Annotated in this window: 229 protein-coding genes and 4 pseudogenes (2 of these 233 running past the window's edge); 113 read left to right on the top strand and 120 right to left on the bottom strand. The window is 62.7% G+C overall.

Annotation, left to right across the window (positions count from 1 at the left end):
- On the top strand, positions 1-121 hold the 3' portion of the coding sequence (locus V1283_RS15365) for a hypothetical protein (RefSeq protein ID WP_442895750.1). It extends 434 nt beyond the left edge of the window; only the last 121 of its 555 coding nucleotides appear in the window; its start codon lies off the left edge, out of view; the stop codon is at positions 119-121.
- A 137-nt stretch (positions 122-258) separates the two neighbouring features.
- Here V1283_RS15365 and V1283_RS15360 read toward each other — a convergent pair whose 3' ends face one another.
- On the bottom strand, positions 259-459 hold the full coding sequence (locus tag V1283_RS15360; protein WP_334387307.1) for a hypothetical protein: 201 nt from the start codon (positions 457-459) through the stop codon (positions 259-261).
- A gap of 122 nt (positions 460-581) precedes the next feature.
- The gene (locus V1283_RS15355; protein ID WP_334387306.1) at positions 582-980 is read right to left on the bottom strand and encodes a RidA family protein; all 399 of its coding nucleotides are present in this window, start codon (positions 978-980) and stop codon (positions 582-584) included.
- A 310-nt stretch (positions 981-1,290) separates the two neighbouring features.
- Here V1283_RS15355 and V1283_RS15350 point away from each other — a divergent pair.
- Positions 1,291-1,542: pseudogene (locus tag V1283_RS15350) on the top strand (EamA/RhaT family transporter); the annotation flags it as partial.
- Positions 1,543-1,717: 175 nt separating this feature from the next.
- Positions 1,718-3,127, top strand: coding sequence for a caspase family protein (locus V1283_RS15345; protein ID WP_334387305.1), 1,410 nt, complete (start codon positions 1,718-1,720; stop codon positions 3,125-3,127).
- Between the two features lie 99 nt (positions 3,128-3,226).
- Here the strand turns inward: V1283_RS15345 and V1283_RS15340 are convergent, their stop codons facing one another.
- Entirely contained in the window at positions 3,227-3,466 is a 240-nt protein-coding gene (locus V1283_RS15340; protein ID WP_334387304.1) for a BrnA antitoxin family protein, read from the bottom strand.
- Positions 3,467-3,468: 2 nt separating this feature from the next.
- The gene (cysK, locus tag V1283_RS15335; RefSeq protein ID WP_334387303.1) at positions 3,469-4,446 is read right to left on the bottom strand and encodes a cysteine synthase A; all 978 of its coding nucleotides are present in this window, start codon (positions 4,444-4,446) and stop codon (positions 3,469-3,471) included.
- A gap of 223 nt (positions 4,447-4,669) precedes the next feature.
- Between cysK and V1283_RS15330 the strand changes: the two genes are divergently transcribed.
- The gene (locus V1283_RS15330) at positions 4,670-4,885 is read left to right on the top strand and encodes a hypothetical protein (protein WP_334387302.1); all 216 of its coding nucleotides are present in this window, start codon (positions 4,670-4,672) and stop codon (positions 4,883-4,885) included.
- Positions 4,886-4,955: 70 nt separating this feature from the next.
- On the opposite strand, the gene tgt is transcribed toward V1283_RS15330, so the two are convergent.
- On the bottom strand, positions 4,956-6,089 hold the full coding sequence (gene tgt, locus V1283_RS15325; RefSeq protein WP_334387301.1) for a tRNA guanosine(34) transglycosylase Tgt: 1,134 nt from the start codon (positions 6,087-6,089) through the stop codon (positions 4,956-4,958).
- Positions 6,090-6,934: 845 nt separating this feature from the next.
- Here tgt and V1283_RS15320 point away from each other — a divergent pair.
- From V1283_RS15320 to V1283_RS15300, 5 genes are all read left to right on the top strand, one after another.
- Positions 6,935-8,113 carry a patatin-like phospholipase family protein gene (locus tag V1283_RS15320; RefSeq protein ID WP_334387300.1) on the top strand — a complete coding sequence of 393 codons (1,179 nt, stop codon included), beginning with the start codon at positions 6,935-6,937 and terminating at the stop codon, positions 8,111-8,113.
- A 136-nt stretch (positions 8,114-8,249) separates the two neighbouring features.
- A complete protein-coding gene (locus V1283_RS15315; RefSeq protein ID WP_334393077.1) occupies positions 8,250-8,990 on the top strand; it encodes a TetR/AcrR family transcriptional regulator in 741 nt (246 codons plus the stop codon).
- A 325-nt stretch (positions 8,991-9,315) separates the two neighbouring features.
- Positions 9,316-9,876, top strand: coding sequence for a PepSY domain-containing protein (locus tag V1283_RS15310; RefSeq protein ID WP_334387298.1), 561 nt, complete (start codon positions 9,316-9,318; stop codon positions 9,874-9,876).
- A gap of 254 nt (positions 9,877-10,130) precedes the next feature.
- Positions 10,131-11,156 (top strand): aspartate-semialdehyde dehydrogenase, encoded by a 1,026-nt coding sequence (locus V1283_RS15305; protein WP_334387297.1) that lies wholly within the window; start codon positions 10,131-10,133, stop codon positions 11,154-11,156.
- A gap of 208 nt (positions 11,157-11,364) precedes the next feature.
- A complete protein-coding gene (locus V1283_RS15300) occupies positions 11,365-12,696 on the top strand; it encodes an IS1182 family transposase (protein WP_334387296.1) in 1,332 nt (443 codons plus the stop codon).
- A gap of 173 nt (positions 12,697-12,869) precedes the next feature.
- Here the strand turns inward: V1283_RS15300 and V1283_RS15295 are convergent, their stop codons facing one another.
- From V1283_RS15295 to coaD, 6 genes are all read right to left on the bottom strand, one after another.
- Entirely contained in the window at positions 12,870-14,180 is a 1,311-nt protein-coding gene (locus V1283_RS15295; protein WP_334387295.1) for a PQQ-dependent sugar dehydrogenase, read from the bottom strand.
- 317 nt (positions 14,181-14,497) lie between these two features.
- Complete coding sequence (queA, locus tag V1283_RS15290; RefSeq protein WP_334387294.1) at positions 14,498-15,574, bottom strand: tRNA preQ1(34) S-adenosylmethionine ribosyltransferase-isomerase QueA; 1,077 nt, start codon at positions 15,572-15,574, stop codon at positions 14,498-14,500.
- Positions 15,575-15,706: 132 nt separating this feature from the next.
- Positions 15,707-16,171 (bottom strand): peptidylprolyl isomerase, encoded by a 465-nt coding sequence (locus V1283_RS15285; RefSeq protein WP_334387293.1) that lies wholly within the window; start codon positions 16,169-16,171, stop codon positions 15,707-15,709.
- Positions 16,147-16,587 (bottom strand): hypothetical protein, encoded by a 441-nt coding sequence (locus V1283_RS15280; protein WP_442895749.1) that lies wholly within the window; start codon positions 16,585-16,587, stop codon positions 16,147-16,149. The genes V1283_RS15285 and V1283_RS15280 overlap by 25 nt, the downstream gene beginning before the upstream one ends.
- Before the next feature lie 4 nt (positions 16,588-16,591).
- A complete protein-coding gene (locus V1283_RS15275) occupies positions 16,592-17,134 on the bottom strand; it encodes a peptidylprolyl isomerase (protein WP_334387292.1) in 543 nt (180 codons plus the stop codon).
- 47 nt (positions 17,135-17,181) lie between these two features.
- Complete coding sequence (coaD, locus tag V1283_RS15270) at positions 17,182-17,679, bottom strand: pantetheine-phosphate adenylyltransferase (RefSeq protein ID WP_334387291.1); 498 nt, start codon at positions 17,677-17,679, stop codon at positions 17,182-17,184.
- Between the two features lie 274 nt (positions 17,680-17,953).
- Between coaD and V1283_RS15265 the strand changes: the two genes are divergently transcribed.
- Together V1283_RS15265 and V1283_RS15260 are read left to right on the top strand one after the other, a co-directional pair.
- The gene (locus tag V1283_RS15265; RefSeq protein WP_334387290.1) at positions 17,954-18,211 is read left to right on the top strand and encodes a hypothetical protein; all 258 of its coding nucleotides are present in this window, start codon (positions 17,954-17,956) and stop codon (positions 18,209-18,211) included.
- A 188-nt stretch (positions 18,212-18,399) separates the two neighbouring features.
- Positions 18,400-20,319, top strand: a complete 1,920-nt coding sequence (locus V1283_RS15260) for a potassium transporter Kup (protein WP_442895748.1) — start codon at positions 18,400-18,402, stop codon at positions 20,317-20,319.
- 48 nt (positions 20,320-20,367) lie between these two features.
- Here V1283_RS15260 and V1283_RS15255 read toward each other — a convergent pair whose 3' ends face one another.
- On the bottom strand, positions 20,368-20,946 hold the full coding sequence (locus V1283_RS15255; RefSeq protein WP_334387288.1) for a dihydrofolate reductase family protein: 579 nt from the start codon (positions 20,944-20,946) through the stop codon (positions 20,368-20,370).
- Between the two features lie 267 nt (positions 20,947-21,213).
- Between V1283_RS15255 and V1283_RS15250 the strand changes: the two genes are divergently transcribed.
- Positions 21,214-22,878 carry a thiamine pyrophosphate-binding protein gene (locus V1283_RS15250; RefSeq protein ID WP_334387287.1) on the top strand — a complete coding sequence of 555 codons (1,665 nt, stop codon included), beginning with the start codon at positions 21,214-21,216 and terminating at the stop codon, positions 22,876-22,878.
- A gap of 196 nt (positions 22,879-23,074) precedes the next feature.
- A complete protein-coding gene (pcaB, locus tag V1283_RS15245) occupies positions 23,075-24,412 on the top strand; it encodes a 3-carboxy-cis,cis-muconate cycloisomerase (RefSeq protein WP_334393075.1) in 1,338 nt (445 codons plus the stop codon).
- 144 nt (positions 24,413-24,556) lie between these two features.
- Here pcaB and V1283_RS15240 read toward each other — a convergent pair whose 3' ends face one another.
- Together V1283_RS15240 and V1283_RS15235 are read right to left on the bottom strand one after the other, a co-directional pair.
- Positions 24,557-24,757, bottom strand: a complete 201-nt coding sequence (locus V1283_RS15240; protein WP_334387286.1) for a hypothetical protein — start codon at positions 24,755-24,757, stop codon at positions 24,557-24,559.
- Positions 24,758-24,809: 52 nt separating this feature from the next.
- A complete protein-coding gene (locus V1283_RS15235; protein ID WP_334387285.1) occupies positions 24,810-24,947 on the bottom strand; it encodes a hypothetical protein in 138 nt (45 codons plus the stop codon).
- A gap of 123 nt (positions 24,948-25,070) precedes the next feature.
- Between V1283_RS15235 and V1283_RS44725 the strand changes: the two genes are divergently transcribed.
- Positions 25,071-26,555, top strand: a complete 1,485-nt coding sequence (locus tag V1283_RS44725; protein WP_442895747.1) for an ATP-binding protein — start codon at positions 25,071-25,073, stop codon at positions 26,553-26,555.
- A 189-nt stretch (positions 26,556-26,744) separates the two neighbouring features.
- On the opposite strand, the gene V1283_RS15220 is transcribed toward V1283_RS44725, so the two are convergent.
- The 4 genes from V1283_RS15220 to V1283_RS15205 all read right to left on the bottom strand — a co-directional run bounded on the left by V1283_RS15220 (position 26,745) and on the right by V1283_RS15205 (position 31,528).
- Positions 26,745-27,254: a hypothetical protein gene (locus V1283_RS15220; protein ID WP_334387284.1), complete on the bottom strand. Its 510-nt coding sequence runs from the start codon at positions 27,252-27,254 to the stop codon at positions 26,745-26,747.
- Positions 27,255-27,407: 153 nt separating this feature from the next.
- Positions 27,408-30,137: a DNA gyrase subunit A gene (gyrA, locus tag V1283_RS15215; RefSeq protein ID WP_334387283.1), complete on the bottom strand. Its 2,730-nt coding sequence runs from the start codon at positions 30,135-30,137 to the stop codon at positions 27,408-27,410.
- Between the two features lie 204 nt (positions 30,138-30,341).
- Positions 30,342-30,740, bottom strand: a complete 399-nt coding sequence (locus tag V1283_RS15210; RefSeq protein ID WP_334387282.1) for a DUF2306 domain-containing protein — start codon at positions 30,738-30,740, stop codon at positions 30,342-30,344.
- Positions 30,741-31,036: 296 nt separating this feature from the next.
- Entirely contained in the window at positions 31,037-31,528 is a 492-nt protein-coding gene (locus tag V1283_RS15205; RefSeq protein ID WP_334387281.1) for a single-stranded DNA-binding protein, read from the bottom strand.
- A 556-nt stretch (positions 31,529-32,084) separates the two neighbouring features.
- Between V1283_RS15205 and V1283_RS15200 the strand changes: the two genes are divergently transcribed.
- The 4 genes from V1283_RS15200 to V1283_RS15185 all read left to right on the top strand — a co-directional run bounded on the left by V1283_RS15200 (position 32,085) and on the right by V1283_RS15185 (position 38,040).
- Entirely contained in the window at positions 32,085-32,834 is a 750-nt protein-coding gene (locus V1283_RS15200; protein WP_334387280.1) for an outer membrane protein, read from the top strand.
- Positions 32,835-33,064: 230 nt separating this feature from the next.
- On the top strand, positions 33,065-33,721 hold the full coding sequence (locus tag V1283_RS15195; protein ID WP_334387279.1) for an outer membrane protein: 657 nt from the start codon (positions 33,065-33,067) through the stop codon (positions 33,719-33,721).
- A gap of 281 nt (positions 33,722-34,002) precedes the next feature.
- Entirely contained in the window at positions 34,003-36,987 is a 2,985-nt protein-coding gene (uvrA, locus tag V1283_RS15190; protein ID WP_334387278.1) for an excinuclease ABC subunit UvrA, read from the top strand.
- 12 nt (positions 36,988-36,999) lie between these two features.
- Positions 37,000-38,040: a hypothetical protein gene (locus V1283_RS15185; protein WP_334387277.1), complete on the top strand. Its 1,041-nt coding sequence runs from the start codon at positions 37,000-37,002 to the stop codon at positions 38,038-38,040.
- Positions 38,041-38,143: 103 nt separating this feature from the next.
- Here the strand turns inward: V1283_RS15185 and V1283_RS15180 are convergent, their stop codons facing one another.
- The 6 genes and pseudogenes from V1283_RS15180 to V1283_RS44715 form a co-directional block, all read right to left on the bottom strand.
- A complete protein-coding gene (locus V1283_RS15180) occupies positions 38,144-38,470 on the bottom strand; it encodes a PRC-barrel domain-containing protein (RefSeq protein ID WP_334387276.1) in 327 nt (108 codons plus the stop codon).
- Positions 38,471-38,666: 196 nt separating this feature from the next.
- Positions 38,667-39,614 (bottom strand): YVTN family beta-propeller repeat protein, encoded by a 948-nt coding sequence (locus V1283_RS15175; protein ID WP_334387275.1) that lies wholly within the window; start codon positions 39,612-39,614, stop codon positions 38,667-38,669.
- 2 nt (positions 39,615-39,616) lie between these two features.
- Positions 39,617-40,159 (bottom strand): annotated as a pseudogene (locus tag V1283_RS15170) (SRPBCC family protein).
- A gap of 234 nt (positions 40,160-40,393) precedes the next feature.
- Complete coding sequence (locus V1283_RS15165) at positions 40,394-40,582, bottom strand: hypothetical protein (protein WP_334387274.1); 189 nt, start codon at positions 40,580-40,582, stop codon at positions 40,394-40,396.
- Between the two features lie 43 nt (positions 40,583-40,625).
- The gene (locus tag V1283_RS44720; RefSeq protein ID WP_442895862.1) at positions 40,626-41,117 is read right to left on the bottom strand and encodes an AAA family ATPase; all 492 of its coding nucleotides are present in this window, start codon (positions 41,115-41,117) and stop codon (positions 40,626-40,628) included.
- Positions 41,118-41,189: 72 nt separating this feature from the next.
- A pseudogene (locus tag V1283_RS44715) lies at positions 41,190-41,291 on the bottom strand (AAA family ATPase); the annotation flags it as partial.
- 207 nt (positions 41,292-41,498) lie between these two features.
- Between V1283_RS44715 and V1283_RS15155 the strand changes: the two are divergent.
- Both V1283_RS15155 and V1283_RS15150 read left to right on the top strand, forming a co-directional pair.
- A complete protein-coding gene (locus V1283_RS15155) occupies positions 41,499-41,822 on the top strand; it encodes a hypothetical protein (RefSeq protein ID WP_334387272.1) in 324 nt (107 codons plus the stop codon).
- Positions 41,823-42,295: 473 nt separating this feature from the next.
- Positions 42,296-42,958, top strand: coding sequence for an outer membrane protein (locus V1283_RS15150; protein ID WP_334387270.1), 663 nt, complete (start codon positions 42,296-42,298; stop codon positions 42,956-42,958).
- Positions 42,959-43,081: 123 nt separating this feature from the next.
- Here the strand turns inward: V1283_RS15150 and V1283_RS15145 are convergent, their stop codons facing one another.
- The 3 genes from V1283_RS15145 to V1283_RS15135 form a co-directional block, all read right to left on the bottom strand.
- A complete protein-coding gene (locus V1283_RS15145; RefSeq protein ID WP_334387269.1) occupies positions 43,082-43,939 on the bottom strand; it encodes a PCC domain-containing protein in 858 nt (285 codons plus the stop codon).
- A gap of 4 nt (positions 43,940-43,943) precedes the next feature.
- Positions 43,944-45,581: an acyl-CoA synthetase gene (locus tag V1283_RS15140; RefSeq protein WP_334387268.1), complete on the bottom strand. Its 1,638-nt coding sequence runs from the start codon at positions 45,579-45,581 to the stop codon at positions 43,944-43,946.
- Positions 45,582-45,690: 109 nt separating this feature from the next.
- Positions 45,691-45,849 carry a hypothetical protein gene (locus tag V1283_RS15135; RefSeq protein ID WP_334393408.1) on the bottom strand — a complete coding sequence of 53 codons (159 nt, stop codon included), beginning with the start codon at positions 45,847-45,849 and terminating at the stop codon, positions 45,691-45,693.
- A gap of 59 nt (positions 45,850-45,908) precedes the next feature.
- Here V1283_RS15135 and V1283_RS15130 point away from each other — a divergent pair, with 59 nt between their 5' ends.
- A complete protein-coding gene (locus V1283_RS15130) occupies positions 45,909-46,430 on the top strand; it encodes a DUF3828 domain-containing protein (protein ID WP_334387267.1) in 522 nt (173 codons plus the stop codon).
- A 54-nt stretch (positions 46,431-46,484) separates the two neighbouring features.
- On the opposite strand, the gene V1283_RS15125 is transcribed toward V1283_RS15130, so the two are convergent.
- The 3 genes from V1283_RS15125 to V1283_RS15115 all read right to left on the bottom strand — a co-directional run bounded on the left by V1283_RS15125 (position 46,485) and on the right by V1283_RS15115 (position 47,635).
- Entirely contained in the window at positions 46,485-46,886 is a 402-nt protein-coding gene (locus tag V1283_RS15125) for an SPW repeat protein (protein WP_442895861.1), read from the bottom strand.
- Between the two features lie 162 nt (positions 46,887-47,048).
- Positions 47,049-47,321 (bottom strand): tetratricopeptide repeat protein, encoded by a 273-nt coding sequence (locus V1283_RS15120; RefSeq protein WP_334387265.1) that lies wholly within the window; start codon positions 47,319-47,321, stop codon positions 47,049-47,051.
- Positions 47,318-47,635 (bottom strand): hypothetical protein, encoded by a 318-nt coding sequence (locus V1283_RS15115; protein WP_334387264.1) that lies wholly within the window; start codon positions 47,633-47,635, stop codon positions 47,318-47,320. Before V1283_RS15115 ends, V1283_RS15120 begins: the two co-directional genes overlap by 4 nt.
- 100 nt (positions 47,636-47,735) lie before the next feature.
- On the opposite strand from V1283_RS15115, the gene V1283_RS15110 reads away from it, so the two are divergent.
- Positions 47,736-48,008 carry a GNAT family N-acetyltransferase gene (locus V1283_RS15110; RefSeq protein WP_334387263.1) on the top strand — a complete coding sequence of 91 codons (273 nt, stop codon included), beginning with the start codon at positions 47,736-47,738 and terminating at the stop codon, positions 48,006-48,008.
- 101 nt (positions 48,009-48,109) lie between these two features.
- On the opposite strand, the gene V1283_RS15105 is transcribed toward V1283_RS15110, so the two are convergent.
- Complete coding sequence (locus V1283_RS15105; protein WP_334387261.1) at positions 48,110-48,901, bottom strand: fumarylacetoacetate hydrolase family protein; 792 nt, start codon at positions 48,899-48,901, stop codon at positions 48,110-48,112.
- 162 nt (positions 48,902-49,063) lie between these two features.
- On the bottom strand, positions 49,064-49,462 hold the full coding sequence (locus V1283_RS15100; protein ID WP_334393074.1) for a DUF3597 domain-containing protein: 399 nt from the start codon (positions 49,460-49,462) through the stop codon (positions 49,064-49,066).
- Between the two features lie 300 nt (positions 49,463-49,762).
- On the opposite strand from V1283_RS15100, the gene V1283_RS15095 reads away from it, so the two are divergent.
- Together V1283_RS15095 and V1283_RS15090 are read left to right on the top strand one after the other, a co-directional pair.
- A complete protein-coding gene (locus V1283_RS15095) occupies positions 49,763-50,674 on the top strand; it encodes a DUF2189 domain-containing protein (RefSeq protein ID WP_334387260.1) in 912 nt (303 codons plus the stop codon).
- A 210-nt stretch (positions 50,675-50,884) separates the two neighbouring features.
- Positions 50,885-51,700 carry a lytic murein transglycosylase gene (locus V1283_RS15090; protein WP_334387259.1) on the top strand — a complete coding sequence of 272 codons (816 nt, stop codon included), beginning with the start codon at positions 50,885-50,887 and terminating at the stop codon, positions 51,698-51,700.
- Between the two features lie 53 nt (positions 51,701-51,753).
- Here the strand turns inward: V1283_RS15090 and V1283_RS15085 are convergent, their stop codons facing one another.
- Positions 51,754-52,017: a hypothetical protein gene (locus tag V1283_RS15085; RefSeq protein ID WP_334387258.1), complete on the bottom strand. Its 264-nt coding sequence runs from the start codon at positions 52,015-52,017 to the stop codon at positions 51,754-51,756.
- 840 nt (positions 52,018-52,857) lie between these two features.
- Between V1283_RS15085 and V1283_RS15080 the strand changes: the two genes are divergently transcribed.
- The 3 genes from V1283_RS15080 to V1283_RS15070 all read left to right on the top strand — a co-directional run bounded on the left by V1283_RS15080 (position 52,858) and on the right by V1283_RS15070 (position 55,679).
- Positions 52,858-53,010, top strand: a complete 153-nt coding sequence (locus V1283_RS15080) for a DUF1127 domain-containing protein (RefSeq protein ID WP_334387257.1) — start codon at positions 52,858-52,860, stop codon at positions 53,008-53,010.
- A 133-nt stretch (positions 53,011-53,143) separates the two neighbouring features.
- The gene (trmFO, locus tag V1283_RS15075) at positions 53,144-54,577 is read left to right on the top strand and encodes a methylenetetrahydrofolate--tRNA-(uracil(54)-C(5))-methyltransferase (FADH(2)-oxidizing) TrmFO (RefSeq protein ID WP_334387256.1); all 1,434 of its coding nucleotides are present in this window, start codon (positions 53,144-53,146) and stop codon (positions 54,575-54,577) included.
- Between the two features lie 4 nt (positions 54,578-54,581).
- Complete coding sequence (locus tag V1283_RS15070; RefSeq protein WP_334387255.1) at positions 54,582-55,679, top strand: serine/threonine protein kinase; 1,098 nt, start codon at positions 54,582-54,584, stop codon at positions 55,677-55,679.
- A gap of 104 nt (positions 55,680-55,783) precedes the next feature.
- Here V1283_RS15070 and V1283_RS15065 read toward each other — a convergent pair whose 3' ends face one another.
- The 5 genes from V1283_RS15065 to yajC are packed head-to-tail and all read right to left on the bottom strand — an operon-like array spanning position 55,784 to position 60,113.
- Positions 55,784-56,647 carry a phytoene/squalene synthase family protein gene (locus V1283_RS15065; RefSeq protein WP_334387254.1) on the bottom strand — a complete coding sequence of 288 codons (864 nt, stop codon included), beginning with the start codon at positions 56,645-56,647 and terminating at the stop codon, positions 55,784-55,786.
- Positions 56,644-57,039, bottom strand: a complete 396-nt coding sequence (locus tag V1283_RS15060) for an Mth938-like domain-containing protein (protein ID WP_334387253.1) — start codon at positions 57,037-57,039, stop codon at positions 56,644-56,646. The genes V1283_RS15065 and V1283_RS15060 overlap by 4 nt, the downstream gene beginning before the upstream one ends.
- Before the next feature lie 45 nt (positions 57,040-57,084).
- Positions 57,085-58,086: a protein translocase subunit SecF gene (gene secF / locus V1283_RS15055; protein WP_334387251.1), complete on the bottom strand. Its 1,002-nt coding sequence runs from the start codon at positions 58,084-58,086 to the stop codon at positions 57,085-57,087.
- A gap of 11 nt (positions 58,087-58,097) precedes the next feature.
- Positions 58,098-59,696, bottom strand: a complete 1,599-nt coding sequence (gene secD / locus V1283_RS15050) for a protein translocase subunit SecD (RefSeq protein WP_334387250.1) — start codon at positions 59,694-59,696, stop codon at positions 58,098-58,100.
- A 54-nt stretch (positions 59,697-59,750) separates the two neighbouring features.
- Positions 59,751-60,113, bottom strand: coding sequence for a preprotein translocase subunit YajC (gene yajC, locus V1283_RS15045; RefSeq protein ID WP_334387249.1), 363 nt, complete (start codon positions 60,111-60,113; stop codon positions 59,751-59,753).
- Positions 60,114-60,308: 195 nt separating this feature from the next.
- Here yajC and V1283_RS15040 point away from each other — a divergent pair, with 195 nt between their 5' ends.
- Complete coding sequence (locus V1283_RS15040) at positions 60,309-61,289, top strand: ATP-binding protein (protein ID WP_334387248.1); 981 nt, start codon at positions 60,309-60,311, stop codon at positions 61,287-61,289.
- A gap of 115 nt (positions 61,290-61,404) precedes the next feature.
- Here the strand turns inward: V1283_RS15040 and V1283_RS15035 are convergent, their stop codons facing one another.
- Together V1283_RS15035 and V1283_RS15030 are read right to left on the bottom strand one after the other, a co-directional pair.
- On the bottom strand, positions 61,405-62,781 hold the full coding sequence (locus V1283_RS15035; protein ID WP_334387247.1) for a peptidoglycan DD-metalloendopeptidase family protein: 1,377 nt from the start codon (positions 62,779-62,781) through the stop codon (positions 61,405-61,407).
- 109 nt (positions 62,782-62,890) lie between these two features.
- Positions 62,891-63,535, bottom strand: coding sequence for a protein-L-isoaspartate(D-aspartate) O-methyltransferase (locus V1283_RS15030; protein WP_442895746.1), 645 nt, complete (start codon positions 63,533-63,535; stop codon positions 62,891-62,893).
- Positions 63,536-63,803: 268 nt separating this feature from the next.
- On the opposite strand from V1283_RS15030, the gene V1283_RS15025 reads away from it, so the two are divergent.
- A complete protein-coding gene (locus V1283_RS15025; RefSeq protein WP_334387246.1) occupies positions 63,804-64,181 on the top strand; it encodes a response regulator in 378 nt (125 codons plus the stop codon).
- A 178-nt stretch (positions 64,182-64,359) separates the two neighbouring features.
- On the top strand, positions 64,360-64,971 hold the full coding sequence (locus V1283_RS15020; protein WP_334387245.1) for a glutathione binding-like protein: 612 nt from the start codon (positions 64,360-64,362) through the stop codon (positions 64,969-64,971).
- Between the two features lie 81 nt (positions 64,972-65,052).
- Here V1283_RS15020 and V1283_RS15015 read toward each other — a convergent pair whose 3' ends face one another.
- The 4 genes and pseudogenes from V1283_RS15015 to V1283_RS15000 form a co-directional block, all read right to left on the bottom strand.
- Positions 65,053-65,265 (bottom strand): hypothetical protein, encoded by a 213-nt coding sequence (locus V1283_RS15015; RefSeq protein WP_334387244.1) that lies wholly within the window; start codon positions 65,263-65,265, stop codon positions 65,053-65,055.
- Positions 65,266-65,660: 395 nt separating this feature from the next.
- Complete coding sequence (locus V1283_RS15010) at positions 65,661-66,449, bottom strand: SDR family NAD(P)-dependent oxidoreductase (protein WP_334387243.1); 789 nt, start codon at positions 66,447-66,449, stop codon at positions 65,661-65,663.
- Between the two features lie 169 nt (positions 66,450-66,618).
- Positions 66,619-66,714: pseudogene (locus V1283_RS15005) on the bottom strand (sulfonate ABC transporter substrate-binding protein); the annotation flags it as partial.
- A gap of 15 nt (positions 66,715-66,729) precedes the next feature.
- Positions 66,730-66,921, bottom strand: a complete 192-nt coding sequence (locus tag V1283_RS15000) for a hypothetical protein (protein WP_334387242.1) — start codon at positions 66,919-66,921, stop codon at positions 66,730-66,732.
- A gap of 438 nt (positions 66,922-67,359) precedes the next feature.
- Between V1283_RS15000 and V1283_RS14995 the strand changes: the two genes are divergently transcribed.
- The gene (locus V1283_RS14995) at positions 67,360-67,794 is read left to right on the top strand and encodes a hypothetical protein (protein WP_334387241.1); all 435 of its coding nucleotides are present in this window, start codon (positions 67,360-67,362) and stop codon (positions 67,792-67,794) included.
- A 20-nt stretch (positions 67,795-67,814) separates the two neighbouring features.
- On the opposite strand, the gene V1283_RS14990 is transcribed toward V1283_RS14995, so the two are convergent.
- A complete protein-coding gene (locus V1283_RS14990) occupies positions 67,815-68,054 on the bottom strand; it encodes a hypothetical protein (RefSeq protein ID WP_334387240.1) in 240 nt (79 codons plus the stop codon).
- 226 nt (positions 68,055-68,280) lie between these two features.
- Here V1283_RS14990 and V1283_RS14985 point away from each other — a divergent pair, with 226 nt between their 5' ends.
- Entirely contained in the window at positions 68,281-68,532 is a 252-nt protein-coding gene (locus V1283_RS14985) for a hypothetical protein (RefSeq protein ID WP_334387239.1), read from the top strand.
- A 969-nt stretch (positions 68,533-69,501) separates the two neighbouring features.
- Complete coding sequence (locus V1283_RS14980) at positions 69,502-71,586, top strand: methyl-accepting chemotaxis protein (protein ID WP_334387238.1); 2,085 nt, start codon at positions 69,502-69,504, stop codon at positions 71,584-71,586.
- Positions 71,587-71,595: 9 nt separating this feature from the next.
- Here the strand turns inward: V1283_RS14980 and V1283_RS14975 are convergent, their stop codons facing one another.
- From V1283_RS14975 to V1283_RS14965, 3 genes are read right to left on the bottom strand one after another with little or no spacing between them, the layout of a single operon-like run.
- Entirely contained in the window at positions 71,596-72,756 is a 1,161-nt protein-coding gene (locus tag V1283_RS14975; RefSeq protein ID WP_334387237.1) for an acyl-CoA dehydrogenase family protein, read from the bottom strand.
- 12 nt (positions 72,757-72,768) lie between these two features.
- Positions 72,769-73,446, bottom strand: a complete 678-nt coding sequence (locus V1283_RS14970; protein WP_334393072.1) for a nitroreductase — start codon at positions 73,444-73,446, stop codon at positions 72,769-72,771.
- A 39-nt stretch (positions 73,447-73,485) separates the two neighbouring features.
- Positions 73,486-74,361 (bottom strand): MBL fold metallo-hydrolase, encoded by an 876-nt coding sequence (locus tag V1283_RS14965; RefSeq protein WP_334387235.1) that lies wholly within the window; start codon positions 74,359-74,361, stop codon positions 73,486-73,488.
- 122 nt (positions 74,362-74,483) lie between these two features.
- On the opposite strand from V1283_RS14965, the gene V1283_RS14960 reads away from it, so the two are divergent.
- Entirely contained in the window at positions 74,484-75,356 is an 873-nt protein-coding gene (locus V1283_RS14960; RefSeq protein ID WP_334387234.1) for a dienelactone hydrolase family protein, read from the top strand.
- A 107-nt stretch (positions 75,357-75,463) separates the two neighbouring features.
- Entirely contained in the window at positions 75,464-76,435 is a 972-nt protein-coding gene (locus tag V1283_RS14955) for a glycerophosphodiester phosphodiesterase family protein (protein ID WP_334387233.1), read from the top strand.
- Positions 76,436-76,520: 85 nt separating this feature from the next.
- Here V1283_RS14955 and V1283_RS14950 read toward each other — a convergent pair whose 3' ends face one another.
- The 3 genes from V1283_RS14950 to V1283_RS14940 form a co-directional block, all read right to left on the bottom strand.
- On the bottom strand, positions 76,521-78,143 hold the full coding sequence (locus V1283_RS14950; RefSeq protein WP_334387232.1) for an ABC-F family ATP-binding cassette domain-containing protein: 1,623 nt from the start codon (positions 78,141-78,143) through the stop codon (positions 76,521-76,523).
- Between the two features lie 160 nt (positions 78,144-78,303).
- Positions 78,304-78,681, bottom strand: a complete 378-nt coding sequence (locus V1283_RS14945; RefSeq protein ID WP_334387231.1) for a response regulator transcription factor — start codon at positions 78,679-78,681, stop codon at positions 78,304-78,306.
- On the bottom strand, positions 78,678-79,553 hold the full coding sequence (locus tag V1283_RS14940) for a S1C family serine protease (protein WP_334387230.1): 876 nt from the start codon (positions 79,551-79,553) through the stop codon (positions 78,678-78,680). The genes V1283_RS14945 and V1283_RS14940 overlap by 4 nt, the downstream gene beginning before the upstream one ends.
- 320 nt (positions 79,554-79,873) lie before the next feature.
- Here V1283_RS14940 and V1283_RS14935 point away from each other — a divergent pair, with 320 nt between their 5' ends.
- Genes V1283_RS14935 through V1283_RS14925 form a run of 3 tightly spaced genes read left to right on the top strand, consistent with a single transcriptional unit; the run spans position 79,874 to position 83,511 of the window.
- Positions 79,874-82,153 (top strand): TonB-dependent siderophore receptor, encoded by a 2,280-nt coding sequence (locus tag V1283_RS14935; RefSeq protein ID WP_334387229.1) that lies wholly within the window; start codon positions 79,874-79,876, stop codon positions 82,151-82,153.
- 57 nt (positions 82,154-82,210) lie between these two features.
- Positions 82,211-83,314: a PepSY-associated TM helix domain-containing protein gene (locus tag V1283_RS14930; protein WP_334387228.1), complete on the top strand. Its 1,104-nt coding sequence runs from the start codon at positions 82,211-82,213 to the stop codon at positions 83,312-83,314.
- Positions 83,311-83,511, top strand: coding sequence for a hypothetical protein (locus tag V1283_RS14925; protein WP_334387227.1), 201 nt, complete (start codon positions 83,311-83,313; stop codon positions 83,509-83,511). The genes V1283_RS14930 and V1283_RS14925 overlap by 4 nt, the downstream gene beginning before the upstream one ends.
- A gap of 16 nt (positions 83,512-83,527) precedes the next feature.
- On the opposite strand, the gene V1283_RS14920 is transcribed toward V1283_RS14925, so the two are convergent.
- The gene (locus tag V1283_RS14920) at positions 83,528-84,232 is read right to left on the bottom strand and encodes a GrlR family regulatory protein (RefSeq protein WP_334387226.1); all 705 of its coding nucleotides are present in this window, start codon (positions 84,230-84,232) and stop codon (positions 83,528-83,530) included.
- Positions 84,233-84,315: 83 nt separating this feature from the next.
- Complete coding sequence (locus V1283_RS14915) at positions 84,316-84,465, bottom strand: hypothetical protein (RefSeq protein WP_141686549.1); 150 nt, start codon at positions 84,463-84,465, stop codon at positions 84,316-84,318.
- Positions 84,466-84,603: 138 nt separating this feature from the next.
- On the opposite strand from V1283_RS14915, the gene V1283_RS14910 reads away from it, so the two are divergent.
- Complete coding sequence (locus V1283_RS14910) at positions 84,604-85,047, top strand: DMT family transporter (protein ID WP_334387225.1); 444 nt, start codon at positions 84,604-84,606, stop codon at positions 85,045-85,047.
- Positions 85,048-85,059: 12 nt separating this feature from the next.
- On the opposite strand, the gene V1283_RS14905 is transcribed toward V1283_RS14910, so the two are convergent.
- From V1283_RS14905 to V1283_RS14890, 4 genes are all read right to left on the bottom strand, one after another.
- Positions 85,060-85,884 carry a tetratricopeptide repeat protein gene (locus V1283_RS14905; protein ID WP_334387224.1) on the bottom strand — a complete coding sequence of 275 codons (825 nt, stop codon included), beginning with the start codon at positions 85,882-85,884 and terminating at the stop codon, positions 85,060-85,062.
- Between the two features lie 32 nt (positions 85,885-85,916).
- Positions 85,917-86,603, bottom strand: coding sequence for a substrate-binding domain-containing protein (locus tag V1283_RS14900; RefSeq protein WP_334387223.1), 687 nt, complete (start codon positions 86,601-86,603; stop codon positions 85,917-85,919).
- A 5-nt stretch (positions 86,604-86,608) separates the two neighbouring features.
- Positions 86,609-87,313, bottom strand: a complete 705-nt coding sequence (locus V1283_RS14895; RefSeq protein ID WP_334387222.1) for a GrlR family regulatory protein — start codon at positions 87,311-87,313, stop codon at positions 86,609-86,611.
- A 191-nt stretch (positions 87,314-87,504) separates the two neighbouring features.
- Positions 87,505-88,542 carry a glutamine synthetase beta-grasp domain-containing protein gene (locus tag V1283_RS14890; protein WP_334387221.1) on the bottom strand — a complete coding sequence of 346 codons (1,038 nt, stop codon included), beginning with the start codon at positions 88,540-88,542 and terminating at the stop codon, positions 87,505-87,507.
- 573 nt (positions 88,543-89,115) lie between these two features.
- Between V1283_RS14890 and V1283_RS14885 the strand changes: the two genes are divergently transcribed.
- Positions 89,116-89,313, top strand: a complete 198-nt coding sequence (locus tag V1283_RS14885) for a DUF2735 domain-containing protein (RefSeq protein WP_334387220.1) — start codon at positions 89,116-89,118, stop codon at positions 89,311-89,313.
- Positions 89,314-89,406: 93 nt separating this feature from the next.
- Here V1283_RS14885 and V1283_RS14880 read toward each other — a convergent pair whose 3' ends face one another.
- Entirely contained in the window at positions 89,407-89,724 is a 318-nt protein-coding gene (locus V1283_RS14880) for an MliC family protein (RefSeq protein WP_334387219.1), read from the bottom strand.
- Positions 89,725-89,820: 96 nt separating this feature from the next.
- On the opposite strand from V1283_RS14880, the gene V1283_RS14875 reads away from it, so the two are divergent.
- Entirely contained in the window at positions 89,821-90,567 is a 747-nt protein-coding gene (locus V1283_RS14875) for a tyrosine-protein phosphatase (RefSeq protein ID WP_334387218.1), read from the top strand.
- 14 nt (positions 90,568-90,581) lie between these two features.
- On the opposite strand, the gene V1283_RS14870 is transcribed toward V1283_RS14875, so the two are convergent.
- The 3 genes from V1283_RS14870 to V1283_RS14860 form a co-directional block, all read right to left on the bottom strand.
- Positions 90,582-91,274 carry a hypothetical protein gene (locus tag V1283_RS14870; protein WP_334387217.1) on the bottom strand — a complete coding sequence of 231 codons (693 nt, stop codon included), beginning with the start codon at positions 91,272-91,274 and terminating at the stop codon, positions 90,582-90,584.
- A gap of 76 nt (positions 91,275-91,350) precedes the next feature.
- Positions 91,351-91,551: a hypothetical protein gene (locus V1283_RS14865; RefSeq protein ID WP_057839937.1), complete on the bottom strand. Its 201-nt coding sequence runs from the start codon at positions 91,549-91,551 to the stop codon at positions 91,351-91,353.
- A gap of 107 nt (positions 91,552-91,658) precedes the next feature.
- The gene (locus tag V1283_RS14860) at positions 91,659-92,390 is read right to left on the bottom strand and encodes an SGNH/GDSL hydrolase family protein (protein ID WP_334387216.1); all 732 of its coding nucleotides are present in this window, start codon (positions 92,388-92,390) and stop codon (positions 91,659-91,661) included.
- Between the two features lie 113 nt (positions 92,391-92,503).
- On the opposite strand from V1283_RS14860, the gene fabG (V1283_RS14855) reads away from it, so the two are divergent.
- On the top strand, positions 92,504-93,184 hold the full coding sequence (fabG, locus tag V1283_RS14855; RefSeq protein ID WP_334387215.1) for a 3-oxoacyl-ACP reductase FabG: 681 nt from the start codon (positions 92,504-92,506) through the stop codon (positions 93,182-93,184).
- Here the strand turns inward: fabG (V1283_RS14855) and V1283_RS14850 are convergent.
- Entirely contained in the window at positions 93,181-93,837 is a 657-nt protein-coding gene (locus V1283_RS14850; protein WP_334387214.1) for a GrlR family regulatory protein, read from the bottom strand. The genes fabG (V1283_RS14855) and V1283_RS14850 overlap by 4 nt on opposite strands.
- A gap of 248 nt (positions 93,838-94,085) precedes the next feature.
- On the opposite strand from V1283_RS14850, the gene V1283_RS14845 reads away from it, so the two are divergent.
- From V1283_RS14845 to V1283_RS14835, 3 genes are all read left to right on the top strand, one after another.
- The gene (locus V1283_RS14845; RefSeq protein WP_334387213.1) at positions 94,086-94,772 is read left to right on the top strand and encodes a DUF2161 domain-containing phosphodiesterase; all 687 of its coding nucleotides are present in this window, start codon (positions 94,086-94,088) and stop codon (positions 94,770-94,772) included.
- A gap of 27 nt (positions 94,773-94,799) precedes the next feature.
- Positions 94,800-95,099 carry a putative quinol monooxygenase gene (locus V1283_RS14840; protein WP_334387212.1) on the top strand — a complete coding sequence of 100 codons (300 nt, stop codon included), beginning with the start codon at positions 94,800-94,802 and terminating at the stop codon, positions 95,097-95,099.
- Positions 95,100-95,186: 87 nt separating this feature from the next.
- The gene (locus V1283_RS14835; RefSeq protein ID WP_334387211.1) at positions 95,187-95,489 is read left to right on the top strand and encodes a hypothetical protein; all 303 of its coding nucleotides are present in this window, start codon (positions 95,187-95,189) and stop codon (positions 95,487-95,489) included.
- 76 nt (positions 95,490-95,565) lie between these two features.
- On the opposite strand, the gene V1283_RS14830 is transcribed toward V1283_RS14835, so the two are convergent.
- The gene (locus V1283_RS14830; protein ID WP_334387210.1) at positions 95,566-96,186 is read right to left on the bottom strand and encodes a GNAT family N-acetyltransferase; all 621 of its coding nucleotides are present in this window, start codon (positions 96,184-96,186) and stop codon (positions 95,566-95,568) included.
- Positions 96,187-96,548: 362 nt separating this feature from the next.
- On the opposite strand from V1283_RS14830, the gene V1283_RS14825 reads away from it, so the two are divergent.
- From V1283_RS14825 to V1283_RS14815, 3 genes are all read left to right on the top strand, one after another.
- Positions 96,549-97,502 (top strand): helix-turn-helix domain-containing protein, encoded by a 954-nt coding sequence (locus tag V1283_RS14825; RefSeq protein WP_334387209.1) that lies wholly within the window; start codon positions 96,549-96,551, stop codon positions 97,500-97,502.
- A gap of 170 nt (positions 97,503-97,672) precedes the next feature.
- The gene (locus V1283_RS14820) at positions 97,673-98,686 is read left to right on the top strand and encodes a carbon-nitrogen hydrolase family protein (protein WP_334387208.1); all 1,014 of its coding nucleotides are present in this window, start codon (positions 97,673-97,675) and stop codon (positions 98,684-98,686) included.
- 28 nt (positions 98,687-98,714) lie between these two features.
- The gene (locus V1283_RS14815; protein WP_334387207.1) at positions 98,715-99,764 is read left to right on the top strand and encodes a phenylacetaldoxime dehydratase family protein; all 1,050 of its coding nucleotides are present in this window, start codon (positions 98,715-98,717) and stop codon (positions 99,762-99,764) included.
- A gap of 2 nt (positions 99,765-99,766) precedes the next feature.
- Here the strand turns inward: V1283_RS14815 and V1283_RS14810 are convergent, their stop codons facing one another.
- Entirely contained in the window at positions 99,767-100,165 is a 399-nt protein-coding gene (locus V1283_RS14810; RefSeq protein ID WP_334387206.1) for a PaaI family thioesterase, read from the bottom strand.
- A 124-nt stretch (positions 100,166-100,289) separates the two neighbouring features.
- Here V1283_RS14810 and V1283_RS14805 point away from each other — a divergent pair, with 124 nt between their 5' ends.
- Entirely contained in the window at positions 100,290-101,069 is a 780-nt protein-coding gene (locus V1283_RS14805) for a cobalamin-binding protein (RefSeq protein WP_334393071.1), read from the top strand.
- A 34-nt stretch (positions 101,070-101,103) separates the two neighbouring features.
- On the opposite strand, the gene V1283_RS14800 is transcribed toward V1283_RS14805, so the two are convergent.
- The gene (locus V1283_RS14800; RefSeq protein WP_334387205.1) at positions 101,104-101,979 is read right to left on the bottom strand and encodes an ABC transporter substrate-binding protein; all 876 of its coding nucleotides are present in this window, start codon (positions 101,977-101,979) and stop codon (positions 101,104-101,106) included.
- Between the two features lie 99 nt (positions 101,980-102,078).
- On the opposite strand from V1283_RS14800, the gene V1283_RS14795 reads away from it, so the two are divergent.
- Positions 102,079-103,035 carry a LysR family transcriptional regulator gene (locus V1283_RS14795; protein WP_334387204.1) on the top strand — a complete coding sequence of 319 codons (957 nt, stop codon included), beginning with the start codon at positions 102,079-102,081 and terminating at the stop codon, positions 103,033-103,035.
- A gap of 19 nt (positions 103,036-103,054) precedes the next feature.
- Here the strand turns inward: V1283_RS14795 and V1283_RS14790 are convergent, their stop codons facing one another.
- Together V1283_RS14790 and V1283_RS14785 are read right to left on the bottom strand one after the other, a co-directional pair.
- Positions 103,055-104,332 (bottom strand): ArgE/DapE family deacylase, encoded by a 1,278-nt coding sequence (locus V1283_RS14790; protein ID WP_334387203.1) that lies wholly within the window; start codon positions 104,330-104,332, stop codon positions 103,055-103,057.
- A 56-nt stretch (positions 104,333-104,388) separates the two neighbouring features.
- Positions 104,389-105,111 carry a pyridoxamine 5'-phosphate oxidase family protein gene (locus V1283_RS14785; protein WP_334393069.1) on the bottom strand — a complete coding sequence of 241 codons (723 nt, stop codon included), beginning with the start codon at positions 105,109-105,111 and terminating at the stop codon, positions 104,389-104,391.
- Between the two features lie 79 nt (positions 105,112-105,190).
- Here V1283_RS14785 and pdxR point away from each other — a divergent pair, with 79 nt between their 5' ends.
- The 3 genes from pdxR (at position 105,191) to V1283_RS14770 (ending at position 107,204) form a co-directional block, all read left to right on the top strand.
- A complete protein-coding gene (gene pdxR, locus V1283_RS14780) occupies positions 105,191-106,693 on the top strand; it encodes a MocR-like pyridoxine biosynthesis transcription factor PdxR (RefSeq protein WP_334393068.1) in 1,503 nt (500 codons plus the stop codon).
- Positions 106,694-106,779: 86 nt separating this feature from the next.
- Positions 106,780-106,932 carry a hypothetical protein gene (locus V1283_RS14775; RefSeq protein WP_334387202.1) on the top strand — a complete coding sequence of 51 codons (153 nt, stop codon included), beginning with the start codon at positions 106,780-106,782 and terminating at the stop codon, positions 106,930-106,932.
- 11 nt (positions 106,933-106,943) lie between these two features.
- The gene (locus V1283_RS14770; RefSeq protein ID WP_334387201.1) at positions 106,944-107,204 is read left to right on the top strand and encodes a DUF6719 family protein; all 261 of its coding nucleotides are present in this window, start codon (positions 106,944-106,946) and stop codon (positions 107,202-107,204) included.
- A gap of 15 nt (positions 107,205-107,219) precedes the next feature.
- Here the strand turns inward: V1283_RS14770 and V1283_RS14765 are convergent, their stop codons facing one another.
- The 3 genes from V1283_RS14765 to V1283_RS14755 form a co-directional block, all read right to left on the bottom strand.
- Complete coding sequence (locus V1283_RS14765) at positions 107,220-107,669, bottom strand: nuclear transport factor 2 family protein (protein WP_334387200.1); 450 nt, start codon at positions 107,667-107,669, stop codon at positions 107,220-107,222.
- A gap of 125 nt (positions 107,670-107,794) precedes the next feature.
- On the bottom strand, positions 107,795-108,193 hold the full coding sequence (locus V1283_RS14760) for a hypothetical protein (protein WP_334387199.1): 399 nt from the start codon (positions 108,191-108,193) through the stop codon (positions 107,795-107,797).
- Between the two features lie 44 nt (positions 108,194-108,237).
- On the bottom strand, positions 108,238-108,399 hold the full coding sequence (locus tag V1283_RS14755) for a hypothetical protein (RefSeq protein ID WP_334387198.1): 162 nt from the start codon (positions 108,397-108,399) through the stop codon (positions 108,238-108,240).
- A gap of 385 nt (positions 108,400-108,784) precedes the next feature.
- Here V1283_RS14755 and V1283_RS14750 point away from each other — a divergent pair, with 385 nt between their 5' ends.
- Positions 108,785-109,030 carry a hypothetical protein gene (locus V1283_RS14750; protein ID WP_334387197.1) on the top strand — a complete coding sequence of 82 codons (246 nt, stop codon included), beginning with the start codon at positions 108,785-108,787 and terminating at the stop codon, positions 109,028-109,030.
- A 51-nt stretch (positions 109,031-109,081) separates the two neighbouring features.
- Here the strand turns inward: V1283_RS14750 and V1283_RS14745 are convergent, their stop codons facing one another.
- Positions 109,082-109,630 carry a CreA family protein gene (locus V1283_RS14745; protein WP_442895745.1) on the bottom strand — a complete coding sequence of 183 codons (549 nt, stop codon included), beginning with the start codon at positions 109,628-109,630 and terminating at the stop codon, positions 109,082-109,084.
- A 320-nt stretch (positions 109,631-109,950) separates the two neighbouring features.
- On the opposite strand from V1283_RS14745, the gene V1283_RS14740 reads away from it, so the two are divergent.
- The 4 genes from V1283_RS14740 (at position 109,951) to V1283_RS14725 (ending at position 114,062) form a co-directional block, all read left to right on the top strand.
- Positions 109,951-111,651, top strand: a complete 1,701-nt coding sequence (locus V1283_RS14740; protein WP_334387196.1) for a L,D-transpeptidase — start codon at positions 109,951-109,953, stop codon at positions 111,649-111,651.
- Between the two features lie 95 nt (positions 111,652-111,746).
- Positions 111,747-112,337 (top strand): glutathione peroxidase, encoded by a 591-nt coding sequence (locus V1283_RS14735; protein WP_334387195.1) that lies wholly within the window; start codon positions 111,747-111,749, stop codon positions 112,335-112,337.
- 198 nt (positions 112,338-112,535) lie between these two features.
- On the top strand, positions 112,536-113,486 hold the full coding sequence (locus V1283_RS14730; protein WP_334387194.1) for a polysaccharide deacetylase family protein: 951 nt from the start codon (positions 112,536-112,538) through the stop codon (positions 113,484-113,486).
- Positions 113,487-113,552: 66 nt separating this feature from the next.
- Entirely contained in the window at positions 113,553-114,062 is a 510-nt protein-coding gene (locus V1283_RS14725; RefSeq protein ID WP_334393066.1) for a dihydrofolate reductase, read from the top strand.
- A 115-nt stretch (positions 114,063-114,177) separates the two neighbouring features.
- Here V1283_RS14725 and V1283_RS14720 read toward each other — a convergent pair whose 3' ends face one another.
- Together V1283_RS14720 and V1283_RS14715 are read right to left on the bottom strand one after the other, a co-directional pair.
- Entirely contained in the window at positions 114,178-114,630 is a 453-nt protein-coding gene (locus V1283_RS14720; protein ID WP_334387193.1) for a DoxX family protein, read from the bottom strand.
- A gap of 257 nt (positions 114,631-114,887) precedes the next feature.
- Complete coding sequence (locus V1283_RS14715; RefSeq protein WP_334387192.1) at positions 114,888-117,197, bottom strand: NADP-dependent malic enzyme; 2,310 nt, start codon at positions 117,195-117,197, stop codon at positions 114,888-114,890.
- 259 nt (positions 117,198-117,456) lie between these two features.
- On the opposite strand from V1283_RS14715, the gene V1283_RS14710 reads away from it, so the two are divergent.
- Entirely contained in the window at positions 117,457-119,433 is a 1,977-nt protein-coding gene (locus V1283_RS14710) for a hypothetical protein (RefSeq protein ID WP_334387191.1), read from the top strand.
- A gap of 13 nt (positions 119,434-119,446) precedes the next feature.
- On the opposite strand, the gene aspS is transcribed toward V1283_RS14710, so the two are convergent.
- Positions 119,447-121,222, bottom strand: a complete 1,776-nt coding sequence (gene aspS, locus V1283_RS14705; RefSeq protein ID WP_334387190.1) for an aspartate--tRNA ligase — start codon at positions 121,220-121,222, stop codon at positions 119,447-119,449.
- A gap of 190 nt (positions 121,223-121,412) precedes the next feature.
- Here aspS and V1283_RS14700 point away from each other — a divergent pair, with 190 nt between their 5' ends.
- The 6 genes from V1283_RS14700 to V1283_RS14675 all read left to right on the top strand — a co-directional run bounded on the left by V1283_RS14700 (position 121,413) and on the right by V1283_RS14675 (position 129,197).
- Positions 121,413-122,885, top strand: coding sequence for a protein adenylyltransferase SelO (locus tag V1283_RS14700; protein WP_334387189.1), 1,473 nt, complete (start codon positions 121,413-121,415; stop codon positions 122,883-122,885).
- Between the two features lie 626 nt (positions 122,886-123,511).
- The gene (gene rnd / locus V1283_RS14695; RefSeq protein ID WP_334387187.1) at positions 123,512-124,660 is read left to right on the top strand and encodes a ribonuclease D; all 1,149 of its coding nucleotides are present in this window, start codon (positions 123,512-123,514) and stop codon (positions 124,658-124,660) included.
- 137 nt (positions 124,661-124,797) lie between these two features.
- Positions 124,798-125,718 carry a LapA family protein gene (locus V1283_RS14690; RefSeq protein WP_334387186.1) on the top strand — a complete coding sequence of 307 codons (921 nt, stop codon included), beginning with the start codon at positions 124,798-124,800 and terminating at the stop codon, positions 125,716-125,718.
- Between the two features lie 80 nt (positions 125,719-125,798).
- On the top strand, positions 125,799-127,622 hold the full coding sequence (locus tag V1283_RS14685; RefSeq protein ID WP_334387185.1) for a hypothetical protein: 1,824 nt from the start codon (positions 125,799-125,801) through the stop codon (positions 127,620-127,622).
- Positions 127,619-129,001, top strand: coding sequence for a hypothetical protein (locus V1283_RS14680; RefSeq protein WP_334387184.1), 1,383 nt, complete (start codon positions 127,619-127,621; stop codon positions 128,999-129,001). The genes V1283_RS14685 and V1283_RS14680 overlap by 4 nt, the downstream gene beginning before the upstream one ends.
- Positions 128,991-129,197, top strand: a complete 207-nt coding sequence (locus V1283_RS14675) for a hypothetical protein (protein ID WP_334387183.1) — start codon at positions 128,991-128,993, stop codon at positions 129,195-129,197. The genes V1283_RS14680 and V1283_RS14675 overlap by 11 nt, the downstream gene beginning before the upstream one ends.
- A gap of 100 nt (positions 129,198-129,297) precedes the next feature.
- Here the strand turns inward: V1283_RS14675 and V1283_RS14670 are convergent, their stop codons facing one another.
- From V1283_RS14670 to purM, 4 genes are all read right to left on the bottom strand, one after another.
- On the bottom strand, positions 129,298-130,437 hold the full coding sequence (locus V1283_RS14670) for an autotransporter outer membrane beta-barrel domain-containing protein (protein ID WP_334387182.1): 1,140 nt from the start codon (positions 130,435-130,437) through the stop codon (positions 129,298-129,300).
- A gap of 209 nt (positions 130,438-130,646) precedes the next feature.
- Positions 130,647-131,378 (bottom strand): glutathione S-transferase family protein, encoded by a 732-nt coding sequence (locus V1283_RS14665; protein WP_334387181.1) that lies wholly within the window; start codon positions 131,376-131,378, stop codon positions 130,647-130,649.
- 63 nt (positions 131,379-131,441) lie between these two features.
- Positions 131,442-132,095, bottom strand: a complete 654-nt coding sequence (purN, locus tag V1283_RS14660) for a phosphoribosylglycinamide formyltransferase (protein ID WP_334387180.1) — start codon at positions 132,093-132,095, stop codon at positions 131,442-131,444.
- Positions 132,092-133,165: a phosphoribosylformylglycinamidine cyclo-ligase gene (purM, locus tag V1283_RS14655; protein ID WP_334387179.1), complete on the bottom strand. Its 1,074-nt coding sequence runs from the start codon at positions 133,163-133,165 to the stop codon at positions 132,092-132,094. Before purM ends, purN begins: the two co-directional genes overlap by 4 nt.
- 148 nt (positions 133,166-133,313) lie before the next feature.
- Between purM and V1283_RS14650 the strand changes: the two genes are divergently transcribed.
- The 4 genes from V1283_RS14650 (at position 133,314) to ppx (ending at position 138,441) form a co-directional block, all read left to right on the top strand.
- Positions 133,314-133,856, top strand: coding sequence for a CDP-alcohol phosphatidyltransferase family protein (locus V1283_RS14650; RefSeq protein ID WP_334387178.1), 543 nt, complete (start codon positions 133,314-133,316; stop codon positions 133,854-133,856).
- Positions 133,857-133,901: 45 nt separating this feature from the next.
- A complete protein-coding gene (locus tag V1283_RS14645; protein WP_334387177.1) occupies positions 133,902-134,579 on the top strand; it encodes a DnaA ATPase domain-containing protein in 678 nt (225 codons plus the stop codon).
- Between the two features lie 148 nt (positions 134,580-134,727).
- Positions 134,728-136,926 (top strand): RNA degradosome polyphosphate kinase, encoded by a 2,199-nt coding sequence (locus V1283_RS14640; RefSeq protein ID WP_334387176.1) that lies wholly within the window; start codon positions 134,728-134,730, stop codon positions 136,924-136,926.
- Between the two features lie 12 nt (positions 136,927-136,938).
- Entirely contained in the window at positions 136,939-138,441 is a 1,503-nt protein-coding gene (ppx, locus tag V1283_RS14635) for an exopolyphosphatase (protein WP_334387175.1), read from the top strand.
- Positions 138,442-138,481: 40 nt separating this feature from the next.
- Here the strand turns inward: ppx and V1283_RS14630 are convergent, their stop codons facing one another.
- Positions 138,482-139,867 (bottom strand): DUF2252 domain-containing protein, encoded by a 1,386-nt coding sequence (locus V1283_RS14630; protein WP_334387174.1) that lies wholly within the window; start codon positions 139,865-139,867, stop codon positions 138,482-138,484.
- Between the two features lie 267 nt (positions 139,868-140,134).
- Between V1283_RS14630 and V1283_RS14625 the strand changes: the two genes are divergently transcribed.
- Complete coding sequence (locus tag V1283_RS14625) at positions 140,135-141,301, top strand: caspase family protein (protein ID WP_334387173.1); 1,167 nt, start codon at positions 140,135-140,137, stop codon at positions 141,299-141,301.
- 272 nt (positions 141,302-141,573) lie between these two features.
- Here the strand turns inward: V1283_RS14625 and V1283_RS14620 are convergent, their stop codons facing one another.
- From V1283_RS14620 to V1283_RS14585, 8 genes are all read right to left on the bottom strand, one after another.
- The gene (locus V1283_RS14620) at positions 141,574-142,527 is read right to left on the bottom strand and encodes an alpha/beta fold hydrolase (protein WP_334387172.1); all 954 of its coding nucleotides are present in this window, start codon (positions 142,525-142,527) and stop codon (positions 141,574-141,576) included.
- A gap of 22 nt (positions 142,528-142,549) precedes the next feature.
- Complete coding sequence (locus tag V1283_RS14615) at positions 142,550-143,872, bottom strand: FAD-dependent oxidoreductase (protein WP_334387171.1); 1,323 nt, start codon at positions 143,870-143,872, stop codon at positions 142,550-142,552.
- A gap of 122 nt (positions 143,873-143,994) precedes the next feature.
- Positions 143,995-147,156: an efflux RND transporter permease subunit gene (locus V1283_RS14610; RefSeq protein WP_334387170.1), complete on the bottom strand. Its 3,162-nt coding sequence runs from the start codon at positions 147,154-147,156 to the stop codon at positions 143,995-143,997.
- Positions 147,153-148,553, bottom strand: coding sequence for an efflux RND transporter periplasmic adaptor subunit (locus V1283_RS14605; RefSeq protein ID WP_334387169.1), 1,401 nt, complete (start codon positions 148,551-148,553; stop codon positions 147,153-147,155). Before V1283_RS14605 ends, V1283_RS14610 begins: the two co-directional genes overlap by 4 nt.
- Positions 148,550-148,951 carry a FixH family protein gene (locus tag V1283_RS14600; protein ID WP_442895860.1) on the bottom strand — a complete coding sequence of 134 codons (402 nt, stop codon included), beginning with the start codon at positions 148,949-148,951 and terminating at the stop codon, positions 148,550-148,552. Before V1283_RS14600 ends, V1283_RS14605 begins: the two co-directional genes overlap by 4 nt.
- A gap of 102 nt (positions 148,952-149,053) precedes the next feature.
- Entirely contained in the window at positions 149,054-149,407 is a 354-nt protein-coding gene (locus tag V1283_RS14595; RefSeq protein WP_334387167.1) for a hypothetical protein, read from the bottom strand.
- A gap of 630 nt (positions 149,408-150,037) precedes the next feature.
- A complete protein-coding gene (locus V1283_RS14590) occupies positions 150,038-150,679 on the bottom strand; it encodes a DUF1109 domain-containing protein (RefSeq protein ID WP_334387166.1) in 642 nt (213 codons plus the stop codon).
- A complete protein-coding gene (locus V1283_RS14585; RefSeq protein WP_334393065.1) occupies positions 150,676-151,230 on the bottom strand; it encodes a sigma-70 family RNA polymerase sigma factor in 555 nt (184 codons plus the stop codon). Before V1283_RS14585 ends, V1283_RS14590 begins: the two co-directional genes overlap by 4 nt.
- A gap of 319 nt (positions 151,231-151,549) precedes the next feature.
- Between V1283_RS14585 and V1283_RS14580 the strand changes: the two genes are divergently transcribed.
- Complete coding sequence (locus tag V1283_RS14580) at positions 151,550-151,954, top strand: four-helix bundle copper-binding protein (RefSeq protein ID WP_334387165.1); 405 nt, start codon at positions 151,550-151,552, stop codon at positions 151,952-151,954.
- Between the two features lie 23 nt (positions 151,955-151,977).
- Here the strand turns inward: V1283_RS14580 and V1283_RS14575 are convergent, their stop codons facing one another.
- Entirely contained in the window at positions 151,978-152,613 is a 636-nt protein-coding gene (locus tag V1283_RS14575; RefSeq protein ID WP_334393064.1) for a class I SAM-dependent methyltransferase, read from the bottom strand.
- A gap of 259 nt (positions 152,614-152,872) precedes the next feature.
- Here V1283_RS14575 and V1283_RS14570 point away from each other — a divergent pair, with 259 nt between their 5' ends.
- Genes V1283_RS14570 through V1283_RS14550 form a run of 5 tightly spaced genes read left to right on the top strand, consistent with a single transcriptional unit; the run spans position 152,873 to position 154,837 of the window.
- Positions 152,873-153,196, top strand: a complete 324-nt coding sequence (locus V1283_RS14570; RefSeq protein ID WP_334387164.1) for an ArsR/SmtB family transcription factor — start codon at positions 152,873-152,875, stop codon at positions 153,194-153,196.
- The gene (locus V1283_RS14565; protein WP_334387163.1) at positions 153,193-153,624 is read left to right on the top strand and encodes an SRPBCC family protein; all 432 of its coding nucleotides are present in this window, start codon (positions 153,193-153,195) and stop codon (positions 153,622-153,624) included. The genes V1283_RS14570 and V1283_RS14565 overlap by 4 nt, the downstream gene beginning before the upstream one ends.
- Positions 153,625-153,672: 48 nt before the next feature.
- On the top strand, positions 153,673-153,894 hold the full coding sequence (locus V1283_RS14560) for a hypothetical protein (RefSeq protein ID WP_334387162.1): 222 nt from the start codon (positions 153,673-153,675) through the stop codon (positions 153,892-153,894).
- 11 nt (positions 153,895-153,905) lie between these two features.
- Positions 153,906-154,364, top strand: coding sequence for a DUF1801 domain-containing protein (locus V1283_RS14555; RefSeq protein WP_334387161.1), 459 nt, complete (start codon positions 153,906-153,908; stop codon positions 154,362-154,364).
- Positions 154,365-154,402: 38 nt separating this feature from the next.
- Positions 154,403-154,837 carry a DUF1801 domain-containing protein gene (locus tag V1283_RS14550; RefSeq protein WP_334393062.1) on the top strand — a complete coding sequence of 145 codons (435 nt, stop codon included), beginning with the start codon at positions 154,403-154,405 and terminating at the stop codon, positions 154,835-154,837.
- Positions 154,838-155,031: 194 nt separating this feature from the next.
- On the opposite strand, the gene V1283_RS14545 is transcribed toward V1283_RS14550, so the two are convergent.
- Genes V1283_RS14545 through V1283_RS14535 form a run of 3 tightly spaced genes read right to left on the bottom strand, consistent with a single transcriptional unit; the run spans position 155,032 to position 156,271 of the window.
- Positions 155,032-155,448: a GFA family protein gene (locus V1283_RS14545; RefSeq protein ID WP_334393061.1), complete on the bottom strand. Its 417-nt coding sequence runs from the start codon at positions 155,446-155,448 to the stop codon at positions 155,032-155,034.
- Positions 155,449-155,489: 41 nt separating this feature from the next.
- The gene (locus V1283_RS14540; protein ID WP_334387160.1) at positions 155,490-155,954 is read right to left on the bottom strand and encodes an SRPBCC family protein; all 465 of its coding nucleotides are present in this window, start codon (positions 155,952-155,954) and stop codon (positions 155,490-155,492) included.
- 2 nt (positions 155,955-155,956) lie between these two features.
- The gene (locus tag V1283_RS14535) at positions 155,957-156,271 is read right to left on the bottom strand and encodes an ArsR/SmtB family transcription factor (protein ID WP_065745037.1); all 315 of its coding nucleotides are present in this window, start codon (positions 156,269-156,271) and stop codon (positions 155,957-155,959) included.
- Between the two features lie 272 nt (positions 156,272-156,543).
- Here V1283_RS14535 and V1283_RS14530 point away from each other — a divergent pair, with 272 nt between their 5' ends.
- Positions 156,544-157,641 carry an AAA family ATPase gene (locus V1283_RS14530; RefSeq protein ID WP_334387159.1) on the top strand — a complete coding sequence of 366 codons (1,098 nt, stop codon included), beginning with the start codon at positions 156,544-156,546 and terminating at the stop codon, positions 157,639-157,641.
- Positions 157,634-158,287: a DUF3226 domain-containing protein gene (locus V1283_RS14525; protein WP_334387158.1), complete on the top strand. Its 654-nt coding sequence runs from the start codon at positions 157,634-157,636 to the stop codon at positions 158,285-158,287. The genes V1283_RS14530 and V1283_RS14525 overlap by 8 nt, the downstream gene beginning before the upstream one ends.
- A gap of 102 nt (positions 158,288-158,389) precedes the next feature.
- Here V1283_RS14525 and V1283_RS14520 read toward each other — a convergent pair whose 3' ends face one another.
- The 3 genes from V1283_RS14520 to V1283_RS14510 form a co-directional block, all read right to left on the bottom strand.
- The gene (locus tag V1283_RS14520; protein WP_334387157.1) at positions 158,390-160,708 is read right to left on the bottom strand and encodes a xanthine dehydrogenase family protein molybdopterin-binding subunit; all 2,319 of its coding nucleotides are present in this window, start codon (positions 160,706-160,708) and stop codon (positions 158,390-158,392) included.
- A 168-nt stretch (positions 160,709-160,876) separates the two neighbouring features.
- Complete coding sequence (locus V1283_RS14515; RefSeq protein ID WP_334387156.1) at positions 160,877-161,098, bottom strand: hypothetical protein; 222 nt, start codon at positions 161,096-161,098, stop codon at positions 160,877-160,879.
- A gap of 213 nt (positions 161,099-161,311) precedes the next feature.
- On the bottom strand, positions 161,312-162,148 hold the full coding sequence (locus V1283_RS14510; RefSeq protein ID WP_334387155.1) for a Crp/Fnr family transcriptional regulator: 837 nt from the start codon (positions 162,146-162,148) through the stop codon (positions 161,312-161,314).
- Between the two features lie 27 nt (positions 162,149-162,175).
- Here V1283_RS14510 and V1283_RS14505 point away from each other — a divergent pair, with 27 nt between their 5' ends.
- On the top strand, positions 162,176-162,379 hold the full coding sequence (locus tag V1283_RS14505) for a hypothetical protein (RefSeq protein ID WP_334387154.1): 204 nt from the start codon (positions 162,176-162,178) through the stop codon (positions 162,377-162,379).
- 144 nt (positions 162,380-162,523) lie between these two features.
- On the opposite strand, the gene V1283_RS14500 is transcribed toward V1283_RS14505, so the two are convergent.
- The 3 genes from V1283_RS14500 to ndk form a co-directional block, all read right to left on the bottom strand.
- Positions 162,524-162,802 (bottom strand): DUF6894 family protein, encoded by a 279-nt coding sequence (locus V1283_RS14500; protein WP_334387153.1) that lies wholly within the window; start codon positions 162,800-162,802, stop codon positions 162,524-162,526.
- A 154-nt stretch (positions 162,803-162,956) separates the two neighbouring features.
- Positions 162,957-163,793 carry a TerC family protein gene (locus tag V1283_RS14495; RefSeq protein WP_334387152.1) on the bottom strand — a complete coding sequence of 279 codons (837 nt, stop codon included), beginning with the start codon at positions 163,791-163,793 and terminating at the stop codon, positions 162,957-162,959.
- Positions 163,794-163,855: 62 nt separating this feature from the next.
- Positions 163,856-164,278, bottom strand: coding sequence for a nucleoside-diphosphate kinase (gene ndk / locus V1283_RS14490; RefSeq protein ID WP_108519317.1), 423 nt, complete (start codon positions 164,276-164,278; stop codon positions 163,856-163,858).
- A 324-nt stretch (positions 164,279-164,602) separates the two neighbouring features.
- On the opposite strand from ndk, the gene V1283_RS14485 reads away from it, so the two are divergent.
- The 3 genes from V1283_RS14485 (at position 164,603) to V1283_RS14475 (ending at position 167,194) form a co-directional block, all read left to right on the top strand.
- Positions 164,603-164,863 (top strand): sulfur globule protein precursor, encoded by a 261-nt coding sequence (locus V1283_RS14485; protein WP_334387151.1) that lies wholly within the window; start codon positions 164,603-164,605, stop codon positions 164,861-164,863.
- 209 nt (positions 164,864-165,072) lie between these two features.
- On the top strand, positions 165,073-165,246 hold the full coding sequence (locus V1283_RS14480) for a hypothetical protein (protein ID WP_334387150.1): 174 nt from the start codon (positions 165,073-165,075) through the stop codon (positions 165,244-165,246).
- Positions 165,247-165,331: 85 nt separating this feature from the next.
- Complete coding sequence (locus V1283_RS14475) at positions 165,332-167,194, top strand: ABC-F family ATP-binding cassette domain-containing protein (protein WP_334387149.1); 1,863 nt, start codon at positions 165,332-165,334, stop codon at positions 167,192-167,194.
- 181 nt (positions 167,195-167,375) lie between these two features.
- On the opposite strand, the gene V1283_RS14470 is transcribed toward V1283_RS14475, so the two are convergent.
- Positions 167,376-167,867, bottom strand: a complete 492-nt coding sequence (locus V1283_RS14470) for a hypothetical protein (protein ID WP_442895859.1) — start codon at positions 167,865-167,867, stop codon at positions 167,376-167,378.
- Positions 167,868-168,488: 621 nt separating this feature from the next.
- Positions 168,489-169,451: an AraC family transcriptional regulator gene (locus V1283_RS14465; RefSeq protein WP_334387148.1), complete on the bottom strand. Its 963-nt coding sequence runs from the start codon at positions 169,449-169,451 to the stop codon at positions 168,489-168,491.
- A gap of 215 nt (positions 169,452-169,666) precedes the next feature.
- Between V1283_RS14465 and V1283_RS14460 the strand changes: the two genes are divergently transcribed.
- The 4 genes from V1283_RS14460 to V1283_RS14445 all read left to right on the top strand — a co-directional run bounded on the left by V1283_RS14460 (position 169,667) and on the right by V1283_RS14445 (position 172,701).
- Positions 169,667-170,437, top strand: a complete 771-nt coding sequence (locus V1283_RS14460) for an alpha/beta fold hydrolase (RefSeq protein ID WP_334387147.1) — start codon at positions 169,667-169,669, stop codon at positions 170,435-170,437.
- Positions 170,438-170,630: 193 nt separating this feature from the next.
- Positions 170,631-171,506 (top strand): alpha/beta fold hydrolase, encoded by an 876-nt coding sequence (locus V1283_RS14455; protein ID WP_334387146.1) that lies wholly within the window; start codon positions 170,631-170,633, stop codon positions 171,504-171,506.
- Between the two features lie 62 nt (positions 171,507-171,568).
- Positions 171,569-172,063: a DUF302 domain-containing protein gene (locus tag V1283_RS14450; protein ID WP_334387145.1), complete on the top strand. Its 495-nt coding sequence runs from the start codon at positions 171,569-171,571 to the stop codon at positions 172,061-172,063.
- A 110-nt stretch (positions 172,064-172,173) separates the two neighbouring features.
- The gene (locus tag V1283_RS14445) at positions 172,174-172,701 is read left to right on the top strand and encodes a hypothetical protein (RefSeq protein ID WP_334387144.1); all 528 of its coding nucleotides are present in this window, start codon (positions 172,174-172,176) and stop codon (positions 172,699-172,701) included.
- Positions 172,702-173,125: 424 nt separating this feature from the next.
- Here V1283_RS14445 and V1283_RS14440 read toward each other — a convergent pair whose 3' ends face one another.
- Together V1283_RS14440 and V1283_RS14435 are read right to left on the bottom strand one after the other, a co-directional pair.
- On the bottom strand, positions 173,126-173,578 hold the full coding sequence (locus V1283_RS14440) for a DNA polymerase III subunit chi (protein WP_334387143.1): 453 nt from the start codon (positions 173,576-173,578) through the stop codon (positions 173,126-173,128).
- A 15-nt stretch (positions 173,579-173,593) separates the two neighbouring features.
- Positions 173,594-175,096 (bottom strand): leucyl aminopeptidase, encoded by a 1,503-nt coding sequence (locus V1283_RS14435; protein WP_334387142.1) that lies wholly within the window; start codon positions 175,094-175,096, stop codon positions 173,594-173,596.
- Between the two features lie 346 nt (positions 175,097-175,442).
- On the opposite strand from V1283_RS14435, the gene lptF reads away from it, so the two are divergent.
- From lptF to V1283_RS14395, 8 genes are all read left to right on the top strand, one after another.
- A complete protein-coding gene (gene lptF, locus V1283_RS14430; protein WP_334387141.1) occupies positions 175,443-176,612 on the top strand; it encodes an LPS export ABC transporter permease LptF in 1,170 nt (389 codons plus the stop codon).
- The gene (gene lptG / locus V1283_RS14425) at positions 176,609-177,706 is read left to right on the top strand and encodes an LPS export ABC transporter permease LptG (protein ID WP_334387140.1); all 1,098 of its coding nucleotides are present in this window, start codon (positions 176,609-176,611) and stop codon (positions 177,704-177,706) included. The genes lptF and lptG overlap by 4 nt, the downstream gene beginning before the upstream one ends.
- The gene (locus V1283_RS14420; RefSeq protein ID WP_442895744.1) at positions 177,706-180,201 is read left to right on the top strand and encodes an LPS-assembly protein LptD; all 2,496 of its coding nucleotides are present in this window, start codon (positions 177,706-177,708) and stop codon (positions 180,199-180,201) included. Before lptG ends, V1283_RS14420 begins: the two co-directional genes overlap by 1 nt.
- A gap of 72 nt (positions 180,202-180,273) precedes the next feature.
- The gene (locus tag V1283_RS14415; RefSeq protein ID WP_334393058.1) at positions 180,274-181,215 is read left to right on the top strand and encodes a SurA N-terminal domain-containing protein; all 942 of its coding nucleotides are present in this window, start codon (positions 180,274-180,276) and stop codon (positions 181,213-181,215) included.
- Between the two features lie 3 nt (positions 181,216-181,218).
- Positions 181,219-182,223, top strand: coding sequence for a 4-hydroxythreonine-4-phosphate dehydrogenase PdxA (pdxA, locus tag V1283_RS14410; protein WP_334387138.1), 1,005 nt, complete (start codon positions 181,219-181,221; stop codon positions 182,221-182,223).
- Positions 182,220-183,086 carry a 16S rRNA (adenine(1518)-N(6)/adenine(1519)-N(6))-dimethyltransferase RsmA gene (rsmA, locus tag V1283_RS14405; RefSeq protein WP_334387137.1) on the top strand — a complete coding sequence of 289 codons (867 nt, stop codon included), beginning with the start codon at positions 182,220-182,222 and terminating at the stop codon, positions 183,084-183,086. Before pdxA ends, rsmA begins: the two co-directional genes overlap by 4 nt.
- A gap of 31 nt (positions 183,087-183,117) precedes the next feature.
- On the top strand, positions 183,118-184,176 hold the full coding sequence (locus tag V1283_RS14400) for an alcohol dehydrogenase (protein ID WP_334387136.1): 1,059 nt from the start codon (positions 183,118-183,120) through the stop codon (positions 184,174-184,176).
- 263 nt (positions 184,177-184,439) lie between these two features.
- Positions 184,440-187,760 (top strand): adenylate/guanylate cyclase domain-containing protein, encoded by a 3,321-nt coding sequence (locus V1283_RS14395; RefSeq protein ID WP_334387135.1) that lies wholly within the window; start codon positions 184,440-184,442, stop codon positions 187,758-187,760.
- A gap of 51 nt (positions 187,761-187,811) precedes the next feature.
- Here V1283_RS14395 and V1283_RS14390 read toward each other — a convergent pair whose 3' ends face one another.
- Positions 187,812-188,279, bottom strand: a complete 468-nt coding sequence (locus tag V1283_RS14390) for a hypothetical protein (RefSeq protein ID WP_334387134.1) — start codon at positions 188,277-188,279, stop codon at positions 187,812-187,814.
- A gap of 906 nt (positions 188,280-189,185) precedes the next feature.
- On the opposite strand from V1283_RS14390, the gene V1283_RS14385 reads away from it, so the two are divergent.
- The 6 genes from V1283_RS14385 (at position 189,186) to V1283_RS14360 (ending at position 196,402) form a co-directional block, all read left to right on the top strand.
- Entirely contained in the window at positions 189,186-189,719 is a 534-nt protein-coding gene (locus V1283_RS14385) for a cytochrome P460 family protein (protein ID WP_334387132.1), read from the top strand.
- Positions 189,720-189,902: 183 nt separating this feature from the next.
- Positions 189,903-190,292 (top strand): hypothetical protein, encoded by a 390-nt coding sequence (locus tag V1283_RS14380; RefSeq protein WP_334387131.1) that lies wholly within the window; start codon positions 189,903-189,905, stop codon positions 190,290-190,292.
- A 248-nt stretch (positions 190,293-190,540) separates the two neighbouring features.
- Positions 190,541-191,326, top strand: a complete 786-nt coding sequence (locus tag V1283_RS14375) for a hypothetical protein (protein WP_334387130.1) — start codon at positions 190,541-190,543, stop codon at positions 191,324-191,326.
- 1,204 nt (positions 191,327-192,530) lie between these two features.
- Entirely contained in the window at positions 192,531-193,889 is a 1,359-nt protein-coding gene (locus V1283_RS14370) for a caspase family protein (RefSeq protein WP_334387129.1), read from the top strand.
- Between the two features lie 160 nt (positions 193,890-194,049).
- Positions 194,050-194,550 (top strand): hypothetical protein, encoded by a 501-nt coding sequence (locus V1283_RS14365; protein ID WP_334387128.1) that lies wholly within the window; start codon positions 194,050-194,052, stop codon positions 194,548-194,550.
- Between the two features lie 724 nt (positions 194,551-195,274).
- Positions 195,275-196,402: a hypothetical protein gene (locus V1283_RS14360; protein WP_334387127.1), complete on the top strand. Its 1,128-nt coding sequence runs from the start codon at positions 195,275-195,277 to the stop codon at positions 196,400-196,402.
- 18 nt (positions 196,403-196,420) lie between these two features.
- Here the strand turns inward: V1283_RS14360 and gmk are convergent, their stop codons facing one another.
- The 9 genes from gmk to V1283_RS14315 form a co-directional block, all read right to left on the bottom strand.
- Positions 196,421-197,074: a guanylate kinase gene (gmk, locus tag V1283_RS14355; protein WP_334387126.1), complete on the bottom strand. Its 654-nt coding sequence runs from the start codon at positions 197,072-197,074 to the stop codon at positions 196,421-196,423.
- A 3-nt stretch (positions 197,075-197,077) separates the two neighbouring features.
- Complete coding sequence (locus V1283_RS14350) at positions 197,078-197,965, bottom strand: YicC/YloC family endoribonuclease (protein WP_334387125.1); 888 nt, start codon at positions 197,963-197,965, stop codon at positions 197,078-197,080.
- Positions 197,966-198,091: 126 nt separating this feature from the next.
- Positions 198,092-199,387, bottom strand: coding sequence for an endolytic transglycosylase MltG (gene mltG / locus V1283_RS14345; protein ID WP_334387124.1), 1,296 nt, complete (start codon positions 199,385-199,387; stop codon positions 198,092-198,094).
- Between the two features lie 126 nt (positions 199,388-199,513).
- Positions 199,514-200,779 (bottom strand): beta-ketoacyl-ACP synthase II, encoded by a 1,266-nt coding sequence (gene fabF, locus V1283_RS14340; protein WP_334387123.1) that lies wholly within the window; start codon positions 200,777-200,779, stop codon positions 199,514-199,516.
- A 97-nt stretch (positions 200,780-200,876) separates the two neighbouring features.
- Entirely contained in the window at positions 200,877-201,116 is a 240-nt protein-coding gene (locus V1283_RS14335; protein ID WP_008969609.1) for an acyl carrier protein, read from the bottom strand.
- 303 nt (positions 201,117-201,419) lie between these two features.
- Positions 201,420-202,157 carry a 3-oxoacyl-[acyl-carrier-protein] reductase gene (fabG, locus tag V1283_RS14330; RefSeq protein ID WP_057851455.1) on the bottom strand — a complete coding sequence of 246 codons (738 nt, stop codon included), beginning with the start codon at positions 202,155-202,157 and terminating at the stop codon, positions 201,420-201,422.
- 21 nt (positions 202,158-202,178) lie between these two features.
- Positions 202,179-203,132, bottom strand: a complete 954-nt coding sequence (gene fabD, locus V1283_RS14325; RefSeq protein ID WP_334387122.1) for an ACP S-malonyltransferase — start codon at positions 203,130-203,132, stop codon at positions 202,179-202,181.
- A 103-nt stretch (positions 203,133-203,235) separates the two neighbouring features.
- A complete protein-coding gene (locus V1283_RS14320; RefSeq protein ID WP_334387121.1) occupies positions 203,236-204,261 on the bottom strand; it encodes a fatty acid desaturase family protein in 1,026 nt (341 codons plus the stop codon).
- A complete protein-coding gene (locus V1283_RS14315; RefSeq protein ID WP_334387120.1) occupies positions 204,258-204,968 on the bottom strand; it encodes a TetR/AcrR family transcriptional regulator C-terminal domain-containing protein in 711 nt (236 codons plus the stop codon). The genes V1283_RS14320 and V1283_RS14315 overlap by 4 nt, the downstream gene beginning before the upstream one ends.
- A 298-nt stretch (positions 204,969-205,266) precedes the next feature.
- Between V1283_RS14315 and rpsF the strand changes: the two genes are divergently transcribed.
- The 4 genes from rpsF to rplI all read left to right on the top strand — a co-directional run bounded on the left by rpsF (position 205,267) and on the right by rplI (position 207,705).
- Entirely contained in the window at positions 205,267-205,740 is a 474-nt protein-coding gene (rpsF, locus tag V1283_RS14310; protein ID WP_247838062.1) for a 30S ribosomal protein S6, read from the top strand.
- Positions 205,741-205,745: 5 nt separating this feature from the next.
- Complete coding sequence (gene rpsR / locus V1283_RS14305) at positions 205,746-205,985, top strand: 30S ribosomal protein S18 (protein ID WP_002711478.1); 240 nt, start codon at positions 205,746-205,748, stop codon at positions 205,983-205,985.
- A gap of 122 nt (positions 205,986-206,107) precedes the next feature.
- Entirely contained in the window at positions 206,108-207,055 is a 948-nt protein-coding gene (locus tag V1283_RS14300) for a hypothetical protein (protein ID WP_334387119.1), read from the top strand.
- A gap of 50 nt (positions 207,056-207,105) precedes the next feature.
- A complete protein-coding gene (gene rplI, locus V1283_RS14295; RefSeq protein WP_334387118.1) occupies positions 207,106-207,705 on the top strand; it encodes a 50S ribosomal protein L9 in 600 nt (199 codons plus the stop codon).
- A 41-nt stretch (positions 207,706-207,746) separates the two neighbouring features.
- Here rplI and V1283_RS14290 read toward each other — a convergent pair whose 3' ends face one another.
- From V1283_RS14290 to V1283_RS14280, 3 genes are all read right to left on the bottom strand, one after another.
- The gene (locus tag V1283_RS14290) at positions 207,747-208,211 is read right to left on the bottom strand and encodes a PaaI family thioesterase (protein ID WP_334387117.1); all 465 of its coding nucleotides are present in this window, start codon (positions 208,209-208,211) and stop codon (positions 207,747-207,749) included.
- Positions 208,208-208,813, bottom strand: coding sequence for a TetR/AcrR family transcriptional regulator (locus V1283_RS14285; protein WP_334387116.1), 606 nt, complete (start codon positions 208,811-208,813; stop codon positions 208,208-208,210). Before V1283_RS14285 ends, V1283_RS14290 begins: the two co-directional genes overlap by 4 nt.
- A gap of 109 nt (positions 208,814-208,922) precedes the next feature.
- Positions 208,923-209,981 (bottom strand): hypothetical protein, encoded by a 1,059-nt coding sequence (locus V1283_RS14280; RefSeq protein ID WP_334387115.1) that lies wholly within the window; start codon positions 209,979-209,981, stop codon positions 208,923-208,925.
- Positions 209,982-210,239: 258 nt separating this feature from the next.
- Between V1283_RS14280 and V1283_RS14275 the strand changes: the two genes are divergently transcribed.
- On the top strand, positions 210,240-211,490 hold the full coding sequence (locus tag V1283_RS14275) for a cyclopropane-fatty-acyl-phospholipid synthase family protein (RefSeq protein ID WP_334387114.1): 1,251 nt from the start codon (positions 210,240-210,242) through the stop codon (positions 211,488-211,490).
- Positions 211,491-211,511: 21 nt separating this feature from the next.
- Here V1283_RS14275 and V1283_RS14270 read toward each other — a convergent pair whose 3' ends face one another.
- Entirely contained in the window at positions 211,512-211,814 is a 303-nt protein-coding gene (locus V1283_RS14270) for a hypothetical protein (RefSeq protein WP_334387113.1), read from the bottom strand.
- A 478-nt stretch (positions 211,815-212,292) separates the two neighbouring features.
- Between V1283_RS14270 and V1283_RS14265 the strand changes: the two genes are divergently transcribed.
- Both V1283_RS14265 and alr read left to right on the top strand, forming a co-directional pair.
- A complete protein-coding gene (locus tag V1283_RS14265) occupies positions 212,293-213,792 on the top strand; it encodes a replicative DNA helicase (protein WP_334387112.1) in 1,500 nt (499 codons plus the stop codon).
- Between the two features lie 52 nt (positions 213,793-213,844).
- Positions 213,845-215,074 (top strand): alanine racemase, encoded by a 1,230-nt coding sequence (gene alr / locus V1283_RS14260; protein ID WP_334393057.1) that lies wholly within the window; start codon positions 213,845-213,847, stop codon positions 215,072-215,074.
- Positions 215,075-215,190: 116 nt separating this feature from the next.
- Here alr and V1283_RS14255 read toward each other — a convergent pair whose 3' ends face one another.
- Positions 215,191-215,412, bottom strand: coding sequence for a cysteine rich repeat-containing protein (locus V1283_RS14255; RefSeq protein WP_334387111.1), 222 nt, complete (start codon positions 215,410-215,412; stop codon positions 215,191-215,193).
- Between the two features lie 57 nt (positions 215,413-215,469).
- Between V1283_RS14255 and V1283_RS14250 the strand changes: the two genes are divergently transcribed.
- A complete protein-coding gene (locus V1283_RS14250; protein ID WP_334387110.1) occupies positions 215,470-216,240 on the top strand; it encodes an exodeoxyribonuclease III in 771 nt (256 codons plus the stop codon).
- A gap of 13 nt (positions 216,241-216,253) precedes the next feature.
- On the opposite strand, the gene V1283_RS14245 is transcribed toward V1283_RS14250, so the two are convergent.
- Together V1283_RS14245 and V1283_RS14240 are read right to left on the bottom strand one after the other, a co-directional pair.
- Entirely contained in the window at positions 216,254-218,518 is a 2,265-nt protein-coding gene (locus V1283_RS14245) for a fused MFS/spermidine synthase (protein ID WP_334387109.1), read from the bottom strand.
- Positions 218,519-218,648: 130 nt separating this feature from the next.
- Positions 218,649-219,098, bottom strand: a complete 450-nt coding sequence (locus tag V1283_RS14240; RefSeq protein WP_334387108.1) for a cupin domain-containing protein — start codon at positions 219,096-219,098, stop codon at positions 218,649-218,651.
- 164 nt (positions 219,099-219,262) lie between these two features.
- Here V1283_RS14240 and V1283_RS14235 point away from each other — a divergent pair, with 164 nt between their 5' ends.
- A complete protein-coding gene (locus V1283_RS14235) occupies positions 219,263-219,991 on the top strand; it encodes an adenylate/guanylate cyclase domain-containing protein (RefSeq protein WP_334393056.1) in 729 nt (242 codons plus the stop codon).
- A 21-nt stretch (positions 219,992-220,012) separates the two neighbouring features.
- Here the strand turns inward: V1283_RS14235 and V1283_RS14230 are convergent, their stop codons facing one another.
- Together V1283_RS14230 and V1283_RS14225 are read right to left on the bottom strand one after the other, a co-directional pair.
- The gene (locus V1283_RS14230) at positions 220,013-220,381 is read right to left on the bottom strand and encodes a GFA family protein (protein WP_334387107.1); all 369 of its coding nucleotides are present in this window, start codon (positions 220,379-220,381) and stop codon (positions 220,013-220,015) included.
- Between the two features lie 87 nt (positions 220,382-220,468).
- Positions 220,469-220,726, bottom strand: a complete 258-nt coding sequence (locus V1283_RS14225; RefSeq protein WP_334387106.1) for a hypothetical protein — start codon at positions 220,724-220,726, stop codon at positions 220,469-220,471.
- On the opposite strand from V1283_RS14225, the gene V1283_RS14220 reads away from it, so the two are divergent.
- The 4 genes from V1283_RS14220 to V1283_RS14205 form a co-directional block, all read left to right on the top strand.
- A complete protein-coding gene (locus V1283_RS14220) occupies positions 220,727-221,203 on the top strand; it encodes a cupin domain-containing protein (protein ID WP_334387104.1) in 477 nt (158 codons plus the stop codon).
- Between the two features lie 142 nt (positions 221,204-221,345).
- Positions 221,346-222,068 (top strand): sulfite exporter TauE/SafE family protein, encoded by a 723-nt coding sequence (locus V1283_RS14215; protein ID WP_334387103.1) that lies wholly within the window; start codon positions 221,346-221,348, stop codon positions 222,066-222,068.
- A gap of 142 nt (positions 222,069-222,210) precedes the next feature.
- Entirely contained in the window at positions 222,211-223,095 is an 885-nt protein-coding gene (locus tag V1283_RS14210; RefSeq protein ID WP_334387102.1) for a prohibitin family protein, read from the top strand.
- Positions 223,096-223,440: 345 nt separating this feature from the next.
- Positions 223,441-224,127 carry the start of an adenylate/guanylate cyclase domain-containing protein gene (locus V1283_RS14205; RefSeq protein WP_334393055.1) on the top strand. The gene runs 708 nt beyond the window's last position, so 687 of the gene's 1,395 nt are visible here — the first part of the coding sequence; its start codon is at positions 223,441-223,443; the stop codon falls past the right edge of the window.

Below are 224,127 nucleotides of genomic sequence, written 5' to 3'. Positions count from 1 at the left end.
GATCGCCCAGGCGGCCGGTTTCAGTTCCAACATCTCGTTGAAGACCACCGGCAACAAGCAGTCGATCGCCATGAGGGCCGACAGCCAGTTCCGCGCCGCCAATATTACCCTGTCGAAGTAATAGGCCGCAGTCGTCATACCCGCGAAAGCGGGTATCCAGTGCGCCGCCGCTTCTCGGTTCAATCACCGCCGTCTCTGGAATACTGGATCGCCCGCTTTCGCGGGCGACGACAGCTTCGGGGCTTGGCGATCGGCAGCCTAACTCGTCTTCGGCTTTTCGAGCTTCGCCGCGGTCTCCTTGATCGTCTTGGCGATCAACAAAGCCTGCTCCTTGTTGAACGCAAAATCCAGCACGCCGCGCTGCGTGGTCAGCGACAACACCATGATGTCGGGCTGGTGCTCGGGCCAGCCGGTTGCGAAGGCGGTCACGAAGTCGGCAGAGGTCGATCGATTGGTCATTGGCTCACGATATCCTTTTGTCTTTTCCGGCGCGCCTCACGTGGAAAGCGGCCGGTCCTTGATGTCTGGTTGCGCCTTGGGCACTAAGCCTTTGCACTAACCCTTTGCACTAAGCCTTTGCACTAAGCCTTGGGCACGTAGGCGGTGACTTCGATTTCGACCTTGGCCCTGACGTCGACCAGCCCGTCGATGTAGAGCAGCGTCGATGGCGGAAAATTGCGCCCGAGTGTTTCCTTCCAGGCCGCGCCGATGCCCGCACCTGCAGCTTCGTATTCGCTGCGGCTGGTCAGGTACCAGGTCAGGCGGACAATGTGCTCCGGTCCCGCGCCGGCTTCTCCAAGCAGCTTGATGATGCGCTTCAGCGCCGTGCCGACCTGCGCCGCCATGTCCGGGGCATAATCGCCCTTCTCGTCGCCGCCGGTCTGGCCGGCCAGCACGATCCATTTGCCGGGGCCGTCGACCTCGACACCGTGCGAGAAGCCGCGGGGTTTCGACCATTCGGCCGGTTGCAAGATACGCATGCGTAGATTCCTCCCTCTTGGTCATTCCGGGATGGTCCGAAGGACCAGACCCCAGATGCGCAATTGCGCATCGGGGAATCTCGAGATTCTCCGATGTGCAATAGCACATCATAGTTCGATGCTTCGCATCGCCCCGGAATGACGGCGCTCCTTAGCACTGAACCGGCAGCCGCTCCCACAGCGAAATTGCGACACCGCCCATCGCTGCCCCGCCGCACATGCACATTGCAAATTGTGGCGCGCTCGCCGATACCGGCCTGCCCCAACCCCTCAAGCTTCCCGAATGGACCGCACCCAATCCAAAACCCTGGCCGCGCTGTGGATGGCCGGCTGGCTCTCCACGTTTTCCCACTACTGCATGGCGCGGGCGATGCTGCATGCCGACGCTACCGTGGTGATCCCGATGGACGTCCTGCGGGTTCCCCTGACCGCTGCCGCCGGCTGGCTGATCTATTCGGAACGGCTGGATCTGTTCACCGTGCTCGGCGCTGCGCTGATTCTCACCGGCAATCTGTTGAACCTGAAACCGAATCCTTCGACTAAGGCGTCCGCCCCAAGCTGAATTTTATTTGCCTGGCTGTGATCTGGATCACGCGACGGCGCGTGGCGCATCGGTAACGGATGGCGCCGGATTTGGTCGTCGCACCGCTTTTTTGTGGCGCGAAGCGGGCGATTTTCTGTACTGTCCGTCTAGCGTTAGAACCAAAGCCTTTATCGATTCTTCAGGGGGATTTCCTATGCGCTACCCAACCCTCATTCTGTCCGTCATGTGCATGGTCCTTACGGCGGGCACCGCCAGCGCCGACAAGCGCGTGGCCTTTGTCGTCGGTAACGGCGCCTACAAGAACGTAGCCCCGCTGCCGAATCCGTCGGTCGATGCGAAGGCGATCGCCGCGACCCTGCGCAATGTCGGATTCGAAGTGGTCGAGGGCTCCAATCTCACGCGCGACAAGATGACCGAGCGGCTGCTCGACTTCGGCAAGAAGGCGCAAGGCGCCGACGTCGCGCTGTTCTTCTATGCCGGTCACGGCATTGCCATCTCCGGCACCAACTATCTGCTGCCGATCGACGCCGACATCAAATCCGAAATGGACGTCAAGCTCGGCGCGGCGATCAACATCGACCTCACGCTCGAGCAGACCATGGGCGACGCCAAGGTCAAGCTGGTGTTCCTCGATGCCTGCCGCGACAACCCGTTTGCGGCCAAGATCAAGTCGAACTCCGCGACCCGCAGCGTCAACGTGCAGACGGGTCTGGCCGAAATGAAATCCGGCGAAGGCACGCTGATCGCGTTCGCAACCGGCCCGGGCCAGACCGCGCTCGACGGCCAGGAAGGCTCCAACAGCCCGTTCACCCGCGCCCTGCTCGCCAACCTCACCCAGCCCGGCGCCGAGATCCAGCAGGCGATGACCAAGGTCCGCGCCCAGGTCAACGAAGAGACCAACAAGGGACAATTGCCTTGGGGGCACACCAACCTGATCGGTTCGGTCTATCTGAACGGCGCGCCCGCGCCCGGCGCCGTGGCGGCTGCGACACCGGCAGCGGGACCTTCAAAGGCATCGGACGTGGAACTGGAGTTCTGGCGCTCGATCAAGGATTCCAACAAGCCGGAAGAACTCAACGCCTATCTGAGCAACTATCCCAACGGTCAGTTCCGTTCGCTGGCCTTGTCGCGCATCGCATCGCTTGAGTCCGGTCCCAAACCCGACGCCACCCGCAACCTGACCACGGGCGTCGATCCCGCGACCTTCAAGGAGGAAGCGGACCAGACCACCGAGGATCAGATCGGCCTCGACAAGGGCCAGCGGCGCGACGTGCAGCGCCGCCTCACCGGGCTCGGCTTCGACATCAAGGCCACTGGCCAGTTCGATCAGGCCACCCGCGGTGTGATCACGCGCTGGCAAGCCGCCCGCGGCTATCCCAAGAGCGGCTACCTCAACAGGCTGCAGCACAAGGCGCTGCTGAGCGAGATCGTCGCGGCCCCGCCGACCGCGAGTTCGGATGAGGAGCGGCCCAAGCGCCGCGCCAACACTGGTGCTAGTCAGCAGGCCCAACCCCAGCCGCAGCGGCACTACAACAACAGCGGTCCTGATCCCGCCGGCGCCGGGCGCTTCATCGGCGGCGTCATGGGCGGCATGCTGCGCTAAGGCGCACGCGATCCATCTGCAAAAAGGCCCGGGTTCATCCCGGGCCTTTTTCATTTTCATTATGCGCTTCGCAAAATCAAAATGCGTGCTCGCGGCGATTTATTTTCCCGCAGCCTTTCGCAGCGCCTCGTTGATGCGGTCCTGCCAGCCGGGACCGCCTTCCTGGAAATATTCCAGCACGTCCTGATCGATGCGCAGCGATACCAATTCCCTCACGCCGGGCAGCGCGGGCGTTTTCGGCGGCGCTTCCGCGACCTTGGTGGTCGTGCGCTTGAACGCCGCCTCGGCCTCGGTGCGCGCGTCGTTCAGGGTTCTCGGCCGCCGCGGCTGGTCTGCCATCGCTAGATTCCTTCAAACAGTGCGGTTGATAAATAACGCTCGGCGAATGACGGCACGATGGCGAGAATGGTCTTGCCGGCGCTCCCGGGCCTTTTGCCGATCTCGAGTGCCGCCGCGATCGCCGCGCCCGAGGAAATGCCGCCGGGAATGCCTTCCATGCGCGCCAGGGCGCGCGAGGTTTCAATCGCCGTCGGCCCGTTGACCCTGACAATCTCGTCGATGACCGATCGATCCAGGATGTCCGGAATGAAGCCGGCGCCGATCCCCTGAATCTTGTGCGGCGTGTGTTGCCCGCCGCCCAGTACCGGGCTTTCCTCCGGCTCGACGGCGACGATCTGCAACGACGGTTTGCGCGGCTTGAGCACCTGTCCGACGCCGGTGATGGTGCCGCCGGTGCCGACGCCTGCAACAAAGAAATCGATGTTGCCGCCGGTGTCGTTCCAGATTTCTTCCGCCGTGGTGCGGCGGTGAATTTCGGGGTTGGCGAGGTTCTTGAACTGTTGCGGCATTACCGCGTTGGGCGTGGTGCGTACCAGTTCCTCCGCGGTCGCGATCGAACCCTTCATGCCCTGGGCTGCCGGCGTCAGGATGATCTCGGCGCCGAGGAAGGCCAGCATCTTGCGCCGCTCGATCGACATCGACTCCGGCATCACCAGCTTCAGCCGGTAGCCGCGCGAGGCCGCAACAAACGCCAGCGCGATGCCGGTGTTGCCTGACGTCGGCTCGATCAGCACCGTATCGGCATTGATCACGCCGGCCTTCTCCATCGCGATCACCATCGCCGCGCCAATGCGGTCCTTCACGCTCGCGGCGGGATTGAAGTATTCGAGCTTGGCCAGGATGGTTGCGCTAACACCATGCGCCTCCGGCAATTTGCGCAAGCGGACGATCGGGGTGTCACCGATCGCATCGACGATGGAGTCGAAAACCCGACCCCGCCCCGGACGTTGCACTGCACTCGCGGCTGACGACGCATCCATCTCAACACTCCCATAAGCGATCATGTGCGGGGAATAAGCGGTTTTCCATACTTAGGAGGCGGTCGCCTCGACGCGCAAGCCGGAATTGCGGGCGCGAAGAATTCGCTGCATCGCAAAACAAGAAAGTCGCTAAATAACGTGAAATCAACGCATTTGTGTTGCGACATCGTCAAAGGTTTCTGCTTATACTTTGGTCGTGAGCTGAACCAGAGGTGAGGTCACGATGTCAGGAATTGCTGAACTCCTGTCGCCCGCAGCGTATCGGCCCGATCCGCGTGGCTGTGATTTGCCGACGTGCCCCGTGTGTGCCGACACCATGGTGGCGGCGGAAGCTTCCGCCTATCTCAACGATCATGTGATCAGCTATCTCTGGACCTGCGACACCTGCGGTTACGGCTTCGTGACCAAGCATTCGGTCAAGAGGTTCGCCTGTAATTGACGGCATAGCGTTTTCGAGCGAAGTGGCTCCCGGTTCGCGTAAAGAAATCGCGTCAAATTAAAAATAGATTCTATCGCGGAACGATGTCACCGCGCTCCCATCCGGCGCGCGTTTGTTTTTGGAATGTCTCGAACGTGCCGTTTGCGATCGCCTCGCGCATGCCCCGCATCAGGTGCTGGTAATACGCCACGTTGATTTCCGACAGCAGCATCGCGCCGAGTGTTTCTCCTGACCTGACCAGATGATGCAGATAGGCGCGAGAATAGTTGCGCGCTGACGGCCATTCGCTTTCCTCATCGAGCGGCCGCGGATCTTCGGCATGGCGGGCGTTGCGCAGATTGATCTGGCCGAAGCGGGTGAACGCCATGCCGTGGCGCCCGTTCCGGGTCGGCAGCACGCAGTCGAACATGTCGATGCCGCGCGCCACCGCCTCCATCAGATCCTCGGGCGTGCCGACGCCCATCAGGTAACGCGGGCGATCGGCCGGCAGCGCCGGCGCGGTTTCCTCGATCATCGACAGCATCACCGCCTGCGGCTCGCCGACCGCAAGCCCGCCGATCGCGTAGCCATGAAAACCGATCTCGACCAGTCCGCGCGCACTGATATGGCGCATCTCGGGAATGTCGCCGCCCTGCACGATGCCGAACAGCATGTAACCATCGGGCGCGGTCTCGAACGCGCGCTTGCTGCGCTCGGCCCAGCGCAGCGACAGCCGCATCGCGCGCTCGATGTCGGCGCGCTCCGCAGGCAGCCGCACGCACTCGTCCATCTGCATGGCGATGTCGGCGCCGAGCAGCCGCTGCACCTCGATCGAACGCTCCGGCGACAGCTCGACCTTGGCGCCGTCGATATGCGAACGGAAGGTCACGGCGCGCTCGCTGACCTTGCGCAGGTCGGACAGCGACATCACCTGGAAGCCGCCGGAGTCCGTCAGCATCGGCCCGTTCCAGCCGGTGAAGGTCTGCAGGCCGCCGAGCGCGGCGATGCGCTCGGCGCCCGGCCGCAGCATCAGATGATAGGTGTTGCCGAGCACGATATCGGCGCCGGCATCGCGCACCTCGCGCCAGTGCATGCCCTTCATCGCGCCGGCGGTGCCGACCGGCATGAAGGCAGGCGTCTGCACCACGCCATGCGGCGTCGTCAGGCGGCCGCTGCGGGCTGCGCCATTGGTGGCGAGTAATTCGAAATGATTGGGAAGACTCATGGCGCTGCTTATTGCGTGCCGAGAACGGCCAATCAACCGCCCAGTGGATGAAATCTGACGCTTGGTGCCCAACACGGAAACACTCGGGCTCCCTTGCAGCTGGATAAAACTCGGCACTTTGCCTCAGTTGGCGCGATATTACGGTAGCTATTGGGAGGAAAGCGGACGTCGCGCGGATACCCTATTTCAGTAGCGATGACCCAGAGCGGTCATCAGCCGCCGTATTCGGGAACGAGGTTGATATAGATCAACACTTGATGATGTCTCTCGTCGCAGTCGTTCCATCACTGATATCATATGGAGACGCGCAAATGAGTAAGAAGCTTGTTTCGCTAGGACTGATCGCCGCGGCCATGTTCGCTAATCCGGCCATGGCGGCATGGTACGACAAAAACGGCGCAGCCATCCATCCCTCCCGCGTCGTTCACTGCATCCGGGCTCCAGACACTGGCCAGTTTGCCGGAGGTCCGTGGAATAATCCTCCCTGCGAACCGGCAACCCGCACCAGGGCGGCGTGGCGCGACAGAAACGGCGCAGCCATCCCTCCCTCCCGCGTCGTTCACTGCGTCCGGGCTCCAGACAGTGGCCAGTTTGCCGGAGGTCCGTGGAATAATCCTCCCTGCGAGCCGGCAGCCTGGCGCTAAGGCGCCAGGTAAACACTAAAAAGCGCGTATGGGTGGGCGAAAAGCCCGTGTCCCACGCCGGACACAATTGAGCCGCCCGGGCGCCTCAGCCTCCCGCTTGTTAAACAAAACGATACCGTATAGTTTTATGAACGGGGCACGAAACGCCGCTAGCGATGAGGCCGGCGGCGGCAAGTGCGTGTGTACGGTGACTGACGGCGAATGCCCTTCCCCTCTTTCCTGACTGGATCAGTCCGCTCCGACGGCCGGACTGGGAGGACAGGCTCACGCCTGCTCCGGTCAGCCGTCCTGCTGTGCAGCCTCGCGCTCGCCGCCTGCACGTCCCTGCCGCGGACGCCCTACAGCGCTGCGGAGGCCTCTGGCTCCCGTGTGCTCGAGCTCGACGGCCTGCGGCGCTACACCGACGAACCCGTCACAAAATTCCGTTTCGAGAAAGACGACCTCTCCTCGAGCAGGACCTATCTTGCGCTCTCCGGCGGCGGCGCCGATGGCGCCTATGGCGTGGGCGTGTTGAACGGCTGGACCGCAGCCGGCACCCGCCCGACCTTCTCGGTCGTCTCAGGCGTAAGCACCGGCGGCCTGATTGCGCCCTTTGCGTTTCTCGGATCCCAATACGACGACACGCTGCGGGAGGTCTATACCAGCGGCATAGCTTCGAGCCTGCTCGATGATCCCAGCATCATCCGCGTGCTGTTCGGGTCCGGTCTGTTCGGCAACAAGCGACTGCGCGAGCTGGTGGCCCGCTATGTCGGGCCGGAGATCCTGGCCGCCGTTGCACGCGAAAATGCCAAGGGCCGAAAACTGCTCGTGGTGACGACCGATCTCGACACCCAACGCACGGTCGTTTGGGACATGGGGAAAATCGCTGCCGTCGGTTCACCGGAGGCGCTGGTCCTGTTTCGCGACGTGATGGCGGCCTCGGCCAGCATTCCCCTGGTCTTCCCGCCGATCCTGATCGAAGCCGAGGGCCAGGGCCGGCGCTTTGAGGAGATGCATGTCGACGGCGGCGTGACCGCTCCGGTCCTGACGTTGCCGGATGCCCTGCTCTTCCAGGGCCGTCTGCCCGGAAACAGCCGGATGAACATCTACATCCTCGTCAACAAGAAGCTCGAACGAACTTTTGAGCTCGTGTCCAACAGCACGCTCGATGTCGCCTCACGCAGCCTGTCGTCGATCACCCAGTCACAGACGCGCTCGGTCATCTTCTCCACCTACGATTTCGCCAAGCGCAATCGATGGGGCTTCCATCTGTCCTATATTGAGCGCGACTATCCCGCATCGCGCTCGGAGGGATTCGACACCGCCTATATGCGCGCCCTTTATCAGCATGGCTATGAGAAGGCTGCGTCGGGCCGGGCCTGGGTCTCGACGCTTCCGTGAACCACGCAGGAGCGGAACGACGAGCTACCTGGACCGTTGATGACATGGCCAATTCGGCCAGATTGGCGATGACGCCCCTCCTACAGCGCGTTATAGAACAATGACTGATATCACGACCGCGCAGGAATCAATGGGCATGGGATTGACTGCGACCAAGGCCAGACCGGCAAGACGAGACATTTCAAAATCGCGCGGCGGCCGGCCGACGAAAAGCGCCGCCATCGAGCGCGATCAGCGGCTGATCGAAGTTGCCACCCGTCTTTTCCTGGACCGGGGCTACGATGCGACCTCGCTCGATGCGGTTGCGGAAGCAGCCCGGGTCAGCAAGCCCACCGTCTATTCGCGCTACGGCGACAAGCGCGGGCTGTTTGCGGAGGTGCTGAGGCGCGAAATTGCGCGCTGGCTTGCTCCGCTTGCCGAAGCGGCGGAGATGCAGCTCACGCGTTCCTCGGACATTTCAGTCGAGCAGCGCCTGATCGAGGTCGGGCGCGAGATGCTGATGTTTACCTGCGGACCCGATGCCGTCGCGTTCAGCCGCATGATGACGTCACAGGCCATCAACTTTCCCGACATTGCCAAACTCGGCAAGGAGGAAGGCTGGTTGAAGGCCGTGTCCACGACCGCGCGCTTCTTTGATAAATTGGTCGCACAAGGCGCCATGGACGTCGAGGACACCGGCATCGCGGCTGAGGTCTTTCTCGACGTGGTCGTCGGTCACACGCACCGCATGGCGACGTTCGGAACGCCGCTGGAAATGAAGTCCGCCGAAAAACGCATGCGCTCGGCGATCAGGCTGTTCCTGGCCGGTGCGCTTGGGCCATCGAGCCGCGTTCAGTCCATCCCCAAGGGAACCATTCGGCGGCGCCCTTCTCGCTGACAATTCCGTGAGAACGGAGTTTTGCGCGCGGGACGGCACGGCGGCATCCTTGACCGAAACAAAACGATACGGTATGGTTTTGTTATAAGCGAAGTGCGGGTTCCTGCTCTCCAGTCCCGGCGGGGCTCGCGCCGCTTCGATCGCCGCAAACGGTGGTACAGCCCCGTTTGCGACGTTCCGCGGCCGACCCATATACCTCCAAGGGGTCGGCCGCATTTTTGTACAAGACGATCCGGCCCCTCGGCCGTTAGAGACAGGCTCAAGGATGGAGACTGCAAACATGCGTACGCCGAGATGTTGGAGACAGTTGCTTGCAATCGCCCTGGTGGCGATCATCCTCCCTGCCCCGGCCTATGCCATCGCGTCGCCGATCAGCGAGCCAGCCTCGCTCGGCAATGAGGCCGGCGATGGCGCCGCGTCCGACCAGCAGGCGGTCAGCCGCGAGCTTGCGCTTTTCCGCGGGTCGGCTGTCTCGCTGAGCCAGGCGATGGCCATCGCCGAAGCCCTGCATGCCGGCGCGACGACCGCCGATGTCAGCTTCGACGGCGCATCGGATGCACCGGTCTACCGGGTAAAGACCCTTCACAATGACCGCGTCTGGCACCACGCCATCGACGCCAGGACCGGCAAGATCGTCGGCGGCGAAGCTGCCCTGCCCCTGAAGGAACTTGATGCCGAGGACCGCAGCAACCTCGCTGCCCTCAGAACGATCCGGCACCGCCTGGCGGATGCCATTCGCGTGGCCGAGCAGGCGGCGTCGGGCAAGGCCATCAGCGGCGGCCTGATCCGCGAACGCGGCCGGCTGAATTTCGCAATCGTCGTCATGAGTGGCAGCGACCTGAAGGAGGTGATCCTCGAGCCTCCCGGCGCGGCAGGGCGGCGATGATGGGGCTCGTCTGCCCCCGTTGCAGCCGCGGATGAGGCCAAAACCCGTTGACGGCAGTTCAAAGCTGCCGCATAAGTCCGCCCCATGACGACTTCGACCAAAGCGACCGCGAAAACCAAAGCACCCTCCGGGGGCTCGGGAGCCGTGCGCGCGTAGTCGAACGATCGCGTTATCTGAACCGAAGCCCCGCCTGAAAAGGACCGGGGCTTTTTTATTGCCCGCAGCATTGATGCTCAACCAAAGAGGATAGACCCGTGAGCCACGAACCCGTTGTTGCCATTGCCGGCGTTACCGGCGCTGTCGGCGCCGAATTCATCGCCACCATGAACCGGCGCGGTTTTCCCGTGCGCAAGCTCAAGGCGCTGGCGAGCGCCCGCTCGGCCGGCAAGACCGTCGATTTCCGGGGCGAGAGGATCGTGATCGAGGAGCTCACCGAAAAGTCGTTCGAGGGCGTCGACATCGCGCTGTTCTCGGCAGGTAGCAGCACCTCCTGGAAGTTCTCACCTGCGGCCGTCAGGGCCGGCGCGGTCGTGATCGACAATTCCTCGGCTTTCCGCATGGACCCGAACGTGCCGCTGGTGATCCCGGAGATCAACGCGGGCCGCATCCGGGAGCACAAGGGCATCATCGCCGTCCCGAACTGTTCGGCGATCACCGCGCTGGTGCCGCTGTGGCCAATCCACCGGCAGAACCGCATCAAGCGCGTCATCCTGTCGACCTATCAGGCGGCGAGCGGCGGCGGTGCCGCCGTGATGCAGGAGCTGGTGGAATCGACCCGCGCTCATCTCGAAGGCCGCGCCTTCCAGCCCAAGGCGATCCCGCACCCCTACGCCTTCAACCTGTTCAGCCACAACACGGCTGTTGATCCCGAGACCGGCTATAACGACGAAGAGACCAAGGTCATCAAGGAGACCCGCAAGATCTTCGAGGATGACAAGATCGCCATCGGCGTCACCTGCGTGCGCGTGCCGGTGCTGCGCGCCCATTGCGAGGCGATCACCTTCGAATGCGAAAAGCTGATCACGGAAGCTGACGTGCGCGCGATCCTGGCCAACGCACCGGGCGTCAAGATCGTCGACGACCGCGCCAGGAACTACTTCCCGATGCCGATCGATGCGTCGGGCCAGGACGACGTTCTCGTCGGCCGCATCCGCAAGGATCTCAGCGACGCTAGCGGCCATTCGATCTCGATGTTCGTCTCGGCCGATCAGTTGCTGAAGGGCGCGGCGCTGAATGCGATCCAGATTGCGGAGCTGTTGCCGCAGCGCGCGATGGCATGAGGCTGACCAGCGTGCCTCTCGACCCGTCATCCTGAGGTGCGAGCGCAGCGAGCCTCGAAGGGTGAACGGCCCCAGTCGGGCCGTCGCCCTTCGAGACGGCCGCGTTGCGGCCTCCTCAGAGAGTGTGATTTTTTTGACGTCGGGCAAGCCAGTCTAGCCGATAGCTAATGCAGTGTGATTCTCTGGCGATATGGATTCGCGGGAGGCGATGATGGCTGCCGATGAATTGTTTGGAGACCTGCCGGATCAGGCGAAGCCGCAAGCCGAAGCGGCGCCGCTCGGCGCGCCGCGGCTGCGTGAACCGCAACGCGACCAGATCGCGTTGCGCGCGGTGGATATCGAGAGCCTGATCGGGGAAGACCATCCGGTGCGCCTGATCTGGTCTTATGTCGAAGAGCTTGATCTGAGTGAACTGGAGAACCGGATCAAAGCCAGGGGCGACCGCCCCGGTCACCCCGCGACATCGCCGCGGCTTTTGCTGGCGCTGTGGCTCTATGCCACCAGCGAGGGCGTTGGCAGCGCACGCGCCTTGGAGCGGCTGTGCGAGAGCCACGATGCCTATCGTTGGCTGTGCGGTGGCGTGTCGGTGAACTATCACATGCTGGCGGACTTCCGGGTCGGTTGCGCCGATCTGCTGGACCGGCTGCTCAGCGAGCATCTGGCGGCGCTGGCGAAGGCTGGCCTCGTCAATCTGGAGACGCTGGCGCAGGATGGGGTGCGGGTCCGGGCCAGCGCGGGAGCCGCCTCGTTCCGGCGCGAGGCGACACTCGACCGGCACCTGGCACAGGCTGAGGCAGCGGTGGAAGATCTCAAGCGCGAGGTCGATACACGCTCGGACGCCAGCAATCAGCGCACCCGGGCGGCCAAGGAGCGAGCCGCGCGGGAGCGCCGCGCGCGCGTGAAAGCGGCGCAGACGGCGCTGGCCGAGATCAAGCAGCAGCGCAAGGAGCGCGAAGAAAAGCGCGGCAATGGCAAGAAGCCGAAGGAGCCGCGCGCATCCACGACGGACGCCGATGCACGGGTCATGAAGATGGCCGACGGCGGCTTCCGCCCAGCTTACAACGTGCAGGTAACGAGTGCGGCCGGCCAGCAGATCGTCGTTGACACCAGGATTTGCAACACCGGGTCCGACCGCGGCCTGATGCGTCCCATGCTGGAGCGGCAGCGCACGCGCCCTGGCGGTCTGCCCAAAGACCATCTCGTCGATGGCGGCTTTGGCAGCGCGGAGGACATCGAATGGGCGCATGCCGAGGGCGTCGAGGTCTTTTGTCCGCCCACTCAATCCAAGCACGGCACCGATCCGTACCTGCCGCGGCGCGGCGACGGCCCGGGGGTACTGGCCTGGCGCGCGCGAATGGCGAGCGAAGCGGGCAAGGCCCGGTACAAGCCCCGTTCGATTTGCGAGTGCATCCATGCCCGCTGGCGCAACTGGGACCTGCGGCAATTAACCGTGCGCGGCATCGAAAAGGTCCGCGCCGTCGTGCTCTGGTACGCCCTCACCAACAACATCCTGCAAGGCAACCGCCTCTGCAGTGCATAAACGAGAGCTCATCGACAAACTCAAACCCCAAAACCGCCATTTGCCCCGACGAGCAGCCGCCACCTCGCTCCAAAGCTCCGCAGCGGCCAAAAGCGTCACAAGCTCTCAGGGTGACGGAGATAGGGCCGTCATCGCGGCTTCAATCGCGCACGGACACGAACCGTCGCGATCGCTCAGCCCTGTCGCTCACCCGTCACGCGCCAGATGACGTTGCCGACATCGTCTGCGACCAGCAACGAGCCGTCGGGGCCAAGCGTGACGCCGACCGGGCGTCCGTAGGAGACCTTCTCGTCGGGCGCGAGGAACCCCGTCAGAATATCCCGCGGTGGGCCGGAGGGGCGGCCGTTCTCGAACGGCACGAAGACGACGGCGTAGCCGCTCAGCGTGCTGCGATTCCAGGAGCCGTGCTGGCCGATCACCATGCCGTCCGGAAAGCCCGGCAGCGTACCTGATGGCATCCAGCACAGGCCGAGCGAGGCGGTATGCCCGCCGAGCGCGTAATCGGGTTGAATCGCTTTGGCGACCATGGCCGGATCTTGCGGCACCCGGTCGTCCACCGTCTGTCCCCAGTAGCAATAGGGCCAGCCGTAGAAGCCGCCGTCGCGCACCGAGGTCAGATAGTCCGGAGGCGTCTCGTCGCCGAGGCCGTCGCGCTCGTTGACGACGGTCCAGAGCACGCCGGTGTTGGGCTCCCACGCCATGCCCACGGCGTTACGAAGCCCGCTGGCGAAGATGCGGCTGGTGCCGCCGGCCAGATCGAGCTCATAGATCGCGGCGCGGCCCTCCTCCACTTCCATGCCGTTCTCGGCGATGTTGCTGAGTGAGCCGACGCCGGCATAGAGCTTTTTGCCGTCCGCGCTCGGCAGCAGGCTCCGCGTCCAGTGCCCGGCGGGCTTGAACGCCACGAGCTTGCGCCCCTCGGCGGTGATGCGGTCCGCGCCCGCCACATACGGAAAGGCGACCACGCCATCGGTGTTGCCGACGTAAAAGGTGTCGCCGACCAGCGCCATGCCGAACGGCTGGCTCAGCCCTTCCATGAAAGCCCCGCGTCCTTCGGCAACGCCGTCACCATCAGGGTCGCGCAACAAGGTGATGCGGTCGGCGCTGACGCCGAGCGCCGCGGCGCGCCGCATCGTCGCCTGCATCGCATAGTGGAACACGCTCCTGGGCGGCCCCGCGATCTGCGTCGATTCAGCGACGAGCACGTCACCATTGGGCAGCACGTTGATCCAGCGCGGGTGGTCCAGATCTTTCGCAAACGCGTTGACCTTGAGCCCGGGGGCGGCGGTTGGCTTCTGCCCGTCGCTCCAGCCCTGGGCCGTCGGCATCTTGAGCGTCGGGATGGCCCCTTGCGGCTTCGCCTCCGGAATCGCCGGCGCGTTGCCCCAGGCCGGCGCAGGCGCGGATCCCTGCAGACGGCGCCACTGCAGCGCAACGGCGCCGATCAGCGCGACGATGCGCGCAAAAATGCTCGAAAAGTCCATCAAGTTCTCCAGATGATGGCGCGCACCCTATCCGACGGCAGGAACCGTTGGAACCTCGGCGTCGAGGTACGAAAGCGCCGACGCATGCCGCGCACCCGCATGGTTGCAGCGATGCAACAGTGCACGCGAGATGTCTGGAAGCCGGTAGTTATACGATCTTGGCGGTAGCAGCCGAATCGAGGAGACAGATATTGGCGCTTTGATGTCAAAGCGCTTCCTCCCTGAACCTTTAGCCCGCCGCACCGGCGGGCTTTTTTTCGAGATGCGGCTGTCCGCGTTGTCACGCGCCACGGAAGCAAGACGCCCGGCTTTTTGCCTCAATGGGGCCTGCGAAACAGCAGGCATGCGTCCCCGTAGGAATAGAACCGGTATCCACGGTCGATCGCATGCGCATAGGCCTGCTTCATCGTGTCGAGCCCGGAGAACGCCGACACCAGCATGAACAGCGTCGAGCGCGGCAAATGGAAATTGGTCAGCAAAATATCGACCGCGCGAAAGCGATAGCCGGGCGTGATGAAGATCGAGGTCTCGCCGTCGAATGGCTGAATGGCGCCGTCTTCAGTCGTGGCACTCTCCAATAGCCGCAGCGACGTGGTGCCGACAGCGATGATGCGCCCGCCTTTGGCGCGCGCAGCGTTCAAGGCGCTGGCGGTAGCGGCCGATATCGAACCCCACTCGGCATGCATCCGGTGTTCAGTGGTCTCCTCTACCTTGACCGGCAGGAAGGTCCCTGCCCCGACATGCAAGGTCAGCCGGTGCAGTTCGACGCCGCGGCCGCGCAGCGCTGCTTCAAGCTCGGGCGTGAAATGCAGCCCCGCGGTGGGCGCCGCAACCGCACCCTCATTGGCCGCGAACATGGTCTGGTAGTCGGTGGCATCCTGCTCGTCGGGCGTGCGCTTGGAGGCGATGTAGGGCGGCAGCGGCGGCGTACCGAGATCGGCGATGGCCTGATCAAGTGTCGGCCCGTGAAACGAAAACGACAGCGTGATCTCGCCCTCGTCGCCCTTGGCCTCGACCTCGGCATCGAGATGGCCGAGCAGGCAGACCTTGCCTTCATTGCCGAAGCGAACGATGTCGCCGGGCGCGAGCTTCTTCGCCGGCTTGACCAGCGCCTGCCAGCGCGAGCCGTCCAGCCGCTTGATCAGCGTCGCCTCGATCTTCGGCTCAGTCTCGCGGCCGATGCGGCGGCCCTTGAGCTGGGCAGAGATCACCTTGGTATCGTTGACGACGAGCTGGTCGCCGGGCTGCAGCCATTGCGGCAGCTCGACGACGGTGCGGTCATGCAACACGCCGTCCGTCTGCACCACGAGCATCCGCGCCGCATCGCGCGGGCTGGCGGGCCGCAGCGCGATGCTCGTGGGGGGGAGCTCGAAGTCGAAGAGATCGGTGCGCATGGCGCCGGTACGCCTCATTTTGACGTCGGGGCACGCGAAGCGTGAACCTCAGATGCGCAATCGCGCATCGGGGAATCTCGAGATTCCGGATTGCCGCGCGTCGCGCGGCCTCCGGAATGACGGGTTGAAATATTACGCCTCGTCCAGCGCCATGTGCGCCTTGACGATCTTGTCGGGGTTCTGCACCGGCTCGCCGCGCTTGATCTTGTCGACGTTCTCCATGCCTGACGTGACCTTGCCCCAGACCGTGTACTGGTTGTTGAGGAAGGAGGCGTCGTCGAAGCAGATGAAGAACTGGCTATCGCCGGAATCCGGGCTCGCGGCGCGGGCCATCGAGGTGGTGCCGCGGACATGCGGTTCCTTGTTGAACTCGGCCTTCAGCTTCTTGCCGGAACCGCCGGTGCCGGTGCCATGCGGGCAGCCGGTCTGCGCCATGAAACCTTCGATCACGCGATGGAACACGATGCCGTCGTAAAATCCCTCGCGCACCAGCTCCTTGATCCGGGCGACGTGACCCGGCGCCAAATCGGGGCGCATTTCGATCGTGACGGGCCCCTGGGTGGTTTCAAGAATCAAAGTATTTTCTGTATCAGCCATGCTCTTTTCTCTTCAGGTTTGGGTGGACGTTTGCGGGTTCTGAAAGTGACCGCGAAAGGCCGGCCGGCAACCGCACCGCCCAGTCCCTCGGTAAATGGCAACGGCGCACAGCGTTGCAATGTTTCCATGACGGCAATCCGGTACGCGATCCGGTCGTTATCGCCGGCATTTGCGGATTCATAGGTAATCCGTGGTTGACCGAGAATGGCGCCTTCGCGGTTGAAACTGACAATAACCGTGATGTCCATCGGGTTGGCGCGCGAGGCAGGCGGCGGCTGCCAGCACGAAAGCAATTTGGCGAAGACGTCCTTGATGGTGTCAAGCTGCTGCGGCTGGGCCTGCGCGTGCACCGCCGACGCAAGCCATACGAGAGCGGCGGCAAACCAGACAGATGGCTTGCTGCGCGCCGAAATCATGGCCTCACTTGACGTCGGATGCGACTTGCACCTTCACCATCTTGTCGGGATCGGCGACCGGTTCGCCGCGCTTGATCTTGTCGACCACGTCCATGCCCGACACCACTTCGCCGATCACGGTGTACTTCCCGTTCAGCGACGCGCCTTCCGCGAACATGATGAAGAATTGCGAATTGGCGGAATCGTTGCTTGCCGCGCGCGCCATCCCGACGATGCCGCGCTTGAACGGCACGTTGGAGAATTCGGCCGCCAGGTTCGGATATTTCGAACCGCCGGTGCCGTTGAAATTCTTGCCGTCGCCGGTCTGCGCCATGAATCCCTCGATCACGCGATGGAACGGCACGTTGTTGTAGTAACCCTCGCGCGCCAGGAGCTTGATGCGCTCGGCATGCTGGGGCGCCAGATCGGTCCGCAGCTTGATCACGATGCGGCCCTTGGTGGTGTCGATCACGATCGCATTCGCCTTGTCGAGATTGGCGGGCAGCGGCTGGGCGATCGCAGGAACCGCACAGACGAGCGCGGCGACGAGTGCGAGAATGCGGATCATGAAAACTCCGGATCAAGAGGTCGGGTCGAGGAGCGCCGACGGGGCGGCTAGCTGGTGAATTTGGCCTTGAGCTGGGCTGCGACCGATGACGGCACGAAAGCGGAGAAATCCCCGCCCATCTGGGCGATTTGGCGCACCAGTGTGGCCGTGATCGGGCGGACCGCCGGGGAGGCCGGAACGAATACCGTATGCACTTCGGGCGCCATGGTCTCGTTCATGCCGGCGAGCTGCATCTCGTAGTCGAGGTCGGTGCCGTCACGCAGTCCGCGAATCATGATGGTCGCGCCCGCCTTCTGGGCCGCTGTGACAGTAAGATTGTCATAAGTCGCGCACTCAAAGGCACAGCCAGCCTTCTGGGCGATGGGTCCGCATACTTCCTGAAGCATAGCCAGGCGCTCTTCGATCGAGAACAGCGGCTTTTTACTGGAATGGACCGCCACCGCGACGATCAGGCGGTCGCACAGGGTGACGGCGTGCCTCACCACGTCCAGATGGCCGTTGGTGACGGGATCGAATGAGCCGGGATAGAGCGCGATACGGGGCATGGGTCCCTCCTACCCCGCCCCGGGCGGTCCGGCAAGCCGGACCCGGTTCCTCCCTGGACCGGTTTTTTTCGGATCGGCCAATGAACCAGTCCCGGGCCCCGGGCGTCTCCCCGGGGCGGGCCGGCAATGTTTCGTCCGCCAATGGACGACGAAACAAAACTCGGGCCCGACGAAACCATTTTCGGAGTTGGCGAAGACGGCCGGAAACTTGCGCTGGCTACAAGTCCATCCAACGAAGCGACGGGGCCGCCAAGGCCCACGACAGGGGACCGTCATGATCAAGGCTTTTTCCGCAATCGCTGCTGCTGCGTTCATTGCGGCTGCGCTGACCGTATTGCCCGGCTTTGCCCCCCAGGTCGAAGCCAGTGTGCCGCAGGCGCTCGCCAAGGGTGATCGCCTGGATATCCGTACCGTCGGCAAGGATTGCTCGCAGCAGGCCTGGCCGAATTTCGAGGCGTCCTGCCTCCGTACCGCCGGCTCCAAGTCGATGGTGAAGGAAGCGCGCCTGGTTACCGCTGATCGTACGCCGTAAGGGCGTCCACCTTTTCAGTTGCTGCCAGATTGCTCTGGTTTGAGGTCCTCGGGATGCCCCCCGAGGACCTCTTCGATTTCGGCGGCGCCGTCCACGGCGACAATCGGAACCCCATGGCAATTTGCGGCGTCTCGTCGCACACTGGTATTTGATCGCGCCCCTCGGCTGATCCGGCGGACGCGATGTCAATGGGGGTGCCAGTGACCAGTACGCCAGTTGCAACTGCCGGCCATTCCTCTCAACTCCCCGCAGCAGCCACGCTTGGCGCCCTTGGCGTCGTCTATGGCGACATCGGTACCAGCCCCCTCTACGCCCTGAAGGAAGCGGCGAAGGCCGCCACCCATGGCGGGCCGCTGACACCGGACGCCGTCCTCGGCGTGGTGTCGCTGATCCTGTGGGCGCTGATCCTGATCATCTCGATCAAATACGCGCTTTTGATTCTGCGCGCGGACAACCGCGGCGAAGGCGGCATCGTCGCGCTGCTGGCATTGCTCCACGCGCGCCATGCGCCGGCCGGAACGTGGCGCGCGAAGCTGCTGGTGGTGGGCCTCATCGGCGCCGCCCTGCTCTATGGTGACGGCGCGATTACGCCGGCGATCTCGGTGCTGAGCGCCATCGAAGGCCTGAAGGTCGACGCGCCCGTGCTCGCGCCCGCCGTGGTGCCGGCCACGGTCGTGATCCTGATCGGGCTGTTCGTCATGCAGAGGCAAGGCACCAGCTTTATCGGCCGGATATTCGGTCCCGTGATGGTCGGCTGGTTCGCCGTGCTCGCCGCGCTCGGCATCCACGGCATCGTGATGGCGCCCGGCGTGCTCGCCGCCGTCAGCCCGCTCTATGCCTTCGATTTCCTGATCCACCAGAACTTCCACGTCAGCTTTGCCATTATCGGCGCCGCATTTCTGGCCGTGACCGGCGGCGAGGCCATGTACGCCGACATGGGCCATTTCGGACGATTTCCAATCCGGCTCGCCTGGTTCGCGGTGGCGCTGCCCGCGCTGGTGCTGAACTATTTTGGGCAGGCGGCGCTGCTGATTACCGACCCTTCCGCGCTTGAAAATCCGTTCTACCAGCTCGCGCCCGATTGGGTGCACTACCCGCTGGTCGCGTTCGCCACCCTCGCCACCGTGATCGCCTCGCAGGCCATCATCTCGGGCGTGTTTTCCCTGACACAGCAGTCGATCCAGCTCGGTTTCCTGCCGCGCATGCATATCGAGCACACCACCAGCGACGCGATCGGCCAGATCTACGTGCCGCTGGTGAATTGGCTGCTGGCGGCGGCGACGTTGGGAGCCGTGCTGCACTTCGGCTCTTCGGAAGCCCTCGCCGGCGCCTACGGCATCGCCGTGTCGCTATTGATGGCCATCACCACACTGCTGGCGGCGCTGGTGGCGATCCAGTGGGGCTATTCGCCGTTCATCGTGATCGCGGTCAACGGATTCTTCTTTGCCATCGACTGCGTCTTCTTTGCCGCCAATTCCGTCAAGCTGTTCGAGGGCGGCTGGTTTCCGCTGCTGCTCGCAGCGATCATCGCCTTCGTGATGCTGACCTGGCGCAGCGGCGTCAAACTGGTGGAGCGTGCACGCGGAAACCTGCGCCAGCCGGAAGAGGATCTGATCGAGACCGCCGTCAACCGCTGCCACGCGCGGCTCTCCGGCACCGCCGTGTTCATGGCGTCCTCACCCACGGGGGTGCCGCTGGCGCTGACGCAATTCGTCAAGCACAATCACGTGCTGCATCAGCGCGTGCTGCTGGTGACCGTGCTGATCGAGGAGGCCCCGCGCATCTCCGACGAGGACCGCGCCGAGATCGTCGAGATCATCCCGGGCATCACCCGCGTCATCCTGCATTACGGCTTCATGCAATATCCGACGCTCTACGAGGGGCTGATCCTCGCCTGCAAGCAAGGCAAGCTGCCGGGCATCGACCTCAGCGACATTACCTATTACATCGGCCGCGAGACCATCATTCCGCGCGAGGATATCCCGGGCATGTGGGTGTGGCGGGAAGCCCTGTTTGCGTTCCTGCAACGAAACGCGGAGCGCTCGGCGGCCTTCTTCGGCGTGCCGACCAAGCAGGTGGTGGAGTTCGGCACGGAGATCGAGATCTAGGTCGCATACTCATTAATTTTGTTGCCGCAGAGAAAACCCGGCCATGAGCTATTCCTGCCTTGCGACTTTCGTCAAAGAGCGTCGGTAGTGCATAGCAACAACGCCGTTGCGGAGCGGCTTCGCCGAAACCAATTCGAGCTGTCGCGCGCTCGGCAAGCCGCTCTCGTACAGAGTGGGGCCGTGGCCGACGATCCTGGGGTGAACGAGGAACTTGTACTCGTCGATCAAATCCAGCCGATCCAGCTCAGCCGCGAGCTTGCCGCTACCGAGGAGCACGCCCGCCGGGGTCGCACCCTTGAGATTCTGCACGCCTGTTCGCAGGTCACCGGCGATGTGGTGGCTATTGTTCCACGGAAAGTCGTTTCGCGTTGACGACACCACGTACTTCGGCTTGGCATCCAGCTTAACCGCCCACTCGCGCATCGGCGGCGGTACCTCTGCTTCGCCGCGGGCGACCGCTGGCCAGTAGCCCTCCATCATCTCGTACGTGACGCGGCCCCACAGCATCGCCCCGCTCTCGTCCATGAGGCGAGTGAAGAAGGCGTGTGTCTCGTTGTCGGCGATTCCTTCTTGGTGGTCGACACAGCCGTCTAAGGTGACGTTGGTGCTGAAGATCAGTAGTCCCATGCGACAAGCATACAATCTTCCGATACCGTAGTCACGCGGTTCAGCTGTGGCTGTTGCGGGCAGCAGAACAGCTACTCTAGTCGCGCGCTCGCAATAGGCGAGTTGTTCGCTTGTGAATTAGAAGACGGACCTGCGCTCGCAGCTCCGGCCAAAGCATGCGGAAGACGCAGCCGGCCGCGCGGGCGCAAAGCGCCATGCCCGGTTGCCATGGACGGCGTCCCGGCCGATGATGCACAAAACGGATCAGAGCAATCGAAAGGGAGAAAAATGCGCGGACGTCGTGTGCTGATGGAATCGTTCGTGTCGCACGGCGTGCGCCATATCTTCGGCAATCCCGGCACAACAGAGACGCCGCTGCTCGACAGCTTGCCGGCATTTCCGCAAATCGAATACATCATGGCGCTGCATGAAGGCGTCGCTGTCAGCGCCGCCAGCTTCTATGCGCAGGCGTCGGGACGCGTCACCGTCGCCAACCTGCACGTCGCTCCCGGCCTTGGCAACGGCATCGGTTCGCTCTACGGCGCGCTGAAAGCAAATTCGCCCGTGGTCGTAACTGCCGGTCAGCAAGACACGCGAATGCGGCTCAAAAATCCGCTGCTCGGCCATGACCTCGTTGCGATAGCAGCGCCAGTGACCAAGTGGAGCGTGCAGATCGAGCGTGCCGACGAAATCGCACCGATCATGCGGCGTGCGTTCAAGGTAGCGACTGACGCGCCACAGGGCCCGGTGTTCGTATCGCTGCCGATCGACGTCATGGAACAGGAAACCGCAGTCGATGCGTCGACGCCGGATAATCTGTGGCGATCGACGCGACCCGATCCGGCCGGCGTGGAAGCGCTGGCCACGCTGCTTCTGAAGTCGAAGAAGCCGGCCATCATCGCCGGCGACGACGTTGCAAGATCGGGCGGCGAACAGGCGCTGGTGGCTCTGGCGGAAACAATCGGAGCAACCGTGTGGTTCGAAGGGCTGCGGCATCACGCGCCCTTCCCGACCAGCCATCCGAGCTACCGTCAGTCGCTCCCCGGCGACGCCCGGCAGGTGCGAAAGGCGCTCGGCGATACCGATCTCGTGCTGCTCATCGGCGGTCCCTTCTTCGAGGACATCTGGTTTGCGCCGGGTGGCCACATTGCCGACGGCGTGTCCCTGCTGCAGATCGAAGCTTCTGCCGAACGTCTCGCACTCAACAACCGGCTCGATGCCGGCATCGTCGGCGACATCGCCGTCAGCCTCCGTGCATTGACGGAAGCGCTACGCGCAAAGGCGGGCGCGGACTTCAAACAGGCCACGCAAATCCGCAATGCCTCGTTGGCCGAATTGCAGGCGAAAGAGAAAGAGGCCTATCGCGCGCGCGTCGAGAAGAGCTGGAACCGCCAGCCCAACTCGATGCCGCGCGTCACCGCGGAACTTCGCCGCGGGCTACCCGACAATGTTGTCATCGTCGATGAAAGCATTACGGCCAGCCTCGATCTTGCGCGCGCCTTCGACTATCGCGGCTTCGGCGATTATTTCGGCGGTCGTGGTGGCGGCATCGGCCAGGGCCTTCCCGGCGCGATCGGCGTCAAGGTCGCAATGCCGGACCGACCGGTCGTCGCCGTCTCCGGCGACGGCTCTGCGATGTATGCGATCCAGGCGCTGTGGACTGCCGCGCACCACAAGCTTGCGATCGTGTTCGTGGTGCTTGCGAACCACGAGTACCGCATCCTCAAACACAACGTGGATGTCTGGCGTCAGAATTTCGAAGCCGGCACCCAGCATCCCTATCAAAACATGGATATCACCGGCCCCGCGCTCGACTTCGTGCGCCTCGCAGCCGGCATGGGCGTCGAAGCTGTCCGGGTTGAGAAGGCCGAAGACATCGCCGGCACCGTAGCAAAGGCCGTTGCGGCGGACCGTCCGTATCTCGTCGAGATTGCCATCGAAGGCAAGCGCTAGCCGCGCTGAAGCTTCGCTTGCCGGGCTTTCGGAATGGCAGGCTGCATGGGTGACGGCCGCCACGCGTTTGAGGGACGACGCGATCGGACGCGACCACCGCGAGCCTCAACGGCGCCCGCCCCTCGCGCTTGACAAGTTTGCACATGTAAATGTTATGGCCTTGCATTTTTGAAAAGGAACCGCCGTGGCCAGCACCATGTTCGACAGCGTCCTCTATCGCGACGTGTTCTCCACCCCGGCCATGCGGGCGGCATGTTCCGATGAAGCCCTCCTCAAGGCCTATGTGCAGGCGGAAGTGGCGCTTGCCGTGGCCCAGGGCGAAACCGGCGTCATTCCGCGCGAGGCGGCCGAGGTGATCGCGCAAAAGGCACCGGAGATTGCACTCGACAGCGCGCAATTGAAACACGACACCGAGAATGTCGGCTATCCCATCGTCGGCCTGGTGCGCCAGCTCTCCGAGCGGCTCGGCGAAGCCGGCCGCTACGTGCATTGGGGGGCGACCACCCAGGACGTCATGGACACGGCGACCGTGCTGCAACTGCGCGAAGCGGTTAAGCTGATCGACACCCAGCTTACCGAGGTCATGGCCACGCTCGCCGATATCGCCCGCCTCCATCGCGATACGCCGATGGCAGGGCGAACCCATCTGCAGCAGGCCCTGCCGATCACGTTCGGGCACAAGGCTGCGATCTGGCTCTCGGCGCTGCAGCGCTCGGCCGAGCGGCTCGAACAAGCCAAGCCTCGTGCCCTGCAGGCGCAGCTTGGCGGCGCCGTGGGGACGCTGGCCTCGCTCGGCGACCGCGGCCTCGTCGTGCGCGCCGCCTACGCCCGCGCGCTCGGTCTCACCGAGCCTGACATTACCTGGCATGTCGCGCGCGACGGGCTGGTCGAAATGGTCCAGACGCTTGCCGTGATCTGCGGCGCGCTCGGCAAGATCGGCTATGACGTCATGATCCTGATGGCGACCGAGATCGGCGAGGTGTTCGAACCGTTCTCCTCGCACCGCGGCGCATCTTCGACCATGCCGCAGAAGCGCAATCCAATCTCGTCGGAAATTCTGCTGGCCAACGCAAAAATCTCGCGCGACGCCGCTTCGCTGATGCTCGACGCCATGGTGCAGGATCTCGAGCGCGCCACCGGCCCGTGGCATGCCGAATGGATGGCGTTGCCGCAGGTCTGTCTACTGACGGCGGGCTCGCTCGCGCAGGCGCAATTCATGCTCTCCGGCCTGATCGTCGATCAGGCGGCAATGAAGCGAAACCTCGATTCCACGCGCGGCCTAATCGTGGCCGAAGCGGTCATGATGGGGCTCGCGCCCGCGCTTGGCCGGCAGCTTGCGCATGACGAGGTCTACGCCGCCTGCCGCGATGCCTTCACGCGCCGTGAGCCGCTGCTCGACGCGTTGCTGCGGCGGCCGGCGATCGCATCCGCCCTGCCCCACGATCAACTCGCCGCCTTGTGCGAGCCATCGAACTATCTCGGAACGGCCGGGGCGATGGTGGACCGTGTGCTCGCGCGTCACATCAAACGATAAGCAAAAACAATCAAAACCTGGGAGGATCGGTCACGAACTCTTGACGGCCGCGAGTTGCTTTTGGTCTGGCGGGCGCACTCTGCATGCCGACGCCCGCCTTCGGGAGCACCTCTGACCGATCGAGTTTTCTCTCGCGCCGACCGCTCAGTTGAGCCTCGTCCCAGCCGTCCGCCGGGTCAAATCCGCAACAGCGCCGCCCGACTTTCTTGCGGCGACATGCCGCCTGGCAAGCGCTGTCGCCTCGGCCCGTTGAACCCGTATTCGAAGGTCATAAAGTTCAGCAATCAGCTTGGCCATTTCATCAGCGCTTTGCAGCAAAGCCTGAAGACGACGAAAACTAATCATATCCGTCACTCACACAAACTACGATAAATTCAGCACATTATGAGCAAATGCACTACGAGAAGGGATTTTCCAAGCCGGAGGAATACTGTTCGACGAAAGGAGAATGCAACAAGCCGACGCGCGAAAGACCGCAAGGCTTGCGACCGGCGAGGCTGAACGGCACGCGAGCGCGTTCCACGTACAGCACCATTTCTGCGTCCTCCAGTGGTCCAAAAGCAGACATGTCTGTTTTGACCCAAGCAGACGCGGGACGCCCTTCCCCTTTGCAGCCCTAAGCCGATACGATGGCTTATCTTGAGGCTTGGGGCAGGTAATGAAAGCAGGCGGCGGACCAAACAGATCGGGCAACCGCGCGGCGACCACGGCAAAGCGCCGCCAGGCGTCAAAAGCGGCGCGCGTCTCCGGCCCCGCAAAAACGAAAGTCGAAGCTCCCGCCGCACCGGACGTCGAACAACTTGCGATCGAACTTCAGGAGGCCAGAGAGCGGCAAGCAGCGACAGCCGAGATATTGAGCCTCATTTCGGACTCGCCGACCGGCATCCAGTCGGTGTTCGACAGGATCGTCAAGAACGCAGCGCGGCTGTGCCAGAGTGTGCTGAGCGCGGTCTATCGCCGGGATGGCGACCATGTCGATCTGGTCGCGCACGATCAGTTCTCTCCGGAATCGGTGGCCGCGGTGCGCAAGGCCTACCCGGCCCCCCTGACCAGCAAAAATCTGATCTCGGTTGCAATTCGCGAGCGCCGCGTCGTGCACGAGCCGGATGTGCTGATCTCCGGCGGATACAGCGAACTGCAGCGAACCTCCGGCTATCGCAGCATCCTTGTCGTGCCGATGTTGCGCGACGAGGTCGCGATCGGCGCCATCGCAGTCATGCGGCTTGAGCCGCAATTATTTCCCAGGGCGCAGGTCGAGCTCCTGAAAACCTTCGCCGGTCAGGCAGTCATCGCCATCGAGAACACGCGGCTGTTCACCGAGGTTCAGGAACGCACGCGGCAATTGTCGCAATCGCTCGAGGATCTCCGCGCCGCGCAGGACAGTCTCGTGCAGACCGAGAAGTTGGCCGCGCTGGGAAGGCTGGTGGCCGGCGTAGCCCACGAACTCAACACCCCCGTCGGCACCAGCTTGACCGTCGCCTCGGCGTTCCTCAACAAGGCCGATCGATTTGAAGCCAATGTCGCCGGCGGCGGCGTGCGTCGGTCGACCTTGACTGAATTCATTGCGGCCGGCCGGGAGGCGGCGTCGCAAGTCATGATCAACCTCAATCACGCGATCGATTTGATACAGTCGTTCAAGCAGGTTGCGGCCGATCGCAACGTTTCGGACCGGAGAGGCTTTGATCTCGGCCAGGTGACCAGGCAGGTCGTCAAAGGACTGCGGTACGGGCTGCGCAGAAATCTTGCGGTCAGCGTCGAATGCGAGCCCAATCTCGCCATGAACAGCTATCCCGGACCTTACGGCCAGGTGCTCACCAATTTGGTGATCAATTCCGCGGTGCACGCCTTTCCGGACGGCGCACGGGGATCGGTCCGTATCGCGGCGCAGGCGTCGGGGAAGCACAATGTTGAAGTGCTGTTTTCAGACGACGGCTGCGGAATGAGCCCGGAGGTCAAGCGCCAGGTGTTTGATCCATTCTTCACGACCCGGCGCGACCAGGGCAGCACCGGCCTCGGACTACACATCGTCCACAACATCGTGACGAATCGCTTGGGGGGCCGGATCAACCTGGAAACCAAGCCTGGCGCGGGAACGAAAATCCGGATCATCGTGCCGCGCGAAGCGCCGTTTGCCGCGGAATGATGCGAATCGCCAGAGCCCGACAAGCGTCGTAGCCCGGATGTGGCGAAGCGAAATTCGGGGAATGTCGCGCCGGCGGATCGGTCGATCCCGGGTTACGCTGCGCTCCACCCGGGCTACCGCTGGCAGCTACGGACGCGAGCGCTGAAGTTTGTGGCGGTCACGCCGGAGCCCGGCGCGTGGCAAGCCGGTTCAATTCTGTGACTGGGCTATGGGGCCGGCGCTCTCGCGAGGGTTGGAGGCGACCTGTGGCAGGGCAAGGGTGAAAGCATCGACCAGCCGACGTCGCCAGGGTTGCGTCAGCATCGATAGCTTACCTTCGAGCAGCGCTGCCTTTTCCCGGGCTCCCGCGCTTTCCGTGCTGGCTTTGAGAAGTTCGGCCAACAGCTTGTTGGTGCGTTCGCATTCTCTCTCAAAGTCGGCCCGATAGCCGCTGGCAATCACCTTCATCTCTGTCAGCTCGGTCTGCAAGGTCTCGATATGTTGCTTTAGGGCGGTGACCACCTGGTGATCGGCCTGAGCTTGCGGCTGACGGGATATTGGGGAATGGCTGAATTCGCTGAGATCGACCTGGACAAGCGTCTTGCCGTCGTTGGCGCGCGAGCGCGGCCATCGGTGTCGCTTCACCAGAGCACGGGCAGCCTCCGGGGAAACTTTGAGCCTTTCTCCCAGCTCGGCATACGTCAGCATCTCGACGGGCATGATATCCGCTCCCGTTTAGCCGGACGGTCACCACCCGGACACCGCAACTGTGTATCAATCTATGGTTAAGAGCAGGTTTACCGTGCACGGGAACCCTGGCGCGGCGCGCCGGGTGCGCTTCGCTCCACCTGGGCTATTCGCTGCAGACCGGCCTCAGCCGCCGTTGCCATTCTCGCCGTTTTCCCCATCGTCGCCGATATGCTCGACCGACACCACGTGTTCGTCCTCGGCGGTATCGAACACGATGACGCCTTGCGTCGAGCGGCCGGCGATTCGGATGTCCTCGACCGGGCAGCGGATGAGCTGGCCCTTGTCGGTCACCAGCATGATCTGATCGCTGTGTTCGACGGGGAATGACGCCACCAGCTTGCCGTTGCGGTTGTTGACGCTCATCGCGACGATGCCTTTGCCGCCGCGGCCGGTGGTGCGGTACTCGTAAGATGACGTGCGCTTGCCGTAGCCGTTGACGGAAACCGTCAATACCACCTGCTCCTGCGCCGACATCTCGACATAGCGGTCGGAAGAAAGCTGGATCGCGGTCGACGCCTCATCGGTCTCCGCCTCGGCGGTTTCCTCGGCGGCGGCCTCGCCTGCCACCGCACGGCGCATCTTGAGGTAGGCCGACCGTTCGTCCGAGGTGGTCTCGACATGGCGCAGGATCGCCAGCGAGATCAGCGTGTCGTTTTCGGCCAAAGCAATGCCGCGCACGCCCATGGAGGTGCGGCCGGTGAAGACGCGCACATCGGTGACGGGGAAGCGGATGCACTGGCCGCCGGCCGCCGTCAGCAGCACGTCGTCGCGCTCGGTGCAGATCTGCACGTCGACGATCGCCTCGCCCTCCCCGAGCTTCATGGCGATGATGCCGGAGCGGCGGACATCGACGAAGTCGGACAGCTTGTTGCGGCGAACCGTGCCGCCTGTCGTGGCGAACATCACGTCGAGATTGCCCCAAGAGGATTCATCCTCCGGCAGCGGCATGATGGTGGTGATGCGCTCGCCCTGCTCCAGCGGCAGGATGTTGATCAGCGCCTTTCCGCGTGCGTTGGGCGCCGCCACCGGCAGCCGCCAGACCTTCTCCTTGTAGACCTGGCCGCGCGACGAGAAGAACAGCACCGGCGTGTGGGTCGAGGCCACGAACAGGCGGCTGACAAAGTCCTCGTCGCGGGTCTGCATGCCCGCCCTTCCCTTGCCGCCGCGCCGCTGGGCGCGATAGGTCGAGAGCGGGACGCGCTTGACGTAACCGGCATGCGAGACCGTGACCACCATATCCTCGCGCTGGATCAGGTCCTCGTCCTCGACCTCGCCTTCCTGCTCGATAATGACGGTTTTGCGCGGGGTGGCGAACTCGTCCTTTACCGCCGCAAGCTCTTCCTTGATGATCGCCTGTACGCGCGCGCGCGAGCGCAGGATGTCGAGGTAATCCGCGATTTCCACCGCGAGCTTGTCGAGCTCTTCCGAAATCTCCTCGCGGCCGAGCGCCGTCAGCCGCTGCAGACGCAGGTCGAGAATGGCCTTGGCCTGCTCCAGCGAAAGCCGCGCGGTTCCGTCGGGCGCCATCCGGTGCCGGGGATCATCGATCAGCGTGATCATCGCTTCCACGTCCCTGGCCGGCCAGTCCCGCGACATCAACGTGTCGCGCGCGGTGGTCGGATCGGGCGAGGTTCTGATGACGCGAATGATCTCGTCGATATTGGCGACCGCAATCGCAAGACCGACCAGGATATGAGCGCGGTCGCGGGCCTTGTTGAGCAGGAATTTGGTGCGGCGCGTGACCACCTGCTCGCGGAACGCGACGAACAGCGTCAGCAGGTCCTTCAGGTTCATCACCTGCGGCCGGCCGCCGTCGAGCGCCACCATGTTGGCCGGGAAATTCGTCTGCAGCGGCGTGAAACGATAGAGCTGGTTCAGCACCACGTCGGGCACCGCATCGCGCTTCAGTTCGACGACGACGCGAAAACCGTCGCGGTCGGATTCGTCACGCAGGTCGGAGATGCCGTCGATCTTCTTCTCGCGCACCAGTTCGGCGATGCGCTCGACCATGGTGGCCTTGTTCACCTGGTAGGGAATTTCGGTGACGATGATCGCTTCGCGATCCTTCCGGATGGTGTCGATCGTCACCTTGCCGCGCATCACGATCGAGCCGCGGCCCAGATGATAGGCCGAGCGGATGCCCTGGCGACCGAGGATGATGCCGCCGGTCGGGAAATCCGGTCCCGGCACGATGTTGATGAGGTCGTCGATCGTAAGCGCCGGATTGTCGATCAGCGCCACGCAGGCATCGATGACTTCGCCGAGATTGTGCGGGGGGATGTTGGTCGCCATGCCGACGGCGATGCCGCCGGCGCCGTTGACAAGAAGGTTCGGGAATTTCGCCGGCAGCACCGTCGGTTCGCGGTCGCGGCTGTCGTAATTGGCCTGGAAATCGACGGTGTCCTTGTCGATATCGTCGAGCAGCGTCTGCGCGATCTTGGTCAGCCGGGATTCGGTGTACCGCATGGCGGCCGCCGTATCGCCGTCCACCGAGCCGAAATTGCCCTGGCCGTCGATCAGCGGCACGCGCATGGAGAAATCCTGCGCCAGACGCACCAGCGCGTCATAGACCGACTGATCGCCGTGGGGATGGTATTTACCGATGACGTCGCCGACGGTACGCGCCGACTTGTTGTACGACTTGTTCCACTCAAAACCGTTCTCATGCATCGCGTAGAGAATGCGGCGATGCACGGGCTTCAACCCGTCGCGCGCGTCCGGCAGCGCGCGTGCCACGATCACGCTCATGGCATAATCGAGGTAGGAGCGTTTCATCTCGTCGAGGATGGAAACGGGACGGATATCGGAGGGCTCCGGCGGCTCGCCGGGCTTGTTATCTTCAGGGTCAGACAAAGGGGAATCCGGTCAGTTCTCAGCTGAGAATCATATAGCGCATCGGGGGTCCGATAACCACCCCGAAGCGCTCCGGACGCGCTGTTTTTCCGCTCGTTTTTTCATGGACTTACCGGGATTGAAGGCGTCACTCGCGAGCCTTGCTGGAACCGCCATTTTGGGACCGGAAAGGCAGCGCCCAAAACGGCGTTTTCGCTCGTCCGCCTATTGGCCGAAAACCGCGGCATGCATGATCCTCCCCGGCAGGAAGGTGAACAGGCCGGCGATGACCAACCCGCCCGTGAACATGCCGATCATCGCCAGGCGATGGCGCCGTACATTATGGCGGCGTGCGGCGATAACGGCGATCGGCAGCATGATCAGAACGTAGATCGAGAGCAGATGGATCGGGCTCCACGGGCCGAACAGCCTGATCTCGTGGATCCAGAGCGAACTGGCGGCGACGGTGGCCATCAGGCCGACCCAGATCCAGCCGATCGTCCGGTGCGGCAGCGTCCCCTTTGGAGCTGCGAGCTGCACCACGCCAAGCGCGAAGGCGGCCATCGCCGCAAAGGCATGAAGGGGTATTGCAGGAGCGGCATTGAGCAACGGCGCAAGCGACATTTGAAACTCCCGCGTTCATTCGACCAAGCCAGCAGCCCGGTCTCATGTAAGGAGTATTCACATCAATCTTTCCACCGTCAAGTTCAATCTTGACGTTGTCAAGTTAAGTCGAGATCGAAGCTTCCGTCCCGATGGCGGGCGGGCCGCAAATCGCAACGGGAGCAGAGGGTTTGGCTTTTACGGAATGCCGCTAATGCCTTGGAAGCGCGGGCGCATGCGCCCCCACTGCCTTGCTGCGGAGCGACGCCTGCCCTGAGGACGCGTCACCTTGCGTGGCAATTGATCAGGCTTCCAGCTTAGAACGGGATGTCGTCGTCCATGTCGCTGTTGCGGCCACCGCCGGCGGCCACGGCCCGCCGCGGCGCCGAACTGGCCGGACTGCTGGAGCCGAAATCGCCGGCATCGTCGGAGCCGAAGCTGCCACCACCGCCGCCGCTGCGGCCGTCCAGCATGGTCAGGGTCGAGTTGAAGCCCTGCAGCACGACTTCGGTCGAGTATTTCTCGACGCCGCTCTGGTCGGTCCATTTGCGGGTCTGCAGCGCGCCCTCGATGTAAACCTTGGCGCCCTTCTTCAGATATTGCTCGGCGACCTTGCAGAGTCCCTCGTTGAAGATCACGACGCGGTGCCACTCGGTCTTTTCCTTGCGCTCGCCGGTGCCCTTGTCGCGCCAGGTTTCCGACGTCGCGATGCTCAGATTGGCAATCGGCCGCCCGTCCTGTGTCCGCCGGATTTCAGGATCCTTGCCGAGGTTGCCGACCAGAATCACCTTGTTTACGCTTCCCGCCATCGCCGCTCTCCACTCGATATCGCCGGGCAAAAATCACTGGTCGAGCCCGCCAAGTGCCGGCCGCCTTCAATTCCTGACCTGTCGCCAGTTTCTTGACCTGTCGCCTTGTCCGCTCGCTGCGTCCGCATCAGGACATCTGAAACGACCCTATACGCTCGCAAAGCCCGCCGACTTAGCGATCCCTCGGCAAGTCTGCGGTTATCCACATATAGCATCGCCCCTGCAGGTGTTCCAGCTTTGTTCCGGAATCTCACGTCGCTATGGGGTCGACTGGGGGTCGTCTCGGGGCCGACTCGCCATTCAACTATATGGCGACCTCAGTTCGCCACAATCGAGCCCAGAAAATGACAAAATGGAACTGAAAGTTCCGCCCGCTAGCGTGAATAACGTAAGTATATCATGAGCTTGACTCCATATTTTGGGTCACAAGTGTTGCAATTTGGAGACGCAATTTTTGAGCGAGTCACGCTATAAAATTACCTACCGGCGCGGGCGCTCGCGTCATCACGGCAACGCTTCGGGACCAACGGAAGCGGGCAAGAGCTGGAGATAGAGGATGAAGAAGTTTCTGTTAGGTACGGTTGCTCTCATCGCGTTCGCGGCACCAGCGGCGGCTGCCGACCTCGCGGCGCGTCCTTACGTCAAGGCCCCGCCGACACCGATCGCCGTCGTGTACGACTGGAGCGGCTTCTATATCGGCGCCAACGGTGGTTGGGGTTCGAGCCGCAAGTGCTGGGATTCGGTGGCGCCTGCTCTCTTTATCGGCGGTGAGGGTTGCCATGACGCGACCGGCGGCACCGCCGGTGGTCAGATCGGTTATCGCTGGCAGACCGGCACCTGGGTGTTCGGTATTGAAGGCCAGGGCAACTGGGCGGACTTCAGGGGCAGCAACGCGAGCACGCTCTTCCTCGGCTCCAGGAACGAATCGAAGATCGATGCATTCGGCCTGATTACCGGCCAGGTCGGTTGGGCCGCCAACAACGTTCTGTTCTACGTCAAGGGCGGCGCGGCCGTCACCGCGGATCGTTTCCGCATCGTCGATATTCCCACGGGCATCGTCACCGGCACCACCGGTGATGACACCCGCTGGGGTGGCGTGGTCGGTGTCGGCCTCGAATACGGCTTCGCTCCGAACTGGTCGGCCGCCATCGAATACGACCACCTGTTCATGCAGGACCGCACCTACACCTTCATCTCTCCGGTGGGTGGCGGCTTCTTCGCCGCCGATCGCATCCGTCAGGACGTCGACCTCGTCACGGTTCGCGTCAACTACCGCTGGGGTGGCCCGGTCATCGCGAAGTACTGATCGCGACACAGCAAACGGAATACGGAAAGGCCGGCTCAACGCCGGCCTTTTTGTTTGGTTGTACCGCAGGATTACGCGCACCCGCTGCGGTTGCAGATTACCTATCTTTTGCCGCGGATGTGGTTTTTCGGCGACAGCCTTATGCGATGACTTCACGCTATATGCGCAAGCAACCTCAAATTGACTACGCGCATAGTTGCGTTGGAAATCCCGAAGGAAGGAAGAAGAACGTGAAGAAAATTCTGCTGACGACGACCGCTCTTATCGCGCTTGGGATCGCCCCTGCGGCCGCCGCAGATCTGGCTGCACGGCCCTATACCAAGGCGCCGCCGATGGCAGTTGCGATCAATAACTGGAGCGGGTTCTACATCGGCGCGATGGGCGGCTACGCCCAGGAAAACTCCGACGGCCTGGGCACGCTTAGCGGGGGCTTCGCCGGCGGCACCGCTGGCTACAACTGGCAAATGGGTAACGTCGTGCTCGGCATCGAAGCGGATGCCGCCTGGGCTGACGTGGGCGCCACCGTGGGCATCGTGGGCCTCGCCTCGGTCAGCGACAAGATTCGCGACATGGGCACCGTTCGTGGCCGCGTCGGCTATGCCTTCGATCAGGTCCTGGTCTACGGCACCGGCGGCTACGCCTGGGCCGACAACCGCATGACCGCCACGTTGCTCGGCCTGAGCGCTTCGGACAGCCACTTCCACTCCGGCTGGACCGTCGGCGCTGGTGTCGAGGTCATGTTCGCACCGAAATGGTCGGTCAAGGCCGAGTACCTCTATCGCAGCTTCCAGGGCGAAACCTACAATTTCCCTGGCATTGTCGTGGGCGTTGCGAGCGGAACGCTCAACCTGAACAGCGTTCAGGTCGGCGTGAACTATCACTTCTAAGACTTCCCGCTGATCCAAGTATTCCCGCTGAAAATGCCTGCGCCTCCGTTCCGCGATCCGGAACGGAGGCGAATTTATTTGGGGAGTTCCGATCGGAGCTGCTGACTGCTGCTGCCAAAGAAGGACAGCACAAACAATCCGTTGATGATTCGCACGCGGCACTGGAAATCCCTCGTCGTTCTTCCTATGTTCCGACTTTCAATCATCGGCGCCTGATCCCGGTTCTCGCGGGCAATGCGCGCCCAACGTGGCGCGTCTCCCACGCGTCTGGAAATGCCGATATGGATGAAGTGCTCAGGGCGAAGCGCCAACCACCCGCCGGCTCCGCATCACGCGCGATAACCATCCGCGGCGCGCGCGAGCACAATCTCAAGAACGTCGACGTCGAGATTCCGCGGGACAAACTCGCGGTGTTCACCGGCCTGTCCGGCTCCGGCAAATCCTCGCTCGCGTTCGATACGATCTATGCCGAAGGCCAGCGCCGCTACGTCGAATCACTCTCGGCCTATGCGCGCCAGTTCCTGGAGATGATGCAGAAGCCGGATGTCGACCAGATCGACGGTCTGTCGCCTGCGATCTCGATCGAGCAGAAGACCACGTCGAAAAACCCGCGCTCCACCGTCGGCACCGTCACCGAGATCTACGACTACATGCGGCTATTGTGGGCGCGCGTCGGCGTACCCTATTCGCCCGCGACGGGGCTGCCGATCGAAAGCCAGATCGTCTCGCAGATGGTCGACCGCGTGCTTGATCTGCCCGAAGGCACGCGGCTCTATCTGCTGGCGCCGGTCGTGCGCGGCCGCAAGGGCGAGTACAAGAAGGAGCTCGCCGAATACCTCAAGAAGGGCTTTCAGCGCGTCAAGATCGACGGCACCTTCTATGAGCTTTCGGAAGCGCCAACGCTGGACAAGAAATTCCCGCACGACATCGACGTGGTCGTCGACCGCATCGTGGTCCGTCCGGACATCGGCCAGCGCCTCGCCGAAAGCTTTGAGACCGCGCTGAAGCTCGCCGAAGGCCTGGCCGTGATCGAATACGCCGACGCGCCGGCAGGCGCTGCGGAAGAGAAAAAGTCCGACAAGAAGACCGCAAAAATCCACGACAAGAGCGGGCCGGAACGGATTCTGTTCTCGGAAAAATTCGCATGCCCGGTTTCCGGCTTCACGATCCCCGAGATCGAGCCGCGGCTGTTCTCGTTCAACAACCCCTACGGCGCCTGCCCGGCCTGCGGCGGCCTCGGCGTCGAGCAGCACATCGACGAGGACCTCGTCATTCCCGACAAGGAGATGACCTTGCGCAAGGGCGCGATCGCGCCGTGGGCAAAATCGTCCTCGCCCTATTACATCCAGACGCTGACCGCGCTCGGCAAATTCTACAAGTTCACGCTCGACACCAAGTGGAAGGACCTGCCGAAGAAGACGCAAGCCGCCCTCCTCACCGGCTCCGGCGACGACGAGATCAAGTTCTCCTACGAGGACGGCGTCCGCTCCTACGACACCAAGAAACCGTTCGAGGGCGTCATCACCAATCTCGAGCGCCGCTATCGCGAAACCGAGAGCGAATGGGCGCGGGAGGAACTGGCAAAGTATTTCTCCGACATCCCCTGCGCGGGCTGCAACGGCCACCGGCTCAAGCCCGAGGCGCTGTGCGTCAAGATCGGCGGCAAGCATATCGGCGAGATCTCGGAATTGTCGGTGCTCCGGGCCGGCGAATGGTTCGAGACCGTGCCGAAGGCGCTGAACGCCCAGCAGAACGAGATCGCCGCGCGCGTGCTGAAGGAAATCCGCGAGCGGTTGTCGTTCCTGCTCGACGTCGGCCTGAATTATCTCACGCTCGCGCGCGCCTCCGGCACGTTGAGCGGCGGCGAAAGCCAGCGTATCCGCCTCGCCTCCCAGATCGGCTCGGGTCTCACCGGCGTGCTCTACGTGCTGGACGAGCCCTCGATCGGCCTGCACCAGCGCGACAATGCGCGGCTATTGGAAACGCTGAAGCGGCTGCGCGACCTCGGCAATACCGTGATCGTGGTCGAGCACGACGAGGACGCGATTCGCCTCGCTGACTACGTGCTCGACATCGGTCCCGGCGCGGGCATGCATGGCGGCCACATCGTGGCGCAGGGTACGCCCGCCGAGATCATGAAGAACCCGAACTCGCTGACGGGCAAATACCTCACCGGCGAGATGTCGGTAGCGATCCCCGAGCGCAAGCCGCCGAACCACAGGCGCACCATCAAGGTCGTCAACGCCCGCGGCAACAATCTGAAGAACGTCTCGGCGGAAATTCCGCTCGGCCTGTTCACCTGCGTCACCGGCGTCTCCGGCGGCGGCAAGTCGACGCTTTTGATCGACACGCTCTACAAGGCGATCGCCCGCAAGCTCAACAACGCCAGCGAGGGCGCCGCACCTCATGACCGTATCGAGGGGCTGGAGCATATCGACAAGATCATCGACATCGACCAGTCACCGATCGGCCGCACGCCGCGTTCCAACCCCGCGACCTATACCGGCGCCTTCACGCCGATCCGCGAATGGTTCGCCGGCCTGCCCGAGGCGAAAGCGCGCGGCTACGAGCCGGGACGGTTCTCCTTCAACGTCAAGGGCGGCCGCTGCGAGGCCTGCCAGGGCGACGGCGTCATCAAGATCGAGATGCACTTCCTGCCCGACGTCTACGTCACCTGCGACACCTGCAAGGGCAAGCGCTACAACCGCGAGACGCTGGAAGTCCTGTTCAAGGGCAAGAGCATCGCCGACGTGCTCGACATGACGGTGGAAGAAGCCGCCGAATTCTTCAAGGCGGTCCCGCGCGTGCGCGAGACGTTCAAGACGCTGCATCGTGTCGGCCTAGACTATATCCATGTAGGCCAGCAGGCGACGACGCTCTCCGGCGGTGAAGCCCAGCGCGTCAAGCTTGCCAAGGAACTGTCAAAGCGCGCGACGGGACGCACGCTCTACATCCTCGACGAGCCGACCACGGGGCTTCATTTCCACGACGTCGCAAAGCTTCTGGAAGTGCTGCACGAGTTGGTCTCGCAGGGCAACACGGTGGTAGTGATCGAGCACAATCTGGAGGTCATCAAGACCGCCGACTGGGTGATCGACCTCGGCCCCGAAGGCGGCGACGGCGGCGGCGAGATCGTCGCCTGGGGTCCGCCGGAGGACATTGTGAAAGCGCCGCGGAGCTATACGGGGAAATTCCTGGCGCCGGTGCTGAAGAAGGCGGATGGCAAGCCGCGGAAGAGCAGCAGCGCCAGTGAGGCGGCGGAGTGAGAGGACAATGTTGTGCAAACTTCGACGAAGTTGAAGGCGGTGTATGCGATCCATCCACCCCTTCGGATGGACTCTGACATATCCTCACATCTCTATCATCAATTCTTCAACGATTTTGAAAGGCAAAAGACCATCCCAATACGTGGCAGCTTTGCCTGCAACGGACAATTGTTGGCCGTTACTGCCCGTGCCTGCACCATTAGCCAGAAAACACGCTTCTTTAGCAAGACGCCATTCCTTCAGGTCGGCGATGCCGTTTTGGAATTCACGGGCCTATTCGAATTTCCGGGCGAAGATAGATTTTTCGCTACAGATCAAAAGGGCGCAAAAGTTGCGCAAACAACAGATCGGACCATCTCAGATTGGAAAGACCTCCTGCCCCACTATCTCGAGTTGACGATTCAAAATTATTTTTGCGCATTATCCATCGCATATCAAGGCGCGGTACGTCCTATTGGAAATATCTGGATAGTCGATGGCGCTAGGTACGGAGTAGATCGCTATTATTTATCTGAAATTCATGAGTCGATTGAATTCCTAAGGGAGAATAGCGCATTTCCTGAGATTGATGTGGGAATCAACGAGGTCATCAAATGGACATTTGCGCAGAACGGCATATTCGATGGATACAGTGATACACCAGCATCGCGCGCACTAAACTACTTCACAAGGTTGTTTGTTAGTCAGTTTCGAAACGACGAATTGTCTGACCTCATTTGGGCACTTGCTGGGATCGAGGCGCTCTTAGTTGAGAATGGTCGGTCATCAGTGGGACAGCTTAGAGAGAAACTAGGCGCACTCTTCGCGGACAAAATCGATGCCGCATGGCTCTCAAAAATGATTGGCGATTCATATAATTTCCGTTCGAGAATGATACACGGCGATCGACAAATACGATCGTTCTTTCGCAATGATGAAGAGGAAAGTAAGAAGCGAATTGACGAAGAGTACAACAGTCAATTGTTTGCGATTGGAATGCTCGTGCTGCTTCTTAGGCTTGTAATTTCGAAAAACTTGTCTGAACTTCATTTCAGCACCGTGTTTAAGTATTAGGGCAGCATGTCGGCAAGCGTCGGGCGGACTAGCGAAGCGTAATCTACCGCTTCGCTCCATCCGCGAGCATCGGTCGCGCGCACGGCTTAACTCCGTTGATCCACTACACCGTCCAATAATGCGGATGCGGGCGCGAGCGGTCGCCCCAGTCGAAGGCTTCTTCATCGAGTTCGGACGGACCGGCGCGCAGATCCTCCGGCGTCACGTCGGTCTGGTAGGCCTGACGCGCGGGATCAAATCGGAGGGCGTCCCACCGGATCGGACAATGATGGTGGCTGCCGAGCAGCCCTCCGGTCTTGATGACGGCGTAGGCGACCGTTCCGCTTGTCTTGTCGAGCATCAGGCGTTCGATCGAGCCGAGCTTTGTACCGTCGCGGCAGTAGACGTTCACGTGCTCGACGCGATCACTGGGCACCAGGGTATGCGGCATGGTCACCTCCCTGTCTTCTCTGTTCTCCCGGCATTATAGCACAAACGAGCCCGGCATGCGGGGGCGTCTCGTCGCCGCGGTGCATCAACGCACGGTTGGCTGTTCCCGTCGCACTTCAGACCCAGCGCACATGCTACGACGGCTCTTTGCTTGATCTTTTGCAATGCCGAACGCCCCGACTGCGCGCCCTCTCCGGCTACCGCCGCAGAAACGCCCCGAACGCCCGTGGCCCGTCGCCGACCTTGATCTCGCCGGTCACCTTCAGCTCGACCGCATCGATCACGCTGATCGAGTTGCTCTCCCAGTTCGCCACGATGATCTGCCGGCCGTCCGCCGTCGCCGCGATCCCTTCCGGGTAATCGCCTACGGTGATGCGCTTGACCGGCGCGAGCGTGGCGAGATCGAACACGCTGACGGTGCCGTCATACTGGTCGGTGACGAAACCGCGGCCTTGCGCGAGTGCGACCGCATAGGGGCGCAAGCCCGTCTTCACGCGCGCGATCTCGCTGTTATCGGCGATGTCGATCACGGAGACGTCGTTGGATCCGACGTTGGCGGTGTAGGCGCGCCGGCCCTCGGCATCGATGGTAATGCCAAACGGGCGCTCCCCGACCTTGATCGTGGCGCGTCGTTTCCGCGTCGCGGTATCGATGACAGACACGCTGTCGGCATCGCGGTCCGCCGAAAGCAGCAGCAGCCCGTCTGGTGTCACCGCAAGCCCCGACGGCGAGGCGCCGACCGCGATATCGGCGATCACGCGCTGCGCTTGCGGATCGATCACCCGCACCGCCGCGGCGTACCAGTCGGCGACATAGACCGTGGCGCCATCCGGCGCCACCGCGACACCGAGCGGGCCACCGCCGACGTCGATCTTGCCTACGATCCGGCGGGCGGCGGCATCGACCACCGTCAGCGCCTTGGTGTCGGGGCTCGTCACATAAGCGAAGCGCCCGTCCGGCGTGACGGCGATGCCCGCAGGCTTGCCGGCAATTGCGATGGTCGCGACCGGCCGCGCGGTTGCGAGGTCCACGACCGACAGATTTTCGCTGAGCTGATTGGTGACGAAGGCCTCCTCGGCCCTCGCCGGCCCGGCCGAGGCGGCGCCGATGCCGGCGACGAGCGCCGCCAGAGCGATCGCCCGCACGCTCAGCTTCCGCTTTCGACCTTCTTCTTCAGCGCCTCGAGGCCTGCGCGATAAAGCCCGCTCACTGCCTTCACGGCGGCCTCGTCGCTCAGCTCCGGCGGCGGATCGTTGTTGGGAAAGCCGCGATAGAACGCGCCGGCCCACTCCAGGCTGCTGCCCTTGCCGTCGGCGCTGGGCGTGACCGTCAGGGTCGACGAATAGTTGGTGACCGGCAGCACCTTCACATCGACGGCGGTGATCCGGTACGAATAGCTCATCTTCTCGGCGTCGTATTTGTAGAGCTCCTCATCGACGGTCGCGCCATCAGCCAGCCTCAAACGCCGCGTGGCCTCGATCGCGTTGCCTTTGTCGCCCTCGGTCTTGCTGACCGGCGGCAGCCAGCTCATGTCCTGGAAATTGCCGATCGCGGCCCACACCTTGGCCGGCGGCGCGTTGATCTCGATCGATTCCCGCACCTTCTAGCGGGTCGGTCCGTGCGCCCAGGCTGCGCCTATCACTGCCAGCGCCGCCACCACGGCCCCCACCCTCGCGAGCGTCGTCCTCATGTCGTTTCCCCATTGTCTCGTTGGCCCGCGCTAGCCGCGCAGCGGCGTTATCGTAACGCATTTTCAGACCAAAGGGGGCTGGTTTGTGGCACGGCCGAGACGCGCAGGTTGCGTCCGATAATACCATAGGATGGGTGGAGCAAGCGATGTCCATCACTTCTTGAAATGGTGGGCCTCGCGGATTTATCGTCGGGCCAACCGAGAGGCCGGACCCGTTGGCTATACCCACTACGTTCAACTTCCCGCCGAGCCTTCCCGCTTCTCCAGCGACGCCGCGATCCGTTCCAGAAAGACGTTCATGCGCCGGGTCTCCGCGACCTGCTGCTCGTACAGTTCGATCAAGCTTACGCCAGACGATCCACGCGCCTGCATCCGGGTCCGGCCTTTGGCCGGCCCGATGATGAACTCCGCGCAACCCGTCATTTTGAAACGGTGGGTTTCGCTTCGCTCTTCCCACCCTACGATCTCACTCCTCCATCGCCGCTTCCACAAACCCGGCCGGATCCTCACAAAACTCCCGCATGACCCTGTAGTGGTCGGTCTCTTTTACCGTCACCGGCTCAAGCCCGTATTTCGTCAGCCGCAGCAGCCTCGCGTTCGGGTATGCCATCAGCATTGGCGAATGCGTGGCCATGATGATCTGGCAATGGCCGATGTCCTCCATCCGCCGCATCAGCTTCAGGAACGCGATCTGGCGCGAGGGCGACAGCGCGGATTCCGGTTCGTCGAAGATGAAGATACCCTGCCGCTGGCAGCGCTCCTCGAAGAAACGCAAAAACCCTTCGCCGTGGGAATGGGACAGGAAGTCCGGCGGCGGGCCTCCTCCCATCGGATATTTCTGGGCCATCTCGTCCAGGTATCGGGCGACCGAGAAAAAGCTTTCGGCGCGGAAAAACCAGCCATTTGTGATTTTGGGTAGCCAGCTCGCCCGCAACGCGTCGGACAATTGGCCCCCCATTTTTTCCAACGCCCATGAGTGGTCGACCGTCATGTAGCCCTTGCCGCCGCCGGCTTCGTCATAGCCGGCGAGCACGGCGATGCCTTCGAGCAAGGTGGATTTGCCGGTGCCATTCTCGCCGACGATGATCGTGATCGCCTTGTCAAAGCTCAGCTCGAAATCATCGCGCAGCAAGGGCAAGCAGAACGGATAGGCCTCGCGGTTGGTGATCCGCGACGGCTCGAGCCAGATGCGCCTGAGATATGGCGCCGGCAGGTTGATCGGGCGGTTGCGTCTGGAAGCCATGTGTGCGGGTCCGATGGAACAACATCGCATTCAATGCATATATCCTGATCGTCCCGCAACCCCAGATGGCAAACGCCGTCCCCGCCAAAAGCAGCGATGCCCAGCGCCACCTACACCCTCTTCCGCAACGCCATCCTTAGCGAGCAGCAGGTCGTCTGCAGCTATGACGGCCGTCCCCGCGAACTGTGTCCGCACATCATCGGTACCAACAAAAATGGCGAAGAGGTCGTCCTCGCCTGGCAATTCGCCGGCGAAAGCAGTGGGCGACTGCCGCAATGGCGCTGTCTAAAATTGACAGGAGTCAGAGATGCCCGTACCCGCCAGGGCCGCTGGCATGAAGGCGGCTTGCATCGCACAAGACAGACTTGCGTCAGCGCGATCGATCTCGACATCAACGTGCATGTTCGCAAACGGCGGTGATGGAGTGAACTCGCAGCGCAAGCAAAGCTCGGGCGCAATGCGTCGCGAGAATGCGAAGACGTGCTGTTCGAAACTTGACTGAAATGTATCTGAGGTGCGTCATTGTGAGGAGCCAACCGGTCGCGCGAATGCGGTGACAGGCTCTGCGACGATTTGTCCGACGAAGCTTCGACGAGCGAAGGTGGAAGATTCGGTGGAATTGCGCCGCCGCTGCGTTGTTGAAGCTGCGCGCCGCATCGTCGCTGAAATAGCAACCTCAAGCAGTCGTGCTTCAGTCCAATTTTTGCCGGCATGCATATCGTATGGTTAACCCGCAAGCGATCGTTCTCACATCCGCGCAACGTAGCTTGCAGACGGCTCCTTGGGCGCGGTTCGCGCCCGCTTCCACAACGATACGTCACCATGCCGGTGCGATCGGTTCGTTATCGAGCCCGCAGGGGGGTATTCGAGTGTTCAACTTTAGGGGACAAAAAATGAAACAACTACTTTTAGCTGGTGTGGCCCTTTCGGTCGCGAGCGCGGCGTCGGCAGCCGACATGCAGGCGCGGCCCTATTCCAAAGCGCCCCCGGCGGCGGTGGTTGCGGCGTATAACTGGTCCGGCTTCTATGTCGGCGCGATGGGCGGTGGTGCCTGGGGGACCGATTCGGGCAGCGGCGGTTTTGGTGGCGGCACTGTCGGCTACAACTGGCAGCTCCCCGGCAGCCAGTTCGTATTCGGCGTCGAAGTCGACGCCGCCGGCGCCAGCATCAAGGACAGCGTAACCGAGGACATCGGTGGTGGCGCCACGGCCACGGTGGATTCCAAGATCAATGCATTCGGAAGCGTGACCGGCCGTGCCGGCTTCGCGATGGACGCGGCGCTTCTCTACGCCAAGGGCGGCTACGCCTGGGCCAACAACAAGTCCTCCCTTTCCATTCCGGTGCTGGGCGCGACGTTTTCGGATAGCCACACTCATTCCGGCTATACGATCGGCGGCGGCATCGAATACATGTTCGCGCCGAACTGGTCGGCCAAGGGCGAATACATGTTCACCAGCCTTGGCGGCGAGACCTATAATTTTGGCGGTGAGCCGTTTCCTTCCAACAACATCGACTTCCACACCATCAAGGTCGGGGTGAACTATCACTTCAGGTAAGCATTGTAGCTGCGTAGGGTGGGCAAAGCGCAAGCGTGCCCACCATTCAGCGTGACGCTCTTCGAGAAACGGTGGGCACGGCGCGAACGCGCCTTTGCCCACCCCACGGCGTTTACGAAAAACTCAGATCACCTCGAGCACCAGCTCCATCGTCATCAGCACCGGATTGTCGCCGCGCATCAGCTGGCCCTCGGCGATGCCGCCGAGATAATCGACCAGCGCGACATCGAGCTCCGCCTGCAGCGTGCCGTCAGCGCCGGGCGCTATCGCGCCGGCCTTGATCGCAAGCTCGGTCGCAAACGGCACGACGGTGCGGCCGTCGATGAAATGCGCGCCGATCGTGGAGCCGACGCCGCCATGAATCCGCGCGCGCAAAATTCCGTGCTGCCGGCAAAAGGTCTCCAGCGCCGCGGCAAAATCCTGATTCGGCCGCAGCCGCAGCGCAAAGGCGCGGCTCTCGGCCTTCACATCCGTGCCGGCGCGCGCGACAGGGCCGAACAATTTGAAATTGGTCTCGGGATCGGGCTCGGCCGTGAACATGGCACCGTCGATGCCGAACGCTTCCACCGCGAACGATTCGGCGACGATGCTCTCCTCGGGCAGAATGTGGCCGCCGTGCAGGCTTCCGTCGGTCTCGGTCCACAGCCCGTGGCAATGGAAGAACGGCGCGCCGTCACGCTCGCCAAGCGTCATCGCCCCACACTTCAGCCGCGTGATGCCGGAGGGCCGAAACGTGTCGCTGTAGAACGCCGCGTTCGCTCCGGTCTTCGACAGCGCCGGCATCACATAGGCAAAGGGCCCGAGCGCCCCTCCCCGCATGCTCAGCACGCCGCCTGAAAAGCCTGCTTCGGCAAAGCCGCGGCGCGCGGCCTCCAGCAGCGGCAGGCCGGCGGCAAGCGTGAATGAAAATGCCCGGCCTCGCGCCTCGACCCACTGGATGCGTTCGGGCACCGCCGCGCCGGGCTGGTCAATGCTGCGCATCGCCTCAGCTGGCCGTCTTGGAAATGAGCTCAAGCAACCCTCGCGCCTCGAGTTCATCGCGGACCAGCCGCTTCGGAATCTTGCCATAGCCGGACTTCGGCAACGCCTCCCAGAAGAAGAAGCGCTTCGGCATCTTGTAACGCGGCACCTTCGCCGCGAGAAACGCGGCGAGCTCCGCCTCGCTTACGGCGGCTGCGCCCTCGCGCGCAACGCAGACGGCTACTCCCACCTCGCCCCAGAACGGGTCGGGCACGCCGAGCACGGCGACCTCGCCGATCGCGGGGTGTGTGAGAATCTTCTCCTCGACCTCGCGCGGATAGATGTTGGAGCCGCCCGAGATGTACATGTCCGAGGCGCGGCCGGTGATGTAGACGAATCCCTCCTCGTCCACGTGGCCGAGATCGCCGGTACGAAACCAGCCGTCGCGAAACGCCTTCGCGTTGGCTTCGGGGTTGTCGTAATAGCCGGCGAACACGGCAGGACCGATCACGCAGATCTCGCCGGTCTCGAACGGTTTCAGCTCGCGCCCGTCGTCGCCCTGGATCGAGACCTGCATGCCGGTGCGCTCGAAGCCGCAGGTGCCGATGCGGGCCTGCGGGCCGTCCTCGGGATCGTGCAGACTGGCCGGCATCACCGTGATGTTGCCGGTGACCTCGCCGAGGCCGAAATACTGCACCAGCACCGGGCCGAGCTTGTTCAGCGCCGCCTTCTGGTCCTCGCGATACATCGGCGCGCCGGCATAGATCACGAAACGCAGCGAGGAATGATCGTATTTGTCAACGGACGGATGCTCGACCATCATCTTCAGAATGGTCGGCACCGTAAAAATGTTGCTGACGCGGTGAACCTCGATCAGCCGGAACGCTTCGGCGATGTCGAATTTCTCCGACGGCAGCAGGATGGTCGGCACGCCGCGTGCGGCCTGCACGAGCTGGTGCACACCGGCGCCATGCGACAGCGGCGCGACCACCAGCGAGGCATCGGTTTCCGTCGTGCCCGGCATCAGGTCGGCGAGATGATTTGTCACCACAAAGGCCATCTGGCCGTGGGTGAGCACCGCCGCCTTGGAGCGCCCGGTGGTGCCCGAGGTGAAGAAGAACCAGCAGGGATCATCGTAGTCAACCGCTGCATTCTCGACCTTGGCGCCGGCTTGCGACGCGATCGCCTCGCTCACCGTCCTCTCGCCGAAGCTGCCCTCGCCGATCCGCCAGATGAATTCGAGCGCGGGATTGGCGGCTGCGGTGGCGTGATCGGGGAAATCGCCATGGCACAGAAACGCCTTCGCGCCGGAGGCGGTGGCGAGATAGGCGACCTCGTCCGGCATCAGGCGGAAATTGGTTGGCACCCAGATGGCGCCGAGACGGAAGGCCGCGAACATCGACCAGAACATCTCGTCGCAATTCTTGGAATGGACCAGAACGCGGTCGCCCTTGACGATACCGCGCGCGGCCAGCGCCGCCGCCAGCGCCGAGACATGGCCATCGATCTCGCGCCAGGTCCAGGATCTGTCGCCCCAGATGAAGCCAATGCGGTCGCCATGGCGGCGGGCATTCTGGGTCAGCATATGCGCCAGGTTCATCACCCGGCGCGACATCCGCGCCAGGCCGCCGCGCGGGGTGGGGATCGTCACAACTTCAGTCACAGGGATTCAACCATTACGCTTGGAAATACAGACATGGAACACCTCACGACGACGATAGCAGAAGGCCCGGCGTCAACTCAAATCCAAGACAGGGCACCCAAGGCGGGCATTACCGCACACCGGTGCCCTTGCAGCGCTGGCACTTGAGCACCCTGTCGCCCTTCTTCAGCAGGCCCTTGCCCTCGCAATTCTTGCATTTCTGCTTCTTCTTGATGTTGGGGCCCTTCTCATTGGCCATGATAATCTCCAGCGCAAGCGTTGCAGACATCACCATGGTCCAGCCACGCATTCCCGTCCAGAAGCCGCCCACCCGAATTGAGGATCAAAATGATTACCCGCCGAGAACTGATATTATCAGGCGCAGCCGGCCTGCTTGCCGCGACCTTGCCGCACGAAGCGCCGGCGGCGGACGATCCGGCCGGCATCGTCACGGCCATCTACACCCGCGCTGCCAAGGGCAAGGGCGATTCCGGCGGCGCGTTCGTGTTCGAGAACAAAGCGGCCAAGGCAAACTACCTGTCGAAATCGCTCATTGCGCTCTGGGCCAAAGCGGATGCCCGCACGCGCAAGGGCGATGTTGGACCGGTCGATTTCGATCCCGTCACCAATTCGCAGGACCCGGACGTAAAATCGTTCAAGGTAGCCGTGGAGAAGCAGGAGGCCGACAAGGCAACGATTGCCGTCACGATCGACGGTCACCAGGGTTCTCGGACGAAGCCGGCCGACGGGACCATCCGCTATGATTTCGTCCGCGATGCCGGCCAATGGAAAATCGACGACATCAAGGGTAGCGTCGAAGGCAAGCCATGGTCGATCCGCAGCCTGCTCGTCGATTCGTTCAAAAACTAGGACGTAGCACCCGCCGGGCCTGCCGGCGATCAACCGGCAGGCCCAGGCAAGCAATTACTGCGGATGGTTGGCAAGTTCCTGGTCGCTCAAGCGCCAATCCTGCCAAAGCTGAAGCGCACCCAGCAGGACGACGATTCCGCCGAGCGTGGCGTGCCAAATCCGGAGCATCTCATCACCGGAGTAGCCGAGGATGAGCGGTGAGGCGATCAGCCAGAGGCCGAGTGCGATCTCGCCCACCTCCTCCCAGCGCTGCAGTGCGACATATTCGAGCTGGGCCAGACCGAACACCAGCATACCGACCACGAACGTATTGAGGATCATGGTGCTGCGTTCGGCGTCCATCACGTCGTGGCTGGAGAAAGGAAACCACGGCGATACCACGATCAGCGCGCCAAGCAGCATGCCGAACCAGTCCTCCCACGTGCGATGTTTGCTGAAGAAACCAAAGCCCGACATTGAAAACCTCCCCTTGAAAAGAGGCATACGTCGGCGGCCGATATCGAGCCCAGACTCGGCCGCTTCGGCGGCGTATGTCATTCAAAAGAACTAGGAACCCCACAACCCGTTGCAAGGTCCGGCTGCAAAGATCTTGCGCGCGCGAACCGCCGGCGTCCCGTCCTATTGCGCCGCACCGAGCCGTTGCAGGCTCTCGCTTGCGGTGCGCAGGCCGGGACCGACCTCCAGCGCCTTGCGGAAATCGGCAATCGCGCCCGCCTTGTCTCTGAGCCGCATCCTGGCCTGGCCACGATTGTTCCAGGAATAGGCGTCGGCCGGGTCATATTGCAGCGCCATGTCGTAGTCGGCCAAACCGCGCTTGGTGTCGCCCTTGAACAGCCGGATCATCCCGCGGTTACGCCAGCCGCGGGCGTCCGTCGGCGCCAGCTTGATCACCTCGCCATAGTCGGCTGCGGCACGGTCGAGATCGACTCGTTGAGGTCGGCAAGCGCCGCATCGTACTGCCACTTCTCGGTCAGACCGTGGCCGCGGAAGCAGTACGCCGCCGCAAGCTTGCTGCCGGTTTCGCGTTTGGCATCGATGACCGTGCTGCACGCGGCCACCTTCTCGTCCGGCGGCGTCGTCACGCTGACGCAGGTCTGCCAGCTCTGGTCGCCTTCAACAGACACTTGGGCAGACGCGGCAGGCGGTTGCGCAAGCAACACGGCAGTGCCCAGCAGTGCAACGGTCAGGCAGGTCAGAACACGCATGTCAGCCAATCCCCGGCGAGCCAGTTCCCTCTTCGTCGCCGGTTTGCATCGGCCGGTTCATGTCCCTAAATGAAACGGTGAATCATCCGGGAATCGCCACATGGCCGCCGTCCGCGACAACAAGGCTCAAAACCGCTTCGAACTCGACGTCGACGGCGCTGTGGCGTTTGCGAATTATCGCGTCACGCCCTCGGCGGTCATCATCACCCATACCGAAACGCCCCGCGCGCTGCGCGGCCGCGGCATCGCTTCCGACTTGATCAGGGGTGCGCTCGAACTGATCCGCGCCGACGGCCGCAAGGTCATTGCCGGCTGCGGGTTCGTCGTTGATTATCTGAGCAAGAATCCGCAGTTTGCCGATCTGACGGGGTGAGCCAGCGTCGTAGCCCGGATGGAGCGAAGCGCAATCCGGGATAAGTCCCTTGGCCGCGAAAAACCCGGATTTCGCTTCGCTCCATCCGGGCTACCTGCGCCTCACGTAATCCGGATCGACATATCCGGCAAACCTTCGAGCTTGCACAGGAGGACGTCGCCCTTCACGACCGGGCCGACATTTTCCGGCGTACCCGAATAGATGATATCGCCCGGCTTGAGTTCAAAAGCTTCCGAAAGCTTGGAGATCTGCTCCGCCACGCTCCAGATCATGTTGCGCAGATCGGAGTTCTGCTTGACCGTGCCATTCACCGCCAGCGAGATCGCGCCCTTGGTGAAATGTCCGGTCTTGGCTGCGGGGTGAATCGGCCCGAGCACCGCGGAGCGATCGAAGCTCTTGCCGATTTCCCAAGGCTTCTTCTCGTCGCCCATCGCGCGCTGCAGATCGCGCCGCGTCATGTCGAGGCCGAGCGCATAGCCGTAGACGTGGTCGAGCGCCTGCTCCGGGGAGATATTGGTGCCGCCCGATTTCAGCGCCGCCACCAGCTCGACCTCGTAATGATAGTTTTTGGTGAGCGAGGGATAAGGATGATCGGCGACCGCGCCGATCGTAACATTCTGGATCGCGTCGGTCGGCTTTTGAAAGAAGAACGGCGGCTCGCGATTGGGATCCGAACCCATTTCGCGCGCATGCGCGGCGTAGTTTCGCCCGATGCAATAAATCCGCCGCACCGGAAACACATCGGTCTCACCCACGATCGGGATGGTCGTCGTGCCAACCGGAAAAATCGATTTCGGGCCGGCCTGCGCCGCAGCCGTGCCGGACTCCACGCCCGCACCGGCCAGCGCCAGCGCGCCCGTTGCCAGGATGGTCCTGCGATCGACATTGCTCATTGGCGTCCTCCTTTGTTTTGCTTAGTGTTCTTTGTCCGCCCGTATCTACAGCGTTTTTTCCATGAAGTGCATACCGTTTGCACATTGTTGCATTGCAATCGCACCCAAAAAAGAAGGCCCGCGTCGCCGCGGGCCTTTGCATTCTGTGAACCGGACGAAGCCTCAGTGCTTGATATCCGGCGGCAGCTTGCCGCCATTGGCGGCCAGCTTGGCCATGACCTGCTTGTGCAGCCAGATATTCATGCTCGCGGAATCGTTGCTGTCGCCGGTATAGCCGAGTTCCTTCGCGAGCTCCTTGCGCGCGGCGAAGCTGGAATCGATGTCGAGCGCTTTCATCAAGTCGACGATCGAGGTCCGCCACTCCAGCTTCTCGCCCTTGGCCTTCACCGCCTGGTCGAGGATGGGCGCGACGTCGACGGTTGCGGCAGGTGCAGCAGCCCCACCGGACGATCCAGCGGCCCCACCGGACGACCCGGCGCCTGCGGCCGCGCCACCGCCGGCTGGTGCGGCGTCTGCCTTGCTGCCGAAGATTGCGCTCATGATTTTTCCGAAAATGCTCATCGTTCGCTCCCAATGAATTGAGGATGGGGTGAGTCTCTGGCGGCACTGTTTGACCGGCAGCACCACGCCGGATCGCCGGCAAGTCTAGCCAGCCAGATGAAGCTTGCCAATGAAACATTCACCGAAGCGTGAGTGCGTTTGTCGCTGTTTGGGAGTACGCTGTTGTTTCAGTTCGCGACATGCCAGTTCCTTCCCCCTCTTGTCCGTCTTCGCGTCTGGCCTGATCGTGATCGTTTTATGAAACGGCGCATGTGCGTCTTTCGGTTGGCGCACAATGCGACCGCGAGGGAGACAGCGACCATGGCCACCTATCAAGGCAATGTCACATCGGTGGCGCAGAGCGGACCAGACACCGCCGCGGCGCCCGTTATCCGAACCATCGGCTTATCAGAACTCCATCAGGCCTTGCAGCGCGGCTGGGAAGACTTCAAAGCCGTGCCAAGCCACGCCATCATCCTGTGCATCATCTATCCCGTCCTCGGATTGATGCTGGCACGCGCCGTGCACGGCTATTCGGTGCTGCCGCTGTTGTTTCCGCTCGCCGCCGGCTTTGCGCTGCTCGGCCCGTTTGCTGCGCTCGGCCTCTACGAAATGAGCCGCCGTCGCGAACGCGGCGAACAGGCAACCGCCTGGGACGCGCTCGAGGTCGTGCGCTCGCCATCGTTTGGCGCGATGCTCGGGCTCGGCGTGCTGTTGCTCGCGCTGTTCGTGACATGGGTGGCTACCGCGCAGGCGATTTACATCGCCGCGTTCGGCTATGCAGGCGCGACCGGCGTTTCCGATTTCGTCGAACGCGTGCTGACGACGCCGCAAGGTTGGTGGCTGATCGTGGTCGGCTGCGGTGTCGGCTTCCTGTTTGCCCTCATCGCGCTGTGCATCAGCGTGGTGTCGTTTCCGTTGATGCTCGACCGTCATGCCGGCGCCGGCGATGCGATGGTGACCTCGCTGCGCGCAGTCGCACGCAATCCCGGGCCGATGGCGGCCTGGGGATTGATCGTCGCGGTGCTGCTGGTGGCGGGATCGCTGCCGGCTTTCCTCGGCCTTGCCGTCGTCATCCCGCTGCTCGGGCACGCCACGTGGCATCTCTATCGGGAGACGATTGAGCCGGAACTCAATCCGCAGCCGCTTCCGCCTCGCGTGCAACGCGAACGCAAGCCTGCGGCCGATTTCCCGGCCAATCTGTTCCCCTGGCGGCGCAAGGACAGCGCATAGGCCTGCACGGAACCCGGTCGATCACACCGCCGGCCGAACCGACCGGCGGTGTCGTCGTTCACCGCTCACTAACGATGAATTGAGCATCTTCAACGGAAAGGCATCGGCAGCAACGACATCAGCCTTGTTTTGGCCGATCTTACTTCGAACATTCGACGTGACGTGGACACTAACCATCGATGATGCATCGATCGTGGAGCGAACGGCACGATGATTTCCCGCCTTTCTCTGCGCGCTCTGACCCTGGGCGCCCTGTTGGTGACTTCTGCGGCGCCAGCCTTGGCGGCGCCCTGTGGCACGGGTCCGTTCGAAACGTGGCTGGAAGATTTCAAGAAGGAAGCAGCCGCCAAAGGCATTTCGGCCGCCGCCATACAGGCTGGCCTGACCGGCGTCACGCTCGACAAGAGCGTGCTGGCCCGCGACCATTCGCAGAAGGTGTTCAGCCAGACGTTTGAGGAATTCTCCGGCCGCATGGTTCCGCCCCGGCTGACCCGCGGCGCCAACATGCTCAAGCAATACGGCTCGGTGCTCGGGCGAATCGAACAGGCGTATGGCGTGCCCGGCGAAGTACTGGTGGCGATCTGGGGCCTGGAAACTGATTTCGGCGTCAACATCGGAAAATTCCCGACGCTGCGCTCGCTGGCGACGCTGGCCTATGACTGCCGCCGCACCGACCTGTTCAAGGCCGAGCTGATGGACGCGCTGCGCATCGTCGAGCGCGGCGATATCGCGCCACAGGAGTTGCGCGGCGCATGGGCGGGCGAAATCGGCCAGACCCAGTTCATGCCGTCGTCCTACATCAAGTTCGCGGTTGATTTCGACAGCAACGGCCGCCGCGATCTGCTGCGCAGCCCCCCGGACGTGCTGGCTTCGACCGCCAACTTCCTTGCCAGCCACGGCTGGCAACGCGGCAAGGACTGGGAGCCCGGCAGCGCCAATTTCGCTGCGATCAAGGAGTGGAACAAGAGCGATGTCTACGCCAAGACCATCGCCTATTTCGCGACGCAGCTTTCGCGGGCGCCTTGAACAGAAAAATTCAAAGGGCCGATCGCAAGCCGACCGGCCCTTTGCAAGCTAGTCTACTTCGCCGTACCCACGTGCATCGCCTTGCTCAGATGTGACGCACAGACGCCCATCTTGCCGCTCAGCATGGCATCCTGGGCAGCCGCAATTTCCTTCTGGGCGGCGATCTTGCCCTCGCCGTCCGCCATGTTCTCGATCATCGTTTCGGTCTTGCTCAGATTATCGCCGCTGCAGCCCGCTTTGACTCGCGCTGCGTCGGCGGGAGCGACGGCAAATGCCAAGGCTGCAATTGCGGTGGCTGCGAGTAATTTGTTGAGCATGGTAACTCCCCTTTTGTTTTTGGACAGACGGCATCATTGCCGTCTGCAAAAACAATTCTTCGCCGAAGCGGAGGAACTTCAGGATGAACTTCGCGCGAGGTTGTAAGCGCGGCGCGCACAGGCCTTATGCGAAATCGTTCTTTTTCATTACGGTCCGGTAAGGAAGGCACGCGCGGTCTTGCGGCAATCATCTTTGGTGATGCTGCAAATCATTTCACGGCAACGGTAGCCGGCACCTCAGGCGCGCTATCGTTTCGACGCTGACGACAGGACAAGCAATTGAACCGGGTCTTCCCCAACAGGCCAAACACCGGGACGCCGCCGCACATGACATCGGCCGTCCCGTCATCAACCTCGCGCGCGCGGTTGCGCTGACGAAATGACCCGTCACGCAGGTTGGCCGCACAGTCCCAAACTATCCAGGCAGGTGCAGCTTCACTGCTTGTAATAATGAATATATATTCATTTATAAGCGACACGACACATGCGATTAGCGCATAAGAAAATTCCAAAAAACCTGGCTAATTTGCACATTTTGTCTGCCGGACCCGGTCGCCAACTTGTGTTCGGCCTTCCCCACCGCCACTTGGTCAGACGATAAGAGTCATCACGCGATTACACAAAACCCGCAAATTTACGGCATTACTTGCAGGTGCTGGGCACGCAAGCCGACCGATCCGGCAGCCATGCGCAAAGGTTAAGCGGCTCTTACCAATGCCATGCGTTTTAGGATTAGCTGCATCGCAACATCGGAACTTCTGCACTGCGGAATCTAAGCTATATTCATTTCAACGATGAGGCCGACCTCAAAGGCTGAATCGCAACTTCAAGGAGACTACGATGCTACTCTCGCTCATCCGCATGATCCAGGCGTTCCGGGATTATCAGCGCAATGTCAGCGAACTGTCCCAGCTCAGCGATCGCGAACTGGCCGATATCGGCCTTGATCGTGCGGACATTCCGCGCGTTGCCGCCGGAACCTATAGCAGCTGATTTCTGTTCAGCCGCCTGACGAACGGATAACGCCCGCCCCGCTGCGGGCGTTGTCGTTTCCAGCTTTTGGTTTGACGCGTTTTCTTCACGCAAACCGGTGCGCTTGGCGCGAAAACGCGCTAACCCTGCGCGCATGATTTCCTCCACTCCCCAAACTGACACCGTCCATGTGGTTGGCGGCGGCTTGGCCGGTTCGGAAGCTGCCTGGCAGATCGCCAATGCGGGTGTTCGCGTCGTCCTCCACGAGATGCGCCCGTTGCGGATGACCGAGGCGCACCGCACCGAGGGCCTGGCCGAACTCGTCTGCTCCAACTCGTTTCGCTCCGACGACGCCGCCAACAACGCCGTCGGCCTGCTGCATGCCGAAATGCGCCGGCTGGGCTCGCTGATCATGCGCTGCGCCGACACCAACCAGGTGCCCGCGGGCGGGGCGCTGGCGGTCGACCGCGACGGGTTTTCCGCGGCCGTCACCCGCGCCCTGCACGACCATCCCCTGATCGAGATCGACCGGACTGAAATCGCCGGCCTGCCGCCCGCCGAATGGGGTAACGTGATCGTCGCGACCGGCCCCCTCACCTCGGCGCCGCTGGCGGACGCCATCCGCGAACTCACCGACGAGAACGCGCTGGCGTTCTTCGATGCGATCGCGCCGATCGTACACAGGGATTCCATCGACATGTCGGTGGCGTGGTTTCAGTCGCGTTACGACAAGGTCGGGCCCGGCGGCACCGGCGCCGACTACATCAACTGCCCGATGGCCAAAGAACAGTATGACGCCTTTGTCGCGGCGCTCCTCGCCGGCGAGAAGGTGGATTTCAAGGACTGGGAAACCAGTACGCCCTATTTCGACGGCTGCCTGCCGGTCGAAGTGATGGCCGAACGCGGACCGGAAACCCTGCGGCACGGGCCGATGAAGCCGGTCGGGCTGACCAATCCGCACAACCCGACCGTCAAGGCCTACGCGATCGTGCAGTTGCGGCAGGACAACAAGCTCGGCACGCTCTACAACATCGTCGGCTTCCAGACCAAACTGAACTACGGTGCACAGCAGCGCGTGTTCCGTACCATTCCGGGGCTCGAGAACGCCGAATTCGCCCGGCTCGGCGGCCTGCATCGCAACACCTTCCTGAATTCGCCAAAGCTGCTGGATGGCCAGTTGCGCTTGCGCGCGCAGCCGAGGCTGCGCTTTGCCGGCCAGATGACCGGCTGCGAGGGCTATGTGGAATCCGCCAGCATCGGCCTGATCGCGGGCCTCTATGCCGCGGCGAACGCGCGGGCGCAGTCGCTCGAACCGCCGCCCGTGACCACCGCGTTGGGCTCGCTGCTCGGGCATATCACTGGCGGCCACATCGAAACCATTGAGGCCGGAACGCGCTCATTCCAGCCGATGAACATCAATTTCGGTCTGTTCCCGCCGCTGGCCAGTCCGCCGACCAAGAAGCCCGACGGCACGAGGCTGCGCGGCAACGAGAAGACAGTGGCAAAAAAGCAGGCGCTCAGCGCCCGGGCGCTGGCCGATCTCGATCGCTGGATTGCCGATCATCTGCGCGTAGCGGCGGCGGCGTAACACCATGGGTTTGCCAAAAGACGACGCCGCCATTCTGTCGGCGCGCTGGACCGAAGGCGTACTGCTGAAGCGAGACGTGTTCTCGACCGTCGAACGCGGCCGCTTTCGCGACGATACCGGTGAGGTTGACGCGGTGCTGCGCCGGCTCGACCAGGTGCCGCTGTGGTCCTATCCGCTCGCCCGCCATCTCTTCGCCCGCGAACGCCGCGCGCTGGCGCTGGCACGCGAGCTCGACGTCGGCCCGAAGCTGCTGTGGGCGGGACGGCAAGCGCTGGTACGCGGCTTCATCGACGGCGTCGCGCTGCATCTGGCAAAGCCCCATGGCGACCTCGCCTATTTCCGCTCTGCCAAGCTCGCGCTTCGCAAGCTGCACCGTGCCGGCATCTGCCATAATGATCTCGCCAAGGAGCAGAACTGGCTCCGTGGCAGTGACGGCCGGGCCTATGTGACCGATTTTCAACTGGCCGGCTGCTTCAAAACGAGAAGCCGCCTGTTCCGGATCGCGGCCTACGAGGACTTGCGCCATCTGCTGAAGCACAAGCGCAGCTATGCGCCACAGGCGCTGACGCCGATGGAGCGCAAGATTCTGGCGCGCAAATCCTTTGTCGCCAGTATCTGGCTCATGACCGGCAAGAAGGTCTACCAGGCCATCACCCGCGGGCTGTTCAATTTCACCGATCGCGAAGGCGGCGGCCGCCGGCTGGTCAACGACGCGCCTGTCTTGATCGATCTGATCAGGAAGAATCCTGAAGTGCGCGACACCGCCATTGTCGCGTTCGCCGACCGCCGCACCGGCGTCGGGTTGTACGCCTTTGTCGAGGCCGACAGTGTCGCGCTGGAAAAGCAGTTGCGCGGAGAACTGTCCTCCACCAAGGGCGTCAAGCCGCCGGAGCATATCCAGGTGGTGCATGCCCTGCCGCGCGATGCCGCCGGCAAGCCGCGCACGGAGATCCTGCAACTCGTCGCGATGAATCAGATCGATCTGATCGAGCCGTTGATCAAGAGCGAGGTCGACCGCGCGTTCATGAAAGACATTTTGGAGAGCCGCAAGAATTTGCGGGACCGGTTCAATTTCGAAAGCAGTGAGTTGAACTCGCAGTAGGTTACCGTCATTGCGAGGAGCGCAGCGACGAAGCAATCCGTCCATCCGCGGCGACATGGATTGCTTCGCTGCGCTCGCAATGACGACGGTTGGACCGACGCCCCTTACCCGCTAAACTCGCGCGTCCGCGACGCGCGCCACAACGTCCACAAGGTCCGCAGCCGCGACGGCGCCTGTGGCACGAAGGGATCAAAGTCAGCACGCGACATGCGCTCCAAGTCGCGGCGGACCAACGCCAGCGGCAGGAACACCCGCCGCGCCTGCGGCGGCACATGCGCGAGCAGCTCGAAGGCAGTACGGAGATTTTTTCGGGCGTCCGCCGCCAACTGATCGATCGCTGCACGCGCCCGCGGCGTCTGCTTGCCCGCAAAGACTTCTTCCATTCCGCTACCGTGTTGCTGCAGCAATTGCAGCGGCAGGAATAGCTGACGCCGCGCGGCATCGAGCGGCAGCGTGGCGATCACCTGCGCCGTGCCCCGTGCCAGCCCGGCATGGCGCGCGAGATGGTCGATCACGGCCGACGGCTGTACCGCGATCCGCGCGCCGAGCGAGAACAGCGCCGCTGACGTGTCGGTGACATACCCCTCCAGCGCCGCCATCGACGGCATCGGATCGTTGTAGAGGTCGAACTGATGCTCCTCGATCAACCGCGACAGCGGCTCGACCGGCAGGCGGAATTCGGCGATCGTCTGCAACAGTTCGGCCGCGACCGGATTGCCCTCGACGCCGCCATGGCCGGCGCCTCCCAGCATGTCGGTCCACCATTGCAGCCGCATTTCGCCCGGCAGCGGCTGGCTGACCTGCTCGCGCACGCGCGATATCTCGACATTGAAGGCATAGACCGACAGCAGGGCGCGGCGCTGGGCCTGTGGCAGGAACAGCGTCGACGCATAACGGACAAAGTCGTGCGTGCGCACCAGATCGGCGCAGAAGGCGGCGGAATCCTTCGACGTCGCCGCCCCGCTCATGGCACTGCGATCAGCGCCGCCGCGACGCGCCGGCGCTCGCCCAGCATGATGTTGTAGGTGCGGATGGCAGGTCCCGTCTGCATCGGGTCCAGCACGACCCTGACCGTACGCAGCGCCTCGCGCAGGATTGTCGGCGGCATCCAGACTTCCGTGCCGGTGCCGATGATCAGCGTGTCGATGGAATTGGCGGCCTTGAACACGCGCGCAAGCGAATATTCGTCGATCTCGGCCGGTTTCGTCACCGGCCAGGCCCATATCCCGTCCGGCAGGCACAATAGCGAGCCGCGGTGCGACATGTCGGCGAAGGCGAAGCCACCCTTGCCGTAGGCTTCGATCGGCGCCGACCTCGGAAGATGGGGAGCGTCCGAGGATGTAGTTGTTCGATTTGGCATGATCTTTTCCGAAAACCGGTTCCCACTTTCCGGGATCATGCCGACTTACTTCTTCGCAGGCTTATCCGGCGCGTCGCGGTGCTCACCGACGCCGAGATAGATCAGGATCGGCGCGGCGATGAAGATCGAGGTGTAGGTGCCGACCAGCACCACGCCGAACATCATCACCGCCGTGAAGCTGTGGATCGCATGGCCGCCGAACAGCAGCAGGGCCAGCAAGGCCAGCGTCACGGTGACGTGGGTGATGATCGAGCGCGACAATGTCGAATTGATGGATTCGTTCAGCAGTTGCGGCATCGGCATTTTCTTGTACCGCCGCAGCATTTCCCGGATGCGGTCGTAGATCACGACCGTATCGTTCAGGGAGTAGCCGAGAATGGTCAACAGCGCCGCGATGCTGGTGAGGTCGAAATCAACCTGGGTGATCGACATGAAGCCGATCGTCAGCACGATGTCGTGGACGTTGGCGATCATGGCGCCCAAGGCGAACTGCCATTCGAACCGGAACCAGAGATAGATCAGGATCGAGAAGATCGCGAGCATCAGGCCGAGCATGCCGTAGGCCAGGAGTTCGCCGGAAACGCGCGGCCCCACCACCTCGACGCGGCGATATTCGACGGTGTCGCCGAGCGCGCCGCGAACCTTCTGCACGGCCTGCTGCTGCGCGGCGTCGCCGCCCGGCTGCTCAGCCACCCGGATCAGCACGTCGTTCGGACCGCCGAACTGCTGCAACTGGATGTCTCCGAGCCCAAGCGTGCTCAGTGTCGCGCGCATCGCACCGATATCGGCGGGGCCGGACTTGTTCTGCACCTCCAGGAGCGTGCCGCCCCTGAAGTCGATGCCGAAATTCAGCCCGTGGGTGAAGAACAGCACGATCGCCAGAATCGAAAGCGCCGCCGATATCGGAAAGCTGATGCGGCGAAAGCGGGTGAAATCGAAATGCGTATCGTCGGGAACGATGCGCAGCGGCGGCAGCAGATCGAGCGCGGCGACCACGGTCAGCACGGCGATCAGAATGCCAAGCCCAATGAGAACGTATTGAGTCACGAGTGAGATTCCTAGATCGGCACGGTCTTCGGCCGTTTCCATCGCACCCAGCCGGCGACGATCAGGCTGGTGAGGGTAAAGGCGGTGAAGACTGTAGTAATGATGCCAATGCCGAGCGTAACGGCGAAGCCGCGCACCGGGCCGGTGCCGATATAGAACAGCACCGCGGCGGCGATGAAGGTGGTGATGTTGGAGTCCAGAATGGTCGACAGCGCGCGCCTGAAGCCGGCGTCGATCGCCGAAATCGCATTACGGCCGCCGCGCAGCTCCTCGCGGATGCGTTCATAGATCAGCACGTTGGAGTCGACCGCAATACCCACCGTCAGCACGATGCCGGCGATGCCGGGTAGCGTCAGCGTGGCGTTGAGCAGCGACAGGATGCCGAAGATCATCGCGACGTTGATGGCGACCGCGATGTTGGCGAATACGCCGAACAGGCGATAGGTCACCAGCATGAACACGATGACCATGATCGAGCCGACATAGGCCGCCAGTTCGCCCTTCTCGATCGAATCCTGGCCGAGGCCCGGACCGACGGTACGCTCCTCGATCACGGTCAGCGGCGCCGGCAGCGCGCCGGCCCGCAGCAGCAGCGCAAGTTCGTTCGCCGACTGCACGGTAAAGCTGCCGGAAATCTGCCCCTGCCCGCCGGTGATCGGCTCGCGGATCACAGGCGCGGAGATCACCTTGTTATCGAGGATGATGGCAAACGGCAGCCCGACATTCTCCGACGTCGCCTGCGCGAATTTGCGCGAGCCCGAACTGTTGAATTTGAAGTTGACGATCGGTTCATTGGTGCGCTGGTCGAAGCCCGGCTGCGCATCCGTGAGGTCGCCGCCGGAAACCAGCACCTGCTTCTTGATGACGTAGGGCACCTTGGGCGATTGCTCGCTCATCAGGATTTCCGAATCGGCCGGCACGCTTCCCCGTTGCGCCTGATCCGGCGACACCGACGAATCGACCATGCGGAATTCCATCTTGGCGGTCTGGCCAAGGATGCGTTTTAACTCCGTCGGATCCTGCAAGCCCGGCACCTGAACCAGAATGCGGTCGGTGCCCTGCCGCTGGATCAAGGGTTCGACGGTGCCGAGTTGGTTGATGCGGCGCTCGACGATCTGGATCGATTGTTCGATGGTTTGCCGGATGCGTTCGGTAATGGCGGCTTGCGGAACCGTGAGACGGATCAGCCCGCCGCCGGCATCCGAGACTTCGAGGCTGCGCTGCCCTGAGGAGCCAAGCAAACCGCCCAGCGGCTGCGACAGTTCACGCAGCTTGGGAAGCGCCGCCTGCAGGTCGCTGTCCTTGACGCGGACCTCGACCGCGTCGGCGCGCGAGGAAAGGCCGGTATAGCCAATCTTGGCCTCACGCAGCACGCGACGAACTTCGTCGCGCACCTGATCGAGCTTTTCCTTCTTCACGTAGTTGGAATCGACTTCGAGCAGCAGGTACGAACCACCCTGCAAATCGAGGCCGAGCACGATGTGCCGCTGTGCCCACGCCGGCCAGGTCTTCACCCGCTCCTGGGGAAAGAAATTCGGAACCGCGAACAGGCAGACCACAAGCGCGGTCAGAATGATCGCCAGCGCCTTCCACCGCGTGAAATACAACATCGAGTAGACCCGTCAGATCCAGGAAAATGCGCCGCGGGAAGCGGCGCGGAAAACTCAGCTCGCGGACGTCTCGTCCTTGGCCTCACTCTTTTCCTTGGCCGGCTCGCCCTTGGTGCGGACGCCCGAAATCATCTGCCGCATCTGCCGCACGCGGACGCCGTCCGAAATCTCGAACTCGATCTGGTCGTCATCGACCACCTTGGTCACCTTGCCGACCAGACCACCCGAAGTAATCACCGTGTCGCCGCGGCGGATGTTTTTGACCAGTTCGGCGTGATCCTTCACCTTCTTCTGCTGCGGGCGCAGAATCAGGAAATACATGATGACGAAGATCAGCGCGAACGGCAGCAGCGACATCAACATGCTGTTGGCATCGCCGCCGGCTGCGGCCTGGGCGTACGCAGGGGTTATCAGCATTCGAACAATCCTCGTGAGACGGAAAAGAACCGGCCATGCCTGGGCTTAGCGCCTTGGGGCAAATCGCCGGTCCGGGCAAATTCGCGCGGACTATAGCGGCGGCGGGCCTAATTGCAACGTGGCCGGACCTCTCATTTAGGCCGCTTGCGGGACCTTCCAAGGCCCGTTAAGGCTGCGCGGTCAGGAACTCCGAAAATGTCGAAAAAAGCCAAGAAAACTGCGGCTCAAACACCGGCTCGCGCCGCCCCCAGGGCTGCCTCGCGAGCCCTTGCAAAAACCGCGACAAAACGTCCGGCAGATGCGCTCAACGGCGCCACCGCCGAGCGGATTGCGACCGCGCTGGAAGCCATCGCCGGCCACCTTTCCGCGGCCTCCCCGGTCGGGACCCTCGAGTCGTTCGGCTCTGCCGACGCCTTTGTCTGGCATCCGGACGGACGGCTTTCACCGGTGCCGCGCGTCAGCCGCGTCGACCTTGGCCTGCTCAAGGGCATCGACCGGATGCGCGACATCCTGATCGAAAACACCGAGCGCTTTGCCGACGGGCTGCCCGCGAACAACGCGCTGCTGTGGGGCGCGCGCGGCATGGGCAAGTCGTCGCTGGTGAAGGCCACTCACGCCAATATCAACATCGACCGCAAACCGGCCGACCGGCTGAAGCTGATCGAGATCCACCGCGAGGACATCGAGAGCCTGCCCGGCCTGATGGATCTCTTACGCAGCTCCGATTTCCGCTTCATCGTGTTCTGCGACGATCTCTCCTTCGACGGCAACGATGCCTCCTACAAATCGCTGAAGGCGGTGCTGGAAGGCGGTATCGAGGGACGTCCCGACAACGTCATCCTCTATGCCACCTCGAACCGGCGGCACCTGCTGGCGCGCGAGATGATCGAGAACGAACGCTCGACCGCGATCAACCCGGGCGAAGCGGTCGAGGAGAAGGTGTCGCTGTCGGATCGGTTTGGTCTCTGGCTCGGCTTCCACCGCTGCAGCCAGGACGAATACCTCGCTATGGTACGCGGCTATTGCGGCCATTACGGCATCAAGATGGCTGACGAAGCGCTGGAGCGCGAGGCGCTGGAATGGTCGACCACGCGCGGGTCGCGTTCGGGCCGCGTGGCCTGGCAGTTCACGCAGGAACTGGCGGGACGGCTGGGCGTCAGGCTTTCAGGGAAGTAGGTGTAGCGAACCCGTAGCCCGGATGAAGCGTGGCGCAATCCGGGGTCAGTCTGGGCCGTTGAAGGACCGGCCCCGGATTTCGCTACGCTTCATCCGGGCTACGCGCGCTGCGCCGTCACGCCCCGTTCAGGAATTGAAGCGGGTCAACCGGAGAAGATCCTTTGCGGATCTCGAAGTGGAGCTGCGGCGACCCCACCTCACCCGATTGACCCGATTTGGCAATGATCTGGCCGCGCTTGATCGTATCGCCGCGCTTTACCATCAGTTCACTCGCATGGGCATATGCGGTGACGTAACCGTTGGAGTGCCGCACCAGAACCAGATTGCCGTAACCCTTGAGCTCGTTGCCGGAATAGGCGACCACGCCATCTTCCGCAGCTTTCACCGGCGTGCCTTCCGGCACCGCCAGGTTGATTCCGTCATTCGATTTGCCGTTGGTCTTGGCGCCGTAGCTCGTGATCACCTTGCCGCGCACCGGCCAGCGGAAGGTCGGCAGCGCGCCGGTGGCTTCGCTGGGCTTGATGGAAGCTTGCTCGACGACGGGCTTTTCTTCCGTGACATTCGTGGTGGCGGAGGCCAGCCGCGCGGCCTGCGGCGGTCCGCCGGCGGCGGCCATCTTGGTGGACGACGCCGCAACCGGGGCCACCGACGGGGCAGGTACTGCGGCGGCGACGGGCTGCGCCGCTGGCGCAACGGCCGCGGACTTCGAGCCGGGCACGGTCAGCTTCATGCCGAGGCTGAGCTTGGCGGACTGATCGAGATTATTGGCCCTGGCGAGCTCGCCAACCGGGACATGGTTCCGGCGCGCGATGCCCATCAGCGTATCGCCGCGATTGACGATATGGACGCTCGACGGTGCGGCCGCAGCGGCAACCGGTTTGCTGACCGGGGGCGCGAGCGACGGAGCGGACGCAGCCACCGCCGTCTGCCGCGGAATGATCAGTTGCTGGCCGGGCGACAGCACGCGCGGGCCTTTATAGCCATTGGCCTGCAGGATCGCGGCGGCTGAAACGTTGTACCGCTTCGCCAGAAGGTCGAGCGTGTCACTGGTGCCGACGATGATCGTGGTGCCGTTCGGCGCAACCGGGCGCGCGGCCGCGACCGAGCGCGGCGGTACCGTGGCCGTGGTCTCGATGGGTGGCCGGGACGGCGGTGCGTAGGACGAAATCCCGCGCCCCCCTCCCGACACCCCGCCCGAACTGGCGGGATAAGCGTGCGGTGCAGCGACGGCAGGTGCCGGCAAGGGCTGGGACTGGTATTGCGGCGCGGAGGACGCCTGCGGCCGGGCGTATTGCGGCGGCTCGCGGCGTTCGACGGCGGGCGAGCGTACCGAACCGGTGGCTTCGGGCTGCGAGGCAAAGGGATTGGAGAAGCCATCGGATAAGCGCGTCTGCATATCGGCGCTGCAGCCGGCAAAGCCGACCGACATCAGCGCCAGCACCGCGACCTGCGGCACCCGACGCGAGCGAAGCAACTCGGCGACACGGGACATGGTTACTCACTCGTACGCAACAAAATACTGTTTTGAGTAAACACCTGCCGAGTAAATAACCGCTTAACCCTTGGAATAAGATGTTGGCGGGAACCGCCAATCCGGGTTTCTACAGCTCGCGCGCAATTCCCGGCAGGGCCGGGACGAAGCGGACATCGACCAATTCCTTGCGCTCGAAACCGCTATCCTTCCTGGTCAGCCTGACCAGCGTCTGGGTGCCGTGATGCGGGCCGACCGGTGCGATCAGGATGCCGCCGGGCTCGAGCCGCTGCTGCAGTTTGTCCGGGATCTGCTCCATCGCGGCGGTGACGATGATGCGGTCGAAATCGCCGGCGCCGGGCGGAATGTCGAAGCCGTCGCCGTTCAGCACCTCGATATTGTAATAGCGGAGCGCTTCGAGTCGGTCGCGGGCCGTGTTCGCCAGCGTCCGGTAGCGCTCGATGGTCAGGACATGCGCGCATAGCCGCGACAGCACCGCGGCCTGATAGCCGGAGCCGGTACCGATCTCAAGCACCTTGTGGTCCTTCCGCAGCTGCAACTGCTCGGTCATGTAGGCCACCACGAAGGGCTGGCTGATGGTCTGCCCACAGGCGATGCCGAGCGCGCTGTCGCGATAGGCATGACTGCGGTCGCCAGCCGCCACGAAAACCTCCCGCGGCACCTCTTCCATGGTGCGCAGCACCGCCTGGTCGCTGATCCCGCGCCGCCGCAGGGTGAGCTGAAACATCATCTTCTCGGGCGGTTCTTGCGACATTGCGGTCTCGCGGCGGGCTCAGCCGCCCGTCCAAGGCTCAGACTTCCCAAGGCTCAGGCTTCGTCGAGATGTAATAGCCTCCGCACACTTAAGGAAGAATTTCCTCAAGATTTTGGTTCCGGCCACAGGAACCGTTACCTCTCCCCCGGCGTTGGGGCACCGCTCGTTGAAGGAGTCTTCGTTTTAGAGCATGCCGGTTCATGTCGACGTTGCACCAAGGGGTGTTTTTTGCGAACCTCAAGGCCTTGGAAGGGCAAGGATTCCCCTCATGATAGCGACACGGCCTGCGGGCTGTTCTGTTTTCCTCGTTGAAGACGAGGTCATGATCCGGATGATGGTCGCTGACATGCTGGAAGAGCTGGGCCACAGCGTAGCTGCCGAGGCCGGCGAAATCGGCGAAGCGGTCAGGCTGGTGCAATCGACCGAATTCGATCTCGCCATTCTCGACGTCAACGTCAACGGCAAGGTGATCACGCCGGTCGCCGAACTGATCACGGCGCGCAACCGCCCGTTCATCTTTGCAACCGGTTACGGCTCCTCCGGCCTGCCCCATGAATATCGCGACCGCCCCGCCCTGCAGAAGCCGTTCCAGCTGGAGACGCTGGCACAGGTCATCGCCTCGACGATGAAGAGCGCGACGGCTTAGCTAGCTGGCCGGACGCCGCCGACAATGGATCGCGTCCGCCGCCGCATCGGCGAGGTGCTCGGGTTCGCCGAGGAAACGCCTGGCTTATGCGATCTCGACAAAGTGACTTACTGGTCGCAAAACAACAAGCCAACTATCTCGCAATGGATCAAAGTTTCTCTCTCAGGGAGACTCTCTAATGATCCTCTACTACGCTCCGGGCGGCTGCAGCTTTGCTGACCACATCGCTCTCATCGAGACGGCACTTCCATACAGGCTCATGAGAGTCGATCGTGGCAAGCGGACCGAAGATGGGCGCGACTTTCTGACGATCAACCCAAAAGGCCTTCTGCCCGCTCTGGAACTCGACGACGGAACCGTCCTTACCGAAAATCTCGCCATTCTTGTCTACATCGCCCATCAGGCCGGGGCGCTGCTTCCCGAAAACGGTCTGGACCGTTGGCGCGCGCTCGAGGCTACTTCGTTCATGACTACCGAACTCCACACAAACTTCAGACCGTTTTTCCACCGCGATGCGACATCGGTCGAACGGGCCAAGGCACGGCGATTGCTGGTCAAGCATTTCGCTACAGTCGCTGAGCAGCTTGCCGACAGGCCATTTTTGGTGGGGGATCAGATGACGATCGCAGACCCATATCTCGTCGTGATGCTGATGTGGGCTGGCAAGTTTGAGATCGAAGTACCAAAGCGGCTCAGCGGCTATCTCGCGCGGATGAAGACGACGCCTTCGGTCGTCAGAGCGCTCGCAGATGAAGGCCTGAGCCCGGACTCACGGCAGTGGTTCTCCTGACCGGGGTTGGGGTAGAAGACCATCTGGCGCGAAGCGCAATCCGGGGCCGCTCTCTCAATGAAGCCCTACCAGCCACGAGAGCTACTCGACGCAGTCTTGAGCTGAAGCCGCGCGACGGCGCTTCGTGGCATGACCTAACAGATGCCTGAGGCCTTCAACTGCTAACCTGCGTTCGTCATCGCCTTTGTCTTCCAAAAATCTGGAGACTTTTGCTCGGACATCGCTTTCCTGTTTCGGCGTGAGATTGACCATCATCACGTAGGTTTGCATTACACGATCAATCGCAGCCTGCATTTGTAATCTCCTCACTGACGCGGTCGGATATGCAACTCCCCAATGGAACCTAGGTTCCCCCTGCTCGTTAGGGTCGAAATGATAGGGAGGGTCGCGATGGACCGTGTCACCCGCTGCTTGCACTGCGGTAAGAGGATGGTGCCGGCTCCCAGCTTTACGGGACGCACCGAGTTGAAGTGCGTCTTTTGCGATAAACTGGACCCGATGGAGATGGCGGAGCCGAACAGATGGCCCGATAGCTCTCTCGCCGCTCCTGTTTCTGGGGTGCCAGGCAATTCGCATTCTTAGCCCTTGGTCGCGCCGGTCAAAGCGCACCTCACCGTTGAGTTGGCCAATCGTACTTTCCACCATGCGTGGCCGGACCCGCGGTGCCGGACCCGTTGGCTCCGTCCATCCTACAAATCCCCCAACCCCGGCGGCTCGAACCAGTTCGTCAGCGACAGCCCGCCGTCGATCACGATCGCGGCGCCCGTGACGTAGGCCGATATCCGGTTCGACAGCACCGCCAGCGCTAGCGGCGCGAGGTCGGCGGCCTGGCCGAGCCGGCCGAGCGGAATGTGTTTCGCGAGCGCGGGATCGGCGATGAAGCCGCCGGCCGCGATCGCGCCGGGCACCAGCGCGTTGACGCGGATGCCGAAGCGGCCGAACGTCTTGGCCAGTTCCTTCACCAGCATCGAAAGCCCCGCCTTCGACGTCGAGTAATGCGGCAGGTTGCGCGGGGTGCCGGCATGCAGCGAGGTCAGCAGCAGGAACGAGCCGGGCTGTTTGTCGGCGATCAGCTTACGCGCCAGTTCGCGGGAGAGGTGGAATCCGGCTTCAAGGTTCACCGCATGCATCCGCGCCCAGGTCTCCGTGGTGACGCCGAACGCGTGATCGGCTTCGCGCCGCGGCGGCGAGGCGCTGTGCACGAAATGCGTCATACGTCCCACGGCGGCGGCAGCTTCCGCCAGCAGCGCATCGCGCGCGGCGGTATCGGCAAGATCGCCGATCCATGGCACGGCGAGCTCCGGCCGCGGCGAGGTCTTGATCGCCGCAGTTACCGTTTCCGGATTCACATCTGCAAACACCGTGCGCACGCCCTCACCCACCAGCGCCTGCGCAATCGCGCGGCCGATCCCGTTGCCCGCGCCGGTGACGAGCGCCGTCTCACGCGCGGGATCGAAGGGCGTGTCGAAGATACTCATGACGTTCGGCTCCCGAAGGCGTTACAAGCGGCCCGCAGTCCGCCATCAATTTCGGTTTGGCGCAACCCGTCTTCAGCCGCAACGCTTCATACAGAAATGGGGCGGACCCGCCATGTCCGCCCCATACGTGCCCCCGATTTCCGGAATCGATGCGCTGGGCATCAGGACCCGGCGACCATTTCCAGATGATATCAGGCACGTTGACCGACTTCGGAATCAGGCCGAGCTTCGCAAAGCGATCGGCAATCGCCTGCTGGCTCTTTACGGCACGACGCGACGGCTAATGCGTGCTGGTTTGCCTGCCGCCCAATACCGCCCTCGCCGCGCGCTCCGCCTCGCGGGCCGTGCGGAAATCGCGGCCATCGAGATGATCGAAAGCGCGATCGGAGGAGAAGAAGGTGAAGCCGCGCTCGTTGCCTGCGACGATACCGGCGGTGCGGTTGTGAACTTCGATGATGTAGGCTTTGGACATGGGTGTTCATTCGCCGACAATGTCGGCGCTCCTGTCGAGTGCGTGATCTCTGGGTTTGCTACGGGAGGATCAGCAACAGGCGCCGGTCGCCGCCGAGACGCAGCGGCGGGTGATGCGTTTGCGCATATCGCCCACGGCTGGCTTTGGATTCAATCTCATGCGGTGACCCTGAACACGAAAAATTGCATCAAATATCCGGTGGTTCGCCGAATTGGTCAATGAAATGGGTGTCCAATCTTTTCACCGCGACATCAGCGCTCTTCTCCGCAAGCGCTGCAAAACGGACGGATCCATCTTGCGGGGACGCCATAGCGCGAAAGTACCGGCGCGTGCCGCGCCTTGCGCTGGATCAATTCGGCACAACGCTGCACCGTCAGGTTGCTTCCACCTCGCCCAAAATCGTCCTAACCTTGGCTTGTAACCGGCGGGCTCACCACCATGCAAACCCGCGTTCGAAAAGTCGCCCACGTTCTGGAACGCCTTGGGCTTGCCATGGCAGGGGCTGCGAGCGGGTTGTTTGTGGCGGCGCTGGTGGGAACGAGCCATTCCGCACTTACCAACCAGGCCTTCCTGCTCCTGATGATGATCGGCGGCGCCGTCGGCTTTTATCTCGGCATCGATACGCCGCCATTGCCCTTCAGCAAAACGAACGACCGGCCCGCCGATGGCGCCTGGGTCGGCAAGATCGACACGCCGGAACTGCTCAGCGCGATCGGCACCTTCCTTGCGGCGTTCTCGGCGTTCGCTTGCGTCGGCGTGATCGTACTGCGCCACGATCCGCATCTGGTATGGATATCGATGATCATGGCCGGATGGGTGGTCGGCGTCACCATGCAGATCGTCGCCGGCACGATCGGCCGCCTGCGCCGTTGATCAGGCAGACCGCGTTGCCTTCAGCTCTCGTCTTCCAGCGTCAGCACCAGGCCGGTCAGCGTCGCGCCGATGCCGAACATCAGCCCGTAGGTCGTGACCAGTATCAGTGTGGTCTGAACAGGTGCGTCGCTTTTTGCAACGAGGTCCCTGACATGAAAGGCATCGAACAGGCCGAGCAACAGCACCAGCGACAGCCCGAGCGCCACGCCCATCAGGAAATGGGTCAGCAGCGCATTGAAGAGCGATGTTTTCGGACGCATGACGCCGTGCCCTCGGCATGATGCCAAGGCAACGCACAGCCGATGGAACCGGTTCCTTGGCGCGCGAACAGAATTCGTCTTGCGCTGAGGCGGCATCAGCCGGGCGCCGCCTCGCGCGTTTGCAAAGCGTTAAGCAAGCGCTGCCAACACGCGCTGGCATTTCCAAAAATCTCCACAATCCTCTTTAGAAGGAGGGCATTCGCTTTTCGAGAAAGGAGCATTTCCCATGCGGTTAGGGCAAGCGATCCTCTTCGGCTCGGCGGCGGCCCTTCTCACGCTGGCAGCGCCGACGCTCGCCAGAAATTCCAGCGCGCATTCGCATACGGCGAAAGCAACCGAGGCGCCCGCGGCCTCCTCCTGCCATGCCTACCAGCAGGCGGCCGACGGTTCGTGGACGCAACTGCCCTGTCAGGAGATGGACGCCAAGGCACAGCAATCGAAATCCGCATCGAAGCCCGCCACCGAGGAAACACAGTGAGTGGAACAGCGGCGTAAGGTGGGCAAAGGCGCCCTCGCGCCGTGCCCACCATCTACTTCGATTGCGCTGTCGCTTTGCCCGTCCTGCGGACCGCGAACTGATTTGCTTTACGCGCAAGCGCAATCTCGAGGCGCAACTGCGACCAATTGGCACGACGGGCAAATCAGTCAAAACCTGTCCAGCCCTTCACGCAAAAATATTCCGCTTAACACGTCGGGCAAATCAGTCGCATATCTCCGCCCGTCTCACGGCGGATGAGGGGCGTTGGCCATCGTCACGAACGCGCGGTGAGATGCGATGGACGCGAGAGCTGCGACTGACGTGTGCGGCTCGAGCGTACGGCGAAGTCGTGTGGTTCGGGCGCCGCGGTGCTGGCGCTAAGTTTCACGGGTTATCTTGTGAAGCGACGGTGGCAAAAGAGCCGTTCACCGGGGAGAGCACGAAGTAAGCCGTAAAGCCATTGCGCAGGGAAGGCCGGAATGCTCCCGCTGCCCTGTATGCTCGTGTGCAATTTTGTTTGCGCAAATCGCACGCGAGACCGCGGGTGCAGCAAGCACCCGGTCTTCCCTGCGCCCTCAGTTTTTTAAAGAGGGCAAAAGAAGATGCAAAACCTCGGACGCAATGCGTCGCGAGAATGCCGCGCCATATTCGATCGTCGTCACCCGCCTTGTGCGCAATTGCGCACTGGGGCGGGTGACCCAGTATTCCAGAGGCGCCAGTGACTGAACCGATAGGCCGCGGCGTACTGGATGCCCGCCTTCGCGGGCATGACGAGCCCATGCAGTTTTCGCCGTCATTGCGAGGAGCGAAGCGCCCGGCCAATCGTCGAAACACGTCGGCATGATCCGCGCGCCGCCGTCCCGAAATGGAACAAGCCAGCGTGAAATGCCAACCGTAACCGGGGATTAATCCGCACCACCTATACTGGTGGCCCGCACTCTCCCACCAGTCCAAATGGTCTGAAATCCCATGAAAATCGGCACCCTCCTCACCGCTGCCATCGTCTCGCTTTCCGCCGTGGGTGGCGGCCTCGCCGTCTATGTGGCGACTTCGAAGTACCAGACCATGGACAAGGTCTCGATCGCGCAGAGCCGGCTGGAGGTGGTGCGCGCGATCGGCGATATCCCGCGCTACATGAATCCCGAGCGCGGCTTTGCCACCAACATCCTCTATGGGCCGCCCGCGGTCGATGCCAATATTCGGGCCGAACTCAATAATAAAATGCGCAAGCCGACTGACGCCGCGCGCGACAAGATGAATGCGATCCGCAAGAACCTGTCCAGCGGGCTCGACGACGCCGCGGCGGTCGGCACCGGCATCGACGAGCTGAACGTGAAATTCAACGCCCTGCGCGACGCCATGGACAAGGCGATCGATGGCCCGGCCGAAGCGCGCAAGGATGCCGCCAGGAAGATCGTCGCCGACAATGCCGTGTTCAACGCCGCGGCCACCAAGCTGCTCGACGAGCAGGTGCGCCGCATGGCGCAGCTCGACGGCGATGCCTACCGGCAGGCGGTCTATGCCAACATCGCCTGGAACCTGCGCGACGTCGGCGGTTACAACGCCAGCATCCACAAGAACCTCGTCGGCGCCAAGCGCGCCGCCACCGAGGCCGAAAAGATGGAATACTCCCGCTCTCAGGGCCGTGCCGACCAGATCCTGATGTCGCTGCAGGAACTGCGCGGCAACCCGGCGACGCCGGCCAATGTGGCGTCGGCACTGGAGAAGATGAACGAAGCCTATGTCGGCCGTTTCGGTAACGAGCTGAAGCTCGTCAAGGACGGCGCCGCTTCAGGCAAATACGAGCACGATGTCGACTTCTTCTACGCAGAATCCCAGAAAGGCCTCGGCACCGTGGTCGATCTGCGCAACGCGTTCTACGACAATGCCGAGCAAATTCTCGGCGCCAACTATTCCTCCGCGCGCTTCAGCTTCCTGATCGCGCTCGCGGTCCTCATTGCGGTTGCCACCGCCAGCGCCGGTCTGATCGTAATGGTGCGCCGTAGCGTCTGCAGGCCGATCGTCGACCTCACCGCCACGATGACGCGGCTGGCCGGCGGTGACGTATCCGGCGAAATCGCCGGCGCCGGGCGCGGCGACGAGATCGGCGCGATGGCTGCTGCTGTTGGTGTCTTCAAGGACAGCATGATCGAAGCGGAACGGCTCGCCGCCGAGAAGGCCGCCGAGAGCGACGGCAAGATGCGCCGCGCCCAGGTGCTCGACGAACTCACCCGCGTGTTCGAAGCCAAGGTCACCGAACTGGTCGGCGGGCTGTCGTCGGCGTCATCCATCATGGAAGACACCGCACAGTCGATGTCGTCGACCGCCACCCTCACCAATCGTCAGGCAGCCATCGTCGCCGCCGCTTCCGAACAGACCTCCGCCAACGTACAGACGGTGGCGAGCGCCACCGAGGAACTGGCTTCCTCGATCTCGGAAATCGGTCGCCAGGTCGCGCAATCGACCGAAATCGCCGCCCGCGCGGTCGACAATGCGCGGCGCACCGGCGACACCGCCCGCTCGCTCGCCGACGGCGCGCAGAAAATCGGCGACGTCGTCACCCTGATCCAGAGCATTGCCGCGCAGACCAACCTGCTGGCGCTGAACGCGACCATCGAGGCCGCGCGCGCCGGCGATGCCGGCCGCGGCTTTGCCGTCGTCGCCTCCGAAGTCAAATCGCTGGCCGGCCAGACCGCGAAAGCCACAACCGAAATCTCCGAACAGATCGCAGCGATCCAGGCAGCGAGCGACCAGACCGTGACGGCGATCCAGAACGTCGCCAACGTGATCGGCGAGATCGACCAGATCGGCACCGCAATTGCGGCGGCGATCGAGGAACAGGGCTCCGCGACCAAGGAAATCTCTCGCAGCGTCCAGGAAGCCGCGCGCGGCACCCAGGAGGTCAATTCCAACATCACCGGCGTCCAAAAGGCCGCCGATGACACCGGCGCCGCCGCCAATCAGGTGCTTGGCGCTGCCGAGCAACTGTCCTCGCAGTCCAAGGATCTCGCCGGACAGGTCAACCGCTTCCTCTCGGAGGTGCGCGCAGCGTAAGCTCGCGCGCTATCCCCGTAGCCCCAGCACGCGGCGCGCGATCGACTGGCGGTGGACCTCGCTCGGTCCCTCGTACATCCGCATCAGGCGCGCCTTCTGCCAGAGCGCGTTGAGCGGCAGCTCCAGCGTCATGCCGAGCGCTCCGAGCGTCTGCATGGCATGGTCGCAGGCCTCATAGGCCATCTCGGTCGCGAACACCTTGATCATCGAGGCTTCGTGGCGCACGTCCTCGCCACGATCGGTCTTGTCGGCGGCATCGCGTACCATCAGCCGGCAGGCATGCATGCGCGTCGAGATATCGGCGATCCACCACTGGATCGCCTGGCGATCGGCGAGCTTGACGCCGAACGTCTCGCGCTGCCTGGCGTGTTCGCACAGCATGTCGAGCGCGCGCCTGGCGATGCCGATGCAGGTCGATCCCATCTCGAGCCGCCGCGTGCGCAGCCGCAGCTGCATCGGCGCATAGCCCTTGCCGACCTCGCCCAGCACCGAGTCCTTGGGGATGCGGCAATCCTCGAACACGATCTCGTAGGTCGCGCCGCCGGCCAGCATCGGAATCTCGCGCTCGATAATGAAGCCGGGCGTGCCCTTCTCGACGATGAAAGAGGTGATGCCGCCCTGCCGCGCATCGTTACCGACGCGGGCCATGACGATGATGAAATCGGCAGCCCGGGCATTGCTGATCCAGATCTTGCGGCCGTTCAGCACCCACCGGTCGCCCTCCAGCACCGCACGGGTCTTCATGGCGGCGGGATCGCCGCCGGCGCCGGGCTCGGAGATCGCGATCGCGGAACTCATCCGGCCCTCGATATAGGGCTGAAGATATTTCGTCTTCTGCGCCTCGGTGCCGACCGCCTGCAGCATGCGCAGGTTCGGCGAGTCCGGCGGCAGAACGAAGGGCACACAGGTGCGGCCAAGTTCCTCGTGGACCGCGGCCATGGTGCGGGTCGGCAGATCATGGCCGCCAAGGTCTTCGGGGGCATCGAGGCCCCACAATCCCAGATCCTTGGAGACCGTCCGCAGCCGCTGCTTCTGCTCGACGGTCAGTTCCGGATGATCGGAGCCCGGCAGCTTGGACTTCAGGTAATGCGGCTCGAGTGGAATCAGCTCGCGGTCGACGAATTTCGCGACCGTCTCGCGGATCATGGCAGTCTCTTCATCGCTGCTCATCGAAAAAACCTCTCAGTCCGCAAACCCGACATAACGTACGAAATCGTCATTGGGCTCGCGATCGGAGCGTACCGCGTTGGCCGGAAAGCTGTCGTCGGGATAGCCCATCGCGACGCAGGTCATGATGACCTCGTCCTCGGGGATATCCGCGACTTCGCGTACGATGTCCGAGCGCATGATGCCCTGCCCGTTGATGACGCTGCCAAGCCCGCGGTCCCAGGCGGCGAGCACGATGCCGTAGCAGAGCGCGCCGAGATCGAAATGGCAGACCGCGCCGGGATCGAGAACCTTGTCATAGGTCAGGACCAGCGAGACTGGTGCGTCGAACTGCCGGAAGCCGCGCAGTACCCAGTCCTGCCACATCGGCTTGTCGTCGCGGGCAATTCCCATCACGGCGAACAGTTTTTTCGCGATATCGACCTGCCGGCCGCGGTGCACGCCCTGGTATTCGCCATGGCTGATGATGTCGCGCTTGGGCCTGGCGCCCGCGATCATCTCCTCCATGTTGCGGCGGCGCACTTGCTCCAGCGGCTCGCCGGTCAGGGCATGGATGTGCCAGGGCTGGGTGTTCATCGACGACGGCGCGCGCTTGGCGACCGCGATGATGTCCTCGATGACGGCGCGGGAAACCGGCTCCTTGGTGAACCCGCGCACGCTCTTGCGGGTTTGAACCAGCGTCTCGAAATCCATCCGTTGCATTCCGTCCGTCCGTTGCATTCCCATGGTCAGTCAATCCCTCTTGAAACGATAATCGAAGCGGTCGCCGTCTGCGGTAATCAGGCCTGCGGTGGGCGTCGGGAAATGGATCGGCAGGATCAGCGTGTCGGTGCCGGCGACAGACGCAAAGAACTTCCGCCGCGAGACCGCCGACTGCTTCGGATCCCAGTCGGGCTTCGCCGACCATTCCGGCTCGCGGCACTGGATGACGTGATGCATGAGATCGCCGGTCACCACCGCGCGCTTGCCCTTTGAGAAGATGTTGACGCAGCAGTGACAGGGCGAATGCCCCGGCGTCGGCGTCAGCGTAATGGTATCTTCGAGCGCGTAATCGTCGTCAACCAGGACGGCCTGCCCGGCTTCCATGATGGGCAGGCAATTGTCGCGAAAAACCGTGCCGGGCGGGTTGGCGCCCTTGGCATTCTCCGCCTCCCACGCGGCATATTCCCGCTTATGGAATATGTACTTCGCATTGGGGAATGTCGGCACCCAGCGCCCGTCGCGCAGCGTGGTATTCCAGCCGGTATGGTCGATGTGCAGATGGGTGCAGAACACGTAGTCGACCTGCTCGTAGGAGATGCCGAGCGCGAACAGCTCGTTGCGCCAGCGCTCCTTGCCGGGAAAATCGAATGGCGGCGGATGGCCCTTGTCCTCGCCGGTGCAGGTGTCGACCAGGATGGTGTAGCGCGGCGTGCGGACGACAAAGGTCTGATAGGTGATCACGATCAGCCCCAGCGCCGTGTCGAACACTTCCGGCTCCATGCCGGCGAGATGATGCCTGAACACCGCCTCATCGTAGGCCGGGAAGAAATCCTGCGGCCGACGCCACGGCCCCTCGCGCTCGATGACAGCGTCGATGGTGATATCGCCGATCCTGAGCTGCTTCATGGCCCGTTCGCTCCCTTTTTGGAGCAACGTAGCTGCGAGTTCCGATCCCCACAAGCCGAGCGCGGCGCGCCTTGCCATGCGTCCTTGCATTGGCCGTCCGAAACGTTGCTAATGCTGCGTAGATGGCTATCCGAACGATTCAGCTTGTCGTCCTGCCGATGCTTGCAGCGCTGCCGGCGCCGGCCTTCGCGGCGCCCGACACGGTGTTCTTCCCGAGCGCCGATGGCTCGACCGAAATCGTCGCCTATCTCTTCAAGCCGCAAACGCCGGGCCCTCACCCCGCCATCGTCATGCTGCACGGCCGCGGTGGGCCCTACTCAGCCAACATCAACAAGGGTTGCGCGCTGGTGTCGCGCGCCAGCAGGTCGGCGTGCAATGCGAGTGGCCTGTCGAAGCGGCACATGATGTGGGGCCAGTATTGGGTGGAACACGGTTACGTTGCGCTGCTTCCGGACAGTTTTGGACCACGTGGCAAAGCGCACGGCTTCGGCCGCTTCACCCATGACGAGCCCGATCGCGCCGACGTCAATGAGAAGACCGTGCGGCCGCTCGATGCCGAAGGCGCGCTGAGCTGGCTGCGCAGTCAGCGCGACGTCGTGCCCCATCGTATCTTCCTGCAGGGCTGGTCGAATGGCGGCAGCACTGCATTGAATGTAATGCAAAGGCAGGGCGCGAAAACTTCGGGCTATCGCGCCGCACTGGCGCTCTATCCCGGCTGCGGACCGAAAGCCCTGCTTGCGCCCGATCTCGCGACGACTGCGCCGGTCGCCTTGTTGATCGGCTCAGACGACGAAGAGGTTTCGCCTGCGAGGTGCCAGGACATGGCCCAGCGATCCATCGCCGCGGGCAGCAAGATCGATGTCGTGCTCTATCCCGGCGCGACACATGGTTTTGACGACCCCGGACGAAGCCACCAATCCATTCCAGGCAATCGCTCTGCGCTCGAGGATGCACTGAAGCGCGCGATCGCATTTGTGGAGAGATTAAGGGACTAGCGGCACGGAAGGACGTCACCGCCATCGTTTCGGCCTTCCCCTGCCCCCCGCCGCAAATCGAACAGAAATGCTGCCTAGCGAATGCGTCCTCTACGTGGGGGCAGTCCTTGAACAAGAAACTCAAATACGCCGCGGCAATCGCCGTTCTCGCGGCCGCAATCTACCTCAACAACACCAATCTTCTCGCCAGGCATCACGACGGCCAAGCTGTCCTGCTCGCCCATCGCGGAATGGCGCAGCGCTTTGACGAACGCGACCTGAAGAATGACACCTGCACGGCGGCGCGGATGTTGCCACCGACGCACGAGTACCTTGAGAATACAATCGACTCGATGCGGGCCGGCTTCGCGGCGGGCGCCGATATCGTCGAGCTCGACATTCACCCCACCACCGACGGTGAATTCGCGGTGTTTCACGACTGGACGCTGGATTGCCGCACCGATGGCCACGGGGTCACGCGCGAGCACTCCATGGCCTATTTGAAGAAGCTCGACATTGGCCATGGCTATACCGCCGACGGTGGCAAAACCTTTCCCTTTCGCGGCAAGGGCATTGGCTTGATGCCGACGCTCACCGAGGTGCTGGCGGCCTTTCCGGAACAGCGGCTATTGATCAATGTAAAGAGCCGCGACCCTTCCGAGGGAGAGAAGCTCGCGGCCGTATTGAACAAGCTTCCCGCCGAACGCCGGGCGCAGATCATGGTCTATGGCGGCGACGAGCCGGTCGACATCGTGCGCCAGCAGACGCCCGAAGTCCGAACGATCTCGCGCTCGACCATCAAGAGCTGCCTCCTCCGCTACATCGGCTACGGCTGGAGCGGCGTGGTACCGAAAGCCTGCACCAACGCGATGGTGATGCTGCCGATCAACGTTGCTCCGTGGCTCTGGGGCTGGCCCGACCGTTTCCTCAACCGCATGAAAGCCGCCAACAGCGAGGTCTTCGTGCTCGGCCGCTATAGCGGCGGCGAGTTCTCGACCGGGATAGATACACCTGAGCAATTTGCACGGCTGCCGCAAAACTATTCCGGCGGCATCTGGACCAATGAGATCGAGGCCATCGCCCCACTCGCACGCAAATAGTTTGTAGCCCGGATGGAGCGAAGCGCAATCCGGGACTCCTCCGTTGGCCTAAACTGTTCCCGGATTGCGCTTCGCTCCATCCGGGCTACGACCGCAACCCCGGCGCTTCCTGTCCGGTGCGCGCGACATATTCGGTGTAGCCGCCGCCGTACAGATGAGGGCCTTCCGGCGTCAACTCGAGCAAGCGATTGGAGAGCGCGGCCAGAAAATGCCGGTCGTGGGAGACGAACAGCATGGTGCCCTCGAACTCGGACAGCGCGTTGATCAGCATTTCCTTGGTCGCGAGGTCCAGATGGTTGGTCGGCTCGTCCAGCACCAGGAAATTCGGCGGGTCATAGAGCATTTTTGCCATCACCAGCCGCGCCTTCTCGCCGCCCGAGAGCACCCGGCATTTTTTCTCGACGTCATCGCCGGAAAAACCGAAGCAGCCGGCGAGCGCGCGGAGCGAGCCTTGTCCCGCCTGCGGAAACGAATCCTCCAGCCACTGGAACACCGTGCGTTCGCCGTCGAGCAGGTCCATGGCGTGCTGGGCGAAGTAGCCCATCTTGACGCTGCTGCCGATCGCCACGGTGCCGTCATCGGGCTCGGTCGAGCCAGCGACCAGCTTCAGCAGCGTCGACTTGCCGGCGCCGTTGACGCCCATCACGCACCACCGCTCCTTGCGGCGGATCATGAAATCGAGCCCCCGATAGATGGCGCGGCTGCCATAGCCCTTGTGGACGTTCTTCAGGCTGACGACGTCCTCACCCGAGCGCGGCGCCGGCAGGAACCCGAATGCCACCGTCTGGCGGCGCTTCGGCGGCTCGACGCGCTCGATCTTGTCGAGCTTCTTGACCCGGCTCTGCACCTGGGCGGCATGCGAGGCGCGCGCCTTGAAGCGTTCGATGAACTTGATTTCCTTGGCCAGCATCGCTTGCTGGCGCTCGAACTGGGCTTGCTGCTGCTTTTCGTTCAGCGCGCGCTGCTGCTCGTAGAATTCGTAATTGCCGGAATAGGTCGAGAGCGTGCCGCCGTCGATCTCGACGACCTTGTTGATGATGCGGTTGATGAATTCGCGGTCATGCGAGGTCATCAAGAGCGCGCCTTCGTATCCCTTCAGGAACTGTTCCAGCCAGATCAGGCTTTCCAGGTCGAGATGGTTGCTCGGCTCGTCCAGCAGCATCACGTCCGGGCGCATCAGGAGAATGCGCGCCAGAGCGACCCGCATCTTCCAGCCGCCCGACAGTGCGCCGACATCGCCTTCCATCATTTCCTGGCTGAAGCCAAGGCCCGACAGCGCCTCGCGCGCCCGGCCATCGAGGGCATAGCCGTCGAGCTCCTCAAAGCGGTGCTGCACCTCGCCATAGCGCGCGATGATCTCCTCCATCTCATCGGCACGATCAGGATCGGCCATCGCGGCCTCGAGGTCCCTCAATTCGCCCGCCACGACGCTCACGGGCCCCGCGCCGTCCATGACCTCGGCCACCGCGCTGCGGCCCGACATCTCGCCGACGTCCTGGCTGAAATAGCCAATGGTAATGCCGCGATCGAGGGAGACCTGACCTTCGTCGGGCAGTTCCTGCCCCGAGATCATCCGGAAAAGCGTGGTCTTGCCGGCCCCGTTCGGGCCGACGAGACCGATCTTTTCGCCCTTCTGGAGGGCCGCGGAGGCTTCGATGAAGAGGATCTGGTGGCCGACTTGCTTGCTGACGTTATCGAGACGGATCATTGGGGCCTGAAAGGGGGAAATCGTTTCGGCCGCTGCTTAGGACATCTGGCGCGCCAGTGGAAGCGGTTCCGGACCGCACTCCCGAAGCAGATATCCGCCCACCTCTAGGACTATATACCAAGACGTCGGCAACCGCTGGCTCGCCACCGGGCGCGCGGCGTTACAGGTGGATCACGCCCCGTCGCGCGGCGTGTGCCACGGCGTCGGTGCGGCCGGTGGCGTCGAGCTTGTCGAGCAGTGATCCGACGTGGAATTTGGCCGTGTGCACGGATATTCCAAGCTGTCTCGCAATAGCCTTGTTCGAGGCGCCTTCGGCCATCAGCACCAGCACGTCGCGTTCGCGCGGCGTTAGCTCGATGTCGTCAGGTTCGAGGGCGGCTTGCGCCTCACGTGACACGAGCGCCACCGCGGCTGCCTCCCCCGGTGTCGCCAGACGGATACCGGCGACGCCGCCGAGCAACGATGCGAGCCGGTCCGCCAGCACGGGATCGGTAATCTCGATGGCGACCACGACAACTTGTGAAGCTTCCTCGCTCACGCGTCCGCCCTTTCGCCGATCGTGAGCTTGACCCGCACCGGTTCGCCACCGCGCCGAATTGTGACGTCAACGACCGAGCCGACGCTGTCTGGTCCGAGCGCCCGTAACAATGCGCGCACGCCGGAGAGCTTCTCGCCGTTCCAGGCGACGATAATATCGCCTTGCCGGATGCCGGCGGCGGCCGAAGGGCCCGACTTATCGAGACTCATCACCATCGCGCCGATGCCATCGTCAAGCTTGACGGGCTGCAGCCCCACCCCGAGATAGCCCCGCGCGATCCGGCCATGGGTTTCAAGCCTTCCTGCGATCCGGCCGATTGTCGCGCTGGGAATGACAAGAACACGTCGCACCCCCTCAACAGCCATACCGATCACTTCACCGGAGGCGGTGAGCGCGAGGCCGCCCTCGTGGCTATGCCGCAGCCGCACGCCGAGCTCGATCCGGGCGTCTATCTCACCACCGCGCAGGCTTCGCCAGCGGCCGCCAACCAGCGATACCGTACCCAGCGCCGCGGTGGGAACGCCGTGCTCGGCGGCGACCACGACCGACAGCGAGCCGAGTTCCGGAACGACGGATGAGAGCGCGACCGGCACAATGTTCTTGTCCTCGAATCGCAGCAGCGCGATGTCCGTCGTGTGATCGCGTCCCGCGATACTGGCCGGCCGCGTCGTTCCGTCGGCAAGTTTGATGGAGACCTCGCCCTCGTCGGCCAATGCCTCGTCGGCCGTCACGATCAGGCCGGGCTTCCAGACGAAGCCCGAGGCCCGCAAGCGGCGCGAATGCACCGAGACGATCGCGGGCTTTGTTCGGGCGACGAGTTCGGCAAGGGCAGAGGAGAACGAGGAAAGGATGGTTGCGCTCGGGTCGGTCATGGCAGGAACTCCTGGATTGTTTGATCCAATCTGGGAGTTCTGATTGCGTTCGGGAACTAGCCTGATGGGGAGGCGCAATGCTTTTGACGACGAGCGGATCATCAGGGAACCGATATCGCGGTGATGCTCCGGCCCTTCAGCTAACGCGTGTGTTGCAGCGTGGGGCAATTTTCCGCACCAATTTTTAGAAATTTTCTAAGAGCGACTCTAAGAACCTTTCCATTAGAGGAATCAACGTCCCTCGCGTTATGCGTCCCCCTGGGGTTGCGCTGCCAAGTTTCCTGAAAGCGCGACAAGTGCTCGCAGGTTGGGGTGACGCTTTGAAGTCTCGTGATTTGTTGGGGGTCGCCGCGTCGGCGACCGTGTCCGTATTGGCGTTGTGGCCGCTGGCCTCGTTCGCGCAATCGAATTCCGGCTCCGCGTCGCAATCACTCCCGTCAGTCGTCGTCACTTCGCCTGAGAAGCGCACCGCGGCAACGACGCGGCGTAGCCCGCGCCCGGCGGCGCGAAGCGCGGCCGCTTCGCGAAGGCCCCAACCGAAACGAGAGGCGGCGCCGGCAATCGTTGTCGAAAACCCGCGCGGCGCCGTCCAAGGCTACGTCGCCGGCCGCTCGATGGCGGGCACCAAGACCAATACGCCGATCATGGAGACGCCGCAGTCGCTGTCGGTGATCGGCAGCGAACAGATTCGCGACCAGAAGCCCGGAAAGTTCGACGAGGTCCTGCGCTACACGCCAGGCGTTGTCGCCGGAACATTCGGCGCAGACACGCGTAACGACTGGTTCCTGATCCGCGGCTTCAAGTCCGACGATATCGGACTGTTCCTGGACGGTCTCCAGCTATTCTACACGTCCTATGCAAGCTGGAAGCTGCACCCGTTCAACCTCGCCCGCGTCGAGGTGCTGCGCGGTCCCTCGGCCGTGTTGTATGGCGGCTCAAGCCCGAGCGGCATCGTCAATGCCGTGAGCAAGCTGCCGCCGGCAGAGCCGATCCGCTATATCGAAACCGGCGTAAACAATTTCGGCAACGCCTATCTGTCGTTCGATCTCGGCGGCCCGGTCGCGACCGCCCCCGGAAACGGCCAGTTGTTCTACCGCGTGGTCGGGCAGGTTCAGAACGGCGGCACCCAGGTCGATTTCACGCCCGACAACAACTATTTCATCGCGCCGTCCGTTACCTACAAGCCGGATGCGGACACCACGTTCACCGTGCTGGCGTCAGCCTCGAAGACCGATACCCGCGGCATCAACTTCCTACCCTATACGGGAACGGTCATTAACGCCCCGTTCGGCCGCATCCCGACAAAATTGTTCGTGGGCGACCCCAGCGTCGACAAGTTCACGCGGGAACAGGAGATGCTCGGCTATCAGTTCGAGCGCAATCTCACCGACAGCCTCACGTTCCGGCAGAACGCCCGCTATGCCCATGTCGACCTCACCTATCGCGGTTTCATCGGCAACAACTATACCACCCTCGCTACCGGCGACATCGGCCGCTACAACTGGTACGCAAAAAACACCGCCAACCAAGGCAATCTGGACAACCAGCTGGAGTATCGTTTCGATACCGGCCCGGTACAGCACACGATGCTGTTCGGCCTAGATCTGAAAAACTATCGGATCGATGATTATCAGATCTTCGCCTTTGGTACTGTTCCCTCGATCAACGCGTTCAATCCGGTTTATGGCGTCGGCGACATACCGTTCACCGGCTCCGCGCCATTCCGCAATTTCCTTTTGACTCAGAATCAACTCGGCACCTACATCCAAGACCAGATCAAGTTCGGCGGCTTCACACTGGTGTTGAGCGGCCGCAATGACTGGGTCTCGACCAGCCAGGGCGATCGTCCGAGCGGGGCCACGTTGTACAATCGCGAAGACAGCAAGTTCAGCGGACGCGCCGGCCTGATCTACAATTTCGCCAACGGCCTCGCGCCCTATGTCGCCTATGCGACCAGCTATAATCCGATCATCGGTCTCAACGCGTCGAACCAGCTGTTCCTGCCCGAAACCGGCGAGCAGGCCGAGATCGGATTGAAGTACCAGCCTGCCGGTTTCGACGGCCATTTCAGCATCGCCGTGTTCGACCTGAAGCGGCAAAACGTGCCGACGACGGTCCCGGTCATCCTGCCTACGCTGCAGAACCAGACCGGCGAGGTGACCTCGCGCGGCCTGGAACTCGAGGCCGTGGCCAATCTCGCGCCGGGTCTGAAGATGGTTGGCGCGTTCACCACCTACGATCTCTTCACCAGCAAGGACGCAAATCCGGCCTTGATAGGCCTGACGCCGACCAACACGCCGCAGCAGACAGGATCGCTCTGGGCTGACTACACATTCCAGGAGGGACCGCTGCGAGGCTTTGGCTTTGGCGGCGGCGTGCGCTATGTCGGAAAATCCTTTGCCGATATCGCGAACACGCTGGTGGTTCCGTCTGTGGTGCTTGGCGACGCGGCGGTCCACTACGAATGGCAAAACTGGCGTGCGGCGCTGAACGTCATCAACATCGCCGACACGATCTATGTCGCAAGCTGTGCGTCGGATACGTCGTGCTTTTATGGTGACCGGCGCCGCGTGACGGCGAGCCTCGCATACAAGTGGTAGCGCGGGCGTAATCGGTAGGAGGCCTCGCTGAAAGCCAGAACCGTTCGCATCTGGTCGGTGGTTCATACCTGGAGCAGCCTGATATCGACGCTGTTCCTGCTGCTGCTGTGCGTCACTGGCCTGCCGCTGATCTTCCATCATGAGATCGACGAACTGCTCGGCTACGATCCGAAACCCGAGCTTGCCCAGCCTGGCGCGGTGAAGCGGAGCATCGACGAGATCGCCCGCACGGCGCTCGCGCACGATGCCGGCCGGGTGCTGCAATACATTTTGTGGGACAAGGACGAACCAAACACGGTGATCGCCTTCACCAACAACAAGGTCGACGGCGACCCGGACGCGGCGACGCTCAGGGCGTACGACGCACACACCGCCAAGCCACTCGGCTCGGTCGGTGGCGGCCCGATGCTGATATTCCTAAAACTCCACGTCGATATGTTTGCGGGCCAACCCGGCAAGCTGTTCCTCGGCGCGATGGGTTTTCTGTTCCTGATCGCGATCGTCTCCGGCGTCGTGCTGTACTGGCCGTTCACGCGCCGTCTGAGCTTTGGCACGCTGAGGGACAAGTCGCGGCGCATTGCCTGGTTCGACTGGCACAATCTCCTTGGCGCCATCACCATCGCCTGGGCGCTGGTGGTCGGCGCTACCGGCGTCATCAATACGCTCGCCGAGGTGATGCTGAGCCAGTGGAAAGCCACCGAACTCGCCGACATGGTCAAGCCCTATGCCGGCAAGCCGCCGCCGGTGCACCTCGCCTCGCTTGACGCCACGCTCGAGAAAGCCCGGAACACCGCGCCCGGGATGAATGTCTCGTTCGTCGCCTTTCCAGGCACGCCCTTTACGAGTTCGCATCACTTCGCTGTCTTCATGCGCGGCGACACGCCGCTGACGTCGCGGCTGCTCAAGCCGGTGCTGCTGGATGGCGAGACCGGAGAAGTGTCCGATGCGCGCGACCTTCCCGTCTATCTCAAGGCGCTGCTGGTTTCGCAGCCGCTGCATTTCGGCGACTATGGCGGCATGCCGCTGAAGATCATCTGGGCGCTGCTCGATGTCATGACCATCATCGTGATCGGCAGCGGGCTCTATCTATGGGTCGTCAAACGCCGCAAGCATCGCAGCCACGCCATCGCGGGGCAGCCCTTGTTGCAGCCGTCCGAATGACCGCCGCACGCAAATCCCGATCGACTGGCAATTGGTCGACCGTGTATGGTGGCCCGCTCCTGCTCGGCGTTCTCGCGATTGCGGGGCTGCTGAGCGCGCTGTTGTCCGCAGGTCCCGGCCGTTACTTTTCCTGGCTCGCGCTCGGCGCACCTGTCGCCCTCACCGCATGGTTTTTCGCGCGGCGAAAGCGCGCCTAGGCCGAGATCCGCGCCGCTACGCCGACCGCATCAGCTTCAGTGTGGCGGCCAGCCGCAGGCTGCGCTTTCCCGCGAGCGCAATGGCTTCGAGTTCAGCGCCAGCCTCGTCGCAGGTGCCGGCAAAGCCGATGCCGACCTCATGGCCGCCGAACACGAAGTTTTCGCCTTTCGCCGGCGTGTGCTCCTGGTTGAGGATCTCGCCCTTCCAGCGGCCGTCGGCCGAGGAATAGGAGCCGAGATAATAGAAAAAAGCGTCGCCGCCGAGGATGCGGCCGTCCAGCAGCAGCATGACGCCCGACAGGCCAGCCTTGACGCCGTCGAGTGCGCGAAGCTGGATGGAATAGAGCCCGTTGATAATGCCGCCTTGACCGACGGTGCCGACCGGCGGCAGCGCCTCATCGTCGAGCCGCGTCAACTCGGCCCAGAACAGAGCGCCCGGCCGCGGCGCGGCGCGGCCTTCAAAACGAATCTTGTTGTCCTGCAGCTTGCCTCGCACGCTGATGGCGGCCACGTCGGTGTCCATCAGCGGCTTGTAGTGGGGATCGTCATTGTGACGCTGGGTGATGACTTCGCCGAGGATTTCCCCGCCGCACTCCTGATAAGTGCCGAGATGGGCGAAGGCTGAATTGCCGCCCAGCAGCTTGCCATTGTGCATGCACATGATGCTGCGGCCGAACGCGTCGTTTACGCCATACTCGACCTTGTAGAGCCCGTTCAGCAACGAAGGTGTCCCGCGCTATCGAATTATCTCGCGGGGGCATAGCACCGCCGGAAGCCCGGAACCAGCCGCGTTTTAACGCAGGTTCAATGCCGCTTGAAATACTGCACGGCGCGCTCGTGCTTTTCCGCCGCCGCGCGGGATTTGAAGGTTCCTAGGTTGCGGCGCTTGCCGGTTTTCGGGTTGATTTTGCGGGAATAGAGCCGGTATTCGCCGGATTGCAGTTTTCGGATCATGGAAAGCACCGCTTATTGACGAGCCCCTTCCGTAATAATTGGACCACGGGCCCTCTTGTTCCGGGCCGGCTATTCGCGTTGTCTTTAGGCCTTGCAATGCCGGACCGCTCGGCCGGCACGGAATGATTGGGGGCGTCGGTGCAGCATCTCTTCCTCTATGTCCTCGCGCTCGGCGCCGGTGTCAGCGTCGTCACCCAACAGCTGCTCAACAGCAGCCTGCGCACGGCGCTGGGGTCGCCGGCCTGGGCCGGACTGATCAGCTATGCGGGCGGCCTCATCACCATGATCGTCGCGGTGATCGCGCTCCGCGAGCGGGTGCCGTCGTGGACGAGCGTCGCCGATGTGCCGTGGTGGGCGTGGTCGGGCGGCGTGTTCGGCGGCGCCCTCATCCTGCTGGCGATCCTGCTGCTGCCCTCGCTCGGCGCGGCCACGCTGTTTGCGCTGGTCATCGCCGGCCAGGTGCTCGCCGCCGTTACGCTGGATCATTTCGGTGCATTCGGGTTGACGCCGCATCCCATCGGCGCCGCGCGGCTGGCAGGCGCCGTGCTGCTGATCGCCGGCGTCGTCCTGATCCGGGAGTGATCGTCGGGCGTCTCAGAAGCACAAATTCGTCACCACGTTGCCGCGCTTGTCCTTGATCGCATAGGGACAGCGGAGCCGCTCGAGCGCTTTCTTCGCATCCTCATCGCCAAGGGCGGCGGCCCGCTGATAGTAGGCTTTGGCGGCGTCGGAATCCTTTGGTCCACCGCGTCCTTCCTGCGCGAATGCGCCCATCCGCTCGAGCGCACCGGGATGATTTTGCGCCGCCGCCTTCTCGAACAGCGCGCGGGCCGCAGTGTCGTCCCTGGCCCCGCCATTGCCTTCGGCCAGCATCATGCCGAGTTGATACTGCGCCTCGGCATTGGTCTCGGCGGCCTTCGACAGCAGTTCGCGCCCACGCGCCGGATCGGAGGATGCTCCACCGCCGAGGGCGGCAAGGTTGCTGACGCCGCGCGGATTGCCGGCCTGGGCCGCGCGCTCGAACAGCTTGCGCGCCTGCGCCACGTCGCGAGCGACGCCCGCGCCGGTCCCGTAGAGCACGCCGAGTTCGACCATGGCCGAGCTCGAGCCCTTGTCGGCCGCCTTGCGCCAGGCCACCATCGCTTCCGGCATCTGCCGGTTGGCGGCGTAAGCCCGCCCGAGCTGGTACATCGCCCGGCGCGACGAACCCGCGGCGTTCTTGCAGAACTTGATGGCGATGGCGACGTCGGAAGCCGCGATATCTGCCACGCCCTTCGCGTCGGCCGGCTTGTCGGGGTCGGCGGGATCGGCCGCAACACGGTCGCACAGCACGAGATCAGCCGATTGCGTATGGGCCGGGCCCTGCGCTGAGGCTGCGGCGACGACGACGATCAGCAGGACTTGGAGCGCCCTCTTCATAAAGCGCAGGTTGCGTCGGCGCGCCGGCAAATTCAAGGTTCCAGCCCGCTCTCGCGCAACGCCGGTGCGACCTCGGGCGACGCAAGAAACCGCAGCAACCGGTCTGCCTCGGCCGGCTTGTTCGTTGCCGCCATTCGTCCCGCCGAAAACACCGCAGGTGTTTGCAGTTCGTATGGAATGGGCCCAACCACCTCGATGCCGCCGATCTGCTTCAACTCGCTGATCTGCTGGACTGCGAGATCGGCGTCGCCGCTCACGAGCCGCTCGGCGGTAAAGCCCTGCGGGATGATCACTGCGCGGGCGTTGATGTCGCAGGCAATGCCGAGTTGCTCGAGCAGTCTTGCGAATAGAATGCCGCTGGCGCCGAGCCGCGAATAGGCGACCGAACGCGCGCCTAGCAGCGCTGTGCGCAGCGCAGCCTCAGTCGCAATATCCGGATGGGCCGCCCCGGCTTTCACAGCGATGCCGACCCAGGAGCGCGCGAGATCCACGCAACTTTCGGCGACCATCCGCCCTTCGCGAGTGATTTCGTCGAGCCCCTCTCGGGTCAGGATCACCACGTCGGCTGCCTCGCCTGCGCGCAGCCGCTCCAGCAGCGCCAATGTCGGAGCGAAATCGGCGTCGATGCGTGCGCCGCCGGCCGCCTGATACTGGCCGGCGAGGCCATGAACGGCGCCCTTCAACGCGAGCGTCGACAGCACGCGGATGGCGTCGCTCATCGCCGCTACACCCGGTGCATCAGCTTGAGCACCGCGGTCATGCGAAGGCTGCGCTTGCCGGCGAGCGCGGTCGCCTCCAGCAGCGCGCCTTCCTCGTCGCAGGTGCCGGAAAAGCCGATGCCGATTTCATGACCGCCGAAGATGGGATTCTCGCCCATGGAGGGCGTGTGTTCCTGATTGAGGATCTGGCCTTTCCAGCGGCCGCTCTCCGACGTGTAGGTGCCGACATAGTAGAAGGATGCGTCACCGCCGAGGATACGCCCGCCATTGAGCAGCATCACACCGGTCAGGCCGCCTTCGACGCCGTCGAGCAGGCGAACATGAATGGAATAGAGGCCGTTGACGATGCCCCCCTCACCGACACCGCCGGCGATCGGTACGGCGTCCTGCTCGATCGGCGTCATCACCGAGTGAAACGGCACGCCGGGCAGTTCTTTCAAGCCCCCTTCAAAACGATAGAGGTCTCCGTCAGCCCTGCCCCTCGCCAGCAGGGTGGCATCGTCGGTGCCGGCCATCGCGCGGTAATTCGGATCCGGGTTGTGGCGGACGGTCTGGATCACGATGTCGACGCCATCGTCGCGCTTTTCGTACGTGCCGATATGGGCAAATGCCGAATTGCCGCCCAGCATCCTGCCGTCGCGCGCATGCATCACGCTGCGGCCGACCGCAGCGCCAAGCTGAAACCTGACTTTGTAGAATCCCTCAAACAATGCCGCGTCCCCGGCAGGCCCACGGCCGTTGTCTAGCGCGGTTCATAACGCAGGGGAACGGTCTTGAACCGGCCCATGTGAATCGACCTCATCAAGAGGCCGTGTCATCAAAACGTAATGATCCGCCAAGGCGGTTTCGCCTTGGCGGATCAGCTTTTGCCCCGGGCGCCCCCGGGTCATGTCGTAGTTCCTTAGGCCGCGGCCGCCTTGGCGCCGGTCGGGACTTCCGCGATGGTCTTCAGGATCTGGGACGCGATCTGGTAGGGGTCGCCCTGCGAGTTTGGACGGCGGTCTTCCAGATAGCCCTTGTAGCCGTTGTTGGCGAAGGAGTGCGGAACGCGGATCGAGGCGCCGCGGTCAGCAATGCCATAGCTGAACTTGTTCCAGGGGGCGGTCTCGTGCTTGCCGGTCAGGCGCTTGTCGTTGTCCGGCCCGTAGACCGCAATGTGGTCCATGATATTCTTCTCGAAGGCAGCCATCAGCTTCTCGAAGTACTCCTTGCCGCCGACTTCGCGCATATACTTGGTCGAGAAGTTGGCGTGCATGCCCGAGCCGTTCCAGTCGGTGTCGCCGAGCGGCTTGCAGTGGAACTCGATGTCGATGCCGTAGGATTCGGTGAGACGCAGCATCAGGTAGCGCGCCATCCACATTTCGTCAGCGGCCTTCTTGGAGCCCTTGCCGAAGATCTGGAATTCCCACTGGCCCTTCGCCACTTCGGCGTTGATGCCTTCGTGGTTGATGCCGGCGGCGAGGCAGAGGTTGAGGTGTTCTTCCACGATCTTGCGGGCGACGGAGCCGACGTTCGAGTAGCCGACGCCGGTGTAGTACGGGCCCTGCGGCGCCGGATAGCCATCCGACGGGAAGCCGAGCGGACGGCCGTCCTTGTAGAAGAAATATTCCTGCTCGAAGCCGAACCAGGCGCCTTCATCGTCGAGAATCGTTGCGCGCTTGTTCGAGGCGTGCGGGGTCTTGCCGTCGGGCATCATGACTTCGCACATGACGAGGGCGCCATTTTCCCGCGCAGCGTCCGGATAGACGGCGACCGGCTTCAGCACGCAATCGGAGCTGTGGCCTTCGGCCTGCATGGTCGAGGAGCCGTCAAAACCCCACAGCGGAAGCTGTTCCAGCGTCGGAAACTTGTCGAATTCCTTGATCTGCGTTTTGCCGCGCAGACTCGGCGTCGGCGTATAGCCGTCGAGCCAAATATACTCGAGCTTGTACTTGGTCATTGAGCCTCTCTTGAGTTGCTAGTGGAATGCGGGAAACCGAAGCCTTGAAAATCTGGATTTTGACGCCCAGCCCCCTGGAGGTCTCCGCACATACGTGTACCCGGCCACGTCAGGCCACGTCTTACTAAGCATTTAACGTGCCAATCGCTGCACTGCGGGAGAGGCTATCCACAGGGCGGCTCGGCCGGCGGCGAAAATAAAAGCTGCGACATAGCAGCGCGGCAGGCCTGCAAAACGGGCGGTGCAGCGGCAGGTTTGCTGTCCGAATCCAGCCCATTTCTCCGGCATTTTCGCTTGCGGGTGGCTCCGCGATTAAAGCCGCGGCACCCCTTCGAGGCATCCGCGAAGGATGCCGACCTATCGGGGCAACCATGCGGCCGGCTCACGCGTTGGTCATCCGCCCGCTGCCTCGCAGAAAGCAACTCCCAAAATGCCTATGAAATAGCCAGAACGTGCCGATCTCTTGGTCACTTGCACCCGCTCGGGGCACCGACAATATCGACTTACGTAACCAGTAGAGAACGAGTCGGGCGCACCATGGAGGCTGTCGCTTCGGCGCAAGGAGAGACTGACATGATGAATACAGGTGTGAATGAAGGGTCCGCCAGGATTTACCAATTCCCGACCGGCGGCCGTGCGGCGCTCGGGGGACGTCGCTATGGCGAAGCCAAGACCGAGTTTGCCGCTCCGCCGGCCAACCTCGCGGCGTGCAGCGACAGCTGGTACCACGCAGCCGCCATCGAGGACGAAAAGAACGGGCGCGACCACTGATGTGCGGGTGGTGTTTGACAGGGACGCGCCCGATCAATGAGGTGCGGACGGTGAACTAAAAAAGGGTCGGAACAACGCCGTTTCGGCCCTTTTTCATGTCTGCTCGCATGTGGTGATCGGCCGCTTGGCATGCTTGAGCGTTGTGACCCCGGCCTTGGTGATCCTCAGGGTCACGCCCTTCGCCTGATACCGCGATCCCGACAGCGCCACGCGCTTGGGCAGAGTGAGCGCCTTGCCGTCGAGCTGCAGATGGGCGCGCGAATCGTACTGGAAAAACCCGACGATGAATTGCGCCCCGTCGGCGCAGCTATAGTTCCGGAAAGTCGACTGTGCGAACGCGGCCGACGGTGCGGCTGCCATCGCGACGGCGCATAGCGCAACGCCAAAAATCGTGTTTCTGCGACAATTCATGTTTCGCCCCTTGCAGAGTTCAGTATAGACGAGACGGGAGCGAACGACATGCCCTTCCCGCCCTTGTCCGCCGTCTGAGATCATCCGAACCAGCCGATGTCAGTGACCCCCACCCGCCATCTCAAGCTCTCCGGCGCCAGCAATTTCCGCGATATCGGCGGCTATCCGACCAGCGACGGCCGGACCGTGCGCTGGCGGCAGATTTTTCGTTCCAACCACCTCGGCCATCTCACCGATGACGATGTCTCCGTGCTGCGGGAGCTGGGCGTCCGCAGCGCGTTCGACTTTCGCGGCACCGAGGAACGCGCCGCCGCCCTGTGCGGCATGCCTGAAATCACCGTGCATTCGCTGCCGGTCGAACCCACGGTGGTCGCGGCGCTCCGCGCCATCGCGGCATCAGGCACGCCGCTGTCGACGGACCACGCCGTCGAGGTGATGCGTGATTCCTACAGCGGCTATGTACAGAACAACACGCAGCATTTCCGCGCACTGTTTGCGCATCTGTTGGAAGATCGCGCGCCGCTGGTGATCCATTGCACCGCCGGCAAGGACCGCACCGGTTTTGCATGCGCGCTGATCCTGCACACGCTCGGCGTTTCCGAGGACATCATCTCGGAAGACTATCTCCTGACCAATCAATTCTACCGCAGGGATCCCAATCACAGCAGCGACCTGCCCGACGAGATCAAGCAGGTGCTGGGTTCAGTGCAGGCATCGTTCCTCGCCGCCGCGTTCGAGGCCATCGACGTCGACTATGGCGATCTCGAAAGCTATCTTCGCGATGGCCTCGGTCTCGGCAACGCCGAACGTGCCCATCTCGAAGCGCGCTATCTGCAAGGATGATCTGCAAGGTTTACCTAATCCGCCTTCACCCGGCGCATCGATACGACCTGCGCAGACGGCTTGCCGCCTGTCGTCCTGACGTTGACCTGCACTTTATAGTCGTTGCTGGTTTCGCCCTTGGGCACATAGAGCATGGCAGTAAAGCGCACGCGGCCGCGCGCATCGAGCGTCACCGGCAGATCCTCACGCACGCGGAAGGAATTGCCCTGGCGATTTCGCGGCGGCAGCCTGGCCGTCATGACCGGCTCGACCAGCGCACGCAGATCGAGCTTGGTCGCGGTTGCACCGTCAATCCGGTAATAGGCAAAGGAATCGCTGTCCCAGCGGCTGTTCGCGACCTCGATGACGGCTTGGCTGTCGGGCGCCCAGGCCGCGAGCAGATCGTAGCGGTTCGCACGCATTTCGCCGGTCTCCCAATAGGTGCCGCCGAGCGTGGCAAGCACCGCGCCATCGGTGACACGGATCAGGACGTTTTCAACGTCGTTGGGAGTCTGGTTGCCGGATGGCAGGCCATGCGCGGTCCGCCAGGCGAACGCATAATTTTTTGATGGCGAGGTGGTGTTCGTGAACACGCGCAGCGCGCCGCTGCCCGTACCGCAGACAAGGCTGCCACGTTGATCGGCGATGCAGGGCTCTCCCTGCACCGCGGCCGTTTGCGACGCGTACAATGCGAGGAGAACGACCGGAAATGTCAGAGCGGTGCGCACGGTTCGATCCTAAGCTCCGGCCGCCTGCTTCGTAAAGCGGCGGACGGATTTGGCGGCCGTGAGGCTCGCTACGGGCTCAGGCCGCCGCTTCCATTTCCATTTCGGCATCGAGATCGGCGATGACGTCCTCGAATGCCGAGATTGCCTGCTGTATCGCAGCGATCTGCATCAATTCCCAGCTCGAGACCGGACCGCTGCGATTTTGCAGCGCTACGACCAGGTCGCGCCGCTGCTCCTTAAGCTGAACAAGCGGTAAACCATGATCCGGCAAACCCATGACAAATTCCCCTACCTTCTGTTGGTAGCCGGGTTGTACCGAACGGGTTCTGAAAACGGCTTACAGAACTCCGGCAAATTTTATCGATTCCGCCTGATCCCGTAGTCCTACGTAACTTCGGCGGCTTTCACCATCTTCTTGATTTGATTGAACAGCGCCTCTGTGACGTTCCGCGTCGCCCAGTCGCTCAAATGCAGTACGAGGTCATCGGCCGGATCGATCAACTCCCGCATCGCGATGGTCTTCTGCCAATGCTCCATTAGGGCGTAACGACGAAATACATCGACCCCGGCGGCCTTAGCCAGCTCGGATACGCCTTTCACCATCGTGTCTGAGAGTTCCTTCTTCTCGGGCTTCTCGACGACGGCGGTGGTATATTGCGAGTCCATCAAGATGACATCCGCCGGAATCCTGGCCAGGCGATCCAGCCCCTCCGCAATGGCGGCGAAGACTTTCTCGAACGCGAATTCGGGCACAGTGTTGCGAAAGACGGCGTTGGTGCCGACCTGCCAGATCACCAGCGCCGGCGCCTCGTCGATCACATCGGATTGCATGCGCGGCAGCTCGGTCGACGCTTCCTCGCCGCCGACTCCCCGGTTGATCACGTTGATCATCCGTTTGCCAAACTCGCTGGTCATCTCGGTGCCGAACTCGTTCCTCAACATCAGCTCAAGGTAGGCCGGATAGGGCACGACCAGGCGCGTGCCGGCCGTCGACGAGGAACCAAAGGCAACGATTTTGGTGTTTCGCTGCTTCAGGCTTCGCGCCAGATTCGGAAGCGGGTATTTGAAGCCCACAATATCCTGCAGCGTATCGCCAGGCGGGGGAGTTTCTGCCATATGCCTGCCCTGTTGTCGGAGCGATCAATGGTCAGAGATATTTGGACGCAATTTCGCCGAGCAATGCAACTTATTTTCACCCCCGAAATTGGCCGTCTGCCGGGAGACCTATCATGGACGGAAAAGTCGTTGTCGTGACTGGCGCGCTGGGCGCACTCGGCAGGGTCGTTGCGGACGAAGCGCTGGCGGGCGGCGCCAGGGTTGCCAGCGTCGACCATGCCCCGACGCAGGTCCCGGCTACGGCCGACCTGTTTGAACTCGGCGGCGTCGACCTCACCGATGCAGCCCAGGCCAAGAAAGCAATCGACGCCGCGGCGTCGCATTTCGGCAAGCTCGATGCGCTGATCAACATCGCCGGCGGCTTTGCCTTCGAGACCGTGGCGGACGGCGATCCCAGGACCTGGCAACGGATGTACGCGCTCAACGTCGCGACCGCGCTGAATGCATCGCGCGCGGCGATCCCGCATCTCGTCGCTTCGGGCACCGGGCGCATCATCAATGTCGGCGCGATGGGCGCGCTGCAGGCAGGCAGTGGCATGGGCGCCTACGCCGCCTCCAAGGCCGGCGTGCATCGCCTCACTGAGGCGCTCGCCACCGAACTCAAGGGCAGGATCACGGTCAACGCCGTGCTGCCGTCGATCATCGACACCGCGGCCAACCGCGCCAGCATGCCCAAAGCCGATTTCGCCAAATGGGTGACGCCGAAGGAGTTGGCCGACGTGATCCTGTTCCTCGCCAGCGACGCGGCCAGCGCCGTCACCGGCGCGCTGCTGCCGGTGAACGGGAGGGTTTAACCCTCTACATCCACCAGCTTTCGCAGCACTGCCTTGAAGCGGATGCTGCGCTTGCCAGCGAGCGCGGTGGCTTCGCCTTCCGCGCCCTCGCCGTCATACGTGCCGGAAAAACCGATGCCGACTTCATGGCCGCCGAACAGCGGCCGGTCGCCCTTGGCCGCCGTATGCTCGCGGTTGACGAGTTCGCCCTTCCATCTGCCGTTCGCCGCCGAGTACGCCCCGATATAGTCGAAGAACGCATCGCCGCCCCTGATGCTGCCGTCATGCAGCAACATGACACCGCTGTTGCCGGCATCGATGCCGTCGAGCATGCGGATGTGGATTGAATAGAGCCCGTTGCGGATCCCGTCCGCGCCGACCGTGCCGGGCGGCGGCGCGTCGGCGTCGTTGATCGGGCTCAGCACGGTCTTGAACCGGAAGCCCGGCAAGGCTGCGCTGCCGCCCTCGAAATGAATTTCCTCCCCGCAGCGCACGCCTGTGTAATTCAGCGCGATGTTGTCGACGTCGAACATCGGGACATAGCGGGGGTCGTGGTAGTGGCGCGACATCAAGCATTCGGCAGAGATGACGCCGTCGGCCTCTTTGAAGTGGCCTACGAACGAGGAGCCGGTATCGCCGCCATAGAGCCTGCCACCCTCGGTGGCGAAAATCACGCCGGAACCTTCCCCGCGTTCCGTGGTGAAACGAAATTTGTACAGTCCTTGCACGCCCTGCTTGCTCCGGAATCGGCAAAGGCCAGTGCCCCGCGAACGATCGATCGCAAAGTTCCCTCAATTGCCGTTGGCCTTGTCCCCGGAGCCTAGAATAGCCGCTAGCGCACCACCCGATCAAACGCTTTGCCCGAATTCGGCTAGAGTCTGCGCGATTGAGTCGCGGCCAGACGCGCCGCCGGAGCGAATTTTTGGAAACCGCGCTTTATCTTCCCGTCAAACGCTTCCTGGAAAAACTCGGCTTCACGGTCAAGGGCGAGGTCGGGGGTTGCGATCTGGTGGCGTTGAGTGGCGACGACCCGCCGATCGTGGTGATCGGCGAGCTGAAGCTTGTCTTCAACCTGGAACTGATCCTGCAAGCGGTGGATCGCGCGGGCGCAGCCGACGAGGTCTGGCTCGCGGCCAAATTATCTGCCCGTGGCAAGGGCCGCGAGAGCGACGCGCGGTATCGCAATCTCTGCCGCCGGCTCGGTTTCGGCATGCTGGCGGTCACCAACACGGGCGATGTCGAGGTGATCGTCCAGCCTGCGACGGCCGCCCCTCGCCGCAATCCGAAAAAGCGATCGCGGCTGGTCGCGGAGCATCAGAAGCGCAAGGGCGATCCGGCGATGGGCGGTTCGACGCGCGCGCCGATCATGACGGCCTATCGGCAGCAGGCGCTGGCCTGCGCCGCGGCGCTGTCAGGCGGGCCCCGACGTGTGAAGGATTTGCGGACCGAAATTCCCGACGCCGGAAAAATCCTGCTGCATAATGTCTATGGCTGGTTCGATCGCGCCGAGCGCGGCATCTACGTGCTGACCGACGCCGGACATGCCGCGTTGAAACGCTGGCCGCAGCAGCCGCTGGACCTGAGCGCCGCCGGCAATTCCGCGCCTTGAAAGCTGCGACAAAAACGGGAGGACAACATGATCGTGGTGACCGGCAGTGTGACCGCCCGCGCGGACAGTTTTGACGAGGTGCGGAAACTTAGTCTCGAACATGTCCGTCGCTCGCGCACCGAGCCCGGCTGCATCTCCCACGCCGTCCATGTCGATTGCGAGAATTCGCTGCGGCTGGTGTTTTTCGAGCAATGGGCCGATCGCGCCGCCCTGCTGGCGCATTTTGCCGTCCCCGCTTCGCGCGATTTCGTCCGATCGCTGCAGGCGCTTGCGGAAGCCGCCACCACCATCGAACTGTATGACGCTACCAGGCTGGAAAAATTGTAGGTGCATGGCTGTATTGCCATGCCAAATTCGTATTGCAATGCAACATGAGGGCACCTAGGTATCTCCGCAAGCATATGCGAGGCCCCTATGAGCGAAGACTGGAACACGAAATACGGCACACGGCGCGTCCGGCGGGATCCGCCGACGCTGGAGGAGGCAATCTTCGCCGCGGTGGGGATCACCGACGATCAGCAGCAGCAGGCGGAAATCGCCGCCGCGCTGATGGGCCTGCCCTACGAGGAAGTGCTGGCTGAAGTAAAGAAGACCGGCCGCGCAGTCGCGCGATCGGCCACCCGCATCATTGCGGGCGAGCAAGGCGCCCAGCGCGCCGTCGTGGTCGAGCGCCGCGTCGTCAGGCGATTCGGCAACGACAAGCGCACCGGCACCTGAGAAGCTCAGGACATCAATGATACAGGGCAATTCGCTGGATCAGGAACCGGCGAATTGCCCTGATTGAACGCCCCGCTCAGGCGGCGCGGCTCCAGCCCGACACCCGAAGCAACATCTGCCAGTAGGCGCGGTTCAAATTGGCTACCGTGCGTGCCGCATTGAACGTGCTGTCAGCCCAGGTTGTCGCGAGTTCTGTCTGGTCTTGCTTTGTCAGATCGATGGTGCCGGTCGATTCGCCGTGGCGGAACACAAGCTGCGCACCGAACTTGCTGGCGAGCGCCCGCATCGCCTCGTTCTGCGCACCGGTCGTGATCCGCAGGCTCTTGTAGCCCTTGGCGCGCGCTACCGTCATCAGCTTGCGGAACAGGATGCTGCCGACACCCCGCCGCCGCACCGACGCTTCGACGCTGAACGCGATCTCGGGTAGCGAATCCGGTGACTGGTCCGGCGGATGCAGTTCCGCCGCCCCCCGAACCACGCCGTTTTCAAAGAAGGCGATGATGGTCGTGCCGTCATTGGCACATTTCTCGGCGTAGCGCTCGATGAACCTGTCGTCCATGAAGCCATGGAAGCGGTCGCGACGGCTGTTGCGGTCGAGCCGCAGCAGGTGATCGCGCAACAGCAGCAATTCTTCCTGCTGGCTCAGCGTGCGCACGCTGCTATTGGCGAGCGCGGCCGCGACATGGGTGAGGTACATATCCAAAACTCCTCTGAGAGAAGCCCTCGAGGAGGCGTCGAATCCCTAGACCACCTATATTGTGCATCGCAACATGAAATTCAAGCCCGGATTGTCCGTATACTGCCTTAAATAATGGCAGTAATTGCAGCGACTTAGCGGCACATTCATTAACCAATTGTTAAGGTTCGCCACCCGGCGCAGACTGGGCACGGGGATTGCTTATTTCTGAACAAACCAAGGCCTTCATAGCGTTTTCGAGCGAAGTGGATATCGGTTCGCGTGAAGAAAACGCGTCAAAATAAGAATCTAGAGCTTTGGTTCTGACTCAATCAGAACCAAAGCTCTAGACGACACATTCGGATGGTTCGTGGAGGTCCGTCGTGGCTGTCGTGCTCGACACCAGTTCTTGCCTTCCGGAACGCCGGCTGACGGTGTGGCAGGACATCGTCTGCGACACTTTCGTCGGGCTCGACTGCAAATCGGACATGCGCGGCGCGTTTTGGGGCTCGGTGTCGCAAGCCAGAATCGGACCGATCGCGCTCACGCAGGTCGATTCCACCGCCCAGCGGGTATTCCGCACGCCGTCGCGAATCGCCCGCGCCAGCGAAGATTTCGTGCTGATGGCGCTCGGCAACAGCGGCGTGAACGGCGTCTTCCAGGACGGCCGCGAGGCGATCGTCTCCGCCGGACAATTCGTCATTTACGACACCACCCGCCCCTACGAACTGCGCTTCGACGACAGCTTTTCGCAGACCATCTTCCAGATGCCGCGCAAGCTGCTGCAACAGCGCGTCGGCTCGTTCGACGGTCTGACCGCGACCACGTTCGCGGGCGATCGTCCGCTCGAACGGCTGACTTATGATTTCGCGCGCAATGTGAGCAGGACGATCGAGCAGGTCGATCCCGCGGCCGCAAGCCGCCTGCTCGACCAGACGCTCGACCTGCTCGCGATGACGCTGGCCGACAGGCTGCATGCGCGCCTGCCGGACCAGTCGGTTCACCGGTCGGCGCTGCTCTATCGCCTCAAGAATCATATCCTGACGCATCTCGCCGATCCCGAATTATCGCTGCCGCGCGCTGCGGCGGCGACAGGAATCTCGCCGCGTTACGCCAGTGATCTGATGGCCGCCGAGCAGACCTCGTTCCGCGGCTACGTGCAGACGCAGCGGCTGGAGCGCTGCAAGCGCGATCTTGCCGACCCCGCCCACCAAGCCCGGCACATCGGCGAGATCGCCTTCGCGTGGGGCTTTAACGACCTCGCCCATTTCAGCCGCATCTTCAAGCAGCGGTTCGGCGTCTCGCCGCGCGAATGGCGCGAGCAGCCGCGCCAATAACACCTTCCACCCGGCCCTCCCGTCACGTCACAAGCGTCAGGCGTCGCTCGGCCGTCCAACTGCCGATTAAGACAAGTTTTCGTGCCGCCGCGGACAAGCGGCGCGCGTTGCCATGGCTGTAAGCTTTGGACCCAGCGAGTGTCGGCCTCCAACGCGAAAGGATTGATGCGATGGGTCTGGTTCATCAGAAATACAAGGTGGCGGTGGTTCAGGCGGCGCCGGTCTTTCTCGACCTCGATGCCACCGTGGACAAGACCATCGCGCTGATCGAGGAAGCTTCCGCGCAAGGCGCGAAGCTGATCGCCTTTCCCGAGACCTTCATTCCCGGATATCCGTGGCAGATCTGGCTTGGCGCTCCCGCCTGGGCGATCGGCCGCGGCTTTGTGCAGCGCTATTTTGACAACTCGCTCGCGTTCAACAGCCCGCAGGCGGAGAAGATCCGCAACGCCGTGAAGCGCGCCAAATTGACCGCCGTGCTCGGGCTGTCCGAACGCGACGGCGGCAGCCTTTATATAGCGCAATGGCTGATCGGCCCCGACGGCGAGACCATCGCCAAGCGCCGGAAACTGCGCCCGACCCATGCCGAACGCACCGTTTTCGGCGAAGGCGACGGCAGCGATCTCGCGGTCCACGATCGCGTCGATGTCGGACGGCTCGGCGCGCTGTGCTGCTGGGAGCACCTGCAGCCGCTGTCGAAATTCGCGATGTACGCCCAGAACGAACAGGTGCATGTCGGCGCATGGCCCAGCTTTTCGCTGTACGACCCATTCGCGCATGCGCTCGGCCATGAGGTCAACAACGCCGCCAGCAAGGTCTATGCGGTGGAAGGCTCGTGCTTCTTCTTAGGCCCCTGCGCAGTCGTCTCGCAGACGATGATCGACGAACTCTGCGACTCCCCCGAAAAGCACGCCTTCCTGCATGGCGGCGGCGGCCACGCCGTGATCTACGGACCGGACGGCAGTTCGCTGGCCGATAAACTCCCGCCCGACCAGGAAGGCATTTTGTACGCCGATATCGATCTCGGCATGATTGGGGTAGCGAAGAACGCCGCGGATCCGGCCGGGCATTATTCGAGGCCCGACGTTACACGGCTGCTGCTCAACACCACGCGCGCCAACCGCGTCGAGCATTTCTCGCTTCCCGTCGATGCCGAGGTCATGCGCGAAATCAGGCTGCAGGCCTGAGGCTTCCATTCTGACAAGGAGCAGGCCCATGGAATCCGCGATCCCGGAGCATCTGCAAACCGCGCGTACGCGTCACCGCCGCGTCGGCGACGATTATGCGCCGCCCTACCCGTCCTTCGTGGCTCGGCACAAGCCGAGCGTCACGCGGGTGGTGATGGCCTATTTCGGCCTTCAGACCCGCGGCGCGCCGCCGGTCGCCGCAGAACAGGCGTTAGTCCGGCTCGCTTCGGAATTTGCAGCGGCTGACGGCCCAACGCATTGGGACCGCGCGAGCTATGTCGACGAGGCCGGTTTCACCAACGTCGTCACGGTGGCGTACTGGGACGACCGGCAAAAATTCGATCGCTGGTTTCCGGCCGCACGCGAGCGCTGGACCGGCAACCAGCGAACCAACAACGGGTTCGGCACCTTCATCGAGGCGCTGTATCCGTCCGTCGAAGGCTATGAGACGCTATTCTCCTCCCTCGACAGACCCGAAGGCGTTGCCGTTCTCGCCGACGGCATGAGCGGCGAGGTTTTGGAGCACGCCTATTGGGGCGGCATGCGCGACCGCATCCCGTTGTCCCAAACCAGCGAGATGGCACCTTCGGGCGCGCCCCGCGCGATCCGCGACGGCGCGCGCATCCGCATCGTCCCGCATGACAATCTCTGCCTGATCCGGTCCGGCCAGGATTGGGGCGACACCGAATCCGCCGAACGCAAGATGTACCTCGGCGATGTCGAGCCGGTGTTGCGCGAAGGCATGGATTTTCTGCGCGACCAGGGACGTTCGATCGGCTGCTACGCCAACCGTTACATGACGGTCGTCGGCCGCGACGGCGGGAGAACCGAAAAATCCTACGGCATGAGCTGGTGGAAAAGCCTGTCGGCGCTGGAACGCTGGGCTGAATCCCACCCGACCCATGTCAGGATTTTCGGCGCCGCCATGAAATATCTGTCGACGCTCGGGCCGGCCGCAAAACTGCGGCTCTACCACGAGGTCACCGTCGCCCGCGCCGACGAGCAGCTCTTCGAATATGTGGATTGTCATCCGCAAACCGGGATGCTGAATGCCGTGCAGACGGTGGATGCGGCCTGAGGCTACAGCACCATCTGGGTCTGTGTCACGATTGCCACCAGCTTGCCGTCCTCGGTCTCCAGCCGCGTCTGCCATACCTGGGTGCGGCGTCCCCGATGCACTGGCGTGGCCGTCGCGATCACCGTCGACCCCTCCTTGGCGCCGCCGATGAAGTTGGTCTTGCTCTCGATCGTAGTGGTGCCCTTGGCGTCCGCGGGCAGGTTGATGACGGTCGCCGCAGCCCCAACCGAATCCGCGAACGCCATCACGGCGCCGCCGTGAATTGTGTTCCGCAGCGTGCAGAGGTCCGGCCTCACCAGCATCTTCGCCACCACCCGACCCATTCCGGCCTCGGTGAAGGTCACCCCCTTCAATTCGGCAAACGGCATCTTCATCGACTGGATTTTTTCGAGCGGCGTCATCAGTCCTCCGGCTTTTCTTTCAAGCTATTTCTCAGACAGAATGGATGCTGCCGGTAAATCAGGCAATGACCTCTGAGGTAATGGCTGCCGTGACATGGCGCAGGGAATTCGGCATATCTTCTCCATGCGCCAGTTCCCACCCCGCCGGATCGTTTGCCTGACCGAAGAGACCGTCGAGACGCTGTATCTGCTCGGCGAGCAGGATCGTATCGTTGGGGTCTCCGGCTATGCGGTGCGGCCGCCAGGAGTTCGCCGCGAGAAGCCGCGGGTTTCCGCCTTCATCTCTGCGGACATTCCGAAAATTCTCGCGCTCGAGCCTGATCTCGTGCTCGCCTTCTCCGACCTGCAGGCCGGCATCGTTGCCGACCTGGTCCGTGCGGGCATCGCCATCCACGTCTTCAACCAGCGCGACATTGCGGGCATTTTCGCGATGATCCGCACGCTCGGCGCCATCGTCGGCGCGGCGGAGCGTGCGGATCAACTCGCGAGGAGCTTCGAGGAGCGCCTCGCGCGTATCGCGGCGACACCCCGGCCTTCGCCAAAACCAAAAGTCTATTTCGAGGAATGGGACGATCCGCTGATCTCCGGCATCGGCTGGGTATCCGAACTGATCGAGATCGCCGGCGGCGAGGACGCGCTGCCAAAGCTGCGGTTTCAGCAGGCCGCCAAGGACCGGATCATATTGCCGGACGTGGTGCGCGAGGCCGCCCCCGACGTGATCCTCGCGTCCTGGTGCGGCAAGAAGGTCGTGCCCGATCGCATCCGGCAGCGTCCGGGCTGGAGTGACATCCCGGCGGTGCGCAACAACCGCATCGTCGAGATCAAGTCGCCGATCATCCTGCAGCCCGGGCCAGCGGCGCTGACCGACGGGCTCGATGCGATCGTCGCGGCGTTGTGGCAATGAAGACGTTGTCAACGTCCGGTATCATTCTGCTTAATTACCCCGCGGCAAACGAAATAGTCGATCGATCGTATTCTCCCGATCCCATTCGCCCCTCCGCAAAAATTTCGTGCTCGGCGATCCACTCGAACGACTGCTCAAATACTTCCCTCGAATAGGTCTCGAACACGATCCGCTCGCCCGGCCCCCAACTGCGCGTTTCCATCATGGCGTGGAAACGCTCGGGAAATTCGTTCTTGTAGTAGTGCGTGTAAAGCTCCGGCCGCAAATCGATGTCGCGCTGCGCCCGCCGCAAGGCGCGGAAGTATCGCCTGACATCCTCGGGATCGACCGTGCCCTTGATCATGGCAGCAATCATGAATGTGGTATCGATCACTTTGCGGAATCCCAATTGCTCTGCCAGATAATAAGGCCCATTGAAGAGCGCCGCGGCGGGGCTCTTGCCCTCGATCAACTGCGCCATTCGATGAAACAGCATGCCGTCTTCGAATGTCAGGTTGATCTCGCCCGCAGGCATGAACTGCTCGAGCGCCTGGATGGTCGAGTAATGGCTACCCGATTGGAAACCGACCGAAATCGGCACGCCGGCCAGATCGCGCGGGGTGCGTATCGGGGAATCCGCGGGCACGAAAATCCCTGATGGCGCGACCGAGTAGACGTCGGCGTAAAGCTTGGCATGGCCGTTCGACGCCGCCACGTTCACCGTCCAATGGCAGGCGCAGCTGACATCGGCTGCGCGCCCTTTCTCGATGCTCTGAAAGGCGCCCTCGTTGGCCTTGTTGTGATGCTGGCCGGCGGTCGAGCGGATCAATTCGCGGAATTCATAATCGAGGCCTTCGGCGCGGAAATAGCCCCTCTCCTCCGCAACCCATTCCTGCAGGCGAAAGTGCGGTTCGATGACGAATTTGCTCATGGCATATCTCCGTGAAGCGCGTCATTTTTTGAGTTTCTATTTGACAGCAGCCTACCCGAGGGACGTCACTACCGCCATGTCCCAACGAGAATAGATGATATGGCTGAAACGGCATCAACGGAGCTGAACCTCAGGGAACTACGCATCCTGAACGCCCTGCTGCATGAGCGCAGCATCACCCGCACGGCGGAGCTGCTGGCGACGACGCAGCCCGCCATCAGCAAGGTGCTGCGGCACCTGCGCGCGCAGTTTGGCGATCCGCTGTTCGTCCGAAACGGGCATGCGATGCAGCCCACCGTCAAGGCGGTCGAGATCGCGGACCAATTGCGCACGCTGCTCCATGCTGCCGACAGCCTGCGCGCATCAGTGACGGCGTTCGATGCCGCTCAATCGGACCGCACCTTCAGCCTGCTGCTGACCGATGTCGGGATGATCCGCTTCCTGCCTCCCCTGATCGCGCATGTAGCGGCCATCGCGCCAAGGATCAATATTCGGGCGATGCCGCTGGATTCGCGCCAGTTCGAGCTCAAGCTGGAAGCGGGTGAAGCCGATCTGGCGCTCGGCGCCTTTCCCAAGGCCCCACGCCATTTGCGGCGTCAGCGATTGTATTTCGATGGCTACGTCACCGTCGTCCGCAACGGTCATCCCCGAATTTCAGCCGCGCGGTCCCGCGCCGGCTTTCTTGCCCAGCGTCATATCCTGGTCACCGCATCAGAGACCGGACATGCCGCGCACGCGACCGCCCAGCGCGTGCTTGCTTCGCAGATCCCGCCGGCAAATATCATGCTGCGGGTCCCGAGCTTCATTGCCGGCGCCATCGTCGCGGCGGAAACTGACGGCCTCGCGACGTTGCCGGCCAATCTGGCTAGACGGCTCGCCCGACCGCTCGGGCTCGCCGTTCTGGAAACGCCGATCACCTTGCCGCGCATCGAAATCACGCAGTATTGGCACGAACGCTATCATCGTGATGCCGCGCACCGCTGGTTCAGGTCGGTGACGTCGGAGCTGTTCGGCGCAACAGCGAACACGCGCAAGCGGAACCCGGCATCGAATTGAAGTCGGCCGATCGTGCGATCTAGACCGGCTCCACCCCGCACCATTCCGCGATGAACAGCGCGGTGGCTTTGGTCGACTTCCGCAACGAGTCCAGTTCGACATATTCGTTGAAGCCGTGCATCGCCGCCCCCGTGGCGCCGAAGCACAGGCTCGGGATGTTGTAGTTCAACCCGTAGAACCGCGTGTCCGTCAGCGCGGTGAACGCACGGTCCGGCACCGTGCCGCCATAGACCGCGGCAAACGCCTTGCCGAAGGCAGCTTCCGGTTCGGCAGAATTCGTCAGCTCATAGCCCTCCGACAGGAAGCCCGACCATTCCACCTGCGGCGGATTGTTGGAGAGAAAGCGATGGTCGCGCGCCGCCGCCGACACGTAGGCCAAAATCTCCTTCTGGCATTCGGCGATCGACCAGCCCGGCAGCACCGCGATCCGGCAATCGACGTCGCACCAGGCCGGCACGCTGGACGCCCAGTCGCCGCCCTTGATGATGCCGGGGTTGAAGTTGAGCGGATGAGCGACCGCCTTGAAATGGCGGTCCGCCTTGGCGCGCTCGTTCCACGCTTCTTCGAGCTTCTGCAACGAATGGATCAGATGATACGCCGCCATGATGGCGTTCGCGCCGGCGCCGGCCTCGAACACATGCACCGGAAAGCCCCGCACCTTCAGGCGAAACCAGATCACGCCGACCTGCGAGCGCACCATCGTCTCACCCGTCGGCTCCGGGATGAAGCAGGCGTCGGCGCGGTAGCCGCGCTGCAATGTCGAGAGAGCGCCGACACCGGTGGACTCTTCCTCGATCACCGACTGGAAGTGAATGCGCGCCGTGGGCTTCAGGCCAGCGGCCTTGATCGCATCCAGCGCGTAGAGCGCACCGATGGTGCCGGACTTCATGTCGCAGGCGCCGCGGCCGTACATCCTGCCATCCTTGATGACCGGCGAGAACGGCGGCGTCTCCCACATATCGAGGGGTCCTGCCGGAACGACGTCGCAGTGGCCCTGCAGGATCAGCGATTTGCCGGCGTTGTTCGAGGGACGGTAAGTGCCGACCACCGTGCGCGCCCTGGAGAAATCATGTTCGATCGGACCGAAACCGCGCAGATCCTTCAAATCCTCGACGTCGATATGCCAGTCGTCGACCTCATAGCCGCGCTGGCGCAGGAGATCGCCGATCATGTCCTGGCACGGCCCTTCCGCGCCACGGGTCGAGGGGATCGCAACGAAATCCCGTGTCGTCGCCAGTTGCGCATCAAAGCCGGCGTCGACGGCGTCAAGGATTTTCTGTTGCGTATCGGTCGTCATGCGGCGGCTCCAGTCGCGAATTCAACGGGGTCGGGAGCGCGCACCCTACCCCGATCTCAGCCGCCGGCGTAATGCGCAAAATGCGCATCCCGCAATGCATCTTCGAGCAGACGGCCTGCCGAATAGCCGCGCAGCGATGCCGGGCGCTCGACACCGTCGAGAAGCCGCGGACAGGGTTCGGGCTCGCCCAGCACTGTGCGCACTGGAATGCGCTCGGCATAGATCGGCAGTGCATAATCCTCCTCGTCGTCGCCAACGCCCTTGGCGCGGATCTTAGCCGACGCCTGCTCGATCTCCATCGCGATCACCGACGTCGCCTTGATCTCCTGCGCCGAGCTTTGCCGCAGGCTGGCGGTACGATCGGGGAAGAAGCGGTCGACCATGGCGACCAGCGCACGCTCCTTCTCGGCGGGATCGTCGACGAGATGGGCAGTACCGAATGCCATCACGGCGCGGTAATCGGCCGAGTGATTGAATCCGCATCTTGCAAGCACCAGGCTGTCGAGATGCGCGACGGTGAGACATGCGCGTTGGCCGTCAGACTGGTTGCGCAACATGCGGCTCGCGCTGCTGCCGTGCCAGTACAGCGTGTTTCCTTCCCGCCAGAAGAAAGTCGGCGTGCAGTAAGGCTGGCCGTCGACTACGTAGGAAACGTGGCAGAGCATCGAGGCGTCGAGCAGGCCGTGAATTTTCGCCCGATCATAGGAGCCACGCTCGTGCAAGCGCTTGACCCGGTTGCGCGGCGACAGCGGATAGGAAGTGGTGGTCTCGCCTTCGATCGTCACGGCAGCTCCTTGGGGTATTGGCATGGTCGAACCAGTTGTACCGGCGAATTTGGTCTGCGATAGTGCCAATTCCATGCGAAAAATGCCGACCAATTCCCCGTCGCGGCGCAAACCCGAGTTTGCGCTCGACCTTGACGGGCCGCACATCACGCAAGGCGCCTCCTCGCAGCACCGGCTCTATCAGGCGCTCTGCCATGCCATCACAGGCGGAATCGCAAAGCCCGGCGAGCCACTGCCGCCGCAGCGAACGCTGGCCAAACAGACCGGCTTTCGCCGCAACGCCGTCACCTCGGCCTATGAGCGGCTGATCGCGGATGGGTTTGCGGTCGCCACCACGGGCTCCGGCACCTTCGTCGCCGCCCGCATTCCCGCCCGCGTCAACGACGCACGCAAGACGAAGATCGCGATCGAGGCGCCGCAGCAAGGCGCGCTCGCGCTCGGCTGCACGCATATCGATGAACGGGCGCTGCAGCGCTTCAGGGCATTTGCCGGCCGGCGCATGCGCGCCTTCGGTACCGAGCACCTGCAATATGGCGACCCCAGGGGCAGCCGCGAACTGCGCGCCGCGATTGCCGATCACCTGCTGTCGGCGCGCGGGCTGCGCTGCGATCCGGACCAGATCATGCTGGCGTCGGGAACGCAGCACGCATTGCGGATCGTGCTGGGCGCGATCCTCAAGCCCGGCGATCACATCTGGTGCGAGGATCCCGGCTATCCCGCCGCGAGAAGAGCGATCGGGCATTGTGGCCTGCGCCCCGTCTCCGTGCCGGTCGACGCCTCAGGCATGATCGTGGCCAAAGGCCGGGCTCTCGCGCCATCGGCGGGCGCGGCCTATGTGACACCGTCGCACCAGTTTCCGCTCGGCGTGCAGATGTCGATGACGCGGCGGCTGGAACTACTCGATTGGGCAAGGGAGGCGAACGCCTTCGTGATCGAGGACGATTACGACAGTGAGTTTCGATACGACGGTGCGCCATTGCTGTCGCTTGCCGGCATCGATCACCTCTCGCGTGTCATCTACATGGGCACGTTTGCAAAGACACTGTTTCCGGGATTGCGTATCGGCTACTGCGCGCTGCCCGAGCGCCTCGTCGGACCGGTGACGACGGCCCGCGCCGCGCTCGACCGCTTTCCCGGCACGCTGCTCGAAGGCGCGGTGGCGGACATGCTCAATTCCGGAGCGTTCGCGGCAAATCTGCGCAAGGTGCGCGGGATCTATCGCGAAGCCCGTGACGTCCTGGCTTCGACCTTGTCGGCGGCATCGGACGGGCTTCTATCGGTACCGGTGCCCTCGCAGGGCCTGCACCTGGTGGCGAGGTTCGATCCATCGACCGATCCACAGGTTGCCGCCAAGGCAAAGACGGAGGCCGGCGTCGCGGGCTGGCTGCTGGCGGAAACCTATTTTCGTGCGCGACCGCTGCCGGGATTCGTCCTCGGCTTTGCCGGCCACCCGATCTCGCAACTGGTTGCATCGGCCAAAAGACTGGCGGAAGCATCGCTCACCGCTCTGCAAGCGAACCGCAAGCCGAACGCAGGTGGAACCGGAAGAGCCAAAAGATTGAAGGCTGTGACCTGACCGTTCAGCCAGGGTAGCGCCCTATCAGAATCGCCGCCGCGTCACTAAGCTCGCCGCCAGATTCAAGATCACGGCGGAAACACCGGATGCCCGGCAATCGCAACGTTCTGTATCTCGTCATCGGCGTGTTGATCGTCGCGGTCGGCGTGCTCAGCTACAATCTCTACAAAGCCAAGCAAGAACCCGAGGGTTTGCAGATCAATGTCGGCCCCGGCGGGCTGAAGATCCAGAGCAAGTAAGGAAGACCGTTTTGACGCTCACAAAAGCCGTATCCCGATGCCTTGCCCTGCCCGCCGGCCTTGCCTTGTGCCTGATCGCAACGGCGGCTCTGGCGCAAGCGTTCTCACGCGAGCAAGACATTCCCGACCTGCGGCTCGGCCAGCGGGTCCTGGTCGATGACGGATCGTGCCCGGCCGGGCAGATCAAGGAAGTTCAGGGCTCGCAGATGACGACGTCAGGCGTGCTTCGCACCCGCAAGTGCATCCAGCGGCTGGGAACGAAGAAGCGATAGCAGCGCTCGCCCGCTCTAGAACATGCCGTTGGTGTTGGCGGCCTTCTCCGGGATTTCCTGCACGACGTCCCAGTGTTCGACGATCTTGCCGTTCTCGAGCCTGAAAATGTCGACGATGGCGCGGCCGCGTGTGCCCTTCTCGCGCACGCTGTGGACGTGGACGATCACGTAGTCGCCGTCCGCAAAAGCGCGCTTGATCTCGCTGCGGGAATCCGGAAATTTTTCCCGCAGGAAGCCGAGGAAGGCCTTGAAGCCTTCGATGCCGTCCGGCGCCGTCGGATTATGCTGGATGTATTGCTGTCCGAAAAACTTCGCTGCGGCGTCAAAATCCTTGCGGTTGAGCGCCGCATCGTAGAATTCGAGCACGGCCTTCTTGTTGGCTTCCTGCGTCGCGGCGTCGGCGGCTAGCACCGGCGAAGCGACGAACGACAATGCACCGATGAGGCCGATAAGAAGAGATCGCATGACAGCTCCTTTGTGCAACCGGGCTCGATGCCGACGCAGATCGTCAAACGGTCATTGCTTACAATGGCCGTTACCGGAGTGTCGAGCCTGAGTGGATTGTGGACGGAGCTGAAACCGCGCCGATCTTACTGGTTCGTCGCCGGCTCAAACATGCATTGCAATGTCGGCTTGGCGATCTTGGTGAAGGTCGGGCCGATCTCGGACTGTTTCGACGCCGGCACCCACGCGGTTTCGATCGTCGGTACACCGGTCTCGCTGATGCCGCGCAGCAGCGCTTCGCGCAAATCGGCATCTTCCACGGTCGCGGCGGCGTAGTCGTGCAGGCAGCCGCAAACGCTTTCGGGATGCGCCCAGCGGCCGACCATATGCGGCGCACAGAGCCGCACGAACTCGCCGCGCGGGTCTGGTGCCTTGAACAGGGAACGGAATGAGGTCTGCGGCGGCTGAAACTGAACCTGGGCCTGCGCCGCGCCGCTGAGAAGGAAGAAGGACAGGATTGCAGCGGAACAGATGCGTACGAGCATATGGAGCCTTTATCGGCAGTCTTTTTGCAAACGGTCCGTCACGCTCACTTGGCAGCAACAACCATCGGCTGGGACGCAGGCGCCGCAACCGGCGAGCCATTATAGGCGAAGGTACCGACGCCCGGCAGGTTTTGGTCGGAAGAACCAGCCATCGAGGGACCAGCCAGCATGAACGCGAAGGCGAGGATGAAGCTGGTCGTCCGCATCTGACTTGTCTCCGGTTGTCCGTGGCCGGCAGTGCCCGCCGTCTCGTTGGTCACGTGATAACCGTCGGCTGTTTCCGGACATCTGCGCCAAAAACGCAAAATGGTTTCATCGCGCAGGAGAAATGTTTCGTCGGCCCGCTCGGACGAAACAATAGCCGGAAAAATTCAATGAATTCAGTTGCGGCGCTCTCACTAAAGAGGATCAGACTGGAGCACGGAAACCCCATCGGGGCCGCTTTCGCCCTCATTCCATGGGGCGAGGACGGCCTCGTTCACTGGCCGACCGGATGAACCGAAGCCTCGGTCCGGCCGACTCAGTCAAACGCCGTGCAACCTTCCGCGCGCGCGTGCGTTGTAATCCCTTCCTCAACAAAGGATAGCCGTCGTGGGTAGTGGCAACATCGATGTTGGCAGTGCAACCCCGACCCGCAAACCCGGCCAGCCGGTGGAGCGCCAGGGAGAAACCTCAGAGCGTCCCGTGAGCCTTTGTGGCGCGATGTCGCAGCAGGGCGGCGAATTTCGCGGCAATGTCTCGGCGCCGCAAAAATTCGTGCATCTGGTCGGTTGCCGCGACCGCAAGGTCGGGCCCGGCTTGGAGGCCCGCCAATATTCCAATCCGGTCAAACGGTAAGCCCAAACCCCTCATTCCGGATCCGATCTCGGATCCCGGGTGGCATCGGACTTACTGGATGAATTCACCGCATTTCTGAATCGCGGCGTCGGTTGCCCCCCAAGGCATGATCGGCACCGAGGACGTCGAGTTTTTGGGGGAACCCTCGATCAGCCTGTCCGAATAGACCATGTAGACCAGCACGTTGCGTTTGGCGTCGCAGCCGCGAACGATCTGCATCTTCTTGAAGAACAGCGAGCGGCGCTGCCGGAACATGTCGTCGCCCTGTTCCAGCTTGTGCTGGAACTTAATGGGGCCGATCTGTCGGCACGCCAGCGAAATATCAGAGACTTCCTCAGCAAGGCCGAGCCATCCCTTGAAACCGCCCTTTTCCGGAACCGTGAAGTGGCAGGCCACCCCCTCGACCTCAGGGTCGTCAACCGCGTAGGTGGCGAGCTTGTCGTTCGGGCTCAGCCACTTGAACACGGTCGAGCGACGAAAAATCAGATCGGGCTCGTCGGCGGCCGACGCCGGGCCGGCCTGCCAAAGCATCAGCGCCAATACCCCCAAGGCCAGACTTCTCCACTTCCTGTCACACTTAACGATGGCCTTGGATGTCATTGATATCTCCGCTGAAGGGCTCGCGGCCTATGTAGTGGCGGAAATGCCGCACAGGAAGAGCGCCGTCCGGAGGTGCCGGCCCAGGCGCCAAAACCGGCCGCCGTTTAACGGATTGTGAGGCTTTTTTGCTACGACTGGGGCGAAAAGCGCTGGTATTAGAAGGCTTACGCTGGTGAACGCTTTTCGCCTCTGCAACAACAAATACTTATCGGAAGAGTAGGTTCGAGTAACCTGATTTGAGGATCAAGCGCGTGAGCGGGCATCGGCTTTTCAGTGCGAGTATTGCGGGCGTGGCTAATTCCAAACGGCGATTTTGGCAGATGGCGATGTTGACGGCGGCCGGCACCCTGGTTGCCACTCCCCAGGCAGATGCTGCCGCCCTGTTCTACTGGCAGGACTCCGATCCCAGCTACTACCGGCCGGTACCGATGGCGCAGCCGCGCAAGCCGAAGGCCCGCCGGCCTTCCGCCAAGACCGCGGCGACGAAGGAAACCAACGCCAAGCCGCAGGGGCCACTGATCATTGCGGTCTCGATCGAGCAGCAGAAGGTTCGCGTCTACGACACCAATGGCTTGTTCGCCGAAAGCCCGGTGTCGACCGGCATGAAGGGTCATTCGACCCCGATGGGCGTGTTCAGCGTCATCCAGAAGCACAAGATGCACCGCTCCAACATCTACAGCGACGCGCCGATGCCTTACATGCAGCGCATCACCTGGTCGGGCGTTGCGATGCATGCCGGCGTATTGCCCGGCTATCCGGCGTCGCACGGCTGCATCCGCATGCCGATGGCGTTTGCCGTGAAGATGTGGAACTGGACCAGGATGGGCGCGCGCGTCATCATTACGCCGGGCCAGATCACGCCGGCGAGTTTCACGCACCCATTGCTGGTGGCGCAGAAAGTCGTACCGCAGCCCCTCATCGCCAACGATCCGGCGACCGACGCGCCCGCCGTGAAGAGTGACAAGGGCGCGGATGCGGGCAGCGCGACCAAGCCTGCGAATGCCAATTCGGAAACGAGCCTCGAACTCCGATCGACCGTCGGGCATGCGGCGCCGCTCCGCGAACAGACCCACACCGCGGATGCCCGAGGCGCGTTGCCCGCGACGAACGGCGTCATCACCATGTCCGATGCAACGCCGTCTGCAACCAAGGTCCAACCTGTCAGCGATACCCCGAGCGCGGAAGCAAAGGCGGATGCGCCGAAATCCGAACCGGCTAGCCCGGCGGCTGACGCTGCGGCCGTCGATGTCAAATCGACAGATACGGTTGCGATCGATGGCAAGAAAGTCGACGAGGCGATGGCGCCCGCGCCGTCCGCCGGCGAGGCGAAGGTCGAAACCACATCCGAACAAGCGAACACCGAAGTCCCCCCGGCAGCGATCGCCAATGTCGGGCCGTCCAAAATTGACGCGCCCAAGGCCGAGGAGACCAAGGCCGTCGAAAGGCCCGCCGACCCCGCCAAGGCGGTCGCGATACCGGCTGCACCAGCCGTCGCACCTGACGCCAAGAAGGATGCGGCGCGTCTGCCCGGCGCGGACAAGGCTGCCAGGGCCGAAACGCCCCGGCGTCCCGGTCAGATTGCGGTGTTCGTGAGCCGCAAGGATTCCAAGCTGTACGTTCGCGAGAACTTCAAGCCGCAGTTCGACGTTCCGATCACCATCGCGCCGAGCGACCGGCCGCTGGGTACGCACGTGTTCACCGCCGAGGCCGATAAGAACGATCCCAACCTGTTGCGCTGGTCGGTGGTCTCGCTGCCGGTCACGGCGCGCAATGCGGCCCGGACCGACGAGGACGACCGCGCTGCACGGCGCCGCAAGATGGCCGGCGGAGCCGAAGCCAAGCCGTTGCCGGCGCCGAATAGCCCCGCCGAGGCGCTGGACCGCATCACCATCGCTCCGGAGGCGATGGCGCGGATCGCCGAAGTCCTGACCACCGGCAGTTCGATCGTGGTGTCCGATCACGGCGTCAACCAGGGCGGTGAAACCGGCGAAGGCACCGACTTCATCGTCCCGCTGCGGTAGACCCTATAACGGCTTGTTGAGGCGCAGCAGTCCGCGCGTTGCGCTATGCTTTGCGCTGTCGAACCGCAGCCTGAAGCTTTTCATCGAGGCTTTTCATGTTGGACCGCAGGACCCTGATATCAGCGGCGCTGGCCGCGATCGCAGCCGTCACCTCGAACAGGCAATCGCTGGCGCAGGCCGGCATGAGCCGAATCACGGCTTACGCATTTTCATTTCCGGGCTTGGCCGGCGGCGATATCCGGCTTTCCGAATTTACCGGCCGGCCGATGCTGATCGTCAACACAGCTTCGCTCTGTGGCTTCACGCCGCAATATGGAGGCTTGCAGGAATTGTGGACCGAGTTTCACGATCGCGGCCTGATGATCATCGGCGTTCCCTCCAACGATTTCGGCGGCCAGGAGCCGGGCGGCGCGGCCGAAATCACCGCGACCGCGCAGAACCACCACGTCGCTTTTCCGATCGCCGCGAAAGCCGTCGTCAAGGGAGCGAACGCGCATCCGTTCTACAAATGGGCGGCGGAAGCGCGCCCGAGGGATGTTCCACGGTGGAACTTCCACAAATACCTGATCGGCCGCGACGGCTATATCGCCGACGTCTTCCCGGAATCCGTCGAACCCCTGGATACACGGGTGAAAACCGCCATCGCGCGGGCACTGGCCCAAAGCGTTTCCGAGCGTAGTGGGTAGCCGTTCGCGGTTAAAGGAAACGCGTCAAAAAGACCACAAGACTCCTGAATTAACCGGCCCGGTGACAATCGGCTGGGCGTAACCGCTGCCGTTGCGTTGGCGCACCTGCCCCAACTAGGCTAGTATATGCGTCGGGGCATGGAGGCAGACCGGACGACGGCAACGCCGGGACCGGGATTCGAATTTAAGGAAAACAAGATGCGTATTGCGGCAGGGTTGATCTTTGCAAGCGCGGTTTCGCTGTTGGCATCAAGCGCGGCGTGGTCGCAAGCGCTACCCGCCAAAGGCGCGGCGGCCGCTCCACAGGCTGCTCCGGCGCCAGCCCCCGCCCCGCCGCCAGCGCCTGTCTCGACCCGTCCGCCCTGCAACAATCCAAACGCACTCGGCATCGGCCGCACCGTCGAGATCGACACAACAGGCGGCCCCGGTTTCGGCTTCGAGCACTTCAAGGAGCTCGACTTCCTGCGCGACAAGGAGGTGGTGCTGACCTTTGACGACGGCCCGTGGCCGGTAAATACGCCTTCGGTCTTGAAGACGCTCGCGGAAGAATGCACCACCGGCATCTTCTTTCCGATCGGCAAGCACGCCACCTATTATCCGGAAATCCTCAAGCAGGTGCTGGCGGCCGGCCACACCGTCGGATCGCATACCTGGTCGCATGCTGCCCTCGTCAACAAGAAGCTGAATGAGGACCAGCGCAAGGAAGAAATCGAAAAGGGATTCAGCGCGGTCAAGTGGGCGCTCGGCGGCAAGGCGCCGGCACCGTTCTTCCGCTTCCCGGCGCTGCAGCATCCGCCTGAGATGGTGACGTACCTCGGCACCCGTAACATCGCGATCTTTTCCTGCGATCTCGACTCTTTCGATTTCAAGGCCAGCAAATCGGACAAGGTCATCGAAACGGTGATGCGCAAGGTCGAGAAGCTGGGTAAGGGCATCATCCTGATGCACGACTTCCAGAAGCACACCGCGGAAGCCCTGCCCGAGCTTCTGAAGAAGCTGAAGGCCGGCGGCTACAAGGTGGTTGCGATGCGCGCCAAGGCGCCGGTGCAGACGCTGGCGCAATATGACGAGGAAATCGTCAAGGACCTGAAGCTGCCGACCGTGAGCTCGCGCCCGGTTTCCAGCGTCGTGCAGACGATCTCGGAATAACGCGGCGCGACACGTCCCGTGCCGGCGCTGCGTATCGAAGGCTATGTCATCGTCTCCGCGGACGGCATGCTGGCCGACGCGCGCAATGTGATGCCGGACGAATTGAAGTTCGAGGGCGACAAGGCGTTTTTCACCGCCGCCCTCGACCGCGCCGATCTGATCCTGCACGGCCACAATTCCTACGAAGACCAGCCGAACTCGCCGCGGCGCAAGCGGATCATCCTGACGCGGAAGATCGACGCGATCGCGCCCGATCCGTCCAATCCGAGAGCCACGTTATGGAATCCCGCGGACGCTTCGTTTGAGGCCGCCTGCAATCATGCAGGCGTTGATTCCGGCACGGCTGCCGTGATCGGCGGCCCCGGCGTGTTCGGCATGTTCATGGGCCGCTATGACGCGTTCTGGCTCTCGGTGGCGCCGCACGTCCGCCTTCCCGGCGGCGAGCCCTGCTTCCCCGGCGTCCCCGCCCGCACGCCGCAGCAAATCCTCGCTGCGCACGGCTTGCGCGCCGGCGAACCGCAGATGCTTGATGCAGCGAACGAGGTCAGCGTCACGCCGTGGCGGCGCGGCGCCTAGAGCGTTTTCCAGCGAAGTGGGGACCGGTTCGCGGCAAGAAAACGCGTCAAATCAAAAATCTAGAGCCCGGTTCCGATTCCAGCGGAACGGAAAAGGGCTCTAGAATGAATCGAGACTAGACGTCTCCATAGGCCGGTTCATTTGGCCGCGGCCCGCGGCCGTAACCTGCAATCATGAACAGCGCGCCGATGATCGACAGGTTCTTCAAGGCGTCGATCAACGTCTTGGCATTTTCGGGCGCCGCCTGGTTCCAGAAATCGTGGAAATAGAAGGTCGTCGCGATGACGAAGAAGATCAGCAGGATCGCAAAGAAGCGCGCGGCGAAATTGACCGCGATCATCAGGCCCGCCAGGATCTCGAAGCCGCCTACGCCGACCGCCAGCAATTGCGGCATCGGCATGCCCGTCATGGTTTCCAGCTGCGAGGTATAGGGCGCAAGCAGCGCCGGAATCGTGACCTTGGTTGCGATGAAGTCCGCCGTCGGCTGTATAGCGAAGAGCTTGGTCGCCCCCGTGTACATGAAGAGGACGGCGAACAGGACTCGCCCGAAGGTAACTAACGCTGGCATGGGATCGGCCTCACTGAATGGCATGCAAAGGGTGCAGGCGGCGCGAAACGATTATGGGCGTTTCGCCCCCGCTTTTCAAACGCTCAAATCGAAACCCTCCGCGCAGGAGCCCTGCGCGGACTATAACCAAACCTTTTGATAGAAGCAGAACCAAGGCCCTTTTTTGGCCATAGCGTTTTCGAGCGTAGATACATTCCCGCAGAGAAAACGCGTCAAACCAAAAGACTAGAGCGGTTCTGATTCAATCAGAACCCGCTCTATCCAAACAACGTCGGCTGCTGGCGGCCGGCGCGCTCCTGGGCCTCGACGGCGGCAACCGCCGTCATGTTGAGCACGCCGCGCGCCGTCACCCCCGGGGTGAGAACATGCGCCGGACGCGCCGGCCCGATCAGGATCGGCCCGACCGGCAGCGCATCCGCCAGCGTCTTGATCATCTGGTAGGCGACGTTGGCGGTGTCGAGGTTCGGCATGATCAGGATGTTGGCATCGCCTTCCAGATTGGAATGCGGCAGCACCAGCTTGCGCGCCGCGGCCGAAAGCGCGGTATCGCCCTGCATTTCGCCGTCGGCCTCGATCTCCGGATGCTTTTCCTTCAGCAGCGCGGTGGCGCGGCGCATCTTGCGCGAGGAGTCGGTGTCGTAACTGCCGAAGTCGGAATGTGACACGAAGGCGACGCGCGGCTTCATGGCGAACCGCTGCACATGGTTTGCCGCCAGCGACGCCACTTCCGCGAGTTCCTCGGCGCTTGGGTTCGGGCGCACCTGGGTATCGGCGATGAAATAGGAACCCTTGCTGGTGATCATCATCGACAGCGCCGCGAAATCGCTGACGCCAGGCAGGAAGCCGATGATCTCCCGGACATGGCGCAGATGGCTCATGTAGCGGCCTTCGACGCCGCAGATCATGGCGTCGGCCTCGCCGCGGACCACCGCAAGCGCGGCGATCACGGTGTTGTTGGTGCGGACCACGGTACGGGCGGCTTCGGGCGTGACGCCGCGCCTTCCAGCCGCGTCGATATAGGTCTGCACATAGGAACGGTAGCGCGGATCGTCCTCGGGATTGACCAGATCGAAATCCTTGCCCGCCTTGATCGAGAGGCCGAACCGCTTGAGCCTTGCTTCTACGACGGAGGGGCGCCCGACCAGAATCGGCCGCGCCAGTTTCTCTTCAAGCACGACCTGCGTCGCGCGCAGCACCCGCTCGTCCTCGCCCTCGGCATAGATCACGCGGACCGGCTGCGTCTTGGCCTTGGCGAATACCGGCTTCATGACGAGGCCGGAGCGGAAGGCGAAGCGCTGCAGCAGTGCGCAATATTCGTCAAAGTTCTTGATCGGGCGCGTCGCCACGCCGGATTCCATCGCAGCCTTCGCCACCGCCGGCGCGATGCGCAGGATCAGCCGCGGATCGAACGGGCTCGGGATCAGCGAGCCCGGGCCGAACCCTTGCGTCTCGCCGCTGTCAAAACCCTGCGCCACCGCATCTGACGGCGGATCGCGCGCGAGCTGCGCGATCGCATCGACGGCCGCATGTTTCATTTCCTCGTTGATCCCGGTGGCGCCGACGTCGAGCGCGCCGCGGAAGATGAACGGGAAGCACAGGACGTTGTTGACCTGGTTCGGGAAGTCGGACCGCCCGGTGCAGATCATCGCGTCGGGGCGCGCCTTGCGCGCCTCGTCCGGCATGATTTCCGGGTTCGGATTGGCCAGCGCCATCACCAGCGGCTGGTCCGCCATCGACTGGACCATCTCGGGCTTGAGCACGTTGGGCGCGGAAAGCCCCAGGAAGATATCGGCGCCGCCAATCACGTCCGCCAGCACGCGCGCGTTCGTCTTCTGCGCATAGACCGCCTTCCAGCGATCCATCAGCGTGTTGCGGCCCTCATGCACCACGCCGTCGATGTCACAGACCCAGATGTTCTTGCGTTGCGCACCCATTGAAACCAGGAGATTCAGGCACGCGATCGCCGCGGCACCGGCGCCGGAACAGACGATCTTCACATCAGCCAGTTTCTTGCCGTTCAGCAGCAGCGCATTAACGATAGCGGCTCCGACGATGATGGCGGTGCCATGCTGGTCGTCATGGAACACCGGGATCTTCATGCGCGCCTTGAGCTGCGCCTCGATCTCAAAACACTCCGGCCCCTTGATGTCCTCGAGATTGATGCCGCCGAAGGTCGGTTCCAGCGCTGCCACCGTCTCGACCACGCGCTCGATGGTGTCGGCAGCGATTTCGATGTCGAAGACGTCGATCCCGGCGAATTTCTTGAACAGGACCGCCTTGCCCTCCATGACGGGCTTCGAGGCCAGGGGGCCGATATTGCCCAGCCCCAACACCGCGGTACCGTTAGAAACCACGGCGACCAAATTGGCCCGGGAGGTCAGTGACGCCGCTTCGGCCGGGTTGTTGGCGATTTCGGTGCAGGCCGCAGCGACCCCGGGCGAATAGGCCAGCGCGAGGTCGCGCTGGTTGGCGAGCGGCTTGGTCGCCTGGATCTCGAGTTTGCCGGGGCGCGGCAGCCGGTGATACGCCAACGCCGCGGAGTGGAGATCTTCAGAATAGGACGACATGCACTCCCCCACAGGCTTTCTCGACCCCGAATTACTTCCGGCGGTCGGTCTTCATTCGAACCGTTAGTTTTGCGGCAGATTTGGCCGGATGTGAAGCACGGGCGACCACTTGGTTGCAACATCCGCGAACGCCGCCGTCAACAGGGACCGATCGACGGAAAGCGGCAAATCCGGTAGCATAATTGTCTCCCTACCTCATTCCCTTGACCGACAATATGGCAAATTTGCCTCCGCAGTGTCGGCGACCGGAGCACAACTAATGGTAAAGATACTGGTGGGCTTGGCCGCTGCGGTCGTGATCGCGGTGGGCGGCTACTTCGGCTTCGAGTTTTATACCCAGCACCGGATCGCCGGCGAAGTCGAGACCGCGTTCGAGCAGATTCGCGCCGGCGGCGGCAAGGCAAGCCACGGCAAGGTGTCGTTCGACCTGAAGAGCCGCACGCTCACGATCGCCGATATCGCGACCGAATCCGCGTCCCAGCCGCCGGTGCGCCTGAAGATCGCCGGCATCACGGCTTCGGGGGTCGGCCAGCCGGATACAGGCCGATTCTCGGCCGACAGCATCGAAACGTCAGACATGGAAATCAGCGCCAACATTGCCGGTCCAGCAGGCGGGGGCCTTTCCTACAAGATGCCGCGGGTCGTGATGAAGGATTATTCCGGCCCTGCAGGCCTGCAGCGGCCGTCGGCTCCGGCATCCGCCATCGAAATGTATCGGTCCGCGCTCGAGCAATTCGCCGCAGTCTCGGCGACGTCGATTTCGGTCCCGAGCATTACGGGGACTGTCAACTTTGGCACCGCCCTGTCGGGCGACTTCGCCTATTCGGGTACGGCCCTGCAGGACATCAAGGGCGGCAAGATCGCGACCATGCAGGTCGAACGAGCTAACTTCACGGTCAACACGCAACAGGCCGGCAAGGCCGACAAAATGACCGGCGAGATCGCCAATCTCAGCTCCCGCGATTTCGATGCCAACGCGGCTGCCGCGATCCTCGATCCGCAGAAGGCCAATGACGACCGCTATTACAGCTTCTACGGCAAGACATCGGCCGGTCCCTACACTGTCACTTCAGCGCTCGGCCTGCGCATGCGTATCGACCAGATGACCATCGATGGCGTTGCCGCGCGACCGTCACGGCTGCAACTGCCGGCATTGCTTGCGATGATCCAGGCGGCCGGGGCTACATCTCCGACGCCTGCTCAAACGCGTGAAATGATCGACAAGATGGCTGCGCTTTACGAGGGCATGCGGATCGGAACGGCCGAGATGCGCGGCCTTTCGGCTGAAACACCGCAAGGCCCATTCAAGCTCTCAGCGATCCGGTTCAACCTGGAAGATGGCAAGATAGGAGAGTTTGCAGTCGAAGGGCTCGATACAAACACGCCGAAAGGGCCCATCAAGCTCGGACGTTTTGCGCTGAAGTCGCTGGATATCGCCAACTTCATGCGGGTATCGGCGCAGTTCGCGAACCCGGCACAGCCGCCCTCGCCCGAACTGATTGCCGGGCTGTTTCCGCTGATCCAGGGCGTTGAGATCAAGGGCGTGACGGCGCCGTTCAAGAACAGCGGCAAGTTCGTCAACCTCGATGGCTTCGACCTGAACTGGGGGCAGTTCGTGGGCCCCATTCCGAGCAAGGCGCGCCTGACCGCGAAGATGACCACGCCGGTCGATGCGACCGATCCTGCCATGAAAGCGCTCATCGCGGCCGGGCTGGATACGCTTTCGGCCGATGGCGATATCGGCGCGGAATGGACCGAGGCGACCCGAAGCTTCGTTGTCGACGTCCCGAAGCTCGAGATCGGCGGGCTGCTGAAGGCATCCGCGCGGATCGCGCTCGCCAACGTGCCGCGGCAGGTATTTTCAGCCAACGCGGCCCAGGCGATCGGGGCGGCGGCGCAGATCGAAGCCGGCACGATCGAGCTCACGGTGCGCGATCTGGGCAGCGTCGATCTCGGGGTCGCTCAATATGCCCGCACCCAGAACGTCAGCCGCGAGGATGCAAGAAAAGCGATCGCTCAGAGCATCAGGGACTCCAGCACATCAGAGACATTTGCACCCGCAACGGAGGCGATCAGGGGCGCGCTGGTCAGCTTTGTCGAGACCCCGGAACAGACGCTGATCATCAAGCTGACGCCGCTCGCCAAGGTGCCGGCGCTGCAGCTTGTTCAGATGTTGAAGACCGATCCGCTCATCGCGCTGACGCAATTCCGGATCGAGGCTTCGACAGGACTGTGAGCTAGCCCGAGCCCTATGCCTTGTCCGGCAAATTGAGCCGGATGTGGAGCTCGCGGAGCTGTTTTGTAGTGACCTCCGACGGCGCCCCCATCAGCAGGTCCACGGCCTGCTGGTTCATCGGGAACAGCGAGATTTCGCGCAGGTTCGTGGTGCCGCAGAGCAGCATCACGATGCGGTCGACGCCGGCCGCCATGCCGCCATGCGGCGGCGCGCCATACTGGAACGCGCGGTACATGCCGCCGAAGCGCTCGACGACATCCGTCTCGCCATAGCCCGCGATCTCGAACGCCTTCACCATCGCTTCCGGCTTGTGGTTACGAATGCCACCGGAGGCGATCTCATAGCCGTTGCAGGTGATGTCGTACTGGAACGCCTTGATTGTCAGCGGGTCCTGCGTCTGCAGCGCGTTGAGGCCGCCCTGGGGCATCGAGAACGGGTTGTGCGAGAAGTCGACCTGCTTGGTTTCCTCGTTGTACTCGTACATCGGGAAATCGACGATCCAGGCGAGTTCGAACCGATCCTTGTCGATCAGGTTCAATTCCTCAGCCACCTTGGTGCGAGCGAGGCCTGAAAACTTCCAGAACTTTTCCGGATCGCCTGCGACGAAGAAAGCGGCGTCGCCCTCCTTCGTGCCGAGCTGCGTGCGGATCGCAGCCGTCCGCTCCGCGCCGATGTTGTTGGCCAAGGGGCCAGCGCCCTCGCCGCCCTCGCGCCACATGATGTAGCCGAGGCCGGGCTGGCCTTCGCCTTGCGCCCACGAGTTCATGCGGTCGCAGAACGCGCGCGAGCCGCCGCCCACGCCGGGGATCGCCCAGACCTGGTTCTTCGGATCTTCCAGCATCCGCGCGAACACCTTGAAGCCGGAGCCGCGGAAGTGCTCGGAGACGTCCTGCATCACGATCGGGTTGCGCAGGTCGGGCTTGTCGCTGCCGTATTTCTTGAGCGCTTCAGCGAACGGAATCCGCGGCCAGCCTTTTGTCACCGGCTTGCCCTTTGCGAAATCCTCGAACACGCCGGTAACGACAGGCTCCATCGCCGCAAAAACATCCTCTTGCGTGACAAAGCTCATCTCGATGTCGAGCTGGTAAAACTCGCCTGGCAGGCGGTCGGCGCGCGGGTCCTCGTCGCGGAAACACGGCGCGATCTGGAAGTAGCGATCGAAGCCCGACATCATCAGCAGTTGCTTGTACTGCTGCGGCGCCTGCGGCAGCGCGTAGAATTTTCCGGGATGAATGCGTGACGGCACCAGAAAGTCCCGTGCGCCCTCCGGCGAGGACGCCGTCAGGATCGGGGTCTGGAACTCGAAGAAGCCCTGCTCCTTCATCCGCTTGCGCATCGAATCGACGATCGCGCCGCGGGTCATGATGTTCTGGTGCAGTTTCTCGCGACGCAGGTCGAGGAAACGGTACTTGAGCCTGATGTCTTCAGGATATTCCTGCTCGCCGAACACCGGCAGCGGCAGCTCGGCCGCAGGTCCGAGCACCTCGATCTCGCTGACATAAACCTCGACCATGCCGGTCGGCAGTTCCGGGTTGTCGGTACCCTCGGGGCGCTTGCGCACCTTGCCGTCGATCCGCACCACCCATTCCGAGCGGAACTTTTCCACGTCCTTGAACGCGGGCGAATCCGGGTCGGCCACGCATTGCGTGATGCCGTAATGGTCGCGCAGATCGATGAACAGCACGCCGCCGTGGTCGCGGATACGATGGCACCAGCCGGAAAGACGGGCGGTTTGGCCGATGTCGCTGTCGCGAAGCGCGCCGCATGTATGTGACCGGTAGCGATGCATGGAATTCCCAAAAACAGATGTCGGAGGTCAGAATCGGGGCCAAAGGCCGCGCGAATTGCGGGAGGGTTTACCCGACGGAACGAAGGGCGGCAACCAATGGCGGGGCCTGTTTTGCGCTCCGAGCGCGAGATTTCCGCCCCTGCCGACCCGAACCGTTTGCCTATTCCGTGCCCGCGCCTATCTTTGGGTCATGACCGTCCATTTCCCGTTCCAGAACACCTATTCGACGCTGCCGGCGAACTTTTTCGCCCGCGTGGCCCCGACACCCGTCGCCGCCCCCCGGCTGATCAAGCTGAACCGGGCCCTGGCCGTCCATCTCGGGCTCGACCCCGACGTGCTGGAGAGCCCGGAAGGGGCCGAGATCCTCGCCGGAAAGCGCCTCCCTGATGGGGCCGACCCGATCGCGATGGCCTATGCCGGCCACCAGTTCGGCCATTTCGTACCCCAGCTCGGCGACGGCCGGGCGATCCTGCTGGGCGAAGTCATCGACAAAGACGGCGTCCGCCGCGACATCCAGCTCAAGGGATCTGGCCCGACACCATTCTCGCGCCGGGGCGACGGCCGCGCCGCGCTCGGTCCGGTCTTGAGGGAATACATCGTCAGCGAGGCGATGTTTGCATTGGGCATCCCCACCACCCGCTCGCTGGCCGCGGTGACCTCCGGCGAGCGTGTGCAGCGCGAGACTATGCTGCCCGGCGCCGTGCTCACGCGGGTGGCCGCAAGCCACATCCGCGTCGGCACCTTCCAGTTCTTCGCCGCGCGCGGCGACACCGATGGCGTGCGAAAACTCGCCGACCATGTCATCAGCAGGCACTATCCTGATATTGGAATGGCCGAGCGCCCCTATCACGCGCTGCTCGAACGCGTCGTCGCCCGCCAGGCCGATCTGGTTGCGCGCTGGCTGCTGGTCGGCTTCATCCATGGCGTCATGAACACCGACAACACGTCCATATCGGGCGAGACCATCGACTACGGCCCGTGCGCCTTCATGGACGAATACAACCCCGCGCAGGTGTTTTCTTCGATCGATGAGTTGGGCCGCTACGCCTACGCCAACCAGCCGCGCATCGCGCTGTGGAACCTGACACGGCTTGCCGAATGCCTGCTGCCGCTGTTCTCCGACGACAAGGACAAGGCGATCGAGCAGGCGCAATTCATCCTCGGCGAGTTCGCCGAAAAATTCACGGCCGCCTATCAGACCGGACTGCGCAGGAAGATCGGCCTGTTCACCGCGCGCGACGGCGACGAGGCGCTGGTGCAGGACCTGCTCGACGCCATGGCGAAGAACCAGGCCGACTTCACCCTCACCTTCCGCCGCCTGAGCGATGCCGCCGGAGATGCCGACAACGACAGCGTCCGGGCCCAGTTCACCGATCCCGCCGCCTTCGATGAATGGGCCACGCGATGGCGCGAGCGCCTCACAGACGAGCCGCAATCTACCGCCGAGCGGCAAGCCGCGATGCGCGCGGTCAACCCGGCCTTCATCCCGCGCAACCACCGCGTCGAAGCCGTGATCGCCGCCGCCGTGAACAACGACTACACGCCGTTCGAGGAATTGCTGACGGTGCTGTCAAAGCCGTACGAGGATCAGCCGGCGTACGCGGCCTATGCGGAGCCGCCGCTGCCGGATCAACGCGTGCTGCAGACGTTCTGCGGGACGTAGAGGCATTGACCTTTCCACGTCATTTGCGAGCGAAGCGAAGCAATCCATGCCGCAACGGAAAGAAAGAGTGGATTGCTTCGCTTCGCTCGCGATGACGGCGCTGGAAATCTCGGCGCAAAGCAACACGACTAATACCCGTTAACCGCAATCCTTAAGCGCGCGTCCACCATCCGCGCATGCGCACCTGCGCCGGTTCCGCAAATTAAGAAATGGTCAACGCGCTCCCCACAATTCTAATGGTTTATCGGGGAGAATTGCCGTGGACGTCTTTGCCTTCGAGTTCATGGGAATGGTGATGATTGGGCTCTGTCTCATCGTGCTCGCGATTCCGTCGGGCCGTCGGCGGTCTCGGCGCGTCCGGTACGAGTGACGTCTTTATCGACCGTATCCCTGACAGCGTGATCACCGCGATGAAGCGCTGCCCGATCCAGAGCCGTCTCTGGTCTCGTGAGGCGGCACCCCAGCACTCACGCTGATCCCGGAATCACCAACTGCACCATTCGGCCCCGCCAAAACTCACAAAAAAGCCGTGTTCAGGCTCAAATGAAGGGCTCAAATCTTCCGCGACACCCTTGACATATCAGCGTTTTCGGCAGAACGCCTGTCGGAAGCGTCATGGATAGTTCATGGATCTGATTACCACCACTTCCGACCTCGCCGTCGCCTGCTCCCGGCTCGCCCAGCACAAGGTCATCACCGTCGACACCGAGTTCCTGCGGGAGACGACCTACTACCCCCTGCTCTGCGTCGTGCAGATGGCGAGCGCGGAGGAAGCCATCGTGATCGACACGCTGGCGCCCGGCATCGACCTCAGGCCGTTCTTCGAGCTGATGGGGAACGAGGCGGTACTGAAGGTGTTTCACGCCGCCCGCCAGGACATCGAGATCGTCTGGCACCAGTCCGGCACCATTCCGCACCCGATCTTCGATACGCAGGTCGCAGCCATGGTGCTGGGTTATGGCGACAGCATCGCCTATGACCAGCTCGTCGAGCGTGTCACCGGTCACCGGCCGGACAAGACCCACCGCTTCACCGACTGGTCGCGCCGGCCGCTGACGCCCGAGCAGATGCATTACGCGGTCTCCGACGTCACCCATCTGCGCGATGTCTTTGCAGCGCTCGACGCCGACCTGAAGAAGCGCGGCCGCAGCGACTGGGTCAGCGAGGAGATGGAAGTCCTGACCTCGCCCAGAACCTACGATTTCCACCCCGAGCGCGCCTGGGAGCGGCTCAAGACACGGGTGCGCAAGCCGAAGGAACTCGCGGTGCTGATGGAAGTCGCGGCCTGGCGCGAACAGGAGGCGCAAAGCCGCGACGTGCCGCGCTCGCGCGTGCTGAAGGACGATGCGGTCGGCGACATCGCCACCCACGCCCCGACCTCACTGGAGCGCCTCGCCAGCCTGCGCTCGCTGCCAAAAGGTTTTGACCGCTCCAAATGGGGCACCGACATCATCGCCGCCGTGCAGCGCGGCCTTGCCCGCGATCCCCATACCCTGCCGAAGATCGAGAAGCCACGCGGCAATTCGAACGGGGCTGCGACCGTCGAACTCCTGAAGGTGCTGCTACGGATGACGTCGGAACGCCACGCCGTCGCCAGCAAGGTGATTGCCACCGTCGACGATCTCGACCAGATCGCCGCCGACGACCACGCCGATGTCGCCGCCCTGCACGGCTGGCGCCGCGAATTGTTCGGCGAAGCTGCGATTGCGCTGAAGCACGGCAGGCTGGCGCTCGCGATCGAAAAAGGCCGCGTCGTCAGGGTGGATCGGGCCTGAACTCGGGCCGGGCTGATGGGAGGAAGAGAAAGCCCCCGTAGTCATAAGGTCAGCGCTCGAAGGTTTCCAATTGCGTCTCGATACAAACTGCGGCAACCTAGGCGGGAAGCCAACTAGGCCAAAATCGGCGAGGGCAGATGTCGCTTGGTCGGGTCGTGCTGCTGCTGCTGCTGCTCGCGCTCGCTGTGGGCGCCGGAGCCGTCCTTTTGGTCGAAGGAAATACAACACCCGTCAGCCTACACCTCGGCTCGTTTGCGGCCCTTACCGAGACGTCGCTCTGGCTTGTCATCGCTTTAGCGTTCCTTGGAGGAGCGATCGCGCCAGTCTTGCTAGCGGGCTTAATCTGGCTGATCGGCCCGTTCTTCAAGATTCTGATCGGCACTCTTTTTGTGCTCACGCTTTGCGCTGCCGCCGCCATTGTTGGCGTGCGCAGCTCCGCGGGGCTCGCCCTTCTCGTCGGGCTGCTATTGCTACTTTTTGCAGTGACCTGGGAATGCCGCGCCGATCTCGTGGCCGGCGCCACGGCGGTTCGTACCAGCGTGCTTACATCGTGGAATGGTGTCTGGGCTGCGCTAGGCGCCATCCAAGTGGAGCTGACGGCTTGGGTGCGAGGTTTTGCAGCGAATCCGCCGGCAGTCGCGGCGCCACCGCCGTCGGTCCTTGCGCTGCTCATTCTCCTGCTCGTCGCTACGGTCCTGTTGGGTAGCACGATCTTATTGCGGTCCGGGCTTATCCTAGCGTTCGGTGCCGCCGGTGTCGTTGCCGCCTTGCGGGCTATGGCCTTGGTGCGTGTTGGTACACCGATCGAATTGCGCGCACGCTCCGGCGGACTCGGCGGCAGCCAGGGCGGTTGGCGACTCTCCCAACCGGCTAGCTTGCTGGTGATCGCCACTATCCTGCTCGGCGCAGCCGTTGGTCTAGCGCAGGTCGACCGTGGGCCGGAACAGCGACGTCCGGCCGACATCAAGCCGGCGCCGGAACCCGGCTCGAAAAAGGAGGCTTCGGAGAAGGCTCCCGAAGCGGCCAATCCCCTTTCTTCACCAACGATGCGACGCTGACGATGACGCTGCGCTTAAACCGGGCCGCGGGATCCCCGCAGTGGTATGGCAATTGGCCAAGGCCTGGCCGGCCGCCATTCATGGCGTCCGACGCCTACCGCGTTTTGCTTACTGAAATGCGTCGCTACGTCCGCGAGGAAGTTGCGGGGCGAGCCTTTCTCATCTCAGGCCATAGGGGCGCCGGGAAAACCACCCTCGTCCAGCGGGTCATTGACGACCTCGGAGATGAGCTATTCCGCGACTTAACAAAGACGAGCGTTCCTGCCGCCAGTCCAACCCAACCGTCGCTTGCCCGCCGGCCGCAGCGGCCGCTCCTCGTCAAGCTGCACGGACCGAGCCTACTCGCTGATGAGCTGCCGCGGCCGGGAGGCGGTGAGAAACCCAAGCTTCCGCCCTCGACACCCGGCGCGGGAAGCAAATCCGACAACGCGACCTCGGAGACTGCCAAGTCGGACCCACAAGCGGCGGCACCGACATCCAACACAGGGACTGCGCATGGCGCGCTCATCCAGATCACGATCGCGCTCTACCGTGCGCTCGCCCGCGAATTCGCAGAAGCTTATGCGGTCCACGCGCGCGCGGCTTATCGAGTTGAGGCGGACGACCAGCTCGACATTGCCGCCCAGTTTCAGCTCGACCTGGATCGCGCGCCCGAAACTGCATTGCTCCGCGCCTACTGGGAACGCCTAGCCGACTATGCAGGCGCGATGGGTACAAAAACTATATCCTCTGGGATCCTGTGGCCCGAGCAAATCGCCTCGTCCTTCGCCGCAGCCGGCCTGCCGGATCAAAGCGCACGTGAAATTGTCGCGCTTGCCACCGCAGCACAGGCCTTCCAAGTCTGCTCAGGCGCCGTCAGGTACGAACAGAGCCGAAAGGACAGCGCATCGTACGAGCACACCACAGAAAGCAAGGCTGGAATCGACGCGAAGGACGCCGTCAATCGGATCGTGAGTCTCACAATTGGGGGCCTTCTCGGATTCGGCGCGGCCGGCACGGTCGGAATTTCGCCCGTTGCCGGCGCTGGCATAGGCCTCCTCGGTTCGCTCGCGGTCACGGCATCAGTGAAGCGCTCCGCACGGCAAGAGCGCAACGAGGACTACACGTTCATTGTCGATCGCTCTATCCAGACCCTGGAGCGCGATCTACCGCTCGTCATCGAGCGCGTGCGCGAGGCGGGCCTCGCACCGGTTTTTCTCATCGACGAGTTGGACAAGCTGGAGATATCCGATCAACACGAGGAATCGACCACTCCCCCCGGGCCGGATGCCCAGGGACCGGGGGAAATAAAACCGATCGACAAGCCCAATGGAACCCGCAAGACGGTCACCGAGCTGATCCGCCGGCTTAAGCACCTCACCACCGATTTTGGCTTCTTTTGCTTTCTCACAGGGCCCGATTATTTCGAGGAGGTGCAACGCAAGATCGAGACAATGGCCTTTCCGGAGGAGCACACCTATTTCAGCGACCGTCTCTTCGTACTCTACACGCCCGATGAGCTTGACACTTTCCTGCGCTCGGTCATGACGTCCACCGCGCCTCCCAACTCTCCGGACTCCATTACCGACGAGACTGCCCGCGGTGTTCTCGCGCGGGTGATCATCCACAGCTCCCGGCTCAATACCATCGATGTGGTCCGCGCTCTCGCACATGACTGGACGGAGGATGGGTCCTACAAGATCCCGTCAGGAACCTTGACTTCGCAGCCGCGCTATCGAATCGCCGTCGGCGTGCAGCTTGCCATTGAGGTCGTCTTGCGTTCCACTACGCTTGCCGCGCGGACGGCGCGCGACCCGCGCCTGCGCCAGATTGCGGTGGACACGCTATACATGATCTCGCGGGAGTGGGAGCGCGGCGAGACTGAGATCGACCTCTCGGACGCAGCGCTCGCGAAGTACCTGTGAAGCGCCGCGGAAAGGACACGGACGATCTCGGTGACGAAGAGGCGATCGCGGAGCTGGAGAAGACGGTAATGGAAGCAAACGTCGCAGAGCTCACCGGCGCACTCGCGCGCCTGCGCGAGTTCCTGTGCGACTTCCAGGCTCTGCACGATGCGATCGAGAAGCAGGGGCGGGGAATGGATGAGTTGGCGCTTGCCAAGCTAGCAAGCGGCACCACACCGATCGCCCTTCTCCGCAAGCCCTCCACCGACTCGCAGACGTATTTCTTCCGCTGCGATTACGATGGCAACGAACTCGCCTCACCGCCTCCCTTAACCAAGACGACCGTGCCGCTTCGTGAAATCACCCCGACGGTTACGGATATTAATGCCCTCGTAGATTTCGGGCGCGAGGTCGTTGGCGCGATGAATCAGCTCGGGCTAACGTTCAGTGATCTATCCGGGATCGGACTGCTGCCGCCTGGGCTATCGCAAAGCGAGGCTGTACGGGTGATCGGGCGGCTCCGGGGTCCGCAGCAATCAGAAAGCAGAACATCGTCCGACCTAATCGTGCTCCGCAACCTCACGGAAGCATTCGCAGCGCGTGGGACCGCCCTTGGATGGGCCATCGACCTCGCCTTGGATGTGGCCCGGGACGCTGGACTAGCGCAGCAGAGTGACCTTCCCAGTATCCTCCGTGCGATGGCGCGCTTCCTTGATTTCGAATCACTCGCGATGGGAACCGACCGCATGACGCTCGACGCCGTGGTGGAGGGCCAACTTGGCGTGATTACCCCGCCACCACCGGCGCCGACAGGCGATACCGAAGGCATGCGAGCGTGGCGGCAATGGCTTGCGAAGCCCAAGGATCAACCTACCCGACGGGATACCAATCTTCTCGTCGACGACGCATGGCGCCGCTGGGAAGGCCAGATCGGGCAGTTCATTAAACACGTTACCGTACCCGACACATCCGTTGTGTACGACGACCTTGTTCTTGCAGCCGCCGACAAGATGCCAAGCCGCGCTATGCGCGCAAGTCCGGAGCGGATCGAACCGCTCGATTGGAGCGAACTCGCCCTAGCCGGCATTCGATCCGCGCGGCCGTGGGCTTTTCTGGCTGGTCTACGCCAACAGGCGTTCGGTAACCCCCTCCTCGCGGATACATTACGCGGGTTCGCCGTTGTCACCCCCGACCCCGACTGGGTCTCACGCCTGGTCCAGGACGCGCCACCTGCACAAAAAGGTATACTTGTCATCCTAAGCGAAGACACCGAGCCACTGGAGCGCGACGACCCGGGACCCTATTTATTCCTTCGCGAAGCCCGGATCGAAGAGTATGATGAGGGCGTAAGACGGCTTAAAGATCTCGGAGCCTTCAGGATGGTTATCGATGAAAGATAGGACACCGAAGGAAAAGCTGTTGGAATATGTCGCAGATCTTCCACACCTGAGCTTCTCGCGCCGTCCAGCCGCGACGCCCGAGGAAGGCACGGACCGCAGCGTGCTGTGGGGCATAAAGTCGCTGCGCGAGGTTGTCCAGGAAGCCGACCGCCGTTTCGGCACGGAACCCAAGGGACGAGGCAAGAGCAATAGTTGAATGAGACGGTCGGGCGAGGCCATCCGATTGCGCCGAGGAGGCCCGGGGCAACGCTGGACCGCGTCCGGAACGATAGCGAACTAGCCAAGCCGGATTTCAGCTACCACTTCAATTCCATGCCAACCGTTCCCTGATGCGACTGCATCGCGGCGCGGAGTTTTGCGTCGTAGTTGACGTAGAGCCGCGCGGTGTTGGTCAGGCTCAGCGACGCCGAGGCGCCGGCGTCGGCGCCGTACCGGCTTTCGCCGATACCCTGGAGCGTAATGCTCTGCACGCCCTGGCTGACGGTGATGTCGGAGAAATTCTGCACGAGATTGTCGACGAACTTGCCGTAGCCCGACAGGTCTAAAATCTTGCCGTCGAAGATCCAGTAGTGGCCGATCTCCGCGCCGATCAGCAGACGCCCGCGCTGCACGGTGGCACCCGTCGCCGTCACGGGATCGAGGCCGCCGATCTCTTGCAGCGAGCCCGTCCGTGCATGGACATATTCGAACGCCGCCTTGGGCACGATGCGGCCCTGGTCCCTGGTCCAGTAATAGCTGATCTCGCTCAGGACGCCGTCGAGCCGCGCATTATATCCGGCGGTCGCAGTTCCAAGCCCGGTGTCACGGCGCGAATTGATGTTGCCGAAACCGTGCACGACGGCGCTGGCCCAAGTCCACGGCCCGCTGTCGACGGAAGCGGTGAAACCGATCTGGGTCAGGTCGATCGTCGCCGATTGCAGCGCCAGCGGAATATCGATCGCGGAACGGCTCTGGTCGACCGAGAAGCCGATATTGATGCCCGGCGCCACCCGCGCGCCGATCCCGGCCACGCCGCCCCAGGTCTTTCTGGTATCGCCGACGAAATCACCGACCGCGCCGTTCTTCGTATAGTTGCCGTAGCCTTCGAACCAGGTCCGATAACGCGGCGGTTCCGTGCTCTCCGAGGCGCCGCCGCCGCCGGGATTGGTGCGCTGTAGACGATTGAAGCCGTTGCTCGACTGGTTGCCCAGCCGCTCCAGAAAACTGCTGCCGAGATTGGTCAGCGCCGCGCCCGACGACACCGTCGAGTTGATCACCGTAGGCGTCGGATTCGGTGTCGGCGAAGGCGTGGGTGTCGGAATGGGAGGGGGCGTCGGCGATTGCGCCTGCGCGGCGGACATGATGCCGACGAGAACGAACGCAATCGCGACCAGCCGTGCGAGCGCGTGACCGGTTCCGATTTTCCATGCTCGCAAAGGCCGCCCTGAGCAGCGCATGCAATTAATTCCCAACGGGCGGAAGCGTCGGCCCGAAAAATGCGCAAATCCCGATCAACCGGAGCGATTTGCCCCCAGTTCGGCGGCAGGGTCAATCGTTTAGCCCCCCGGCATGCTGCCGAATACGCATCATTGTTGTTCGGCTGCCACAGCTTACACGACACTCCGACCCGCCTCGCCGGGGGATTTTGCTGGCGCCCCGCCTGAATTCAGGCCGCCGCTTCGCAGCCCGCGATCTCCTGGAGCTCCGGATAGAATCGCGCGGTCATTCGGCCGACATACCGCCGCAAATTGGCATGGCTTGCGGCCGCCCGCTGCAGATCCGATTCGAACAGCGGACAAATCGCGCTGACGGCGAAGGCAAACATCGTAGCGTCGATCCCGGCGGGCACGCTACCCATGAAGAACGGCTTGTCGCCGAGATAGGCCGCCATCGCATCGATCGAGCGGATTCCGATCGCGGTGATCTCGTCGGCGGAGTGGCGGCCGATCCCCTGCCCGTGCAACGTCTTGCGCAGCCGCCGGCGGATCATCGACACCACGACGGGCCGAACCGGCACAGGCACGCCCTTGAAGAAATTGACCGGACCTTTGCGGAAATTGTCGTCGATCATCCAGCGGAAATAGACGCTGGCCCAGTATAAATTATCCTCCGCCATTTTCTCGAACGCCCAGGCGATGGCGAGCTGCTCGGCGCTCAGGCCCTGGTCGAAATCGATCCCGTACTTCTTTTCGAGGTGCCAGCGGATCAGCGTGGAGTCGCCGAGCAACTGGCCATCGTCCTCGATGTAGGGGATCTTGCCCTTGGGCGCCTTCGAAAAGCTCATCAACGCCTTTTCGAACGGGAGCTTTGACATCCGCAACAAGGTCTCGGCCTTGGTCACGAACGGGCTTGCGTCGGGAAGGCCGAAATTGGGCCCGGAACCGTAGAGCGTGATCATGGAACCTCGATGGATCTGCGGAGCGCGGTTATCGCGTTCGTGCATGCACACGAGCGGATAATATCAGATCGTCCGCGGCGAAATCAGGGTGCCGTCGCGGTCGGCCGTACCCTCAACCTTGCAGATGTCGCCTTCGAGGCGAAGCTTGCCGCTCGCAAGCAAGCGCAGCGCCTCCGGGTAGATGCGATGCTCGATGCCGAGAATGCGCTGCGACAGCGTCTCGGGCGTGTCGCCGTCGGCCACCGTGACCGCTCCCTGCATGATGATTGGCCCGGCGTCGGTTTCGGGGATCACGAAGTGCACCGTCGCGCCCGAGATCTTCACCCCGGCCTGCAACGCCTGGCCATGCGGGTCGAGGCCCGGAAAGGACGGCAGCAGCGACGGATGGATGTTGAGCATCTTGCCGTACCAGCGCTGCACGAATTCGGCAGTGAACAGCCGCATGAAGCCGCCGAGGCAGATCAGTTCGACCTTCGCTTCCTCCAGCGCGCGCTGCAGGACGGTTTCGAAGCCGGCGCGGTCCTTGCCGAACGGCTTGCTCTCGATGACTGTGGTCGGGATGCCGCTCGCGGCTGCCTTCTCGAGCCCAGGCGCATCGGCCCGGTTGGAAATGACGGCGACGATCTCGGCCGGAAAATCCGCAGCTTTCGCCGCGTCGATCAGCGCGGCCATGTTCGATCCGCGCCCCGAGATCAGGATGGCGACACGGCGCTTCATTGCGAAAGATCGAGGTGACCGTTGTAGACCACGCGATGTTCACCCGCCGCCGGGATCACTTCGCCGAGCAGGGCGACGGTCTCGCCGCTATCGGTCAAAACTTCCGTCACCTGCTCGATCGCATCCGGCTTGACGATGGCGATCATGCCGATGCCGCAGTTGAAGGTGCGCAACAATTCGAGTTCGGCGATGCCGCCCTGCGCCGCCAGCCACTTGAACACCGGCAGCACCGGCAGCCGCGCCAGATCGATGCCGACGCCGAGATGCTTTGGCAGCACGCGCGGAATATTGTCGGTGAAGCCGCCGCCGGTGATGTGCGCCAGTCCCTTGACCGCCCCGGTCTCGCGGATCGCGCGCAGGCAGGATTTTACATAGAGACGCGTCGGCGCCAGCAGCGCGCCGCCCAGCGTCATGACCGGCGAGAACGGCGCCGGCGCATCGAAGCCGAGACCGGAGTTTTCCACGATCTTGCGGACCAGCGAGAAGCCGTTGGAATGAACGCCCGACGAGGCCAATCCGATCACGGCATCGCCCACGGCGATATCTCCGCTCGGCAGCAGCGTGCCGCGCTCGGCGGCTCCCACCGCAAAACCCCCGAGATCGTAGTCGCCGTCCTTGTAGAGCCCGGGCATCTCCGCGGTCTCGCCGCCGATCAGGGCACAGCCGGATTCCCGGCAGCCTTCGGCAATGCCGGCCACGATCGCCGCCGTTGCTTCGGGGTCGAGTTTGCCGCAGGCAAAATAGTCGAGAAAGAACAGCGGTTCCGCGCCCTGCACCACGAGGTCGTTGACCGACATCGCCACCAGGTCGATGCCGATGCCGCCATGCAGGCCGGTCTCGATGGCGATCACGACCTTGGTCCCGACGCCATCGGTCGCCGCCACCAGGACGGGGTCCTTGAAACCTGCCGCCTTGAGGTCGAACAGGCCGCCGAATCCGCCGATTTCGGCGTCCGCGCCCGCCCGGGCGGTAGCGCGGACCATCGGCTTGATGAGGTCGACCAGACGGTTGCCCGCATCGATATCGACGCCCGAATCCGCGTAAGTGAGCCCGTTTTTGCGGTCATTCATGCCCAATTCCAGTATGATGACGGCTGGTTACGAGGAATTCCGCGATCCTGCAATGGCTCGCAAGCGGTTGGCGCATATACTATGTAGATAAGGACCGGCAGAACCCGCCAGGGGCCGGATTTAGGCCGGGAGCCGGGAAGCGACCGAGTTGAGCATTCCGAATATCATTACGCTGGGCCGCATCATTCTGGTGCCCGTCATCGTCTGGGCGATCGTTTCCAGCCAGATGGAGATTGCGTTCGCAATCTTCGTCATTGCCGGCGTCAGCGACGCCGTCGACGGCTTTCTGGCCAAGCGCTTCAACATGCAGAGCGAACTGGGCGCCCTGCTCGATCCGCTCGCCGACAAGGCGCTGTTGGTCTCGATCTATGTCGCGCTCGGAATCTGGGGCGCGGTTCCGCGCTGGATCGTCATCCTCGTGGTGTCGCGCGACATCATGATCGTCACGGCCGTGATCGTGTCATGGCTGTTCGACAAGCCGATTCCGATGAAACCGCTGATGGTGTCGAAGCTGAACACGGTGGCGCAGGTGGCGTTCGCGGCGCTGGTGCTGGCCTCGCTCGGTTTCAATTTCAGGCCGGCGCCGTATGACGTGATCCTGATGGGTTTTGTTACGGTCTTTACTTTGGTTTCCGTCTCGCTCTATCTCGTCGAGTGGGTGCGGCACATGAGTACGATCGAAGCGCGCTAGCGCCAGATCATGTATTTGCCTGAAAATCCCGGCCTGGAGACTTGCGTGGCAGTCCGCGTTCAACCTCGTCAGCTTGCATTTGCGCTGCCGCATGCGGAGAGCCTGACCCGCGACAATTTCCTCGAAGGGCCGGCCAATGAAGCCGCGCTCTCGCTGATCGAAAGCTGGCCGGATTGGCCGAACCGAATCATGCTGCTGGTGGGACCGGAGGGCGCCGGCAAGAGCCATCTCGCCGCGATCTGGGCCGAACAGGCCGGCGCGCGCGTGACATCGGCGCACGCCCTTGACCCGGCTGCCGTCCCCGGCGCACTCGCCACCGGGGCACTGGTGGTCGAAGACCTGAGACCGGGTGACTTCGACGAACGCGCGATGTTTCACCTCCTGAACCTGGCACGCGAGGACGGAGCTTTCGTCCTGATCACGGGGCGCGTTCCGCCTGTCGCGTTCGAGGTCGAACTGCGCGATCTCAGGTCGCGGCTGCGCGCCGCTCCTGTGGTGTCGCTATCGCCGCCCGATGATTTGCTGTTTCGCGGCCTGATCGTCAAATTCTGCGCGGACCGCCAATTGAGTATTGACGAGACGGTCGTGAGCTACCTCGCCACCCGGATCGAGCGCTCCTATGCCGCCGCCCGCCAGGCGGTCGACCTGCTGGATGCCGAGGCGCTGCGGCTCGGCCGGCCGGTGACCCGGGCGCTGGCCGCGGAACTGCTGCGCAACGCCTGACCGGCGAGGCGCGCGCTGCTTCCTGCCGCCTTGACGGCCGCTGTGGACGGAACATCAATGTCATTGAAACGTCATCGGCGTATCACATGCTGCGAGCCGCATCCCCTTAAACTGGCCCCACACCTCTCCCGAGATGGATCAAAGTCTTATGGAATCGGCTCAAGTTATTGAAATAAAAGAAAAAGAACTGATTCCCGAGGCTGTACCCTCTATTGCCACGAGCCCGGAACGATTCATCAATCGGGAACTGTCCTGGCTGCATTTCAACCGCCGGGTGCTCGAGGAATCGGTCAATCCCGGCCATCCCGTGCTTGAACGGGTGCGGTTCCTGTCGATTTCCGCCAATAACCTTGATGAGTTCTTCATGGTCCGCGTCGCCGGTATCAAGGCACAGGTCCGCGAAGGCATCGCCGAACGCAGCCCCGACGGCATGACGCCGTCCGAGCAGCTCGTGCTCATCAACAAGACCGTCTCGGAACTCGCCTCCGACCAGCAGGCGATCTGGCGCGATCTGCGCAGCAACCTGTCGGATGCCGGCATCATGCTGGTCGACGGCCACGACTTCACCAAGGCGGAGCGGAGCTGGCTCGAGGATCACTTCCTCCGCAACATCTTCCCGCTGCTGACGCCGCTTGCGATCGATCCGGCACACCCGTTCCCGTTCATCCCTAGCCTCGGCTTCACCATCGCGCTGCAGCTGGCGCGCGTCGCCGACGGCAAGCCGATGAACGCCCTGATCCGCATGCCCGGCAAGATCGACCGGTTCGTCCGCATGCCCCAAACCAAGGATGGCGCGGTGCATCTGATCCCGCTCGAACAGGCCACCGGCCTGTTCATCGGCCGCCTGTTCCCCGGCTACACCGTCAAGGGCCAGGGCGCATTCCGCATCATCAGGGACTCCGAACTCGAAATCGAGGAAGAGGCGGAAGATCTGGTCCGCCTGTTCGAGAGCGCGCTGAAGCGGCGGCGACGGGGTTCGGTGATCCGGCTGGAGATGGAAGCCAAGATGCCCGAAGAGCTGCGCGCCTTCGTGCAGCAGGCGCTTTCCGCCGCCGACGACGAGGTGTTTCTGGTCGACGGCGTGCTGGCGATGAACGAGCTCTCACAGCTCACGCGGCTCGACCGGCCCGACCTCGAATTCACGCCCTATGTGCCGCGCCATCCCGAACGGGTGCGCGACCATGGCGGCGACATCTTCGCGGCGATCCGGCAAAAGGACCTGATCGTCCATCACCCCTACGAATCCTTCGACGTGGTCGTGCAATTCCTGCAGCAGGCCGCCCGCGATCCTGACGTCGTCGCCATCAAGCAGACGCTGTACCGCACCTCGAACAATTCGCCGATCGTGCGCACCCTTGCCGAAGCAGCCGAGGCCGGCAAGTCGGTGACCGCACTGATCGAGCTGAAGGCGCGGTTCGACGAGGAAGCCAACATCCGCTGGGCGCGCGACCTCGAACGCGCCGGCGTGCAGGTCGTGTACGGCTTCCTCGAACTGAAGACCCACGCCAAGCTATCGATGGTGGTGCGGCGCGAGGGCGGTAATCTCACGACCTATGTGCATACCGGCACCGGCAATTATCATCCGGTCACCGCGCGCATCTACACCGACCTATCCTACTTCACCTCGGACCCGATCATCGGCCGCGATGCGGCGCGGGTGTTCAACTACATCACCGGCTATGCCGAACCGAGCGACATCGAGCGGATGGCGGTGTCGCCGCTGACGCTGCGCAAGCGCATCATCGAACATATCAAAGGCGAGACCAATCACGCCCGGCACGGCAAGCCGGGAGCGATCTGGATGAAGATGAACTCGCTGGTCGATCCCGATGTCATCGACGCGCTGTACGAGGCCTCGCAGGCCGGCGTGTCGATCGACCTGGTGGTGCGCGGCATCTGCTGCCTGCGGCCGGGCATTCCCGGATTTTCCGAGAACATCCGGGTCAAATCGATCATCGGCCGCTTCCTTGAGCACGGCCGAATCTACTGCTTTGGTATGGGGCAAGGCCTGCCCGGCGCGAAAGCGGCTGTGTATATCTCGTCCGCCGACATGATGCCGCGGAACCTCGACCGCCGCGTCGAAGTGCTCTGTCCGCTGCAAAATCCCACGGTACATCAGCAGGTTCTCGAACAGATCATGGTTGCGAACCTGAAGGATACCGAGCAGAGCTGGCAGCTGTTGCCCGACGGGTCGTCAACGCGTATGAAGGCCGCGAAAGGCGAAGAGCCGTTCAATCTGCACAACTATTTCATGACGAATCCGAGTCTGTCAGGCCGTGGAAAGTCTCTCAAGGAATCTTCGCCACGCCGCCTCACGCGCCGTAACGAGCGCCTGCAATCGCCATAAGGGACCGTGGCTGTGAAGCGACCGCGCAAGCGCGCTTCCAGCGTCGCCGTTATCGACATCGGTTCGAACTCGGTTCGTCTCGTCGTCTATGAGACGATGGCGCGCAGTCTCGTCACCATCTTCAACGAGAAGGCGCTGTGCGGACTCGGCCGCGAGGTGCAGAGCACGGGTCTTTTGGCCGAGGATGCGGTTGCCAAGGCGCTGACGGCGCTGCGGCGATTCCGGGCGCTGTGCCGCATCCAGCAGGTCGGGCGCGTCTTCGCCATCGCCACCGCCGCCTGCCGCGACGCCAAGAACGGCCCCGACTTCATCGCCAAGGCCGAGCGCATCTGCGGCGCCAGCATTGAAATCCTGTCGGGGCCGCGCGAGGCAAAACTTTCCGCGCTCGGCGTCGTCTCCGGCATCCACAATCCTGACGGCATCGTTGGCGATCTCGGCGGCGGTTCGCTCGAACTGATCGACGTGCATGGCAGCCGCGTCAGCAGCGGCGTCACGCTGCCGCTCGGAAGTCTGGCGTTGCAGGACCTGTCGCACAAATCGCTCAAGCGTGCCGAACGCATCGTCAGCGGCGATCTGTCCGAGGTGGCCCAGCTCAAAGCCGGCAGTGGCCGCACCTTCTACGCGGTCGGCGGCACCTGGCGCTCGCTGGCGCGTATTCACATCGTCCAGAGCGGCTATCCGCTCCGGGTGATGCACGGCTATTCGATCCCGGCTGCGGACGCGCTCGATTTCGCCCGGCGCCTGCGCCGGCTGGTAGCCGCCAACATGCTCGCCGACATCGAAATCGTCGCCGACGCGCGGCGTCCGCTCCTGACCTATGCGGCGCTGGTGCTTGAATACATCATCCGTGTCGGCCGCCCCAAGACGATCGTGTTCTCGACCTTCGGCGTCCGCGAAGGCCTGCTCTACGAGATGCTGCCGCAGCATGAACGCGCCAAGGACGGCTTCATCTGCGCCGCCCAAACCCTGAACGGGCTGCTGTCACGCTCCGCGCGCCACGCCGAGGAACTGGTCGCATGGACCGATCGGCTGGTGCGAGTCGTGAAGCTGCGCGAGACCGCGGAAGACCGCCGCCTGCGCCACGCCGCCTGCCTGCTCTCCGACATCGGCTGGCGCGTGCATCCCGATCATCGCGGCGAGGAAACCCTGAGCCTGATCACCAACGGCAATTTCGGTTCGATCAGCCACCAGGGCCGCGCCTTTGTCGCGCTTTCGGTGTTTTACCGCTACGCAGGCCTTAGCGAAGAAAACGAACCGCCGACGCGGATCCGCGAACTGGTGCCGCCGGCGATGGATGAACGCGCCCGCCTTCTCGGCGCCGCGTTCCGCGTCGCGCATCTGATTTCGGCGGCGCGCACCGGCGTTCTGCCCGCGACGCACTTCCGATCCCGCGGCCGCAAGCTGATGCTGGTGTTCGAACACCGCATGGTCGATCTCGTCGCCGACCGCGTCGGCAGCCGCTTCAAGCAACTGGCGCGGCTGGTCGGCCGCGCTGGCTCGATCGTGCGGAAGTAACGCCGAAAACGGCGGCGTTCAACTACCGCCCGCTTGCCATCTAGGCAGCCTTTGCGGGCCTGACCGTGATCGTCTTGGCCGATGTCGCCGGGTCCTTTGCCTTCACAAGAGCGGCGTGATCGAGGATAGTTTGTTTGGCATAGGCCATCGCGAAGGAAGCGATCGCATCGTCGAGCACCTCGCTCTTGCCGGAGTAGCCGGTAATCGCGGCGGGATCGCCTGATCGCGCGTGGGCGCGTGCGAGGGTACGGCCGCATAGCCGGGCGTAATCCGGGAATGCTGCCCCTTCGGTGATTTCGCTGACGCCGCCCAGCCTGCGGTTCTTCAGGGTCCTGACGTAGAACTGGCGTCCGGAGTCCTCATCCTGCGTGTAGCCTAGGAAGATATCGCTGGCGGCCTGCATCATCTGCTGGCCATGTACAACGCGGCGGCCTTGGTGCCCCTTGTACCCAAGCTTGCCGCCAAGACGCTCCAGCACGGAATTCTGCGCTTGCTTGACCTGAAGGAACAGCGGTTCGTTGTCGCTGGTCAAAAACAGGCCCACGCAGCAGAAGGTCCCGACGGAACCGACGCCTACCGCCTTGAATGCCAGATCCTTCAACGTGAAGCGATCGAGCAGCCGCAGTCGATCCGGATTGAGGCCCTTGCGATACGCGGCGAGCAGTTGTTGGACGCCAAGCTTGTGTCGCGCATCGGCTTTGGGATCCAAATGGAAGATGGTCGGTGGCTTGTCGACGATCCTCGGATTGTCGCCGCTGACGAGATGCGGGAAATTGTCATCCTTTGACAGGCCCTCACCGCGCGCCTTGCCGATCACGCCGACCAACTTGCGTCGCAGGCTCGCGTTGCCGATCTGATCGATCTCGTGTTCGAGGTCGATCCGGCTGTGCCATATCTCCAGCGGAGAGAGCTTAGCCAGTACGGCCATATGCGACCGATAGGCTTTGACGGTCGCAGCCGCCAAAGCCCGGGCCTGCTTTTTCGGTGCGCCTGAGCCCAGCGCCGCGACCGCGACGCTGGCTGCAAGACGCTTGAGGTCGACAGTGAAATCTACATCGGGAAGCGTCTCGTCGAAATCGTTGACGTCGAAAAGGATGTTATTCTCGGGCGTGACGAAGGCGCCGAAGTTCATCAAATGGCTGTCGCCGCCCGCCTGCACCGGAATTCCAGCCATCGGCTGGGCGGCAAGATCCGCCGCCATGACGGCGGCGGCCCCGCGCAGGAATGCGAACGGGTTGAGCGACATCCGCGCGTAGCGTTCCGGGACGAGCTCCGGGACCCGATCCCGATCGCTCTCGGCGAGGAGCGCAACGGCATTGCGCGAAAACGATCCCTTCAGGTCCGCATGCGCTTCACGCGGTGTCGTGTGGCGAAGCGCCTTTCCCTGCTTGAACCGTTCGGTGCGTGAACTCGAGGTCAGTGGCATTGGCAGGCCCTCCAACGAAAGGGGCCGATTATATATAGTGTTGCTCGATCGTAACAAGACGCCAAACTTGGCGCGGCAATCGGCGGCGGCTGGAATGAGGCCTAATGACTGGAAGCATCGGATCAGGCCATCGACGGCACTCCCGAATTTGACCCGTGGGGAGACATTCGCCCATCGAGTTTTCATGCGTTGCATCGGCCAATCCCGTAGCTGCTTCGCTGCGGTTGCTGTAGAAAATGATGCCACTAGGTGTGAACCGGGGCCAGCATGAGCCGACGCGGATTTATTCTGGGATTGGGCGTTCTCGCGGCGCTTACCGGCTTCGCTGTCTCGCCCGCCTTGGCTGATGGCAAGCGCGTGGCGTTGGTGATCGGTAACAGCACTTACAGGAACGTGCCGACGCTGCCCAATCCAGCTAATGACGGAGCTGATATCGCCGCGGCGCTAACTCGTCTCGGCTTCGCCGTGACCCTTGTCACCAACGCCTCCTTTGACCAGATGCGGCGAAGCCTTATCGCGCTCGGGCGCGATGCGGCGGGCGCCGATATGGCGGCGGTATTCTTTGCCGGCCACGGCATGGAAATCAGCGGCGAAAACTGGTTGATCCCGGTTGATGCGGAATTGAAGAAGGACACCGACGCAGCGAATGAAGCCGTCAGCCTCCGCAGCGTGATTTTGCAGGTGTCGAACACCACAAGCCTCGGCCTTGTTGTACTCGATGCCTGCCGCAACAATCCATTCGTTGCGAAGATGTCCCGATCGCTGGCCCTGCGCGCGGTAATCGGCGGCGGCCTCGGCCGTATCGAGCCGGTCGGCAACGTGCTGGTCGCTTATGCCGCTCGAGACGGCACTACCGCTCTCGACGGGGACGGGCGAAACAGCCCGTTTACCGCGGCGCTCCTGCACAATATCGAAACGCCGGGGGTTGAGGTCACCTTCATGCTTCGCAACGTCCGCGACGACGTTATGGAGGTGACCAGGAACGAACAGCAGCCCTTCGTCTACGGCTCGCTCTCGCGCAAGGCGATCTATCTTGCGGGCCAGCCGTCGTCAGCCGACCAGGTGGCCGCAAACCAGGCGAATGCTACGCCAGCGGACGCGAGTGCACCATCGAGGGTGGCACCCGCGCCTTCTTCTCTGGCAATCGATCCGGCGCTGGTCGGGACCTGGGAGATCATGGTGCCGAGTGATCGCGGGATGTCGCGCTGGATCTGGCGCATCATGGGTGACGGCACTTACAAATTCCGCGCCGAAGGACCGCGCGCAGCGCCTGCGCATGAAGGCACGATCGCCGCCGTCAACGGCCACTGGTCGATCCACGCAAACAGGGGGCTCACCGGTTACGACGATGGCGGCTCCTACGAGATCCGCGACACGGCAGCGGTGATCACCGGCAAACTCGGCACCGGTTACTGGAAGCGGAGCCTGCAGTGACGCTCTGCTGCGCCAAAGATTCTTGGCTAGCGTCTGCTTTGCAAATAAGCGGATAATATTGGTCAGGTCGCCTTTTGAGACATGCCGACGCAGGGTAACGATGTCTGTTTATAGGGGCGCGATGAACGGACATAGCTCGGACGCCATCTACGGACATAGCTCGGACGCCGTCTGAAGTCGGTTGATGATCCAAAGCGGGCTTCGGATGGGAAGGGCAATGGTGCCTACGCTCGGCGAAGAGATCTATCTTGTCGCGTGAAGCGGCTGCCGCGCTACAGCCGCCGCACGAACGCTTCGAGCGCCGTGTTGGTCTCGTTTGGCGCTTCCTGCTGCACCCAATGTCCGATACCCGGGATGATGGTGGAGCCGCGGAAATCGGAGCAGGCGATTCCGGGGTCGGCGTAAAGGTCTACTCCCGGAACGAAGGCACGCACGGGATCGCGCTCGCCGGCGATGAAAGCCGATGGCTGCGTAATGCTGCGTCCGCCCAATTCGGCCAGATCGGCGAAGTCGAGAGTCTGCGCGCGGTATCGGTTGAGCGGGCCACGAAAGCCGCCAGCCCGAAACGCATCGGCATAGACGGCCAGATCGCTCTCGCTCATCCAGTCCGGAAAGGGCTGCGGATCGATGAGGCCATCCAGCAGCCTCGCCTCCGGCGGTTTCGGCTCGAGCCACTTGTTATGTGGCGCCGCCCCGGACAGCGCGAAATACAATTTGCGCAGGGCACTTGCGGTGTCCGCTTCCAGCTCCGCCTCCGCGACGCCCTCTTGCTGGAAGTAGATCTGGTAGAAAAAGCGCCCCTTGTAGATGGATCGGGCCAGTTCGATGAAGGACGCCGGTCCGCGCGGACGGAACGGCACGCTCAGACCGGCTACCGCCCTGATCCTGTCGGGATGAAGCAGTGCCGTATGCCACACGATGGGCGCGCCCCAGTCGTGGCCGAACAGAACGGCCGGGCCATCTCCCATATGATCGATCACTGCAACGACATCAGACGCGAGATGACGCAGCGTATAGGCCGAGATTTCTTTCGGCTTCGAGCTTCGTCCGTAGCCGCGCACGTCGAGCGCGGCCACCCGAAAGCCCCGTGCCGCGAAGTGCGCCATCTGGTGCCTCCAGGAGTACGAGAGCTCCGGGAATCCATGCACGCAGACGATCAGCGGCCCCAAGCCGCTGACCGCCACATTGAGCTCGATCGCTCCGTTTTGGACAGTGACAAAGTCCACCGTCGCCTCCCCCACATTGCCGTCACATCAGCGACACCACGCGCGCCACAAGCGCCGGTTCGCGCAGCGCGGCCTGCGGCTTGAGTAGCTGCGAGACTTCCGCCGTCAGCCGGTGCACCTCGGGGTCCTGCGCGGCGAGCTTGGTCAAGGCTACACCATATTGCAGGCGCTGGGCGAGGTCGGCGGGGCGAACACCGCGCGTAGCAGGATAGACGAAATCACTGACGGCAACGCCCCACGGCGTCGCGATGGTCTCCTGAATGGCAGCGAAGAAATCATGCGCCAGGCGCTCCATGGGGACACCTTCCGCCAACAACCGGTCCAGAATCACGGCTTCCTGTGCTGCCACGCTCATGCCCTGGCCGAAGACCGGATTAAAGCGGCAAAGCGCATCGCCTGTGACGAGCAGACCCGCCGGGAAAGACTCCAGGCGCTCGAAATGCCGCCGTGTGCTGCAAGGCAGCTTGTAACGGACGATATCAGTCAGCGGTCGGGCGTCCCTGACCGCGTCATAGATGGTCGGGGTGCGCAGGCTCCTGACGAAATCCATGAATCCCGCGCGGTCGCCCGGAGGCGCATCGCCATGATTGGCTCCGACGGAAAGCAGCCATCGCTGCTTCTCGATCGGAAACAGGAACGCTCCGCGGCTGCTGGCGGGTGCGGACGGCAGGATGATATTGCCGAGCCAGTCGGCATTGTGATCGATCGGCCGCTCGACGATGGTGCTCGCGTAAGCCTGGTCCATGCCGATTTGGGTTTCTTCGGGCCTCTCGAGAGAAAGCTCTTCGAGCAGCTGCAGCGTCAGGCCGCAGCGGCCTGAGGCTTCAACAACCAGGTCGGCTTCCAGGGTCACAGGCCCATCTTCGCTGTCATAACGGACCGCCTCGATCCGCTTTGCATCACGCGACGCGACAAGCCCGGTCACGCGGGAGCGCACGCAAATGTCGATATTCGGGGTCTGCTGAACGCGTCGTCGGGTAACGGCTTCGAGCAGCGGGCGTGACATGCAGAAAACGTGAATTCCGAGATCGCGAATCGGGAAAGGATCGAACCCGGGGCGCTCGTACCTTATATCCTTGCCCGTGCGGATCTTCACGGCGCCTGCGTCCGCCAGATCGTTCTCAAATCCGTGAAACAGGCTCTGCAGCGCCTTCAGCCCGCCCGCGAGCAGCATATGGGCATGCTGGGCCTGCGGCGTGCCGCTTCGGGGCGCGGCCCCGGCAGGAAGCACGTCACGCTCGATGATCGTGACTTTCCCGAAATGCCCTGAGATCGCCTGAGCGGCCGTAAGGCCGGCCATGCCGGCGCCAATAACCACGGCATGACATCTTGCAAGATCTGCCATCGTCTTCCTCCTGGAAGGACCAAGCTTATCCGATCTTTTTTGGGGCAATGGTGAAGGGCGTCACAAGTTTGGGTCGGAAGCCCACCACCAAAAGGTCAGCTCAAGCAGGTTGCAAACAACGCCTAGATGACACTGGCTTCGGCCTGTCCGGGCTCCGCTTTCGTCACAGGCACCTTTCCAAGCTCCGCGCCCTTGACCAACGCATAGATCGCCGGGATCACGATCAGCGTCAACAGTGTCGAGGAGATCATGCCGCCGATCATCGGCACGGCGATGCGCTGCATGATTTCCGAGCCGGTGCCGGTACTCCACATGATCGGCAGCAGCCCCGCCATGATCGCAACCACCGTCATCATCTTCGGACGCACGCGTTCGACCGCGCCTTCCATGATGGCGTCGTAGAGGTCGTTTCGCGTCAGCGCGCCGCCATCGGCGGCCTTGCGCGCCCGCCGTTCGTCGAGCGCCTGATTGAGATAGATCAGCATCACCACGCCGGTCTCGGTGGCGACGCCGGCCAGCGCGATGAAGCCGACCACGACCGCGACCGACAAATTGAAGCCGAGCCACCACATCAGCCAGAGGCCGCCGACCAGTGCGAACGGCAGCGACAGCATCACGATCAGGGTTTCCGTCAGGGAGCGGAAGTTGAGATAGAGCAGCAGGAAGATGATCGCGAGCGTCACCGGCACGACGATCTTTAGCCGCGCCGCCGCCCGCTCCAGATACTCATACTGGCCGCTCCACATCAGATAGGCGCCCGGCGGAAACTGAATGCCGGCTTTGACGGCGGCCTGCGCATCGGCGACGTAACCGCCGATGTCGCGGTCCCTGATATCGACGTAGACATAGACCGCGAGCTGGCCGTTCTCGGTCCGGATCGAGGTCGGCCCGCGCGCCGGCGCGATTTTTGCCACTTCCCCCAGCGGCACGGCGCCGCCCGCGGGCATCGGCACCAGAACCTCGCGCGCGATCGATGCGGGGTCGCTGCGCAGATCGCGCGGATAGCGCATGTTGACGCCGAAACGCTGGCGGCCCTCCACCGTGGTCGTCACGGTCTGCCCGCCGAGCGCGGTCGCAATCACATCCTGCACATCCTGGATCATGATGCCGTAGCGCGCGAGTGCCGCGCGATCGGGCATGATGTCGAGGTAGTAGCCGCCGATGCCGCGCTCGGCATAGGCCGACGACGTCCCCGGCACCGTCCGCAGTACCTGCTCGACCTGCTTGGCCAGCCGGTCGATCTCGACCAGATCGGTGCCGATCACCTTGACGCCGATCGGCGTGCGAATCCCCGTCGAGAGCATGTCAATGCGCGCCTTGATCGGCTGGGTCCAGGCGTTGGAGACGCCGGGAAACTGCAGCGCCTTGTCCATTTCGGCTGTGAGGGCCTCGAGCGTCAGCCCTGCCCGCCATTCGGCTTTCGGTTTCAGGTTGATGATGGTCTCGAACATCTCGGTCGGCGCCGGATCGGTCGCGGTCGCCGCGCGGCCGGCCTTGCCGTACACCGAGGCCACTTCGGGAAAGCTCCTGATGATCCGGTCCTGCATCTGCAGCAATTCGGCTGCCTTGGTGACGGAAAGACCGGGCAGCGTGGTCGGCATGTAGAGCAGCGTGCCCTCGTTCAGATTGGGCATGAACTCGGTGCCGAGCTGCCGGGCTGGCCACACCGTCACCGCCAGAACGGCGAGCGCGATCAGGATCACCACTATTTTGGCGCGCATCACCGCCTTGATGACCGGTCGGTAAATCCAGATCAGGAAACGGTTGATCGGATTCCTGTGCTCCGGAATGATCTTTCCGCGCACGAACGCTACCATCAGCGCCGGCACCAGCGTCACCGACAGGATCGCCGCCGCCGCCATCGCAAACGTCTTGGTGAAGGCCAGCGGGCTGAACAGCCGGCCCTCCTGCGCCTCCAGCGTGAAGATCGGCATGAACGAGACGGTGATGATCAACAGGCTGAAGAACAGCGCCGGGCCGACCTGCGATGCCGCCTCGATCAGGATCGCGACCCGCGACTGTCCAGGCTTCGCCCGCTCGAGATGCTTGTGGGCATTCTCGATCATGACGATCGCCGCATCCACCATCGCGCCGATCGCGATCGCAATGCCGCCGAGGCTCATGATGTTGGAGCCGAGCCCCAACAGCTTCATCGCGCCGAACGCCATCAGCACGCCGACCGGCAGCATCAATACGGCGACCAGCGCGCTGCGGACGTGCAGCAGGAACACGATGCACACCAATGCAACGATGATGCACTCCTCCAGCAACGTGTTCTTCAGCGTATCGATGGCGGCCTTGATCAGGTTGGAGCGGTCGTAGACCGGCATGATCTCGATCGATTTCGGCAGGCTGGAAGCGATCTCCGCAAAGCGCTTCTTGACGTTTTGAATGACGTCCAGCGCATTGACGCCAAAACGCTGCAGCACGATGCCGCTCGCCACCTCGCCCTCGCCGTTGAGCTCGGTAATGCCGCGCCGCTCGTCCGGTCCCAGTTCGACGCGGGCGATGTCCCTGAGCAGCACCGGCGTGCCGTTATTGGCCTTGAGCACGATATTGCCGAGATCGTTGATCCCCTTCAGATAGCCCTTGCCGCGGATGACGTATTCGAATTCGGACAGTTCGACGGTGCGGCCGCCGACATCCGCATTGCTGGCGCGGATCGCGTCGCGCATCTTCGGCATGGTGATACCGAGATCGCGCATCCGCTGCGGATCGAGCACGATATTGTATTGCCGCACGAAGCCGCCGACGCTGGCGACCTCGGCGACGCCTTCCGCCTTGGCCAGCGCAAATTTCAGATTCCAGTCCTGAATGGCGCGGGTGTCGGAAAGGTTCAGCTCTTTCGACATGACCGCATATTGGTAGACCCAGCCGACGCCGGTGGCATCGGGACCGATGGTCGGCGTCACGCCAGCCGGCAGCCGCGAGGCCGCGCTGTTGAGGAATTCCAGCACGCGGGAACGCGCCCAGTAGATATCGGTGCCGTCCTCGAAGATGACATAGACGAACGACACGCCGAAGAACGAGAACCCGCGCACCACTTTCGAGCGCGGCACCGTGAGCATGGCCGTGGTCAGGGGATAGGTGACCTGATCCTCGATCACCTGCGGCGCCTGCCCCGGATACTCGGTGTAGACGATCACCTGCGTATCCGAGAGGTCAGGAATGGCGTCGAGCGGCAGATGCGCCAGCGCGTAGAGGCCGGCGGCGGCGGCGAAGGTCGTGCCGAAGAACACCAGCAGCAGATTGCGCGCCGACCACGCGATGAGGCGGGCGATCATGGCTGGGTCCCTTCCGAAAATCCTTTCAGCGCCGCCTTCAGATTGCTTTCGGCATCGATCAGGAAATTGGCTGATGTGACCACCGGATCGTCCTCGGTGAGGCCTGCGCGGACCTCGACATAGCCCTCGCCGCGATGGCCGAGCTTGACCTCGCGCGGCTCGAACCGCCCTTCCCCCTTGTCCACCAGCACGGCCTGCCGGCTGCCGCTGTCCAGCACCGCACTTTCGGGAATGGCGAGCACGGATTCCGCACTTCCAGTCTCGATCTCGGCATCGACATACATGTCGTGGATCAGCAGCAGATCCGGATTGGGCAATTCGACCCGCACCCGCGCCGTCCGCGTCTCCTTGGTGATCTGCGGATAGATCACGTTGATCTTGCCTGCGAATTCCCGCCCCGGAAAACTTCTCGCGCGCACTATCGTGCGCTGGCCGGCGGCCATCGCCCCCAGATCGCGCTCGGCGACGTCGATGATCGCCCACACCACCGAGTGATCGGCGATCCGGAGCAGTGTCGCGCCGGGTTGGGCGCGCATGCCTTCGGTGACGTTGCGTTCGAGAACGATGCCGTCGCGCGGCGACGTCCATTCGATCCCGATCGGGACATTGCGGCCCTTCTCCATGGCGGCGATGGCCGCTTCGGGCACGTCGAGATTCATCAGCCGCTGGCGCGAGCCCCTGCCATAGGGCCCGTCGCCGCCGGTGACCTTGGAATTGAGCGTCGAGATGTATTCGGCCGCCGCCGACGAAATCGCCGGACTGTAGATTTCCATCAGCGGCTGCCCCTTGACGACATGCGCCCCGGTGGTGACGTCGGCGACCTTCTGGACATAGCTTTCTGCGCGCATCGCGATCACGGAGACACGGCGCTCGTCGAGCTGAATGGTACCGGGAGCGCGCACAGTCGTGCGGATCACGCGCATCGCAGCCGGCTCCGACTTGACGCCGGAGCGCTGGATCCTGCCCGGCGACAGCTTGACCGATCCGTCGTCGCTGTCCTCCCCTTCGTAGACGGGGATAAAGTCCATCCCCATCGAGTCCTTCTTGGGTGTCGGCGAAACATCCGGCAGGCCCATCGGATTGCGGTAATACTTGATCTTGCGATCGGCAGGCGCTGCAGCCGCCACTTCCGCCGGATCGTCGAAACTTACGTCGGCGCCCGCTGGGACAGCGCGGTAGTCGCGGCCATCAGGCGTTTTCTTCGGCGTCAGCGAGTAGAAAGGCTTGCCGTCCGGGTCCTGATAGTAGATCGCAGCGCCAGGTTCGGCGCGCGCCTGCTCCATGACGTGTGCGTGCTTCGTCTCTCTGCTCGGCCAGAGATATGAACGCGAGAGGACGCCTGCGATCGCCGCAGCCGTGACGGCAGCGGCGATTCCAACCAGAACCGACCGCTTCATTGGTCGGCCTGGATGACGAGTTTGTTTTCGACCGTGCCGGTTTCACCCTGCACCTTAGCGCCGAGTGACAACTGCCACCGGCCGGCCATGCCGAACGTGGCTTTGAACCGGTAGACGCCCGGCTCGGTCACCGGCATCGCGGTGACCTTGGTGGCCATCTCCTGCATCGCGTCGGGGGCCATGTCGAGACGCGTAGCGAAAATGACGGCCTCAGGAACTGGTTTTCCCGTCGTCTTGTCGACAAGCTTCACGGCAATGGTCCTGTCCGGACCAGCCTTGACGGTCGGTTCGACGAGCCTGAATTCGTAATTCTTCACGTCGGCGAAAGCGAAGGTGGCGCTACCGATTATTGCAACGCCAATCAGCGCAACCCGAAGGGTGCGCGAAAGCTGAATCATCCTCATTTTCTTAATCCTCGATTTTTTGGTCCGCCGCTTTCGCGGCGTGCGTCGTCCGCGCGGCCTACGGCCACGCGGAATCAGCCGGCGTCGCAACGCCGGTCAGACCAAATGTCGAGGAGGATGGTCGGGAGGTGGACGGGCCAATTCGTCAGCCATCACGTCGTCGAGCGCGTGCAGCCGCTCACGCGCGGGCGGTCCCATCGCTATGGCGTCGGTTGACGGTCCGGTTTGCAACACCATCAACATGCAGATCGCGACGAGCGGACAATCTTGGCAACCGTTGCTTTTTTGCTTGTCCGGGCAGCACGGCATGTCAGCGGACATATCCGCCATCGGCATCATCGTGGCGGGCATGAGATGCTCGGCCGCCGCAGGCGTGGCCAGCGGCGCAATCGTCAGGCCCGCCGACACTAAGAGCGCGAGCAGGAGCTTGAACAATTGGCGAACATTCATAGTGCGACACTCTCACAGGGGCGGAGTGCTGGAAAGAGCCGTTTGTTCACAAATTCGTCGGGAAAGCGCCCAGTGGTTAACCACTTGCAAGTCAGCCAACGGCCTGCTTGCCGACGAAACGCATGAACGGCGCGTGGCCATCCGGCCCAAACAGTACAACGGGTATAGGGCTCGGTTTCCCCGCCCTCCATTTCCGGCGACCCAATCGCTTCGGGCCGATTCAATGGATATCAGCTCTTGCCTGAGAACTAGCGGGACTTGGGGCCGCCCTGATAGCGCCATGCAGATCCAGCAGCATTCGGACTGGCCACAGGTTGCAAGCGTGATCCTGTCCGGTCATAGGCGAACGCTGAATACGCGTCGCCCCGCGAGATACCAGTTTCAACCGGCGCGGTTCGCCTGGCCTCATTCGGCCAATAATTCTTGTCCGTTATTGTCGAGCCCGCTTGGGCCGTTGCGGACAGCGCCGCCAGCGGCACTAAAAGCGAGAGTGCGACAAGGCTTTTCTTTAACATGGTCCGGCTCCTATCTTGTGCTGAAGCACGTGATTTGCGCTTCCAGTGATGAGTTCGGAGCAAATGGCCTGACGGTTACAAGCTCACGCCGACGTGAAGCGCGCAATCGGTCGCGTCACCAGCGCAACAGCCGAGGCCCCAATACGGCACCCGCCAGTGTGCACAGCACAATCGTGCCGCCGTACCACACCGCGACAAAGGGCAGCGAGTCATCGGTACAGTGAAGCGCATAAGCCATCGCGCTCACGCCACCCGCAACAAGACCGCTGAAGGCCCCTGCGCGGACCAGATTGGTCGGTGCCGCCCTTCGCACTGCCCAGATCACCACTGCAAACGGCACGATGGCAATGACCGGAATCGAAAGGAGGCATTCAAGCCAATCATTGCCCATCACCATCCTGTCCCAGTGCGAGTTGGGCGCCTGTCCAAGGCTGATGACGGCAAGCAGCACGATCGCGGCGAACGGTATTAGAGCCAATCCAGCGGAAATTCTTCGCTCCCCTCCCGGACGTGCCAACCGTGTCAAATAGGTGGATGCGACGCCCACGGTGACGATCGCGAACGCGAGTTTCAGGAGCAGGAACATCACGGCGCGAGGCGTCGTCAAATCGGCCCGGACGCCCAGCCCAACGAATATGACGCCAATCGCTACGACCGTTCCAACCGCAAGCGCGATGCCAACACTACGGTTAACCAGTCGGCGATTGACCGGTTCGATGCTCATGCTGAGCGCGGTGACCAGCTCGTCGGTTTTCATGCTGTCGTCCTCTGCGCGATGAATGCCGCCAGCGCCTTCAGCCCGCGATGAATGTTGACCTTCACCCCGGATTCTGAAGTGCCGCACCGCTCCGCCGCTTCAGCGATGCTCAATCCGTCGATTTTCACGGCCTGGATGGCGCACTGCATTCTTTCCGGCAGCCGCTTCAGCAATTGCCTGACGTCAAAGGTGCTCTCGGCATTGACATGATCGTCATTCGCCGTGATTGCATTGGCTTCGTCGATGGGCACGTCGGCGAACGACGCTCGCGTCCGCCGCAGGAAATCGACCAGCTTGTAGTGCGCAATCGCGTGTACCCAAGGGGTGAATGGCTCGGCGGGATCGTAGGTGTGTCGTTTGATATGAATGGCCAACACGGCTTCCTGGACCAAATCCTCTGCTTCCGCTGCACCTCGGCCCATTCTCGCGAGCTTGTTCTTGTAATAGGCGCGCAAATGGCGGCTCAACCGCTCCAGCAGCGTGCGGTGCGAGGCCGCATCGCCATCCTGGCTGGCAAGCATCAGTGCCTTTAGGTCTATTTCCGCGGTCATGCTCGCCTTGTCTCTTAGTTCGTTCACGCGGCCGATCTGGTTACATCCGCCTTAAAGAAAACTCGCGGAGGTTTTGGAGGCGGCAGATAGCCGAGACTACCGCACAATCCGGCCCATGATGGGAAGCGAAGTTCCATCACGAAACAACTGGTTTCGTTAACATAATCCAGTTTTGGCGCATCGCCTTGGGCTGGATCAATCCGGTCAGGCCGAGACCGTCAGAATTGATTATTGCCGACGGCCAGAACATTTTCGGTCGCTTGTAGTTTGAGGTAGCGGCCGTCCCGTCTGCGGCCGGCCCTCAAGTATGGAGCCCACCATGCACGTCCGCGAAATGATCGGCACCCACCCGGCCGTCCAGGGCCAGATCAACGACGCCCTGATCCGCTGCATCGAGGAATGTTACTCCTGTGCCCAGACCTGCACCTCCTGTGCCGACGCCTGCCTGTCGGAGCGCATGGTGCAGGAGCTGACCCAGTGCATCCGCCTGGACCTGGATTGCGCCGACATCTGCAACATCACCGGCCGCATCATGACCCGCAGGACGGGTTCCGATGACGAGGTGATGCGCCGCATGCTCAGCGTCTGCGCCGCCGCGTGCCGGCTTTGCGCGGAGGAGTGTCAGAAGCACGCATCCATGCATGAACATTGCCGCATCTGTGCGGAAAGCTGCCGCCGCTGCATGGAGGCCTGCCAGGAACTGGCACGCGGCATGGCGCACTGATACGCGCCGATCGCGGACCTGAATCAGCCTTCGCGCCTGAATACGCTGAACTGGAAGATCTGTCGGGAACCCCACGGGGTCGCGTGCTCGTGCCGCTGCGTGTGCACCAGCTTGAGCGCGGTGCCGAGCGCCTGTCCGAGGCTCGCGCTGTCATAGCGGGCAACCGGCAGGCCGCTGCACTTTTCGGGACCGTCGAGCGCGAAGGTGGCGATGATGGCATGCCCGCCGATTTTCAGGCCGCGCTTGAGGCGGGCGATGTAGGCGGTGCGGTCTTTCTCGTCGGTGAGAAAGTGAAACGCCGCCCGGTCGTGCCAGATATCGTAGGACTTGACGTGCTCAAAGGTTGTCGCGTCCGCGACGATCCAGTGAACGCGCTCTGCGCGGGCGCCAAGGCGACTCTCAAGGCGACTCTTGGCGGCAGCCAATGCCGCGCCCGACAGATCGAGCACGGTGACATCCTGAAACTCCTGCTCGATGAGATTGTCGACCAGCCGCGAAGCGCCGCCGCCAATGTCGATGATGGCCGAATTGCTGACGGCGCCCGCCTGCACGATCAATTCGAGCGAAGGCGCCGGGTTTTGCTGAAACCAGCTGACCTCGTTCTCGCCCTTCGTGGTGTAGACGTTCTCCCAATGGGCCTGACGGCTGGCATCTTCCATGAGCTTCATCTCCTTGTCCCTACATGGCCATGCCGCCCGTTTGCGGCAACGAGCCAACGATCATGTCGCACTGTTCGCGCCTGCAGCCTGCTTCGCGGGCGGCCGCGAGAGCAGGCGAGAATGCATAACCAACAGGATATGGTAAGATCAGGAACTGGCGGTTCTCTTCGTGAGAGCTTGCTATCGCACATTCCGACTTGACCAACCCATATCTCTACGGTTATGGATCAACCAATAACCCAGAGGTTATCGATCCCAGATGCCGAACGCCCAAGACGTGCTCTTCAGAACCCTTGCCGATCCTTCCCGTCGGGCGATCTTCGAGCGGCTGTGCCGCGAAGGCGAGCAGACGGTGGGGGCCCTGACGGCGCGGGCCGGGATCTCGCAACCGGCGGTCTCAAAACATCTCGGCGTTCTCAAGCAGGCCGGGCTGGTGCGCGATCGCCACGAAGGCCGACAGACGCACTATAGCGCGCAACTCGGCGCCCTGGCCCCGCTGATCGACTGGACAAGCGAGATGGCGGGGTTCTGGCAGAGGAAATTCAACGATCTCGAAGATCTGCTCAAACGGATGGACCAATGACCAATATCACGACCGAAACCCGCTCCGTCGTCGTCGAACGCGAGATGCCGCATCCGCCGGAAAAACTCTGGCGCGCACTCACGCAGCCGCATTTGATGGAGGAATGGCTGATGAAGAACGACTTCAAGCCAGTCGTGGGTCACCAGTTCAATCTTCGCGGCGACTGGGGCGGCGTACTGGACTGCGAGGTGCTCGCCATCGAGCCGAACAAGGCGCTGTCCTATACCTGGAATTTCAAGCACGAGGATACGGCCTTCAATCTGCAGAGCGTGGTGACGTTTACGCTCACGCCAACGCGCGCGGGAACGCTGCTGCGCATGGAGCAGTCGGGCTTCCGGCCGGATCAGAAGCAGGCCTTTGGCGGCGCCCACGCCGGCTGGCAGCAATTCTTCGCGAAGCTTGAAGATGTTTTGGCGCGGGCGGATTGAAATCCGCCGCATCGCGCTCCGGATCGCTTTAAATCAAGGGAGGTCTCATTGAACTGGAATGCATCTATTCGGCAAATCCACCGCTGGCTGTCCATTGCCTTCACGGTCGCCGTCATTGTCAACGTCATCGCCATGATGCAGGAGAAACAAGCTATCTGGGTTGGCCTTCTGGCGCTGTTCCCGCTGATCTTGCTCCTGCTCACCGGCCTGTACATGTTCGCGCTGCCCTATGCCGCCAAATGGCGCGGCGCTCGGGGCATCAGCGGATAGGAGTGAACGCAATGCCCGGCAAGGCGTCCGCGAGATCGGAGAAGGTCGAAAAAAAGGCCGCCGCAAAGCCCGTCCTGCTCTCAGGCGGCAATCCTCAAATCGCGAAGGCGGACGGCGACGCGCCCGTGCAGGCCTACATCGCCGCCATGCCGGGCTGGAAACGCGACGTCGGGCGGCACCTCGACGCCCTCATCGTGCGCACCGTCTCCGGTGTGCGCAAGGCCGTCAAATGGAACACGCCCTTCTATGGCGTCGAGGATCAGGGCGGCTGGTTCCTCGCCTTTCACTGCTTCACGAAGTACGTCAAGGTGACGTTCTTCCGCGGCACGTCGCTGCGACCGGTCCCGCCCGGTGAGTCCAAGAGCAGCGACACCCGCTACCTCGACATTCACGAGGACGACCACCTCGACGATGCGCAGTTTGTCGCCTGGGTGAAGCAAGCAAGTCAATTGCCCGGAGAACGACTGTGAGCGGAACGACAACGGCCACGAAGAAGGCGACAACAGGCATGAAGAAAAGCGGCGCGAACGAAGCAAAAGCAGGAGGCTCTCCCTCCCGGCACATCGATGCGAGAATCAAGGAGTTGGGCGATTGGCGGGGCGAGACGCTCGCGCGTATCCGGAGCATCATCAGGCAGGCCGTCCCCGATGTGGTCGAGGAGTGGAAGTGGCGCGGCGTCCCGGTGTGGGAGCACGACGGCATCATCTGCACCGGCGAGACGTACAAGGCGGTCGTGAAGATGACCTTTGCCAGGGGCGCCGCGCTGGACGACCCGACAGACCTCTTCAACTCAAGCCTCGAAGGCAACGTCAGGCGTGCCATCGATATCCACGAGGGCGACAAGATCAACGAAAAAGCATTGAAGGCGCTCATTCGCGCCGCTGCGGAACTGAACATGTCGGCGCGGGCTGCCCGCTCCCGGAAGAAAGCAAAGACCGCGTGAGGGAGACGAAGGCGCAAAGCTGCGCCTTCGCAGGATCGTGGTCGAGATCGTCCGCGCTGCCGTCGACGCAGGGCGCTGGCCGGCGAACGGAAATAGGCGGCGGAGCAAGCGCGCCACGACCTGGTTCCCCGATCAGAAGCGCCGGAATTTCAAATTCCTGAGCCCGCCAGCATTGGTATGGCTCCCGGCAACACTTAACCAGGCGGCATTCGCTCGAATTTTTGCAACGAGGAATCCATCGTGTCCCAGGCGTGGCCGCGGATGCCGTACGTGACCATCTGCGGATTGAACTGGCCTGAGTCGTCAAGGCTGGTCGCGTGGACCGCTATCAGCTCCGGCATGGCGACGAATGTCAGGTAGACCGGCGTTCCGCAGGTCGGGCAGAAGGCGTGGACCTTTTCGTTGCCGCTGTCGCCAGCTACCCGCCAGTCTTTCGCTTCACCCGCAATGCTGACGTCGGCTCGCCGGGGGAAGACCAGATAGGATCCATGCCCTGTGCCGCTTCGTTTCTGGCAATCGCGGCATTGGCAGTGGCTTTCGACGATGGGTTTGCTGCTCGTCTCATAACGGATCGCGCCGCAGGCACATCCGCCGGCATAGGGCTTGGTCATGGTCATGGTCATTCTCCCGCTCCTGATTGATACGGCAGGGATCAAGCCGATTTCGGCTTGGCGAAAACGTCGAGTCCCTGGCCGGTTTCCAGCAAGGATTTCAGGCTGGCAAGGACGACCGGCCACCCCTTCTTGATGCCGTTCGCCATCCCGCTGCCGGCGACGAGTTCATCATGGCTGACGGTCAGCCGGACCATGTCCTCGTATTCCTCGATCTCGAACGTCACCCGGCTGGAGGCGGAAGGATCGGAGGCCTGCGACGCATTCGCCCAAGTGATGACGAGACGTGTCGGCGGCGAGACCTCGATGACCTTGCCGACGAGTTCGACGGTCCGCTCATCATTGGCGCGGACATGCTCCCATTTCGATCCGGGATTCCAGTCTGAGACGTTCTCGTGGCCCCAGTAACGCCTTGCGATCTCCGGTTTCGTGATCGCCGCGAACACCTTGTCCGGCGTCGAGCGGATATAGGTCACGTAGACAAAGCTGGTCGTCTCTTTGGTCATCGTCATTCTCCTTCGAGTTCTTTCTTCAGATCGTGCAGCAGGCTGAGCCGCTGTCGTTCGAATTTCCGTACCCACCGTTCGTAGACCTCGTGAAGCGGCACGGGGTTGATGAAATGCAGCTTTTCCCTGCCGCGCTTCACCGTGCTCACCAGATTGGCCGCCTCCAGGATTTCGAGGTGCTGGGTGGCGGATTGCCGGGCCATGTCGAGGTTTTCGCAGAGCTGACCGAGCGTCTGCCCGTTCTTCTCACAAAGAAGATCAAGCAGCTTTCTGCGTGTCGGGTCGCCCAGCGCTTTGAAAACCTTGTCGGCTTGCATTGGTCTCGCTCTTACGGAAAATATAATATGCAGGTAAATACCTGCATGTCAAGCGGCAGCGAAACCAGATCATTCGTCACCTTGCTGTGATTGGAGACGATCAAGACTGGCGACGGATAGCGACCGGATTCGACCGTTGCGCCCGGCGCCTTTGCGAGCACCATCGCAATCCCAGCAGGCCTGAACCCGGTTGCGTACCCCGTTATTGACGATCTTATACTTACCGTACCCAAAGAACCGGGGTATACCGGTCGGCGACCGGAGGTTAAGCTATGACCTCTGATTTGGCGCGCCCGCACTTACCTTCTGAGTATCTGATGATTCATGACATTGAGATTCGGAACTATAAGTGTTTCGAACACCTGCGCCTCGCTGACTGCAAGCGGATAAATATTGTCGTAGGCGACAATGGTGCCGGAAAGACTGCTCTCCTCGAGGCTACCTTCTTTGCCTTGGGCGGGAATGCGCAAATTGCTGTTCGCAATCGTCAAACCCGAGGTTTCGACGGAGCTGTAAGCGGTAGTACCCGGCAAGTAGAAGATGCCCTCTGGGGCGACTTGTTTTACAATTTCAACACTAGGCTGCCTATTTCAATCATCCTATCGGGGTCCGGACCCGAAGCGAGGTCTGTGTTTATCAACAGGGGACCCGCGCAAACGCTAATTCCTTTGTCAGACTCTTCCAGCCCCGGATCGTCTGGGTCCTATAATTTCGTTTGGAAAGATCACACGGGTCAGGAATACGATGGGTCTCCTATGTTCAAGGGCACCCAATTATCCTTCCCCCCCGAGCGAGAGCATCTGCCCGATTTTTTCTTTTTTTCTAGCACGTCCATAGGTGGGGCCGCCGAAAACGCTGCACGATTTTCGGAACTAAGCAAAGCCCGTCAGCATCGCAGATTTGTCGAGTTGTTTGTGAAGGAATATCCGTGGATCGAAGACCTATCCATTGAAGTCTTGGCGGGACAACCCGTCATTCACGCCACCCTAAAAGACATGCAAGAAAAAGTCCCACTGAATAGCATTTCTAGCGGCATCAATCGCATCTTGAGTATCTTATTGGTTATGGCTTCGCACTCTCGATCCGTTGTGCTCGTGGATGAGATAGAGAATGGCCTATACCACAAGCATCATGAGTCCTTCTGGCGATGGCTCATCTCTTTTTCGAAGGCCAGCGAAAGCCAACTGTTTCTTTCAACTCATAGCGCGGAATGGCTTCGATCATTGACCACTGCCGTTGATGACGAGACGATGAATGATTTCGCGTTTTGGCGAATTGAGAGGGATGAAAGCGGGAAACCCGAGCTGTTCAGATTTGATGGGATAACCCTGAAATCAGGAATTGAATTTGGAGCTGAGGTGCGTGGCTGAAAAAGAGGACAAACCTAAGTTCCCACGGCTTTTGCTGTGTGAAGGACCAGAGGATTGTTTCTTTTTTCACAGACTGATCGAGCAGCGAAGGCTACCTGATTTCCACATTTGGGACGCGCAAGGAAACCGCAACTTCGCTGGAGCTCTGCGCGCATATAGAATCGAATACCCCAGAACGTTCGCTCAGTTCGGGCGAATCCTGATTGTAGCGGACAATGACGACACTCCCGAAGTAAACTTTCAGGCTGTTCGTGTCCAGGTTGAACAGGTATTTGGCGCAGGAAGTGCGCCGACAGCAAGTAGAGTGAGAACCACCGGGAAGCCATCAATTGCGATAATGATGATGCCTTGGGACAAGCGCGAGGGGCATTTAGAGAGATTGTGCCTTGATTCAGCGCATTGGGCAGATCGGATAAATGGGGAGAAAACCGATCACTATCTTGCAACTGTCCTTGCAGATAAATGGCGAAGTGAATCTCGTTTCGGGAAGGCTTGGCTTCGCGCCAATTTGGCAGTTCGCTGCGCTTCAGATCCATTCATTCCGCTAGGTAAAGTCTTCAGGGAGCCAAAACACTATCATCTTGTGCCTGTGGCGCATAATTCGTTTAAACCCATCGCAGACTACCTTACTGATTTTGCTTCCTAATAATTTTGTTGGACTGCTTTTCGAAGTCCTCTCCGCTTTCGTCAACACCGAGTCCCCGACAGCTTAGGCTGTGCCTCTTTCTCGGTGACGCGTGTCAGCGCGCTAACGCGACTGCGCTTGCGCCGCCTTTATCGCATGCCAGATCCGGGAGGGCGTTGCGGGCATGTCGAGATGCCGCACGCCGAGCGGCGCGAGCGCATTCATCACCGCGTTCATGATGGTGGCGGGTGCCGCGATGGCGCCGGCCTGACCGCTTCCCTTCACGCCCAACCGGTTGGCGCCGCTTGGAAAGTCGTCCGTCAGGCTGCCCTCGAACGCCGGAAGATCATCCGCGCGCGGCAGCGCATAATCCATCAGCGAGCCCGAGAGGATCTGCCCGGTCTCCGCATCAAACAGCGCATGCTCGAACAATGCCTGGCCGATACCCTGCGCCACGCCGCCATGGACCTGCCCCAGCGTCTGGCGCGGATCGAGCAGCCGGCCATAGTCATCGAAGATGACGTAGCGGTCGAGCCTCACCCCACCGGTCTCCGGGTCGATCTCGACTTCGGCGATATGGCAGCCGTTGGGAAAGGTGTAGCGATCGCACAAATGGGTCGCCCTGTGCGCGAGGCCGGGCGCGACATCGTCGCCGGGCGTCTGGTACGAGGCGCGCGCCACCTCCTCGAGGCTGATCTCCTGCCCGGTCGCAGCCACGCGCAACTGGCCTGCTTCGTAGTGAACAGTATCCACGCCGGCCTGCAGCAGGCGCGCGGCAAGCCGCCGCGCATTCTCGATGACGCCCTCGGCCGCCATCAGCAGTGCGGTGCCGCCCTGATGCATCGAGCGCGCCCCGCCATGCCCGCCGCCGGAATCGAGATCGTCCGTATCGCCTTGCCGAAACCGGAAGCGCTCCGCCGGCAAGCCAAACGCATCGGCCGCGATCTGTGCGAACGTGGTCTCGTGGCCCTGACCGTTGGAATGCGTGCCGACCATCAGATCAATCCGGCCGTCGTCACCGACGCGCACTTCCGCCACTTCATTGGGCTGACCACGCGACGTTTCGAGAAAGCAGGCGTAGCCCAGGCCACGCAGCCTGCCCCGCTTGCGCGAGCTTCGCCGGCGCGCGTCGAATCCCGCGGCGGCCTTGACCGCGTGATCGATCGCGTGCGCAAAGCTGCCCTGCTCGACCGTAAGCCCCATCGCGCTTGGATGGGGAAACCGGCGAAAGATGTTCTTGCGCCGCAGCTTCAGCGCATCCATGCCGAGCTGGTCGGCCGCGATATCGATGCAGCGCTCGATCAGGTAGTTCGCCTCCGGCTTGCCGGCGCCGCGATAGGCGTCGACCGGCGTCGTGTTGGTGAACACGCCGCTGGACTGAAAGGCGATCAGCGGGATGTCGTAGACGCCGCCCGTTGCGCTCGCCATGGCCCTGGTCGGCACGGACGGCGCCACCGTCGAGACATAGGCGCCCAGATTGGCGAGGACCTTTGTGTCGAGCGCGAGGAAGCGGCCATCGCGGTCGAGTGCCAGGCGAGCCCGGACCAGGCTGTCACGGCCATGGGCGGAGCCGACAAAATCCTCGCTGCGATCCCCGACCCACGTGACCGGACGGCCGAGGCGCCGCGCCGCCCACAGCACCAGCACCCATTCCGGATAGAGAACGTTCTTCATTCCGAAGCCGCCGCCGACGTCGGGAATGCTGACACGAAGTTTTTCCCTGCCGATACGAAACACACCGTCGGCGAGCAGGTCGCGGATCGCATGCGCGCCGGCGGCCGAGGCGGTCAGGTGCAGACGGCCACTCGCGGCATCGAACTCCCCCAGCGCCCCGCGCGTCTCCAGCGGAGCGGCGACGACGCGGTTATTGACGAGCTCGCATTCCACGACATGGGCGGCGTCGCGGATCGCCGCTTCCACCGGGCCGACCTCGCCGCGGTTGAACTGGAACGCGATATTGCCCCGCGCCTCCGGCCAGATCGACGGGGCGTCCGGCAGAACGGCATCCGCGATCGAGACCACGGGCGGCAGCGGCGCATAGTCGACGACGATGGCCTCGGCGGCATCGCGCGCGGCCTCAGTGCTTTCCGCGACCACGAACGCCACCGGCTCGCCGACATAGCGCACGGCGTCGCGCGCCAGCGCGTGACAGGGTGGCACCACGAGCGGCGTGGTCATCGGGATACTGGTCACCGCGCACGGCAGCGGGCCGATATTGTCGGCGGCCAATTCCTGTCCGGTGAGCACGGCCGCGACGCCGGGCATCTGGCGCGCCGCATCGACGCTGATCGCGACAATGCCCGCATGGGCGTGCGGCGAGCGAACGACGACGCCATGAAGCGCGTTTGGCGCCACGAGATCGGCGATGTAGCACCCGCGTCCGCGCACGAACCGCTCGTCTTCGAGCCGGTTGACGCTGCGCCCCAGTAACGGTTCGGTCATATGAAGCTGTATGGAACCGACCGCCGGCAAAGGCAATACCGTGAGCTTGACACCAATGCAGACGGGCAGCGGGCGCGCCGAGCGCCCCGGGATTCAACGATCATGCAAGCCTCGGACACCATTCCGCGCCCTACCTGCCTCCAGGCAATGGCGCCAGACACAAAGCGTTCAACGATCACGTCGGGTGAGCTGCAATTCCAGCAGTGCAAGTCTTTGCAGGACGATCGGGTCGCGCTCTCCGCTATGGGCCGCGCGCAAGATCGCTTCGGCGATGGCTTGAACGTGACCGGAATGCACCGGCTCGGGAAGTGTAGCCACCGCGGCGTCAAGCGCCACTTCCATCACCGAGATCACCTCGGGCGGGAAGCTCGCATTGGAAAAGTCCTTCATGATGGTCGCAAGCAAAAGCAGCGGCCGCCAACGCACCTTGGCAGCAGGAATGCAATCGGCAGCCGCTTGAAGTTTGATGTGTCTATCCCTTGGACACAAATTGCATAATTTTCCCAATAGGGAATCGTTCCCGGACGATGAACAAAATCGCCATTGATCGGTCCGATACAAGACACGGCTCACCTCACAGGTGCCTTGCGCCGGCAGGCGCGCTTACAGGGACGGATCGTGGTGAAGATAGCGGTCGTCAAACTGCGCCAATTCCGCAAGCTTCGCCTCGTCAAGCACCGTCACGCGCCCCTTGCTGATATCGAGGATATTCTCGTCTCGCAGCTGCTTGATGACACGGTTCGCATGTACCGACGTGACGCCCAGCGCCTCGCCAATCTGCTCCTGCGTCAGCGGCATTTCTAACGTGTCACCGGCTGCTCGGCCCACGACGGCAAGGCGCGTGCGCAGTTCAACAACGATATGAGCAAGCCGGCTCGCGGCCGGCCGCTGACCGACGTTGACGATCCATTCCCGAAATATCGCGGCATCGATCAGCGTGTCGCGCCACAGCACTTCGGCGATGTTCGGTTTGGCCCGCGTCAGAGCGCGCAACGAAGTGTGGCTGATAAAGCCGAGCGTTGACGGGACCACCGCGATGAGATCGTGATCCATCCTGTGCAGATGCAGGTTCTGGAGGTCGGGAATTTCCCCGGCAATATGGATCGAGAGAATCTGCCGCCGGCCACCGGCGGTCGTTTTGGCGCGGACGCAAAACCCTTCGATAACAAGACAACAATCCGTCGAACGGTCGCCATCAGATACAATGGCTCGTCCGGCTTCCCACTGGCGAACGACGATCGGAAGCGTCCGCATTGCAGCAATGTCCGCGTCATTCAATCCCGAGACGGTATCGAGCCGCCGCAACAAGGCCGCCAAAACCAAATCCCGGTCCAAGCTCGCGTCTCCTCCAATTAAACGACTTAAGTGACTTGAACGAAACGGCGCTGACCGATGCCGGTTCCCAACAAAGGTTAAGGAGGCATCTCTCCCGACATGCAAGGATCAAGGCCAACAGGGAGATATGCCATGACGAAAAAGCGCAATCGCAGCCGGCCGCCGCAGCCGCTTCAAGAGCGGCTCAGGCAAATTGCACTTGGCGCCCGCGAAAAGGCCGCCAGCCTGCCGCCCGGGCATGAACGCGACCGTCTGTTGGAGACGGCGGTCTCAACCGAGTCTGCGGCCGCCATCGACCGCTGGTTGTCATCACCCGCTTTGCAGGGCCCCAAATAGCTCGACCATCGTCTGGCGGACCGTCGACAGGTCGCGGCGCCAACAGCGTTGCGGCGCCTGTCCGAGCCAGGGATTCACTTCAGTGGATTCACTTGAGCGGATTTACTTGGGTGAGTTTACTTGGGTGAGCTTACTTGGGTGAGTTCACTTGGCTCGGTCGGCGCTGACGTGAATGACGTACAGCGGATTTGCGAATTCGTCGGTAACCTCCAGCCGCCAGTCCTTGCCAGGCTTCAGCCTGCCGTCGAGGTCCTGGATGATCTGCCCCGCGGTTACCGTTGCTTCCCGCCACGCGGCCTGCACATCTGGCAGTTCTTCCCCTTCCTCGTCCAGTTCGGCCCTGTCGTGGTAGACGTTGAAAAAATAACGCGGCATGAGGGCATTCCCTAGCGTCCGGCTGCCCACCGGCTTGTTCACCGCCATGGCAGTCCTTCGTGTCGTCCAGAACTAGGAAGTCAGGATCCGGCTAAAATGTTCCTGGCCCGGAACACCTCGCTTGGTCGATGGCGCCGGTCGCTATGGCCGCGGGTCCACTACCGTGTGCCTGCGATTTACGCACACGGTCTGAGGTCCCTGCCTATGCGGTAGCGGAATGCTCGGCGCCCTGCAGCTTGCGCTTTCGCCAGATCGATCCTGCCACGAGCACGATGATGATGCCGATGATTCCAAGGACCACCTCGCCGCCATGCCCGCCATTGGCGAACTGCGGCGCCATGCCGAGCGATTTGAGGAGTCCATCGAGGCCGACACCGACCGGACCGTTGAAGAACGCGAGCAACGCCGGCTGCACCGCGGGATCCGTCGCCATCACCTCGCCGGCGATCCAGCCGAGCAGGCCCGCGCCGGCCCACACCAGGGCAGGCAGGCGCGTCAGCAACGCCATGATCAGCGCGGCACCGGCGACGATCAGGGGAACGCTGATGGCGAGCCCGATGACAAGCAGCGGAATGCTGCCATTGGCCGCCGCGGCGACCGCGATGACGTTGTCGAGGCTCATGACGATGTCGGCGATCGCCACGATCTGCACGGCTGCCCATAGATGCGAAGCCGCGTCCACACCGCTCTCGTCCTCTTGTTCAGGCACCAGCAGCTTTGCCGCGATCACCAGCAGCGCCAATCCGCCGACCAGCTTGAGGTACGGCAGCGCCATCAACGTCACGACGATGCCGGTGAAGATGATGCGCAGGAAAACGGCAACGCCGGCGCCAAGCACCATGCCCCAGAACCGCTGGCGCGGCGGCAAGCCCCGGCACGCCATCGCGATGACAAGCGCGTTGTCACCCGACAGCAGGATGTTGATCCACATGATCTTGCCGAGCGCAACCCAGAAAGTCGGTTGCTGCATCTCGGTCTGGAACTGGGTGAAGAACGCCGAGATCGACGCGGGATCCAAGACTTGCCAGAGCCAGTTCACAACAATCTCCCCCGGGCTTTTTCAGCCGTTATACGCGGCTATTGCTTGCCGCTTTGCCAAGATCAGCCGACGATTTCGTTACCGGAAAAGAACTGCGCGATTTCGATCGCGGCGGTCTCCGGTGCATCCGAACCGTGCACCGAGTTCTCGCCGATCGACTTCGCATGGACCTTGCGGATCGTGCCGTCCGCCGCCTTCGACGGATCGGTCGCGCCCATCACGTCGCGGTATTTCAGAACGGCGCCCTCGCCTTCCAGCACCTGCACCACGACCGGACCCGAGGTCATGAAGTCGACCAGTTCGCCAAAGAATGGACGTGCCTTGTGAACGGCGTAGAAGGTTTCGGCCTGTTCGCGGGTCATGCGAATGCGCTTCTGGGCCACGATACGGAGCCCCGCCTTCTCGATCAGCGCGTTGACGGCGCCGGTCAGATTGCGCTCGGTCGCGTCCGGTTTGATGATCGAGAAAGTGCGTTCAATCGCCATTGTTTTACGTCCTTGCAAAACGCTGATTGGAGGGTTGCGGGGCTTATATCGGCGCCACCTCACGACGGCAAGCGACCGTGTGACGCGCCTGCCATCCCTTTTGGCGCGTTTTCGGGCGGCGGACGCGCCCCGAGAGGGCGCAGATTACAGCAATTTCACGGAAGTGAACCCAGTCTGAAGCCGCCGTGCCGTCCCCATTCAGCTTCCCGGCCGTAGACTTACAGACGATCGAACGCAGGGCACGCGCATCCGCCGGCCCAAGGCGTCACGGGACCCGATCTCACTGATGGTGCCAACCGGCACCGAAACATTGAGGAGACGATCATGTTACGCAAACTCTCGCTCGTTGCAGTGGCCGCGGCTTCGCTCGGTGCGGCCGCGCTGGCGCCGACAGCGGCTTCTGCCTGGGGCGGCGGCTGGCACCATGGCGGCTGGCATCATGGCGGTTATCACGGCTGGGGTGGGCCCCGCGTCTTCATCGGCGGCCCGGCCTATTACGGCGGCGAATATGGCGGCTGCTACGCGCGGCGCCTGGTTCCGACCCCCTGGGGTCCGCGCTGGCGGCTGGTGAACCGCTGCTACTGACCTGATTTGAGCTTCCCCCCGAGACTGACGCCCCGGCCGCCGCGCCGGGGCTTTTTTTGCCGTGGAACCGGCTTGCCGGAGGTAATTCGACCACCAGGAGGCGAACGCATACGGGCATGCACGGAAACAAATTTCGCCGCCGTGACTTGACCTACCGAATATCACTCAAGCCTTGCGAATGCCGTGAGGTGGAACTCTAGAGACTGCCGATGGATAGCCGAATCAACAACGATTTCGAACAGATCGATCACAAGACATGTGTGTCGATCTGCGACGCCGTCGGCGAACGGCTACAGCAAAATCTGCGCCCCGAAACTGAATTGTCACCGCGTTTGCGCGAGCTCGTCGACGAACTGCGGCGCCGTGACAACGAACTGCATTGAGGGCCGCTGGATCACTGACTTTGCCGATAGCTGATTTTGCCGATAAATGGGTTGCGTTTGGCGCCGGGTCCGGTGACAAGGCCGCATGCTTTCCATCACGGATATTTCGGTCCGGATTGCCGGGCGGCTCCTGATCGACGACAGCACGGTGCAGATCGTGCCCGGCGCGCGCGTCGGCTTCGTCGGCCGCAATGGCGTCGGCAAATCGACGTTGTTTCACGCGATCCGCGGCGATCTGCCGGTCGAGTCCGGCAGCATAACCCTGCCGCCGCGCTGGCGCACCGGCAGCCTGGCGCAGGAGGCGCCGGATGGACCGGAGAGCCTCATCAACGTCGTGCTGAAGGCCGATCTGGAGCGCGACGCGCTGCTCCATGAGGCCGAAACCGCTGACGATCCACACCGGATCGCGGAGATCCAGACCCGGCTGGTCGACATCGACGCGCATTCCGCGCCTGCGCGCGCGGCCGCTATACTGAGCGGCCTCGGATTTTCCACCGCCGATCAGGCGCGGCCGTGTTCGGAATTCTCCGGCGGCTGGCGCATGCGGGTGGCGCTGGCCGCGACGCTGTTCTCGGCGCCGGACCTGCTGCTGCTGGACGAACCGACCAACTATCTCGATCTCGAAGGCACGCTGTGGCTGGAAGACCATCTGGCCAACTATCCGCGCACCGTGATCGTGATCAGCCACGATCGCGACCTGCTCGACACCTCGGTCGACCAGATCCTGCACCTCGATCGCGGCAAGCTGACGCTCTACAAGGGCAGCTATTCCTCGTTCGAGGAACAGCGCGCCACGCGCGAGCTGCTGGACGCCAAGCACGCCAAGCGCCAGGCCGACGAGCGCAAGCGGCTGCAGGCCTTCGTCGATCGCTTCAAGGCGAAGGCTTCCAAGGCCCGCCAGGCGCAGTCGCGCGTGAAAATGCTGGAACGGATGAAGCCGGTCACCGCGCTGGTGACGCAGGATGTGCGTGAAATCAACTTCCCGACGCCGGAGAAAATGCTGTCGCCGCCGATCATCGCCGTCGATGACGTCTCGGTCGGCTACGATCCGAAAAAGCCGGTGCTCAACCGCGTCACGCTGCGGATCGACACCGACGACCGCATCGCCCTGCTCGGCTCCAACGGCAACGGCAAGTCGACGCTGGTCAAGCTATTGGCCAACAAGCTGCAACCGTTCTCCGGCCGGGTCACACGGGCGGAAAAGCTCTCGGTCGGCTATTTCGCGCAGCATCAGGTCGACGAGCTCAACCTCGACGGCTCGCCCTACGACCACATCCGCAAGCTGATGCCCGATGCGCCGGAAACCAAGGTGCGCGGCCGCACCGGCGCGATCGGGTTTTCCGGCAAGGCCGGCGATACGCTGGTCAAGAGCCTGTCGGGCGGCGAGAAGGCGCGGCTGTTGCTCGGGCTCGCCACCTTCTTCGGCCCGAACATGATCATCCTCGACGAGCCGACCAACCATCTCGACATCGACAGCCGTGCGGCGCTGGCCGAAGCGATCAACGATTTTCCCGGCGCCGTCATCATGGTCTCGCACGACCGCTATCTGATCGAAGCCTGCGCCGATCAATTGTGGGTCGTCGCCAATCAGACCGTGACGAGTTACGACGGTGACCTCGACGAATACCGGCGAATGGTGTTGTCGATCGGCGACACACGCAGCAGTTCGCGCGAGCGCCCCAAAGAGACCGCAAAGCCCGAGCGCGGCAGAAGCGAGAGGCGTACGCCGCTGAGGCAGCGGATCGCCGAGGCGGAAGCCGAAATCGAGCGCATCAACGGCATCATCGCCAAGATCGACACCGCACTTGCCTTGCCGGACCTATTCACGCGCGATCCCAAACAGGCCGCGCAGCTCAGCAAGGCGCGCGCCGGCGCCGAAAGCGCGCTGCGGCGGGCCGAGGAAGATTGGCTGGAAGCCAGTTCGGAATTTGACGAAGCAACGGGCTAGTTTAGGTCGAAGTAAGGCGCTTGCGCTAACTCCGTCATCCTGAGGTGCGAGCGCAGCGAGCCTCGAAGGATGAACGGCCCGACCGTGGCCGTCGCCCTTCGAGGGCCGCGCTGCGCACGGCCACCTCAGGGTGACGGATCATATTGATTCAAGCCTAAAAAAACCGATCGGTGCCGTCGAGCTACGCCGCCGGTTTCCTCTTCGGCTTTGCGGCCTTTGCCGGCGCCACCGGCTCCGGTCCGCGCTCGATCGACGTCAGGCGTCCCGCGGTGAAGGTGTAGATGCCGGCCCGCTGGCCATGCGAATAGTTGACGACCGCCACGCGATCGCCGCGCGGGTTGTTGGAGAGGCTGACATTGTCGGGCGCACCGATGCCGCGCACGACGTCGCATTCGGTATGACCGAGCGCCACCCGCCCGGTCGTCGAGGGAGGCGGACTGCCTGCAGCACCGTCCGCCAGCGCGTTTGCACCAGCGCCCGGCGCCGCCATTCCGGGACAGGCGCCGTCCGCAGCGACGAGTTCATCCGGCGTCACAGGCTTGTCCTGGCTGAGCGGAGGCGTTTCGATCGACACGTTTCGGATGAACACGCGTCCGGTGCGCGAAAACCAGTCCGCATCCTTCGACATGAGGTCGGTCGCACCCGAGCAACCCGCAAGCGCGGGCCCGAGCAGCAACAACGTCAGCAGTGGTTTTCGATCGATCGTTCCGCGTCGCACGCTAGACCCCGGCTCCCCGCCTTTGACTTGTAAGCATTTGTCCGACCATCACTTTGCGGCACGACCATGGCTGCCCGCAAACTAAGGCCGAGAATCTGCAGATTATCATCAATTGCCGAGGATCACTAATTTCCGGGATAGCCCGGACTGTGTACCCATAGTCTCAGCGAGGGAAGCGAAAGGCAATGTCCGCTTTGCCCGTGTAGCGACCAAGTCCGCGCAGCAGCGCAATGGGTCCCGATGGGTCATGAGCGGACATCAGGTAGGCTCCAAAGAGACCACTAAGGGCGATCAGGCGGCACAGTAGATGTTTTTGTGCGACCCCTCTCTCCGCTCCAACTCAAGAGTCTGCTCTTTGAATTTATCGACAGCAGCCGACTCAGTGCGATGTAGGTGCGGCGACGCGACTGGACCCAACGTTCCGGGAATGGAGATTCTGTCAGAGTATGGCGGCCTGAGAGTCCTCTCCACAGCGTGGGGTTCGCTAATGTCTCCCGCAATCTTAGAGAAAGCCGCCCCCGGGCGACCAGGTCAGAGACGTACGACAAATCGGTTTGAACGTCAGCTGGGCCACGGTCACTCCGCGACTTGTGCTTCGTGAATGTCCCCTTGCCTTTCGCCCCTGTCGGAACGTCGAGCTGTTCGGTACCTGCCAGGCGATTGGCCGTGATATCGTTGGAACAGCTTCGAAAACGCCGCCGCTGTCTCGTAACCGACTCGGCTGGCAACGCGTGCAATGGGCTCATCGCTGGTTTCCAGCAGGAACGCCGCTTCCGCCATCCGGCGCTCGATCACATAACGGTGCATGGACTGGCCGACGAGCTTGGTAAAGCGCGCCGAAAATACCGAGCGGCCGAGCCCCACGCGCTGGCCAAGGTAGCTCAGTGTCCAGGGAAGCTCCGGGTTTTCGTGAATCAGCTTGAGCGCCGGTCCGATATGCGGGTCAGATATGGCCCCGAGCCAGCCGCCTTGTCCGGGACTGAGAGACGCGATCCAGCTTCGGAGCACCTCGACAAAGAGCACTTCTGTCAGTCGTGAAAGCGCGACGCGTTGGCCAGGACGCTCGAGCGCGGACTCGCTGACCAGTCGGCGCAGGATTGCTTCAAGCCAACCACCGTCCGCCGTCGGCTTCAGCAGGAGCACGGGCGGAAGTAGCTCCAGCACGCTGCCAAACAGCGGCCGTGACACCGTGAAATTGCCGCAAATCATGGTCGAGAGCGGCTTTGCACCGCGGCCGTGACGAACGACGCCAAGACGCGGGGACGATCGATCGATATCCGTAATCCGCAAAGGCTCGGCCCAGCGATCCGAATAAAACACATGGGGCTCTCCGCGTGTGATGACGACAAAATCGCCCTCGGTCATCTGGATTTCCTGCCCCTGTTCGAGCGCGAGGGTCGCTGAGCCCTGGCTAAGATAGTGAAACAGGGCGTAGGGGCGCGCTGGCAACTCAAGATGCCAGGGATGGCCGAGCTCGAAGTGAAAGAGCAGCGTCCCGCCGAGACGAACGCGATCGAGCACTTGCGCGAGTATATCCATGCCGCCGAGATTAGACCGGTGGACGATTGGACACAACATCCGGACGATTGATCTCTATCGTCCGAAAGGTCGGCAGACTAGGTCATGTCGCGGCGGGCCGACGTTACGAGCGGCAACCATTTCGCCAATGGCAGATGGAAGAACCGCGACCTGGCTGGAAACGCCTGTCCATTCCCCCGGACTGTGTTCGTCCGACATGCCAACAGGAACAATCAATGCTAAATATCCTCCTCTCAACCGCCACCGTACTTCTGGCCGTAACGACATTGGTCGGCTCCGTCCGTTCCGCCGAATTGCCCAAGGGAGCAGCCCACAACATCGTGCTCGTGCACGGCGCTTTCGTGGACCAGACGAGCTGGCAGCCCGTTGCCGATATTCTCACGAAGAAAGGCTACAACGTCACGCTCGTCGAGAATCCGCTCACCTCCCTTGCCGCTGATGTCGATGCCACCAAGCAGGCGCTTGCGAAGCAGAACGGCAGGACCGTTCTGGTCGGCCACTCATGGGGTGGCGTGGTCATCACGCAAGCCGGTAACGATCCCAAGGTGTCGGCGCTGGTCTATGTTTCCGCCTTCGCGCCGGAGGTAGGTGAATCCCTGGCGTCGCTGGCAAAGGCCGGCCCGCCGACCGAAGGCGGCAAAGCGATCCATCCCGACGCGAAGGGCAATTTGTACATCGATCCCAAGGTGTTTCCGTCAGCTGTCGCGGGTGACCTTCCTCCGGAAATCGCTGAGCACCTGGCCAACTCGCAGCTTCCTTTGAATCACGTTGCGTTCGAGGCCCCCGTCGACATTGCGGCCTGGCATGACAAGCCGACGTTCTATGTCATCAGCACGAAGGACAAAGTCCTCGCGCCCGAGGCCCAGAAGTCGTTCGCAGCCAGGATCAAGGCTCAGACGACGGAAGTCGCCGGCAGCCATGCTTCGCTCGTCGTTCATGCGAAGCAAGTCGCTGAGGTCATCGAAAAGGCAGCGCTCGCTAAGTGAGGGTACCGCTCCCGGCGCTTTCGCCCCGGGAGCGCGCCTGCTTGCTCAGAGGAATGCAGAACGCATCGGACCGCGATGGGGCAACAGCCAAAGCCGCTGAAGCGCCAACGACATCTTGGAGGAAAGTCCTCGGTCGCTGCACCAGACCGGTCTCCCCACTCGATCATTTTATGCCAGGCATCCGGAGGATGACATGACTCAACTCGACATCGCGAGCAAGGACGGCGCCACGCTCGAAACCGCGCCGACCCGTTACATCGAAGGCCACGGAATACGCTTTGCCTATCGTCGCCTCGGCCCCGCTACCGGAACGCCGCTGGTTCTCCTGCAGCACTTCTCGGGCAACATCGATGCATGGGATCCCGCCGTCGTCGACGCTCTGGCCACTGATCGCCCCGTGATCGCCTTCGACAACGCCGGGGTCGGCCGCTCGACCGGTCAAACGCCCGACAATATCGCGGCGATGGCACGAGACGCGGTCGACTTCATCAACTTGCTCGGCTTCACCGAAGTGGACCTGCTGGGATTTTCCCTCGGCGGCTGCGTCGCTCAGCAGGTCGCCGCCGAGCACGGACGGCTGGTCCGTAGGCTCATTCTCGTCGGCACCGCGCCTAAAGGCGGAGAGGAACATTTGTTGGCGGTTCTGCAGCAAGCGTTTTCCCAAACCGATGCACCGGACCCACGCCTGCCGCTGTTCTTCACAGCATCGTCCGCCAGCCGATCGTCAGGACTGGCATTCCTGAAGCGGACGAAGGTGCGTAAGGACGATCGGGACACCGACAACGGCAGCGCGGTCACCGATCCGCAGGCCAAGGCGTTGATCACCTGGTGCGCAACACCTGATCCCCAGCACGCTATTCTGCACGCCATCCGTCAACCCGCTCTTGTGGTCAGCGGTAGCCACGACACCATGCTGCCCGCGAACAACGCTTACGCAATGTTCAAAGAACTCAGCAACGCTCAGCTGATCCTCTATCCAGATTCAGGGCACGGCGCCCTGTTTCAATACCACGAGATGTTCGTCAGCCACGTCCGGACCTTCCTGGAAGCACAGCTCGCGGCTGCATGATCCCGGCGCGTTCCGAAGCCATCAGATGCACTCTATCAATGAGAGTTGTTACGGAGGATAAAATGACAATCGCTAAAGTCGAGGTGGAACGTTTCAGCCTCACGAGCTCAAAACCATTCGACGCTATTGTGACCGCCCTCAAGTCCGGGGTCGGGCAGCCTGACATGGTCGAATTTTTCAAGGAGACGAGGGCGACAAATTCCTTCCCGGATTTGGAGCGCGTTGTACAAAGCGGCCTCGGCCGAACGGACCTTATGCTATTCGCGGAATTCGACTTGGGCGACATTCTGCGTCGTGAAACTGGATCCAAGACGCCTAAGATCATGCGGTTCGTGGTCGGCAATCCCCTCATCATGAAGGAAATGGTCAAGCACGTGCCCGATGCTGGATCCTATGCTCCAGTCACAGTACTGATTGATGAGCGTCCCGATGGCGTGCACGTCTCTTATGACAAGATGGAGAGTTATCTGCTGCATTATGGCAGCTCGGAAGCCCTTGCCGTCGCCCGAAATCTCGATGCGAAAATCACAACCTTGCTACACGAATGTGCAAGCTAAAAAGTCCTGATGACATCTCTGGCCGATGGAAGAGGGTTTGCTCGTGCCAGTCGGGGAACGCTGCAAGCGTTGTCATGACGCGAGCCCTACGTTGGAAGGGAAATTCCTGCATGTATAAAATGCTTCTTGTCACTTTCACTGCCTTGGCTTTTTTCACCGGGGCTGTCGCTTCTGCTCCCGTCGTCAGGAAAGAGCCGCTGGATGCTGCGACCCTCAGCGCGATAAAATTGAAGTTCGGCAGGCTGATGGAATTGGCCAACAAACACGATTTCAAGGGTCTGCATGAGATGTTCTGGCAATCGCCTTCGACCCTATTGGTGGCAAAAAGTGCGATACAGTCCGAGGGAAACTGGGCAGGCTTTTGGGGCAACGAGGCGATTGATCAAAAGCTGCATGATATCGGTAGCTCCGGTCCGGTCGTGCTCGACGCAGATTATTCGAAGCTTAAGGTTGTCGGCCTGACGCGCGACGTCGCGGAGTCTTACGTGCCGATGAACATCACGGTCTCTTATGCAGGGCAGGATGGAACAGCCAAGCCGTTTCTAATGATCATTAATTGGCTTCGCGTCGGAAAGGACTGGAAGGTCGCTTCCGAAATCATTCTGCCGGTGCCGCCCGTACCCGCCGCGAAGGGCTAGGCGAGAGGCCTCAACTGTTCGGCGCCGACGCCTCGTAGTCGTGCGCTGCGCCGGCGGCGCCAGTATCAGGAGGCTTCGCCGATCTCAATGCGGATGATGCCGACGCGATACTCTCCTTCGCAGCCTTTGTTGGCACCCATGCCGATATCCGGCTCGCCAGCTTTCACTCGAAGAACTGCTCAACGGCGCAACGAGCGCCGCCATTCTAATCAACTAGCAAACAAATCGCTCGAATGGCAGCTTTGGGTAAAAAGCGGACCCCAGCGGCGATGCCGCATAAGGTCCGCTAGGGGCCAAGAACGGCCGTCATATATCTTCTCGCGAATAGGAGGGAGAAGCCGCACTGCAAACGGCCTCCGATATGTTGAAGCGTTATAGTAGGCAGTACGAAAGCCAGCTTTGGGTCACAAACGGCGAGGCATCGCTATTGCCGCCGCTGCCACCGGCCCCGTTCATCGGCCTGCCAATACGTCACCTCGAAGCCGCGCGCCTTGCAATCGGCCCAGGCGCCGCGCGCCGCGGTGAGCGCATCGGCATCGTCCCCGTTGAAGACCAGCACCAACCGCTCGTAACTGTCGCAATCGACCGGCAATGCCGCGTTGTCAATCAGGAACCTGACATTGGCCCGATTCGGGTTGCCTTCCTCGATCGAGAGAATGATGGGCTGGTCCGGCGCATCGCCGGCACGCCATGTGGCGTGCGGCAGGAACGAATCGTCGCTGTAGGTCCACAAATGCGCATCGAGCGCCTCGGTGCGCTCCGGCGAGGTCGATTGCACGACCACGCGCCAGCCGCGCTCGAGCGACTTTTCCAACAGGGGCGGCAATACGCTTTCGAGCGACATGCCCTGCAAATGATAGAACAGGACTTCCGTCATCCGGCTGCAACCGAATTACTTCGTGGCTTCATAATATTCCGAGACCAGCCGATCCAAAAGACGAACCCCGTAACCCGAACCCCAACTGTGGTTGATGTCGGTTTTCGGCGCACCCATCGCGGTTCCCGCGACGTCGAGATGCGCCCACGGCGTGTTGTCGACGAAACGCTGCAGGAACTGGGCGGCGGTGATCGAACCACCATGGCGCCCGCCGGTATTCTTCATGTCGGCAAACTGCGAATCGATCTGCTTGTCGTATTCGGGACCAAGCGGCATGCGCCAGACGCGTTCGCCGGTTTCGGTTCCGATCTTGCTCAGCCGTTCCGCCAGTTCGTCGTTGTTGGAGAACATTCCGGCATATTCGGTTCCGAGCGCGACCATGATCGCGCCGGTGAGGGTCGCAAGATCGACCATGAATTTGGGCTTGTACTTCTTGGCCACGTACCAGAGCACATCGGCCAGCACGAGCCGGCCTTCGGCGTCGGTGTTGATGATTTCGATGGTCTGCCCCGACATCGAGGTGACGATATCGCCGGGGCGCTGGGCGTTGCCGTCAGGCATGTTCTCGACCAGGCCGATGGCGCCCACCGCGTTGACCTTCGCCTTGCGCGCCGCCAGCGCATGCATCAACCCGACCACGCAGGCCGCGCCGCCCATGTCGCCTTTCATGTCTTCCATGCTGGCGGCGCCCTTGATGGAAATACCGCCGGTGTCGAAGCAAACGCCCTTGCCGACGAAAGCAACCGGCTGATCGCCCTTCTTGCCGCCGTTCCAGCGCATGATCACGGTGCGGCCGGGCTGCGTCGAGCCCTGCGCGACGCCGAGCAAGGCGCCCATGCCGAGCTTCTGCATCGCCTTGACGTCAAGCACCTCGACGTCAACGCCAAGTTTCTTGAGCTGATTCGCGCGGCGCGCGAATTCAACCGGGTACAGCACGTTCGGCGGCTCGTTGACGAGTTCGCGCGCGATGATCACCCCGTCCACGACATGGGACGCGGGCGCAAGCGCCTTGCGCGCGGCTGCGACATCCCCGGCGGCAATCGAAATGTCGGCGCGAAGCGTGCCGTTCTCGCCGTCCTTCTTCTTGGTCTTGTAGCGGTCGAATTTATACGCGCGCAGCCGGATGCCCGACGCGATGGCGGCGGCGGAATCGGGCTGCATCGCCCCCTCAGGCAGTTCGGCGATCACGGTGACCGTTTCGCTGGCGCCGTTGAGCTTGCCTGCCGTCACGCCGCCGAACTTGAGAAAATCCTTCTCCTTGATATCGGACGTCTTGCCGACACCGACCACGATCAGGCGCTCCGCCTTGCTTCCGTCCGGCGCCGGAATGTCGAGCGTCGATCCGCTCTTGCCCTTGAACTGGTTGGCGGCCGCCGCCCGCTTGACGGTGTCGGCCGCCTTCCCCAGCGCCTTCCGCGTCGCCTCGCCGAACTTCAATGCGTCATCGCAAAACACCACGAGAACGCCACGGGGTGCGGCGGAAAAGGCGACAAAGCCGACCTTGACGGCGTCGGACATAGGTAAATCCTCCAGAATTCAGGGCTGCTGACGGGGCCGGAATCGGCCCGCATTTATGGAATGTTCTCTTCGGTAACGGCCCAAATCGCTCAGGACCTGACGTTTTCGCCACTATGGCCTGTCATCTGCGCCACTGCCAAGCACCGCAGTGGCCGGAAGGCCACAAGAAGTGAATTATTATCCATGTCGGCGCAACGCCACGGCCCGGCCATTTTGTTGACGGATCAAAGGGATGGCAGTGTGGGCGACGGCCGATGAGGGGCGGCTCGACCATTGGGGAACCCTGTAAAGGGGTTTGGTCGGAAGTTGCCCTTGGGGCGCGTAGGGGCGGGATCGTACGGTAACGATGGGGTCGATCGACAGGTACATTTTCCGCACGACGCTCGCGTCGTTTGCGCTTGTCCTGGTCAGCCTCACCGGCGTGATCTGGATTACGCAGGCGTTGCGCGGCATCGACCTGATGACCAGCCAGGGCCAGACCATCATCACCTTCCTCGGCATCACCAGCCTGGTGATTCCTGCGCTTGTTCTGGTCATTGCGCCGATCGCGCTGATGATCGCGATCTCACACACGCTGAACAAGCTCGCCACCGATTCCGAAATCATCGTGATGAATGCCGCCGGCTTTTCCCCATACCGGCTGTTCCGCCCGTTTTTCTTCGCCACTTGTGTCGTGGCGATGCTGGTCACCTTCATTGGCGCCTATCTCGCTCCGGACGGCCTGCGCCGGATCAAGCAATGGGACGCCGAGATCACGGCCGACGTGCTGACCAACATCCTGCAGCCCGGACGTTTCGCCCAGCTCGACCAGAACCTGACGATTCGCATCCGGGAACGGCAGCCGGGCGGCGTGCTCGCCGGAATCTTCGTCGACGACCGCCGCGATCCCAAGGAGCGCGTCACCATCATTGCCGACCACGGCACGGTGCTGAAGAACGAGAGCGGCTCCTATCTGGTGCTGGAGGACGGCAACCTCGAACGTTTCGAGGCGGGAAAGCGCGATCCGGCGCTGGTGGCTTTCGCCCGCTATGCCTTCGACATGTCGAAATTCTCCAATCGCGGCCGCGACGTCGCCCTGGGAATTCGCGAACGCTATCTCTGGGAGCTGGTTTCGGCCTCGGACGACGATGCTACGTTCAAGCAGCTGTCCGGGCAATTTTACGCCGAGCTGCATGACCGGTTCTTGTCGCCGGTCTATCCCTTCGCGTTCGCGGTGCTGACCTTCGCGTTTCTCGGCACGCCGCGCACCACGCGCCAGAGCCGCAATTTTTCGATCGGCGGATCGATCCTCGCAGTGTTCGGGCTGCGCATGGCGGGATTCGCCCTATCCGTAATGACGGTGAAGACGCCGATGATGGCTCTCGTCCAGTATTTGATGCTGTTCGGTGCGATCGGCGTCGGGCTGTGGATGATTATCGGCGGCATTGTGGTGGAGCCGCCGGCGGCGCTGATGGAAGCCATCAACAGGTCGAACGCACGCCTCGCGCGGCTCTTTGGACGGCCGGCCACAGCATGAGCATGATGACCAACACGCTCGGGCGATACTTTGCCGGCCGCTTCCTGATTTCGGCGGTGGGCGTGTTTGCGAGCATTTTCGTGCTGCTGGTGCTGGTCGATTACATCGAAATGGTCCGCAAGACCTCCGGGCTGGTATCGGCATCCGCGATCACGGTGGCGCAGACGTCGCTGTACCGCGTGCCGCAACTGCTCGAAAAGCTGATGCCGTTCTGCGTGCTGATCGGCGCTATGACCTGCTATCTCGCGTTGTCGCGGCGGCTCGAACTGGTGGTCGCACGTGCGGCCGGCGTCTCCGCCTGGCAGTTCATCTCGCCGGCGCTGGCAAGCGCGATCATCCTCGGCACTGTGGCGACCGTTGCCTACAACCCGATGTCGGCGAACCTGCGCGAACTCTCCAAGCGGATGGAGGCCGAACTGTTCGGCTCGGCGCCCGGCGGCGGCATCCAGGATGCTTCCGGTTTCTGGCTCAACCAGATCAACAGCGACGGCCAGTCGATCATCAATGCGGCGCGCAGCGAGCAGCAGGGCGTCCGGCTGACCGGACTGACCGTGTTCCGGTTCGACCCCGATCTCCAGTTCAAGGAACGAATCGAAGCCCGCGAAGCCACCCTCGAGGAAGGCCGCTGGGCCTTCAAATCGGTACGCCGGTACTCCCTGGATAAACCTCCGGTTGATCAGGAGAACTATTACCTCTCGACCACCCTCACCCCGGCCCAGGTCCGCAACAGTTTCTCCACCCCAGAAACCGTGTCTTTTTGGCAACTTCCTGGCTATATCCGCTCTTCCGAAAGCTCGGGCTTCGCGACCGCAGGCTACCGTCTGCAGTACCATAAGCTCATCGCACAGCCATTTTTGCTGGCTGCAATGGTGATGTTGGCGGCTTCCGTGAGCCTTCGCTTCTTCCGGATGGGCGGCGTGCAAAAGATGGTTTTGAGTGGCGTGGGCGCAGGCTTTCTGCTCTACGTTCTATCGAAAGTTACTGAGGATTTGAGCAAGGCTGAGTTGATGCATCCGATCGCTGCGGCGTGGTTGCCCGTCTGTGTGGGTGGCCTCACCGGCTTTTTGGCCTTGTTGTACCAGGAGGACGGGTAGTGGCCGTTGTCGCCGCCCGCCAATTGAGGTCGCCTGCGTTCAGGCGGCGCATTGACGTGCGCCGCTATCGAGCCCGCATGGCAGCCTTTGGCGTCCCTATGTTTGCGCTGCTCGCCGGATTCGTTTTCGCGGGCTCGCTGGAGCTTGCCCTGACGGTGCCGGCTTCGGCGCAAAGCTTCACGTATAATCCGCGGCCGCCCAAGCCGCCGCCGCGCCCCGTCACCAATGACGGCAAGATGACCGTGCAAGCGGTCGAGGTGGACTACGACTACAACAACCAGCGCGTGTCGGCGGTCGGCAACGTGCAGATGTTCTACAACGGCACCAGCGTCGAGGCCGACAAGGTCATCTATGACCAGAAGACCAAGCGGCTGCATGCGGAAGGCAACATCCGCCTGACCGACGCCGAAGGCAAAGTCACCTACGCCAACGTCATGGATCTGAGCGACGACTACCGCGACGGATTCGTCGATTCGCTGCGCGTTGATACCGCGGACGCGACGCGTATGGCGGCGACGCGCGCCGACCGCTCCGCCGGCAATTACACCGTGTTTGAAAACGGCGTGTATACCGCCTGCGCGCCCTGCAAGGACGATCCGAAGAAGCCGCCGCTGTGGCAGGTCAAGGGTGCGCGGATCATCCACGACCAGACCGACAAGATGCTGTACTTCGAAAACGCGCAGCTCGAGTTCTTCGGCGTGCCGATGGCGTATCTGCCGTATTTCTCGACGCCCGATCCGACCGTCAAGCGCAAGACCGGCTTCCTGATGCCCGGCTACAGCTCGGTTTCGACCTACGGGTTCGGCATGGAGATCCCGTTCTACTGGGCGATCGCGCCGGACTATGACGCGACCTTCAATCCGCGCATCACCACCCGGCAGGGCGTGCTGCTGCAGGGCGAATTCCGCCAGCGCCTGATCGACGGCTCCTACCAGATCCGCGCCTACGGCATCGATCAGCTCGACCCGGGCGCCTACGCCGGCCTGCCCGGCGACCGCCAGTTCCGCGGCGGCGTCGACACCAAAGGCCAGTTCGCGCTCAACGACAAATGGGTTTGGGGCTGGGACGGCGTTCTGCTGTCGGATTACTACTTCTTCTCGGACTACCGGTTGGCCCAGTACAAGGACCCGCTGGGCTCGTTCCTGAGTCTTCCGACGGAAGCCATTTCGCAGCTTTATCTGACCGGCGTCGGCAGCCGCAGCTACTTCGACGCGCGCACGATCTATTATCTGAGCTTCTCCGGCAACCAGAACCAGGTTCCGATAATCTATCCGGTGGTCGACTACAACAACGTGATCAACCACCCGATCTTTGGCGGCGAATTCAGCTACAAGACCAACTTCACCAACCTCTCGCGTGACACGGCGGCCTTCGACCCGATCACGACACTGGCCAACACCGCCAGCCTGTGCACAACGACGTCCGCCGATCCACTGGCGCGGACGCCGTCGCAATGCCTGTTGCGCGGCTTCCCCGGCACTTACACGCGCCTGACGGCCGAGGCGCAATGGCGGAAGTCGTACACCGATCCGTTCGGTCAAATCTGGACACCGTTTGCGATTCTGCGCGCCGACGCCATCAATTCCTCGGTTTCGAACCAGCCGGGTGTTTCGAATTTCCTTCCTGTCGGCGACACCCAGGCGCTGCGCCCAATGCCGGCCGTCGGCCTCGAATATCGCTATCCCTTCATCAACGTTCAGCCCTGGGGCACCACCACGATCGAGCCGATGGCGCAGATCATCGCCCGTCCCAACGAGACCTACGCCGGCAAGCTGCCCAACGAAGACGCCCAGAGCATGGTGTTCGACGCCAGCAACCTGTTCGCGGTCGACAAGTTCTCGGGCTACGACCGCGTCGAAGGCGGCGGCCGCGCCAATGTCGGCGTCCAGGCGACCACGCAGTTCGACCGCGGCGGCAGCGTCAACGTGCTGTTCGGACAATCCTACCAGTTGTTCGGCCTGAATTCGTATGCGGTGAAGGACGCGACTAACACCGGCCTCGATTCCGGCCTGCAGAACGCCCGCTCCGACTACGTCGCCCGCATCAATTATTCGCCGAACCGGACCTATACGTTCAGCGTGCGCACGCGCATGGACGAGGCGACGCAGAACCTCAACCGCTTCGAAGCCGAAGGACGCGCCGCGTTCGACCGCTGGTCGGTGAGCATGATTTACGGCAATTATGCCGCGCAGCCGGAACTCGGCTATCTGACCCGGCGCGAAGGCCTGCTCGGCAGCGCCTCGGTCAAGGTGGCGTCGAACTGGGTCGTGTCGGGCTCGGCACGGTGGGACCTTGAAGCCAACAAGCTGAACCAGTACGTCGTTGGCGCCGGCTACGTGGACGACTGCTTCGTGCTGGCGGCCAATTACGTCACATCCTACCAATACTCCGCCGGGACGACCCCGCCGGTGCTCAGCCACGCATTCATGCTGCAGATCGGCTTGCGGACCCTCGCGAATTCGTCCTCGTCCGCCGGCAGCAGCGGTATTCAGTAGCGTGAGGCGCAATCTTGCCGGAGAGTACCCAGCGCAACGCGGTACGAGTTGGTTGATACGGCTGACATGACCATGACGACCATCAAGCTCTTTCCTCGCCGATTCTGGTCCCTGACCGCCGGCTGCGCCGTGACGCTTGCCGTGCTGGCCGGCGGCGTTTCGCCGTTGCCGGCGCAGTCCATTGCCTGCATGGTCGGCGGCGAACCCATCACCACTCTCGATATCGAGCAGCGCACCAAGCTCAACTTCCTGACTACGCGCAAACAGATGTCCAAGCAGGAAGTGCTCGACGAACTGATCAACGAAAAGGTGAAGATCAAGGAAGCCAAGAGGTACGGCGTCGATCCTTCCGCCAGCGATATGGACCAATCCTTTGCGGGGATGGCCCAGCGGATGCGTATCACACCCGAACAGCTCGCCAAATCCCTGGAAAGCCAGGGTGTCCGGCCGGAATCGCTGAAGGCCCGCCTCAAGGCCGAGATGGTCTGGGGCAGTCTGGTGCGCGGCCGCTTCAAGGAGAGTCTCCAGGTCGGCGAGAAGGACGTCAACGACGCCGCCCAGGGCAGCGGCGAAGCAACCCAGGCCGATGCGTTCGAATACAAGCTGCAGCCGATCGTGCTGATCGTGCCGCGCGGCTCGGCTCCGTCGTCGGTCGACCTGCGGCGCAAGGAGGCGGAATCCCTGCGTGAACGCGTGCAGACCTGCGAACAGGCCAACTCCTACTTCAAGTCGATGCAGAACGCCGCGATCCGCGACACCGTCACCAAGACCTCGGCCGACATTCCCGGCCCGCTTCGTGAACTCCTGGACAAGACGCCGATCGGTCACCTGACCCCGCCCGAAATCACCAAACAGGGCGTGGAGATGGTGGCATTGTGCGAACGGAAGCCGACCAAGGTCGACACGCCGAAGAAGCGGGAAATCCGTGAAAAGATGTTCACCCAGAAATACGAGGCAAAGTCGAAGGCCTATCTGAATGACATCCGCAAGGCCGCAATGATCGAATGTCGTTGATGCATGGCAAAGCCCCTCGCGCTGACATCCGGCGAGCCCGCGGGCATCGGCCCCGACATCGCCATCGCGGCGTGGCTGCGGCGTAACGAGCTCGACCTCCCGCCATTCTATCTACTTGGCGATCGCGCGTTCTTCGCCGAGCGCGCGAAAATTCTGGGATTGCAAATCGAGCTCGCCGATGTCGCGCCGGAGGATACGGGCGCGGCGTTCGCGAAAGCATTACCCGTCGTCGCAACGGGCGAGATAGCTACCGCCCGCCCCGGACAGCCCGACGAAACCAGCGCCAACGCCGCTCTCGCCTCCATTCGCCAGGCCGTCGAGCATGTCATGCGAGGGCGAGCCGGCGCCGTCGTCACCAACCCGATCGCCAAGAGCGTGCTGTACCGCGCCGGCTTCCGCCATCCCGGCCACACCGAGTTTCTTGCCGAGCTTGCCGCCAATGGCGGCCGTCCACCGCAGCCGGTGATGATGCTGTGGTCGCCGGCGCTCGCCGTCGTTCCCGTCACCATCCACCTTTCGCTGCGCGAGGCGCTGACCCAGCTCACGAGCGAGCTGATCGTGACGACGGCCCGGATCGCGGTCGCGGACCTGAAAGCGCATTTCGGCCTTAGCCGGCCGCGCCTTGCGATATCGGGCCTCAATCCGCATGCCGGCGAAGACGGCTCGCTCGGCCGCGAAGACATCGACATCGTAGCACCCGCGATCGAAACGCTGCGCGCCGACGGCATCGACGCCAGGGGTCCCTTGCCGGCGGACACCATGTTCCACCCCGCGGCGCGCAACACCTACGACTGCGCCATCTGCATGTATCACGACCAGGCGCTGATCCCGATCAAGACGATCGCGTTCGAGGATGCCGTCAACGTCACACTGGGCCTGCCGTTCATTCGCACCTCGCCGGACCACGGAACGGCCTTCGACATTGCCGGCAGCGGCAAGGCCAACCCGTCGAGTCTTGCCGCCGCCTTGCGGCTCGCCGCGCGCATGGCGGCAATCAAGCCTTCATGAGCGCGATCGACGATCTGCCGCCACTGCGCGACGTCATTCGCGAACATTCCCTTTCGGCGCGCAAATCCCTCGGCCAGAATTTCCTGCTCGACCTCAACCTCACCGCCCGGATTGCACGCGCCGCGGGGCCGCTCGAAGGCGCCACTGTCATAGAGGTCGGCCCCGGTCCCGGCGGGCTGACGCGCGCGCTGCTGGCGCTGGGCGCCAGACGCGTTATCGCGGTCGAACGCGACGAGCGCGCGCTGGCCCCGCTGGATTATATCGCCAGGCGTTATCCCGGCCGGCTCGATATCGTGCATGCCGACGCGCAACGCTTCGATCCCCGCCCGATGCTGGGCGGCGAGCCGGCAAAAATCGTTGCCAACCTCCCCTACAACATCGCGACGCAATTATTGGTGGACTGGCTCTCGATCGAGCCATGGCCGCCCTGGTACGACATGATGGTGCTGATGTTTCAGCGCGAGGTCGCCGAGCGGATCGTCGCAAGCGAGAATGACGAGGCCTATGGCCGGCTGGCCGTGCTCGCCAACTGGCGCGCCGAGACCAAAATCCTGTTCGACATTTCGCCGGCCGCGTTCGTACCGCAGCCCAAGGTGACCTCCTCGGTGGTGCGGCTGGTGCCGCGCGAAGCACCCGAGCCGTGCGACCGCCGCGCCCTCGAACAGGTGGCGGCCGCGGCCTTCGGCCAGCGCCGCAAGATGCTGCGGCAGAGCCTCAAATCGCTGTCGGTCGATCCGGCCCGGCTGGCCGGGGCCGCGGCAGTCGACGCCACGCGGCGGGCCGAGACGATCCCGGTCTCGGGCTTTGTTGCCATGGCCCGTGAATTGACCGATATACGAAACACAAAACCCCAAACGCCCTGAACAAGGGGCTGTTATCCAAGGAGTAAATGCCATGGCGCTGATGCGTCGCCAGTCGCTGGTCAAATTCGATGCGCCGTTGTGCGAAACCATCGTCGACACACCGAAGCCGCAAGGCCGCGAAGTCCTCGTCCGGATCGAACGCTGCGGTCTGTGCCATTCCGACCTGCACATCCAGGACGGCTATGCTGACTTGGGCGGCGGCAAGCGGCTCGACACCACGCGCGGCATGACGCTTCCGTTTACGCTCGGGCACGAGATCGCAGGCGTCGTCGATGAAGTCGGTCCCGATGCCTCAAAAGACCTGATCGGAAAGAAGCAGGCGGTATTCCCCTGGATCGGCTGCGGCCAGTGCCGCGACTGTGCCAATGGCGACGAAAACCTCTGCGTCAAGCAGCGCTTCCTCGGCGTCTCCATCGACGGCGGTTTTGCCACCCATGTGCTGGTGCCCGACGCGAAGTACCTGCTGGATTACGATCCGCTGCCGGTCAACCAGGCGGCGACGCTGATGTGCTCGGGCGTGACCGCCTATGGCGCACTGAAGCGGCTGGTCGACCGTCCACGGCAGCGCAATCTGTTGCTGATCGGGCTCGGCGGCGTCGGCATGATGGGGCTTTCGTTCGCACAGGCGATGTTCAAGCAGAACATCACGGTCGCCGATCTCAGCCCCGCCGCGCGCGAGACCGCGCTGAAGAACGGCGCGGCCGTCGCCTACGACCCGGCCGAGCCCGAAGTCGTCAGGCGCATCCTCAAGGAGACCGAGGGCGGCTTCGATGGCGTCGTCGATTTTGCAGGCAACGAGAAATCAATGGCGTTCGCTGTTGCGACAGTTGCACGTGGCGGCAAGGTCGTGGTCTCCGGCCTGATGGGCGGCAACTTCAGCCTGCCGATGGTGCAATGGGTCTACAAGCGCATGACCATCGAAGGCTTCATGGTCGGCACACTCGCCGAGGCCAAGGAACTGATGGCGCTGGCGCGCGCCGGCAAGATCAAGCCGACGCCGATGAAGGAAGAGCCGATGGCCGACGTCCAGAAATGGATCGACGAATTGCGGGCCGGGAAAGTCGTGGGACGGATCGTGCTGAAGAACTGAGGTCGATGTCCGCGAAGCAGCAACGCCTTGGCTCAGTGTGAAATACCATCGCACGCGCCGGGAAGACTTCCTCCACATTGCCTGGCGCGCTGATCACCATTTTCAGCGGCGTGGCCGACACGGCGGGACGTGCTGACCGCGTTGTCTCGGTCGCGACATAACGGAACCTGGAGACGGAACAACCGGAGTTGTGACCACGATCACATGGATCGGTCGACTTCTGGCGCATTGTAGCGGCGCTATTGATATCCGTTGAGGTCCGGATGCACTGCACGAATTGCGCAGCCGAAGTCCCGGAGAAAAGGAAATTCTGTGGGCGGTGCGGAGCGGTAGCCGTGCGACGCTGCCCGGCCTGCGGCGTTGCAAACCCGGCCCGAAACAAGTTTTGCGGCGACTGCGGAACGAAATTACGCGTGGATTCTCCCGCGGTGGTCCCGACGGCACGGGATGCGCGCCCGATCGAGCGCCGGCAGCTTACGGTACTGTTTTGCGACCTGGTCGGATCGACTGCGCTCTCCGCGGGGCTCGATCCCGAAGACTTCGGCGCCATCATCACCGGCTACCGGCGCTGCATTACTGAAACCGTTGCCGGCTTCGACGGTTTTGTCGCGCGACATCATGGCGACGGTGCGGTGGTATATTTTGGCTATCCTCATGCGCACGAAGATGACGCGGAGCGCGCCGTTCAGGCCAGCCTTGCAATAGTGCAGGCGGTCGCCGCCCTGCCCACGAAAGAAAAACTGAGCGCGCGCATCGGTGTTGCCACGGGCGTCGCGTTGGTCGGCGACATGTCGGACAGCGCGATTTCCGAGGAGCATGGTATCCTCGGCGACACCCCGAATCTTGCCGCTCGGCTGCAATCGCTCGCACAACCCGGCGCCGTTGTTATCTCGGGTCGCACAAAGACGATCGCGGGACCGCAATTCGAGTATCTCGATCTCGGCAAAGTCGAGATCAAGGGATTCACAAAGCCAGTTGCTGCCTGGCAGGTCGCCGGCAAGACAGCCGTGACCAGCCGATCGCACGCTCTCCAAAGTAGCGATTTGCTGCCGCTGATCGGTCGTGATGAAGAAATGAAGCTGCTTCTGCGCCGGTGGGAGCAGGTCAAGAGTGGCGAAGGTCAGGTGGTGCTGCTTTCTGGTGAAGCCGGAATCGGCAAATCACGGCTCACCGTTGCGCTGCTGGAACAGCTTGCTCGCGAGCCGCACATACGCCTGCGTTGCTTCTGCTCGCCGCAGCATACCGACAGTATGCTCTATCCGGTGATCGGCGAGATGTTGCGCGCCGCTCGCTTTGCTCACGATGACAGCCAGCAAGTGAAAACGGACAAGCTTGACGCGCTGCTGGCGCAAAGCTCGACGCCGCCCGAGGATGCGGCACTGTTTGCCGAAATGCTGTCGCTGCCCAACGATGGACGCTACCCTCAGGTTGAAGTTGAGCCACAGCTCCGTCGTCAGAAAACGCTGGAAGCGCTTGCTTCACAACTCGAGGCGCTGGCGCGGATCAATCCCGTGCTGGTGATTTTCGAAGATGCGCATTGGGCCGATCCAACGAGCCTCGAATTGTTCGCCCAGACGGCGGACCTGGCCGTGAGCCACCGGCTCTTGATACTCGTTACTTTCAGGCCGGAATTCAGCCCACCCGTGATCGGACGGCCGCACGTGACGGAGCTGGCCCTGCATCGACTGGCGCCGTGCGACATCGATTTCCTGATCGAGAGAATCGTCGGCAGCCGATCGTTGCCGGCGGGCGTCCGGCAGGACATCATCGAGCGCACCGACGGCATTCCGCTGTTCGCCGAGGAGATAACCAAGGCGGTGCTGGACGCGGAGGGTGAGAGTGATGCGCAGCGGGCCCGCGCAGGGGGACCAACGCCCGTTGCGGCGGTTCCGGCAAGCCTGCAGGCTTCGCTGATGTCGCGGCTCGATCGGCTCGGGCCGGCGAAGAACGTGGCGCAGGTCGGCGCAGCGATCGGCCGGGCATTTCCCCACAAGTTGCTGGCCGCGCTCGTGCGAAAGCCAAAGGAAGAACTGGACGCCGACCTCGATCGGCTCATTGCGGCAGGCTTGTTGTTTCGGCACGGCACCCCGCCATATGCGCGCTACCTGTTCAAGCATGCGCTGGTGCAGGACGCAGCCTATAGTACGCTGCTGCGGGGGCCAAGGCGCGTGCTGCACGCCCGCATCGCCGAAATCCTCGAAAGTCAGTTCGCGGAAATCGCCGAGAGTCAGCCCGAGCTGCTGGCGCGTCACTACGCAAAGGCCGACCTGACAGAAAAGTCAGCGCGCCAGTGGGGCAAGGCGGGACAGCGATCACAGGAGCGCTCGGCGCTGGTCGAAGCCGCGGAACAGCTCAGCCACGCTCTGGCGCAAATCGCAACCTTGCCCAGTACGCCCGATCTGCGGCGCGAGCAGATCATTTTACAGGTCGCGCTGTTGAACACGCTCATGCATGTCAAAGGGTATGGCGCGCCGGAAACGAAAGCTGCCGTAGCACAGGTGAGAGCGTTGATCGAGCAAGCGGAACGGCTCGGAGAACCTCCCGATGATCCTTCGTTGCTGCTCTCAGCTCTGTTTGGCCAGTGGATCGTCAATTTCATAAACTTCAACGGTGACGTTGCGCACAGGCTCGCTGCGCGGTTTCTGGCGCTTGGCGAGAAGGACGGAGCGGCGGTACCGCTCATGATTGGACACCGCACCATGGCGAGTACGCTCGCGCTGATGGGGGACCTCGTTGAGGCCCGAGCGCACTACGATGAAGCGCTCGCCCTTTACCGCCCCGCCGAGCACCGGCGATTGATGACGCGATTTGGCCAGGACCTCCGGGTGACGTGCCTGGCCTTTCGTTCAATGGCCTTGTGGCTGCTCGGTTATCCCGAGGCTGCGCTCCACGATGCGGATTGCGCGTTGATGGAAGCGCGCCAGATTGAGCATGCCGCCACTCTGATGTTTACGCTGAATTTCCCGATTCTTGTGAATACCTATTGCGGAAATTACCACGCGGCAAACGAGCATCTCAAAGAGCTTGTCGTGCTGGCCGAGGAGAAAGGCGCCCCGTTCCGAAAGGCGGAGGGCGTGTTACGGCGGGGCTATATCCTGACCCTCACCGGAGCCACGAAGGCGGTCGAGATCGTCACGTCGGGTATTGATTTATGGCGATCGGCCGGATCGACGATATTTACGCCGGAGCAGGAATTCATGTTGGCAATCGCCCACGCAGATTCAGGCCAATTCGATGATGCCTGGCGCTGCATCGGCGAGGCAATGACGGCGATGCAAGCAACCAGGGAAAGATGGTGCGAGGCTGAGGCTCATCGCGTTGCCGGTGAAATCGAGCTCAAGTCGCCGCAGCGGGACGTGGCAAAGGCGCAAGCCTGTTTCGAACGTGCCCTGACCCTTGCGCGAGCCCAGCAGGCAAAGTCGTGGGAATTGCGCGCGGCCACGAGCCTGGCGCGGCTCTTGAGCGATCAGGGAAAACGGCAAACGGCACGCGAGCTCCTCGCGCCTGTCTACGATTGGTTCACCGAAGGATTTGACACAAGCGATCTTCGAAAGGCCAAGGCCTTGCTCGGCGAGCTTCATTGAGCGCCACAAGCTACTCCAGGAACTAGTTCTCGCAGCGAGAGCTTCGCGGTCTCACCACGCAGCCGCCTGCTTCTTGTTGCGCGGCAGGAAGGGCTTGAGCGGCCGCTTGATCGCGCCCGCGCAGGCACGGATTTCGGTCTTGCCGCCGTCGGTCCAGGTCTGCGTGCCCTTGAGCTTGGCGCTGCGCCGCACGAAGCTGCCGCTGTATTTCGCCTCGTACTGTCGGCTGCCGCTTTTCCAGGTGCCCTGAAGCTGGATTTTCTGGCCGTCGACTGTACCAGTGCCCTGCTCGGCTACGGCTTCGACCGCTGTGTTGCGCAGCCGCACCACGTGATTGTAGCGCGCAGCGCCGCTGGAAATCGTGACCTGGATCGCCTCGCGCATCTTGTTGCTGGTAAACGGGAGCTTGTCGCACACCATTGTGCCGCGATAGGTCGCGTCGAGCACTTCCGCGGCGACGGGCTTGCCCATCGCCGCCATCATCGCCGCCGCCAGCACCACACGCCCCACCCGCACCATTGCCGCCCCTCTTTGAGTTTTCGTTTCTTGCTGCGCTCCGCCGGTTCAATTCAACCACATCGTACTGGGCTCAACCGGGCACGCCGCCCCGGCGCGCCCGCATCATCGCAATGACAATCGCGCCACGCCTTTACTTGCCGGCGCGCATGATCATGGCTGTGCGGCAGGGCCAGGTGAAACCGGCGGTCCCTGCTCACGACAGGTACAATAAGCTTGCCACTTGATAGAGCGCAAAGGCCAGCTGGCCCATCATGATGACAAGCGCAATCGCGAAGAGATAAAGGCCGTAATACATTGCCGCGTCACCAAAAATTCGAAGAAGGCTTACGCGGAAGCAAAACTCGTTACTTGCAATGATGATTCGCTAACATGATTCAGCTCTGAATCGGCGTCAATCAGATTTTGGCTTTTTTTGGCTTTCTTTGTTTGGCGGACAACGGTGAGTCTTTTTTGCCACGCTTGGGTGAAGCGGTTGATGGGGCTTTGCAGAAATCAAGCATCTCGCCCGCGCTTGGTAGCGGAGCTCCGCCCGGCGTGATCGAACCCACCGATGCCGTCCAGGTCACGCAGCCAGTATCTTGAACCCCCACCATACAACAGCGATGGCAGCGATGATGCAGGCAGCCGTCAGGGCGCGCTCCAGGACATGGATCTTCATTGTTTCCATCCCGTTTTCTTCACTACCCCGCGCGGACGGTATGTGATTCCACGATATGTCGGCAACGTCGGGGTTGCCGAAAGAACGGGCATCGGAGCTCGCCCGGTGTATCACGCTGGTACAGGGGTCGAGGATCATTCGTTTCCGCGACGACTTCAGGACGAAGCGGGACGGCAGATCTTCGCAAAGCGCATAACCCTCGCAGGGCCAAATGGCTAGGATGAAGCCGGCACCAAAAGGGGTCAGCTATGAAGCGCAAAAGTAAACTCCCGATTGCGATAACCACGGCAGGGCTTGTCGTCGTGGGCGGCGCGGCCGTTTACGCGCAGGACAAGTACTCGCTGACTTCGCCGAGCGGAATCGCGTTCTCTGATTTCAGGGGATACGAGGACTGGGCGGTGGTCTCTTCCGCCCGGACCGACGAAGTGCTCAAGGTGATCGTCGCCAATCCGACCATGATCGAGGCGTACAAGGCCGGCGTTCCGAACAACGGACAGCCTTTCCCGGATGGCTCCAAGATCGTGAAGCTTCAGTGGAAGCCGAAGAAGAGCACGGAGGCCCCGTTCGTCGTGGATGTGCCGGACGTCTTCACGCAGGCCTTCGTCATCGAAAAGGACAGCAAGAGATTTCCGCAAAGCGGCGGATGGGGATACGCGCTGTTCAACTACGATGCCGCATCCGACAATTTCACGGCCGATCCCAGTCCCTCGGACTGCGGACACGCGTGCCATGTGGCGGTGAAGGCGAAGGACCACATCTTCCACCCGTACCAGAAGCGTTGAACCCCCGCGCGATTGAGTGCACTTAACCTGTCAGTGATGTCCACAAAGCCGCAACGCAATTGAGTGCACTATCACCGTAATGCCCCACCCGCTCGGCGCTGGGTGAGCCCCGTAACCAGTCGGGGCTTTTGTTTTGGTTGACGTTCTGAAAGAATGCAATCTTTGTTGGACAGGGAGATTACCGTGTTTGAGTATGGAAACGTCGCTGTGGTTGCAGCAATAACTTGGGCCGTTCCTATTGTCTTGGCGGCCGCGCAGTCGAAATGGCCCGAGGCACGTCAGAGATACCCACTCGCAACAGCCGTTCTTATTAGCGGCTTATTTGCTGCCGCCATCAGCTTCTCGTCCATTTTGATTTATGACCGATTCACTGTTCCTAAGAATGTCGTCGTGTTCGCTCACGAGGACGGAAAATGCCCGAGCGGATATAGAGATAATTCGACGGCACTCATTTCAACGTGGAAATCAGCGCCAGAGCGCTTTCAGACCGCGAGAGACATCAACACCACGCAAGGGCCTGTCGCTGATGGAAATTGGCCGTGGGATCACATAAAAATCTGCTTGAAGGAATGAACGCTCACGCTCTGACTCTATTCCGTTCTAATGCAAATTGCTCCAAGTTCAAAGCGACACCTCTAGGTTCAAGGCCCGGAAACCGATGCGGATATGAGATGAATGAGATCAGTTGCACACGGAACTAGAGCCTATGTGGTAGTGCTTCTAGGTTTTCTTTGATTCTTCAATTTTGACTCGATACGCGGAGAGCTCTTTTCAGAATCCCACATATCTTGCGGTGATTGTGGGAAGGGACGCATTACCCAATGGAAATGGATAAGCAGACGTTTTTGAACCTGGCGCCCGAGTACTACATGCTCGCGTTCTTTCAGCATTTGGAATACCCGCAAAATTACTACAGCGAGCGGGGGCTGCTGAAGGACTTCACGTACGCTAGCGAAGACAACGAAGAATATTGCTATCTCGAAAGTGAACCCTTACGGACCGAAGCTTTGCGGCTGCTGCTGAAGCATGACGCGATCAAGATAATTCATGATCCGTTCGGCCCGACACTCTGGCAAAGGGGTGAGGGTTACGATGAGCTACAGCAGTCCCTCTTGGAATCGCCCATAAGTCCTTTCTACAAGGCCCGGATGTCCGGCGAAGAGAGGATGTGGCTGTCGAGTGCGTTGATCAACGTCAACAACTTGGCGCGGCAGTTTAAAATCACGGAGGACGATTTCACCTCCGAGCCGGTTGACGAGTGGGCGCCGATCACAATCAGCCAAAGTGAGCCGGAGGTCGCTAAGGCGGTCAAAGAGTTGGAGGCTGCAACTGAAGCGATCGAGCAGGACAATGGTTATGCAGTCTCGCATCCGCAAGAACGGGACTCGGTCGTCCAGGATCTGAAGAGTGGATTGGAGAAGCTCAAGTCAGAGACGATCAGCGCAGGCTGGGTGCGCAGAACGGTCCAGGCGTTGAAGATCGCGAGCGGGCGGTTCGTAAACACGGTCAAAGGACAGACTATAGACGGCGCGATGCTCGCCATAAAAGAGTTTGTCAAAACACATATGAGCGCGGCTATGGAGTATTTGTGGTCGTTGCTACCCTGATATTGATTCTCGGTCGCCGTTTATCGTAAGCGCGCGTCAGCCTCTTAACGACAAGTCCCGGGCGTCGGCGTATGCTTGAGGACCCGACCAGCGGCAGCTGCAGTCAACCTGCCGTCCTGAATGAGAGAGTACCGTTGATCAACAGTGTTTGCACGCCGACGCTCAATTCGCGCGGACGCACATAGTCTGCCTCGGGCGCGTAGCGAGCAGGGTCAAACACCACGACATCCACGAAATAGCCAGGCCGCGGGTAGCCGCGTCGAGCATCATCCAATGCAAAATTCGCATTGGACGCGAGGTCTGCCCGACGCCTTTCGGCGGATCAGTGTCGGCGCCCCTTCGTCAAGCCGTGGTAGTTTCAGTAACAGTCATTCGATCGACGTCGCGCGCTCGCGCGATTTTCTCTTGCGCCCTCTTCACTGATTTGCCCCACGTGGCAAGAAACTTATTTCACGACCAGTACAGATTTTTCGCTTAACGCGGCACCCAAATCAAACCTACAACTCCCGCTATCCTGTCCCGCAAGAGGGGCGTTGGCCATCGTCACGAACGTTGGGACGGGTTGCGGTGGACGCGGCAGCGTCGGGCGCGAGAGGTGTTCGCAGGGCGGGTCTTCCGTGAGCGGGCACTACCTGCGCAGACGACCGGCGCTTAAACGCTTCAGTCGAAACTTCTTCCGGCAGCATGCGGGCCGGTCGAGGCGGTTGGCTCGAGGAAGCTGCGGACGGCAAAACCGTGTGGTCCTGGCACCCGTGGCTGGTGTCAAGCTGATGGAGATGGTCGAGCCCGACCGGGCCTTCGATCAATCGCTAATCCGTCAGCGACGGAGGCCAGAGGAATTCGGCTCCGGGGAGATCGCGGCATAAGCCGTAAAACCACGGCGCAGGGGAGGCCGGGTGTTCCGGCGCACCTGCGGTCCGCCGTGTGCATTCTTGCGCACGACTGCGGGTGTCATGGGCACCCGGCTTTCCCTGCGCCCTCCGCTTACGAGAGGGCACCGTAGATTTATAACTTCGGGCGCACCCCGCGCCGCGAGACCACAATGTCGTATCCGACACCGGCCGCATCCATCGAAACAACCATACGCGCATCGGAGTACCGACATCACCCTGCCCGATCAGCCCCTGTTGCGGCGCCGTACCGCTTTTCGCAGAGCGCGCGGACTGATAATCTGCCGGCATTTCATTATGGGTTTTTCTTAGAGATGCGCGGGGCTTTCAGCGGGAAAATCTGGAAATTCGCGGCGCTGGCGTCATTGCTGGCGCTCACGCTCGCTACGCCGGCCGCGGCCGAGAAGCGCGTCGCGCTGGTCATCGGCAACTCCGCCTATCAAAACGTGACCCGGCTCGATAACCCCCGCAACGACGCCGCGCTGATGGCCGAGACGCTCTCAGCTCTCGGCTTCACCCTGATCGGCGGCCGCGCCCAGCTCGATCTCGACAAGCCGGCGATGGATCTGGCCGTGCAGAATTTCGGCCGCCTGGTTCAGGGCGCCGACGTCGCGCTGTTCTATTATGCCGGCCACGGCGTGCAGGTCTCCGGCGCGAACTACCTGGTCCCGGTCAGCGCCAACCCGACGCGCGAGGCCGATGTCGATTTCCAGATGGTCGACGTCAACCTCGTGCTGCGCCAGATGCAGGGCTCGGGAACGCGCCTCAACATGGTGATCCTCGATGCATGCCGGAACAACCCGTTCGGCGCGCGCGGATTGCGCGCCTCCGACGGCGGCCTGGCGCAGATGCGCGCGCCGGAGGGAACGCTGATCTCCTACGCGACGCAGCCCGGCAATGTCGCGCTCGACGGCGCCGACGGCCACAGCCCCTATACCAAGGCGTTGGCCACGACCATCAAGCAGTCCGGGCTCGACATCTTCCAGACCTTCAACCAGGTCGGCCTCGCCGTGAAACGCCAGACCGGCGGATCGCAACAGCCCTGGGTGTCCTCTTCCCCGATCGACGGCAATTTCTATTTCGTGGCCCCTGCCCCGATCGCTTCGTCCCAGCAGCTCGCGGTCGCGGCGCCGCCCGAACCGCTGGCCTCGACGCTGCGTCCGGATCCCGACCGCATTCCGATCAAGGACCCCGTGCTGCTGCGCGAATTGAGCGACCGCCTGTTCGAGCTCAATTACGACCCGGAGCCGCTGGACAGCAAGAACGGCATGCGCGTGGCAGTCAGCAAGTTTCAGGAGAAGGTCAAGATGACGCCGAATGGTGAAGCCACCGAAGGCGTGCTGACGCGGCTGCGCAAGATGGACGATCTGAAACCGTGGGCCTCGATCGTCTACGGTCCCGACGGCGACAAATGGGGAATGTCCTGGAATCACTCTTCGCGCCGGGCGGCGATCGACGACGCGCGCAGCAAGTGCGGCGCGAACAAATGTCCGATGGAGTTGAGTTTCTATGGGTCGCGATGCGGCGCGTTCGCGATCTCGGACGAATCGTGGTCGCTGATTCAGCGCGACACCGTTGCGCAGGCCAGGAAAGCGGCGCTTGACGAGTGCGGGAAGGCTGGCAAATCTTGTCGCATTATTGGCGCGGTCTGTGCCGACGGGTCCGGCCGTTAGAGCATGATCCGGAAAAGTGGATACCGGTTTTTCCTCGCGACAAACGCGGAACGCGTTTGCGCGGAGATCATGCTCAAAAAAGAAAATGACGGACGAGCATGATTCAACGCAGTTGAAGCATGCTCTAGAATTTTGTTCGCGATATTGGAAGCACCTGCTCATGAAAAATGCCGCCCGACGTTCGATCCCGATCGCCCTCCTCGCCATGTTGATATCGTTGACGCTCGGCTCCGGCCTTGCCCATGCGCAATCCGGCAGCGCGGGCGGCAGTATCGGCAACGATGAAAAATCGCTGTCAGGTTCACGCGCGACCGAGTCCTCAAAACCCGCGCGACGCAGCCAGCCCGAGGCGGACGAACCGCGCCGCGCGTCGCGAAAAAGCGGCGGAGGTGGCGGCAACAATTTCGATGGCGCCTGGATCGTCAGCGGCGTCGGGGTTACTTGCCAGGGCACCAGCAGCAACGCCGTCGTCGTCACCAGCGGCAAGATTATCGGGCAGACCGCCCGGGGCACCGTCAGTCCCGATGGCACGGTGTACGGCACCTCCACCGGCAATGGCATCACGGTCATCACGACCGGCCGCCTGTCCGGTCGCAGCGGCGGCGGGACGTTCCGGCAATCGGACGGCTGCACCGGAAGGTGGACAGCGGCCAAACAATAGCCTTCAGGTCGTCGCCGCCGAAGGATTGGAAACAGCTTATCATGCCTTGCACGGTTCAACGTTCGATCAGAATTGCCCTCTGCTCCCTCCTGATCTCGGCGGCCCTCCCGACCGTAGCGACGCTGGGACAATCCGGCAGCGCCGGCGGCAGCATCGGCAACGACGAAAAATCCCTATCCGGTTCACGGGAGAAGCCACGCACGGTCGAACCCTCAAAGCCGGCAGCTCGCGCCAAACCTGAATCCGACGAGCCACGCCGCGCGTCGCGCAGAAGCGGCGGCGAAAGCGGCGGTGGCGGCGGCAATTTCGATGGCTCATGGGTTTCGGTTGCCGTAGGCACGCCCTGCGGTAGCAGCACCGAGAGATTTGTCATCTCCGGTGGCAGGATTTCGGGCGAGTTGAGCTCAGGGTCAGTTAGCCCAAATGGCTCGACGCGGAGCGGCGGATCCGCCCAGGGTTTGAGCTGGAACAGTACCGGGCGTTTTTCGGGCCGCGCCGGCTCCGGTTCATTCGTGCGATCCGATGGCTGTACCGGACGCTGGACCGCGTCCAAACAGTAGGAAAAACGCCCGATTTTTCGTGAGTTTAGACGGCCTCAATTGGGATGAAACACTAGCCCCAATTATACCCCATCCCTTCCGGAATTGCGGCTCATTGCCACCCAAGTCTCTGACCAGATTAGGGGCGTCAAGAGTCGCGTTGCGTAGCGTTGCCGGGGTTGTGTATGTCGAACCGTTCCGTGAAATTCGTCCCGGCGCTCCTTGCCGGTGTGGTGGCAGGCGCCAGTCTGGCCACCGTGACGGATCTCCGGGCCCAGGCAATAACAACCGCAGCGGAAGCCGCCACACCAGCGACCCAGGCCGCCGCCGACAGTTGCCTGTCGGCGCCGAAGGGCGCGACACCCTCGGGCAGCCACTGGTACTATCGCATCGACCGCACGACCAAACGTCAGTGTTGGTATCTCCGGGAGGAGAGCGACACGGCCGACGACAAGTTTGCCCGCGCCGCGCCGCCAGCTTCGGCCCCGGCGTCAGCTTCGGCCCCGGCGTCAGCTTCGGCTCCAGCGCCAGCTTCAGCAACAGAGGAGCCGGCGCAGCAACGAACGATCACACGCAAGTCGATTGCCGACGCACGTGCCGAATGGGTCTCCCAGCAACCCCGCGCTGAGCCAAATGCGCCCGCCAGAGCCGAGCCGCGAACGGTTGGGGCAGTCCCCGCGGCGGCGGTGCCGAATAGCCCGCGCGCAGATATGCCGAACGTACTCGCGCCGGCGCCGCTGTCGTCGATGCGATGGAATGACGCTCCCACCACGCGCGCTTCAGCCAATCCAACCGATCTTCAGGTCGCCACCGCCAACCCGCCCGCAGCCCAGCCGCCACAGGCCGAGGAAGTGCAGCGGCCCGCGGCAGATCAGGTTGCGCCAGCCGCAGCGGATGCGGCGACGGCAAAACCGACCGCATCACTGCAGAAACTGCTTCTGGTGATGGCCGCCGCCCTCGCATTGGCCGGCCTCACCGTAAGCGCGATCGTGCGGATCGGCCGCATGCGGGCGCGCCGCGCCATGCGCCGCAAGCGGCGTGCGATGTGGGATTCCGCAAAGACAAAGCGGCGTTCGCCACAGCCGATGTTCCACGACGAGGACGCCGGGTTGCGGCGCGCCGGCGCCGTGCACCATACGACGCGTATGCCCCAGGAGCGACCGCGCACGCGCGTGCCCCAGGAACGGCCCCGCGCACCGCAGGATCGGCGACACGCGCCTCAGGTGCACATGCCGCAGGCACATATGCCGCAGGACAGGGACCAGCAAGTTACGGAAATGCTGGCCCGGCTCGCCCGCAGCGCGCAGACGTAATCGAAACGGACGCGGCGACTATTTTTCCAACTGGCGCTGCAGCTTGCGCACGAACTCGGTGAGGCCGGTGCGGCGCTCACGCTTGAGCCGCTCGGCCTTGAGGATCGACTGCACCTCGGCGAACGCGTCATCGACGTTGTGGTTGACGACGATATAGTCGTATTCCGCCCAGTGACTGAGTTCGTGAGTGGCGCGGCTCATGCGCCCGCGAATCACCTCGTCGGAGTCCTGCGCCCGCGTGTGCAGCCGTTTCTCCAGATCGGCGGCCGATGGCGGCAGGATGAACACCCGAACCACATCGACGCTCGCCTTCTGATGCAGCTGCTGGGTGCCCTGCCAGTCGATGTCGAACAAAACGTCCTGTCCCGCCGACAATGCCGCTTCGACCGGCGCACGCGGCGTTCCGTAAAGATTGTCGAACACCGTCGCCCATTCGAGCAGTTCGCCCTGCGCGACCATCGCCTCGAATTTGGGTTTGTCGACAAAGAAATAATCATGACCCTCGACCTCGCCCGGTCGCATCGAGCGTGTCGTCGCCGAAACGGACATCTTGAGACCCGGCTCGCGCTCAAGCAGCATGCGCGACAGCGTGGTCTTGCCCGCGCCCGAGGGCGACGACAGCACGAACATCAGCCCGCGTCGCTCAACTCCGTCGAAACCTCCAGCCGTCATCGGTTACTCCAGGTTCTGGACCTGCTCGCGGAATTGCTCGACCACGTTCTTCATTTCGAGCCCGGTCTGGGTCAATTCCAGATCGTTCGATTTGGAGCAGCAGGTATTGACCTCGCGGTTAAATTCCTGGGCGAGGAAGTCGAGCCGGCGGCCGACCGGTCCGCCCTTGCCGATCATCTCACGGGCCTGCGTCACGTGCGAGGCGATGCGATCGAGCTCTTCGCGGATATCGGCCCTGGTCGCGATCAGGATTGCTTCCTGATTGAGCCGGTCAGCGTCAAAGCGTTCGGAGGTTTCCAGCAGTGCCGCCACCTGCTCGGCCAGGCGCGCCCTGATCGCCTCCGGCTTGCGGCCGGGTGCTGCCTCCGCCCGCTTCGCCAGCCTCTCGATCTCATCCATGCGCTGCATGAGAATTTGCCCGAGCGTCACGCCCTCGCGGCGGCGCATTTCGACCAGTTGGGCGAGCGCCTGCTCGAAGGCGGCGGCAGCGGCATCCCTCGCCGCCTTGTCTTCCGCCTCGTCGCTTTCGGGTTCGACAACCTCGATGACGCCCTTGATGCCGAGGAGACCGTCGATGCTGGGCGCCACGGCGTCGATCCTGCCGGCCAGCTCGCCGGCGACCTTCACGATCGAGGCGAGCACGTCTTCATTGATACGCACGGTGGAGACCGCGTTGGCGCGCTTGACGCTGAGGTTGGCATAGACCGTCCCTCGCGACAGCACCTCGCCGGCGCGTTTCTTGGCAGAGGCCTCCAGTTCGTCCCAGCCGGGCGGCAGGCGCAAGCGCAGGTCAAAACCCTTGGCGTTGACCGATTTCAGTTCCCATTCGAACGTATAGGGGCCGCTGGCGCCGTGGCTCCGGGCAAAACCGGTCATGCTCGATAGCGCCATCGCGTAACACTCTCTGAAAGACTGTGATTTCGAGACTCGAAAGGAACGGCGGGACCTTAAGCCGATTTCCGCCAAAGTGGAATTGCGTTCGGACTGTAGCGGAAACACCGACTTAACTGGCCGGCGTCAGCGCTGAACCACCGGCGGTGTCGTGGTCGACTGCGCGGCGCCCTGGCGGGCTGGCGCCGTCGCGGGCGCAGGGGCAGGCGCCGCAGGACGGGCCGGCGGCTTTTTCGCTGGCGCCGCCGGCCGTGGCGTCGCCGCGGTTGGATTGGTGTCGGGCGGCGCTCCAGCCGCCGTCGGCGGCGGCGCATCCTCGGACGGTTCGACGGTATCGTTCTGAATCTGTTTTTCGAGCGCCCGCAGCTTGGCGACGTTCTTCTGGTGCTGGTCGTAGGTCTCGGTAAAGGTGTGCCCGCCGGTGCCGTCGGCCACGAAGAACAGGTCGCGCGTGCGCGCCGGGTTGGCGGCCGCTTCGAGCGAGGCGCGGCCCGGATTGGCGATCGGTCCGGGCGGCAGTCCTTCGATCACATAGGTGTTGTAGGGCGAAGGCTGCGTGATCTCGGAGCGCTTGATCGGCCGGCCCAGCGTTCCCTTGCCGCCGACCAGACCGTAGATAATGGTCGGATCGGACTGCAGCTTGATCCTCTGCCGCAGGCGATTGGTGAATACGGCGGCGACGCGGCTGCGCTCGTCGGCACGGCCGGTTTCCTTCTCGATGATCGAGGCCAGCGTGACGAGCTGCTCCGGCGACTTGACCAGAACATCCGGATTGCGGCGTTCCCAGATCTCCGCGAGCACCCGCTTCTGGGTCTGCTGCATGCGCTGGATCACCTGCTCGCGCGTGGTGCCGCGCGGGAATTTGTAGGTTTCCGGCAACAGCGTACCTTCGCGCGGCATTTCCCGCACGCTCCCAGCGAAGATGTCGTTGTCAGTGAGCCGCGCCACGATCTGTTCGGAGGTCAGGCCTTCCGGGATAGTGACGGCGTGCTGTACCACCTTGCCCTCGACGATGGTGGCGATGACGTCGCGCAGGCTGGCATTCTTCTGGAAAGAATATTCGCCGGGCTTGAGGTCGGAACTCGCCTTGAGCGCAAACACGCCGCCGATAAATACCCAGGGATTGACGTTGATCACGCCCTCGCGCAGCAGCGCGTCGGCGATGTCGCGCTTGCCGGCACGCGAAGGAATGTTGACGATCTTGTCTTCCCGCAGCGGGCCCGGGGTCTCCAGCATTTGCCTGCCGTAATAGTACACCGTCCCCGCCCCGATCATCAGGATGATCAGGATAGTGATGATGGCATTGCCGACCACCACGAAAGGATTGCGGGCACGCTCCGACCGCCTCGGCGGCGGCGGCACCTGCTCGGGCTCCAACGCAGCGCGCGGGCTTCGTGGTGAAATGGGCGGCCTCTCACTCATCGATGCAACCTGAATCCTGTCGGTTCAATCGCGGCCCGGCAATCCCCTGCCCAGCCGATAGCATACGCCCAAATGTAGAAGTCATCGCCGAATACGGCAAAACGGTGGAGTAGTTATAAACACTTGCTAGTCAGCCATGCGCTGAACGATCACGGAGGCATTGGTGCCCCCGAAACCGAAGGAATTCGACAGCGCGACGTTAATCTCGCGCTTGCGCGCCGTCTGCGGCACCAGATCGATTGCCGTTTCCACCGACGGATTTTCCAAATTGATGGTGGGCGGAGCAACGTTATCGCGAATCGCAAGGATACTGAAAATGGCCTCGATCGCACCGGCAGCACCGAGCAGGTGCCCGGTGGACGATTTCGTCGACGACATCGACACCTTGGAGGCGGCGTTGCCGAGCATTCGCTCCACCGCGCCGAGTTCGATCTCGTCGCCGATTTGTGTCGAAGTGCCGTGGGCGTTGATGTAGTCGATATCGGATATCGCGATCCCGGCGCGCTTGATCGCCGCGCTCATGCTGCGGAAGCCTCCGTCGCCATCCGGCGACGGCGAGGTGATGTGATAGGCGTCGCCCGACAGGCCGTAGCCCACCACTTCGGCATAGATTCGCGCACCACGCTTTTTCGCGTGCTCATATTCCTCGAGCACAACGACGCCGGCGCCCTCGCCCATCACGAATCCATCGCGATCCCTGTCATAGGGCCGTGAGGCTCTTTCCGGCGTCTCGTTGAAGCCAGTCGAGAGCGCGCGCGCCGCGCAGAAGCCCGCCATCGCCAGCCGGCAGATCGGCGATTCGGTTCCGCCCGCCACCATGACGTCGGCGTCGCCGAGCGCAATCAGCCTGGCACCATCGCCGATCGCATGCGCGCCGGTCGAACACGCCGTCACCACGGAATGGTTGGGGCCTTTGAGGCCGTGCTCGATCGAGACATAGCCGGACGCGAGATTGATCAGACGCCCCGGGATGAAGAACGGCGATACCCTGCGCGGCCCGCGTTCCTTCAGCAGCAGCGCCGTGTCGGCAATGCCGGACAGGCCGCCGATCCCCGATCCGATCAGGGTGCCGGTGGCGCATTTGTCTTCTTCGGTCGAGGGGTGCCAGTCGGCGTCGTCGAGCGCCTGGCGCGCCGCAGCCATCGCAAAGATGATGAAGTCGTCGACCTTGCGCTGTTCCTTTGGCTCCATCCACTGGTCGGGATTGAAGGTGCCATCACTGCCGTCGCCGCGTGGAATTACGCAGGCGATCCGGCTCGCAAGATCCGCGACTTCGAATGTGTCGATCTGCTTGGCGCCGCTCTGGCCGTTGAGGATACGCGTCCACGTTGTGTCAACGCCGCAGCCGAGCGGCGTAACCATGCCCAGCCCCGTGACGACAACCCGCCTCATGTCAAAAACTCCAGCCCGAAACCAGAGGCCCAAAACAAGAAACCGGGGGACCGTTCGACAACGGCCCGTCCGGTTCTGTCTCTACCCGCCCGGGACGTCAGCTTTTCGCGTTCTTCTCGAGAAACTTCGTGGCGTCGCCGACGGTCAAAATCGTCTCGGCGGCGTCATCGGGGATTTCGCAACCGAACTCTTCTTCAAATGCCATCACAAGCTCGACGGTGTCGAGACTGTCGGCGCCGAGGTCGTCGATGAAACTTGCGTTGTCTACAACCTTATCGGGTTCAACACCGAGGTGTTCGACCACAATCTTCTTAACCCGCTCGCCAATCTCACTCATCTTCAACCTCGTGCTTGTTCCAATGGACCCGACCCCAAGACGCTTCAAATACGCTACGAGCTATCGTGGTCGTTAAACTTCCTTCGCTATCGCGCATAGTCTTGATTCGGCCCGGTGGTAGCCGACAAAGCCCCGGCGAACGGCAGGCGTTGCCACGCCAATATACAGGGTTTCAAAATCCTGCAATGGCCTTCTTTGCCCATCCGTCGGGGGTTCGGTTACCATACTTCCCAAGCCCTGACTACAACCTCCACCACCCCGGCGAAACGGCCTTTGGCCGCATCGATCGGGGCGATAACTCGCTCAAATCATGGCCATTCCGCCGTTGACGTGAATCGTCTGGCCGGTGACGTAGGCCGCCTCGTTCGAGGCGAGATAGACGGCCGCCGCGGCGATGTCCTCCGGCGTCCCCAACCGCGCCGCAGGAACCTTCGTCAGGATGGTCTCGCGCTGCTTGTCGTTGAGCGCATCCGTCATCGGCGTCTTGATGAACCCCGGCGCGATGCAATTGGCGGTCACGTTGCGCTTGGCGTATTCCGCACCCAGCGTCTTGATCAGGCCGATGATTCCGGCCTTCGACGCGGTGTAGTTGGCCTGGCCGGGGTTGCCGGTCACGCCGACGATCGAGGTGATCGCAATGATCCGGCCGAAGCGCTTGCGCATCATCAGTTTGGTGGCAGCGCGGGCGAGACGGAAGGTCGCGGTCAGATTGACCTGGATGACGTCGTCCCAGTCCTCGTCGCGCAACTGCACGAAAAGGTTGTCACGCGTGATGCCGGCATTGGCGATCAGGATGTCGACCTGTCCCATCGCAGCTTCCGCCGCCGGCACCAGCGCCTCGACATCAGCGCTGTCGGAAAGGTTGCACGGCAGCACATGGACGCGATCGCCAAGCTTGCCGGCAAACGAATCCAGCACCTCGCGGCGCGTTCCGGAAATAGCCACCGTCGCGCCCTGCCCATGCAACGCCTGCGCAATCGCCCCGCCAATGCCGCCGGTCGCGCCGGTCACCAGCGCCGTCCTGCCCGTCAAATCGAACATCAATGTCTCCTTCCGGGAGCTTTAGGCCGAAGCCGCCAATGCGTCCTTGGCCGCCGCAATATCGTTGGGTCCCCCGATCGACACGCCGACCGCGCCGTCGGCGATGCGCTTGACCAGCCCGCTCAGCACCTTGCCGGCACCGATTTCGAAGAACCGCGTGACGCCGTGCGCTGCCATGAAAGCCACCGACTCGCGCCAGCGCACGGTGCCGGTGATCTGCTCGATCAGGCGGCGGCGAATCTCGTCGGGATCGGTGACGGGTGCCGCCAGCACGTTCGACACCAGCGGCGAGGCCGGCGTCTTGATCGTCACACCGGCCAGCGCCTCAGCCATCGCATCGGCCGCGGGCTGCATCAGCTTGCAATGGAACGGCGCGGACACCGGCAGCAGCATTGCACGCTTGGCGCCCTTGGTCTTGGCGATTTCGAGCGCGCGCTCGACGGCGGCCTTGTCGCCGGACACGACCACCTGTCCGCCACCATTGTCGTTGGCCGCCTGGCAGACCTGCCCCTGCGCGGCTTCGCCGGCAACCGCCATCGCGGCCTCATAATCAAGCCCGAGCAGTGCAGCCATGGCCCCGACGCCGACCGGTACCGCCTTTTGCATCGCAAGACCGCGGGTACGCAGCAGCCGCGCGGTATCCCTGACACTGAGGCTGTCGGCGGCGGCAAGCGCGGAATATTCGCCGAGCGAATGGCCGGCGACGAAGGCCGCATCCCGCCCGACGGAAAAGCCCGCCTCGGTCTCCAGTACCCGCAGCGTGGCGATCGAGACCGCCATCAGGGCCGGCTGAGCATTTTCGGTGAGCTGGAGGGTCTCGGCCGGGCCATCCCAGATGATGGCGGTCAGCTTCTCGCCGAGCGCCGAATCGACCTCGTCGAATACCGCCCGCGCGGCCGGAAAGGCCTCCGCCAGGGCCTTGCCCATGCCGACCGCCTGGGAACCCTGCCCCGGAAACGTAAATGCAGCCGTCATCGGCGCTCCCTCATTCGAATGGGGCCGTAAGACACTGACCAAGGCCGGGATGTCAAGCCGCGGTGCGGAATCGCCGGGACTGGCTCAAAGCCCGGATCGGTCTCTAGAAGCCGCCCGCTTGCTGGTCGCCGCCAACCTCTTTGCCGGCCCGGGCGCGGCGCGCGCTGCTCACGACATTGCCCGGCCTGTCCTCGTGGTCCGGCCTGGCGGTGGCAAGCCGCAGCACGGCGGCGTAGTTCGGCTGCACCTCCATGCGATCCGCATACCGGCTTTCACTGAGTATGCGGTGGACGCGCGGAAGATTGTAACAGGGCACGTAGAACAGCAGATGATGCTCGAGGTGGTAGTTGACGTAATAGGGTGCGATGAACAGCCGCTCGAGAAAATTCGCGTGCGTGGTGCGGGTGTTGCGCAGGGGATCGTTCGAGTCGGGAACGACTGCATGTTCGGCGATGTTGCGGATGCGGGTGATGACCATCTGCCAGGTGAGTAGCGGCAACAGCCATAGCAGCGGATAGGCCCACCACACGCCGGCGGCGGCAAGGCCCGCGAACATCACGGCGTTGACGACAAATTGCGGACCAAGCTTCTCCCAGAAGTGCGCGGCGCGTCGTGCGAGCGGCCATTCCTTTGGCCCGAGCGCGTTCAAGAACTGCGCCTTGCGCTGCTGATAGCCGGTCTGCCCGGTGATATCGCGCACGAACTTGCGGCGATAGCTCATTCCGGTGATCGGAAACGGCGCGGACAGCACCAGATCGGGATCGTCTTCCTGTTGCGTGCGCGCATGGTGCTGCAGGTGATAGCGGCGATAGGCGCGGGTCTCGGCGAAGATCGGATAGGCGCAGAACCATTGGCTGAGCGTCAGGTTGACCTTCTCGTCCGCCGACAGGCATCCATGCGCGCCGTCATGCATCAGGATCGCAAGTCCGAGCTGGCGCGAGCCGATGATGCCGACCGCCAGCAAAAGGGTCAGCGGATTGGGCCACCACGCTACCAGTGCGATCGAGCCCAATATCAGCGCCCATGCATGCACGATCAGGGCGGCCCCCTTCCACGTCACGCGCTGGCGGACGGCGATCAGTTGATCCTCGTTCAGAAAATCGCGGGCACGCATGCGAAGCGCGGTCATGATGAGGTCTCCCTGTCGGGCTTGTCGTTGTCGTCAACCACGCGCAGCCTGGCGCTCTCGGTCCCAGGCGGTGTCGTGGCCTGATCGCCCAGCACGCGCAGCATCTCGCTGCACAAATCCTCTGCCGATCGCCCCATCGCATGGCCCTCGATCATGACGCCGACCGCAACCGCCCAGAACCGCCGCGAGCTTTCCTCGGGCGCGCGAAGTGAGCGCCAGCCGTGCCGCTCGACCTGGCCTGCATAGGCGCGCGCGCCTTCGCTGTGCAGACGCTCGATGGTGCGCTCAACCAGAGGCGCAAGATCCTGACGGCGTCTGGTCAGGGTCAAGGCTTCGGCGAAGAAGGCCACCGTGTCCGTCGCCGTCACCGTCTCCGCCAACGCGTGTGTGTATTCCCGCGGCGTGCGCGCCTGAAGCGCCGCCTGCTCGGTCGCACGCGCCAGATAGAGCATCTCGCGGCAGGCGGCTTCGACGAACAGGGCTTCCTTGGTGCGGAAGTAATAGGTGATCTGGCTCGGAAACGCGTCCGCGGCCGCCGCGATGTCCGAGATCGAGGTGCCGGCAAGGCCCCGCTCCCTGAACAGGCGGCTGGCGCCGTCGAGGAGGCGCGAACGCATCTGGCGACCGGCGGTCCGGGTCGCGCGGGCGGCGTGCCTGGGATCGTCGGCGGACACTTCCGGAGCTGTCTGAACGGACTTGGGGGCCATTTTTACCTCCGACCCCTTCTTTGTATGATGTACAAACAAATAAATCAAGATCGAATGTTTCCTGCCCTGGTAAGCCTTGCCAGCGCGGCCAAAATCCTTATAAAGCGCGCCATCCGTGGATCCCGGCCGGGAGCTGAACGGACGGTCTCAGCAATCTCACCTTTTTGGCGATGTTGATGTGGCAGGGCCAGTCGGCCCGTCGTCCCGTGCTTCCGCCTTCTGAGCATTATCGAGTCCTTTCCGGAGGTCTCGAAGGGCTTGCCGCCGGGAACCGCGCCAACACCAGGAAAGGACACCCATGCCTCTTTATGAGCATGTTTTTCTCGCGCGTCAGGATGCGAGCACCCAGCAGGTCGAAGAGCTGACCACCCAGATGACGGGCATCGTCGAAGGGCTCGGCGGCAAGATCACCAAGACCGAGAACTGGGGCGTGCGTTCGCTCACCTACCGCATGAACAAGAATCGCAAGGCACACTTCGTGCTGATGAACATCGATGCGCCCTCCGCTGCGGTCACCGAGATCGAGCGGCAGGAGCGGATCTCTGAAGACGTCATCCGCTATCTCACCGTCCGCGTCGAAGAGCACGAGGAAGGTCCCTCGGCGATGATGCGCAAGGCCGATCGTGACCGCGAGCGCGACGATCGCGGCGGCGGCTTCCGTGGCGACCGCGAAGGCGGTTTCCGTGGCGATCGTGAAGGCGGTGGCTTCCGCGGCGACCGTGGTCCGCGCCGTCCGCGCGAAGACGCCGTTGAAGCGACGGAAGAGGAGTAAGAATCATGGCTGAAGCTGGTGCACGCCGTCCGTTTTTCCGTCGCCGCAAGACCTGCCCGTTCACGGGTCCGAATGCGCCGAAGATCGACTACAAGGATTCCAAGCTGTTGATGCGTTACGTCTCCGAGCGCGGCAAGATCGTGCCGAGCCGCATCACCGCCGTCTCCGCCAAGAAGCAGCGTGAACTCGCGCGCGCCATCAAGCGCTCGCGTTTCCTCGGCCTGCTGCCCTACGTCATTCGCTAAGACAATTTGGTCCGCGGCGTTCGCGCCGCGGACCAAATTATTCATAAGGCTTCCGGGTCGTCCGGTCGCCGATGGTTGGGGTCGAGACGACCTCTAACCGCTCGAAAGGGGCGGGACAGCTGATGATCGCGATCGTCCTCATTGGTATCGCTGCCGGCGCTGCATCGGGCCTGATGTTCGCGTCCGTGATTTCGCGCGCGCTGATTTCAGCGTTGTTGCTCTATTTGGCGTCGATGCCCCTCATGGTCGCGGCGATGGGATGGGGGCCCCTCAGTGCCACGGTTGGCGGCATCGCCGCTGCCGTCAGCATTGGCGCGATCTTCGGCCTGCAGCATTGCATCGCCTATGCCCTTAGCGTGGCGGTTCCTGCGTGGTGGCTCGGCCACCTTGCAATGCTGGGCCGGCCTGTAAACGACGGCTCGGAACAAGCGCCGCCCTCGATGGAATGGTATCCGGTCGGTCGCATCCTGCTGTGGATCGCAGGCTTCGCCGTACTCATTACGCTTACGACGCTGTTCGCATTCACCACCGATCCGGACGCGATCACGGCAGCCCTGAAGCGCGGCGTGAGCAGGGTCTTTGCAATGCAACGAATTGAGGCCGACGAGCGCGTGATCGACACCGCGGCAACATTGGCGCCGGCCGCGATCGTCATCGGGCCGCTGGTCATGCTGACGATCAATCTGTGGCTTGCGGCCAAGATCACTGCCACCTCCGGCCGGCTCAAGCGCCCATGGCCCGACCTGAAGGCCACGACCCTGCCGCCGATGACGCTCGTTGCCCTGTGCGTCGCCATTGCATTCTGTTTTACCGGAGGGCTGCTTGCCCTCGTCGCGAGGATTACCGTCGGCGCGCTGCTGATGGCCTACGCACTGACGGGATTTGCCGTCCTGCATACGCTGACGTCGGCGGTGAAGAGCCGAGCCCTGTGGCTGAGCTGCACCTACCTCATCACGATCTTTCTGATCTGGCCCGGGGTCGCGATGATCGCGCTCGGACTGGCCGACGCCGTGTTCGGACTTCGCCAGCGCTATCTGCGCGGCAAGCCTCCACCCCTGCCCGCATCCTGAAACTGCAACATCCACCCAATCGAATACGAACACTCAAAAGGAGAACGAAAATGGAAGTCATCTTGCTGGAACGCGTCGCCAAGCTCGGTCAGATGGGCGAAGTCGTCCGCGTCAAGGACGGGTTTGCTCGCAACTTTCTGCTTAAGCGCGGCAAGGCGCTGCGCGCCACCGCCGATAACCGCGCCAAGTTCGACGGCATGAAGGCCGAGCTCGAGGCCAACAACCTCAAGGCCAAGGGCGAAGCGACCAAGGTCGCGGAGAAGATCAACGGCCGCAACGTGGTCGTGCTGCGTCAGGCTTCCGAGACCGGCCAGTTGTTTGGCTCGGTCAGCGTGCGCGACATCATCGCTTCCTTCGAGGCCGACGGCGTCACCATCAGCCGCAGCCAGGTCCTGCTCGATGCGCCGATCAAGACCATCGGCAAGCACGAGATCGCCATCGCCGTGCATCCGGAAGTCGAAGTCAGCGTCAGCGTCACCGTGGCGCGCAGCGCCGAGGAGGCCGAGCGCATCAACCGCGGCGAGGACATCTCGACCCGTCAGGAAGACCAGGACGCCGCCGCCGAGGCGCTCGCCGCAGCCGGCGAGTTCTTCGATCCGGAAGCCCAGCACGACGACGAGGCGCCGGCGCCCGCTTCGACCGAGAAGTAACGCGCCTTATCGCGCCGTGATGAGTTTCAAGCCCGGCCCCTTCAGGCCGGGCTTGGGATTCTGGCAGCCGCTTTTTCGTCGAGCATGGCAATCGACGCCAACGCGGTCGCGGTGTGCTTCTCTTTGCCGTCGATCACGCAGAACACGTCGGCCGCAACCACGGCGACCTGACGTCCGGACTTGATGACGCGCGCCCGGCAGATCAGGCGCTCGCCGGTCGCCGGCGACAGCAGGTTCAATTTGTATTCCGCCGTCAGCGCCGACTGCCCCCGCGATGTCGCGGCCGCAACCGTGGTGGCGTTATCGACCAGGAAGGCGGTGACGCCGCCGTGGAACAGGCCGTGCTGCTGCAACAGTTCCGGCCGGCGGTCGACCGCAAGCGTGCACGTGCCGCGCGTCAGCTCGGACAGCTCCGCCCCGATATGAGTCATGAAGCCTTGGCGGCCGACATTGTCGCGGATACGGGTCGCGATCGGCGCGAAGTCGGGATCGTTGTTCGCACTCATACAGTTTCTCCCGGTTTGTGGATGGCATCGGGCGCGACCACCGCGCGGATGGCGCAGGCGATCAGGATGTCGGCCTGCTCTCCTGGATCGGCGCGGTCGCGGCCGGACAGCCAAGCGCGGCAGAAAATCTGCGCCGGTCCGATGATCTGGCTGAAGAACACCGACGAAGTCATCGGGAGCAATTCGCCGCGTGCGACGAGCGGCGTGCGCCATCGCTCGACGGCTTCCGCCAGGCGCGAATTTTGCGCGCGCTGCGCGCCGCGGATCTCCTCGGTCCATTCGCTGCGGGAAATTTCGAACAGATAGCGCGCCTCGCGCCTGGAGTTGACTACCCATCCGAGATGCGCGCGGATCAGCCGCGCCACGCCTTCCCGCGCCCCGCAGGGTTCATCGACCGCCGCGATGACGGCGGCGTGGTAACGGGCGAGAATTTCCAGGAACAGCGTACCGGCCAACTCCTTCTTCGATCCGAAAAAATGGAAGAAGCTGCCATTGGACGCTCGCGCACGGGTTCTGATGGCGGCCACTGTGGCGCCCTCAAAACCGTCGCGGTCGAACACCGCCAATCCCGCCGCCAGCAGATCCTCGCGCGCCGTGGTCACTCGTCAGGTCCTTCGACTTACTGGATCCTTTTGCTAGACTTTCACTCTAGAGTAACACTCTAGAGCTGGTCAAGCGACGCCACCGACGGCATTCGGGAATCTGAAGGTCTTATCGCGAGATGGGCGGCGCGGGCGGGCCGGCGGGCACAGTCGGCTGCGCTGCGGGCGCTGTAGCCGTCACCGGCGGTGGCGTCGCCGGTGTCGTTGCCGATGGGCTCGCGGACGGGTCAGGCGCGGTCGCTGCGGAAGCTGGCGGCGCTGGGGTAACCGGCGGCACCGGATCAGGCCGGAGCGGATTGGGTTCGCTGCCGATGTTCTCCTTGGGAGCATCGACCTTGGCGGTCTCGGATTTGCTCTCGCGTGCCTGCTTGTCCGACTCGCTTTCGGGCTTCGCCGCTTCACCGGCCGGCTTGTCGCCATCGGTCCTGATCGCGTCAGTCTTCGCAGGATCAGTCTTCGCAGGATCAGTCTTGGCAGGATCGGTCTTGGCAGGATCGGTCTTGCTAGAATCTGTCGCGGCAGTTTCAGCCTTGGCGGCATCTCGCGACGCATCTTCGTTCGCGGCATCACCGGGGGCCGGCTGCTCAGTTTTCGGTGGTTCTTCAACTACGGGCTTGCTGCGTCGGCCCTGCTTCTGCCTGGCGCCCGATTTGCTGTCGGTAGCGGCCTGCACCGGAGCCTGCCCTTCGGGCGCCGCGTGCGGCCGTGCGAGCCGCTTCGCATCGCGGCCCGGGCGCGCGCCCTCGCCTTGCGGCGCAGTTCCGTCGGCGTCCGGCCGGGAAGCCTCCTGCGCAGGAGCGGCCGTTGGCTGCCGGCGACCGAACCGGTCGGGCTGATCTGGCCTTCCGTCCTGCTTGGCGTCCTTCTTCGGCTGATCCTTGCTCTGATACCGGGGGTCGGCAGCGCCGTTGGATACCAGGTAGGAAGAGAGCACCGAGGCCATGTCGGTGCCAGTCGTATAGTGCTGGCGCAGAAAACCCGGCAATGACGAAGCCGACACGCTCTTCAACAGGCCACGCGGGCTCTTGTGGCACGCGCTGCACGTGTTCGAGAATATCTGGGAAGGACTCTTGCCGGCGTCGAGATTCTCCACCGCCCGCGCCGCGCCTGCTGTGAGGCCGCCGATCAGGAGCGTCACCGTCGCTAGACTGAGCGCTCGGCTCAACATTCCCTGCCTCTCCAGACGTCGAATCGCTGCCGGCATCGCATGAAGTGGCCGGCGGCGGGGTCACCTTTTAGCCGATTGTGACGCGAATGGAAGCGCACTTATTACGCATCTGCGTGAGTGCGGCATTTGTGAATATCCACTTTGACTCCAACGCACTAGCGCCACGGCATCATCGTACTTATGATACATTTGAGACACTCCTGGAACTAATCCTTCCGGGTGTGAAGGGGGTAGCTGTCGCGTTCCATTGGTGCTTGGATGGATCGGTTGTTGCGTTATTTCCTGAGCCAGTTCATTCGCCGCGGCACGATGACCTTCACGACCGCGAGCGGGGGAACGTTTACCTGCGGGGACGGAACCGGCCCATCGGTGTCGGCGCGGTTCCTTACCCAACGAACACAGCGCCGTATTCTCCTCAATCCCGAGCTCGCCCTCGGCGAAGCCTATATGGACGGCACGTTCGTGGTCGAGAACGGCACCATCGCGGACGTGCTGGGGATCGTGCTCGATCAGCCCGAAATGGTGCCGCACTGGGCCAAGCTGCAGTGGTGGCTGCGCTACTTCGGACGGCACGCCAGGCAATTCAACTGGCGCGGCCGGGCGAAAAACAATGTCGCCCACCATTACGACCTCGATGGGCGGCTCTATTCCCTCTTCCTCGACGCCGACAAGCAATATAGTTGCGCCTATTTCGAAACGCCGGATGCAACGCTCGACGATGCCCAGCTCGCCAAGAAACGCCACCTAGCCGCCAAGCTCCTGATCGGGCGCGGCAACCGTGTGCTCGACATCGGCTCCGGCTGGGGCGGCCTTGGCATCTATCTCGCCGAAATGACCGGCGCCGACGTCACCGGCATCACGCTGTCGTCCGAACAATTGCTGTCCTCGAATGCCCGCGCCGCCGAAAAGAACCTGACAGAGTCGGCAAGATTCCTGCCGAGCGATTACCGCGATATTGCCGGTCCGTTCGACCGGATCGTGTCGGTCGGCATGTTCGAACATGTCGGCATCGACTTCTATGAAACCTATTTCCGGCGCTGCGCCGAGCTTCTCAGCGACGATGGCGTCATGGTGCTGCACTCGATCGGCCGTTCCACGGGCCCCGATGTGACGAGCCCCTGGATCACGAAATACATCTTCCCGGGCGGCTATATCCCCGCCGTGTCCGAGGTCATTCCCGCGATCGAGAAAGCGGGCCTGCTGGTCTGCGACATCGAAATCCTGCGGCTGCATTATGCCGAAACGCTGAAGGCCTGGCGCGACCGCTTCATGGCGCGGCGCGAAGAGGCGGTGCGCCTCTATGACGAGCGTTTTGCCCGCATGTGGGAATTTTACCTGGCGGCTTCGGAAATGTCGTTCCGGAAGCAAAACCTGATGAACTTCCAGATCCAGCTCACCAAGCGCCAGGGGATTGTGCCCATGACGCGGGATTACATTACCCGGGAAGAAGCAAGGCTGCGCGGAATGGAACTCGGAAAACAGCCGCGGCTGCAGCTGGCGGGCGAATAGGCCAGCCAATCGTGGGGGGCGTCAGTTCCGCAGGCTGTACGTCGAGGCATAAGGCGTACGAACCAACGCCGGACGGACGAGTTGGGCGCGCACCTTGGTAAGCAACTGGTCGTCACAAGGTACGGCACGCAGTTCCGGGCGCGAAATCGCTTCCATCGTGTCGATCAGCACCGACAGCCACAAACGCTGCGCGCTTGCCGATCGCCATCCCTGGATTTGCTGACCCATCGCCTGTCCTTCCGGTCCGATACAAGCTGGCAACTCGAAAATCGCCGGCCCGTTCCCGATTTCGTAACCAACCCATTCTGCAGCGAAGAAAATCACAGCCGATGTGATCTACTTCACAAAAGCCCCCGGCGGCCCGTCGTACATGTCCGCCATGAGCCAACCGACCTACCCAGCGCCGTTCGATTCCGACATCAGGATCGACTACGCCTTGATCGCAATCGGGGTGGGCGCCGCCGTGTTCGCGTTCATCTACCTGATCCTGGTTTGATCAACGCTTAAGACGCGACTCGAAATTGTCTCCCCGCGTTCGGATTGGTCTGTCCAAGTCATGGTAAGGTTCAGGCTCTCCTAAGATTTTACCCGGCATTTCGCGGAAGAAGCGCCCGCACCGCCCAATTTGGGCCGAAAGCCCGTCAAGCTTCACGCCGAGCGCGATCCGGATTCATCCACATTTTTGAAGAACGGTGCATAGCGGCGAGCTTTTGCTTCCGCTTTGCCCGGGACAGGCGCTTTATCGCCGCCCCCCTAGCGGAAATGCTAGCAACGCCAAAAATCACGAGCATAACCTTACGCCATGGCTCTGACTGATTCGAACGTCCTCAAACTCGCTCCCGACGCGGGAGCTCCGGCCTACCGGAGCGCGCCGCACAATATCGAAGCGGAGCAGAGCCTGCTGGGCGCCATCCTGGTCAACAACGACGCGTTCTACCGGGTTTCCGACTTTCTGGAACCGAAGCACTTCTTCGAGCCGATCCACCAGACCATTTTCGAGACCGCCGGCAGCCTGATCCGGATGGGCAAGGTCGCTACCCCCGTGACGTTGAAGACCTTCCTGCCCGCCGATACCGATATCGGCGGCATGACGGTTGGCCAATACCTCGCGCGTCTCGCGGCCGAGGCCACCACGATCATCAACGCGCAGGACTACGGCCGCACGGTCTACGACATGTCGCTGCGCCGCGACCTGATCCGGATCGGCGAGGACATGGTCAATGTCGCCTTCGATGCGCCGGTGGATTTTACCCCGCGCACACAGATCGAAGACGCCGAGCGGCAGCTTTACGAACTTGCCGAGTCCGGGCGTTACGACGGCGGCTTCCAACGCTTCTCGCAGGCGCTGACAACTGCCGTCGACATGGCGGCCAAGGCCTTCCAGCGCGACGGAAATCTATCCGGCATTGCCACGGGCCTGCGCGACCTCGACACCAAGATGGGTGGCCTGCAGCACTCCGACTTGATCATCGTCGCCGGCCGCCCCGGCATGGGCAAGACCGCGCTCGCCACCAACATCGCCTACAACATCGCCAAGGCGCATCGCGCCGAGGTGCAGGCCGACGGCACGATGAAATCCGTCAACGGCGGAATCGTCGGATTCTTCTCCTGCGAAATGTCCGCCGAACAGCTCGCCACGCGTATTCTAGCCGAACAAACCAGCATCGCATCGAGCATGATCCGCCGCGGCGGCATCAGCGAGGCCGATTTCGAGAAAATCCGCGACTATTCGATCGAGTTGCAATCGCTGCCGCTCTATGTCGACGAAACCGGTGGCCTGTCGATCTCGCAGCTCACCGCGCGCGCCCGCCGGCTAAAGCGGCAAAAGGGCCTCGACATGATCGTGATCGACTACATCCAGCTGCTGCAGGGATCGGGCAAGAAGTCTGATAATCGCGTGCAGGAAGTGACGGAGATCACCACCAGCCTCAAGGCATTGGCAAAAGAGCTCAACGTTCCGATCATCGCCCTGTCGCAGCTCTCGCGTCAGGTCGAAAACCGTGACGACAAGCGGCCGCAACTGGCCGACCTGCGTGAATCCGGCTCGATCGAGCAGGACGCCGACGTCGTGATCTTCGTGTATCGCGAGGAATATTACCTCGCCAACAAGGAGCCACGCATCGGCACGCCCGAATACGAGAAATGGCAGCTCGACATGTCACTGGTGCACGGCAAGGCCGAAATCATCATCGGCAAGCAGCGCCACGGCCCTACCGGGACGGTGGAAGTACAGTTCGAGGGCCAGTTCACGCGCTTCAGCGATCTCGCACAGGATGGCCACTTGCCCGACCGCGGCTATTGAGGCGAACTGCGGTTGAACCGCCGCGTTCCACCGCCTAAAATGGGGCATGAACATTGCCCCCGATCCCAAATCCATCCCGCAAGGCACCCTGCTCTCGCCGGAGGCGAACCAGGCGGCCGCGCTCGTGACGGCCACCGGCGTGTTGACGGTCGACCTCGACGCCATCGTGGCCAACTGGCGCAAGCTCGAGAAGACCGCGGTACCGGCCGAATGCGCCGGTGTCGTCAAGGCGGACGCCTATGGCTGCGGCGCCGAACAGGTGGCGCGGGCGCTGGCTGGTGCCGGCTGCAAGACGTTTTTCGTCGCCACCCTCGATGAGGCTCGCGTGGTTCGCGCCGCGGCGCCCGCGGCCGCAATCTACGTGCTCGACGGCTTCTTCCAGAATACCGGCGAGTCCTATGCCAGGATCGACTGCAAACCCGTGATCGGCGACCTCAACGAACTCGCCGAATGGGACGTGTTCTGCCGCCGCTCAGGCTGGTCGGGCGGCGCCGCCATTCACATCGATACCGGCATGAACCGGCTGGGTATGACCCTTACCGAGGCGCAGGGCATCATTCCGCGGATCAACGCCGGCGATCACGGCATTACGCTCGTGATGAGCCACCTCGCCTCCGCGGAACTGCTCAACAATCCCGCCAACGCCAGGCAGCTCACGGCTTTTCGCGAAATCGCCAGCGTGTTCTCCGGCGTGCCGGCGTCGCTGGCGAATTCGTCCGGCGTTTTCCTGGGCGCCCAATTCCAGTTCGACCTGGTACGGCCGGGCTGCGCGCTTTATGGCATCAATCCGACGCCGGAAGCCGACAATCCGATGCAGCCGGTCGTCGAACTGAAGGCGCGCATCGTGCAGATCCGCAATGTCGAGCGCGGCGACACCGTTGGCTATGGCGGCACCTGGACGGCGCGGCGTCCGACCAGACTAGCGATCGTTTCCGCTGGCTATGCCGACGGCTATTTCCGCGCCGCCAGCGCCAATGACGGTACCCGTGGCGCCGAGGTGGTGGTCGCCGGCAAGCGCTGCCCGATCGCAGGGCGGATTTCGATGGACCTGACGGCCGTCGACGTCACCGATCTCGACAAGAATGCCGTGCGGCGCGGCCATATGGTGACGCTGATTGGCGAAGGCATCACCGTCGACGAACTCGCTCATCATTTCGGCACCATCGGCTACGAAGTGCTGACCAGTCTCGGCAAGCGGTACGCACGGATTTACAAGGGCGGCATTGCCACGGCGGAACACCCTGCGCCGTCTCCCGCGGAGCCCGCCGCCAGTTCTTCCTAGAGCAGCGTACCGCGGGGCTCAGACTCAAAATCTCGAAAACAACCCCATGCAAAGTAGAATGGGCCCGGCTTGCAGCACTCACGCCGCGGCCGGAGCACGACATGCCGGGTCGTGCATTACTGTGTCTTCCGGCTGGCCAATACCTTCTTGCAGGCGTCGCTGAGCTGGTTCTGCTGTTTGGTCAGACAAGCGACGACGCGGCCGCCGCCGGGCAGCGTGCCGGCGCAATATTTGTCATAATCCGCCTTGCAGGCGCCGCGCTGGTCGGCGGTTTGGGCAAACGCGGCTCCGGAGCATCCGATGGCGAGCACGAGAACGGCGAAGCGTAGTTTCGACATGGAATCTCCAAATGTCAGCGAGTGTCAGGCGAGCACCGTGATGCCGGCTAGCTCTACATGAAGATCGCAACCTTCAACATCAATAATGTCAACCGCCGCCTGCCGAACCTGTTGCGCTGGCTGCGCGCGGCCAAACCTGACGTCGCCTGTCTGCAGGAACTGAAATCGACCGATGCCGAGTTCCCGATTGTGGCAATCGAGAAGGCTGGCTACGGCGCGGTGTGGCGCGGACAGAAGACATGGAACGGCGTCGCCATCCTGGCGCGCAACGCCGAGCCGGTATTGACCCGGACCGCGCTGCCCGGCGATCGCGATGATGACGAGGCGCGCTACATCGAGGCCGCCGTCAACGGCGTCATCGTCACCAGCCTCTATCTGCCGAACGGCAACCCGCAGCCGGGGCCGAAATTCGATTACAAGCTCGACTGGTTCAAGCGGCTGCGGTCGCATGCCGGCAAACTGCTCAAGCAGGACATCCCGGTGGTGCTGGCCGGCGACTACAATGTCGCGCCGACGGTGTCCGATATCTATCCGACGAAATCCTGGGACAAGGACGCGCTGATCCAGCCGAAGAGCCGCGCGGCGTTCAAGGCGCTGGTGGACCAAGGCTGGACGGACGCGATCCGGACGCTGCATCCGTCGAAACCGATGTTCACGTTCTGGGACTACAAGCGCAACCGCTGGCCGCGCGACGCCGGGCTGCGGCTCGATCATCTGCTGCTGAGCCCGGCGATTGCTCCGCGCCTGCTCAAGGCCGGCGTCGATCGCAAGGTACGCGGCGAGGAAGGTGCCAGCGATCACGCGCCGGCGTGGATCGTGCTGAAGTAGCTGCTCGCAAGACCTACCAGCCAAATTTCGTGCGCAGCATGATGCCGAGAATGTTGGAATAATCGTCGGTCCACAGCGCGCTCGATTGGTCCGACCGCAACGGCGTCCAGTTTCCGGCGACGCTTCCGGCATCGGCGGCGTCGCGCGCCAGCACCACGAGGCGGGCATCGGCCTTCAGCGTCGTCAGCAGATCGCCGGCGCTGCGGTCTTCCCGCACGAAGGCGGCAAGCCCGAGAGACTGCGCGACCTTGGCCACAACAGGCGTGAGATCGAGGTGCCTGTTGGAGATATGCAACAGGAGCACACCATGCGGCGAGAGCTTTGAGAGATAACCCGCGACGGCCTCGCGTGTGAGCAGATGCACTGGAATGGTATCTGACGAGAAGGCATCCAGCACGATCAGGTCATAGCGGTCGGTTGACGCCTCCAGCGTCAGCCGCGCATCGCCGGCGATAACGGGCGATTCAGGCGCGCAGCGTGACAGGAATTCGAAACGATGCGGATCGCGCGCGATGCGGATCACTTCCGGATCGATCTCGAAGAAGGTCCAGTGCTCGTTGCCCTTGCTATGACAGGCAAGCGTGCCGGTACCGAGCCCGACGACGGCAACATGGTTCAGGCTGCCACGCGCGGCGCGGGCAGCACCAATGGCTTCGGCGAACGGACCACCTGGATAGTAATAGGTCTGTGGCAACAGCGGGCCGCTGACCGGCGTGCCATCGTCGTTGCGTAGCCGCTGGGCGCCATGAATCGTGGTGCCGTGATAGAGCAAGCGGGCTCTGCCGTCGTTGACTTCTGCAACCTTGTGGACGCCGAAGAAACTGCGCGCCGTTTCGATCGGCGCTATGCCCGGCCGCCACAACGCAGTAACCGAAAAACTCAGGATGACGAGCCCGAAGAAGCGCATCGGCCGCTGCCGTTGAAACAGCATCGCCGCCGCCAATAGCGCCAGAAGAACCTGAAACGGCAGTTCCAGCGTGGCCGACGGCTGAAACCGCGTGACGTACCAGACCAGCGCCAACGCTGCGCTGGCGACGAGCCATGGCGCAGCTTCGGTCAGCGCCTTGCGCGAGCCTCCGGTGACGAGGCCGGGCATGCACAGCAGCGCAAGCGCGATCAGGATCGGATATTCGTAATTGCCGTTGAAGATCTGCGGCGCCAGCAGCCCTGCGAAGCCGCCACCGATCACCCCGCCAAACGACGTGCAGAGGTAAAACTCCGTCAGCCGCCGCGGGCTGGGACGCCGCGCATAGAGTTCGCCATGGCACATCAGCGTCAGCAGCGCGAACACAACGAGATTGAGTGCGATACTCGTCAGCCAGAACACCTTCTCGCCGCCGATCAGGCTTACTGCGAGCGGTGCCACAGCGAATGGAACGAAGCGCACCACATTGGCGTGCGCGATCCATGGCCGCTCGCGGAACACGGCGACGAAAGTGAGCAGGTAGACCGCTAACGGCACCACCCACAGGAAGGGTGCGGCGGCGATATCGGTGGTCAAATACGCGGTCACAGCGATGACAAGGCCTGACGGAACCGCAGCCAATGCGATCCAACGCATCCGCTCGCCGGCACTCGCGCTGACATCGTCAACGACTTCGGCTTGAACGGCGGCAGGCAACGCGCGCGCCGTGAGCAATCCGACAAAACTCAAGAGAACAGCCAGCAGCGCAAATCCGATCGACCATGCCGCCGTTTGCGTCTTCAGCGTCAGGAACGGTTCGATTATAACGGGATAGGCGAACAGCGCTGCAAACGAACCGAGGTTGGATGCGGCATAGAGCACGTAGGGATTGCCCGCCTGCTTGTGCCCGCTGGAGGCGAACCAGCTCTGCAGCAATGACGCGCTGGCCGACAGAGTGAAGAACGGAAGCCCGATGGAGACCGCAAACAGACCGAACAGCCAGAGCGCCGTTCCATCCTGTGGCGGGACGCCCCATCCGGGCGCGATGGCGATCGGCAGCATCATCGCGGTAATGCCGAGCAGCAGAAGATGAAACATCGCCGCCCAGCGCGGCGACAACAGCCGGTTCAACACATAAGCGTAGGCGTAGCCTGCCAGCAGCACCGTTTGAAAAAATACCATCGCGACCGACCATACCGCCGGCGCGCCGCCGAGTTTGGGCAGCACCATCTTGGCAAACATCGGCTGGATCGAAAACAGCAGCAGCGCCGAAACGAACAAGGTCGCGGCGTACAACAGCGGCTCGAGGCGGCGCGCTACCGCCTGTCGATCGACAAATGGCGCGACTCGATCCGAAGCATTGAAAAGTGACATGGAATCCCCGGCACTGGCAATTTTGGGTTGCACGGTAGCCGGCGTCTCCTGAGAAAGGCTTAATCCGGTCGCCGGGAATCGGCCTGCGCCATGGTAAACGTCACTTTGATCCGGGCAGGACGGCGGCTGGTCAGCCCTTTCGGGTGTGCCCCCACGTTTTGTCCCAATCCTCGCCCGCGGCATCGATGACGCGGCCATCGGCCTCGAAGAACTTGTTCGGAACCTGAAATATCGCCAGCATCAGGCCACCTTGGGGACACCAGGCCACATGGCGGCTGCCCTCCTCGCGCCAGATGAATTCGCCGGCCTTGCATTCGATGCCTTGCGCCGGACCTTCCTTGTCGACCAGCGAACCTTCGAGCACGTAGGTCTGCTCGATATTGACGTGCTCGTGGTCAGGCAGCACCGCGCCCGGCGCAAACCGCATCAGCGCAGTCATCAGCCCGGTCTTGCGATCGAACAGCAGCGTCTTGGCTTCACAGCCGGGGAAACGGGTCTGCTGCCATTCCATGCTGTCGGGGCGGACCAGGTGGGAATGCGTGTCTGCGGTTTGCGCGCCCTTCGGGCTCACGGCGTCCATGGCGATCCTCCGTTTTGATTATTTTGACGCGATCCTAGCAGCTTTGCTTCTCTCCGCCAGCCGGCAGGTGTGCACTGCGGTGGCGCTGTCTTGCTCGCGTCTGTCGCGGACTGTAGGATCAGCCGATCTGCCGCTCGCGTGGATCACGGTTGAAAATGGCGGCTTTGCAACATTCCAGATTCTGCATGGGCTGCTGGGAGCAGATGCATCTGCCGGTGCCGCTTCGCGGCGTGATCTCGGCGCCATTCCGCGCGTTCGGCGTTCGTCCGAGCCGGATGAACCCCAACACCTGCACCATCTGCGAACTGATGTTCACCAAGGTGATGCACGCCCGCAAGATCACCATCGACGCGACCATCATGTTTGCCGACCTGCGGGGCTACACCAGCCTGTCGCAGTCGCAATCGCCGGATGCCGTCTCGGGACTGCTCGACGCTTTTTATGACGAATGTGCGAGCGCGATCTGGGAGCATGAGGGACTCCTCAACAAGACCATCGGCGACGCCGTCATGGCGGTCTTCAACTTTCCGCTGAAGCGGGAGCACCATGCCAGAAACGCCGTGCTTGCGGCGCGCGACATTCAGAAGAACTGGCGCGACCGCCGAGAAGCCCTGGTGGCTGCGCACGGCCTCACTGCGAGCGAACTGGGAATCGGCATCGGCATCCATTCCGGCGAACTCAGCTTTGGCGAGTTCGGCCGATCGCACCGGGACCTGACGGCGATCGGAACCGTCGTCAACACCGCCTCCCGGGCCCAGTCGGTCGCCGAAGCCGACCAGATCCTCGTGACCAGGGCCGTGTTCGACCGTACCCAACCGGATTTGAAGGACAGCCCTTCGAAGGCATTCCAGCTCAAGGGATTCGACGTCCCGATCGACCTCTACGCCGCGTAGCGCGGTCGACCGACGCCCGCATCACCAGAGGTTCTTGCCGTCGATCACTGTCACCGGCACCGCGTCGAGGTCGAAATCGTCGAACAGCCGCGCATTGACGCCGACCTTGGGGTTGTCGAAGTCCGGTTTGCCGGTCGACCAGTCAGGCGATTCCGAATAGGTGCCGCAGCCGCAATTGGCGCAGAAATGATGTTTGACGGTGCGGCTGCCCCACAGATAGGTCGCGACGTTTTCGGGTGCAGACGTCAGACGAAATTGCGCCGGTGTGTAATAAGCCCACAACGCGCCGCGCTTGGAACAGAGCGAACAGGTGCAGCGTGTCACGTCAGATGGCGCCTCGTTCACCTCGAATTGTGTGTTGCCACAATGGCAGCTTCCCTTGATTGGCACGATGTGTTCCTCCCGAATAATCCAACACGGCCGAGGTCTTAAGGGGAGCCTGCTGCCAGCATGATGTCAGCAGCGACGATGGGCTCGTCAGACCTCAATTGCGGAGTCGGCCATGTTCGGCCTTGCCACCCGTCGCTGTGACAATATCATGCCGCCTGACATTGGAGCGAAAACATGCGTCCTCATGTCTTTGTGGCCGCTTGCGTCGGCCTGTTGGCGTTTTCTGAAAGCGCATCTGCGCAGATTTGCAGGGCCGTTGAGCAGCGAAGCGGAAATGCCGTTGGCTGTTGGATAATCGCGCACCAGCCGCTGGGACAGTTCACACAGCCCCAGACCTTTTGGCATTTGGACACCTATCCCACACTCGCAGCCGCCGAGCAGGCCAAGGGTCCACACGGAACGGTCGTCAAATCACTCGACAGGATATGGCTGCTTTCGATCGAGCAGCGGGACTGGCGTGCACCGGCGGGCGGCGAGCACGTTGCCGAGATTGGCCCGCTGTCGATAAACGCCGGCGAGAACTATTCCGCGCAATACATGGAAGCTGTGTTTGATCCGGGCATGACAGCGCCGGAACATCGTCACTCCGGTCCTGAAGCCTGGTACACGCTTGCCGGCGAAACGTGCCTGGAGACGCCGGACGGCATGCAAGTTGGAAAGGCCGGCAGTCACCACGTCATCGTGCCCGCCGGACCGCCGATGCACCTGACCGCAACCGGCACGGTTCAGCGCAAGGCGCTCGTTCTCATCCTCCACGATAGTTCCAAACCGCCAACGACCCCCGAGCGCGACTGGAAGCCGAAGGGCTTGTGCAAGGGCTGAAGAGCGGTTCGATACGCGTCTCGTGCGCGTGATGCCGGCCGCGTTCCTGCCGAAGAAAACGGTGGGCACCGAGGTGTCGCGCCTTTGACTATCCTGCGAAGCTGTAGGATGACCGGCTTTCGCTCATCCCAGAGAATCATCCTTGGGCTTCATCTTTGTCCTCATTGTCGGCCTGCTCGCCGGCACCATCTCAGGCATTGTCGGCACCGGTTCGTCGATCATGCTGATGCCGGTGCTCGTCTATCAATACGGGCCAAAGGAAGCCGTTCCGATCATGGCGGTCGCGGCCGTGATGGCGAATTTCTCGCGCATTCTCGCCTGGTGGCGCGAGGTCGACTGGCGCGCCTGCCTTGCCTATTCGGTCACGGGAATTCCTGCGGCCGCACTTGGCGCGCGGACGTTGCTGGCGCTGCCGTCGCATGCCGTCGATATCGCGATCGGCCTGTTTCTGATCGTGATGGTGCCGGTGCGGCACTGGCTGGCTCGTCATCAGCTTAAAGCGCGCCTTTGGCACCTTGCCGTGGGCGGTGCTGTTATCGGCTATCTCACCGGTGTCGTGGTTTCGACCGGGCCGCTCAGCGTGCCGCTGTTTCTGTTTTACGGGCTGAACAAAGGCGCCTTTCTCGCCACCGAAGCCGCAAGCTCGCTCGGACTCTTTCTGAGCAAATCCGTGACGTTCGAACGCTTTGGCGCGCTGACGCCGGACGTCGCGCTAAAGGGCCTGATCGCTGGCTCCTCGCTGATGTTCGGCGCCTTCATCGCCAAACGTTTCGTGCTGCGGCTAGAGCCCGAGGTCTTCCGCCTCCTGATGGATGGCATCATGCTGGCCGCCGGTCTCACCCTGCTGTGGACGGCATTTTCGTGAGGCTTCGGCGGAACCCGGCGCTCCGCCTGAACCATTCCCCATCGACGGCCGACCAAGTGACGCGTGTCACATCCGTTCGGCAAACGACCATAGATCAATGCCGCGCACGGATTCGCATCACCCACGTCTGGAGAGACTGAAAATGCCCAGGGGAATCATCGGCGCCATCGCCGCCGTCATTGTCATCGCCATCATCGCTGCGGGAAGCTGGTACACTGTCGATCAGACCGAACGCGGGGTGAGGCTGCGCTACGGCGCGGTGATCGGCACCGCGCAGCCGGGCCTGGGCTTCAAGGTCCCGCTGATCGACAGCGTCGAGAGGGTCAGCGTCAAGACCTTTACCTATGCATGGGACAAGATGAACTCCTACTCCTACGACCAGCAGCCCGCGGACCTCAAGATCAGCGTCACCTTGCGTGCCTCGCCGGACAAGGTCGCCGATCTCTATGCAAAATTCGGCGGACTGGACATCGCGGTCAAGCAGGTGGTCAGCCCGGCCGTCAATCAGCAGGTCAAGATCGTGTTCGGCCGCTACACGGCCGTGAAGGCGATCCAGGAGCGCGGAACGCTCAACGCCGCGATCAAGGACGCCATCACGGCATCGCTGAAGGACGACCCGATGATCATGATCGAGAGCGTCCAGCTCGAAAACATCGAGTTCAGTGCGAACTATCTGCACTCGATCGAGCAGCGCATGCTGGCCGAGGTCGAGGTGCAGAAGCTGCAGCAGAATGCCGAGCGCGAAAAAGTGCAGGCGCAGATCACCGTCACCCAGGCCACCGCCAAGGCCAACGCCGTCCGCGCCGAGGCCCAGGCCAGCGCCGACGCGCTGCGGCTGAACGGTGAAGCGCGGGCGACCAATATCAGGATCACCGGCGAAGCCGAAGCCGCCGCCATCGAAGCCCGCGCCAAGGCGCTCGGCACCAACCCCAACCTCGTCACGCTGGTGCAGGCCGAACGCTGGAACGGCGTGCTGCCGACCACCATGGTGCCGGGCTCGGCGGTGCCGTTCGTGTCGGTGAAATAGAACTGAAGCCTGTCGCGTGGCGGCGTCCCGGATGATCCCGGACGTCGCCATGACGTATCCGACATCCGAGACCGAGCATGCGGAAAGTCCTCACCATCACGCTCGCGGGCGGGCTTGCCGTATCGACGGCAAGTCGTATCTGCCTTGCAAGCGCAAGAGCGAGCTTCCCACGAGCCGGTGATCGGTAACAACCGATTTTGCTCGACGGCCTGACCTCCGCCGCGTTTATCAGATATGACGCCGTTGATCGGTGGCGGCCGCTTCTCGGACGTGGCACCTTGATCGACGACTCCGTGCAAGTTGCACGATCCGATACTCGACCGGGGAGAATGCGTCTTGAGCGTAGTGGCGGAAGCGGCTGATGTCCCCTATTCCGGCGACCGGCGGGCCGGACGAACCGAAGCCCAGCAAGACACCCAGAAGTTCGCCGAAGCGGCCATTGCGGAAAGCAAGCGCCAAGGCCTTCTACTCGCTGTCCGGGCCCGCTGGGTCGCGCTGGCGGTGATTGCCGTTACCTTGCCGATCATCAACCCGAACTGGGACGTGATTTACTACGTCGTGATGCTCGGCCTTTTTGCCGCGATCGGCTGGGCCCAATTGAACGTCGGCAAAGTAGGGCGTTCGCTGCCGGAGCTTTTCCTGATCTTTTGCGATCTGGCGTTAATTACCCTGCTCACGGTCGTGCCCAATCCGTTGAGCGCCGCGAACTGGCCGGTCGGCATGCAATTCCGGTTCGAGACTTTCATCTATTTCTTTGTCTTCCTCGCAACCGCCACCCTTGCCTATTCGTGGCGAACGGTGGTCGCGATGGGCTTCTGGACCTCGGCCGTGTGGGCAATCGGGGTGGGCTGGGCGTACCTGCAGCCCGAAACCCACGCCGAGTTGTCGGAACGCGTGCGAGCCGCCATCGGCTCCGACGTCAGGATGTTCCACATCATCAACCCCTCATCGATCGGCATTCCGGAGCGCTTCCAAGAAATCACGGTGTTCCTGATCGTCGCCATGACGTTGGCGCTGGCGGTGCGCCGTTCC

The sequence above is a fragment of the Bradyrhizobium sp. AZCC 2262 genome (assembly GCF_036924535.1).
Lineage (GTDB): Bacteria > Pseudomonadota > Alphaproteobacteria > Rhizobiales > Xanthobacteraceae > Bradyrhizobium.
The sequence above is the reverse complement of the archived record's forward strand: the minus strand, read 5'-3'. Positions and strand labels throughout refer to the sequence as shown.

Excerpts from the sequence above, each read along its gene's own strand:
- V1283_RS14275 (WP_334387114.1), top strand. The coding sequence starts at position 210,240 with ATGGATCGGTTGTTGCGTTATTTCCTGAGCCAGTTCATTCGCCGCGGC.
- V1283_RS14775 (WP_334387202.1), top strand. The coding sequence starts at position 106,780 with ATGCCCGGCAATCGCAACGTTCTGTATCTCGTCATCGGCGTGTTGATC.
- V1283_RS15135 (WP_334393408.1), bottom strand. The coding sequence starts at position 45,849 with ATGTCTGCAACGCTTGCGCTGGAGATTATCATGGCCAATGAGAAGGGC.
- V1283_RS14985 (WP_334387239.1), top strand. The coding sequence starts at position 68,281 with ATGCGGTTAGGGCAAGCGATCCTCTTCGGCTCGGCGGCGGCCCTTCTC.
- pdxA (WP_334387138.1), top strand. The coding sequence starts at position 181,219 with ATGGCAAAGCCCCTCGCGCTGACATCCGGCGAGCCCGCGGGCATCGGC.
- V1283_RS14615 (WP_334387171.1), bottom strand. The coding sequence starts at position 143,872 with ATGGCAGATCTTGCAAGATGTCATGCCGTGGTTATTGGCGCCGGCATG.
- V1283_RS15095 (WP_334387260.1), top strand. The coding sequence starts at position 49,763 with ATGGCCACCTATCAAGGCAATGTCACATCGGTGGCGCAGAGCGGACCA.
- V1283_RS14815 (WP_334387207.1), top strand. The coding sequence starts at position 98,715 with ATGGAATCCGCGATCCCGGAGCATCTGCAAACCGCGCGTACGCGTCAC.
- V1283_RS15180 (WP_334387276.1), bottom strand. The coding sequence starts at position 38,470 with ATGCCGCATACCCTGGTGCCCAGTGATCGCGTCGAGCACGTGAACGTC.
- trmFO (WP_334387256.1), top strand. The coding sequence starts at position 53,144 with ATGATTTCCTCCACTCCCCAAACTGACACCGTCCATGTGGTTGGCGGC.
- V1283_RS14715 (WP_334387192.1), bottom strand. The coding sequence starts at position 117,197 with ATGTCGTCCTATTCTGAAGATCTCCACTCCGCGGCGTTGGCGTATCAC.
- V1283_RS14505 (WP_334387154.1), top strand. The coding sequence starts at position 162,176 with ATGACGAAAAAGCGCAATCGCAGCCGGCCGCCGCAGCCGCTTCAAGAG.
- V1283_RS15295 (WP_334387295.1), bottom strand. The coding sequence starts at position 14,180 with ATGGACTTTTCGAGCATTTTTGCGCGCATCGTCGCGCTGATCGGCGCC.
- V1283_RS14265 (WP_334387112.1), top strand. The coding sequence starts at position 212,293 with ATGGCTCTGACTGATTCGAACGTCCTCAAACTCGCTCCCGACGCGGGA.
- V1283_RS15040 (WP_334387248.1), top strand. The coding sequence starts at position 60,309 with ATGTCGAAAAAAGCCAAGAAAACTGCGGCTCAAACACCGGCTCGCGCC.
- V1283_RS14315 (WP_334387120.1), bottom strand. The coding sequence starts at position 204,968 with ATGGCCCCCAAGTCCGTTCAGACAGCTCCGGAAGTGTCCGCCGACGAT.
- V1283_RS15065 (WP_334387254.1), bottom strand. The coding sequence starts at position 56,647 with ATGAGCGGGGCGGCGACGTCGAAGGATTCCGCCGCCTTCTGCGCCGAT.
- queA (WP_334387294.1), bottom strand. The coding sequence starts at position 15,574 with ATGCGCACCGATCTCTTCGACTTCGAGCTCCCCCCCACGAGCATCGCG.
- V1283_RS14760 (WP_334387199.1), bottom strand. The coding sequence starts at position 108,193 with ATGCTCGTACGCATCTGTTCCGCTGCAATCCTGTCCTTCTTCCTTCTC.
- V1283_RS15235 (WP_334387285.1), bottom strand. The coding sequence starts at position 24,947 with ATGGTGCTGTACGTGGAACGCGCTCGCGTGCCGTTCAGCCTCGCCGGT.
- V1283_RS14335 (WP_008969609.1), bottom strand. The coding sequence starts at position 201,116 with ATGAGTGAGATTGGCGAGCGGGTTAAGAAGATTGTGGTCGAACACCTC.
- V1283_RS14245 (WP_334387109.1), bottom strand. The coding sequence starts at position 218,518 with ATGTCACTTTTCAATGCTTCGGATCGAGTCGCGCCATTTGTCGATCGA.
- V1283_RS15090 (WP_334387259.1), top strand. The coding sequence starts at position 50,885 with ATGATTTCCCGCCTTTCTCTGCGCGCTCTGACCCTGGGCGCCCTGTTG.
- V1283_RS14980 (WP_334387238.1), top strand. The coding sequence starts at position 69,502 with ATGAAAATCGGCACCCTCCTCACCGCTGCCATCGTCTCGCTTTCCGCC.
- V1283_RS14990 (WP_334387240.1), bottom strand. The coding sequence starts at position 68,054 with ATGCGTCCGAAAACATCGCTCTTCAATGCGCTGCTGACCCATTTCCTG.
- fabF (WP_334387123.1), bottom strand. The coding sequence starts at position 200,779 with ATGAGGCGGGTTGTCGTCACGGGGCTGGGCATGGTTACGCCGCTCGGC.
- V1283_RS14940 (WP_334387230.1), bottom strand. The coding sequence starts at position 79,553 with ATGACCGACCCGAGCGCAACCATCCTTTCCTCGTTCTCCTCTGCCCTT.
- V1283_RS14950 (WP_334387232.1), bottom strand. The coding sequence starts at position 78,143 with ATGATCCGTCTCGATAACGTCAGCAAGCAAGTCGGCCACCAGATCCTC.
- V1283_RS15200 (WP_334387280.1), top strand. The coding sequence starts at position 32,085 with ATGAAGAAGTTTCTGTTAGGTACGGTTGCTCTCATCGCGTTCGCGGCA.
- V1283_RS15210 (WP_334387282.1), bottom strand. The coding sequence starts at position 30,740 with ATGTCGCTTGCGCCGTTGCTCAATGCCGCTCCTGCAATACCCCTTCAT.
- V1283_RS14530 (WP_334387159.1), top strand. The coding sequence starts at position 156,544 with ATGACCTCTGATTTGGCGCGCCCGCACTTACCTTCTGAGTATCTGATG.
- V1283_RS14875 (WP_334387218.1), top strand. The coding sequence starts at position 89,821 with ATGTCAGTGACCCCCACCCGCCATCTCAAGCTCTCCGGCGCCAGCAAT.
- fabG (WP_057851455.1), bottom strand. The coding sequence starts at position 202,157 with ATGTTCGATTTGACGGGCAGGACGGCGCTGGTGACCGGCGCGACCGGC.
- V1283_RS14795 (WP_334387204.1), top strand. The coding sequence starts at position 102,079 with ATGGCTGAAACGGCATCAACGGAGCTGAACCTCAGGGAACTACGCATC.
- V1283_RS15260 (WP_442895748.1), top strand. The coding sequence starts at position 18,400 with ATGGGGGTGCCAGTGACCAGTACGCCAGTTGCAACTGCCGGCCATTCC.
- rpsF (WP_247838062.1), top strand. The coding sequence starts at position 205,267 with ATGCCTCTTTATGAGCATGTTTTTCTCGCGCGTCAGGATGCGAGCACC.
- V1283_RS14535 (WP_065745037.1), bottom strand. The coding sequence starts at position 156,271 with ATGCAAGCCGACAAGGTTTTCAAAGCGCTGGGCGACCCGACACGCAGA.
- V1283_RS15085 (WP_334387258.1), bottom strand. The coding sequence starts at position 52,017 with ATGCTCAACAAATTACTCGCAGCCACCGCAATTGCAGCCTTGGCATTT.
- V1283_RS15265 (WP_334387290.1), top strand. The coding sequence starts at position 17,954 with ATGATCAAGGCTTTTTCCGCAATCGCTGCTGCTGCGTTCATTGCGGCT.
- lptG (WP_334387140.1), top strand. The coding sequence starts at position 176,609 with ATGAGCATGATGACCAACACGCTCGGGCGATACTTTGCCGGCCGCTTC.
- V1283_RS15030 (WP_442895746.1), bottom strand. The coding sequence starts at position 63,535 with ATGTCGCAAGAACCGCCCGAGAAGATGATGTTTCAGCTCACCCTGCGG.
- V1283_RS15110 (WP_334387263.1), top strand. The coding sequence starts at position 47,736 with ATGGCCGCCGTCCGCGACAACAAGGCTCAAAACCGCTTCGAACTCGAC.
- V1283_RS14960 (WP_334387234.1), top strand. The coding sequence starts at position 74,484 with ATGGCTATCCGAACGATTCAGCTTGTCGTCCTGCCGATGCTTGCAGCG.
- V1283_RS14890 (WP_334387221.1), bottom strand. The coding sequence starts at position 88,542 with ATGACCAAGTACAAGCTCGAGTATATTTGGCTCGACGGCTATACGCCG.
- cysK (WP_334387303.1), bottom strand. The coding sequence starts at position 4,446 with ATGGATGCGTCGTCAGCCGCGAGTGCAGTGCAACGTCCGGGGCGGGGT.
- V1283_RS15220 (WP_334387284.1), bottom strand. The coding sequence starts at position 27,254 with ATGCCCGTCGAGATGCTGACGTATGCCGAGCTGGGAGAAAGGCTCAAA.
- V1283_RS14605 (WP_334387169.1), bottom strand. The coding sequence starts at position 148,553 with ATGAAGCGGTCGGTTCTGGTTGGAATCGCCGCTGCCGTCACGGCTGCG.
- V1283_RS14385 (WP_334387132.1), top strand. The coding sequence starts at position 189,186 with ATGAAGCGCAAAAGTAAACTCCCGATTGCGATAACCACGGCAGGGCTT.
- V1283_RS14630 (WP_334387174.1), bottom strand. The coding sequence starts at position 139,867 with ATGCCACTGACCTCGAGTTCACGCACCGAACGGTTCAAGCAGGGAAAG.
- V1283_RS15360 (WP_334387307.1), bottom strand. The coding sequence starts at position 459 with ATGACCAATCGATCGACCTCTGCCGACTTCGTGACCGCCTTCGCAACC.
- V1283_RS15255 (WP_334387288.1), bottom strand. The coding sequence starts at position 20,946 with ATGGGACTACTGATCTTCAGCACCAACGTCACCTTAGACGGCTGTGTC.
- secD (WP_334387250.1), bottom strand. The coding sequence starts at position 59,696 with ATGTTGTATTTCACGCGGTGGAAGGCGCTGGCGATCATTCTGACCGCG.
- V1283_RS14460 (WP_334387147.1), top strand. The coding sequence starts at position 169,667 with ATGCTAAATATCCTCCTCTCAACCGCCACCGTACTTCTGGCCGTAACG.
- V1283_RS14575 (WP_334393064.1), bottom strand. The coding sequence starts at position 152,613 with ATGGAAGATGCCAGCCGTCAGGCCCATTGGGAGAACGTCTACACCACG.
- V1283_RS15315 (WP_334393077.1), top strand. The coding sequence starts at position 8,250 with ATGGGATTGACTGCGACCAAGGCCAGACCGGCAAGACGAGACATTTCA.
- V1283_RS14415 (WP_334393058.1), top strand. The coding sequence starts at position 180,274 with ATGACGACCATCAAGCTCTTTCCTCGCCGATTCTGGTCCCTGACCGCC.
- V1283_RS14570 (WP_334387164.1), top strand. The coding sequence starts at position 152,873 with ATGCCGAACGCCCAAGACGTGCTCTTCAGAACCCTTGCCGATCCTTCC.
- V1283_RS15080 (WP_334387257.1), top strand. The coding sequence starts at position 52,858 with ATGCTACTCTCGCTCATCCGCATGATCCAGGCGTTCCGGGATTATCAG.
- V1283_RS15145 (WP_334387269.1), bottom strand. The coding sequence starts at position 43,939 with ATGCGCAGCATTGACCAGCCCGGCGCGGCGGTGCCCGAACGCATCCAG.
- fabD (WP_334387122.1), bottom strand. The coding sequence starts at position 203,132 with ATGACGGCTGCATTTACGTTTCCGGGGCAGGGTTCCCAGGCGGTCGGC.
- V1283_RS14300 (WP_334387119.1), top strand. The coding sequence starts at position 206,108 with ATGATCGCGATCGTCCTCATTGGTATCGCTGCCGGCGCTGCATCGGGC.
- V1283_RS14565 (WP_334387163.1), top strand. The coding sequence starts at position 153,193 with ATGACCAATATCACGACCGAAACCCGCTCCGTCGTCGTCGAACGCGAG.
- V1283_RS14975 (WP_334387237.1), bottom strand. The coding sequence starts at position 72,756 with ATGAGCAGCGATGAAGAGACTGCCATGATCCGCGAGACGGTCGCGAAA.
- V1283_RS14585 (WP_334393065.1), bottom strand. The coding sequence starts at position 151,230 with ATGACCGCGGAAATAGACCTAAAGGCACTGATGCTTGCCAGCCAGGAT.
- V1283_RS15000 (WP_334387242.1), bottom strand. The coding sequence starts at position 66,921 with ATGTCCAAAGCCTACATCATCGAAGTTCACAACCGCACCGCCGGTATC.
- purN (WP_334387180.1), bottom strand. The coding sequence starts at position 132,095 with ATGAAGCGCCGTGTCGCCATCCTGATCTCGGGGCGCGGATCGAACATG.
- V1283_RS15150 (WP_334387270.1), top strand. The coding sequence starts at position 42,296 with ATGAAACAACTACTTTTAGCTGGTGTGGCCCTTTCGGTCGCGAGCGCG.
- V1283_RS15060 (WP_334387253.1), bottom strand. The coding sequence starts at position 57,039 with ATGCCAAATCGAACAACTACATCCTCGGACGCTCCCCATCTTCCGAGG.
- V1283_RS14320 (WP_334387121.1), bottom strand. The coding sequence starts at position 204,261 with ATGACCGCGCTTCGCATGCGTGCCCGCGATTTTCTGAACGAGGATCAA.
- V1283_RS14225 (WP_334387106.1), bottom strand. The coding sequence starts at position 220,726 with ATGCCAAAAGGTCTGGGGCTGTGTGAACTGTCCCAGCGGCTGGTGCGC.
- V1283_RS15250 (WP_334387287.1), top strand. The coding sequence starts at position 21,214 with ATGCGCGGACGTCGTGTGCTGATGGAATCGTTCGTGTCGCACGGCGTG.
- pcaB (WP_334393075.1), top strand. The coding sequence starts at position 23,075 with ATGTTCGACAGCGTCCTCTATCGCGACGTGTTCTCCACCCCGGCCATG.
- V1283_RS14365 (WP_334387128.1), top strand. The coding sequence starts at position 194,050 with ATGAAAAATGCCGCCCGACGTTCGATCCCGATCGCCCTCCTCGCCATG.
- V1283_RS14485 (WP_334387151.1), top strand. The coding sequence starts at position 164,603 with ATGTTACGCAAACTCTCGCTCGTTGCAGTGGCCGCGGCTTCGCTCGGT.
- V1283_RS14740 (WP_334387196.1), top strand. The coding sequence starts at position 109,951 with ATGGCGATGTTGACGGCGGCCGGCACCCTGGTTGCCACTCCCCAGGCA.
- coaD (WP_334387291.1), bottom strand. The coding sequence starts at position 17,679 with ATGCCCCGTATCGCGCTCTATCCCGGCTCATTCGATCCCGTCACCAAC.
- rplI (WP_334387118.1), top strand. The coding sequence starts at position 207,106 with ATGGAAGTCATCTTGCTGGAACGCGTCGCCAAGCTCGGTCAGATGGGC.
- V1283_RS14250 (WP_334387110.1), top strand. The coding sequence starts at position 215,470 with ATGAAGATCGCAACCTTCAACATCAATAATGTCAACCGCCGCCTGCCG.
- V1283_RS15165 (WP_334387274.1), bottom strand. The coding sequence starts at position 40,582 with ATGACGGGTTGCGCGGAGTTCATCATCGGGCCGGCCAAAGGCCGGACC.
- rnd (WP_334387187.1), top strand. The coding sequence starts at position 123,512 with ATGGATCTGATTACCACCACTTCCGACCTCGCCGTCGCCTGCTCCCGG.
- V1283_RS15320 (WP_334387300.1), top strand. The coding sequence starts at position 6,935 with ATGCCCTTCCCCTCTTTCCTGACTGGATCAGTCCGCTCCGACGGCCGG.
- V1283_RS14610 (WP_334387170.1), bottom strand. The coding sequence starts at position 147,156 with ATGATCGCCCGCCTCATCGCGTGGTCGGCGCGCAATCTGCTGCTGGTG.
- V1283_RS14720 (WP_334387193.1), bottom strand. The coding sequence starts at position 114,630 with ATGCCAGCGTTAGTTACCTTCGGGCGAGTCCTGTTCGCCGTCCTCTTC.
- V1283_RS15240 (WP_334387286.1), bottom strand. The coding sequence starts at position 24,757 with ATGATTAGTTTTCGTCGTCTTCAGGCTTTGCTGCAAAGCGCTGATGAA.
- V1283_RS15155 (WP_334387272.1), top strand. The coding sequence starts at position 41,499 with ATGCCCAGCGCCACCTACACCCTCTTCCGCAACGCCATCCTTAGCGAG.
- V1283_RS14970 (WP_334393072.1), bottom strand. The coding sequence starts at position 73,446 with ATGGATTTCGAGACGCTGGTTCAAACCCGCAAGAGCGTGCGCGGGTTC.
- V1283_RS14550 (WP_334393062.1), top strand. The coding sequence starts at position 154,403 with ATGAAGAAAAGCGGCGCGAACGAAGCAAAAGCAGGAGGCTCTCCCTCC.
- V1283_RS14455 (WP_334387146.1), top strand. The coding sequence starts at position 170,631 with ATGACTCAACTCGACATCGCGAGCAAGGACGGCGCCACGCTCGAAACC.
- V1283_RS14835 (WP_334387211.1), top strand. The coding sequence starts at position 95,187 with ATGAGCGAAGACTGGAACACGAAATACGGCACACGGCGCGTCCGGCGG.
- V1283_RS14965 (WP_334387235.1), bottom strand. The coding sequence starts at position 74,361 with ATGAAGCAGCTCAGGATCGGCGATATCACCATCGACGCTGTCATCGAG.
- V1283_RS15345 (WP_334387305.1), top strand. The coding sequence starts at position 1,718 with ATGCGCTACCCAACCCTCATTCTGTCCGTCATGTGCATGGTCCTTACG.
- rsmA (WP_334387137.1), top strand. The coding sequence starts at position 182,220 with ATGAGCGCGATCGACGATCTGCCGCCACTGCGCGACGTCATTCGCGAA.
- V1283_RS14595 (WP_334387167.1), bottom strand. The coding sequence starts at position 149,407 with ATGAATGTTCGCCAATTGTTCAAGCTCCTGCTCGCGCTCTTAGTGTCG.
- purM (WP_334387179.1), bottom strand. The coding sequence starts at position 133,165 with ATGAATGACCGCAAAAACGGGCTCACTTACGCGGATTCGGGCGTCGAT.
- V1283_RS15300 (WP_334387296.1), top strand. The coding sequence starts at position 11,365 with ATGATGGCTGCCGATGAATTGTTTGGAGACCTGCCGGATCAGGCGAAG.
- V1283_RS14290 (WP_334387117.1), bottom strand. The coding sequence starts at position 208,211 with ATGAGTGCGAACAACGATCCCGACTTCGCGCCGATCGCGACCCGTATC.
- V1283_RS15125 (WP_442895861.1), bottom strand. The coding sequence starts at position 46,886 with ATGTCGGGCTTTGGTTTCTTCAGCAAACATCGCACGTGGGAGGACTGG.
- V1283_RS14600 (WP_442895860.1), bottom strand. The coding sequence starts at position 148,951 with ATGATTCAGCTTTCGCGCACCCTTCGGGTTGCGCTGATTGGCGTTGCA.
- lptF (WP_334387141.1), top strand. The coding sequence starts at position 175,443 with ATGGGGTCGATCGACAGGTACATTTTCCGCACGACGCTCGCGTCGTTT.
- V1283_RS14375 (WP_334387130.1), top strand. The coding sequence starts at position 190,541 with ATGGAAATGGATAAGCAGACGTTTTTGAACCTGGCGCCCGAGTACTAC.
- V1283_RS14590 (WP_334387166.1), bottom strand. The coding sequence starts at position 150,679 with ATGAAAACCGACGAGCTGGTCACCGCGCTCAGCATGAGCATCGAACCG.
- V1283_RS14745 (WP_442895745.1), bottom strand. The coding sequence starts at position 109,630 with ATGACATCCAAGGCCATCGTTAAGTGTGACAGGAAGTGGAGAAGTCTG.
- V1283_RS15205 (WP_334387281.1), bottom strand. The coding sequence starts at position 31,528 with ATGGCGGGAAGCGTAAACAAGGTGATTCTGGTCGGCAACCTCGGCAAG.
- V1283_RS14440 (WP_334387143.1), bottom strand. The coding sequence starts at position 173,578 with ATGACGGAAGTCCTGTTCTATCATTTGCAGGGCATGTCGCTCGAAAGC.
- rpsR (WP_002711478.1), top strand. The coding sequence starts at position 205,746 with ATGGCTGAAGCTGGTGCACGCCGTCCGTTTTTCCGTCGCCGCAAGACC.
- V1283_RS15010 (WP_334387243.1), bottom strand. The coding sequence starts at position 66,449 with ATGAGTATCTTCGACACGCCCTTCGATCCCGCGCGTGAGACGGCGCTC.
- V1283_RS15100 (WP_334393074.1), bottom strand. The coding sequence starts at position 49,462 with ATGAGCATTTTCGGAAAAATCATGAGCGCAATCTTCGGCAGCAAGGCA.
- V1283_RS14900 (WP_334387223.1), bottom strand. The coding sequence starts at position 86,603 with ATGAGCGACGCCATCCGCGTGCTGTCGACGCTCGCGTTGAAGGGCGCC.
- V1283_RS15340 (WP_334387304.1), bottom strand. The coding sequence starts at position 3,466 with ATGGCAGACCAGCCGCGGCGGCCGAGAACCCTGAACGACGCGCGCACC.
- V1283_RS14280 (WP_334387115.1), bottom strand. The coding sequence starts at position 209,981 with ATGTTGAGCCGAGCGCTCAGTCTAGCGACGGTGACGCTCCTGATCGGC.
- V1283_RS14370 (WP_334387129.1), top strand. The coding sequence starts at position 192,531 with ATGCGCGGGGCTTTCAGCGGGAAAATCTGGAAATTCGCGGCGCTGGCG.
- V1283_RS14805 (WP_334393071.1), top strand. The coding sequence starts at position 100,290 with ATGCGCCAGTTCCCACCCCGCCGGATCGTTTGCCTGACCGAAGAGACC.
- V1283_RS44725 (WP_442895747.1), top strand. The coding sequence starts at position 25,071 with ATGAAAGCAGGCGGCGGACCAAACAGATCGGGCAACCGCGCGGCGACC.
- V1283_RS44720 (WP_442895862.1), bottom strand. The coding sequence starts at position 41,117 with ATGGGGGGCCAATTGTCCGACGCGTTGCGGGCGAGCTGGCTACCCAAA.
- V1283_RS15130 (WP_334387267.1), top strand. The coding sequence starts at position 45,909 with ATGATTACCCGCCGAGAACTGATATTATCAGGCGCAGCCGGCCTGCTT.
- V1283_RS14400 (WP_334387136.1), top strand. The coding sequence starts at position 183,118 with ATGGCGCTGATGCGTCGCCAGTCGCTGGTCAAATTCGATGCGCCGTTG.
- mltG (WP_334387124.1), bottom strand. The coding sequence starts at position 199,387 with ATGAGTGAGAGGCCGCCCATTTCACCACGAAGCCCGCGCGCTGCGTTG.
- yajC (WP_334387249.1), bottom strand. The coding sequence starts at position 60,113 with ATGCTGATAACCCCTGCGTACGCCCAGGCCGCAGCCGGCGGCGATGCC.
- V1283_RS14555 (WP_334387161.1), top strand. The coding sequence starts at position 153,906 with ATGCCCGGCAAGGCGTCCGCGAGATCGGAGAAGGTCGAAAAAAAGGCC.
- V1283_RS14360 (WP_334387127.1), top strand. The coding sequence starts at position 195,275 with ATGTCGAACCGTTCCGTGAAATTCGTCCCGGCGCTCCTTGCCGGTGTG.
- V1283_RS14450 (WP_334387145.1), top strand. The coding sequence starts at position 171,569 with ATGACAATCGCTAAAGTCGAGGTGGAACGTTTCAGCCTCACGAGCTCA.
- V1283_RS14500 (WP_334387153.1), bottom strand. The coding sequence starts at position 162,802 with ATGGCGGTGAACAAGCCGGTGGGCAGCCGGACGCTAGGGAATGCCCTC.
- V1283_RS14395 (WP_334387135.1), top strand. The coding sequence starts at position 184,440 with ATGCACTGCACGAATTGCGCAGCCGAAGTCCCGGAGAAAAGGAAATTC.
- V1283_RS14210 (WP_334387102.1), top strand. The coding sequence starts at position 222,211 with ATGCCCAGGGGAATCATCGGCGCCATCGCCGCCGTCATTGTCATCGCC.
- ndk (WP_108519317.1), bottom strand. The coding sequence starts at position 164,278 with ATGGCGATTGAACGCACTTTCTCGATCATCAAACCGGACGCGACCGAG.
- V1283_RS14755 (WP_334387198.1), bottom strand. The coding sequence starts at position 108,399 with ATGCGGACGACCAGCTTCATCCTCGCCTTCGCGTTCATGCTGGCTGGT.
- V1283_RS14515 (WP_334387156.1), bottom strand. The coding sequence starts at position 161,098 with ATGAAGGACTTTTCCAATGCGAGCTTCCCGCCCGAGGTGATCTCGGTG.
- V1283_RS14765 (WP_334387200.1), bottom strand. The coding sequence starts at position 107,669 with ATGCGATCTCTTCTTATCGGCCTCATCGGTGCATTGTCGTTCGTCGCT.
- V1283_RS14840 (WP_334387212.1), top strand. The coding sequence starts at position 94,800 with ATGATCGTGGTGACCGGCAGTGTGACCGCCCGCGCGGACAGTTTTGAC.
- V1283_RS14730 (WP_334387194.1), top strand. The coding sequence starts at position 112,536 with ATGCGTATTGCGGCAGGGTTGATCTTTGCAAGCGCGGTTTCGCTGTTG.
- V1283_RS14685 (WP_334387185.1), top strand. The coding sequence starts at position 125,799 with ATGGCGTCCGACGCCTACCGCGTTTTGCTTACTGAAATGCGTCGCTAC.
- V1283_RS14670 (WP_334387182.1), bottom strand. The coding sequence starts at position 130,437 with ATGCGCTGCTCAGGGCGGCCTTTGCGAGCATGGAAAATCGGAACCGGT.
- V1283_RS14445 (WP_334387144.1), top strand. The coding sequence starts at position 172,174 with ATGTATAAAATGCTTCTTGTCACTTTCACTGCCTTGGCTTTTTTCACC.
- V1283_RS14710 (WP_334387191.1), top strand. The coding sequence starts at position 117,457 with ATGGTAAAGATACTGGTGGGCTTGGCCGCTGCGGTCGTGATCGCGGTG.
- V1283_RS14995 (WP_334387241.1), top strand. The coding sequence starts at position 67,360 with ATGCAAACCCGCGTTCGAAAAGTCGCCCACGTTCTGGAACGCCTTGGG.
- V1283_RS14435 (WP_334387142.1), bottom strand. The coding sequence starts at position 175,096 with ATGTCCGACGCCGTCAAGGTCGGCTTTGTCGCCTTTTCCGCCGCACCC.
- V1283_RS14915 (WP_141686549.1), bottom strand. The coding sequence starts at position 84,465 with ATGATCCGAAAACTGCAATCCGGCGAATACCGGCTCTATTCCCGCAAA.
- aspS (WP_334387190.1), bottom strand. The coding sequence starts at position 121,222 with ATGCATCGCTACCGGTCACATACATGCGGCGCGCTTCGCGACAGCGAC.
- V1283_RS14725 (WP_334393066.1), top strand. The coding sequence starts at position 113,553 with ATGCTGGCCGACGCGCGCAATGTGATGCCGGACGAATTGAAGTTCGAG.
- V1283_RS15070 (WP_334387255.1), top strand. The coding sequence starts at position 54,582 with ATGGGTTTGCCAAAAGACGACGCCGCCATTCTGTCGGCGCGCTGGACC.
- V1283_RS14580 (WP_334387165.1), top strand. The coding sequence starts at position 151,550 with ATGCACGTCCGCGAAATGATCGGCACCCACCCGGCCGTCCAGGGCCAG.
- V1283_RS14480 (WP_334387150.1), top strand. The coding sequence starts at position 165,073 with ATGGATAGCCGAATCAACAACGATTTCGAACAGATCGATCACAAGACA.
- V1283_RS14665 (WP_334387181.1), bottom strand. The coding sequence starts at position 131,378 with ATGATCACGCTCTACGGTTCCGGGCCCAATTTCGGCCTTCCCGACGCA.
- V1283_RS15280 (WP_442895749.1), bottom strand. The coding sequence starts at position 16,587 with ATGATTTCGGCGCGCAGCAAGCCATCTGTCTGGTTTGCCGCCGCTCTC.
- V1283_RS14925 (WP_334387227.1), top strand. The coding sequence starts at position 83,311 with ATGACCGCCGCACGCAAATCCCGATCGACTGGCAATTGGTCGACCGTG.
- V1283_RS14810 (WP_334387206.1), bottom strand. The coding sequence starts at position 100,165 with ATGACGCCGCTCGAAAAAATCCAGTCGATGAAGATGCCGTTTGCCGAA.
- V1283_RS14860 (WP_334387216.1), bottom strand. The coding sequence starts at position 92,390 with ATGGCAGAAACTCCCCCGCCTGGCGATACGCTGCAGGATATTGTGGGC.
- V1283_RS14820 (WP_334387208.1), top strand. The coding sequence starts at position 97,673 with ATGGGTCTGGTTCATCAGAAATACAAGGTGGCGGTGGTTCAGGCGGCG.
- V1283_RS14465 (WP_334387148.1), bottom strand. The coding sequence starts at position 169,451 with ATGGATATACTCGCGCAAGTGCTCGATCGCGTTCGTCTCGGCGGGACG.
- V1283_RS14255 (WP_334387111.1), bottom strand. The coding sequence starts at position 215,412 with ATGTCGAAACTACGCTTCGCCGTTCTCGTGCTCGCCATCGGATGCTCC.
- V1283_RS15105 (WP_334387261.1), bottom strand. The coding sequence starts at position 48,901 with ATGAGCAATGTCGATCGCAGGACCATCCTGGCAACGGGCGCGCTGGCG.
- V1283_RS15025 (WP_334387246.1), top strand. The coding sequence starts at position 63,804 with ATGATAGCGACACGGCCTGCGGGCTGTTCTGTTTTCCTCGTTGAAGAC.
- V1283_RS15285 (WP_334387293.1), bottom strand. The coding sequence starts at position 16,171 with ATGGCTGATACAGAAAATACTTTGATTCTTGAAACCACCCAGGGGCCC.
- V1283_RS14790 (WP_334387203.1), bottom strand. The coding sequence starts at position 104,332 with ATGACGACCGATACGCAACAGAAAATCCTTGACGCCGTCGACGCCGGC.
- V1283_RS14880 (WP_334387219.1), bottom strand. The coding sequence starts at position 89,724 with ATGAATTGTCGCAGAAACACGATTTTTGGCGTTGCGCTATGCGCCGTC.
- V1283_RS14520 (WP_334387157.1), bottom strand. The coding sequence starts at position 160,708 with ATGACCGAACCGTTACTGGGGCGCAGCGTCAACCGGCTCGAAGACGAG.
- V1283_RS14640 (WP_334387176.1), top strand. The coding sequence starts at position 134,728 with ATGGAATCGGCTCAAGTTATTGAAATAAAAGAAAAAGAACTGATTCCC.
- V1283_RS14690 (WP_334387186.1), top strand. The coding sequence starts at position 124,798 with ATGTCGCTTGGTCGGGTCGTGCTGCTGCTGCTGCTGCTCGCGCTCGCT.
- gmk (WP_334387126.1), bottom strand. The coding sequence starts at position 197,074 with ATGACGGCTGGAGGTTTCGACGGAGTTGAGCGACGCGGGCTGATGTTC.
- V1283_RS14700 (WP_334387189.1), top strand. The coding sequence starts at position 121,413 with ATGACCGTCCATTTCCCGTTCCAGAACACCTATTCGACGCTGCCGGCG.
- V1283_RS14800 (WP_334387205.1), bottom strand. The coding sequence starts at position 101,979 with ATGAGCAAATTCGTCATCGAACCGCACTTTCGCCTGCAGGAATGGGTT.
- V1283_RS14240 (WP_334387108.1), bottom strand. The coding sequence starts at position 219,098 with ATGGACGCCGTGAGCCCGAAGGGCGCGCAAACCGCAGACACGCATTCC.
- V1283_RS15330 (WP_334387302.1), top strand. The coding sequence starts at position 4,670 with ATGTCAGGAATTGCTGAACTCCTGTCGCCCGCAGCGTATCGGCCCGAT.
- V1283_RS14675 (WP_334387183.1), top strand. The coding sequence starts at position 128,991 with ATGAAAGATAGGACACCGAAGGAAAAGCTGTTGGAATATGTCGCAGAT.
- V1283_RS15035 (WP_334387247.1), bottom strand. The coding sequence starts at position 62,781 with ATGTCCCGTGTCGCCGAGTTGCTTCGCTCGCGTCGGGTGCCGCAGGTC.
- V1283_RS14735 (WP_334387195.1), top strand. The coding sequence starts at position 111,747 with ATGTTGGACCGCAGGACCCTGATATCAGCGGCGCTGGCCGCGATCGCA.
- V1283_RS15015 (WP_334387244.1), bottom strand. The coding sequence starts at position 65,265 with ATGCAGGCTGCGATTGATCGTGTAATGCAAACCTACGTGATGATGGTC.
- tgt (WP_334387301.1), bottom strand. The coding sequence starts at position 6,089 with ATGAGTCTTCCCAATCATTTCGAATTACTCGCCACCAATGGCGCAGCC.
- V1283_RS14830 (WP_334387210.1), bottom strand. The coding sequence starts at position 96,186 with ATGTACCTCACCCATGTCGCGGCCGCGCTCGCCAATAGCAGCGTGCGC.
- V1283_RS14540 (WP_334387160.1), bottom strand. The coding sequence starts at position 155,954 with ATGACCAAAGAGACGACCAGCTTTGTCTACGTGACCTATATCCGCTCG.
- V1283_RS15115 (WP_334387264.1), bottom strand. The coding sequence starts at position 47,635 with ATGCGTGTTCTGACCTGCCTGACCGTTGCACTGCTGGGCACTGCCGTG.
- V1283_RS15020 (WP_334387245.1), top strand. The coding sequence starts at position 64,360 with ATGATCCTCTACTACGCTCCGGGCGGCTGCAGCTTTGCTGACCACATC.
- V1283_RS14350 (WP_334387125.1), bottom strand. The coding sequence starts at position 197,965 with ATGGCGCTATCGAGCATGACCGGTTTTGCCCGGAGCCACGGCGCCAGC.
- V1283_RS14625 (WP_334387173.1), top strand. The coding sequence starts at position 140,135 with ATGAGCCGACGCGGATTTATTCTGGGATTGGGCGTTCTCGCGGCGCTT.
- fabG (WP_334387215.1), top strand. The coding sequence starts at position 92,504 with ATGGACGGAAAAGTCGTTGTCGTGACTGGCGCGCTGGGCGCACTCGGC.
- V1283_RS14865 (WP_057839937.1), bottom strand. The coding sequence starts at position 91,551 with ATGGGTTTGCCGGATCATGGTTTACCGCTTGTTCAGCTTAAGGAGCAG.
- V1283_RS15355 (WP_334387306.1), bottom strand. The coding sequence starts at position 980 with ATGCGTATCTTGCAACCGGCCGAATGGTCGAAACCCCGCGGCTTCTCG.
- uvrA (WP_334387278.1), top strand. The coding sequence starts at position 34,003 with ATGGATGAAGTGCTCAGGGCGAAGCGCCAACCACCCGCCGGCTCCGCA.
- V1283_RS14475 (WP_334387149.1), top strand. The coding sequence starts at position 165,332 with ATGCTTTCCATCACGGATATTTCGGTCCGGATTGCCGGGCGGCTCCTG.
- V1283_RS14390 (WP_334387134.1), bottom strand. The coding sequence starts at position 188,279 with ATGGTGCGGGTGGGGCGTGTGGTGCTGGCGGCGGCGATGATGGCGGCG.
- V1283_RS14905 (WP_334387224.1), bottom strand. The coding sequence starts at position 85,884 with ATGAAGAGGGCGCTCCAAGTCCTGCTGATCGTCGTCGTCGCCGCAGCC.
- V1283_RS15275 (WP_334387292.1), bottom strand. The coding sequence starts at position 17,134 with ATGATCCGCATTCTCGCACTCGTCGCCGCGCTCGTCTGTGCGGTTCCT.
- pdxR (WP_334393068.1), top strand. The coding sequence starts at position 105,191 with ATGCGAAAAATGCCGACCAATTCCCCGTCGCGGCGCAAACCCGAGTTT.
- V1283_RS14545 (WP_334393061.1), bottom strand. The coding sequence starts at position 155,448 with ATGACCAAGCCCTATGCCGGCGGATGTGCCTGCGGCGCGATCCGTTAT.
- V1283_RS14885 (WP_334387220.1), top strand. The coding sequence starts at position 89,116 with ATGATGAATACAGGTGTGAATGAAGGGTCCGCCAGGATTTACCAATTC.